The sequence below is a fragment of the Stenotrophomonas sp. YJH_SMC_14-1 genome, from assembly GCF_059372275.1.
Map to the genome: position 1 here is coordinate 386,827 of NZ_JCAFVK010000001.1, position 227,379 is coordinate 614,205.

200 protein-coding genes and 4 tRNA genes (2 of these 204 cut by a window edge) are annotated in these 227,379 nt (G+C 67.0%); 92 read left to right on the plus strand and 112 right to left on the minus strand.

Features of this window, described 5'->3' with window-relative positions; translation table 11 throughout:
- Positions 1–185, plus strand: the final stretch of a protein-coding gene (locus tag AC5P9P_RS01970; RefSeq protein ID WP_445950069.1) for a lysoplasmalogenase. Its footprint begins 493 nt before the window's first position; only the last 185 of its 678 coding nucleotides appear in the window; the start codon falls outside the window, past its left edge; the stop codon is at positions 183–185.
- 23 nt (positions 186–208) lie between these two features.
- Positions 209–715 carry a hypothetical protein gene (locus AC5P9P_RS01975; protein ID WP_019337508.1) on the plus strand — a complete coding sequence of 169 codons (507 nt, stop codon included), beginning with the start codon at positions 209–211 and terminating at the stop codon, positions 713–715.
- A 116-nt stretch (positions 716–831) separates the two neighbouring features.
- On the opposite strand, the gene AC5P9P_RS01980 is transcribed toward AC5P9P_RS01975, so the two are convergent.
- The 5 genes from AC5P9P_RS01980 to AC5P9P_RS02000 are packed head-to-tail and all read right to left on the minus strand — an operon-like array spanning position 832 to position 6,814.
- Positions 832–1,539, minus strand: coding sequence for a hypothetical protein (locus AC5P9P_RS01980; RefSeq protein ID WP_021202455.1), 708 nt, complete (start codon positions 1,537–1,539; stop codon positions 832–834).
- Positions 1,536–2,492: a hypothetical protein gene (locus AC5P9P_RS01985; RefSeq protein WP_445950068.1), complete on the minus strand. Its 957-nt coding sequence runs from the start codon at positions 2,490–2,492 to the stop codon at positions 1,536–1,538. The genes AC5P9P_RS01980 and AC5P9P_RS01985 overlap by 4 nt, the downstream gene beginning before the upstream one ends.
- Positions 2,493–2,538: 46 nt before the next feature.
- A complete protein-coding gene (locus tag AC5P9P_RS01990; RefSeq protein ID WP_033833366.1) occupies positions 2,539–5,325 on the minus strand; it encodes a TonB-dependent receptor in 2,787 nt (928 codons plus the stop codon).
- A 14-nt stretch (positions 5,326–5,339) separates the two neighbouring features.
- On the minus strand, positions 5,340–6,308 hold the full coding sequence (locus AC5P9P_RS01995; RefSeq protein WP_033833367.1) for a FecR family protein: 969 nt from the start codon (positions 6,306–6,308) through the stop codon (positions 5,340–5,342).
- Positions 6,305–6,814 (minus strand): RNA polymerase sigma factor, encoded by a 510-nt coding sequence (locus AC5P9P_RS02000; protein ID WP_080052359.1) that lies wholly within the window; start codon positions 6,812–6,814, stop codon positions 6,305–6,307. The genes AC5P9P_RS01995 and AC5P9P_RS02000 overlap by 4 nt, the downstream gene beginning before the upstream one ends.
- A gap of 255 nt (positions 6,815–7,069) precedes the next feature.
- Here AC5P9P_RS02000 and AC5P9P_RS02005 point away from each other — a divergent pair, with 255 nt between their 5' ends.
- The 5 genes from AC5P9P_RS02005 (at position 7,070) to AC5P9P_RS02025 (ending at position 12,759) form a co-directional block, all read left to right on the plus strand.
- Positions 7,070–9,940 carry an autotransporter outer membrane beta-barrel domain-containing protein gene (locus tag AC5P9P_RS02005; RefSeq protein ID WP_049404728.1) on the plus strand — a complete coding sequence of 957 codons (2,871 nt, stop codon included), beginning with the start codon at positions 7,070–7,072 and terminating at the stop codon, positions 9,938–9,940.
- 97 nt (positions 9,941–10,037) lie between these two features.
- The gene (locus AC5P9P_RS02010; protein WP_033833399.1) at positions 10,038–11,042 is read left to right on the plus strand and encodes a 2-hydroxyacid dehydrogenase; all 1,005 of its coding nucleotides are present in this window, start codon (positions 10,038–10,040) and stop codon (positions 11,040–11,042) included.
- Positions 11,043–11,092: 50 nt separating this feature from the next.
- A tRNA-Thr gene (locus tag AC5P9P_RS02015) sits at positions 11,093–11,168 on the plus strand.
- Between the two features lie 280 nt (positions 11,169–11,448).
- A complete protein-coding gene (locus AC5P9P_RS02020; protein ID WP_395760179.1) occupies positions 11,449–12,399 on the plus strand; it encodes an RHS repeat-associated core domain-containing protein in 951 nt (316 codons plus the stop codon).
- Positions 12,400–12,759, plus strand: a complete 360-nt coding sequence (locus tag AC5P9P_RS02025; protein ID WP_033833369.1) for a TonB family protein — start codon at positions 12,400–12,402, stop codon at positions 12,757–12,759. It abuts the gene before it with no gap.
- Between the two features lie 75 nt (positions 12,760–12,834).
- Here the strand turns inward: AC5P9P_RS02025 and AC5P9P_RS02030 are convergent, their stop codons facing one another.
- The 3 genes from AC5P9P_RS02030 to AC5P9P_RS02040 all read right to left on the minus strand — a co-directional run bounded on the left by AC5P9P_RS02030 (position 12,835) and on the right by AC5P9P_RS02040 (position 14,179).
- Positions 12,835–13,161 (minus strand): hypothetical protein, encoded by a 327-nt coding sequence (locus tag AC5P9P_RS02030; RefSeq protein ID WP_005408578.1) that lies wholly within the window; start codon positions 13,159–13,161, stop codon positions 12,835–12,837.
- 73 nt (positions 13,162–13,234) lie between these two features.
- The gene (locus AC5P9P_RS02035; RefSeq protein ID WP_049430964.1) at positions 13,235–13,528 is read right to left on the minus strand and encodes a hypothetical protein; all 294 of its coding nucleotides are present in this window, start codon (positions 13,526–13,528) and stop codon (positions 13,235–13,237) included.
- A 39-nt stretch (positions 13,529–13,567) separates the two neighbouring features.
- Complete coding sequence (locus AC5P9P_RS02040; RefSeq protein WP_033833370.1) at positions 13,568–14,179, minus strand: GyrI-like domain-containing protein; 612 nt, start codon at positions 14,177–14,179, stop codon at positions 13,568–13,570.
- 353 nt (positions 14,180–14,532) lie between these two features.
- Between AC5P9P_RS02040 and cyoA the strand changes: the two genes are divergently transcribed.
- From cyoA to cyoD, 4 genes are read left to right on the plus strand one after another with little or no spacing between them, the layout of a single operon-like run.
- Positions 14,533–15,573, plus strand: coding sequence for a ubiquinol oxidase subunit II (gene cyoA, locus AC5P9P_RS02045; RefSeq protein ID WP_005408581.1), 1,041 nt, complete (start codon positions 14,533–14,535; stop codon positions 15,571–15,573).
- Positions 15,574–15,575: 2 nt separating this feature from the next.
- Complete coding sequence (cyoB, locus tag AC5P9P_RS02050; RefSeq protein ID WP_005408582.1) at positions 15,576–17,573, plus strand: cytochrome o ubiquinol oxidase subunit I; 1,998 nt, start codon at positions 15,576–15,578, stop codon at positions 17,571–17,573.
- Positions 17,570–18,208, plus strand: coding sequence for a cytochrome o ubiquinol oxidase subunit III (gene cyoC / locus AC5P9P_RS02055; protein ID WP_005408583.1), 639 nt, complete (start codon positions 17,570–17,572; stop codon positions 18,206–18,208). The genes cyoB and cyoC overlap by 4 nt, the downstream gene beginning before the upstream one ends.
- Entirely contained in the window at positions 18,208–18,549 is a 342-nt protein-coding gene (gene cyoD / locus AC5P9P_RS02060) for a cytochrome o ubiquinol oxidase subunit IV (protein ID WP_005408584.1), read from the plus strand. The genes cyoC and cyoD overlap by 1 nt, the downstream gene beginning before the upstream one ends.
- A gap of 494 nt (positions 18,550–19,043) precedes the next feature.
- Here cyoD and AC5P9P_RS02065 read toward each other — a convergent pair whose 3' ends face one another.
- Positions 19,044–21,101 (minus strand): putative bifunctional diguanylate cyclase/phosphodiesterase, encoded by a 2,058-nt coding sequence (locus AC5P9P_RS02065; RefSeq protein WP_005412645.1) that lies wholly within the window; start codon positions 21,099–21,101, stop codon positions 19,044–19,046.
- A gap of 150 nt (positions 21,102–21,251) precedes the next feature.
- On the opposite strand from AC5P9P_RS02065, the gene radA reads away from it, so the two are divergent.
- From radA to AC5P9P_RS02085, 4 genes are all read left to right on the plus strand, one after another.
- Entirely contained in the window at positions 21,252–22,628 is a 1,377-nt protein-coding gene (gene radA, locus AC5P9P_RS02070; RefSeq protein ID WP_005408586.1) for a DNA repair protein RadA, read from the plus strand.
- 121 nt (positions 22,629–22,749) lie between these two features.
- Entirely contained in the window at positions 22,750–24,606 is a 1,857-nt protein-coding gene (locus AC5P9P_RS02075) for an ATP-binding protein (protein WP_033833372.1), read from the plus strand.
- 48 nt (positions 24,607–24,654) lie between these two features.
- Positions 24,655–26,961: a tetratricopeptide repeat protein gene (locus AC5P9P_RS02080; RefSeq protein WP_184013958.1), complete on the plus strand. Its 2,307-nt coding sequence runs from the start codon at positions 24,655–24,657 to the stop codon at positions 26,959–26,961.
- A gap of 92 nt (positions 26,962–27,053) precedes the next feature.
- Positions 27,054–27,518, plus strand: a complete 465-nt coding sequence (locus AC5P9P_RS02085; protein WP_049404740.1) for a YqhG/Tai3 family protein — start codon at positions 27,054–27,056, stop codon at positions 27,516–27,518.
- Between the two features lie 99 nt (positions 27,519–27,617).
- Here the strand turns inward: AC5P9P_RS02085 and AC5P9P_RS02090 are convergent, their stop codons facing one another.
- On the minus strand, positions 27,618–28,412 hold the full coding sequence (locus AC5P9P_RS02090; protein ID WP_005408590.1) for a cytochrome C assembly family protein: 795 nt from the start codon (positions 28,410–28,412) through the stop codon (positions 27,618–27,620).
- Positions 28,413–28,534: 122 nt separating this feature from the next.
- On the opposite strand from AC5P9P_RS02090, the gene ffh reads away from it, so the two are divergent.
- From ffh to AC5P9P_RS02140, 10 genes are all read left to right on the plus strand, one after another.
- Positions 28,535–29,911, plus strand: a complete 1,377-nt coding sequence (ffh, locus tag AC5P9P_RS02095; RefSeq protein ID WP_005408591.1) for a signal recognition particle protein — start codon at positions 28,535–28,537, stop codon at positions 29,909–29,911.
- 91 nt (positions 29,912–30,002) lie between these two features.
- Positions 30,003–31,079 (plus strand): NAD(P)H-dependent flavin oxidoreductase, encoded by a 1,077-nt coding sequence (locus tag AC5P9P_RS02100; protein WP_111187926.1) that lies wholly within the window; start codon positions 30,003–30,005, stop codon positions 31,077–31,079.
- Positions 31,076–31,888, plus strand: a complete 813-nt coding sequence (locus tag AC5P9P_RS02105) for an aminotransferase class IV family protein (protein WP_495232584.1) — start codon at positions 31,076–31,078, stop codon at positions 31,886–31,888. The genes AC5P9P_RS02100 and AC5P9P_RS02105 overlap by 4 nt, the downstream gene beginning before the upstream one ends.
- A gap of 97 nt (positions 31,889–31,985) precedes the next feature.
- Positions 31,986–32,246 carry a 30S ribosomal protein S16 gene (rpsP, locus tag AC5P9P_RS02110; RefSeq protein WP_005408594.1) on the plus strand — a complete coding sequence of 87 codons (261 nt, stop codon included), beginning with the start codon at positions 31,986–31,988 and terminating at the stop codon, positions 32,244–32,246.
- Between the two features lie 44 nt (positions 32,247–32,290).
- Positions 32,291–32,803, plus strand: a complete 513-nt coding sequence (gene rimM / locus AC5P9P_RS02115) for a ribosome maturation factor RimM (RefSeq protein ID WP_005408595.1) — start codon at positions 32,291–32,293, stop codon at positions 32,801–32,803.
- An 8-nt stretch (positions 32,804–32,811) separates the two neighbouring features.
- Complete coding sequence (gene trmD, locus AC5P9P_RS02120; protein WP_049432339.1) at positions 32,812–33,570, plus strand: tRNA (guanosine(37)-N1)-methyltransferase TrmD; 759 nt, start codon at positions 32,812–32,814, stop codon at positions 33,568–33,570.
- A 154-nt stretch (positions 33,571–33,724) separates the two neighbouring features.
- Positions 33,725–34,126: a 50S ribosomal protein L19 gene (rplS, locus tag AC5P9P_RS02125; protein WP_005408597.1), complete on the plus strand. Its 402-nt coding sequence runs from the start codon at positions 33,725–33,727 to the stop codon at positions 34,124–34,126.
- An 82-nt stretch (positions 34,127–34,208) separates the two neighbouring features.
- The gene (locus tag AC5P9P_RS02130) at positions 34,209–34,589 is read left to right on the plus strand and encodes a DUF6404 family protein (protein WP_012479532.1); all 381 of its coding nucleotides are present in this window, start codon (positions 34,209–34,211) and stop codon (positions 34,587–34,589) included.
- A gap of 80 nt (positions 34,590–34,669) precedes the next feature.
- A complete protein-coding gene (locus tag AC5P9P_RS02135; RefSeq protein ID WP_005412655.1) occupies positions 34,670–35,104 on the plus strand; it encodes a DUF1801 domain-containing protein in 435 nt (144 codons plus the stop codon).
- A 38-nt stretch (positions 35,105–35,142) separates the two neighbouring features.
- On the plus strand, positions 35,143–35,550 hold the full coding sequence (locus AC5P9P_RS02140) for a DUF1801 domain-containing protein (protein WP_033833379.1): 408 nt from the start codon (positions 35,143–35,145) through the stop codon (positions 35,548–35,550).
- A 65-nt stretch (positions 35,551–35,615) separates the two neighbouring features.
- Here the strand turns inward: AC5P9P_RS02140 and AC5P9P_RS02145 are convergent, their stop codons facing one another.
- The gene (locus AC5P9P_RS02145) at positions 35,616–37,076 is read right to left on the minus strand and encodes an MATE family efflux transporter (protein ID WP_033833380.1); all 1,461 of its coding nucleotides are present in this window, start codon (positions 37,074–37,076) and stop codon (positions 35,616–35,618) included.
- Between the two features lie 62 nt (positions 37,077–37,138).
- Here AC5P9P_RS02145 and AC5P9P_RS02150 point away from each other — a divergent pair, with 62 nt between their 5' ends.
- Both AC5P9P_RS02150 and AC5P9P_RS02155 read left to right on the plus strand, forming a co-directional pair.
- Entirely contained in the window at positions 37,139–37,378 is a 240-nt protein-coding gene (locus AC5P9P_RS02150; protein WP_005408602.1) for a hypothetical protein, read from the plus strand.
- 9 nt (positions 37,379–37,387) lie between these two features.
- A complete protein-coding gene (locus AC5P9P_RS02155; RefSeq protein ID WP_005408603.1) occupies positions 37,388–37,795 on the plus strand; it encodes an RNA-binding S4 domain-containing protein in 408 nt (135 codons plus the stop codon).
- 38 nt (positions 37,796–37,833) lie between these two features.
- Here the strand turns inward: AC5P9P_RS02155 and AC5P9P_RS02160 are convergent, their stop codons facing one another.
- From AC5P9P_RS02160 to mutS, 4 genes are all read right to left on the minus strand, one after another.
- The gene (locus AC5P9P_RS02160) at positions 37,834–38,436 is read right to left on the minus strand and encodes a DUF937 domain-containing protein (RefSeq protein ID WP_005408604.1); all 603 of its coding nucleotides are present in this window, start codon (positions 38,434–38,436) and stop codon (positions 37,834–37,836) included.
- A gap of 108 nt (positions 38,437–38,544) precedes the next feature.
- The gene (locus tag AC5P9P_RS02165) at positions 38,545–40,188 is read right to left on the minus strand and encodes a catalase (protein ID WP_005408605.1); all 1,644 of its coding nucleotides are present in this window, start codon (positions 40,186–40,188) and stop codon (positions 38,545–38,547) included.
- A gap of 180 nt (positions 40,189–40,368) precedes the next feature.
- Positions 40,369–42,126: a hypothetical protein gene (locus tag AC5P9P_RS02170; protein ID WP_033833382.1), complete on the minus strand. Its 1,758-nt coding sequence runs from the start codon at positions 42,124–42,126 to the stop codon at positions 40,369–40,371.
- Between the two features lie 199 nt (positions 42,127–42,325).
- Complete coding sequence (gene mutS, locus AC5P9P_RS02175; protein ID WP_425524972.1) at positions 42,326–44,995, minus strand: DNA mismatch repair protein MutS; 2,670 nt, start codon at positions 44,993–44,995, stop codon at positions 42,326–42,328.
- A gap of 226 nt (positions 44,996–45,221) precedes the next feature.
- Between mutS and AC5P9P_RS02180 the strand changes: the two genes are divergently transcribed.
- Together AC5P9P_RS02180 and AC5P9P_RS02185 are read left to right on the plus strand one after the other, a co-directional pair.
- Positions 45,222–46,499, plus strand: a complete 1,278-nt coding sequence (locus tag AC5P9P_RS02180; RefSeq protein WP_033834494.1) for an O-antigen ligase family protein — start codon at positions 45,222–45,224, stop codon at positions 46,497–46,499.
- On the plus strand, positions 46,499–47,491 hold the full coding sequence (locus AC5P9P_RS02185; RefSeq protein ID WP_049404756.1) for a glycosyltransferase: 993 nt from the start codon (positions 46,499–46,501) through the stop codon (positions 47,489–47,491). The genes AC5P9P_RS02180 and AC5P9P_RS02185 overlap by 1 nt, the downstream gene beginning before the upstream one ends.
- Before the next feature lie 29 nt (positions 47,492–47,520).
- Here AC5P9P_RS02185 and AC5P9P_RS02190 read toward each other — a convergent pair whose 3' ends face one another.
- The gene (locus AC5P9P_RS02190; RefSeq protein ID WP_033834496.1) at positions 47,521–47,880 is read right to left on the minus strand and encodes a barstar family protein; all 360 of its coding nucleotides are present in this window, start codon (positions 47,878–47,880) and stop codon (positions 47,521–47,523) included.
- A 280-nt stretch (positions 47,881–48,160) separates the two neighbouring features.
- Between AC5P9P_RS02190 and AC5P9P_RS02195 the strand changes: the two genes are divergently transcribed.
- Positions 48,161–50,383, plus strand: coding sequence for a methyl-accepting chemotaxis protein (locus tag AC5P9P_RS02195; protein ID WP_495232585.1), 2,223 nt, complete (start codon positions 48,161–48,163; stop codon positions 50,381–50,383).
- A gap of 174 nt (positions 50,384–50,557) precedes the next feature.
- The gene (locus tag AC5P9P_RS02200) at positions 50,558–50,926 is read left to right on the plus strand and encodes a glycine zipper 2TM domain-containing protein (protein WP_032965667.1); all 369 of its coding nucleotides are present in this window, start codon (positions 50,558–50,560) and stop codon (positions 50,924–50,926) included.
- Positions 50,927–51,054: 128 nt separating this feature from the next.
- On the opposite strand, the gene AC5P9P_RS02205 is transcribed toward AC5P9P_RS02200, so the two are convergent.
- The 5 genes from AC5P9P_RS02205 to AC5P9P_RS02225 form a co-directional block, all read right to left on the minus strand.
- Positions 51,055–52,182: an ABC transporter permease gene (locus AC5P9P_RS02205; RefSeq protein ID WP_033834497.1), complete on the minus strand. Its 1,128-nt coding sequence runs from the start codon at positions 52,180–52,182 to the stop codon at positions 51,055–51,057.
- Positions 52,179–53,366, minus strand: a complete 1,188-nt coding sequence (locus AC5P9P_RS02210; protein ID WP_049433034.1) for an ABC transporter permease — start codon at positions 53,364–53,366, stop codon at positions 52,179–52,181. Before AC5P9P_RS02210 ends, AC5P9P_RS02205 begins: the two co-directional genes overlap by 4 nt.
- Positions 53,351–54,364 carry an HlyD family secretion protein gene (locus AC5P9P_RS02215; protein WP_033834499.1) on the minus strand — a complete coding sequence of 338 codons (1,014 nt, stop codon included), beginning with the start codon at positions 54,362–54,364 and terminating at the stop codon, positions 53,351–53,353. The genes AC5P9P_RS02210 and AC5P9P_RS02215 overlap by 16 nt, the downstream gene beginning before the upstream one ends.
- Positions 54,357–55,757, minus strand: a complete 1,401-nt coding sequence (locus AC5P9P_RS02220) for a TolC family protein (RefSeq protein WP_049404762.1) — start codon at positions 55,755–55,757, stop codon at positions 54,357–54,359. Before AC5P9P_RS02220 ends, AC5P9P_RS02215 begins: the two co-directional genes overlap by 8 nt.
- A 78-nt stretch (positions 55,758–55,835) precedes the next feature.
- Positions 55,836–56,732: a LysR family transcriptional regulator ArgP gene (locus AC5P9P_RS02225; protein ID WP_012479551.1), complete on the minus strand. Its 897-nt coding sequence runs from the start codon at positions 56,730–56,732 to the stop codon at positions 55,836–55,838.
- A gap of 106 nt (positions 56,733–56,838) precedes the next feature.
- Between AC5P9P_RS02225 and AC5P9P_RS02230 the strand changes: the two genes are divergently transcribed.
- Entirely contained in the window at positions 56,839–57,453 is a 615-nt protein-coding gene (locus AC5P9P_RS02230; protein ID WP_049404764.1) for a LysE/ArgO family amino acid transporter, read from the plus strand.
- On the opposite strand, the gene map (AC5P9P_RS02235) is transcribed toward AC5P9P_RS02230, so the two are convergent.
- From map (AC5P9P_RS02235) to AC5P9P_RS02305, 15 genes are all read right to left on the minus strand, one after another.
- Positions 57,450–58,232 carry a type I methionyl aminopeptidase gene (map, locus tag AC5P9P_RS02235; protein WP_174842178.1) on the minus strand — a complete coding sequence of 261 codons (783 nt, stop codon included), beginning with the start codon at positions 58,230–58,232 and terminating at the stop codon, positions 57,450–57,452. The two genes, AC5P9P_RS02230 and map (AC5P9P_RS02235), sit on opposite strands and share 4 nt — an antisense overlap.
- A gap of 10 nt (positions 58,233–58,242) precedes the next feature.
- Positions 58,243–58,455: a ParD-like family protein gene (locus AC5P9P_RS02240; protein WP_005412680.1), complete on the minus strand. Its 213-nt coding sequence runs from the start codon at positions 58,453–58,455 to the stop codon at positions 58,243–58,245.
- 67 nt (positions 58,456–58,522) lie between these two features.
- Complete coding sequence (locus tag AC5P9P_RS02245; protein WP_024958234.1) at positions 58,523–58,882, minus strand: bleomycin resistance protein; 360 nt, start codon at positions 58,880–58,882, stop codon at positions 58,523–58,525.
- A gap of 145 nt (positions 58,883–59,027) precedes the next feature.
- On the minus strand, positions 59,028–59,912 hold the full coding sequence (locus tag AC5P9P_RS02250) for an arginase family protein (RefSeq protein WP_049404767.1): 885 nt from the start codon (positions 59,910–59,912) through the stop codon (positions 59,028–59,030).
- 3 nt (positions 59,913–59,915) lie between these two features.
- The gene (locus tag AC5P9P_RS02255) at positions 59,916–60,980 is read right to left on the minus strand and encodes a GNAT family N-acetyltransferase (RefSeq protein ID WP_329771768.1); all 1,065 of its coding nucleotides are present in this window, start codon (positions 60,978–60,980) and stop codon (positions 59,916–59,918) included.
- Between the two features lie 29 nt (positions 60,981–61,009).
- Complete coding sequence (locus AC5P9P_RS02260; RefSeq protein ID WP_005408663.1) at positions 61,010–62,410, minus strand: aspartate aminotransferase family protein; 1,401 nt, start codon at positions 62,408–62,410, stop codon at positions 61,010–61,012.
- A gap of 63 nt (positions 62,411–62,473) precedes the next feature.
- Positions 62,474–63,190: an MtnX-like HAD-IB family phosphatase gene (locus AC5P9P_RS02265; protein ID WP_329771770.1), complete on the minus strand. Its 717-nt coding sequence runs from the start codon at positions 63,188–63,190 to the stop codon at positions 62,474–62,476.
- Positions 63,191–63,364: 174 nt separating this feature from the next.
- Positions 63,365–64,567 (minus strand): DegT/DnrJ/EryC1/StrS family aminotransferase, encoded by a 1,203-nt coding sequence (locus AC5P9P_RS02270; RefSeq protein ID WP_049404773.1) that lies wholly within the window; start codon positions 64,565–64,567, stop codon positions 63,365–63,367.
- Between the two features lie 10 nt (positions 64,568–64,577).
- Entirely contained in the window at positions 64,578–64,976 is a 399-nt protein-coding gene (locus AC5P9P_RS02275) for a DMT family transporter (protein ID WP_005408666.1), read from the minus strand.
- On the minus strand, positions 64,973–65,332 hold the full coding sequence (locus AC5P9P_RS02280) for an EamA family transporter (protein ID WP_111109013.1): 360 nt from the start codon (positions 65,330–65,332) through the stop codon (positions 64,973–64,975). The genes AC5P9P_RS02275 and AC5P9P_RS02280 overlap by 4 nt, the downstream gene beginning before the upstream one ends.
- A 1-nt stretch (position 65,333) precedes the next feature.
- A complete protein-coding gene (locus tag AC5P9P_RS02285) occupies positions 65,334–66,170 on the minus strand; it encodes an alpha/beta hydrolase (protein ID WP_049404776.1) in 837 nt (278 codons plus the stop codon).
- A 79-nt stretch (positions 66,171–66,249) separates the two neighbouring features.
- Positions 66,250–67,629, minus strand: coding sequence for a sensor histidine kinase (locus AC5P9P_RS02290; protein WP_049404778.1), 1,380 nt, complete (start codon positions 67,627–67,629; stop codon positions 66,250–66,252).
- On the minus strand, positions 67,626–68,309 hold the full coding sequence (locus AC5P9P_RS02295) for a response regulator (protein ID WP_005408670.1): 684 nt from the start codon (positions 68,307–68,309) through the stop codon (positions 67,626–67,628). Before AC5P9P_RS02295 ends, AC5P9P_RS02290 begins: the two co-directional genes overlap by 4 nt.
- Positions 68,310–68,440: 131 nt before the next feature.
- Entirely contained in the window at positions 68,441–69,568 is a 1,128-nt protein-coding gene (locus AC5P9P_RS02300; RefSeq protein ID WP_049433037.1) for a metallophosphoesterase, read from the minus strand.
- Positions 69,569–69,641: 73 nt separating this feature from the next.
- Positions 69,642–70,091, minus strand: coding sequence for a winged helix-turn-helix transcriptional regulator (locus AC5P9P_RS02305; RefSeq protein ID WP_005408672.1), 450 nt, complete (start codon positions 70,089–70,091; stop codon positions 69,642–69,644).
- Positions 70,092–70,166: 75 nt separating this feature from the next.
- Here AC5P9P_RS02305 and AC5P9P_RS02310 point away from each other — a divergent pair, with 75 nt between their 5' ends.
- Entirely contained in the window at positions 70,167–71,384 is a 1,218-nt protein-coding gene (locus AC5P9P_RS02310) for an MFS transporter (RefSeq protein ID WP_495232586.1), read from the plus strand.
- 82 nt (positions 71,385–71,466) lie between these two features.
- On the opposite strand, the gene AC5P9P_RS02315 is transcribed toward AC5P9P_RS02310, so the two are convergent.
- A complete protein-coding gene (locus tag AC5P9P_RS02315) occupies positions 71,467–72,882 on the minus strand; it encodes a GGDEF domain-containing protein (protein ID WP_495232587.1) in 1,416 nt (471 codons plus the stop codon).
- A 287-nt stretch (positions 72,883–73,169) separates the two neighbouring features.
- Here AC5P9P_RS02315 and AC5P9P_RS02320 point away from each other — a divergent pair, with 287 nt between their 5' ends.
- Positions 73,170–75,419 carry a TonB-dependent siderophore receptor gene (locus tag AC5P9P_RS02320; RefSeq protein WP_033834520.1) on the plus strand — a complete coding sequence of 750 codons (2,250 nt, stop codon included), beginning with the start codon at positions 73,170–73,172 and terminating at the stop codon, positions 75,417–75,419.
- A gap of 45 nt (positions 75,420–75,464) precedes the next feature.
- Here AC5P9P_RS02320 and AC5P9P_RS02325 read toward each other — a convergent pair whose 3' ends face one another.
- On the minus strand, positions 75,465–76,391 hold the full coding sequence (locus AC5P9P_RS02325) for a hypothetical protein (protein WP_495232588.1): 927 nt from the start codon (positions 76,389–76,391) through the stop codon (positions 75,465–75,467).
- A 221-nt stretch (positions 76,392–76,612) separates the two neighbouring features.
- Here AC5P9P_RS02325 and AC5P9P_RS02330 point away from each other — a divergent pair, with 221 nt between their 5' ends.
- Positions 76,613–77,593, plus strand: a complete 981-nt coding sequence (locus tag AC5P9P_RS02330) for a cation diffusion facilitator family transporter (RefSeq protein WP_049404787.1) — start codon at positions 76,613–76,615, stop codon at positions 77,591–77,593.
- Positions 77,594–77,631: 38 nt separating this feature from the next.
- On the opposite strand, the gene nfi is transcribed toward AC5P9P_RS02330, so the two are convergent.
- Positions 77,632–78,306, minus strand: coding sequence for a deoxyribonuclease V (gene nfi / locus AC5P9P_RS02335; RefSeq protein WP_033834512.1), 675 nt, complete (start codon positions 78,304–78,306; stop codon positions 77,632–77,634).
- A 94-nt stretch (positions 78,307–78,400) separates the two neighbouring features.
- On the opposite strand from nfi, the gene gpmA reads away from it, so the two are divergent.
- Together gpmA and AC5P9P_RS02345 are read left to right on the plus strand one after the other, a co-directional pair.
- A complete protein-coding gene (gene gpmA, locus AC5P9P_RS02340; protein ID WP_033834513.1) occupies positions 78,401–79,150 on the plus strand; it encodes a 2,3-diphosphoglycerate-dependent phosphoglycerate mutase in 750 nt (249 codons plus the stop codon).
- 161 nt (positions 79,151–79,311) lie between these two features.
- Positions 79,312–81,405, plus strand: coding sequence for a M13 family metallopeptidase (locus AC5P9P_RS02345; RefSeq protein WP_033834514.1), 2,094 nt, complete (start codon positions 79,312–79,314; stop codon positions 81,403–81,405).
- A 199-nt stretch (positions 81,406–81,604) separates the two neighbouring features.
- On the opposite strand, the gene AC5P9P_RS02350 is transcribed toward AC5P9P_RS02345, so the two are convergent.
- From AC5P9P_RS02350 to AC5P9P_RS02365, 4 genes are all read right to left on the minus strand, one after another.
- Complete coding sequence (locus AC5P9P_RS02350) at positions 81,605–82,222, minus strand: HD-GYP domain-containing protein (RefSeq protein ID WP_033835529.1); 618 nt, start codon at positions 82,220–82,222, stop codon at positions 81,605–81,607.
- Positions 82,223–82,266: 44 nt separating this feature from the next.
- Positions 82,267–85,731 carry a transcription-repair coupling factor gene (gene mfd, locus AC5P9P_RS02355; RefSeq protein WP_288417806.1) on the minus strand — a complete coding sequence of 1,155 codons (3,465 nt, stop codon included), beginning with the start codon at positions 85,729–85,731 and terminating at the stop codon, positions 82,267–82,269.
- Positions 85,732–85,880: 149 nt separating this feature from the next.
- Positions 85,881–86,426, minus strand: a complete 546-nt coding sequence (locus tag AC5P9P_RS02360; RefSeq protein ID WP_004150340.1) for a GNAT family N-acetyltransferase — start codon at positions 86,424–86,426, stop codon at positions 85,881–85,883.
- 95 nt (positions 86,427–86,521) lie between these two features.
- Positions 86,522–87,379, minus strand: a complete 858-nt coding sequence (locus AC5P9P_RS02365; RefSeq protein ID WP_005408683.1) for a 23S rRNA (adenine(2030)-N(6))-methyltransferase RlmJ — start codon at positions 87,377–87,379, stop codon at positions 86,522–86,524.
- Between the two features lie 35 nt (positions 87,380–87,414).
- Between AC5P9P_RS02365 and creB the strand changes: the two genes are divergently transcribed.
- The 7 genes from creB to AC5P9P_RS02400 all read left to right on the plus strand — a co-directional run bounded on the left by creB (position 87,415) and on the right by AC5P9P_RS02400 (position 95,257).
- Entirely contained in the window at positions 87,415–88,140 is a 726-nt protein-coding gene (gene creB / locus AC5P9P_RS02370) for a two-component system response regulator CreB (RefSeq protein ID WP_080047689.1), read from the plus strand.
- A gap of 3 nt (positions 88,141–88,143) precedes the next feature.
- The gene (creC, locus tag AC5P9P_RS02375; RefSeq protein WP_049433040.1) at positions 88,144–89,604 is read left to right on the plus strand and encodes a two-component system sensor histidine kinase CreC; all 1,461 of its coding nucleotides are present in this window, start codon (positions 88,144–88,146) and stop codon (positions 89,602–89,604) included.
- Positions 89,605–89,685: 81 nt separating this feature from the next.
- A complete protein-coding gene (creD, locus tag AC5P9P_RS02380) occupies positions 89,686–91,005 on the plus strand; it encodes a cell envelope integrity protein CreD (protein WP_049397509.1) in 1,320 nt (439 codons plus the stop codon).
- Positions 91,006–91,015: 10 nt separating this feature from the next.
- Positions 91,016–91,426, plus strand: coding sequence for a hypothetical protein (locus AC5P9P_RS02385; protein ID WP_049452253.1), 411 nt, complete (start codon positions 91,016–91,018; stop codon positions 91,424–91,426).
- A gap of 169 nt (positions 91,427–91,595) precedes the next feature.
- Positions 91,596–93,173, plus strand: a complete 1,578-nt coding sequence (locus tag AC5P9P_RS02390) for a M20/M25/M40 family metallo-hydrolase (RefSeq protein WP_033835533.1) — start codon at positions 91,596–91,598, stop codon at positions 93,171–93,173.
- A 154-nt stretch (positions 93,174–93,327) separates the two neighbouring features.
- Complete coding sequence (gene gltX / locus AC5P9P_RS02395; RefSeq protein ID WP_288415838.1) at positions 93,328–94,731, plus strand: glutamate--tRNA ligase; 1,404 nt, start codon at positions 93,328–93,330, stop codon at positions 94,729–94,731.
- Between the two features lie 34 nt (positions 94,732–94,765).
- On the plus strand, positions 94,766–95,257 hold the full coding sequence (locus AC5P9P_RS02400) for a Fur family transcriptional regulator (RefSeq protein ID WP_004150412.1): 492 nt from the start codon (positions 94,766–94,768) through the stop codon (positions 95,255–95,257).
- A 60-nt stretch (positions 95,258–95,317) separates the two neighbouring features.
- Here the strand turns inward: AC5P9P_RS02400 and AC5P9P_RS02405 are convergent, their stop codons facing one another.
- The 4 genes from AC5P9P_RS02405 to AC5P9P_RS02420 all read right to left on the minus strand — a co-directional run bounded on the left by AC5P9P_RS02405 (position 95,318) and on the right by AC5P9P_RS02420 (position 101,130).
- Complete coding sequence (locus tag AC5P9P_RS02405; protein ID WP_049403564.1) at positions 95,318–96,472, minus strand: HlyD family secretion protein; 1,155 nt, start codon at positions 96,470–96,472, stop codon at positions 95,318–95,320.
- 10 nt (positions 96,473–96,482) lie between these two features.
- Complete coding sequence (locus AC5P9P_RS02410) at positions 96,483–98,156, minus strand: MFS transporter (protein WP_423373274.1); 1,674 nt, start codon at positions 98,154–98,156, stop codon at positions 96,483–96,485.
- Positions 98,156–98,722: a TetR/AcrR family transcriptional regulator gene (locus AC5P9P_RS02415; protein ID WP_019659167.1), complete on the minus strand. Its 567-nt coding sequence runs from the start codon at positions 98,720–98,722 to the stop codon at positions 98,156–98,158. Before AC5P9P_RS02415 ends, AC5P9P_RS02410 begins: the two co-directional genes overlap by 1 nt.
- A 200-nt stretch (positions 98,723–98,922) precedes the next feature.
- Positions 98,923–101,130 (minus strand): TonB-dependent receptor, encoded by a 2,208-nt coding sequence (locus AC5P9P_RS02420; RefSeq protein ID WP_049403566.1) that lies wholly within the window; start codon positions 101,128–101,130, stop codon positions 98,923–98,925.
- A gap of 135 nt (positions 101,131–101,265) precedes the next feature.
- Here AC5P9P_RS02420 and AC5P9P_RS02425 point away from each other — a divergent pair, with 135 nt between their 5' ends.
- Both AC5P9P_RS02425 and AC5P9P_RS02430 read left to right on the plus strand, forming a co-directional pair.
- Positions 101,266–101,679: a MerC domain-containing protein gene (locus tag AC5P9P_RS02425; RefSeq protein WP_008264835.1), complete on the plus strand. Its 414-nt coding sequence runs from the start codon at positions 101,266–101,268 to the stop codon at positions 101,677–101,679.
- A 110-nt stretch (positions 101,680–101,789) separates the two neighbouring features.
- Complete coding sequence (locus tag AC5P9P_RS02430; RefSeq protein ID WP_004150462.1) at positions 101,790–101,969, plus strand: 30S ribosomal protein THX; 180 nt, start codon at positions 101,790–101,792, stop codon at positions 101,967–101,969.
- A 100-nt stretch (positions 101,970–102,069) separates the two neighbouring features.
- Here AC5P9P_RS02430 and AC5P9P_RS02435 read toward each other — a convergent pair whose 3' ends face one another.
- The 3 genes from AC5P9P_RS02435 to AC5P9P_RS02445 all read right to left on the minus strand — a co-directional run bounded on the left by AC5P9P_RS02435 (position 102,070) and on the right by AC5P9P_RS02445 (position 105,708).
- Complete coding sequence (locus AC5P9P_RS02435; protein WP_012479582.1) at positions 102,070–103,320, minus strand: alkaline phosphatase family protein; 1,251 nt, start codon at positions 103,318–103,320, stop codon at positions 102,070–102,072.
- A 421-nt stretch (positions 103,321–103,741) separates the two neighbouring features.
- Positions 103,742–104,233 (minus strand): methylated-DNA--[protein]-cysteine S-methyltransferase, encoded by a 492-nt coding sequence (locus AC5P9P_RS02440; protein WP_005408696.1) that lies wholly within the window; start codon positions 104,231–104,233, stop codon positions 103,742–103,744.
- Positions 104,230–105,708 carry a DNA-3-methyladenine glycosylase 2 gene (locus AC5P9P_RS02445; RefSeq protein WP_033835539.1) on the minus strand — a complete coding sequence of 493 codons (1,479 nt, stop codon included), beginning with the start codon at positions 105,706–105,708 and terminating at the stop codon, positions 104,230–104,232. The genes AC5P9P_RS02440 and AC5P9P_RS02445 overlap by 4 nt, the downstream gene beginning before the upstream one ends.
- 583 nt (positions 105,709–106,291) lie before the next feature.
- Here AC5P9P_RS02445 and AC5P9P_RS02450 point away from each other — a divergent pair.
- The 4 genes from AC5P9P_RS02450 (at position 106,292) to ubiM (ending at position 109,718) form a co-directional block, all read left to right on the plus strand.
- A complete protein-coding gene (locus tag AC5P9P_RS02450; protein ID WP_049433552.1) occupies positions 106,292–107,455 on the plus strand; it encodes a COG3904 family protein in 1,164 nt (387 codons plus the stop codon).
- Positions 107,456–107,513: 58 nt separating this feature from the next.
- Positions 107,514–108,059, plus strand: coding sequence for a DUF4019 domain-containing protein (locus AC5P9P_RS02455; RefSeq protein WP_005408699.1), 546 nt, complete (start codon positions 107,514–107,516; stop codon positions 108,057–108,059).
- Positions 108,060–108,070: 11 nt separating this feature from the next.
- Complete coding sequence (locus AC5P9P_RS02460; RefSeq protein ID WP_049402234.1) at positions 108,071–108,460, plus strand: MAPEG family protein; 390 nt, start codon at positions 108,071–108,073, stop codon at positions 108,458–108,460.
- Between the two features lie 79 nt (positions 108,461–108,539).
- A complete protein-coding gene (ubiM, locus tag AC5P9P_RS02465) occupies positions 108,540–109,718 on the plus strand; it encodes a 5-demethoxyubiquinol-8 5-hydroxylase UbiM (RefSeq protein WP_049433553.1) in 1,179 nt (392 codons plus the stop codon).
- 11 nt (positions 109,719–109,729) lie between these two features.
- Here ubiM and AC5P9P_RS02470 read toward each other — a convergent pair whose 3' ends face one another.
- Positions 109,730–109,951, minus strand: a complete 222-nt coding sequence (locus tag AC5P9P_RS02470; RefSeq protein WP_005408703.1) for an RNA-binding S4 domain-containing protein — start codon at positions 109,949–109,951, stop codon at positions 109,730–109,732.
- Between the two features lie 267 nt (positions 109,952–110,218).
- Between AC5P9P_RS02470 and AC5P9P_RS02475 the strand changes: the two genes are divergently transcribed.
- The 6 genes from AC5P9P_RS02475 to AC5P9P_RS02500 all read left to right on the plus strand — a co-directional run bounded on the left by AC5P9P_RS02475 (position 110,219) and on the right by AC5P9P_RS02500 (position 119,877).
- Positions 110,219–112,165, plus strand: coding sequence for a DEAD/DEAH box helicase (locus AC5P9P_RS02475; RefSeq protein ID WP_033835111.1), 1,947 nt, complete (start codon positions 110,219–110,221; stop codon positions 112,163–112,165).
- A 218-nt stretch (positions 112,166–112,383) separates the two neighbouring features.
- A complete protein-coding gene (locus AC5P9P_RS02480; RefSeq protein WP_049454699.1) occupies positions 112,384–114,807 on the plus strand; it encodes a putative bifunctional diguanylate cyclase/phosphodiesterase in 2,424 nt (807 codons plus the stop codon).
- A 109-nt stretch (positions 114,808–114,916) separates the two neighbouring features.
- Positions 114,917–116,581: a sensor domain-containing diguanylate cyclase gene (locus AC5P9P_RS02485; protein WP_033835113.1), complete on the plus strand. Its 1,665-nt coding sequence runs from the start codon at positions 114,917–114,919 to the stop codon at positions 116,579–116,581.
- Between the two features lie 34 nt (positions 116,582–116,615).
- A complete protein-coding gene (locus AC5P9P_RS02490; RefSeq protein ID WP_005408708.1) occupies positions 116,616–117,338 on the plus strand; it encodes a pseudouridine synthase in 723 nt (240 codons plus the stop codon).
- 144 nt (positions 117,339–117,482) lie between these two features.
- Positions 117,483–118,553, plus strand: coding sequence for a sensor domain-containing diguanylate cyclase (locus tag AC5P9P_RS02495; RefSeq protein ID WP_495232589.1), 1,071 nt, complete (start codon positions 117,483–117,485; stop codon positions 118,551–118,553).
- Between the two features lie 163 nt (positions 118,554–118,716).
- Positions 118,717–119,877: an AAA family ATPase gene (locus AC5P9P_RS02500; protein WP_053451578.1), complete on the plus strand. Its 1,161-nt coding sequence runs from the start codon at positions 118,717–118,719 to the stop codon at positions 119,875–119,877.
- 45 nt (positions 119,878–119,922) lie between these two features.
- Here AC5P9P_RS02500 and AC5P9P_RS02505 read toward each other — a convergent pair whose 3' ends face one another.
- The 3 genes from AC5P9P_RS02505 to AC5P9P_RS02515 are packed head-to-tail and all read right to left on the minus strand — an operon-like array spanning position 119,923 to position 122,163.
- Positions 119,923–120,870, minus strand: coding sequence for a DMT family transporter (locus tag AC5P9P_RS02505; RefSeq protein WP_005408711.1), 948 nt, complete (start codon positions 120,868–120,870; stop codon positions 119,923–119,925).
- Positions 120,871–120,904: 34 nt separating this feature from the next.
- Entirely contained in the window at positions 120,905–121,723 is an 819-nt protein-coding gene (locus AC5P9P_RS02510; RefSeq protein ID WP_033835115.1) for a DUF72 domain-containing protein, read from the minus strand.
- Positions 121,720–122,163 (minus strand): VOC family protein, encoded by a 444-nt coding sequence (locus tag AC5P9P_RS02515; protein WP_005408713.1) that lies wholly within the window; start codon positions 122,161–122,163, stop codon positions 121,720–121,722. Before AC5P9P_RS02515 ends, AC5P9P_RS02510 begins: the two co-directional genes overlap by 4 nt.
- 110 nt (positions 122,164–122,273) lie before the next feature.
- On the opposite strand from AC5P9P_RS02515, the gene AC5P9P_RS02520 reads away from it, so the two are divergent.
- From AC5P9P_RS02520 to AC5P9P_RS02535, 4 genes are all read left to right on the plus strand, one after another.
- The gene (locus AC5P9P_RS02520; RefSeq protein ID WP_033835117.1) at positions 122,274–123,833 is read left to right on the plus strand and encodes a serine hydrolase; all 1,560 of its coding nucleotides are present in this window, start codon (positions 122,274–122,276) and stop codon (positions 123,831–123,833) included.
- Between the two features lie 199 nt (positions 123,834–124,032).
- Positions 124,033–125,865 carry a multidrug efflux ABC transporter SmrA gene (gene smrA, locus AC5P9P_RS02525; RefSeq protein ID WP_049433557.1) on the plus strand — a complete coding sequence of 611 codons (1,833 nt, stop codon included), beginning with the start codon at positions 124,033–124,035 and terminating at the stop codon, positions 125,863–125,865.
- 67 nt (positions 125,866–125,932) lie between these two features.
- A complete protein-coding gene (gene agp / locus AC5P9P_RS02530; RefSeq protein ID WP_329771911.1) occupies positions 125,933–127,201 on the plus strand; it encodes a bifunctional glucose-1-phosphatase/inositol phosphatase in 1,269 nt (422 codons plus the stop codon).
- Positions 127,202–127,352: 151 nt separating this feature from the next.
- On the plus strand, positions 127,353–127,787 hold the full coding sequence (locus AC5P9P_RS02535; protein WP_033835119.1) for a hypothetical protein: 435 nt from the start codon (positions 127,353–127,355) through the stop codon (positions 127,785–127,787).
- 86 nt (positions 127,788–127,873) lie between these two features.
- On the opposite strand, the gene AC5P9P_RS02540 is transcribed toward AC5P9P_RS02535, so the two are convergent.
- Positions 127,874–129,682 (minus strand): DUF885 domain-containing protein, encoded by a 1,809-nt coding sequence (locus AC5P9P_RS02540; protein ID WP_049397495.1) that lies wholly within the window; start codon positions 129,680–129,682, stop codon positions 127,874–127,876.
- A gap of 112 nt (positions 129,683–129,794) precedes the next feature.
- On the opposite strand from AC5P9P_RS02540, the gene AC5P9P_RS02545 reads away from it, so the two are divergent.
- Positions 129,795–130,151: a GFA family protein gene (locus AC5P9P_RS02545; RefSeq protein WP_329771909.1), complete on the plus strand. Its 357-nt coding sequence runs from the start codon at positions 129,795–129,797 to the stop codon at positions 130,149–130,151.
- A gap of 23 nt (positions 130,152–130,174) precedes the next feature.
- On the plus strand, positions 130,175–130,963 hold the full coding sequence (locus tag AC5P9P_RS02550; protein WP_049402225.1) for a DUF4349 domain-containing protein: 789 nt from the start codon (positions 130,175–130,177) through the stop codon (positions 130,961–130,963).
- A gap of 31 nt (positions 130,964–130,994) precedes the next feature.
- Here the strand turns inward: AC5P9P_RS02550 and AC5P9P_RS02555 are convergent, their stop codons facing one another.
- Both AC5P9P_RS02555 and AC5P9P_RS02560 read right to left on the minus strand, forming a co-directional pair.
- The gene (locus tag AC5P9P_RS02555) at positions 130,995–131,288 is read right to left on the minus strand and encodes a hypothetical protein (RefSeq protein ID WP_005408721.1); all 294 of its coding nucleotides are present in this window, start codon (positions 131,286–131,288) and stop codon (positions 130,995–130,997) included.
- Between the two features lie 68 nt (positions 131,289–131,356).
- A complete protein-coding gene (locus AC5P9P_RS02560; RefSeq protein ID WP_049454683.1) occupies positions 131,357–132,301 on the minus strand; it encodes a LysR substrate-binding domain-containing protein in 945 nt (314 codons plus the stop codon).
- Positions 132,302–132,416: 115 nt separating this feature from the next.
- On the opposite strand from AC5P9P_RS02560, the gene AC5P9P_RS02565 reads away from it, so the two are divergent.
- Positions 132,417–133,289 (plus strand): DMT family transporter, encoded by an 873-nt coding sequence (locus AC5P9P_RS02565; RefSeq protein ID WP_033834075.1) that lies wholly within the window; start codon positions 132,417–132,419, stop codon positions 133,287–133,289.
- 574 nt (positions 133,290–133,863) lie between these two features.
- On the opposite strand, the gene AC5P9P_RS02570 is transcribed toward AC5P9P_RS02565, so the two are convergent.
- Entirely contained in the window at positions 133,864–134,766 is a 903-nt protein-coding gene (locus AC5P9P_RS02570) for a peptidylprolyl isomerase (RefSeq protein WP_049402554.1), read from the minus strand.
- Between the two features lie 136 nt (positions 134,767–134,902).
- On the opposite strand from AC5P9P_RS02570, the gene AC5P9P_RS02575 reads away from it, so the two are divergent.
- Together AC5P9P_RS02575 and AC5P9P_RS02580 are read left to right on the plus strand one after the other, a co-directional pair.
- On the plus strand, positions 134,903–135,268 hold the full coding sequence (locus AC5P9P_RS02575; protein ID WP_099485262.1) for a PadR family transcriptional regulator: 366 nt from the start codon (positions 134,903–134,905) through the stop codon (positions 135,266–135,268).
- A complete protein-coding gene (locus tag AC5P9P_RS02580; protein ID WP_049395934.1) occupies positions 135,265–136,254 on the plus strand; it encodes a sensor domain-containing protein in 990 nt (329 codons plus the stop codon). Before AC5P9P_RS02575 ends, AC5P9P_RS02580 begins: the two co-directional genes overlap by 4 nt.
- A 108-nt stretch (positions 136,255–136,362) precedes the next feature.
- Here AC5P9P_RS02580 and AC5P9P_RS02585 read toward each other — a convergent pair whose 3' ends face one another.
- Complete coding sequence (locus AC5P9P_RS02585; protein WP_005408728.1) at positions 136,363–137,670, minus strand: polyhydroxyalkanoate depolymerase; 1,308 nt, start codon at positions 137,668–137,670, stop codon at positions 136,363–136,365.
- Between the two features lie 93 nt (positions 137,671–137,763).
- A complete protein-coding gene (locus AC5P9P_RS02590; protein WP_049402556.1) occupies positions 137,764–138,354 on the minus strand; it encodes a class I SAM-dependent DNA methyltransferase in 591 nt (196 codons plus the stop codon).
- 187 nt (positions 138,355–138,541) lie between these two features.
- Here AC5P9P_RS02590 and AC5P9P_RS02595 point away from each other — a divergent pair, with 187 nt between their 5' ends.
- On the plus strand, positions 138,542–138,997 hold the full coding sequence (locus AC5P9P_RS02595) for a CopD family protein (RefSeq protein WP_005408730.1): 456 nt from the start codon (positions 138,542–138,544) through the stop codon (positions 138,995–138,997).
- 173 nt (positions 138,998–139,170) lie between these two features.
- Here AC5P9P_RS02595 and AC5P9P_RS02600 read toward each other — a convergent pair whose 3' ends face one another.
- The 24 genes from AC5P9P_RS02600 to AC5P9P_RS02715 all read right to left on the minus strand — a co-directional run bounded on the left by AC5P9P_RS02600 (position 139,171) and on the right by AC5P9P_RS02715 (position 167,423).
- The gene (locus AC5P9P_RS02600; protein ID WP_005408731.1) at positions 139,171–140,130 is read right to left on the minus strand and encodes an acetyl-CoA carboxylase carboxyltransferase subunit alpha; all 960 of its coding nucleotides are present in this window, start codon (positions 140,128–140,130) and stop codon (positions 139,171–139,173) included.
- 113 nt (positions 140,131–140,243) lie between these two features.
- Positions 140,244–141,113, minus strand: a complete 870-nt coding sequence (locus AC5P9P_RS02605) for a hypothetical protein (RefSeq protein ID WP_033834081.1) — start codon at positions 141,111–141,113, stop codon at positions 140,244–140,246.
- Positions 141,114–141,175: 62 nt separating this feature from the next.
- Positions 141,176–144,766, minus strand: a complete 3,591-nt coding sequence (gene dnaE, locus AC5P9P_RS02610; RefSeq protein ID WP_043034852.1) for a DNA polymerase III subunit alpha — start codon at positions 144,764–144,766, stop codon at positions 141,176–141,178.
- Between the two features lie 228 nt (positions 144,767–144,994).
- Positions 144,995–145,666 (minus strand): ribonuclease HII, encoded by a 672-nt coding sequence (rnhB, locus tag AC5P9P_RS02615; protein WP_005412735.1) that lies wholly within the window; start codon positions 145,664–145,666, stop codon positions 144,995–144,997.
- Positions 145,663–146,865 (minus strand): lipid-A-disaccharide synthase, encoded by a 1,203-nt coding sequence (lpxB, locus tag AC5P9P_RS02620; RefSeq protein ID WP_049402564.1) that lies wholly within the window; start codon positions 146,863–146,865, stop codon positions 145,663–145,665. Before lpxB ends, rnhB begins: the two co-directional genes overlap by 4 nt.
- 53 nt (positions 146,866–146,918) lie before the next feature.
- Positions 146,919–147,710: an acyl-ACP--UDP-N-acetylglucosamine O-acyltransferase gene (gene lpxA, locus AC5P9P_RS02625; protein WP_005412736.1), complete on the minus strand. Its 792-nt coding sequence runs from the start codon at positions 147,708–147,710 to the stop codon at positions 146,919–146,921.
- Between the two features lie 16 nt (positions 147,711–147,726).
- Positions 147,727–148,185 (minus strand): 3-hydroxyacyl-ACP dehydratase FabZ, encoded by a 459-nt coding sequence (gene fabZ, locus AC5P9P_RS02630; RefSeq protein WP_005408737.1) that lies wholly within the window; start codon positions 148,183–148,185, stop codon positions 147,727–147,729.
- A complete protein-coding gene (gene lpxD / locus AC5P9P_RS02635) occupies positions 148,182–149,204 on the minus strand; it encodes a UDP-3-O-(3-hydroxymyristoyl)glucosamine N-acyltransferase (protein WP_005408738.1) in 1,023 nt (340 codons plus the stop codon). Before lpxD ends, fabZ begins: the two co-directional genes overlap by 4 nt.
- A 464-nt stretch (positions 149,205–149,668) precedes the next feature.
- Positions 149,669–152,032, minus strand: a complete 2,364-nt coding sequence (gene bamA, locus AC5P9P_RS02640) for an outer membrane protein assembly factor BamA (RefSeq protein WP_043034854.1) — start codon at positions 152,030–152,032, stop codon at positions 149,669–149,671.
- A gap of 74 nt (positions 152,033–152,106) precedes the next feature.
- Positions 152,107–153,465 (minus strand): RIP metalloprotease RseP, encoded by a 1,359-nt coding sequence (gene rseP, locus AC5P9P_RS02645; RefSeq protein ID WP_005408740.1) that lies wholly within the window; start codon positions 153,463–153,465, stop codon positions 152,107–152,109.
- 55 nt (positions 153,466–153,520) lie between these two features.
- Positions 153,521–154,711, minus strand: a complete 1,191-nt coding sequence (locus AC5P9P_RS02650) for a 1-deoxy-D-xylulose-5-phosphate reductoisomerase (protein ID WP_033834086.1) — start codon at positions 154,709–154,711, stop codon at positions 153,521–153,523.
- 2 nt (positions 154,712–154,713) lie between these two features.
- Positions 154,714–155,550 carry a phosphatidate cytidylyltransferase gene (locus AC5P9P_RS02655; protein ID WP_005408742.1) on the minus strand — a complete coding sequence of 279 codons (837 nt, stop codon included), beginning with the start codon at positions 155,548–155,550 and terminating at the stop codon, positions 154,714–154,716.
- Positions 155,547–156,314, minus strand: a complete 768-nt coding sequence (gene uppS / locus AC5P9P_RS02660) for a polyprenyl diphosphate synthase (RefSeq protein ID WP_005408743.1) — start codon at positions 156,312–156,314, stop codon at positions 155,547–155,549. Before uppS ends, AC5P9P_RS02655 begins: the two co-directional genes overlap by 4 nt.
- Positions 156,315–156,319: 5 nt before the next feature.
- On the minus strand, positions 156,320–156,874 hold the full coding sequence (gene frr / locus AC5P9P_RS02665; RefSeq protein WP_005408744.1) for a ribosome recycling factor: 555 nt from the start codon (positions 156,872–156,874) through the stop codon (positions 156,320–156,322).
- Positions 156,875–156,970: 96 nt separating this feature from the next.
- Positions 156,971–157,699, minus strand: coding sequence for a UMP kinase (gene pyrH, locus AC5P9P_RS02670; protein ID WP_005408745.1), 729 nt, complete (start codon positions 157,697–157,699; stop codon positions 156,971–156,973).
- Between the two features lie 121 nt (positions 157,700–157,820).
- On the minus strand, positions 157,821–159,359 hold the full coding sequence (locus AC5P9P_RS02675) for a GGDEF domain-containing protein (RefSeq protein ID WP_005412741.1): 1,539 nt from the start codon (positions 159,357–159,359) through the stop codon (positions 157,821–157,823).
- 224 nt (positions 159,360–159,583) lie between these two features.
- A complete protein-coding gene (tsf, locus tag AC5P9P_RS02680; RefSeq protein ID WP_005408747.1) occupies positions 159,584–160,459 on the minus strand; it encodes a translation elongation factor Ts in 876 nt (291 codons plus the stop codon).
- A 125-nt stretch (positions 160,460–160,584) separates the two neighbouring features.
- Complete coding sequence (gene rpsB, locus AC5P9P_RS02685; RefSeq protein WP_005408748.1) at positions 160,585–161,391, minus strand: 30S ribosomal protein S2; 807 nt, start codon at positions 161,389–161,391, stop codon at positions 160,585–160,587.
- Positions 161,392–161,611: 220 nt separating this feature from the next.
- Positions 161,612–162,310, minus strand: a complete 699-nt coding sequence (locus AC5P9P_RS02690; protein ID WP_033834088.1) for a fimbrial biogenesis chaperone — start codon at positions 162,308–162,310, stop codon at positions 161,612–161,614.
- The gene (locus AC5P9P_RS02695; RefSeq protein ID WP_033834089.1) at positions 162,310–162,555 is read right to left on the minus strand and encodes a hypothetical protein; all 246 of its coding nucleotides are present in this window, start codon (positions 162,553–162,555) and stop codon (positions 162,310–162,312) included. The genes AC5P9P_RS02690 and AC5P9P_RS02695 overlap by 1 nt, the downstream gene beginning before the upstream one ends.
- Positions 162,556–162,726: 171 nt before the next feature.
- Positions 162,727–163,761 (minus strand): Csu type fimbrial protein, encoded by a 1,035-nt coding sequence (locus AC5P9P_RS02700; RefSeq protein WP_495232590.1) that lies wholly within the window; start codon positions 163,759–163,761, stop codon positions 162,727–162,729.
- Entirely contained in the window at positions 163,758–166,136 is a 2,379-nt protein-coding gene (locus AC5P9P_RS02705; protein ID WP_495232591.1) for a fimbria/pilus outer membrane usher protein, read from the minus strand. Before AC5P9P_RS02705 ends, AC5P9P_RS02700 begins: the two co-directional genes overlap by 4 nt.
- A 7-nt stretch (positions 166,137–166,143) precedes the next feature.
- Positions 166,144–166,893 (minus strand): fimbrial biogenesis chaperone, encoded by a 750-nt coding sequence (locus tag AC5P9P_RS02710; RefSeq protein ID WP_049402561.1) that lies wholly within the window; start codon positions 166,891–166,893, stop codon positions 166,144–166,146.
- Positions 166,893–167,423 (minus strand): Csu type fimbrial protein, encoded by a 531-nt coding sequence (locus AC5P9P_RS02715; RefSeq protein ID WP_005412747.1) that lies wholly within the window; start codon positions 167,421–167,423, stop codon positions 166,893–166,895. The genes AC5P9P_RS02710 and AC5P9P_RS02715 overlap by 1 nt, the downstream gene beginning before the upstream one ends.
- 173 nt (positions 167,424–167,596) lie before the next feature.
- Between AC5P9P_RS02715 and map (AC5P9P_RS02720) the strand changes: the two genes are divergently transcribed.
- From map (AC5P9P_RS02720) to AC5P9P_RS02755, 8 genes are all read left to right on the plus strand, one after another.
- Positions 167,597–168,439, plus strand: coding sequence for a type I methionyl aminopeptidase (gene map / locus AC5P9P_RS02720; RefSeq protein ID WP_005408754.1), 843 nt, complete (start codon positions 167,597–167,599; stop codon positions 168,437–168,439).
- A gap of 20 nt (positions 168,440–168,459) precedes the next feature.
- Positions 168,460–171,069 (plus strand): [protein-PII] uridylyltransferase, encoded by a 2,610-nt coding sequence (locus AC5P9P_RS02725; RefSeq protein WP_447608955.1) that lies wholly within the window; start codon positions 168,460–168,462, stop codon positions 171,067–171,069.
- Positions 171,069–172,130, plus strand: a complete 1,062-nt coding sequence (gene dapD / locus AC5P9P_RS02730; protein ID WP_005408756.1) for a 2,3,4,5-tetrahydropyridine-2,6-dicarboxylate N-succinyltransferase — start codon at positions 171,069–171,071, stop codon at positions 172,128–172,130. Before AC5P9P_RS02725 ends, dapD begins: the two co-directional genes overlap by 1 nt.
- Positions 172,072–172,533, plus strand: a complete 462-nt coding sequence (locus AC5P9P_RS02735) for a hypothetical protein (protein ID WP_229295560.1) — start codon at positions 172,072–172,074, stop codon at positions 172,531–172,533. The genes dapD and AC5P9P_RS02735 overlap by 59 nt, the downstream gene beginning before the upstream one ends.
- 31 nt (positions 172,534–172,564) lie before the next feature.
- Entirely contained in the window at positions 172,565–172,936 is a 372-nt protein-coding gene (locus AC5P9P_RS02740) for an arsenate reductase (RefSeq protein WP_172958409.1), read from the plus strand.
- Positions 172,933–174,060 carry a succinyl-diaminopimelate desuccinylase gene (gene dapE, locus AC5P9P_RS02745; RefSeq protein ID WP_495232592.1) on the plus strand — a complete coding sequence of 376 codons (1,128 nt, stop codon included), beginning with the start codon at positions 172,933–172,935 and terminating at the stop codon, positions 174,058–174,060. The genes AC5P9P_RS02740 and dapE overlap by 4 nt, the downstream gene beginning before the upstream one ends.
- A gap of 536 nt (positions 174,061–174,596) precedes the next feature.
- A complete protein-coding gene (gene asnB / locus AC5P9P_RS02750) occupies positions 174,597–176,288 on the plus strand; it encodes an asparagine synthase B (RefSeq protein ID WP_005408760.1) in 1,692 nt (563 codons plus the stop codon).
- Between the two features lie 99 nt (positions 176,289–176,387).
- Positions 176,388–177,776, plus strand: coding sequence for a cation:proton antiporter domain-containing protein (locus AC5P9P_RS02755; protein ID WP_111108346.1), 1,389 nt, complete (start codon positions 176,388–176,390; stop codon positions 177,774–177,776).
- An 82-nt stretch (positions 177,777–177,858) separates the two neighbouring features.
- Here the strand turns inward: AC5P9P_RS02755 and AC5P9P_RS02760 are convergent, their stop codons facing one another.
- The gene (locus tag AC5P9P_RS02760; RefSeq protein ID WP_164227161.1) at positions 177,859–180,186 is read right to left on the minus strand and encodes a penicillin acylase family protein; all 2,328 of its coding nucleotides are present in this window, start codon (positions 180,184–180,186) and stop codon (positions 177,859–177,861) included.
- A 123-nt stretch (positions 180,187–180,309) separates the two neighbouring features.
- Between AC5P9P_RS02760 and bfr the strand changes: the two genes are divergently transcribed.
- Positions 180,310–180,798 carry a bacterioferritin gene (gene bfr, locus AC5P9P_RS02765; RefSeq protein WP_005408763.1) on the plus strand — a complete coding sequence of 163 codons (489 nt, stop codon included), beginning with the start codon at positions 180,310–180,312 and terminating at the stop codon, positions 180,796–180,798.
- A 357-nt stretch (positions 180,799–181,155) separates the two neighbouring features.
- Here the strand turns inward: bfr and parC are convergent, their stop codons facing one another.
- The gene (parC, locus tag AC5P9P_RS02770) at positions 181,156–183,399 is read right to left on the minus strand and encodes a DNA topoisomerase IV subunit A (RefSeq protein WP_033834099.1); all 2,244 of its coding nucleotides are present in this window, start codon (positions 183,397–183,399) and stop codon (positions 181,156–181,158) included.
- Positions 183,400–183,458: 59 nt separating this feature from the next.
- Positions 183,459–184,340, minus strand: coding sequence for a helix-turn-helix domain-containing protein (locus AC5P9P_RS02775; protein WP_005408765.1), 882 nt, complete (start codon positions 184,338–184,340; stop codon positions 183,459–183,461).
- A gap of 172 nt (positions 184,341–184,512) precedes the next feature.
- Here AC5P9P_RS02775 and emrR point away from each other — a divergent pair, with 172 nt between their 5' ends.
- Genes emrR through emrB form a run of 4 tightly spaced genes read left to right on the plus strand, consistent with a single transcriptional unit; the run spans position 184,513 to position 189,233 of the window.
- Complete coding sequence (gene emrR, locus AC5P9P_RS02780) at positions 184,513–184,956, plus strand: multidrug efflux system transcriptional regulator EmrR (protein ID WP_005408766.1); 444 nt, start codon at positions 184,513–184,515, stop codon at positions 184,954–184,956.
- Positions 184,953–186,446: a multidrug efflux transporter outer membrane subunit EmrC gene (gene emrC / locus AC5P9P_RS02785; RefSeq protein ID WP_033834101.1), complete on the plus strand. Its 1,494-nt coding sequence runs from the start codon at positions 184,953–184,955 to the stop codon at positions 186,444–186,446. The genes emrR and emrC overlap by 4 nt, the downstream gene beginning before the upstream one ends.
- Before the next feature lie 11 nt (positions 186,447–186,457).
- Positions 186,458–187,639: a multidrug efflux MFS transporter periplasmic adaptor subunit EmrA gene (emrA, locus tag AC5P9P_RS02790; protein WP_005408768.1), complete on the plus strand. Its 1,182-nt coding sequence runs from the start codon at positions 186,458–186,460 to the stop codon at positions 187,637–187,639.
- A 7-nt stretch (positions 187,640–187,646) separates the two neighbouring features.
- Positions 187,647–189,233: a multidrug efflux MFS transporter permease subunit EmrB gene (emrB, locus tag AC5P9P_RS02795; RefSeq protein ID WP_005408769.1), complete on the plus strand. Its 1,587-nt coding sequence runs from the start codon at positions 187,647–187,649 to the stop codon at positions 189,231–189,233.
- 111 nt (positions 189,234–189,344) lie between these two features.
- On the opposite strand, the gene AC5P9P_RS02800 is transcribed toward emrB, so the two are convergent.
- The 3 genes from AC5P9P_RS02800 to AC5P9P_RS02810 form a co-directional block, all read right to left on the minus strand.
- A complete protein-coding gene (locus AC5P9P_RS02800) occupies positions 189,345–189,623 on the minus strand; it encodes a hypothetical protein (RefSeq protein ID WP_049453161.1) in 279 nt (92 codons plus the stop codon).
- Positions 189,624–189,947: 324 nt separating this feature from the next.
- Positions 189,948–190,032 (minus strand) — tRNA-Leu (locus AC5P9P_RS02805).
- A 50-nt stretch (positions 190,033–190,082) separates the two neighbouring features.
- Positions 190,083–190,982 (minus strand): LysR family transcriptional regulator, encoded by a 900-nt coding sequence (locus AC5P9P_RS02810; RefSeq protein WP_495232593.1) that lies wholly within the window; start codon positions 190,980–190,982, stop codon positions 190,083–190,085.
- Between the two features lie 99 nt (positions 190,983–191,081).
- Here AC5P9P_RS02810 and AC5P9P_RS02815 point away from each other — a divergent pair, with 99 nt between their 5' ends.
- Complete coding sequence (locus AC5P9P_RS02815; RefSeq protein WP_033834104.1) at positions 191,082–191,828, plus strand: sulfite exporter TauE/SafE family protein; 747 nt, start codon at positions 191,082–191,084, stop codon at positions 191,826–191,828.
- Positions 191,829–191,884: 56 nt separating this feature from the next.
- Here the strand turns inward: AC5P9P_RS02815 and AC5P9P_RS02820 are convergent.
- Together AC5P9P_RS02820 and AC5P9P_RS02825 are read right to left on the minus strand one after the other, a co-directional pair.
- Positions 191,885–191,969 (minus strand) — tRNA-Leu (locus AC5P9P_RS02820).
- A 205-nt stretch (positions 191,970–192,174) separates the two neighbouring features.
- Positions 192,175–192,259, minus strand: a tRNA-Leu gene (locus AC5P9P_RS02825).
- A 128-nt stretch (positions 192,260–192,387) separates the two neighbouring features.
- Here AC5P9P_RS02825 and rnr point away from each other — a divergent pair.
- The 4 genes from rnr (at position 192,388) to AC5P9P_RS02845 (ending at position 196,727) form a co-directional block, all read left to right on the plus strand.
- Complete coding sequence (gene rnr, locus AC5P9P_RS02830; protein ID WP_024957860.1) at positions 192,388–194,847, plus strand: ribonuclease R; 2,460 nt, start codon at positions 192,388–192,390, stop codon at positions 194,845–194,847.
- Positions 194,848–194,941: 94 nt separating this feature from the next.
- A complete protein-coding gene (locus AC5P9P_RS02835) occupies positions 194,942–195,424 on the plus strand; it encodes a GFA family protein (RefSeq protein WP_329771893.1) in 483 nt (160 codons plus the stop codon).
- A 151-nt stretch (positions 195,425–195,575) separates the two neighbouring features.
- Complete coding sequence (gene rlmB / locus AC5P9P_RS02840) at positions 195,576–196,319, plus strand: 23S rRNA (guanosine(2251)-2'-O)-methyltransferase RlmB (protein ID WP_005408775.1); 744 nt, start codon at positions 195,576–195,578, stop codon at positions 196,317–196,319.
- Between the two features lie 30 nt (positions 196,320–196,349).
- A complete protein-coding gene (locus tag AC5P9P_RS02845; RefSeq protein WP_495232594.1) occupies positions 196,350–196,727 on the plus strand; it encodes a hypothetical protein in 378 nt (125 codons plus the stop codon).
- Here AC5P9P_RS02845 and AC5P9P_RS02850 read toward each other — a convergent pair.
- Genes AC5P9P_RS02850 through AC5P9P_RS02860 form a run of 3 tightly spaced genes read right to left on the minus strand, consistent with a single transcriptional unit; the run spans position 196,699 to position 201,334 of the window.
- Complete coding sequence (locus AC5P9P_RS02850; RefSeq protein WP_033834108.1) at positions 196,699–198,138, minus strand: efflux transporter outer membrane subunit; 1,440 nt, start codon at positions 198,136–198,138, stop codon at positions 196,699–196,701. The genes AC5P9P_RS02845 and AC5P9P_RS02850 overlap by 29 nt on opposite strands.
- Positions 198,135–200,093, minus strand: a complete 1,959-nt coding sequence (locus AC5P9P_RS02855) for a MacB family efflux pump subunit (RefSeq protein ID WP_184013813.1) — start codon at positions 200,091–200,093, stop codon at positions 198,135–198,137. Before AC5P9P_RS02855 ends, AC5P9P_RS02850 begins: the two co-directional genes overlap by 4 nt.
- Complete coding sequence (locus AC5P9P_RS02860; RefSeq protein ID WP_005408778.1) at positions 200,090–201,334, minus strand: efflux RND transporter periplasmic adaptor subunit; 1,245 nt, start codon at positions 201,332–201,334, stop codon at positions 200,090–200,092. The genes AC5P9P_RS02855 and AC5P9P_RS02860 overlap by 4 nt, the downstream gene beginning before the upstream one ends.
- Positions 201,335–201,538: 204 nt before the next feature.
- Here AC5P9P_RS02860 and AC5P9P_RS02865 point away from each other — a divergent pair, with 204 nt between their 5' ends.
- The 3 genes from AC5P9P_RS02865 (at position 201,539) to AC5P9P_RS02875 (ending at position 206,893) form a co-directional block, all read left to right on the plus strand.
- Entirely contained in the window at positions 201,539–202,267 is a 729-nt protein-coding gene (locus AC5P9P_RS02865; RefSeq protein WP_005408779.1) for a response regulator, read from the plus strand.
- 6 nt (positions 202,268–202,273) lie between these two features.
- Entirely contained in the window at positions 202,274–203,683 is a 1,410-nt protein-coding gene (locus AC5P9P_RS02870; protein WP_005408780.1) for an ATP-binding protein, read from the plus strand.
- Between the two features lie 177 nt (positions 203,684–203,860).
- The gene (locus tag AC5P9P_RS02875; RefSeq protein ID WP_049433551.1) at positions 203,861–206,893 is read left to right on the plus strand and encodes a ligand-binding sensor domain-containing diguanylate cyclase; all 3,033 of its coding nucleotides are present in this window, start codon (positions 203,861–203,863) and stop codon (positions 206,891–206,893) included.
- 416 nt (positions 206,894–207,309) lie between these two features.
- Here AC5P9P_RS02875 and rnt read toward each other — a convergent pair whose 3' ends face one another.
- The 15 genes from rnt to AC5P9P_RS02950 form a co-directional block, all read right to left on the minus strand.
- Positions 207,310–207,960 (minus strand): ribonuclease T, encoded by a 651-nt coding sequence (rnt, locus tag AC5P9P_RS02880; RefSeq protein ID WP_032965690.1) that lies wholly within the window; start codon positions 207,958–207,960, stop codon positions 207,310–207,312.
- Between the two features lie 159 nt (positions 207,961–208,119).
- On the minus strand, positions 208,120–208,641 hold the full coding sequence (locus AC5P9P_RS02885) for an HvfX family Cu-binding RiPP maturation protein (RefSeq protein ID WP_164207890.1): 522 nt from the start codon (positions 208,639–208,641) through the stop codon (positions 208,120–208,122).
- A gap of 26 nt (positions 208,642–208,667) precedes the next feature.
- Complete coding sequence (locus AC5P9P_RS02890) at positions 208,668–209,423, minus strand: HvfC family RiPP maturation protein (RefSeq protein ID WP_111108351.1); 756 nt, start codon at positions 209,421–209,423, stop codon at positions 208,668–208,670.
- Positions 209,416–210,291 (minus strand): HvfB family MNIO-type RiPP peptide maturase, encoded by an 876-nt coding sequence (locus AC5P9P_RS02895; protein ID WP_111108352.1) that lies wholly within the window; start codon positions 210,289–210,291, stop codon positions 209,416–209,418. The genes AC5P9P_RS02890 and AC5P9P_RS02895 overlap by 8 nt, the downstream gene beginning before the upstream one ends.
- A complete protein-coding gene (locus AC5P9P_RS02900) occupies positions 210,278–210,634 on the minus strand; it encodes a hypothetical protein (RefSeq protein WP_033834113.1) in 357 nt (118 codons plus the stop codon). Before AC5P9P_RS02900 ends, AC5P9P_RS02895 begins: the two co-directional genes overlap by 14 nt.
- 258 nt (positions 210,635–210,892) lie before the next feature.
- Positions 210,893–211,600 (minus strand): phosphate signaling complex protein PhoU, encoded by a 708-nt coding sequence (gene phoU, locus AC5P9P_RS02905; protein ID WP_005408787.1) that lies wholly within the window; start codon positions 211,598–211,600, stop codon positions 210,893–210,895.
- A 64-nt stretch (positions 211,601–211,664) separates the two neighbouring features.
- On the minus strand, positions 211,665–212,495 hold the full coding sequence (pstB, locus tag AC5P9P_RS02910) for a phosphate ABC transporter ATP-binding protein PstB (RefSeq protein ID WP_005408788.1): 831 nt from the start codon (positions 212,493–212,495) through the stop codon (positions 211,665–211,667).
- Positions 212,496–212,514: 19 nt separating this feature from the next.
- Positions 212,515–213,378, minus strand: coding sequence for a phosphate ABC transporter permease PstA (gene pstA / locus AC5P9P_RS02915; protein ID WP_005408789.1), 864 nt, complete (start codon positions 213,376–213,378; stop codon positions 212,515–212,517).
- Entirely contained in the window at positions 213,378–214,346 is a 969-nt protein-coding gene (gene pstC, locus AC5P9P_RS02920) for a phosphate ABC transporter permease subunit PstC (RefSeq protein WP_005412771.1), read from the minus strand. Before pstC ends, pstA begins: the two co-directional genes overlap by 1 nt.
- An 81-nt stretch (positions 214,347–214,427) precedes the next feature.
- Complete coding sequence (gene pstS, locus AC5P9P_RS02925; RefSeq protein ID WP_005408791.1) at positions 214,428–215,516, minus strand: phosphate ABC transporter substrate-binding protein PstS; 1,089 nt, start codon at positions 215,514–215,516, stop codon at positions 214,428–214,430.
- Between the two features lie 685 nt (positions 215,517–216,201).
- The gene (gene pstS, locus AC5P9P_RS02930; RefSeq protein WP_005408792.1) at positions 216,202–217,218 is read right to left on the minus strand and encodes a phosphate ABC transporter substrate-binding protein PstS; all 1,017 of its coding nucleotides are present in this window, start codon (positions 217,216–217,218) and stop codon (positions 216,202–216,204) included.
- Positions 217,219–217,440: 222 nt separating this feature from the next.
- Entirely contained in the window at positions 217,441–218,652 is a 1,212-nt protein-coding gene (locus AC5P9P_RS02935; protein WP_005408793.1) for an OprO/OprP family phosphate-selective porin, read from the minus strand.
- A gap of 196 nt (positions 218,653–218,848) precedes the next feature.
- Positions 218,849–219,538: an endonuclease III gene (gene nth / locus AC5P9P_RS02940; RefSeq protein ID WP_111108353.1), complete on the minus strand. Its 690-nt coding sequence runs from the start codon at positions 219,536–219,538 to the stop codon at positions 218,849–218,851.
- Positions 219,538–219,891, minus strand: coding sequence for a hypothetical protein (locus AC5P9P_RS02945; protein WP_111108354.1), 354 nt, complete (start codon positions 219,889–219,891; stop codon positions 219,538–219,540). The genes nth and AC5P9P_RS02945 overlap by 1 nt, the downstream gene beginning before the upstream one ends.
- 4 nt (positions 219,892–219,895) lie before the next feature.
- A complete protein-coding gene (locus AC5P9P_RS02950) occupies positions 219,896–220,678 on the minus strand; it encodes an enoyl-CoA hydratase/isomerase family protein (RefSeq protein WP_033834755.1) in 783 nt (260 codons plus the stop codon).
- A gap of 167 nt (positions 220,679–220,845) precedes the next feature.
- Here AC5P9P_RS02950 and AC5P9P_RS02955 point away from each other — a divergent pair, with 167 nt between their 5' ends.
- The 3 genes from AC5P9P_RS02955 (at position 220,846) to AC5P9P_RS02965 (ending at position 223,467) form a co-directional block, all read left to right on the plus strand.
- Positions 220,846–221,547 carry an FKBP-type peptidyl-prolyl cis-trans isomerase gene (locus AC5P9P_RS02955; RefSeq protein ID WP_005408797.1) on the plus strand — a complete coding sequence of 234 codons (702 nt, stop codon included), beginning with the start codon at positions 220,846–220,848 and terminating at the stop codon, positions 221,545–221,547.
- Between the two features lie 217 nt (positions 221,548–221,764).
- Complete coding sequence (locus tag AC5P9P_RS02960) at positions 221,765–222,568, plus strand: CoA pyrophosphatase (protein ID WP_032965692.1); 804 nt, start codon at positions 221,765–221,767, stop codon at positions 222,566–222,568.
- Positions 222,565–223,467, plus strand: coding sequence for a sulfurtransferase (locus AC5P9P_RS02965; protein WP_049402709.1), 903 nt, complete (start codon positions 222,565–222,567; stop codon positions 223,465–223,467). Before AC5P9P_RS02960 ends, AC5P9P_RS02965 begins: the two co-directional genes overlap by 4 nt.
- Before the next feature lie 324 nt (positions 223,468–223,791).
- Here the strand turns inward: AC5P9P_RS02965 and AC5P9P_RS02970 are convergent, their stop codons facing one another.
- The gene (locus AC5P9P_RS02970) at positions 223,792–224,358 is read right to left on the minus strand and encodes an N-acetylmuramoyl-L-alanine amidase (RefSeq protein WP_049402710.1); all 567 of its coding nucleotides are present in this window, start codon (positions 224,356–224,358) and stop codon (positions 223,792–223,794) included.
- Positions 224,359–224,430: 72 nt separating this feature from the next.
- On the opposite strand from AC5P9P_RS02970, the gene AC5P9P_RS02975 reads away from it, so the two are divergent.
- Both AC5P9P_RS02975 and rlmKL read left to right on the plus strand, forming a co-directional pair.
- Positions 224,431–224,958, plus strand: coding sequence for an alpha/beta hydrolase (locus AC5P9P_RS02975; RefSeq protein ID WP_033834993.1), 528 nt, complete (start codon positions 224,431–224,433; stop codon positions 224,956–224,958).
- 145 nt (positions 224,959–225,103) lie between these two features.
- Positions 225,104–227,242, plus strand: coding sequence for a bifunctional 23S rRNA (guanine(2069)-N(7))-methyltransferase RlmK/23S rRNA (guanine(2445)-N(2))-methyltransferase RlmL (rlmKL, locus tag AC5P9P_RS02980; RefSeq protein ID WP_049402711.1), 2,139 nt, complete (start codon positions 225,104–225,106; stop codon positions 227,240–227,242).
- Between the two features lie 121 nt (positions 227,243–227,363).
- Here rlmKL and AC5P9P_RS02985 read toward each other — a convergent pair whose 3' ends face one another.
- On the minus strand, positions 227,364–227,379 hold the 3' portion of the coding sequence (locus AC5P9P_RS02985) for a hypothetical protein (RefSeq protein WP_033836021.1). 458 nt of this gene lie beyond the right edge of the window; 16 of the gene's 474 nt are visible here — the last part of the coding sequence; its start codon lies beyond the right edge, outside the window; the stop codon is at positions 227,364–227,366.

Below are 227,379 nucleotides of genomic sequence, written 5' to 3' on the forward strand. Positions count from 1 at the left end.
CTGCCGTGGAAGCCCGAAGCGCCCGCTGGGCCGCGGCAGGTGCGTTGCTGTTCGTCGCCAGCGATTCCCTGCTGGCCTGGGACCGCTTCACCGGCGGCCTGCCGCTGGCCAGCGTGCTGGTGTTGTCCACGTACTATGGCGCGCAGTACGCCATAGCCCGTTCAGTTTTGCCTGGTCATCGCTAGCCTGGCCTCGTTATGATTTTCTGATGGCTAGGGGAATCAACGCGCTGTTTGCAGTTATCGATGCCATCCGGGCGGAGTGGTCAAAGCCTCGGGTCGCCATGCATCAGCATGGGGCGTGTCCTTTCCTGCTTCGATCCTTCTTCGTAGAACGTGGTGCTGCAATATCAGAAGACCGGCGATTACAGGGCTGCCCAGCGCAGTTGCTCGCATTCTGGAAGGTGTACGCTTCGGCGGAATTGTTCAAGGACGAGCAATTCGGTCAATGGGGCATGGAGATGCTCAGCGTCGAGGATGCACACGTTCAGACGACCTTCCTCGCTGGTTCGCGTCCGTTGGATTTCCGGAGCGGCGATGTCGTATTTGGCCGCTTCTACGGCGACTCAGATCTACTGGTGATGAACGCCTTTGGTACGGTGCTGGTCTGCCTGCCTTTGGACGAGCGAAAAGATTGGCCTGAAGCATCGGACTCGCTTGCAGGCTTCCTATCCCGGCTGCATGAAACCCAAGGTTCCAAGTACTGGGAGTTGTGATCCATCGAGGGTATCCGCATTGGCTGCCGGCTGGTTCAAGTCTTCTCGTCAGCGAACAAATGGCCTTGCTCTACCTGCTGGAGTAACGGCTGCCAGAGCTGGATGGGTCGCGTTGCCTACTGACGGCTTACGCCGCGGGCGTTGCCCTGTGCGTCGAACTGCAGGCGTACGGATTCGCGGTCACCGGCCACTTCGTCCGGCAGCCACACCAGCTTGCCGCCCTTGCGCACGATCACATACACGTGGCCGACTTCGGATGCGGGGTTCTGCAGGGCATTGCGTTGTTCCTGCAATGCCTGCGCCACGCGCGGCACGGCCTCGAAATCGATGCTGGCCAGGGATGTGCTGCTGCGCTGCAGGCTGATGGTCGGCGCGAACTGCTGCGGGTTCACTGGATTGCCCTTGCGCCATTGGCCACGCTCGAAGTGGTAGCTGTCGACGTGGGTCGGCTGCTGCGGGTCGACCAGGTCCAGGTTGATGCGGCCATCGTCGTAGAAGTGGATGCTGTGGAACACCGTCAACCGGTGCCCGGACAGTGCAGGCATCTGTTCCAGTGCCTGGCGGGCGGCCAGCAGGTAGTCCGCATCGAACAACCGGTTGCTGCGTTCGGGAACCGGCATTGATCGCGGTTCGGGAATCGGGGCGAGCGAAGCGGGCCTCTCGCGCGATGGCGGCATGGTGATCGGCGCGGTCGCGCGGTCAGCCTGCACCGAATGCCCCAGTGTTTCGCCTATCGTCTGCAGCGCACCACCGGCAACGGCGGCGCCGGCCAGCACCAGCAGCACGGCGGAAAATACCACGGGTGTGGAAGGCGGCCGCTTCATACAGCCTCCAGGCGCACATTGCTGCGGTCATCCGGGTCGTACAGCAGCGTGACCTGCTCGCGTGGAACGTTGGCCAGCTCGATCAACGGGATGAAGCGGCGCACGCTCACCTGCTGTATGCCACCTTCGCGGTCGGTGTATTCCAGCTGGAACTCCACCTGCGGCTGTTCGTTGAGGTAGGTGCCGGTCTGGCGCACCTTCAATACCCGGGCCTCCACACCGATGCCGCGGTACTTCAGCGCGTCTCCGCGGGCATCGGCGTGCAGCAGGCGGCCGAGCAGGCGCAGGACCAGGGCGTAGCCGCACAACACCAGCGGGCACACCAGCAGTGGGTGGCCGAAGGTCAGGAAGGTCCAGCCCAGGCCCTCGCTCTGCAGCCGGTAGGCCAACACATAGGCAGCGGCAACGGTTCCGATGCCGAGTGCTGCACCGATGCCACGCCGCCACAGGCTGGCGACATTCAGTTCGGGCTGGGCGCCGTCCAGTACCACGTTCGGGAACGCGCCCGGCACCCGGCTCAGGCGTGCATCGACGTGCCTGCCGACGCCGAAGCGCTGCAGTTGCGGCTTGCTGTCGACTACCAGCAGCAGTTCGCGGATCGGCGTGCCGGACAGGTTCTTGAAGGACAGCTGCAGTTTCCATTGCGCGAAGCCACGCACCTGCACGCCGGTCTGTTCAGCGTTTTCGATCAGCGCATCGCGTGGTTCGCCATCGGCGAGGATCGAGCGAACGCGATGCAGGGCGCGTGGTGGGCCGAGCAGCAGGAAATGCAGGAACGCGAACAGCAGAGAGAGCCATGCAGCCAGCGACAGCACAAGCAGCAGCAGGGACAGCCATGGCGCGCTGCGATCAGCCAGCGCCACCGGCCAGGAGGTTCCGAAATAGAGGATGCAGGGGAAGGGCAACGCGAAGAACAGCAGGAACGCGCCCCAGAACCAGAGATAGGCTTTCATGGGGAAGGTGGCAGACCGGTGGAACAGGCCGCGTAGCGTACTACGCTCAGCGGAACTGCAGGGTAAGCAGGTAGTAGCGACCCAGTGGATCGTCCAGCCCCGGCATCTGCCCACCATTGCCGACCAGGTAGTTCACCGGTTGCGCATCAAGCACGTTGTGCACGTCCAGCGCCGCGATGACGCGTGTGCCCAGGCGGCGCGCCAGGTGCAGGTTCCAGCGCAGCTGGCGCGGATTCATGCAGTGGTTCTGTTCGATCTGCCGCTGCGGGCACTCGGCGCCGGGCAGCCATGCGCGGGTGCGGCCCACCTGGTTGCCGCGCAGGGCGATGTCCCAGTTGCTGTTCTGCCATTGCACGTTGAGGACCGCCGCCATCTCGGGCGTGACATGCCCGCGCAGGTCGATCGCCGGCTCGTGGTCCCGACGGCGGCGCAGCTCCTGCTGCTTCAGCGCGTCCAGCGAGAACAACCACTGGCCGGTGCTGCCGGTGTCGATCCGGTATTCGCCACGCAGCACCCAGTTGCGGGAAGTGGTGCGGCCGATATTGTCGAACGACAGGCGGAGGCTGCTCAGGTTGCCATCCTCATCCAACTGCCAGGTGTCACGGTTCCACACGGCATCGGTCGGCTGCAGCGCGAGGATCTCGTTGCGCAGCTCGACGATGTTGTGGGTCAGCGAAAGCGAGAACGCATCGCTGGGTGACCAGGTCGCCGCCAGCGAATGGCTGCGTGAGCTCTCGGCCTTGAGCGCGTTGTTCTCCTCCACATCCGCAGTGACCACGCAGCGGCCGTCCGGCTCGCTCTGTGCACAAGGTGGCAGTGCGCTTGAGACGGGCAGGGTAAGGGTGCCGAACTGTCCTGGCGGGCGGCGCTGTTCGAACAGGCTGGGCGCGCGATAGCCGCGGCCGCTGGCCAGCAGGAACGACCAGTGCGGTGTTGGCGTCCAGCGCAGGCCGGCACGGGGCGAGAATGCCGTGTAGTCGCCGTCGTAGTCCCAGCGCGCGGCCAGGTCCATGCGCAGTTCCGACGTGAGTGGCAGGCCCAGTTCCGCATACGCGCCGCCACTCTGCCGCGACAGGCGCCGCTGCTGCTGCGGCAGCCCCAGTGCCAGATCGCCCTGGCTCAGCAGGGTGTCCGGGTGCGACGTCCAGCGTTCGTGGCGCAGATCGATGCCGGTAGCCAGCTGCGCATTGCCGCCCCGCATCGGCATCAATGCGCGCTGTATGCCCCACCAGCCCTGCCACTGCTCGGTAAGTCCACGGTTGCGGATCGATGGGAACAGCGAAGTGGCTTCATCGGCGGGCAATGCATCGAAGCCTGGCAGGAACCTGAGCGACTGCGCCGCCTCGATGAACGGTTCGGCGCGCACGGTGCCCGGCGTGGCCAGGGTGACGTCGCTGCGCTGCGCGCTGATGCCGGCGTCCCAGCTGTGGCTGCCCTGGTCCCGGCCGATGCCCAGGGTGAGATCGGCGTCGGTGGCACGTACCTGGGGACGCACATTGCCGGCTTCGCGCAGGACGCTGTTGAAGGTGTAGCCGTACAGGCCGAGGGCGACGGCGGTCGGGCCCAGATCGAAACGCTGCCGGTTGTGGCTGGCGCGGGCTTCGGCATAGACGTAGCGTCCCTGGCCACGCTCATGCCGGTAGCGCAGATAGGCCGAGGCGGTATCGGAGGCCGGTTGAAGCGAACGAGGGCGCGAGCTGTCGAACCAGCAGGCGCCATTGCGTCGTTTCAATGGTCCGTCGCAGCGCGTAGCGGGCCAGTAGTCGCCATCGCGGAAGGCGCCGATCAGGTACTGCGACGTCTCGGCGTGCCAGTCACGCTGGTCTCCCGCCAGGTGATCGACGCGATGCAGGTCGATGCCTGCGAACCAGCGGTCGCCGCTCCCGCGCAGGCCTCCGGTGGCGGCCTGCACGCGGTACTGGCCGGCGTCGCCACGACTGCTCAGACCGGTCTGCAGCGTTGCCTCCGGACCGTCGGCCTGGTCGCGGAGGATGATGTTGACCACGCCGGACATGGCATCGGCACCGTAGATGGCCGAAGCACCGCCGCGCACCAGTTCGATGCGTTCGACAAAGCTGAGTGGAATGCCGCCCAGGTCGGTGAGCCCGCCCTGTTCCAGGGACACCATCGGATAACGGGGCAGGCGCCGGCCATTGACCAGGAACAGGGTGGCGCGCGGTCCCATGCCATCCAGGCTGGTGGTGGCGGCCGCACCGACAGGCAGGTACTGCGAATCGCCACTGCGTGCGCTGCTCATCGCTGGCAGCCCGTTCATGCCCGGCAGGTGTCGCAGCAGGTCGAACAGGCTGCCGTAGCCACTGCGCAGGATATCTGCGCGATCGATCGTGGTCACCGGCAGGGTGGTCTGCACGGAGGTGCGCGGCAACCGGCTGCCGGTGACATGGATCGGCGCCAGGTCCACCTGGGGGGGCGACTGCGGGGGCATGCGCGGGCGCGGCGCCACCGTTGCCGGAACCGGCGGCGCGACGGCGGGCGCGACGCGGATGCGGCGGACCACGAAGCCACCGGACGGTGTTCGAAGGATGGTCACCGGCATGCCGGCGACCAGCTGTTTCAGGGCCGATGCTGGATCGGCCTGGCCATGGGTGCCGTTGGCATGGAGCCCCGCCAGTTCCCGGGCATCGAACACCAGAGCGATGCCGCTTTGCCGTGCCCATTGCTGCAATGCCGAGGGCAACGGGCCAGCGTTGATGCGGTAGTCGTGGGTGGCAGCCGGATCGCCTGCGAGGGCGGCAGGCGGCGCGGCGACCAGCAGCGCCAGGCACAGCAGGGGGCGGAGCAGCCCCCACTGCAGCGCGCCTGGTCCTGCCATCACCGCAGGCCTCCTCAGTACGTGCGGCGCAGTTCCAGCGCGCCATCCGGGCGCGTCTGGCCAGCAATGGACCAGCCAAGTTCCAGCGCGGACAGCAACTCCTGTGCGTCGCCTGCGCGGAACGTGCCGCTGACTGCCAGATCGGTGATCTCCGGGTCGGCGATCACCAGCGGTGCATGGCCATAGCGGTTCATGCGTTCGACCACGATCGACAGCGGGGTGGCATCGAAGACCAGCTGCCCATGCAGCCAGCCCTCGGCGGCTGCCGTGGAGGACAGCGCTGGACCGGGCTGGATGCGCCCGGAGGGGAGTACCTGCAGTTGCTGGCCAGGGGCCAGGGTGTGCTGGGCGGCGCCGTTGCTGACTTCCACCGCACCCTCCAGCAGCGCGACCTCGACCAGGCCATCGTGCAGGCGCTCGACCTGGAAGGTGGTGCCGATATCGCGGATGGTGCTGGTGCCGGCGCGCAGCTGCAGTGCTTTGTTCGATGGCGCGACCTGCAGCTGCAGGCGGCCGCGTTCGAGGTCCAGCTCGCGGTGGCGCCAGCCAAAGCGTGCGTGCAGCGTCGTGCCGGCATCGAGCGTGGCTACGCTGCCATCGGGCAGGGTCAGCCGCTGCGCCTGATGCGTGTCATTGGCAAAGCGCTGCGGGGCTGGGTTGCCATCCACCGCTACCATCCAGCCCACGCCGATGGCCAGGCAGATACCAGCGGCCGCGGCCGCGGCAGGCAGCCAGCGGCGTCGGGCAGGCCGTGCCGCACGCGCCGCAGCCGTCCGCAGCCATGGGTCCGCAGCCAGGCCCTGGCCCTGCTGGAAAAGATCTTCGGCCTGCGCCCAGGCTTTGACATGGGCAGGGTCTTCAGCCAGCCAGTCTTCGAACGACTCGCGTTCGGCAGGGGTGCAGTCCGGGGCCTCCAACCGCGCCACCCAGGCGCTGGCGCGTGCGAACAGCGAGGCGTCTTCCGTGTGCCGGTGGCTGCTCATTCGGTATCCCCGTCGTTGTGCAGCGGATCCGGTCCCAACTCCTGGCGCAGGCCCTGCAGGGCGCGGGCGATGTGTTTTTCCACGGTCTTGGCTGTAATTCCACAGTGCCGCGCGATCTGCGTATAGCTCATGCCGGTGATCCGGTTGAGCAGGTACACCTCGCGCGCACGCTCGGGCAATTTGAAAAGGGCCTGCCGCAGCAGGGACAACATCTGCCCGGACTCTGCCTGGCGCAAGGGGTCCGGCGACGGGCTGGTGGGCTCGTCGTGACCATCATGCTCGGCCAGTGACAGGTGCGGTCGCGACTGCGGCGATCGGCCGCGATCGGCCAGGCGATTGCGCGCGATACGATACAGCAGCAGGCGCAGTTCGTCGGTGCCGTGCGCGCGATAGCGGATCAGCCGCTCCATGCAGTCCTGCGCGATGTCCTCTGCATCCTCCGGCCCGACGCCCCGTGTGCGCAGGAACGCGCACAGTGGCGCGCGTTCCTCGCGTACGAACGCGATGAAGGCGTCCGCAGGCGCGGGTGGCTCCGGCGCGTGGTGGATCAGGGGGGACGGAACGGACAGGGCTGGCCTCGGCTGACGTTGGCGGGTGCGCCTTCGAGTTTTACGCGACGATGACCGGATGGGGAAGAGTGTGTGGTGCCCCTCTCTCATTGTGAATGCATTCATTTTTTCCGGCCGACCGGGCTGGGGGAGATTCCGGCGCTTTGCCGTTTGACTCCTTACCCGCGTGTTGCGGGTGGAGAGAGAGAACGTATGAAGCATTCGAAGTTGAGCCTGGCCCTGGCCGGGCTGATCGCCGTTGGCGCCATCGCGGCGGCTGATGACGTCATGGCAATGAGTTATCACGTGCAGGGGGATCGCATCTTCCTGAGCGGCGGGGTGACCTACGCCGATGTGGTGTCGTTGCCCGCCTTGCTGGCCAAGGCACAGGCCGAGGGCCGGCCGATCCGCGAAGTGGTGCTGCGCACCTCCAATGGTGGCGCGCTGATCGCCGGCGAGTGGCTGCAGGGCGTGATCCGCACGTCCGGCCTGAACACCATCGTGTCCGGCCACTGCATTTCGTCCTGCTCGATCATGCAGTCCGGTGGCGTCGAACGCTATCTGGCCGGTGATCTGCCGATCGTCGATTCGGTACAGATCCACGCGGCCAGCAACAGCGGCAAGGTGATCTACACGCCATCGCCGCGGATGACCCAGATCTACACCGGCAACTACGGCGGCGGCATCGATGCCGGGCTGCTGCACAAGGCCATGTATGAAGTCGTGCAGCCCAACGGCCTGCTGGTGTTCCGCGATCCGGCGCGCACCACGGGTGCCTCGGTCACTTTCGATCCTGATGGCAGCGGCAGCAAGCTGGAGTCGTTCCCGGGCCAGGACATCTACAGCAACAGGGTCATCACCGCCAAGGGCTACCGCGATCCGGGCGATACATTGAATGTCACCGCCAACGTGAGCGGCGACATCAATCCGGGCTACCTGCGCACCGGTCGCCAGCTGCAGACCTTCGTCGATGATGACTTCGCGCGCTGGAACACCAACTGGCAATCCAGCTACATCAACCTGGCGCAGAGCATCTACAACGCGTCCAGCAATGGTCCGCAGGGCATCGGCGCGAACTCGGTACAGGACTACCAGAACGATCCGTACTACAAGGCCCTGCTGCTGTCGAAGCTGCGCCTGGGCGATCTGGATGCGTCCACGCTGGACAACTCCATGGGCGTGATCCGCGTGACCAATGGCGCGACATGGCGGACCTCCGCGACCACCGGTGCCGACTTCATGCTGGTCGACAACGGCACCATCGCGCTGGAAGGCGGCGCCCTGCGCGCTTCGGAGGTGCGGGTAATGGGCGCAGGCATGCTGGTCGGCAATGGTGACGTGGCCGGCACCGCTATGGATCTCAGTGCGCTGGCCAGCGGTACCCGCCCGTCCTGGCGCGAGGACGGCTTCAACCGCCTGCGCGTGTACGGGACCCTGATGCCGCGCGGCGGCGATCTGGTCACCCATGGCTACGTCAACATCATGCCGGGCGGGAAGGTGCTGTTCGATGTGACCGAGAACGGCGGGGCGGGCAGTGGCCGCCTGCGTGTAGGCAGTTTCTTCGACAGCAAGCAGACCGACGGCGCGCTGGTGATCTCCAAAGGGGCCTTCCTCGAACTGAACGTGGCGCAGGGTTACTACGGCCAGGACTTCCGCCGTGACCTGGTGCAGGGCCCGATCTACCAGGGCGGCTTCGAAGAGGTCGTGCGCCTGGGTGACACCGGCTACAGCGCCAGCATCACCGGCGGCGAAGTGTTCCGCCCGCGCCACAACTCGCTGCTGAGCTTCAACGTGAAGCAGGCCGCTGACGGCCTGTGGCTGACCGCCAACCCGGGTTTCGACCAGCTGGGCCTGTTCACCAACGGCACTTCCGGCGATGGCTTGGGCCGCGCGCTGGCGACTGCTTCCGATCGCAGGGATGGTGGCCTGAAGTCGCTGCTCGGCGCCCTGCAGTTCGCCGACCGTGATGTGATCGCACAGCAGGCCGGTGCCCTGCGCGGTGACGCGCACGCGACCCTGCGCCTGGCCGACAACGCATTGGTGGGCAGCATCGGCAACGTGGTGCAGCAGCACCAGGCCGCGATGCGCAGTGGCGGTGATGCCGACGGCCTGGCCTCGCAGGCCGCGCAGTCGGTGTCGGCGCAGCCGGGCATGCGCCACGGCAGCCTGTTCAACCAGCTGGCCATGCATCTGGTCGAGCCGGCGGCGGGCGGCGGTGAAGGCAGTGGCCCTGGTCGCAACCATGGCCTGTGGGCGCGCGGTTTCGCCAGCCACGGCCGCATCGATGCCGACGGTGGCGTGGCAGGCTTGAGCCATAACATCGGCGGCATCGTCGTCGGCGCCGATACCCGCGTTGCCGATGACCGCGTCACCCTGGGCGTCAGCGTGGCCGCGGCGGATATGTCGACCAAGGGCCGCGACGGCTCCGACTTCAGTGGTGACGTGCGCGCGCTGGACGTGGGTGGCTACCTGGACGCGACCTATTCGCGCGGCTATCTCTCGGCGGCGGTGCGCTACACAGACCTGCGTCACGACACCCGCCGCAGCGTCAGCGGTATCGATGGCCTGCAGCAGCCGCTGCGTGCCAAGTACAGCAACGATGCGATCTCCGCGCGGGTGGAGCATGCGTTCTCATTCACCACGGGCAAGGGCCTGGTGATCCAGCCGCTGTTGCCGGTGGTGGACTACGCGCGTACCTCGGCCACGCGCTTCAATGAAGGGCAGGGCGCGGGTGCACTGGTCGGTCGCAGCGGCAGCCTGGAGAGCATCCGCGTGGGCGCCGGCCTGCAGCTGTTCAGGACCTTCGAAGGCAACAACGGCGAGCGCATTACCCCGCGTGCCCGCGTGGTCTGGCAGAAGGAACTGGGCGACTCGCAGGCGCGCTACAGCACCGGCTTCGCCGCAGCACCGGATCTGGTGTTCGGGGCAAGCAGCCAGGCCGTGGGCGAGCAGGTGCTGGCCTGGAACCTGGGCGTGACCAGCCGCGCCAGCGAACGCCTGTCGATCATGGCCGACTACGTGGGCGAGCGTCGTGACGGGCAGATCCAGAACGGCGTGATGCTGGGGCTGGGTTACAAGTTCTGAGTGGCACAGGGCACCGGCGATGTTCGCATCGCCGGTGCCATCCCCACGGACGCGTGGCTGCGGTATGGTCGGCATGGCATTCCATCCAGGTTATTCCATGCAGATCGCCGTCTTCAGCGCCCGACCCTACGACCGTCGCTTCCTGGACGAAGCCAACCTGCGTGAGGCGGCGGGGCAGGGTTACACGTTCGTCTACTTCGATGCCGCGCTGGATGTGCATACCGCAGCGCTGGCACAGGACTGCGCCGCGGTCTGCGCGTTCGTCAACGATCGGCTGGATGCGCAGGTGCTGCGCGCGCTGCACGCGTTGGGCGTGCGTGCGGTGCTGCTGCGCTGTGCGGGCTTCAACAATGTGGACCTGGCCGCTGCGAAAGCGTTGGACCTGTTCGTCGCGCGGGTGCCGGCGTATTCGCCCGAAGCCGTGGCCGAGCATGCACTGGCGCTGGTGATGACCCTCAACCGCCAGACCCATCGTGCCTACAACCGCGTGCGCGAAGGCAACTTCATGCTCGACGGACTGCTTGGACGGACCCTGCATGGCCGCACGGTCGGCATCGTCGGTACCGGCAAGATCGGCCTGGCCACCGCGCGCATCTTCAAGGGCATGGGCTGCACGGTGCTGGGGCACGACCCGTATCCGTCGGCGGCCTTCGCAGATATCGGCGAGATGGTGGCGCTGGATGAACTGCTGGCGCGCGCTGACATCGTCTCGCTGCACTGCCCGCTGACGCCCGATACCCAGCACCTGATCAATGACGCCTCGCTGGCGCGGATGAAACCGGGCGCGATGCTGGTCAATACCTCGCGCGGCGGATTGGTGGATACCCATGCAGTGATCCGCGGGCTGAAGTCGCGCCGGCTCGGCCACCTGGCCATCGACGTGTACGAGCAGGAAAGCGCGCTGTTCTTCCAGGACCTGTCCGGCGAGATCATCGACGACGAGGCCTTCCAGCGCCTGATGACCTTCCCCAACGTGCTGGTGACCGGCCACCAGGGCTTCTTCACCGTGGAGGCGCTGCAGGAGATCTCGGCGATCACGCTGGGGAACCTGCAGGATTTCGCGGCTGGGCGGGTGTGTGCCAACCGGGTAGAGGCGGACTGAGCCGGGTGGATTGACCGCCGGGGCGCCCAGCCCGTAAAATCGCGGGCTCCGCCGGAATAGCTCAGTTGGTAGAGCGGCGCATTCGTAATGCGTAGGTCGCAGGTTCGACTCCTGTTTCCGGCACCAGTTGTAGAAAAGCCCCGGCCTTGGTCGGGGCTTTTTTTATGCTCTGGTAGTGCCGGCCGCTGGCCGGCAACCCCAGAAGTGCCAGCCCATGGCTGGCAGGTCGCGATTTCTGAGTCTCGCGATCTACCCGCCCCTCCGGCTTCCCAGGCGCTTGGCTCCTTGCACAGTTCCTGACCTGGCAACTGCAGCCGGTCATTCCTGTGCTATGAATACCCAGCCTTGCTTCAAGGCTCTTTCAGAGATTGGAAGGATGCGCAGGTTCGGGGGAACTGCAGGCGGCGTGTTTACCCGCTTCAGGAGATGTGGAGATCGAATTCGCAAGCTGGGGGCATCAGGCGCCTGGCTGTGTTGTGTGCTGCTGATCGGCCTTGGCCTGTCGCCAACCGCAGTCGCCCAGACCACTGTGACGTACATCCACACTGACGCCCTGGGCTCGGTCGTGGCTGAGAGCGATGCCAACGGCAATGTGATCAAGCGCTATGACTACGAGCCCTACGGGGCCGTGGTCGGTGGTCAGGTCACGGACGGGCCGGGGTATACCGGGCACGTGAGCGACTCGGCAACGGGCCTGATCTACATGCAGCAGCGCTACATGGATCCGCAGTTGGGGGTGTTCCTGTCGGTTGATCCGGTCACGGCGTATGAGCAGCCGGTGGGGCAGTTCAACCGGTATAGGTATGCGAACGGGAATCCTTACAGGTTCACCGATCCAGATGGGCGAATCGTCAAGTACGCATTTGAAGGCGGAGCGACGCTGCGTGATGGTGCTGCCGTGCTCAACCATTGGATGAAGTCAGAAACCATCAGCTCTGAACTGAAGCAGATTCTCCTATCCGATGAGACCTACACCATACAGTTCAATCGCAATGGTGATTTTGGATATGACGAGAACAAGAGAATCATCAGCATTGATGTCACCTCTGGACTTCGCGTCAAATCCTCCGGGGAGATCCAGTCTCCTGCTCTGGGGGGCGGTCACGAGGTGAGCCATGCTGCCCAGCATGATCGGGTTGGATTGTCCGCTTTCCAGGCTTCGCTTGTTGCGCCACAGTCCAACTCGGAGAGCAACGGCGTGATGCAGATCCGAGTCGGCGTATCTTCGGAGGAGGCGCGGGCTACGGGGGTGGAGACCCGGGCCGCGCGTGAGCTGGGGGAGCCTGCCCGGAAGAGCTACAGCGACACGAACGGCACGGTTAATGTCTGCTCCCCCACCAGCAATCGGGAGTGTTGAATGAACCGCGTTCTGATGCTTGCGTTGGCCTTGTCCAGTGCCTCATGTCACGCCGGTGAGGAGCTCCCTGGGCCTTGCCAGGCGGCAAGCAGTCCGGTGGAGTCCATTGCGCCGGTCGTTCCCGCCGCGACCGAGATGCAGGTGCGTGGCTCTGTCGTGGCGACCGTCGTCGTTGAAGAGGATGGGCGGGTGACAAATCCCGTCATCACGCGGTCACAGTTTGAAGCGCTGGACCGGGGGAGGGTCGATAATGCTGCTTATGAGCGCGCAGCCTTGGTTGCCGTGGCGAAGTGGCGTTTCCCTCCGGTCCCCTCCCGCTGCACCAGGAAGGTCACATTCGATTTCCAACGTCTGGATTGAATGAGCCCGGTCAGGCCATGGAAGGCGTTGGCAATCCCCGCCATGGGGCAGCGCGAGTTGGGGAGAAGATCTGCCTCAATAAGCAAGATCGAAATAGTAGATCTTCTTTGCTCCGAACACGCCGCAACCTTCGCTGGTGAGTGCGTGGAAGCCGATCGGTGTCCGCGATGACGCCGCCGACAGGATGGCCGCGTACTTTTCCCGTCCGGATTTGTCGCTGGCCAGATCGATTGTCCAGCGCCCGTCGGAAGCACACTCGTTGTTGGTGGGCTGGCCTTCCAGCCACACGGAAACGAACGTGGATTCGACAACCAGTTTGGTGATTTTTCCGGTCTGGTGTGTATCGGCCCATGCGCTGCCGGACAGCAGCAGTGCACCGAGTGTGATAGCGAGCTGTTTCATGTCTTCCCTGCAGGCCCGGAGGATCAAGCCCTATATATAGCGCAGCAGGTGCCGGATCTGATGAGCACGAGCATCACCAGTTGCCGCAGATAGCGCCGATCACCCCGGCCAGCACCCCGGCCGCGATCCGCATGGCCAGCCGGAACCATCGCCCGGTGCGTTCCCGCAGCCAGGGCAGTACCACCGTTACCTGTGCGGCCAGCAGCAACACCACCACATCCATCCCCAGTGCATCGATCAGCGACAGCAGCGGCAGCAGGTCGGGATTGCAGGCCAGTACAAGCAACAACACGCTGCACAGCAGCGCGAAGGCGCGGCGCCCGGTGGGCAGGGTGGTCCAGCGCAGTAAACGATCAATCAGGGGCATGAATCTTCTGCTCCTTGTCAGAGCGGTGCTCGCAGGCGGTCATTCCGCACGGACGGGCTGCCGCAGCACGGTCTTCAACCGCGCCGCGTCGGTCCTGCGCGGGTCGCTCAGGTAAATCTCATGATGGGGGCCGGCAAAGGTGTAACCCAGTGCGGGCATCAGTTCGTCGTGCAGATGGGCCAGGGCCGGACCCTCTTCATCGTAGGCGCCTACGTGAAGCGTCTGCAGGCAGAGGCCTTCTTCGAGAATTTCGTGGCGAAGGCTGGCCGGAACGTCGCCCAGTTTCTTCGCCGCCTTGGCAATGGCAGCCTCCAACTGCGCTGGACGGATCCCATCCGGCGTGCGGATCATCGCCGTCCACCTCCACTCATCCTTGCGGCGTGCCACAAAGCTCGACGGATCCTCGGCGGTCCAAAGCGCTTCCAGCGGTGGCACCACGTAGTCCTGGCCCCCGGCCTTCAGGGCGAACTTCAGTGCATAGCTCACCGAGTACAGCCATTGCACCGCCTGCAGGTAGGCCGGGGCAGTGTTCGGGTCGCCGCGACCATCGACCATCAGGTAGGGCAGGGGCGGTACATCGACCGGTACGAACTGGCCGGCGGGCGGGTGATAGAGTGCCCGGTCGCGGTTCTTGAAGTCGATCTTGTCCATCGGGGTCTTCCTCCTGTGCCGAGCATCCCATGCCAGGCACCCGTCAGCACGCCTGAACCGATTCAGGTGACTTTGCCGAACGAGGGCGAACGGCCCGCGAACGTCCAGGGCCGGAATGCCGCCCTGGGTCATGCGCCCCGTCATGCCCGCGCGGTGCGACAACGTGTCGCAGCCAGAATCGGGCCTTTCCTGCGCTCGATCAATGTCAATGCCTTTCTTAAATGGTGGGTGACGGCCTAAAATTGAAAGGCTGACTCGACCCACCTCCCTACCTGTCTTCCGGACCGGTGGGACCGGCTTTGGCCGGAACAGGCAGGACGGGGAACGGCATTCCCTCGCAATTGGATCGACCGATGATTCCGTTGAAAACCCTTGGGCGCTGGTTGCGCCCGGGCCTGCTGCTGTCGTTGCTGGTGATGCTCACCGGCTGCGATGCCGTGGCCATCCTCAGTCCGAAGGGCCAGATCGGCCAGGATGAGAAGACCCTGCTGATCACGGCCACCGTGCTCATGCTGCTGGTCGTCATCCCGGTCATCATCATGACCCTGACCTTCGCGTGGAAGTATCGCGCCTCCAACACCAAGGCCCGTTACGAGCCGAAGTGGTCCCACTCGACGGCGATCGAGGTGGTGGTGTGGTCCATTCCCTGCATGATCGTGCTGGTGCTGGCGGTCCTGACCTGGCGTTCGTCGCACGCGCTGGACCCGTATCGTCCGCTGGAATCGGACGTCAAGCCGGTCACCATCGAGGCGATCTCGCTGGACTGGAAGTGGCTGTTCATCTATCCGGAAGAGAAGGTGGCGGTCGTCAACGAAATCAAGTTCCCGGTCAACACGCCGCTGAACTTCAAGATCACGTCCGATTCGGTGATGAATGCCTTCTTCATCCCGCACCTGGGCAGCATGATCTACTCGATGGCTGCGATGGAGACCAAGCTCCACCTGATCGCCAACGAGACCGGTGAATTCCCGGGCATGTCCTCGCACTACAGTGGCGCAGGCTTCGCCAAGATGCACTTCACCGCCTACTCGGTCACCGATGCCGAATACCGTCAGTGGCTGGACCAGGTCCGTGCCGGTGAGCAGACCCTGGACAAGGCCTCGTTCAAGGCCCTGGGTGAAGCACGCAACGCCGAGTGGTATCCGGTCACCTACTTCGGCAAGACCGAAGAAGGCCTGTTCGACTGGGTCATCGCCAAGCACATGGGCGACAACAAGCATTACGGCATGAAGCACTCGCACGCCGGTGCCGCCGCTGCCGATGCCGCCAGCCATGAAGCGCACGAGGGGCATGCCCCCAGTGACGCGCATGATTCCAAGGAATCGGGTGAAAACCTGGATGCCACCGAACACGAACACGCTGGCCATGCTGGCCACGCGGGTTCGGGAGAATGAACATGTTGGGAAAACTCTCTCTTGAGTCGATCCCCCACGATCCGATCGTGCTGACCACCCTGGTCGGCGCGGTGCTGGGTGGCCTGGGCGTCATGGCCCTGATCACCAAGTTCAAGCTGTGGGGCTATCTGTGGAAGGAGTGGTTCACCTCGGTGGATCACAAGAAGATCGGCGTGATGTACCTCATCGTCGCCTTCGTCATGCTGCTGCGCGGCTTCTCCGACGCCATCATGATGCGTACCCAGCAGGCGCTCGCCGTCGGCGGGTCCGAGGGTTACCTGCCACCGCACCACTACGACCAGATCTTCACCGCCCACGGCGTGATCATGATCTTCTTCGTGGCGATGCCGCTGATCACCGGCCTGATGAACCTGGCCGTGCCGCTGCAGATCGGTGCGCGCGACGTCGCGTTCCCGTTCGTCAACTCGCTCAGCTTCTGGCTGTTCGTGTCGGGCGCTGTGCTGATCATGCTGTCGCTGTGGATCGGTGAGTTCGCTGCCACCGGCTGGCTGGCGTTCCCGCCGTTGTCGGGCATCGAATACAGTCCAAGCGTCGGCATGGACTACTACATCTGGGGTCTACAGGTCGCAGGCCTGGGTACCACGCTGAGCGGTATCAACTTCTTCATCACCATCCTGAAGATGCGTACCCCCAGCATGAAGCTGATGCAGATGCCGGTGTTCACCTGGACCGCCCTGGTGACCAACGTGCTGATCGTCGCTGCCTTCCCGGTGCTGACCATCACCCTGGTGCTGCTGACCCTGGACCGTTACCTTGGTACGCACTTCTTCACCAATGACGGTGGCGGCAACGCCATGCTGTACATCAACCTGATCTGGATCTGGGGTCACCCGGAGGTGTACATCCTGGTCCTGCCGGCGTTCGGTGTGTTCTCCGAAGTCATCGCGACCTTCTCGCGCAAGGCGCTGTTCGGCTACAAGGGCATGGTCTACGCCACCGCCTGCATCGGCGTGCTGTCGTTCATCGTGTGGCTGCACCACTTCTTCACCATGGGTTCGGGTGCCAACGTCAATGCCTTCTTCGGCATCACGACGATGATCATCTCGATCCCGACCGGCGTGAAGATCTTCAACTGGCTGTTCACCATGTTCCGCGGCCGCGTGCACTTCACCACCCCGGTGCTGTGGACCATCGGCTTCATGGTCACCTTCGTCATCGGCGGCATGACCGGCGTGATGCTGGCGATCCCGGCCATCGACTTCGTGCTGCACAACAGCCTGTTCCTGATCGCCCACTTCCACAACGTCATCATCGGCGGCGTGGTGTTCGGCATGTTCGCCGGCATCACCTACTGGTGGCCGAAGATGTTCGGCTTCCGCCTCAACGAGTTCTGGGGCAAGTGCGCGTTCTGGTGCTGGTTCATCGGCTTCTACGTGACCTTCATGCCGATGTACGTGCTGGGCTTCATGGGCATGACCCGTCGCCTGCAGAGCACCGTCAACCCGGCCTACGAGCCGCTGCTGCTGATCGCCGCCGCAGGTGCCTTCATCGTTGGCGCCGGCATCCTGTGCCAGATCATCCAGGTGGCCGTGTCGATCCGCGACCGCAAGAAGACCGTCGACCTGACTGGCGACCCGTGGGATGCCCGTACGCTGGAGTGGGAAACCTCTTCGCCGCCGGCCTTCTACAACTTCGGCACCCTGCCGGAAGTCACCGAACTGGACGATTTCTGGGAGCGCAAGCAGCGTGGTGAAGCCTGGCCGAAGCCGGCCAAGTACACCGACATCCACATGCCGCGCAACACCGGCACGGGCGTTGTCATCGGTGCCTTCAGCCTGGTGTTCGGCTTCGCGATGATCTGGCACATCTGGTGGCTGGCCATCGTCGGCTTCGTCGGCATGATCGCCACGTTCATCTACCGCACCTTCGACCAGGACGTGGACTACTGGGTCCCGGCCGCCGAGGTGGAACGCATCGAGAACGAACACCGCAAGCACCTGGAAGCCCAGGGCCTGGTGAAGTCGGAGCTGAAGGCATGAGCACCAATACCTCGACCCTGAGCCACGGGCACGCCGCGCATGCGGCGGCCCATGGCCATGACGACCACGAGCACCACGACACCGGCGGCAACACCGTCTTCGGTTTCTGGGTGTACCTGATGAGCGACTGCCTCATCTTCGCCTCGCTGTTCGCCACCTACGTGGTGCTGGCAGGCGGCACCGATGGTGGCCCCACCGCGAAGGACCTGTTCGAACTGCCGTTCGTGGCATGGGAAACCGCGCTGCTGCTGACCTCGTCGCTGACCTTCGGCCTGGGCATGATCGCCATGCACCGCAAGCAGATGGGCCAGATGTACCTGTGGCTGGGCATCACCTGGCTGCTGGGCTTCGGCTTCATGTGCATGGAAGTGTGGGAGTTCCAGCACCTGATCCACCAGGGCTACGGTCCGGACCGCAGTGCCTTCCTGTCGGCGTTCTTCGCCCTGGTCGGTACCCACGGCCTGCACGTCAGCGCCGGCCTGCTGTGGCTGCTGGTGATGTTCGTGCAGCTGAAGAAGTACGGCCTGACCCCGACCAACAAGACCCGCATGGCGTGCCTGAGCCTGTTCTGGCACTTCCTGGACCTGATCTGGATCGGCGTGTTCTCCGTCGTCTACCTCAATGGAGCGCTGTAATGGCACATGACAACCATGCACACGACCACGGCACCGGCGGCGAAAGCCATGGCACCGTGAAGTCGTACCTGATCGGCTTCGTGCTGGCGGTGGTGCTGACCGTCATCCCGTTCTGGATGGTGATGTCGGGTGATTTCTCGCGCACCGTCAACGGTGTGGTGATCGCGATCACCGCGGTGCTGCAGATGCTGGTCCACCTGGTGTTCTTCCTGCACCTGGACCGCTCTTCGGAAAGCCGCTGGAACGTCAACGCTGCGGCCTTCACCGTGGTGGTGATCGGCATCATCGTGGTCGGTACCCTGTGGGTCATGCACAACATGAACGTGCACATGATGCACTGACGTCCGCGCGACGTCGCCACGCAGAAAGGCCGCCCTCGGGCGGCCTTTTTGTTTGTCGCGCCCACCGGGAATGGCACGCGCGGTGGTAGTGCCGGCCGCTGGCCGGCAATTACGGGAAGCCGGCCAGCGGCCGGCTCTACCAGGATCCACGCCATGCGTGGATGGGGTCAGAGCCCTTGCCTGCGGCAAGGGATCCGACCCCAAAGCCATTGGCCTCATCCCACCCGGCATGGCCGGCACAGGGGGTAGTGCCGGCCGCTGGCCGGCAGTTGCGGGAAGGCGGCCAGCGGCCGGCCCTACCAGGAGATCCACGCTGTACGGGGATGGGGTCAGAGCCCTTGCCTGCGGCAAGGGATCCGACCCCAAAGCCATCGGCCTCATCCCACCCGGCATGGCCGGCACAGGGTGGTAGTGCCGGCCGCTGGCCGGCAATTACGGGAAGTCGGCCAGCGGCCGGCGCTACCAGGAGATCCATGCCATGCGTGGATGGGGTCTCACCCCACCCGGCGCAGGAACTCCTCGGCGTCCATTGGTCGGCCCAGGTGGTAACCCTGCAATTGATCACACCCCAGTTCGCTCAGGTACTCGCGCTGTGCCTGCGTCTCCACACCCTCTGCCACCACCTGCAGCTGCAGGGTGCGCCCCAGCGCGATGATCGACGAGACGATGGCGGCATCCTCTTCATTGCATTCCAGATCGTGCACGAACGCGCGGTCGATCTTCAGTTCGGTGGCGGGCATGCGCTTCAGGTAGAGCAGGCTGGAATAGCCCGTGCCGAAGTCGTCGATGGCAATGTGCACGCCCATCGCGGTCAGGTCGTTGAGAATCGCCAGGCTGGCGTCCACGTCCTTCATCGCCGTGGTCTCGGTGATCTCCAGGGTCAGGCACGCCGGTTCGATGCGGTGCCGTTGCAGCACCTCGCGCACACTGTCCAGCAGCGCCGGCGAGGCGAACTGCAACGGTGACAGGTTCACCGCCATCGACCATTCGGAATGTCCGGCATCGTGCCACGCGCGCAGCTGTGCACAGGCACGGTCCAGTACCCAGTCACCGATCGGCAGGATCAGACCGCTGCGTTCGGCGATGGGAATGAACACATCCGGCGCCAGCAGGCCCAGCTCGGGATGCTGCCAGCGCAGCAGCGCTTCGGCGCCGGTGGCCGGTGCGCCGGCGGCAGGGAACTTGGGCTGGTAGTGCAGCACCAGCTCGTCGCGGGCGATGGCCTTGCGCAGGTCCTGCAGCAGGCGCAGCTGGCGGTTGGCACTGAGCTGCATCGAGGGGGTGAAGAACGTATAGCCGTTCCGGCCGGTCTCCTTGGTGTGGTACATCGCCGCATCGGCGTGTGCCATCAGCTCGCGCTCGTTGCCGGCGTCAGCCGGATACAGGGCGATGCCCAGGCTGGCGCTGACCTGCAGCTCGGCTGCATCCAGCAGGAACGGTTCGCCCGCCGCCGCGATGATCCGCTCGGCGACCACCACTGCATCGTCGGGAACATCGATGGCCAGCACGATCACGAACTCGTCGCCGCCGAGGCGGGCGAAGGTGTCCTGTGGCCGCAGCAGGCCGCCGATACGCTGCGCCACCGCCACCAGCAGGCGATCTCCCAGCTGGTGTCCGTACGCATCATTGACCGCCTTGAAGCCGTCCAGGTCGCAGAACATCACCGCCACCGCCTGGTTGCGCCGCCGCGCCTTCTCGATGGCCTGCTCGATGCGGTCCTGCAGCAGCATGCGGTTGGGCAGCTGGGTCAGCGGGTCGTGCAGGGCGGCCTGGATCAGCCTGTCGTTGGCGTGTGCCAGTGAATCGGCCAGCAGCCCGGTGCGCACGCGCATCTGCCGGTCGAACAGCGAGGCCACCAGGGCGATGCCCAGAGTCGCCACCGTGGTGACGATCACCAGCACCGCCAGCCAACGCGTGTCGATGCCGCCGCTGCCGACCGCGCCGCAGATGCTGCCCTCCGGGAAGCGCGCCGCGGCCATGCCGGTGTAGTGCATGCCGACGATGGCCAGGCCCATCACCAGTGAGGCGAGCAGGCGCAGGCGCGTGGTGTTGCGCTGCTCGGCACGCAGGCGGAAGGCAATCCACAGCGCCGCACCGGCGGCGCCGATGGCAACCGCGATGGAGGCAGCGAACCAGCCCGGGTGATAGTCGATGCCCGGCTGCATGCGCATCGCGGCCATGCCCAGGTAGTGCATGGTGGCAATGCCCAGGCCCATCAGCACGGCGCCGGCCAGCAGACGTCGCCAGGGCAGGCTGGACCGCGACACCAGCCACAGCGCATAGGCCGAGGCGCCGATCGACACGGCCAGCGAGTACAGGGTGATGCCGAGGTCGTAGCCGACCGGAATCGGCAGGTCGAAGGCCAGCATGCCGATGAAATGCATCGACCAGATACCCAGGCCCATCGCCGCCGCGCCGCCGGCCAGCCACCAGCGGGCCACGCGCCCCTCGGCGGTGGCCAGGCGGCCGGCCATGTCCAGCGCCGTGTACGAAGCAAGAATGGCCACCAGCAGGGAGATGGCGACCAGGCTCTGACTGTAACTGCCAGTCATGTTGAATCCAGAGGGGGAGGGAGGGGGCGCCCGCAAGGCGCACGCCCGCGACAGCTATCGGCGCGGGCAGGCGGGACTTGAGCGGTCGCAGCACCTGCGACCCGGCTCGGCTATCCTGCCACGCCTGTTCCCGTTGCTGGAAATCATCCGATGGCCAAAGCCCGCACCGCCTACGTCTGCAATGAATGCGGCGCCGAATTCAGCAAGTGGCAGGGCCAGTGCACCGAGTGCAACGCCTGGAACTCGCTGTCGGAAATCGTGCTGGAGAGCGCGGCGGCGGCCAAGGCGCCGGCGTCGCGCCGGGCGGGTTGGGCGGGCAAGATCGATCCGCCGAAGATCACCGCGCTGAAGGACGTGGAGCAGACCGAGCACCGCCGGGTCAGCACCGGCATCGGCGAGTTCGACCGTGTGCTCGGCGGTGGCCTGGTCGAGGGCGCGGTGGTGCTGGTCGGCGGTGACCCGGGCATCGGCAAGTCGACCCTGCTGCTGCAGGCAGTGGCGAAGATGGCGGCCGAACTGCCGGTGCTGTACGTCACCGGCGAGGAGTCGCTGGCGCAGGTGGCCGGCCGTGCGCACCGGCTGGAACTGCCACTGGATGGGGTCAACGCGCTGGCCGAGACCGGCGTCGAGTCGATCCTGCAGCATGCCTCCAGGGCGGGCCCGCGGCTGATCGTGGCCGATTCGGTGCAGACCCTGTGGACCGAGAGCCTGACCGCCGCGCCGGGTTCGGTCAGCCAGGTGCGCGAGAGCGCGGCGCGGCTGGTGCGTTTCGCCAAGGAGACCGGCACCGCCGTGTTCCTGGTCGGCCACGTGACCAAGGAGGGCGGCATCGCCGGCCCGCGCGTGCTCGAACACATGGTCGATGCGGTGCTGTACTTCGAAGGCGAGAGCGGCAGCCGCTTCCGTTTGCTGCGCGCGTTCAAGAACCGCTTCGGTGCGGTCAACGAACTCGGCGTGTTCGCGATGGGGGACAAGGGCCTGAAGGAAGTCTCCAATCCATCGGCCATCTTCCTGTCCGGCGGCAGCACCCATCAGCCGGGCAGCTGCGTGATGGTCACCCGCGAGGGCACGAGGCCCCTGCTGGTGGAGGTGCAGGCACTGGTCGATGCATCGCCGCTGTCGAACCCGCGCCGTGTCGCGGTCGGCCTGGAGCAGAACCGCCTGGCCATGTTGCTGGCCGTGCTGCACCGTCACGGCGGCGTGCTGGTCGGCGACCAGGACGTGTTCGTCAATGTGGTCGGGGGTATCCGCGTACAGGAGACCGCGGCCGACCTGCCGGTGCTGCTGGCGGTGCTGTCCTCGCTGCAGGACCGGCCGCTGGCGGAAAAGACGATTGCCTTTGGCGAGGTTGGCCTGTCCGGCGAGATCCGCCCGGTGCCCAACGGCGAGGACCGCCTGCGCGAGGCGGCCACCCATGGTTTCAAGCGCGCCATCGTGCCCAAGGCCAACGCGCCCAAGGGCGGTTCGGTGAAGGGCATGGAAGTGATCGCGGTGGAGCGCCTGTCCGAGGCTATCGACGCGGCGTGATGCGCGCGGCCCTGCCTCTACAAACGTCGTATACGGCAACGGTCAGCCTGCCTGTGCTAGTTTTTCCCGCTCGACGAAGGCGCCCTCTGGCGTCTTTCCGTGCCCAGGAGTAAACGATTACATGCAGGACACCACGCCCACCGCCCCCAACGCCGAAATCCGTCGCGCAGGGGTCGATCTCAATGGATTGATGACGGTGCTGGGCAAGCACCTGTATTCCACCCCGGTGGTGGCGCTGCGTGAGCTGGTGCAGAACGCGCATGACTCGATCATCCGTCGCCGCATCGAGCAGCCTGGCATCGAAGTGCCGTCGCGCATCTCGGTGCAGGTCGATGCCGCTGCCGGCGTGCTGCGCATCACCGATACCGGTGCCGGCCTGACCCGCCAGGAAATCCATGACTACCTGGCTACCGTGGGCGTCGGCTACACCCGGGGCCTGCGCCAGGGCGGGGAGGACGATGAAGGCCTGATCGGCATGTTCGGCCTCGGGTTCCTGTCGGCCTTCGTGCTGGCGCGCAGGGTCAGCGTGCGTACCACCTCGTACCAGACGCCGGAACTGGGTCATCTGTACGTGTCCAGCAATGCCGAGCAGTACACCGTCAGCGAAATGCCGGCGCGCGCGGTTGGCACCGAGGTGGAACTGGAGCTGCATCCGGATTTCCTGCCGCTGGCCAACGAGGCGCGCCTGCACGAGGTGCTGGGCCGCTATTGCGCGCTGCTGTCCGAGCCGATCTTCATCGGTGCTGCGGCCGAGGCGCTCAACCCCGAGCCGCCGCCGTGGCGCAGCCAGGGTGACGTCGTCGTGCATCCGGTACAGGCGCGTCGCCAGGCGCTGCAGTTCGCTGCGCGCTTCGAGCACGATTTCGAGCCGATCGTCACCGTGCCACTGCGCGCGGATGGCGACAGCGATGCCACCGGCCTGTTGTGGGTCCAGGACGGCGCTACCTACGGCACCAGTGACAACCGCAATCTTTCGGTGTTCGTGCGCGGCATGCTGCTGGATGACGATGCGCGCGACCTGCTGCCGCCGTGGGCCGGTTTCATCGGCGGGGTGATCGAATCCTCGCGGCTGACGCCCACCGCCAGCCGCGAAGACCTGCAGCGCGATGACCAGTACCGGGCCGTGCAGCACGCGCTGCTGGAGGCGCTGATTGATGGCCTGGCCGACGTCGCACGGCAGCAGCCGGAAGCCTGGCGACGCGTTCTCACGCGCCATAATGAGGCCTTGCTGGGCGCGGCGCTGTGCGATGACCGCCTGTTCGACCTGCTGTTGGAGCACGTGCGCGTGCCGACTTCGCAGGGCGACCTGCCGGCCAGTGCGCTGCCGGCGCGTGGTGCCGTGCATGTGATTCTCGACAATGGCGGTGGCTTCGAGGAGATGCTGTTCCGCGCGATGGGGGTACCGGTCGCGCATGGCCACCGCTATGCAGTCGTGCCGTTCCTGCGTCGCTGGGCCCAGGCCAAGGGCCTGCGCCTGGTTGAACTGGGGACCGAGCAGGGTAACCGTGCACTGTTCCGAAGCGATGACAGCCTCGACGAGGCGCAGCTGGCATGGCTGCGCGAGCAGCTGGGCGACGGCGAACAGTTGCTGCCGGCACGCTTCAGCCCCGAGTCGCTGCCGGTGGTGGTGGTGCCCGACCGCGAAGCCGAGCTGAAGCAGCGCCTGGAAGACGACGAGAACGACAAGCGCGTGTCGATGGCCGCGCTGCGCCTGGCCCGGCAGTTCACCGCACGCATCGAGTCGCGCGCGCCGTCGCGGCTGTACCTCAATCTCGACAACCCGGCAGTGCAGGCGCTGCTGCGCGCCCAGCGCGAGGGGCATCCACAGGCCGAAGCCGCAGCCCGTCTGCTGCGCTCACTGAAGATCATCGTCGCCGCGCAGGGCCGCCCGCTGGCACGCGCGAACGCTACGCCCGGCCCGGATCTCAACGGCGCCTTTACCGATATCGCCGGTGCCCTGCAGCAGATGCTGCGCTGAGCACCGTACCTTCTCATCCAGCCTTCGCTAGACAGGAGCACTTACCCCATGGACATCTGGAACTGGGTCGAAAAACTGCAGGGTGACCTGCGCCAGGCCGGCCAGGCGCAGAACGCGCACCTGCTGAACCGTCTCGCCGACGAGGTGAGTGAACTGCAGATCGACCGCGTCGATGCATTGCTGCCCGAAGCGCGTGCGCTGGGCAAGGCGCTGGACAACCCGTGGGTCGACGTCTATGTCGGCCACTGGGCGCTGCGCAACCGCGTCGGCAACCGCGTCGAAGGCGAGAGCGCGCTGGGCGAAGCGGTGGCGCTGTTCGAACGTGCGCACCGTGATGACACGCTGGAATGCCCGCAGTCGATCTGCGTGACCCAGGATCTGGCTGCCTGCTATGGCAACATCGATGGCCCGGGCTGGGTGCCCGAGCGCATCGAGGTCTGCGATGAAACACTGGGTCGCATCGATCCGAGCTGGGCCTGTTTCCAGTGCCTGAGCTGCGAGAAGGCCGATGCGCTGCTCGATGATGGTCGTGGCCAGGCGGCGCTGGATTACCTGCAGGCGCAGGCCGATGCCGTGGAGGCCTGTGGCAAGGAAGTGTTCGACAGCTTCCCGGAGATGCAGATCAAGATCCTGCTGGGAATGGGCCGTGCCGATGAGGCACTGGCGCTGATCGAAAAGCGGGAGGCCGAAGTTGCTGCGTCCGGAGAATACGAGCCGGCCAACTGCACGGTGCCGCGCCGCCTGTCCAAGGCCTGGGCGCTGGCCCAGCTGGGTCGCGACGAAGAGGCGCTGCAGCAGCTGGTGCCGTGGAGCGAGCTGACTCCGAACTACTGGCGCCTGTGGGCCAACACCGCCGCCGCGCTCTGCCAGCGGGATCCTGCGCGCAATACCTGGGATCTGGGCACGCGCTTCAACACGATCATCGAGCACTTTGCCCGGGTCGGATCGCATCGCCTGCTGATCGAAGTGGCAGCACTGAGCCTGGAGCTGGCGCTGCAGCGTGGCGCGCGCTGGGTGGCACTGCGGCAGCTGGAACTGGCCCGCACCCATCTGGCGCAGCTGCGCCAGGATCGTGGTGCTGCGGCGCTGGTGGCCGGCCTGGCCGCGGGCATCGACGCGTTGCCGGATGTCGCACCGCTGCCGGTGCCGGCGGGCGAGCTGCTGGCATGGCTGGACGCGCAGGGCGAACAGAACCAGTCGCGCGATCCCGAGCGCGAAGCGCAGTGGTTGCTGCAGGCGCATGCCGAGTTGCCCGATGACGAGGCGCTGGCCGAGATGGCGGCCAGCGCACTCAATGCCTGCGGCGCGCAGCCCGAGGCGCGCGCGCTGCTGTGGCGGTTCGTACGCAGCCATGCGCAGAACGATGGTCCCGCGGCCTACACGTTGATGCGCTGGCTGGCCGAACAGGGCGACGACGATGGCCTGCGCCAGCTGGCCGATCTCTACCGTGGCAGCGTGCCGGTGTTCGCGCACTGGTGCGAGGTGCAGCGTGCACGCCGCGTGTCCGACTGGCCGGCGCTGGAGCAGGCGGCCCGATGCCTGCTGGAGCTGTCGCCGGGCTCGCACGGCGCGCGCGGCACGCTGGCGCGGATGTACATGGAAACCGGCCGCTTCAGCGAAGCACAGGCCTGCTATGCGCAGCTGGTTGAATTGCTGGAAGAGCCGAATGCCGCGCATTGGGACCACATGAGTGCCGCCAGCGCGGCACGGGATTGGGACGCCGTGCGTCGCTCGGCCAAGGCGATCGGCATGGAGCTGTCCAGCCAGGAAGGCGTGGTCGAAGAGCCGTGGGGCTGGGTGATCATCCGCAGCGAAGAGAACGGTGAGCCGATGGAGTACTACGCCCGTCGCAGCGGACCGGTGACCGCGCGCATCGTCGAGAACGCGCCGTCCAACCGCGCCCAGCAGGTGGGCGACTGGGTGGTGTTCGATGCCGCGCTGGTGCATCCGGCACCCGAGGAGGAGGAAGCACGCGAGCATTTCATCCCGACCTATGCGCAGGTGCATGTGCTGGAACGCGGAGGCTTCGCCCGCAGCTGGATGATCGATGGCGCGCACCCGGGCGAAGAGGCCTGGAACGTCTTCGTCGAGGCGGCCGAAGCACAGGGTTGGAAGGTGTGGTCGCACAGCCGCCCGGACTACACCGTCACCGACCCCGATGTGGAAGACGGCACGCTGCCCGGCCTGCTGTTCACCGTGGCCCAGCCGCAGGACCATGCACCGCTGGCGCTGCACCGCTTCCTCCAGCAGCAGACCGCGACGTGGCCGCATCCGCATTGCTGGCTGCGCCTGGCCGAAGCCTGCAACCAGGATCGCCAGCCGCACCTGGACGTGATCGAGCGTTACGGGTTGTAAGCCGGGTATCGGGTAGTGCCGGCCGCTGGCCGGCAGCACCGGGATATCCTGTAGTGCCGGCCAGCGGCCGGCACTCCCTCAAGGAGAAATACATGCGAAAGACAGGGATGCTCGTGATCACCGGGCTGCTGCTGGCCCCCGCCGTGCAGGCTGCTCCCGCCTGCCGGGAGCCTGCGGCTGTGGCCCGCGCCTTCTACGAGGCGACGACTGGCAACGGTGATCTGCTGGATCCGCCGGCCGCGCTGGTCAGCGCGGCCTTCGGCAAGGCGCTGCGTGATGAGCGTGCCTGCCAGCAGCGCGAGGAGGGCATCTGCACGATCGATTCCGATCCGTGGCTGGATGCGCAGGATGGCGACATCGACAGCCCCGTGCGTTACAGCTGGAAAGAGGCCTCGGCGACCACCGGCCAGGTAGAAATGCGCTATTTGGTCTGGAAGAAGGCCTACGTGACCCGGTTGCCGATGGTGCGCCAGGGCCAGGGCTGCTGGCAGGTCGATGACATCCTCACCAACAGCGGCCGTTCGGTGCGGAAGATCCTGGCGCAGCCGGTGCCCTGACCGGCGGCAGCATCCACGCAGGGTGCGGTCCAGTTGCCGGCCAGCGGCCGGCACTACCAGGTGATGTTGGGTGGGTGCCGACCGTTGGGCGGCACGCTTCTATCGCGTATGCCCGAACACCAGTTCGATCACGAACTGGCTGCCGAAGAACGCCAGCAGCAGCAACAGCATTGCCGCCAGCGTCCAGTGCACCGCCTTCATGCCGCGCCAGCCGTAGCGGCGGCGGCCGACCAGCAGCACGCCGAACACGACCCACGACAGCACGCTCAGCACGGTCTTGTGCACCAGCTTCTGTGCCAGCAGGTCATCGACGAACAGCACACCGGTGACCAGGGTCAGGGTCAGCAGCGCGAAGCCGACGGTGATCACCCGGAACAGCAGTGATTCCAGGTCGGCCAGCGGCGGCAGCGCCCGCAGCCACGGCCGGAACTCGCGGCGACGCAGTGCGCGTTCCTGCAGCCACAGCATGATTGCCAGCAGCGCGGCGATGCTCAGCGTGGCGTAGGCCAGCAGCGCCAGCCAGGCGTGGCTGGCCAGGCGCCAGCCCAGCACCTTGCTCGGTTCGTGGCCGTAGCCGTGGTAGGCCAGCAGCAGCACGGCAGCCAGCGGGAACACCACCACGCCCAGCGCCGACATCCGCCCGCGCGCGCCGACCAGCGAGGTCAGCCAGGCCATGCCCAGGCCGACCAGCGACAGCGCGGCGAAAAAGTGCATGTCCGGCCCGCCGTTGGTGCGCATCGCCACCATCACGTGGTAGCTGCCATGCAGCAGCATCGCCGGCAGGGCCGGCCACAGCCAGGTGGGCGAGCCGGTGGTTTCATCGCGGCCGAGCGCGCGCACCAGCAGGGCACTGGCAGCCAGGTAGAGCAGGACGGCGATGAGAACGATTGTCATCGTTGCAGTTTCGCACACCCCTGCGGTGGTGGCGACGGCCCCGTGGCCGCAGTCCGGGGAGACAGCCGGACCCGTTATACTGTCTGCCTTATTGTCCCCCGCTTTCAGACAGGTTGCGCCGCATGTTCGAGTCCCTGACCCAGCGCCTTTCCGGCACCATCGAGCGCCTGCGTGGCCGTGGCCGCCTGACCGAGGAGAACATCCGCGAGGCGACCCGCGAAGTGCGCATCGCGCTGCTCGAAGCCGACGTTGCGCTGCCGGTGGTGCAGGCCCTGATCGAGCGCATCAAGGTACGAGCGGTCGGCCAGGAAGTGCTGAAGTCGCTGACCCCGGGCCAGGCGCTGATCAAGGTCGTGCGCGACGAACTGACCGCGGTGATGGGCGCCGAAGCCAGCGACCTGAACCTCAATGTGCCCGCGCCGGCCATCATCCTGATGGCGGGCCTGCAGGGCGCCGGCAAGACCACAACGGTGGGCAAGCTGGCCAAGCACCTGAAGGAAAAGCGCAAGAAGAAGGTGATGGTGGTTTCGGCCGACGTCTACCGTCCGGCCGCGATCGAACAGCTGAAGACCCTGGCCGAGCAGGTCGGCGTGCTGTTCTTCCCGTCCAGCGCCGACCAGAAGCCGGAAGCCATCGTCCGTGCCGCCATCGACGACGCGCGCAAGTCGTTCGTCGACGTGCTGCTGGTCGATACCGCCGGCCGCCTGGCCATCGACGAAGCGATGATGGCCGAGATCAAGGCCCTGCACGCTGCGGTGAACCCGGCCGAAACCCTGTTCGTGGTCGACGCCATGACCGGCCAGGACGCGGCCAACACCGCCAAGGCCTTCGGCGATGCCCTGCCGCTGACCGGCGTGGTGCTGACCAAGACCGACGGTGACGCCCGTGGCGGTGCCGCACTGAGCGTGCGCTACATCACCGGCAAGCCGATCAAGTTCGTCGGCGTCAGCGAAAAGCCGGAAGGCCTGGACGTGTTCCACCCGGACCGTATCGCCAGCCGCATCCTCGACATGGGCGACGTGCTGTCGCTGGTCGAGCAGGTAGAGCAGCAGGTCGACAAGGACAAGGCGGCCAAGCTGGCCGAGAAGGTCGCCAAGGGCAAGAAGTTCGACCTGAACGACATGCGTGACCAGCTCGAGCAGATGCAGAACATGGGCGGCATCGGCGGCCTGATGGACAAGCTGCCGGGCCTGGGCAACATCCCCGACCATCTGAAGCAGCAGGTCAGCCAGGGCAAGGAAGTGCCGCGCATGATCGCCATCATCAGCTCGATGACCAAGAAGGAACGGCGCAACCCGAACCTGCTGAACGGCTCGCGCCGCGCGCGCATCGCCAAGGGCTCGGGCGTGACGCCGGCTGACGTCAACAAGCTGATGAAGCAGTACATGCAGATGGAAAAGATGATGAGCAAGATGGCCGGCGGCGGCATGAAGGGCATGCTGCGCAGCATGAAGGGCATGATGGGCGCCATGGGCGGCCGCGGCATGCCGTTCCGTTGATGCAGCGACGGGGCCGGCGCGCATTGCGACGCGGCCCCGGTCACAATGACTGGCGTATGCTGGATGGCGACTTCTCCAACAGGTATGTCGCGTGAATGCATCGCCGATTCTTGAACGCGCCGACACCTTCTGTCGGCGTTTTTCATTGCAGCTTCCGATCCTGCTGGCACCGATGGCCGGTGCCTGCCCGGTGCCGCTGTCGGCCGCGCTGGCCAATGCCGGCAGCATGGGCGCGATGGGTGCGGTGCTGTCGCCGGCCGCCGATATCGGCCGCTGGATGGATGACTTCCGCGCCGCTTCCAATGGCCCGGCGCAGGTGAACCTGTGGGTGCCGGATCCGGTGCCGACCCGTGACGTTGCCGCCGAGGCTGCCAGCCGCGCCTTCCTGACGCAGTGGGGCCCGGACGTGCCGGCCAGCGCCGCCGATGCCACGCCCGCCGACTTCGAAGAACAGTTCGCCGCACTGCTGGCCGCACGCCCGGCGGTGGCCTCGACCATCATGGGTGTGTTGCTGCCGCGCCACGTGCAGCAGTTGAAGGATGCCGGCATTGCCTGGATCGCCTGCGCGACCACCTTGTCCGAAGCGCGTGCAGCACAGGACGCCGGTGCCGATGCGGTGGTGGCGCAGGGCATGGAAGCGGGCGGCCATCGCGGTGCGTTCGATCCGGCGATGGCCGAGCGCCAGCTGGTCGGCCTGTTCGCGCTGCTGCCGCGCCTGGCCGATCACCTGCAGATCCCGGTGATTGCCGCCGGCGGTATCGCCGATGGCCGCGGTATCGCGGCCGCGCTCACGCTGGGGGCCAGCGCGGTGCAGATCGGCACCGCGTTCCTGCGCACGCCCGAAGCCGCGATCGCCTCGGCGTGGGCCGATGGGCTGGCCGCCAGCGAACCGGAAGACACCTGGCCGACCCGCGCCTTCAGCGGCCGCCTGGGCCGCGGCCTGGCGACCGCCTATGTGCGCGCCGCTGCCGCAGAAGGCGCCCCGGCGCCACGCCCGTACCCGGTGCAGCGCGGGCTGACCGCGCCGATGCGCAATCAGGCCGCGCAGGAAAACCGCCTGGCGGCGATGCAGGCCTGGGCCGGGCAGTCGGCGTGGATGGCGCCGGCACAGCCGGCCGCCGACGTGCTGCGCGGCATGTGGAGCCAGGCGCAGGCGCTGCTGCGATGACGGTGACCTGCAACGGCCTGCCGGCACAGGTCGAGGATCTGCTGCCGGCGCTGGTCAACTACGGCCATTTCACCTCGCTGCAGGTGCGCGACCACGCGGTGCAGGGACTGGGCCTGCATCTGGCGCGGCTGTCACAGGCCACGCGTGCACTGTTCGGCAGCGAGCTGGATACGGTGCAGGTACAGACCTGGATGGCACAGGCCCTGCAGCAGGCCGGCCTGGCCGATGCCTCGCTGCGGGTGACGGTGTACTCGCGCCGGTTCGATTTCCGCAACCCGCTGGCGGCGGTGCCGGTGGACGTGCTGGTGGCAGTATCAGCGCCGGTGGCCCTGGTCGCGCCCAAGCGCGTGCGCAGCGTGGTCTGGCAGCGCGAAATGCCGCAGATCAAGCACGTGGGCACGTTTGGCCTGTTCGCCGAGCGCCGCGCGGCGATGGCCGAAGGATTCGACGATGTGCTGTTCGTGACCGCTGATGGCGACGTGAGTGAAGGCAGCACCTGGAACCTGGCCGTGCACGATGGTGAACGGCTGCTCTGGCCGCAGGCGCCGGCCCTGCGCGGTACGGCCGAGGCGCTGATGAAGCGGCACTGGCCCGATACGCAGTTGACGCGGCCGTTGGCGCTGGCTGAACTGGGCAGTGTGAAGGCCGCTTTTGCCTGCAACGCCAGCGGCCTGTGGGCGCTGGAGGCCATCGACGGGCATCTCCTGCCAAGCTCGCAGGCGCTGGCTGAACAGGGCAGGGCGGTGCTGGCGGCGGTGGCTTGGCAGGGGCTGGGGTCAGATCCCTTTTGCGGCGCAAAAGGGATCTGACCCCAAGCGAACGCCCGGGGTTGGCTCGGCCGGACTCTACCGCTATAATCGCCCGCTTACCTCGCCATCCTGGCGACTGGGCAATAGGAAAAACACCATGGTCAAGATTCGACTGACCCGCGGCGGCGCCAAGAAGCGTCCGTTCTACCACATCATCGTCACCGACGTGCGCAGTGCGCGCGACGGCCGCAACATCGAGCGCGTTGGTTTCTACAACCCGGTCGCCCAGGGCGGCGAGAAGCGCATCGAGCTGGACCTGGCCCGCGTTGACCATTGGGTCAAGAACGGCGCCCAGCCGACCGACAAGGTCCGCAACCTGATCAAGGAAGCGACCAAGTCCCAGGCCGCTGCGGCCTGATCCTGACGGGCCACGCTTCGGCGTGGCCCTCTTGGTTGAAGCAGATGAAAGATATCGAGCGCCGCATCCTGCTGGGCAGGGTTGTCGGCGCTTTTGGTGTGCGCGGCGAGATCAAGCTCGAGTCCTGGACCGAGCCACGTTCCGCCATTTTCCGTTACCAGCCGTGGATCGTGCGCAGCCCGTCCGGCGTGGAAACCACGATTGAAGGTGTGCGTGGCCGCGACAGTGGCAAGCACCTGGTCGCCCGGTTCCCCGGCGTCGAGGACCGCGATACCGTTGAAGCGATGCGCGGCACCGAGATCTATGTGGCCCGCAGTGCCCTGCCACCGCCGAAGCCCGATGAGTATTACTGGGTGGACCTGGAAGGCCTGGACGTGAAGACCACCGAGGGCGTTGCCCTGGGCCAGGTCTCGCACTTGTTCAGCACCGGCGCCAACGACGTGGTGGTGGTCCGGGGTGACCGCGAGCGGATGATCCCGTTCGTGCAGCCGGACTTCGTCAAGTCGGTCGATTTCGAGGCCAACCTGGTCGTGGTCGACTGGGATCCCGAGTTCTGAGTGTGAGCATGCGTTTCGACGTCATCACCCTGTTCCCCGAGTTCCTCGCCCAGTCCGCTGGACTGGGCGTGGTCGGGCGCGCGCAGGAGAAGGGATTGTTCAGCCTGCATGGCTGGAATCCCCGTGATTACGCCGAAGGCAACTACCGCCGGGTGGACGACCGTCCGTTCGGTGGCGGCCCGGGCATGGTGATGCTGATCGAACCGTTGCAGGCCTGCCTGCAGGCGATCCGCGATGCTGATCCGACCCCGGCGCGGGTGATCTACCTCAGCCCGCAGGGGGCGCCGTTGACCCAGGCCAAGGTACGGGAACTGGCGGCACTGCCGCGCATGGTCCTGCTCTGTGGTCGCTACGAGGGCATCGACGAGCGTTTCCTGGAAGCCAATGTCGACGAGGAAATCTCCCTCGGCGACTATGTGCTGTCGGGTGGCGAGCTGGGTGCCGCGGTCATCATCGACGCCGTGGCCCGCCTGCAGGACGGGGCCCTGAATGACGCTGAATCAGCGGCCCAGGACAGTTTCGAAGGTGATCTGGGCCTGCTCGACTGTCCGCACTACAGCCAGCCGGCCCAGCACCCTCTGGGCGACGTGCCGGACGTGCTGCGCTCAGGCAACCATGCGGCCATCGCCGCGTGGCGCCGCCAGCAGTCGCTGGTCCGTACCGCCCAGCGGCGCCCGGACCTGCTGGATGAACAGACGCTGGGCAAGGCCGACCGCACGCTGCTGGAACAGGGCCGTCAAGCCCAGAAACAGAAGGCCGCCCCCTAGCGCAGGGCCGGCTTTATCGGCTATCATGGCCAATTACCGCCAGCCCAGGCCGGCGCGCGCAGTACCCACAACAAACGTGCAGCACAGTCCGGTGACTGCATGAGCCCACGTTGTCTACATGACACGCCCACCCGAACAAGAATCGGTGTAACCCATGAGCAAGCTGAACAAGTCCATCGTCGCGGAATTCGAATCCGCCCAGATCACCCGTGAACTGCCGAAGTTCAGCCAGGGCGACACCGTTGTCGTCAACGTGAAGGTGAAGGAAGGCAGCCGCGAGCGCGTGCAGGCCTACGAAGGCGTCGTCATCGCCACCAAGAACGCCGGCCTGAACTCCTCGTTCACCGTGCGCAAGATCTCGCACGGCTACGGCGTCGAGCGCGTGTTCCAGACCCACAGCGCCATCATCGACTCGGTCGAAGTGAAGCGTCGTGGTAAGGTCCGCGCCGGCAAGCTGTACTACCTGCGTGGCCTGGAAGGCAAGGCTGCCCGCATCAAGGAAGACCTGGCTGCCGCTGCTGCCGCCAAGGCTGCCCGTCTGGCCGAAAAGGCCTGATAAACAACTTCGGTTGTTGCCGCGACGGCCACCTTCGGGTGGCCGTTTGCGTTTCCGGCATCGCATCGGCCATGCTCAGGTGATGAACGACATCAACCCGCGCTATCCCGCCGTGATCCAGTCGGCGTTGCGCTTCCTCGACGGCAAGGGACTGGCGCGTGTGCAGTCGGCGCCGTTGCTGCATCGCCTGCTGTGGCGCATGGGCATCGCACTGCCACCGCCGATCCTCGCCGGCTTCGGTACCAATGCGCTGGTGCAGGGCCTGTTGTTCGGGCTGTTCTGGACCGCGCTGATGTGGCTGATGCTGTGGCAGGGCAGCGAGCGTCCGCTGGCCTTGCTGCTGGCGGCCGGGCTGTTGGCTGGTGCGCTGTTCGGCGTGGTGATGGCCGGCTTGATGCGCTCGCTGCGCCGTCACCGCAAATTGCCGGAGTGGCGCCAGTTCCGCGCGGGGCAGGCGGACTGAGCCGATGGCGCACTGCGCCGTGACCGCCCGGCACAGGCCGCGGTAGGCTGCCGGCATCATCCCGATGGACGTGCCGTGCGATGCCTGCCAAGCGAACCGCACCTTCCGCTGCGCCCAAGCTGTTGTCAGGCGGTAATCCGCAGATCGCCAAGGGCGAGGGCGATGCCACGGTACAGGCCTATATCGCGGCGATGCCGGACTGGAAGCGGCCGATCGGCGCACGGCTGGATGCGCTGGTCGAACAGGCCGTACCCGGGGTGCACAAGGCGGTGAAGTGGAACTCGCCGATGTATGCGGTGGCCGCGGGCGAAGGCTGGTTTCTCAGCTTCCATTGCTTCACCCGCTATATCAAGGTGGCGTTCTTCCGCGGCGCTGCGCTGAAACCGGTGCCGCCGGAGCCGTCCAGGAGTGCCGATACGCGCTACCTGCACATTGCACAGGATGGCGTACTGGATGAAGCCCGGTTTCTTGACTGGGTGCGCCAGGCCGCGGCATTGCCCGGCGAACACATGTAAGCCCACCGTTCTGATCTCCTTGCCGACGAGAGCCGCTGATGGCCACGCATGCACCCAACCCGGCCGATGCCGGAACCCCGGCCGCCGAACTGATCGATGCGCGCATCGCCGAACTGGGCGACTGGCGTGGCGAAGCGCTGGCACGCGTGCGTGCGTTGATCCATGAGGCGCTGCCCGACGTGCAGGAAACCTGGAAATGGCGGGGTACACCGGTGTGGGAGCACAACGGCATCCTGTGCACCGGCGAGACCTACAAGCAGGCGGTGAAGCTGACGTTTGCCAATGGCGCGGCGCTGGCCGACCCCAAAGGCCTGTTCAACGCCAGCCTGGAGGGCAACACGCGGCGCGCGATCAATATCCATGAAGGCGCGATGCCGGATGCCGCCGCGTTCAAGGCGCTGATGCGCGCGGCGGCCATGTTCAACGCGGCGAAGAAGAAGCGGTAGAGCCGGCTGCTGGCCGGCTGTGCCGCGATGCTGCTGGAGAGGCTTGAGGTTGCCAGCGGCCGGCACTACCGCATCGGTGCGGCATCCGGGTCGGCCACCGGCGACGGCGGGCAGGCCGGAATTTCCGACGGCGTGGCCAGTTCCTCGGCGTGCGAGGGCTTGCCCATCATCTTCGCCTTGCGCCAGCCGCCCCAGCGGTAGTACGCCAACGACAGCAGCATCGACGCCAGCGAGCTGACCGGGAAACTCCACCAGATCGCATCGGCGCCCCAATACGGCTGCAGCAGCTCGGCGAACGGCACGCGCACGCCCCACAGCGAACCGGCCAGGATCAGCAGCGGCGGGATCACCGCGCCGGTGGAGCGCACCACGCCGGAGATCACGAAGCTGACGCCGAAGAACAGGAACGAGCCGATCACCACGTGGTTGAGGTGACGGGCAATGTCCAGCGCCTGGCTGGCCGGCGGCAGGAACAGGGCCAGCAGCTGGCGATCGAACAGGACCAGCGGCAGGATCAGCGCGCCGGTCAGCAGGAAATTGAACAGCACGCCCTGGCGTGCGGTGCCGCGTACGCGGTCCCAGCGCTGTGCACCGACGTTCTGCGCCGCCATCGAAGAGCACGCCGCGCCGATCGCCATCGCCGGCATCTGCAGGTAGTTCCACAGCTGCAGGGAAGCGCCGTAACCGGCGGCGGTGTCGGTGCCGTACTGGTTGACCATGGTCATCAGCAGGATCACCGACAGCGAGATCAGCACCATCTGCAGGCCCATCGGCACGCCCTTGAGCACCAGCGCTTTCAGGATGGTCAGGTCGAGCTTGAACAGGCGCATGTCGGCGCGGCCCAGCCACAACGTGTGGCGCTTGTGCCGCATGTACAGCAGCAGGCCGGCCAGCGACAGCGTCTGCGCGACGAGCGTGGCCCAGGCCGAGCCGGCGATGCCCAGCGCGGGGAACGGCCCCATGCCGAAGATCAGAACCGGGTTCAGCACGATGTCCAGTGCCACCGACACCATCAGGAAACGGAACGGCGTGCGCGAGTCACCGGCACCGCGCAGCGCGGCGGTGAGGAAGGCGAACGCATACAGCGTCGGCATCGCCAGGAAGATGATCTGCAGGTAGGCCTCGGCCAATGGCAGCGAGGCGGCCGGCGTGCCCATCGCCGCCAGCAGCGGATGGGCCATGAACCAGCCGGCGATGGCGATGATCACCGACAGGCCGATGAAGAAGGTAGCGCTGGTGCCGACCACGCGCCGCGCCTGCGCGATGTCGCGCGCGCCGATCGCCTGGCCGATCAGGATGGTCGAGGCCATGCCGAAGCCGAACACCGAGCCGATCAGGAAGAACATGATGTTGTTGGCGTTCGCGGTGGCGGTCAGTGCCGCCTCGCCGAGGAAGCGCCCGACCCAGACCGCATTCACCGAACCGTTCAGCGACTGCGCGATGTTGCCGGCCAGGATCGGCAGGGAAAACAACAGGAGATTGCGGCCGATCGGGCCGGAGGTCAGGTCAAGCGGCGCTTTGGCCATGGAGTGGTGATCGAATCCCGGGAGGCGCACACTAGCACCAAGCCGGTTTGCGGGATGTGGCAATGCGTCAACGACTGCAGGTGAAGCGAAGGCTGGCGCTGGCCTTGATCGGCGCCGCGCTGGCCGCATGTTCGACAGGTGACCGGCTGGGCGATACCCAGGTGCGGCCAACCGACCGCCCCGAGTGCCTGGTCGGCAGCCAGCGCCAGGATCTTTCCGCCGGCGTTCCCACCCTGATCGGGGGCAGTGGCTGCCGCACCGACCCCGACAACCCGCGTCCCCTGAACAAGCGAACGGAGTAGTCCCTGCCGATGACCGAGCTTTCCCCGCTGTCGCCCAGTGTCCGCCTGGACATCTGGCTGTGGGCGGCCCGTTTCTTCAAGACCCGCAGCCTGGCCAAGCAGGCCATCGAGACCGGCAAGGTCAGCGTCGCCGGGCAGCGCCCGAAATCCTCACGCGCAGTGCGCGTCGGTGAGCAGCTGCAGGTCGACCGCGGCGAAGAGCATTTCGAGATCCAGGTGCTGGGCCTGAGCGACCAGCGCGGGCCGGCGCCGACGGCGCAGCAGTTGTATGCCGAGAGTGAGGCCTCGAAGGCGCGCCGTGCCGAACAGCGCGCGTTGCGCATCGCGGCGCGCGATGGTTTCCAGCCGCCGGAGCACAAGCCGGACAAGCGCGCACGGCGGTTGATCCGCGCGCTCGGCGATATCGACGCGTTGTAAGCAGCAGGGCGCCAGACCGGATCCGGCGCCCCCTTGGCTCAGCGCTTGCCGCCCAGCAGGCTGCCGCCGATCTTCAGCAGATCGCCCACGCCGAGCTGGCCGTCACCATCCTGGTCCAGCAGGCTGCCGAGCAGGCCGCCGGCAAGACCGCCCTGCTGCTGCACCTGCTGCTTTTCCTGACCGAGGGCCTGGCTGAGCGAGCCGGCGTCGGCCTGGCCGCCACCGAGGCGCTGGGCGAGGAAAGCCATCACGATCGGTGCGAGGATCTGCAGCAGCTGGCTGGTGCGGCCACTGTCGAGCTGGGTGGCCTGGGCCAGGCCGGTTTCCACCTTCTGCTGGTTGCCGCCGAAGATGTGGCCGAGGATGCCGGCGCCGTCGCTGGCGGCACCACCGCCACCGCCGCCCAGTACCGAACCGAGCACGCTGCCCAGGTCCAGCCCACTGTGGTTGTTCTGCAGCGCGCCGAGCAGCGCCTGCGCGCCCTGCGGCTGCGAGGCGTTGTTGCCCAGCGCGCCCATCAGCACCGGCAGCGCGGCACTGATCGCACCGGAAGCCTGGGTGTCGCTGATGCCGAGCTGCTGCGACACCTGCTGCAGCGGTGCGCCCTGCAGTTTGGCGAGAAGTTCGTCGGTGAGGCTCATCTGCGGAATCCTTGATTGGGGTGGGGCGTGCAGAAGGTACGACGCGGACCGTTAAAACGGCGACGCCGCCTCAAGGGGAGGCGGCGTGCTGTTCACGGGGCAGGGCGATCAGAGCTCGATGTCTTCGGCGCCCGGGGTCGCGGTGGGGAAGTCCGCTTCCGGCTGCGCCGGCTTGAACGGATCCGACGGCTGGCTGGCCAGCGCCTTCAGCGCTGCGGCAACGCCAGCGCCATAGGCCGGGTCGGCCTTGCTGCAGTTGTCGATGTGGCGCTGCTTGATGAAGTCCGGCGCATCGCCCAGGGCGCGGGCGGTGTTGGCGAACAGGCGGTCCTTCTGTGCCTGGTTGTAGCTGCGGAACAGCGCACCGGGCTGGCTGAAGTAGTCGGCGTCGTCCTCACGGAAATTCCAGAAGTCGGCGTCACCGCGGATCTTCATCGGCGGCTCGCGGTACTGCGGCTGTTCCTGCCACTGGCCGTAGCTGTTCGGCTCGTAGTGCGGCAGGCCGCCGTAGTTGCCGTCCACGCGCATCGCACCGTCGCGGTGGTTGCTGTGCACCGGGCAGCGTGCGGCGTTCACCGGAATCTGGTGGTGGTTCACGCCCAAGCGGTAGCGCTGCGCATCGGAATAGGCGAACAGGCGTGCCTGCAGCATCTTGTCCGGCGACGGGCCGATGCCGGGCACCAGGTTGCTCGGTGCGAACGCGGACTGCTCGACGTCCTGGTACCAGTTGACCGGGTTGCGGTTGAGTTCGAACTGGCCCACTTCGATCAGCGGGTAGTCGCTCTTCGGCCACACCTTGGTCAGGTCGAACGGATGGATGCGGTAGGTTTCCGCCTCCAGCTCGGGCATGACCTGGATGAACAGCTTCCACTTCGGGAAGTCGCCCTTCTCGATTGCGGCGAACAGGTCGCGGCCGTGGCTTTCGCGGTCATGGCCGACCAGGATCTGCGCCTGCGCGTCGGTCAGCGATTCGATGCCCTGCTGGCTGACGAAGTGGAATTTCACCCAGAAGCGCTCGCTGTCGGCGTTGGTGAAGCTGTAGGTGTGCGAGCCGAAGCCGTGCATGTGGCGGAAGCTGCGCGGGATGCCGCGGTCGCTCATCACCACGGTCACCTGCAGCAGGGCTTCGGGCAGCAACGTCCAGAAGTCCCAGTTGTTGCGCGCGCTGCGCAGGTTGGTATGCGGGTCGCGTTTCACGGCCTTGTTGAGGTCGGCGAACTTGCGCGGGTCGCGCAGGAAGAACACCGGCGTGTTGTTGCCGACCAGGTCCCAGTTGCCTTCTTCGGTGTAGAACTTCAGCGCGAAGCCGCGGATGTCACGCTCGGCGTCGGCGGCGCCACGCTCGCCGGCCACCGTGGTGAAGCGCGCGAACATCTCGGTCTGCTTGCCGACCTTCTCGAACAGCTTGGCGCGGGTGTACTTGCTGATGTCGTGGGTGACGGTGAAAGTACCGAACGCGCCCGAGCCCTTGGCGTGCATGCGGCGCTCGGGAATGATCTCGCGGTTGAGGTTGGCCAGCTTCTCCAGCAGCCAGACGTCTTCCATCAGCAGCGGGCCACGTGGGCCGGCGGTCTTGCTGTTCTGGTTGTCCACCACCGGTGCGCCGAAGGCCGTTGTCATCGGCGTGACCGGATCATCGCCGTGCTTCTGCTTGGGCGTGGTGCTCAGTTCACGCTGCTGCTGGGCGCCTTCCGCCGGCGACGGCGCGGTGTGATACGGGCACTTGGGGCTGTTGTTATCGGACTGGCTCATGGCTGGCTCCTGCGGGTGAAGACGGGGTGGAACATCTTCACTCGACTTTAGCTATGGCCAGATGAAATGAATAATCGAATGAATCATTCACTTCTATAGCTTCTGTCTATCGATTGTTGGGAATTCATTGCCGGGGCCTTGTTCCGGTCGCCCGGCGGCTCGCGTCCCGACACGCTCCGATCATGGGCCAGCAGTGCTCGATTCGACGATGCGCACCGGGCGTGCTAGGCCGTCGAATGCATCCACATAACGACGATGAAGCATCCCGTCCCGGCGCAGCTGGGTGTCCTGCATCGGCCGGATCTGGGTGGTCAGCGGATTCCCGCGTGGCGCCAGTTGCGTTCCATAGCGTGCGGGGTAGGGCCCCGATGCGCCTGCCTTCACATACCGGGTTTCCTGTACCACCAGGCCGGCACGGCGAAGGCGCTCGATCTGCAGGTCGCCGATGTTGGCGGTGTAGTCGTTGCCGAAGACATACTCGGCCTGCACGCCGTCGGGCCGGTTTTCCCAGGTTGTTGAAACGCAGTTGGAGGTGCAGCCACCGGTGAATGACCAGTGTGGTGAGTATGTGTACGTCCAGGAGGCGGGCTGGATGCCGGGCCCGGACAGGGTCTTGGATACCAGCGACTTGGCCATGTAGGCATTGGGAATGCCGAATGAGCCAAACCCGAAGTTGGAGGAACTAGTGCCGATGATGCCGCAGCTGCCAGGCGTATTGTCCGATCCGTGGATCAACTGGCGAAGCGAGAACACCCCTTGTGCACCGCTGGGATGGCGCATGGTGATCACATCGTTGAAGGCCGGGTCGCCGGCATCTTCCGAGCGGAATCCCGTTGCATTCTGCGCGCAGGAATTCATGTAGAAGCCTGGATTCAGGACGGGGGGCACCATCGTCCACGGCATGGCGCCCACATGGCGGTCGGTGGAGAAGGTCCAGCGCGACTGGTCGGGAAGTACGACTTCGTTGAGCGTGCGCCCCCAGTAGCTGTCGACGTAGTTGTAACGCCAGGTGCGATCCCCGGCCCGGACGGCGCCGATCTTGCCCTGCGCGTCATAGTCGATATCGATCCGGGCTCCGTCATTGGAAATGATCGCCAGCAGGCGGGTCGGGTTGGCACCGTCGTAGCTGTAACTGACCCAGTTGCCGTGGCGGTCCTCGACACGTGTCGCGTAGAGGAAGACATCGACGACCGGAACCAGCAGGTAGGGCTGCGATGTGCCATTGCCATTGCCATCACGATAGTACTCGTTGGCCAGCACGTCGTGCTGGTCGCGGACCGCCATCCAATCGAAGAAGTAACGGGTGCCATCGGTGGTCCGCACCACAAAACCTTCGCCGGTTCCATTCCTGATGGCTGGCAGGCAGCTGACGCGCCACTGGCTGGCCGAGGTACCAATGTAGGTTGCCCCATCCTGGGGCAGGCTTGCCCCTGCTTCCTTCAGCAACAGGGATTCATAACCGACCGCAGGGAGGTTGATGAAGATGCCGCTCCAATAGGTGTGCTTCGGGATGACCCGGGTGTTGAAGTCCGGTGACGGGCCCACCCACTCGGTCGGGGACAGGTTGCTGCCGCTGCAGCGGCCGCCGCCCGCCGCGTTCCAGCCCCGGCGTTGATCGTAGGAGCCCATCATGTAGGGGGCATCGATCTCCCAGGACGCCCCCAGCGGGGCGGCAGCGCGATCCAGTCCCTGTTTCTGCTTCGGCGTTGTGCGGGTGAATGCGACCCGCATTCCACTGCTGGTCGGCACCACGACATCGGTCTGCGAGAACTGCAGCGTGCCATCCTTCCTGTTTAGGGAATCACCAAACAGATCATCGCCGAGCGCCGCGACCCGCGCACCCCGCAGGCGTTCGTCGTAGGTACGCTCGCTGCTTACGAATTCCTGTGCATCGGCCACGCCACACACCAGCAACAACGCTAGAACCGTACGCCGCATGTTCGTTCCCTCGTGATCGAATCCCCTCGCTTCGATGCCGCGGCATGTTGCCCGGCCCCATTGCATGCCGCTGGGATCGCAGTTTCAGTGACTGTGCGGAACGGCGCCCCAGCTCCCCTGTGGCGGTCTGCGTGGCCGAGTATGCAGGATTCTCCGCGGTGGCTTCCAGGGGGGCATGGTGCCCCCTGGCCAGGCGCACTTACAGCAGTGCCTTCAGCCGGTACAGCGCTTCCAGCGCCTGCTTCGGCGTCAGTTCGTCCGGATCGATCGCCGCCAGCGCTTCCTGCGCCTTGCTGGACGGTACCGCGAACAGCCCGAACTGCTGCGGGGCATCCAGCGCCTGCGGCGCCAGCTCGGCGGCGTGGCTTTCAGCGCCGCGCTGTTCCAGCTCGGCCAGGCGACGCCGTGCCTGCGCCACGGTGGCGCGCGGCAGGCCGGCCAGTGCGGCCACCTGCAGGCCAAAGCTGCGGTTGGCCGGGCCGTCCTTCACTGCGTGCATGAACACCAGCGCTTCGCCGTGCTCGACCGCGTCCAGGTGCACGTTGGCGATGCCGCTGCGGCCGCCCTCATGCTGTTCGTCGGCCAGCGCGGTCAGCTCGAAGTAGTGGGTGGCGAACAGCGTGTAGCAGCGGTTCTGGTAGGCCAGGTGGCGGGCCACCGCGTCGGCCAGCGCCAGGCCATCGTAGGTGGAGGTGCCACGGCCGATCTCGTCCATCAGCACCAGCGAATGGGCGGTGGCGTGGTGCAGGATGTAGCTGGTCTCGGCCATCTCGACCATGAAGGTCGACTGCCCGCGGGCGAGGTCGTCGCCGGCGCCGATGCGGGTCAGGATGCGGTCGATCGGGCCGATCACCGCCCGGCTGGCCGGCACGAAGCTGCCGATGTGGGCCAGCAGCACGATCAGCGCGTTCTGCCGCATGTAGGTCGATTTACCGCCCATGTTCGGGCCGGTGATGACCAGCATGCGACGGTCCGGATACAGGTCCAGGTCATTGGGTTCGAACGGCTGTTCGCGTACCGCTTCGACTACTGGATGGCGGCCGCGTTCGATCTTCAGGCACGGCTCGGCCTGCAGCTCCGGGCGCGCCCAGTCCAGCGCCTGCGCGCGTTCGGCGAAGGCGGCCAGCACGTCCAGTTCGCTCAGCGCAGCGGCACACTGCTTCAGCGGTTCCAGCTCCCCGCCAAGGGTGTCCAGCAGCTGCTCGTACAGGTACTTCTCGCGCGACAGCGAACGGTCGCGCGCGGACAGCACCTTGTCCTCGAATGCCTTCAGTTCTTCGGTGATGTAGCGCTCGGCATTGGTCAGCGTCTGCCGGCGGGTGTAGTGCACCGGCGCACGATCGGACTGGCCCTTGCTGATTTCGATGTAGTAGCCGTGGACGCGGTTGTAGCCCACCTTCAGGGTGGGAATACCGCTGCTCTCGCGCTCGCGCAGTTCCAGGTCGACCAGGAACTGGTCGGCATGGGTGGACAGCCGGCGCAGCTCGTCCAGCTCTTCATCGAAGCCATCGGCCAGCACGCCGCCGTCGCTCAGCTTCAGCGGCGGCATCTCGGCGATGGCGCTGGCCAGCAGCTGCGCGCACGCGTCGTGTTCGCCCAGCGCCGCATGCAGGGCCTGCAGGCGCGGCGAGTCCAGCGGGGCCAGCACTTCGCGCACCGCCGGCAGCAGGCCCAGGCCGTCACGCAGGGTTGAGAAATCGCGCGGGCGCGCCGAGCGCAGCGCGACGCGGGTGAGGATGCGTTCCAGATCGCCGAGGCGGCGGAACTGCTCGCGGATGTCGGCGTCCGCACCGCGATCGATCAGGGTTTCCACCGCGTGGTGGCGCTGCACCAGCACCTCGCGCAGGCGCAGCGGGCGGTGCAGCCAGCGGCGCAGCAGGCGCCCACCCATGGGTGTCACCGTGCTGTCGAGCACGCCCAGCAGGGTATTGCGGGTATCACCGTCGACACGCGTGTCCAATTCCAGGTGGCGGCGGGTGGCGGCGTTCATCGCGATCGCCTCGCCGGCGGTTTCCATCGCGATCGAAGTCAGGTGCGGCAGGCGCTGCTTCTGGGTTTCCTCGACATACCCGAGCAGGGCGCCGGCGGCGGCGGTGGCACGGGGCTTGTCATCGATACCGAAGCCGCTCAGATCGTGCAGCTTGAAGAAGTTCAGCAGCTGGCGGCGGCCGCTGTCCGCGTCGAACAGCCACGGCGCACGGCGGCGCACGCCGGTGCGCTGGCGCAGGAACTCCGGCCAGTTCTCCTCGTCGGGCACCAGCAGCTCGGCCGGCTCCAGCCGTGCCAGCTCGGCTTCCAGGGCGTCGTCGGTTTCCACCTCGTTGACCAGGAAGCGACCACCGGCCAGGTCGGCCCAGGCCAGGCCGTAGCCCTGCTTGCTGCGCGACAGCGCCATCAGCAGGGTGTCGCGGCGCTCGTCCAGCAGCGCTTCGTCGGTGACCGTGCCGGGGGTGACGATGCGCACCACCTTGCGTTCGACCAGGCCCTTGGCGAGTGCCGGGTCGCCGATCTGCTCGCAGATCGCCACCGACTCGCCCAGCGCCACCAGCCGTGCCAGGTAGCCTTCGTAGGCATGCACCGGCACGCCGGCCATCGGGATCGGCGCGCCGCCGGAGCTGCCACGCTGGGTCAGGGTGATGTCGAGCAGCCGCGCGGCCTTGCGCGCGTCGTCGTAGAACAGCTCGTAGAAGTCGCCCATGCGGAAGAACAGCAGCAGGTCCGGGTAGTCGGACTTGGCTGCGAAGAACTGCTTCATCAGCGGGGTGTGATCCTTGGACGCCTTGGCGTTGCTGGTGTTGTCTTTTGTATCAGTCACTTGGGGCGTTTCGCGTCTTGGGCAGGGCGTCGGGGCGTGACCACGCGCAGGCATGGCCGGAGAGGTCATTAGTGTAGCGACCTGGGGCGGTCGATGATCCGCGGCACCCGCGCTGGGCCTGGAGGCTGTCCGTGTGCCAACGCCTGCGCCCCTGCCCCGGCACTTTGGTTGATTTCCCCAGGGTCCCACGGTAGTGTCAGCCCCGGCGATCTCCGCCAAGCGGCCTCCATGGAAAACGGGGCGACTTGTCCCCGGGCGGGCGTTGATGGAAAGAACAAGCATGACTGCAGCCTGCATGGCCGCCGAACCTCGTTACACTTGGCGTACCGTCCTGCTGAGCATCCTGGTCGCCATCGTTCCGCTTGCCGGCTCCGCACCCTACACCTTGCTGAAGGCGGTGCTGCTGCTGGCCCTGCTGGTCACCGGCGTGGTTCTGATTCGCCGCCAGCCCGATGTCCGCCTGCGCTACCGCATCGCCCGGTTCATCGTGATCGTCTGCTTCCTGCGCCTGGCCTATGCCTTCTACAGCATCCTCTGGCACGGGCTGCGCTGGAACGAGCTGGATCTGCCGGCGCAGACACTGCTCTACCTGGGTACCGCTGCTGTGTTCGCCACTGCGCTGGACTGGCGCCTGATCTGGAAGATCTTCGCCGTTTCCACCCTGGTCTTCGGCGGGTCGTGCATCGTGCAGCACCACGTGATGGGTCTTGAACGCGCGCACGGTTTCAGTGGCGGCGAATGGACGGCCATCGAGTTCACCATGGTGACGCTGTGCATGGCGTTGTTCTCGGTCATCCGGTTGATCCAGCCCAATGTGCATCCGGCCGAACGCTGGCTGCACGGCGTGGCCATCGCCGTCGGCGTCTACGGTTCGATCCTGGCGCAGAGTCGCGGGCCGATCCTGGCGTTCATTCCCGCCATGCTGATGGTGATTGTGGTGCACGTCCGGCGAACCCGGCGCTGGCGGGGGGCACTGGTCTTCGTCGGTGCCTTGGCCATCGGCGTGGTCGGCGCCACCTCGGTGCTGAACCACGAGGTGATCCAGCGCTTCGGTGAGGTCAGTGGCGAGATCTCCGGCTTCAACCAGGAAAAGGAGGTCGGCTCGGTCCGCGAGCGCATCGCCATGTGGGGCGTGGCGGTCGACGCCTTCGCCGAGCATCCCGTGGCGGGGGTGGGCCTGAACCAGTTCGGTACCTATGCACGTGAGGGCATCGCCCGCGGCGAGGTGTCCGAGTCGATCTTCCGCTACAACCACCCGCATAACGAGTACCTGGAAGCGGCGGTGACCGGTGGCGTGCCGTTGCTGCTGATCATGCTGCTGGTCTTCATCCTGCCCGGCATTCATTTCGTGCGGCGCCTCGGCCACGCCGACGACATCACCGCGACGATCGCCATCGCCGGACTTGCCGTGGTCATCGTCTATGCGCTTTCGGCGTTCACGGACAACGTGTTCTACCGGGCGATGCCGCATTCGTTCTATTTCTACCTGGTGCTGGGCTTCATGATGGCGACCGCCTTGCCGGCGCGTAATCTGCATCGGCCAGGGAGTCCGTCCTGATGGCGCATATCCATCTACTGGCCGCCGACAACCAGCGTGGCCTGTCCCATGACATCCAGGTGATCGAGCGCTCATTGCAGCAGCTCGGGCACACGGTGACGGTCAGCCGTCTGGACGCGGTGCGCAATGGTGGTGCCTGGAAACTGCGCGGGATGCGCCTGCGCAGGCTGCTGGCCTCGTGGCTCAGCTTGGGGCGCACGCCGGCCCGGTTCGACATCAACATCTCGCTGGAGCATGTCCGGCCGGCAAGCTTTGGACTGGCCGAGGTCAATCTGTTGATTCCGAATCCGGAATGGGTGTCCGCACGCAGCCTGCGGATCCTGCCGCGGTTCGATGCGTTGTTGACCAAGACCGAAGAAGCCACGCGCATCTTCAACGCACTGGGCATGCGCGCGCTGGAAGTCGGTTTCTGCAGCCGTGACCGCTACGACCCAGCGGTGCCGCGCAGACCGCGCAGCTTCCTGCATGCGGCCGGTACCAGTCGCATGAAGGGGACGGCTGCACTCGTCAATGTCTGGAAGCGGCACCCTGAGTGGCCCTTGCTGACCATCCTGCGCGGCGGCCCTTCGGACGAAGATGAGGGCGGGGCCGCGAACCTGCGGATCGTCCGCGAGCGGCTGCCCGACCAGGAGGTGCAGCGCCTGCAGAACGAACATGCGTTTCACCTGTGCCTGTCGCAGACCGAAGGCTGGGGCCATTACCTGGTGGAAGCGATGAGCTGCGGCGCGGTGGTGATCACCTGCGACGGCGCGCCGATGAACCAGATGATCGACGACAGCCGCGGTATCCTGGTCGCCGCGCACGAGGGCGAGCCCTGCCATCTGTCCAGAACCTGGCATGTGGATGAGAAGGCGCTGGAACAGGCCGTCGAGCGTGCGCTGGCGATGGATGAGGCCGAGTGGACCCGGCTGGGCGCCAATGCACGCGCATGGCACTTGGCCAGCGAAGTGGCGTTCCCACGCCGTCTGGGCGAGGCCCTGGCCAAGCTTTGAGCTGATGGGGGCTGGTTGCTGCAGAGTGCTCAGCCTGGCACCAGGGTGATCTGCGGATGGCTGCCGAAGATCTCCATGACGATCTCGAAGTAGGCCTGTCCCTGGCCAATCGACAGTGCCGTCAACTGAGGCTGGATGACCGGACCGTTGAACCTGCCGTCCTGATCGAGTTTGGACCGCAGCCAGGCGCGCGTGGTCTCGCGGCCCAGTGCCTCGCGGCCGTGGGCGATGTCACGCCACACCATCGTGGTGGCGGCATGACCGGCGAGCGCGCCGTAGCTGCCGTGCAGCGGGTCATCAAGCGCGTCCAGGCTTGCGCCCAGCTGCCAGTCTTCGTTGGCCATGATGTCGTTGATGGACGCGCCTTCGATGTGTGGGATCCGTGTCATCTGCAGACTGTAGCCCGCCCGGGCGACGGTTGTGTCCGGCGCAGATAATCCGGGCCGCCTTGGATGGGGTAGGCGTGATTATGGTGTCAATTTGTGTAATTTTCATCGGGCGCTGGCGTGTCAGTGGCATTCGGTAATGATGTGGCGCCATTATTGGTCGCTGCATTTTCTGACTGCCTGCACAGTTCCATATATTTGGATCGGTCCATATATAAAGTCCCGTAAAGTTTCCCTCCGCTGCGCCGTCACCCTTCATACGGCCATGATCAAGGGAATTGAGATGCTCGCCTTACGCAACCTCCGAGTGGGATCCCGGCTGGGTGCCGGGTTCGGTTTTCTGCTGCTGTTCATCGTGGCCATCGTTGGCCTCGTGCTGTACGGAAACCACCTGAAGTCCGCCCAGTTCGAGAAAGTGGTGGACGTCAACATGGTGAAGATGCGGCTGTTGAACGACATGCTGGATACCAACAACGCGGTGCTGATGCATCGCCGGCTGATGGTGATCAAGCGCGGTGAGGATTTCGACAAGGATTATCAGAAGGCGCAGGAGCTGTCGCAGACCTACGACGGTATCTGGGCCAAGTACATCAAGATTCCACGCGACGCCACTGGTGATGCCCTGGTGGCGAAAATCGACGCGGCACGCAAGGCCACCGACGCCTCCACCCAGCATCTGCACGAGCGCATGAAGGCCGGTGATTTCGACGGCGCGGCCAAGGAACTGCTCGCCGAGCACGGCTTGGCCACCGCATGGAATGAGGCGATCTCGACCCTGCTGCGGCATCAGGAGACACTGACCGAGCGCAGTCGCGAGGAATACCGTTCAACCGAATCCTGGACCGGCACGTTGTCGATCGTGTTCGGCGCGTTGAGCCTGGTACTGGGCTCGCTGGCCGCGTGGGCCATCACCCGCAGCCTGACCCGCCCGCTGGAAGGTGCGGTGAAGCTGGCCGACGGCATCGCCAACGGGCGGATGGACAACAGCATCGACGCGTCCGGCAACGATGAGGTGACGCAGCTGCTCAGGTCGATGCAGCGCATGCAGGCGCAGTTGCAGTCGGTCATGGCGGCGCAGGGTGAACTGGCCCGCCAGCACGACGCGGGCAGCCTCAGCTATCGCATGGACGAGAGTGCTTTTCCTGGCGACTACGGGCGCATGGTGCACGAGACCAATGCGCTGGTCGGCTCGCATGTGCAGGTGCAGAACCGGCTGATCGAAGTAATGAAGCATTACGCCCGCGGTGATCTGTCAGTGGACATGGATCCGTTGCCGGGCGAGAAGGCCGCAATCACCCAGGCCATGGACGAAACCAAGACCAGCCTGTCGGCGATCAACGGTGAGATCCGCCGGCTGGCGACGGCCGCAGCCGCCGGCGACTTCAGCCTGCGCGGCGATGAAGATCGCTTCGCCTATGATTTCCGCGACATGGTGGCCGGGCTCAATCGCCTGATGCAGACCACCGACGAGAACCTGGTGCAGGTGTCGACCCTGCTGCAGGCGATCTCGCGCGGTGACCTCACTGTACGCATGCAGGGCGACTTCCACGGCGTGTTCGCCCGCATGCGTGATGACTGCAACGCCACCGTCGATCAGCTCAAGCAGATTGTCGGCCGTATCCAGTCCAGCGCGTCCAGCATCAACCTGGCGGCAGGCGAGATCGCTTCGGGCAACACCGATCTGTCGCGGCGCACCGAGCAGCAGGCGGCGAACCTGGAAGAGACGGCTGCGTCGATGGAGGAACTGACCTCCACCGTGAAACAGAACGCCGAGCACGCACGCCAGGCCAACCAGCTTGCCATCGGTGCGCATGGCGTCGCCTCACAGGGCGGCGAGGTGGTCGGCCAGGTGGTCACCACCATGTCGGCCATCGAAGCCTCGTCGAAGAAGATCGCCGAGATCATCAGTGTCATCGACGGCATCGCGTTCCAGACCAACATCCTGGCCTTGAACGCGGCGGTGGAAGCTGCGCGTGCCGGCGAGCAGGGGAGGGGCTTTGCGGTGGTGGCCAGTGAGGTGCGCACGCTGGCGCAGCGCTCGGCCGGTGCGGCCAAGGAGATCAAGGGCCTGATCGAGGATTCGGTCGGCAAGGTCGCCGATGGATCGGCGCTGGTTCGTCAGGCCGGCACCACGATGGGCGAGATCGTGGCCTCGGTGCAGCGCGTGACCGACATCATGGCAGATATCTCTGCCGCCTCGCAGGAGCAGAGCTCGGGTATCGAACAGGTGAACCAGGCGGTGGTGCAGATGGACGAGACCACGCAGCAGAATGCGGCGCTGGTGGAAGAAGCCAGCGCGGCGGCACGCTCCATGGAGGAGCAGGCCAACCTGTTGGCCGAAGCAGTTTCGGTGTTCCGCACGGGGGCGGTGACCGCCGCCGCAGCGGTCCGCCCGGCGCTGGTAGCCGTGGCGGCATCGGTTGCACCGGTACGCCGGCCGGCGGTGCTGCCGCCGCGGATGGAACCGACGCTGGCCGCCAATGCGGGCGGTTGGGAAGAGTTCTAGCAGAGGGCCATGCCGGTAGGAAGACAGCGCCTATCACGCTGGCTGATCGTGATGGGCTCGGATTTCTTCCTGAACGCGCGATGGCCGATGAGGCGGCGGACACGCGCATTTCACTTCCGGTTGCCAACCGCAGGAGGACACTTGCGCCATACCGGAACTCAGGAGATGGCGGAGATGGCCATGAAGACCTCGACCCGATTGCTTGTGCTGGGCACGCTGCTGGCGGCTTCGTCGGTGGCCGGTGCGCAGACGTATGGGCCGCGCGATGAGGGACGCAAGTTCAACGACGGCAGTCGCGTGGTCTGCAAGAACGTGGAAGTGCAGCGCAACTCGCGCGATCCGAACCGCATCACGGGTACCGCTACCGGCGCAGTGATCGGCGGCCTGCTGGGCAACCAGGTGGGCGGCGGTAACGGCAAGAAGCTTGCAACGGTGGCCGGCGCTGTGGCCGGTGGTGCGGCCGGCCGCCAGATCCAAGGCAACCAGCAGCAGAAGAACGGTGACCGCGTGGTTGAACGTCGCTGCGAACGCGTCTACCGCTGATCGATCGCCGAAGGCCCCCGTTTCCCCTTCCACACCGCAGTACCCGAACGCCGGCCCCACGCCGGCGTTCTTCGTTGCAGAAAAAAGGGGACGGAGGGAATTAAGTCGCAATCCCCCAACCTTGCCGTTTACGACTTAATCCCCTCCGTCCCCTTTTTTGCGAGGAGGCGCCAGGTGGCGAGGCTGCCGTAGAGCAGCAGCAGGACGGTGAGGGTGATCAGTTCGTGGCTGACGTCGGCCAGGCTGGCGTCCATCTGGTTCAGCCGCACCATCAGGTTGATGCCGGAGGTGGTAGGCAGCAGCTGCGCCAGCCAGACCAGCGGTTGCGGCGTCATCACTGCCGGCCACGACAGGTTGGCCAGGAAGAACAGAGGGATCGAGGTGGCGATGATGTACTGGAAGGCGCGTTCGCGGGTGCGGAAGAAGCTGCCGACGAACAGACCGAAAACCACGGTAGCGGCGATGAACAGGGTGCCGCCCAGCAGCTGGCCCAGTGGGTTCCCGCCGCGCGGATAGTCCTGCACCCAGGCGGTGAACCCGGCGTACCAGAACAGGCCGAACAGGCCGATCAGGCCGAAGCCCATCGCCATGCCGGCCAGGGTCGGGAGGTCGAAGCGCAGGCGCCGGCCGAGTGCAAGACGACGACCACCGAGCAGCACGCCGATGCCCATCAGCAGGGTCTGGTGTACGATCAGCTCAGCCACACCGGGCACGATGGCGCTGCCATAGCCTTCCTGGGTGTTGTACAGCGGGCGCTGCACCAGGGTGACCGGCGGCGCCTGTGGCGCGCCCATGAAGGCGGCCTGGCCGACCACGGCGTCACGCCCGAACGCGCCCAGTGCATCGGCCACGCTGCCCAGCACCCAGCTGGCACGGCCCAGGTAGGCGCCGTTGCCGAGCAGCACCAGCTTGGCCGGGTGGCCGCGCAGGATGTCGCGCTCCAGGTTGGCCGGGATCAGCACGATGCCTTCGGCATGGCCGGCTTCCAGCTGCTGACGCGCACTGTCGATGTCCGCCGGTTGCCCGACCACGTGTGCGACGCGGAGCGCATCGAGCTTGCGCAGCAGTTCGCGGCTGGTCGCGCTATGGTCTTCGTCCACCACCAGCACCGGCAGGTTGCCGGCCACCTGGTGCCGGTAGGCGGCTGGATAGAAGAACGAATACAGGATCACCGCACCGACCATCACCACGATCGCGTAGCGGTCGCACAGCACCGCCATCAGGGTCTGCCGCAGGCTGCGCCAGAGCACGCTCATGCGTCAGCTCCCGCAGGCTGCGCGGCTTTCGGCGTGCGCGCAAAGGCGATCAGGCGCAGGCCGCCAATGCCTCCTGCCACCACCGCCATCAGCAGCAATGTGGCCAACGGCCACACCGAAACCTGCAGCGGCGAACCGATGAACTGCTGCTGGGTCTGCAGCTTGATGTAGGCGCTGAGTGGCAGCAGCTGATGCCAGATGCGGGTGAACAGGGGGCCATCCAGCACTGGGAAGGTAGCGCTGGAGAACGCCAGTGCGGTGCCGATGCTGAGGCCGACCGCGGACAGCGCGGTACCCATGTCGCGGGTGACGCCGACGAAGAACAACGCGTAGGCGGCCGTGGCCAGGTAGAACAGTGGCTGTGCGAGCAGCAGCAGGAGCACGCTGCCGGCCACACCATCGCCGCGCAGCCAGGCGAGGTAACCGATGCCGAGCGCGCCATACAGCGAAAACAGCAGGATGTACGGCGCGACCTTGCCGGCAATCGCCGACCACGGCGTTCGACCCAGCCAGGCGGGCAGGGTGCCGTCGCGGATCTCGCGGCCGAGGCTGCCGGCCACCGCAAGTGCCAGTACCAGCGACAGCACGGCTGGGAAGATCAGCGGTAGCAGGAACAACTCGTAGCTGCGCGCAGGGTTGTACAGGATGTCCGACTGCACCGCGATCGGTGCCGCACGCAGCTTGCCGGGGCCGACCTGCAGGCCGATGCGTTCGCGCAGCAGGCGTGCGTTCCAGGCCGAGACTGCGTCGCCGATATCGCGCGACGCAGATTGGCCGGTGGTCATGTAGGTGGCGTTGTAATAGGCGAACACCGTGCCCTGGCGTCCACGCAGCGCCTGCCGGGTGACATCGCGCGGCACCAGTACGATGGCAAACACGTCCAGCCTGCGCAGCTGCGAACGCGCGTCCTCCAGGTCCGCCGGCTGGCTGGCGATGCGTACGCCGGGGCTGGCATCGAGCATGCGCAGCAGCAGGCGGCTGTCACTGCTGTGGTCGAGGTCGACCACAGCAATGGGGATGTCGCGCATCACCGACGGCGAGAACATCCACGCCATCACCGCCAGCATCAGCAGGGGCAGCACGGTGACCAGCAGCAGGTCGGCACGGTTGCCGCGCAGCGGCTGCAGCTCGCGCCGCCACGAAGCAGCGAAGCCGTTGCGGTCCGGGCTCAGTGCTGGGGCCATGCAAACAGCACGCTCATGCCGGGGCGGAAGCCCTCGATGCGGCGTACCGGGCGCACCCGCACCTCGAAACTGCGGACGTCGTAGCCGGACGACTGGCGGGTGGTACGCCAGGTCGCATAGTCGCCGGCAGGGTTGATGAAGTAGACCTCGAACTCGCCGTCCAGGCCGAGTGCCGGCACGTTGCCCTGCAGCTTGCTGCCGATCTTCAGGCCCTGCATCTGTGATTCGCGCAGGTTCATCGCCACCCACATGCGATCGATGTCGACCAGGGTGAATACCGGGTAGCCGGCCGGCACCAGTTCGCCCGGGTCGGCCATGCGCTTGTTGATCTCGCCCGCCACAGGCGCGCGTCCTTCGACTTCGGCACGGGCGGCGTTGACTTCGGCCACCGCGCCCTGCGCCTGCTGCACCTGGCCCTGAGCGGCACGCTTGTCCTGCTCGCGTGCGCCGGCCAACGCCATGTCGTACTGCGCGCGCGCGGCACGGGCCAGTTCGCGCGAACTGGTGGCCTGGGCATGCGCTTCATCGCGCTTCTGCCGGGTCATCACCCCTTCGTTGAACAGGTTCTGCACGCGCTGGTAGGTGGCTTCGGCCAGCGTTGCACCGGCTTCGGCGCGCTTCCAGTTCGCTTCGGCGGCGCGGATGTCTTCGCTGCGCGCGCCTTCGTCGGCCTTGTCGGCCACCGCCTGTGCGGCGGCCAACGCGCCGTGGGCCTGCTGTTCCTTGGCGGCCACTTCGGGGCTGTCGAGCAGGAACAGCACCTGCCCGGGCTGCACGCGGTCGCCCTCGCGCACCTTCAACTCCGCCACGCGCGCGGTGATCTTGGCGGCCACGTTGATGGTGTCCGCGTCGGCCATGCCCTGGATCTGGTCGGCCGGGCTGCGCCAGGCCAGCCACAGGCCGAGCACCACCGCGACCAGCAGCACCACTACCAGGATCGGGCCCAGGCGGCGCTTGGCCGGGGGTGTTGTCGCATCGTCGTGCAGCACATCACTCATGGTCGATCACCTCGTCCGCACGGCGCCGGAATTCTTCAAAACGGTCCATCTGTCCACTGACCTCCAGCAACTGCGCCAGCGCAATATCGTATTGGTAGGCGGCCTGTGCGCGCTCTACACGGGCACCGCCCAGGCCGAGCCGCGCGTCGATCACATCCAGCGAGGTGGCCTGGCCCTCGCGGAACGCCAGCTCCTGCAGGCGCAGGTTTTCCTGTGCCTGGGTGATGCTGCTGTCGAGCAGCACGTACTGCTGGCGCGCGGTCTCCAGTTCGTTCCAGGCCTTGCGCACGCCCAGCGCGACCTGGTTCTCGGCCTCGCGCAGGCCCGCTTCGGCCTGGTCCAGCTGCGCGCGCGCGGCGCTGATCTGTGCCGGCCGCGAGTTCGGCGACAGGAAGGTGTACTTCAGGCCGATACCAAACGCCCAGTCCGGATCGGTCAGCATTTCGTCGCGGCGGCGGAAGTCGTACTGGCCGAAGGCAAAGATCTGCGGTTTCAGCTTGGCCTGCTGCACGCGCACGCCCTGTTCGGCCTGCGCCACCATGGCCCGCAGGCGTGCGATCTGCGGCTGGCGCGCCTGCGCAGTACGCTCGAAGCTGGCTACCGGTTCCAGCGGCACGCGCTGCACGAACAGCGGCGAAACCGGCTGCACCTCGCCCCCACTGCGCAGCAGCGTGGCCAGCGCGGCCTTCAGCGTGGCCAGGTCGTTCACTGTCTTCTGGTATTCGCGCTCGGCCTTGTCGCGGGCCACGGTGGCCTGAAGGCGCTGCGCGCGGGTGGCGAAACCCTCGCGTTCCAGCTTCTCTGCATCGGACAGGTGGCGGTTGAGGCCATCGCGCACGTCACGGCGCACGTCCACCGCCTGCTCGGCCAGGCGCTGCCCGAAGTAGGCCTGGGCCAGCTGCACGATCAGCGATTGACGTTGTGCTTCGCGCTCGGCGCTGGCCTGTTCGTGGGCGGCACTGGCCGCACGCTGCGCGGCCGGAATCACGCCGCCGGTGTACAGCGGCAGCACCGCGGTGACCACTGGACGGGTGCGCCAGTCGCGCTCGGTGAACGACAGCGGCGAATCGATGCCGAAGGCTTCAGCCACCGGCGCCAGTGAGCCCAGCGGCAGAGTGAGCGTCTTCTGGAACTGCAGGCGGCGCACTTCGCCGGTGATCTCCGGCAGGCGCAGCAGCCGGGTGGCGTCCTGCAGGTCCTGCTTGTTGCGAACGGCTGCATCGGCAGCGGCCAGCGCATCGGAGACCTGCTCCAGGCGTTGCCGCGCCTGTTCCCAGTCCAGTGCGGGTGCATCGGCACTGCTCTGCGCTGCCGCCGCAAGCGGCAGGCAGGCTGCCAGGGTCAACGCGACTTTCGCGCTGTGCATCCTTGTACGTCGGCCGATCACGCCCATGCCGTCCCAGTGGTAAAGAAGTGCGCAAACGGTAGTGCGCATGGTGTGAAGCCCGGGTCTGCGGTCATCGGTCTTTCCTCAACGAAGGGTGCCGCTGGCCGCAGTACGCAGCGCCTGGGTGATGTGCTGCAGCGTGCTTGAGCGCACGGCGGCATGCTGCCAGTACAACGGCACATCGAGCCAGCGGCGGGGTTCCAGTACCACCACGCGGCCGGCGCGCACAGCGGGCGCGGCCAGGGTTTCCGGGGCCAGGCCCCAGCCGAGTCCGCACGCGGCGGCTTCGACGAAACCGGTGGAGGAGGGCAGGTAGTGTAGCGGCGGCTGCAGCCGCGCGCGGGTCAGGCGACGCACGAAGCGCCACTGCAGTTCATCTTTGCGGTTGAACACCAGCATCGGCGCGCGTGCCAGTGCCGTGGCGTCCATGCCATCGCTGAAGTACTGGCGGGCGAAGCCGGGCGAAGCAATCGCTTGGTAGCGCATGGCGCCGAGCGGGTGCACGTTGCAGCCCTTCACCGGCTGGCTTTCGGCGGTGACCGCACCCAGCACGCTGCCGTCGCGCAGCAACCGCAGGGTGTGGTCCTGGTCGTCCATGCGCAGGTCGAACAGGTAACCATGGCGCTGGTGCAGGTCGGCGATGGCCGGCACGAACCACGTATCGAGCGAATCATCATTGACCGCCAGCGGGATCGGGGTGCGCGCAGCGTCGCTGCTGCCACGCTCGGGTAGCAGCTCGGCCAATGCCTCGGCCTCCAGCGCCTGCATCGGTCGCACCCGGCGCAGCAGCGCCTCACCGGCGGCGGTGGGGCGGCATGGCGCCTGGCGCACCACCAGCACCTGCCCGAGCCGGTCTTCCAGAGCCTTGATCCGCTGCGACAGTGCTGATGGGCTGATCGACAGGCGGCGTGCCGCAGCCTCGAAGCTGCCTTCCTCCAGCACCGCGGCAAACGCGGCCAGTTGCGGGTGTACCAGGTCCATGCCGGTGCCTCTTCAGTTTTCCTGCACAGGATAAAGAAAAATCAGTTTGTCTAAACAAGGCTGTTGGCCGCACCCTGCGCGTCCCCTCGCTGCCTGGCCTGTCCCGATGTGGATTGCCGCTACCGTCGCCGGCCTCTTCGCGGGCGCCGGCCTGATCATCGCCATCGGCGCACAGAATGCCTTCGTGCTGCGCCAGGGCCTGCAACAACGTCATGTGGGCAGGGTGGTGCTGGCCTGCGCCGGCGCGGATATCGCGTTGATCCTGGCCGGCGTGGGCGGCATGGGCGCGCTGGTGCTGCAGTGGCCGTTGCTGCTGCAGGTGCTGCGCATCGGTGGTGCGGTCTTCCTGCTCTGGTATGGCCTGCAGGCCGGGATGCGTGCGTGGCGCGGTGGCAGTGCACTGGCGGCGGGTGACGTGGACGGTGGCGATCGACGGCAGGTGCTGCTGACCTGTCTGGCCTTCACTCTGCTCAATCCGCACGTTTACCTGGATGCGGTGGTGCTGCTGGGCAGCCTGTCCACGCGCTACCCGGGCGATCTGCGCTGGGCGTTTGCAGCCGGCGCCTGCGCAGCCAGCGTGATCTGGTTCTGTGCACTGGGCTATGGCGCGCGGCTGCTGCAGCCGGTATTCCGCAGGCCGTCTGCGTGGCGGGTGCTGGATGCAGGCGTGGCGATGTTCATGCTCTGCCTTGCCATGCTGTTGCTGTTGCGCCCGCTCTAGGCGGCATCCACCGCGCACAACGGTGTTTCGCCCGGGCGCAGGGTCAGCACGCGCACGCCGCTGCCGGTGACCGCCACGGTGTGTTCGAACTGCGCCGACAGCTTGCCGTCGCGGGTGTAGACCGGCCATTCGTCCGGCTGCTGGCGGATGGCCGGCTTGCCCTGGTTGAGCATCGGCTCGATGGTGAACACCATGCCTTCTTCCAGCACCATGCCGGTGTTGGGGTGGCCGTAGTGCAGGATCTGCGGTTCCTCGTGCATTTCCTGGCCGATGCCGTGGCCGCAGTATTCCTTCACCACGCTGTAGCCGTGGCTGCGCGCGTGGCGGGCGATGGCGTGGCCGATGTCACCCAGGCGTGCGCCCGGGCGCACCGCGGCGATGCCTTTCCACATCGCCTGGTAGGCGGCCTGCACCAGCCTGCGCGCGGCGTAGTCGACCTCACCGACCAGGTAGGTGGTGCTGGAGTCGGCGATGTAGCCGTTCTTCTCCAGGGTGATGTCGAGGTTGACGATCTGGCCGTTGCGCAGCACGTCGGTGGTGCTGGGAACGCCGTGGCAGATCACGTTGTCGATCGAGGTATTGAGCACGTAGGGAAAGCCGTACTGGCCCTTGCTGGCCGGCCGCGCCCGCAGTTCATCGACGATCATGCGTTCGACGAAATCGTTGACCTCCATCGTGCTGCGGCCCTGCAGCGGCAGCTGGTCGAGTGCGGCGAACACCTGCGCCAGCAGGCGACCCGATTCGGCCATCAGCGCGATCTCGTCGGGGCGCTTGATGATGCCCATCGGCTCAGACCTGGCCCGGGGGCAGCAGCGGTGGCTGCACACCGGCCGCGCGCAGCTCGCTGGCGACGATGTCCTGGAAGCTCAGCGTGGGGTTCAGCTCGCAGAGCATGCCGACCCGGATCCAGAAGTTGGCCTGGGCATTGATCGAGCGGCTGGAGACGGTGCAGGCACGGCGCAGCTGGTCGTGCAGGGTGTCATCGATGTTGACGATGCCCATGGATGGCCTCGAAGTATGAATATACGAATCGTATATGTTTCGTATATCCATCTCAAGCCAACGTCATTCAGTCGGTGTGGGTGGCGAAGCGCAGCCGGTTGCCATCCGGGTCGCGCAGCAGCATTTCCCGGCTGCCCCATTCGGTGTCATGCGGGGGCTGCTCGATTGGGACGTTGGCGGCACCGAAGGCGCGGTGCAGGCTGTCGACGTCGTCAACGATGAAGTACACCGCGCCGCCGACCTCGCAGTCGCCGCTGTGTTCGGTAAGGAAGATCGTCTGGCCGTCGCGGGTGAGCTGGGCGAACAGCGGGAAGCCGGGTTCGAAGCGGTGTTCCCAGTCGACCACGAAGCCCAGCCCCTGCACGTAGAACGGCAGGGTGGTGTCGGCGTGGCGCATGCGCAGCTGCGGAATGACGGTCTGGGGCATGACGAGGGCTCCGGGACGGGAGTCCAGTGTAGTGCCGGCCGCTGGCCGGCATTGGTCTGGTAGATGCCAACCTTGGTTGGCATTGCCGGCCAGCGGCCGGCACTACCGAAGCCACGCCGGCCCGCGGCCGGCATTACCGGCGCGATCAGCAGGCCGTTGGTACGGCGGCGATTGCCGCCAGCAGTTCGCGGTTCACCTGCTGGTGACGCGCCTGCCAGGCAGGAAGATCTTCGGCGCTGATGTCCGGTTGGCCATCCAGCGACGACAACCAGCGCTTGAAGCGACTCTGGTAGTTGGCCAGCGACACTTCCCCGGTGATGTCACTGCCGACCAGGCCGCCGGCACGCAGCGCCTCGATCACCACCAGTGCGTCTTCCAGCTGGAATCGGCCCTGGTCCCAGTTGCTGCGCGCGACGTCCTCGGCGAACACGTCCTTGTCGATCGACAGGTAGGCCGGCTGCGGCGACTTGGCCTGTTCGGCAGCGAACGCGGCCACCAGCGCTTCGGGGTGCTCGAAGCGGCGGAACGCGTGGCCCATGCCGAGGCGATGGCCCCAGCTGACATCCACGTCCATGCACCAGTACGTCAAGCGACCGCCCAGCAGCGGGCGCCAGTGGTTCTCCCAGGCATGGCCGAGGCCGATGTCGCTGGAGGTGATGCCGAGCACATGGGTGTGCGAGATCTGCGGCAGCTTGCTGGCGGCATTCACCCATGAGCCGCAATGCATGCCGAACGGAAAACGCATGTTGTCCGGATGGTTGTCCAGCACTACCAATTGGAACGGCGCCTGTGTGCGCATGCGGCGCAACAGCGGCAGGCTGAGATGATGGAAGTCGCCACTGCCCAGCATCACGGTGCCGAGCTGCGCGGGCAGCGGCGCCAGCACTTCGGCGGCGAAACGGTGCAGGGTGGCATTGCTGCAGGCGAAGCGCAGAGGGTCGTGCCACTGCGGCAGGGCCAGGGTCTGCGCCTGGGGCAGCGGCAGCACGCCACCGTCCAGGTCGAGGATCAACGGAGAACGCAACGGCATCGCTCAGCCGCCTCCATCAGGTTCGCCCTGCAGATGCGGCGCCAGCTTGCGCAGGGCAGCGCGCAGCAGCGGGGAACGGGCGTGGATCGCGTGCCGGGTGGAGGTGAAGCGGGCGCCCAGCTCGGCTTTGATCCGCGAGTCGGTCCAGCCGGCCACATAGTGGCTCAGGCCGTGCTGCAGCGCGTACTCAAGGTTGTGCATCCAGCTGACCGCGTACAGGTTGTGCTCGCGCGACTGCGGATAGGCCAGCCCGATGTACTTGTCCACCAGCTTTCCGGTGTGGATGTAGCACAGGTTCCAGCCGATCAGCTGCCCTTGGTGGCGATACAGGAACATCCGTCCCTGGCCCTGGTTGTCGGCCAGCAGATGCTGGAAGTAGGGCAGGTCGAGCTGGTCGAAATGCACCGCGCTCTGCGCATACACGCCCAGGTACAGCGCATACAGTTCGGCCTGCAGCTGCGGGTCGGCGAGGGCCGGATCACCGGTGGCGATGCAGTCGATCTGCAGGTCATCACGCGAACGGAGCTTGCGCCGGATGTTCTTGCGGCGCGAGGGCGACAGGCGGCCGAGGTAGCCATCGAGCGAATCGAAATCGATCGCCACCCAGGCAAGCGGCATGCCTTCCAGTTCAACGAAGCCGCGCGCCAGCAAGGCCTGCAGGAACGCCGCGCTGTGCGCATTGGCCGCGTCGTCCAGCAGCGGTGAATCGATGGCCAGGTCCTTGACCACCAGCAGCCGGGTATCGCCGATCGCGTGACGCGTCACGTCCTCGGCCAGCGCCTCCGGCGCCACGTGCGCCGGCAGCGGGGTGTACTCGGTGCTGGTGGCACCGACGAAGCGGGTCTTCCAGGTGATCCAAGGCCGCCACAGGCGCGACAGAGGCAGGCCGAGCAGCTTGCTGCGCAGCGCGTCGTCCATCGTGGTGGTCAGGTCCAGCGGCGCAAGGAACGTCGGCAGGCCGCTGGGAAGGCGGCCTGCCTCGAATCCGAGCGGCGGGTGGGCCAGGAAGCCCTCCAGCAGCGCGGCCGGTTCCAGCGCGGTGCTGGATGCGCGTGACGTCATCTCCATCGGCACGGGAACCGGCAGCCCATCCAGCCTCAGCCCTTGGCCTTGGTCAGCGCCTGGTCGAGCAGGGTGATCGCCAGGTCGATCTCTTCGTAGCTGATGTCCAGCGACGGCGCGAAGGTGATCACGTTCTTGTACCAGCCACCCACGTCGAGCACGAGGCCCATGCGCTTGCCGTCGTGCAGGAGGTCACCGGCCAGGCCGATGTCGACCATGCGGTCCAGCAGTTCCTTGTTCGGGGTGTAGCCGTCGGCCTGGCAGATTTCGGCGCGCAGGGCCAGGCCCAGGCCGTCGACGTCGCCGATTTCCGGGTGGCGCTTCTGCAGGCCACGCAGGCCGTCCAGGAAGTACGCGCCCTTTTCCGGCACGGTGCGCTCGTAGTCCATTTCCTTGCCCAGCTTCAACACTTCCAGGCCCAGGCGGGTGCCCAGCGGGTTGGAGTTGAAGGTGGAGTGGGTGGAACCCGGCGGGAACACGGTCGGGTTGATCAGCTCTTCGCGTGCCCACAGGCCGGACAGCGGGTTCAGGCCGTTGGTCAGCGCCTTGCCGAACACCAGCACGTCCGGGGTCACGCCGAAGTGCTCGATCGACCACAGCTTGCCGGTACGCCAGAAGCCCATCTGGATCTCATCGACCACCATCAGGATGCCGTACTTGTCCAGCACGCGCTTGAGGCCGGTGAAGAAGTTGCGCGGCGGGATGACATAGCCGCCGGTGCCCTGGATCGGCTCGACGTAGAACGCAGCGTACTCGGCCTGGCCGACCTTGGGATCCCACACGCCGTTGTATTCGCTTTCGAACAGGCGTTCGAACTGCCACACGCAGTGGTCGGAATACTCGTCCGGGGTCATGCCCTTCGGGCGACGGAAGGGGTACGGGAACGGGATGAACATCGCGCGCTCGCCGAAGTGGCCGTAGCGGCGGCGGTAGCGGTAGCTGGAGGTGATCGACGAGGCACCCAGGGTGCGGCCGTGGTAGCCGCCTTCGAAGGCGAACATCAGGCTCTTGCCGCCGCGCGCGTTGCGCACGATCTTCAGCGAGTCTTCAATGGCCTGCGCGCCGCCGACATTGAAATGCACGCGACCGTCGAGGCCGAACTTTTCGTGCATGTCCACGGCAATGGTCTTGGCCAGCTGCACGCGGGTCGGATGCAGGTACTGGCTGGCGACCTGCGGCAGGGTGTCGATCTGGTCCTTCAGCGCGTCATTCAGGCGCTTGTTGCTGTAGCCGAAGTTGCAGGCCGAGTACCACATCTGCAGATCGAGGTAGGGCACGCCCGCACCGTCGAACATGTAGCTGCCTTCGCCGCGCTGGAAGATCTTCGGCGGGTCGACGTAGTGGACGGTATCGCCGAAGGAGCTGTAGCGGGCTTCGTCGGCCAGCAGCTGCGCGTCGGAGGCAGCGGCGTCGGCGTTCTTGTCAAAAATGTTCATGCAGTTCGGTTCCGTGAAGGACGTTCGAAAGGGGCGACGGGGGAGCGTGCTTGGAGGGAGTGCTCAGGCGGTGGCCAGCAGTGGGGGCAGTGCGGCGGGCTGCGGGCGGGCGTCGATGCGACGTGGCTGCAGCAGGCTGCCATCGAGCAGGCGCGGCAACAGTGCGACTGCATCGTGGAAGGTGTCGATGGCGGCATGCTCGATGCCGGCATTCGTGCAATGGGTAATCAGGCGGCGCTTGGCGAACACGAAGTCGGCGTCTTCGGACACGCAGAAATCCGAGCTGCCGTCACCGATCATCAGCACGCGCGGTGCTTCGTTGGCGCGCGCCTGCGCGGCGCAGGTGCACTTGCAGGTGCCACTGCGGCAGCCTTCGGCCTGGTAGGGCGACTCCAGTTCCCAATGGTCTTCGCACCAGCGCAGGTGGTTGGCCACCACCGACAGCTGCGACAGGCCGTGGTTGGCCAGGATGCGGTGGATCGCATAGTCCAGGCCGTCACTGACGATCCGCAGCGGCAGGCCCAGCTGTTCGGCACGGCTGACAAAGGCGGCGAAGCCCGGATCGATCTGTACCTGGTCCAGATGGGCGTCGAGCGTGGCCGGGTCCAGTTTCAGCAGCCGCACCTGGCCCTGCATGCATTCACGCGAGCCGATCTTTCCCGCTTTCCACTGGTCTTCCAGTTCCTGCCAGCCCGGCTGGCCGTACTTTTCCAGCAGCGAGTCGATGACATCTTCGAGGCTGATGGTGCCGTCGAAGTCACACAGGATGCTCCAGTGCATGGGCAGGTCCGTCGATGAAAGAAACGCCCGGCCCGATGCCGGGGCAGGCTCAATGTAGGCAGGCCGCCTTTCTCGTTCCTTTCCTGTTGAAAGGCTCTTCTGACAGGCTGGGAAAACGTTCAGGAAGGTGCACGGATGAATGCGCGGAGGGCAGGCCACGCGTGCACGTTCGGGTCAGGCGCGGGCCAGGACCTGCAGTATTTCGGCAGTCTCTTCGCGGGTCTGCCAGGCGCTGTTGCCAAGGGTCAGCATGCGTGCGGCGAAGTCGCGTGCATTGGGCATGTCGTCCTGCGGCACGATGCCGCGCAGGTACGCGTAGCCGGGCAGGGCATGGATGAACATGCGGCTGGCGCCGAGACCACGTGGCCACAGGTCCTTCAGCACGGCATCGCGGGCGCGCTGGCTGGGCAGCAGCAGCATCAGCAGTGGCCAGGTGCCACCGCTGCCGGCGAGGCCGTCGACCACCTCAACGGCTGGCAGCTGTGCCAGCTGCACGCGCAGCTGCAACGCACGCAGGCGACCGGCCTGCAGGAACGCCGGCAAGCGCCACGCGGCACGCGCGCCGATGTTCTGCCGCCAGTGGCTGACCCGGTGCTGCGGTATATCAAGCGGGAAAATGTCACCGACCGCTTCTTCCAGATCGTCGCGTTGAAGCGCACTGCGCAATGGATTGCCATACACCAGCGACAGCAGCGAAGGGCGATAGCAGGCAGCAAGGCCGATCAACTGCACGCTGCGCAGCAGCTCCCAGCGCAGGCTGGGGCGAACGTGCTGGACGGCATGTTCGGCCAGCCCGGCACGCAGTTCGTCGTCACGGCTGACCAGCAGGCCGCCTTCATGCAGGCTCAGGCCCTTGCCAGCAGCCAGGCTGAAGAATCCGATATCGCCACGCAGGCCGACACTGCTGTTGCCGACCCGTGCGCCGAGTGCCTGTGCGGCGTCCTCGATCACCCAGGCGCCGGCGTTGCGGGCGACTTCGCAGGCCAGTTCGACATCGGCGATGCGCCCGCCCAGGTGGGTCGGCAGGATCGCCAGCGTGCGCGCATCGGCCAGACGCCTGAGCTGGCCGGGATCAAAGTCGAAGTGACCACGACGGGTATCGCACAGTTGCACGCGCAGGCCCAGGCTGTGCACCGCGATCGGCACCAGCGGGCAGGTATAGGCCGGCATGATCACGGTGTCGCGCCTTGGCGCGCGCTTGCGCAGCGTACGCAGCGCGATCAGCAGCGCGTGCGTGCCGGAACAGGTCAGCTGCAGTGGCGGTGTGGCGAGCTGGCTGGCCAGGACTTCGCGCAGGTCGCCACCACCGGGCAGGAAATCGCTGGCCTGAATCGGCAGGCCAGCGGTAGGTGGCAGTTCGCGCGCGAACAGGCTCATCGCAGCCCGCTCACGACGCGCTTTCGGCGGGACTGTGCGGGTCGTCCGCTTCAGCGCGGCCGAGGCAGACGATGCCGGCCACGATCAGTACCGCACCTAACAGATGGTGCAGGGTCAGCGGCTCGTTCAACAGCCACGCCGACAGCAGCAGCACGCTGATCACTTCCAGGTGCGAGGCGGCAAACGCGGGGCCGATCGGCGCATGGCGCAGCAGGCTCATCCAGGTGAAGAACGCGCCCACGTAGCCGAGGATGGCGCCGTACACCCACGGCTGCGACAGCACGCGCAGCAGCCAGGCGGTGTTGGCCTCGACCGGCAGCGCGGCGTCACCGGCGTACTTGAAGCACAGCTGGGCCAGCGTGTCGAAGGCCATCAGCAGCGGGAAACCGATCACATACAGGCGCCTCATGAGCCGGCCCCCACCACCGCCACGCCCGCGGTGACCAGCAGCATGCCGGCCACCCGCAGCGGCGTGAGCTTCTCGCGGAACAGGAAACGACCGGCGATCATCAACGCAACGATGTTGATCGAGCCCAGCAGCACGCCCTTGGACAGCGGCACCAGCGACAGGAACGCAATCCAGGCCACGAACTCGAGCACGTAGCAGGCGATGCCGATCCACAGCCAAGGGCGGCTGAGCATGTGTTTCCAGCGTTGCAGTCCTTCGCCTTCCTGCGGATCGCTGGCGGCGGCCTTGAAGGCGAGCTGGCCACCGGTATCGAGTACCACATTGGCCAGCCACAGCAGGGTGGCGAGTACCCCCATCTCAGGCCACCGCCTTGAGCACGCCCGTGCGTTCACCGATCTCGGTGAAAAAGCGCGCGCTGCGACGGATCACATCGCGGCGTTCGCGATCGATGGTGATCATGTGATAGCTGTCTTCCAGCACCACCAGTTCCTTCGGGCCGCTGACCCGCGACATCACCAGCTCAGCGTTGCCCATGCTGGCCACATCGTCTTCGCGGGCGTGCATCACCAGGCACGGTGCGATGACCTGGTGCAGGTGGCGGCGGGTCCAGTTGCTCAGCGCACGCATCTCGGCCAGCGCATGCCAGGGGTTGCCCGGCAGGCCGGCAGCCGCGCTGTCGCCGGACAGCATTGCGGCGCTGACCTGCGCGCGCAGGCGCTCGTCGCGCAGGCCGTACGGCGGTTCTTCCATGAACATGCGGTCGCGGCCGATGTTGAAGCGCTTGAACCACGGCAGTAGGAACGAGAAGCGGGCCACGGCGGGAATGTTCCAGCCGTCGTAACGGAAAGTGGCGCCGTACACGCCCACGCCGGACACCCACTCCGGGCGACGTGCCGCCAACGCCAGCGAGAGTACCGCGCCCATCGACAGGCCACCCACGAACAGCTGGTCGACCTTGCCGCGCAGGGCGGCCGCCGCATCTTCCACGCCCTGGTACCACTGTTCCCAGGTGGTCGCCAGCAGGTCATCCACGGTGCCGCAATGGCCGGGCAGTTGCACGCCGTGGACGGTGAAGCCGGCATTGTTCAGCCCCTTGCCCAGCATGCGCATTTCCGCCGGGGTGCCGGTCAGGCCATGGACCAGCAGCACGCCCTGGGGGCCACCGGGGAGGAAGAAGTCGTGCGATTCGGTCACCTGGCGGCTCCGGGACGGCAGTGGGGATGGCAGGATCGCAAGCGCGATTTTCACCAGCCTTTCAGCGCGCCGGGCCGGCTCAGGGGGCCTTCAGCAGCGGCAGCGTGATGGCGACCTTGAGCCCCCCGCCCGGGCGGTTGAGGAAGCTCAGGCGGCCGCCGAAGTGCTCTACCGCCTCGTGCGCGATGGCCAGGCCGAGGCCGGTGCCGCTGGCAGCGGTGCCCGGCGCCCGGAAGAAGCGCTCGCCCAGCCGTGGCATCACGTCGTCGGGCACGCCGGGGCCGTTGTCTTCCACATAGAGTTCGACATCATTGTCGTCCAGCGCATGCACGCCCACCGTGACGGTGGCATTGCGGCCGGCATAACGCAGGGCGTTGTCGATCAGGTTGTCCAGGGCCTCCTGCAGCATGGCGCCGTTGCCGAGCACACGCAGCGGATGGGGGCTGCCGCGGTAGCCGAGGTCGATGCCATCGCGGATCGCTTCCGGCACGCGCATGCCAACCCACTGCGGCACCAGCTCGCCCAGGTCCAGTGCTTCCACGGTATCGGGCACGGTCTGCGCCCGGCTCAGCGCCAGCAGCTGGGTGCTGACCCGGGCAGTGCGCTGGTTGAGCCGGCGGATGTGCTGCAGCGCCTCGCGCACCGTATCGGGATCACCGTGTGCCAGCGCCTGGTCCACGTGCAGGGCCATGCCCGCCAGCGGCGAACGCAGCTGGTGCGCGGCATCGGCAATGAAGCGGTTCTGCAGGGTGATCATTTCCGCCTGGCGGGCAAACAGATCGTCGATGGTGCTGATCAGTGGCTGGATCTCTTCCGGTACGTCGGCATCGGAAATCGGTGCCAGTTCGCCACGGCGCTGCGCCAGGCGGGTCCTCAGTGGCGTGAGGATGCGCAGGCCGTAGGTCACGCCGAACCAGACCAGCGCTGCGGTGCCCAGCGCCAGCATGGTCATCAGCGGGATGATGATCATCAGGATCTCGCGCGCGCGCTGTCGGCGGTCGGCCATGCTCTCGGCCACGGTCACCGCCAGCTGGTCCTGCGGATCGTTCATCGCCTGCGTGCAGACCGTGGCCATGCGCACCTGCTGGCCATTGAGGTTGCCGTCGTACAGGGCCGGATGCACGCCGGTGCAGTCCTGCGAAGGGGCATACGGGCTGAAGTCGGCATTGCCGCTGAGCGTACCCATGCGGCTGCTGTCGACGTTGAAGTAGCGATGGCCGTCGGGGTCGTACTCGATCAGGAAGCGCGCCTGCGGCGACAGGTCGCTGGTCACCGGCATGGTGCTCAGCATCTGTGCGAACGAATGCGTGTCGTCGATCAGGTTGCGGTCGTGGATGCGGTTGGAATAGTCCAGCGCAACGTAGTAGGCCAGGATCGTGTTGAAGGTGAGCAGGCCCAGCATCGGCAGCGCCAGGAAGGCGAGCAGGCGCCGGCGCAGGCTGGGCGGTCCACTGATCACGGGGTGCTGTCGTCCTGCGCGTCTTCCAGCATGTAGCCCAGCCCGCGCACGGTGCGGATGCCCATGCCGCCGGGCTGCAGCTTGCGGCGCAGGCGGTGCAGGGCGATGTCCAGGCCGTTGTCGGTCAGGTCCTGGCCCCAGTCGCACAGCGCTTCCACCAACTGCGCGCGTGACACGATGCGCTCGGCGCGCACTGCCAGTGCCGACAGCAGGCCGAACTCGCGTGCGGTCAGTTCCAGCGACTGGTCGTCGATCCACACCCGATGCCCGGCCAGGTCGATGCGAAGGCGGCCGATGCGCAGGTCCGGGTTGCCATTGCTGGTGACCCGGCGCAGCTGGGCGCGCACGCGCGCTTCGAACTCGTCCAGCGCGAACGGCTTGACCAGGTAGTCATCGGCACCCAGGTCGAGCACACGCACGCGCTCGGCCAGGCCGTCACGGGCGGTCACCACCAGCACTGCGAGGCCATCACCGCGCTGGCGCAGGCGCTGCAGCACGTCGCGGCCATCCAGCTGCGGCAGCCCCAGGTCCAGCACCAGCAGCGCGTACTGCGTCGAGCCCAATGCAGCATCGGCGTGCGCACCGTTGTCGACGTGGTCGACCACGTGCCCCTGCCGGCGCAGCGAGGCGCACAGGCCGGAGGCGATATCCGGGTCGTCTTCAGCAATCAGAACGCGCATGCGCGGGGCTCCTGTAACGGTCAGGCCCACCGGATGGACGGGGTGGGCCTCTCGGCTGCCGAGGGTAGCCGCAAACCGGCTGCAGGTGGAGCGCGTCGGCACCTCCCGGCACCGTCGCGCTGTCCCTCCATTCAGTCCTGCAGGCCCGGCTCACCGAGCGCCAGCGGCACCCGCGAACCATCCAGCAGGCCACGGCTGAGCTTGCCACCCTCGATGAACAGCAGTTCGCCGTTCTCGCCGTTCTTGATGCTGCTGTCGATGGCGATCACGCGGTCGCCGTGGAAGCTGCTGACGTGCGGCATCGAGGTATGGCCAACCACGATGCGCTTGAGCTGCAGGCGGTCGAGCACAGCCTGCACACCCGCGGTGTCGAGGCGGCCATCGAAATAGCCGCGGTACCAGATCGGGCTGGTCTTGCCGTCGTACAGCGGTGCGGTGGCCGGGTCGGCCTTCACTTCGGCCTTGGGCAGGCCCAGCGAGGCCTGATAGGCCGCGTTGGTGCGTGCCGGGTCCAGCGCCAGCTGCACCGCCTCGGGCGAGATGCCGCCGTGCAGGAACAGGCTATCGCCGATCTTCAGCAGCACCGGGCGGGTGCGCAGCCACTGGCCGATTACCGAGTCGGCGCCATACAGCTGCGGGTAGCTGCGACCGAGCAGCTGGGCGCTGCGCAGGTATTTCGGGTTGACGTAGCGCAGGTCGTCGTACAGCACCATGGTCTCGTGGTTGCCGAGCACGAAGTGCACCGCGCCGCCGGCGGCGGCCGCCTGCTGCTGCAGGCCATACAGCAGCCAGAAGGCTTCGGTTACCTGCGGGCCGCGGTCGAACACATCGCCGGCGATGACCAGGGTGTCCTTGCCCAGCGCCCAGCGGTCCTGTGCGTCGATGACCTGGTGGGCACGCAGCAGGCGCACCAGCAGCCCGTACTGGCCGTGGATGTCGGACAGCGCCACGATGCGCGGCACGGCCGGCAGCACGGAGACCGAAGGCGCATTCGGGGCGGCCACGTGCACGCTGTGTTCGTAGCCACAACGCGGGGCGATGTCGGCGCCTGCGGCCTGCGTGGCAAGTGTGTGCGACTCGACCTTGTCGTCGCAGATCCAACTGGCCTGCAGCTGGTTGCCCTGGCGGAACACATAGGGGCCATCGGCCTGCACGTGGTCGGCGGGCGCGGCAACCTCACGGGCCTGCGTGGTTGCTGTGGCGCAGGCCAGCAGCGGCAACAGCAGGGCGGTCAGCAGGGAAGGGCGACAGCGCGACATCGGCGGCATCCAGCGGCGGAAAGATCCGATGCTAACCGGCGCGGGCGTCCGTCGGTGTGCGCGAATGGGCGGATCAGGTGTCGCGCCCGTCGTCCTTGAGCTTGCGCACACGGGTGGCAGTGGGCTGAAGCGGCTGGCCATCGCGCCCGCGCGGCTGCATGTAGGGCAGCGGCCGCCGCGTCGCCAATTCGATCAGCTGCGAATGGGCTTCGCCTGCACCGAAGCGATGGCGCTCCCCCCACTGGCGCAGTGCGACCAGCAGCGGGAACAGTTCCAGGCCTGCGGCGGTGAGCACGTACTCTTGGTAGGCCGATCCATCGGAGGCTGGCTGCAGCTGCAGGATGCCGGCCTCGACCAGCCGGCGCAGGCGGTCGCTGAGGATGTTGCGCGCCGCGCCGAGGCTGCGCTGGAAATCACCGAAGCGGGTGATGCCGTCGAAGGCGTCGCGGATCACCAGCAATGCCCAGCGGTCACCGAGCAGGTCGGCACTGCGGGCTACAGGGCAGGGGCTGTCGGCGTGCATGCTGGGTATCTCCGAATGTGGTTGCAGTTTAAAACCAATGGCGATAGCCTGCATCTGGTTTCAAATTGCAACCATATGATGAGTGCCACATCGCATCCCCGCCCGCTGCTGGTCCTGCTTGCGGCTGCCGCCGGCGCCAGCGTCGCCAACGTCTACTACGCGCAGCCGCTGCTGGATCAGCTTGCACGCGCCTTTGCGATGGACCGGGCCGTGGCCGGCGCAGTGCTGGCTGCCACCCAGGCCGGCAGCGTGCTGGCGTTGCTTGGCCTGCTGCCGCTGGCGGACCGCGGCGACCGGCGACGCCTGCTGCGGCTGCAGTTGATCGCGCTGGTGCTGGCCCTGTTGTGGCTGGCGGCGTCACGCACGGCGAGCTGGCTGTTGTCGGGCATGCTGCTGGCAGGCCTGCTGGGCACCGCGCTGACCCAGGGCCTGATTGCCTATACCGCCATGCTGGCACGGCCCGAGCAGCGCGGTCGCGTGGTCGGTGTGGTGCAGGGCGGCGTGTTCATCGGCCTGCTGCTGGCGCGCGTGGTGTCCGGTACGGTGGCGGCGGCCTTTGGCTGGCAGAGGGTCTACCTGCTGTCAGCGGTGGTGATGGCAGCGTTGGCGGCGCTGCTGTGGCGGCGCCTGCCCGCAGTACCGGTGCCGTCGGTCCCTCCACGCTGGCGCGAGCTGCTGGGCTCGATGCTGGGCATGCTGCGCCGCGATCGAACGCTGCGCGAGCGCGGGCCGCTGGCATTGCTGCTGTTTGCCGGCCTCAATGTGTTCTGGGCGGCGGCACCCTTGCCGCTGTCGGCACCGCCGCTGCACTGGTCGACCGCAACCATCGGCGCGCTCGGCCTGGCCGGCGTGGTCGGTGCGCTGATGGCGGCGCGGGTCGGACACTGGATGGACCGTGGTTTCGCGCATCCGGTCAGCCTCGGCGCGCTGTTGTTGATGCTGGTCGCGTGGTGGCCGCTGCTGGGCCTGCCGTATTCGCTGTCCTTGCTGTTGCTGGGTGTGGTCGTGCTCGACCTGGGCGGCCAGGCACTGCATGTCTCGAACCAGGCATCGTTGCTGCGTGCACCGGCAGAACAGCATGGGCGCCTGGTGGCGTTGTACATGCTGTTCTATGCGGTGGGCAGCGGTGCGGGAGCGGCGGCGGGGCCCTGGATGCAGGTGCGGCATGGCTGGCCCGCTGTGTGCCTGCTGGGGGCAGGCATCGCGTTGCTGGCGCTGCTGTGGTGGGCAGCATGGCGGGTGGGGGCGGTGAAAGCAGCGGCTGGCGCGCGAACCGGTAGAGTCGACTTTTAGGCGACTGCTCTTCGTTCCGACGGCGAAGAATCCCGCGCTGCGCGCGATAGTCGACCAGCGGTCGACTCTACCTGTCCTGCCGTCATCGCTGCAGTGCACGCCGCCCCGGGGCTTCCTGCAGGTCCGCTCTGGCGACCACCACGCGGTTGCGGCCGCTGCGCTTGGCCTCGTACATCGCCGCGTCGGCACGTGCCATCAGCCGTTCGTAGTCCGGGTGGCCGTCATGGCCGGCCACGCCGATGCTGGCGGTCAGCTCCAGCACCTGGCCGTTGGCCAATGCCACCGGCGACTGCGCGATCTGCCGGCGCAGGCTCTCGGCGATCACGGTCGCCTGTGATTCGCTGGCCGCCACCAGCACCACCACGAATTCTTCGCCGCCATAGCGGAACAGGTAGTCGCTGCCACGCGTGAGCTGGCCGAGCAGGCCGGCCACGTGCTGCAACGCACGGTCGCCGGCATCGTGGCCATGGCCGTCGTTGATTGCCTTGAAATGATCCAGGTCGAGCAGCAGCAGCGAGAACGGTGTGCGGTTGCGCGTGGCCAGCTCGATTTCCCGGCGCAGCACGGTGGGCAGGAAGCGACGGTTGAGCAGGTTGGTCAGCGCGTCGCTGCCGGCATCCAGTTCGCCGATGCGCTCGAACAGCAGCGTCATCAGGGTGCGGATGGCGGCCAGGTCCTCGCGGATGGCCGGCAGCACCGCCAGTCGCTGCGCCGGAGCATCGCCACTGGCGCGCTGCAGGTGGCCGTCAATGCGGGCCATCAACTGGCCCACCTGCTGCGTTTCGCTGCTTTCGCCGAAGCTGGGGATGCCCTTGTGGGTGAACCACAGGCCGAACTCCGAGGTGGCCAGGCTGGCGTTGTCGCTGGCCTGCACGTGGCCGGCGAGGGCGTAGAGCAGGGCGTTCTCCCAGTCCAGCAGCAATGCGCGCTGGCGCTCGCGTTCGGTACCGACGTTCTGTACCAGCGAGAACAGCCGGTAGGCGGCGTCGGCACGGGTGGAGCGCTCGCGCGCATGGGTGTAGGCCAGGGTCATGCCTTCCATGGCGATGTCCATGATCGCGCTGAGGCAGGTGATGGCGGCGAACGCGGTCGCGCTGTCGGGCGCGTCGTCGCGCAGGCGCACGAACAGCTCGTGCTTGAGCACGCGCGCACCGCGGGTGACCAGGTCGACCGGGATGCCGACCCGTGCGTGTACGTCGCCGATCACCCGCTGCGAGGCGACCGTGGTGGCGATGCCAGCGGCGTCGGTGGTCAGCAGCTGTACCAGCCAGCGCTGCATGGCCGGCTGCAGGCGCTGCTTGACCTGGTCGTGGGACAGGAAGCGGCGTGCGCGCCCGTCCTGCAGCAGCACTTCGTAAAAGCGCTGGGCCAGCGCGGGTGGGGCATCGGAGGCAGCGGCCTTGAGCAGCGCGGTGGCGGCAGGGCCGGCCTGTAGCAGGCATTGCTGCCAGGCCTCGGCCAGCGGCTGGCTGGCATCGTCCAGTTGGGGTGGTTCCACGTCGATCTCTGACTGCGTACGGCAAACCACGGGTATCGGCCGCGGCGGCATACGGTTGATGGCGGGGTAGCCGGCCAGTTTACGCGCGGTGCAGGCTTGCACGGTGCGCAAAGCACATCGACGCCGCTGCGGCAATGAGTGAACGCATTTGAGAATCACTCGCATTGATGGGAGAATGCGCGCACGGAGCGGGCTGCAGGTGCCTGCAGGACGGCTCCGCCTCCCCCCTCGTCGTTGCCTCAAGCCCTTTGCCAGAGGCCCCGCAGCCCTGCCAGAAGGTCCTGATCATGTCTCCTGCCGTTGTCCATTCGCCGCGCCCGCTGGCGCTTGCCGTTGCCGCTCTGCTGGCCGGCAGCGCCCTGACCGCCCAGGCCGAAACCGACGCCACCGATATCGACACGGTGCACGTCACCGCCTCGCAGATCGCGCGCCAGGCACTGGGTACCTCGACCATCACCGCCGAGGATATCGCCCGGCGCCCGCCAGCCAACGACATCGCCGAGCTGTTGCGGACCATGCCGGGCGTCAACCTGACCGGCAACAGCGCCTCGGGCCAGTACGGCAACAACCGCCAGATCGACCTGCGTGGCATGGGCCCGGAAAACACCCTGATCCTGGTCGATGGCAAGCGCATCGGCGCACGCGATGCCGTGCGCATGGGGCGCAGCGGCGAGCGCAATACCCGCGGTGACACCAACTGGGTGCCGGCGGAAATGATCGAGCGCATCGAAGTGCTGCGCGGCCCGGCGGCGGCACGCTATGGCTCCGGTGCCTCCGGCGGCGTGGTCAACATCATCACCAAGCGCCCGACCGGCGACCTGACCGGTGCGGTGGACCTGTATGGGCTGGTGCCCGAACACAGCGCCGAAGGTGGCAGCGAACGCGTCGGCCTGCAGCTGAGTGGGCCGATGACCGACACCCTGTCGTTCCGCCTGTACGGCAATCTCAACAAGACCGACGCGGACTCGCTGGAGCTCAACCGCCAGTACGCTACCAACCCCAACGCGGTGCCGCCGGCCGGCCGCGAGGGTGTCAAGAACCGCGATGTCAACGCGCTGCTGCGCTGGGACGTGACCGCCAACCAGGTGGTGGAGTTCGAAGCCGGCACCAGCCGCCAGGGCAACATCTACGCTGGTGATCGCGCGGTCAGCACCACCGGTACCTCGACCGGCGTTGACCTGGCGGCACTGGCCGAGGGCGAAGCGGAGACCAACCGCATGTACCGCAACACCGGCGCGATCACCCATCGTGGCCGCTGGGGCGACGTGACCTCGCGGGTGACAGCTGCGGTGGAGGCGGTGAACAACTCACGCATCAACGAAGGCCTGGCCGGTGGCCCGGAAGGCAGCTTCAACGGCACCGGCTGGTCGACCTCGCGACTGCGCAACTACCAGCTGGACGGCGAAGTGAGCTTCCCGACCACGCTGGGTGGTGCCGAGAACATCTGGACGCTTGGCTTTGAATACCTGGACAGCCGCCTGACCGACCCGTACTCGATGAGCCAGTCCAGCAGCAGCGGCGGCGGCATCCCGGGGCTGTCGGCCGATCGTGCGCGGGGCAAGGCCGATGCGCAGACCACCGCCGTGTTCGTCGAAGACAACATCTACCTGGGTGAGCGCTGGATCGTTACCCCGGGCCTGCGCTTCGACCACCACAGCCAGTTCGGCAACAACACCAGCCCCAGCCTCAACGCGCAGTTCCGCATCAACGGCGACTGGGTGGTGAAGGGCGGCATCGCCCGGGCGTTCAAGGCGCCGAACCTGTACCAGTCGAATCCGGACTATCTGTATTACACCCGTGGCAATGGCTGCCCGAATGCACTGCCGAGCCTGGGCGCCGGCTGCTACATGCGCGGCAATGCGGACCTGAAGGCGGAAACCAGCCTGAACAAGGAACTCGGCATCGAGTGGGCACCGCAGAGCGGCTGGCAGGCCTCGTTGACGTACTTCCATAACGACTACAAGGACAAGATCCAGGCCGGCTACACCCAGATCGGCCTGACTGCCGACACCAGGGGCCGCATCTTCCGCTGGGAGAACGCGCCGAAGGCGATCGTGCAGGGGCTGGAAGGCAACCTGGTGATCCCGCTGCTGGGCGAGCAGGGCAACCGCCTGAACTGGAGCAACAACTTCACCTACATGGTGGAGAACGAGAACAAGCGCACCGGCCAGCCGCTGTCGGTGATTCCGAAGTACACCGTCAACACGATGCTGGACTGGAAGGCCACCGACAAGCTGTCGCTGCTGCTGACCGGCACGTTCTACGGCAAGCAGAAGCCGGCCACCACCAACATCAACAATGATCCGCGCTGCACCGGCACCTGCGACCCATCGATCGCACTGCAGGATCGCGGTGCGTACAACATCTGGGGCGTGAGCGCGCGCTACAAGGTGACCGAGACGGTCAGCTTCGGCTTCGGCGTGAACAACCTGGCCGACAAGCGCCTGTTCCGCGAGGCCAACAGCAGCGATGCCGGCGCGGCGACCTACAACGAGCCGGGCCGCGCGTACTGGGCCAGCCTGCGCTTCGGGTTCTGACCCGATGAGGCCTGCGCCGGGGCGTTCCCCGGCGCAGCCTGAAGGCTACTTCACCTGCCGGCAATCGCGCAGGTGGACGCCACCGGTGTCCATCTTGTCGACCACGCCTTCCAGTTTCACCCAGTCGTTCTCGCGCAGGGTGGCGCCCAGCGCCATCTGATCCGGCGCAAGCGCACAGTGCACGGTGAAGTTGGCATTGTTGTCGTCGTTCGACTGGCGTCCGCCGATGCCACCGATGCCCTTCATCTTGGTGACCAGATAGCCCACCTCGAAGGTCTTGGCAAAGCGGTTGGGCTGGGCGGTGTACACCTGGCCATCGATGATGAAACGACGGCCGAAATACTTGACGAGCAACGGCTGGTACATCGCATCGGTATCCGGCGGGGTGCTGGTGCCGGAGAACAGCGCCCTGAGCGGTGCGGTGTTGATTTCCCGCTGCAGCCGCTTGGCGTCCTTGCCCATTTCGGTGGACATGCCGACCGCAGTGGCCTGGATCGGCTTGTCGAAACCGCTGGAGACACGCGCGGCTTCCGCGATCGCCTCGCCTTCGGGGCCGGTCTTGAGCTTGTCCAGCCAGCCACACAGCGCGGTGCGTGCGTCCTCTTCCTTGGCGGTCTGCCCGCGTGACAGCTTGGTACCGACCACCACGTTGCCGCCATTGGAGGCGGTGATGATGCTGACCAGCGGCATCTTGGTGTCGGTCTGCAGCACGTACATCTGGCCTTCGGTCTCGGTGATGACATCTCCGCTGACGAAGTTGTTGCCCTCATCAAGCGCTGCCTTGCGCAGCTGGCCCAGGGCGCTGCGGGGCTTCAGGCCGGGGAGGGTGACTTCGGAGGTGAAGAACTGGCCATTGCGGGGATCGCCTACCGCCTGGAAGTTCTGCTGGCAGGTCTTGGCCGAGGCGCTTGCGGCCGTGCCCAGCGCGCAGGCCACGGCGACGGCGACCCAGGGGGTCTTGGTAGTCCACATGTTCCGGATTCCTTGTGCTTGGGTGTCCATTGCGGGCCGCAACGCCGAAGCGATCCGGCTGCCCGTTCCCCATCCAGAGGGGATGCGGTCATCATAGTGTGGCCCGGCACGGGCGCAAGCTGCGGCGAGCCGCGACGTGCAGTCTGCAATGTTATAAACACCGTGATAGTTTCCCCACGGCCGCCGGCGTAGCCTGCCTCCATCGCAAAGGAGCTGTTGCCATGGGCCACGACCACGATCACCTGCCATCCGAGATCCGCCACGAGAAACCCTTATGGTGGGCGCTCGGCCTGACCTCCACCTTCCTCGTCGTCGAAGTGGTGGGCGCGTTCTGGACCAACAGCCTGGCGCTGTTGTCCGACGCGGCACACATGGCCACCGACGCGCTGGCCCTGATGATCGCGCTGGTCGCGGTGCGGCTGAGCCGGCGCCCGCCGGATGCGCGTCGCACCTACGGCTATGCGCGCCTGGAAGCGCTGGGCGCAATGATCAACGGCGCGATGCTGTTCGTGGTTGCCGGCTACATCCTGTGGGAAGCCGTCGGGCGCTTCAGCAAGCCGCAGGAGATCGCCTCCACCGGCATGCTGGTGATCGCCTCGGCCGGCCTGGTCATCAACCTGATCTCGATGCGCCTGCTGCAGGCCGGCAGCGGCGAGAGTCTCAACGTGAAGGGCGCCTACCTGGAAGTGTGGGCGGACATGCTCGGCTCGGTGGCGGTGATTGCGGGTGCGGTGCTGATCCAGTTCACCGGCTGGAAGCCGATCGATCCGATCCTGGCGGTGCTGATCGGCCTGTGGGTGTTGCCGCGCACCTGGGTGCTGATGCGCGAGGCGATCAACGTGCTGCTGGAAGGCGTGCCCAAGGGCATGGACGTGGCCAAGGTGCGCGACAGCCTGTCCAGCCACGCCGCGGTAATGGACGTGCATGACCTGCACGTGTGGGCGCTGGCCTCCAGCACGCCGGCGCTGACCGCGCATGTCGTGATGCGCGACGGCACCGAAGCCGATGCGCTGCGCCGTGAGCTGAGCGGGCGCCTGCACGATGACTTCGGCATCGAGCACGTGACGCTGCAGCTTGAAGCGGACCACTGCGGTGAGGCCTGTGGTGAACCGGCGCCGGTGAAGGGCGGCGAGCACGAGGGCCATGAAGGTCATGACCACGGCGAGGACGCGCAGGGCCATCGCGGTCACGTGCATCGCTGATCGAAGATGACGCGCGTGCCGGGAGATGCCCGGCGCAGCTATTCGTCCCGACGTGAAGCCAGCCGATCCGCCAACCGGGTCGGCTCCGGCAGCCGGTAACCGCGCAGGGTGCGCTGCACCCAGTCCAGCGCGGTATCGGCACTGACCCGATGGCCGCCGGCCACGAACAGCGGCTTGCTGCGCACCTTGCTGCGCAGCACCCAGCCGAGCTGCTCGTCACCGTCCATCAATGGCGTATGCGCGCCTGCTTCGGCGCCCGGTTCGACGAAGCGGCCGACCAGTTTCGACTTGGCCACACCGATGCTCGGCAGGTCGGTGACCACGCCCAAGTGCGCGGCCACGCCCAGCCGGCGCGGATGGCTGATGCCGTGGCCATCGACGAACACCAGATCCGGCGCCCGCGGCAGCAGTGCCAGCGCGGCCAACAACGCTGGCAGCTCGCGGAAGCTGAGCAGGCCGGGAACGTACGGCATCACCGTGGGAATGCGCGCTATTTCCTGCGCCACGGGCTGCAATGTCTTCGCATCCAGCAGGACCGCTGCGGCGCGGGTGGTGGCACCGTTGTCCTCAAAGCCCACATCCAGCCCGGCCAGCCAGCGCACGTCGTTGGGCAGGCGGTCCTGGCGCTCCACGCGGCCGGCCAGCTGGAGCTGCTGCGCGCGGGCCGCGGCGACGCTGCCTTCCCAGCGTCCGGGGTCGATCACCGTATTCATTGGCCACAGCATCGCATGGGTGGCGCCACGGCCCGGTGAGTGGCGGCCGGGGCTACAATGGCGGCCTGCCTTTCCTCGCGTTGGAGACCCTGCAGTGACCCGTAAACTCGTACTGTTGCGCCATGGCCAGAGCCAGTGGAACCTGGACAACCGCTTCACCGGCTGGGTCGATGTCGACCTGACCGAGCAGGGACGCCGGGAAGCGGCCGCCGCCGGTCGCCTGATGCGCGAGGAAGGCCTGCAGTTCGACGTCGCCCACACCTCGGTGCTCAAGCGTGCCATCCACACCCTGCAGGGTGCGCTGGCCGAGCTTCAGCAGGACTGGCTGCCGGTGAACAAGTCCTGGCGCCTCAACGAGCGGCACTATGGCGGCCTGCAGGGGCTGGACAAGGCCGAGACCGCGGCCAAGCACGGCGAAGAGCAGGTCAAGGTCTGGCGTCGTTCGTACGACATCCCGCCACCGCCGATGGAACTGGAAGATCCGGGCCACCCGATCCATGACCGCCGTTACGCCGGTCTGGACCGCAACGCGCTGCCGGGCACCGAATCGCTGGCCACCACCCTGGACCGCGTGCTGCCGTACTGGCACGACGCGATCGCGCCGCAGCTGAAGGACGGCAAGACCGTGCTGGTCACCGCCCACGGCAACTCGCTGCGTGCGTTGTACAAGTACCTCAACAACGTCTCGCGCGAGGAAATCCTCGAGCTGAACATCCCGACCGGCATCCCGCTGCTGTTCGAACTGAACGATGACCTGACCGTGCAGTCGTTCCGCTACCTGGGCGACCCGGAAGCGGCACGCAAGGCTGCTGAGGCCGTGGCCAACCAGGGCAAGGCGAAATAAGTAGATACCCACCGTTGGTGGGTATTCTTCTGCTGGGTGTGTGCGGACCAACGGTCCGCACACACCCGCTTGCGACCACGGGCGTTCCCCCTGTGACCTTTGGCCGGTCCCTGTGGAGGGCCTCCCCGGCTACCCTGTGAAATTACCCGCAGGAGAGCCTCATGAACGTCCGCAACCTGGTCCCGCTGGGCCTGACCATCGCCATCGCTGCCTCGCTGGCGGCCTGTGGCAAGAACGAAACCGCACCGGCGGCCGGTGCCGACGCCAAGCAGGCCTTCGACCTGTCGCAGATCAAGACGCCGCTGATCTCACTCAACAGCGCCGACCTCGATCCGGCCATCTCGGCCTGTACCGACCTCAATGGCTTCGTCAACAGCAAGTGGCTGAAGGCCAACCCGGTGCCGGGTGACCAGACCACCTGGGGCAGCTTCGAGATCCTGCGCGAGCGCTCGCTGGAAGTGCAGCACGCGCTGGTGCAGCAGGCCGCCGCCAGCCAGGCCAAGGCCGGCTCGGTGGAAGCCAAGATCGGTGACATCTGGAAGACCGGCAATGACGAAGCCAAGATCGAAGCCGCCGGCCTCGCGCCGCTGCAGCCGCAGCTGGACAAGATCACCGCGCTGAACGATACCGCCGCCATCACCCAGTACCTGCGCGACAGCCAGGCCGAGGGCAAGGGCGTGCTGTTCTCGCTGTTTGCCAATGCTGATTACAAGGATTCGGCCAACGTCATCGCCTACGTCGGCCAGGGCGGCCTGGGCCTGCCTGAGAAGGGCTACTACTTCGACGATGCGCAGGCCAAGATCCGCGATGCCTACGTGGCGTACATCGCGCAGGTGCTGACCCTGTCCGGCGTGGAAGCCGCGCAGGCGGCCGAGCAGGCCAAGGCAGTGATGGCCTTTGAAACCCGCCTGGCCAAGGCCTCGATGTCGCGCATCGAAATGCGTGACCCGGCCAAGCGCTACAACCCGCTCAGCGCCGCAGACGCCGACAAGCTGACCCCGAACTTCAGCTGGACCGCGCTGTTCGACACCCTGAAAGTGCCGGCCGCGCAGAAGTTCTCGCTGGCCCAGCCGGGCTTCTTCGGTGAAATGGACAAGATGCTGGCCGATGTGCCGGCCAGCACCTGGCAGGCCTACCTGCGCTTCCACACCATCGACGACGCCTCGCCGTACCTGAGCAGCCAGTTCGAGAAGGCCAACTTCGATTTCTACGGCACCACCCTGCGCGGCCAGAAGGAAATGCAGCCGCGCTGGAAGCGCGTGCTGGAGTCCGTCAACGGTGGCATGGGTGAAGCGCTGGGCCAGCTGTACGTCGACGCCGTGTTCCCGGCCGAGTCGAAGGTGGCCATGCAGCACCTGGTGGAGAACCTGTCGCAGGCATTGAAGGCGCGTCTGGAGCAGCTGCCGTGGATGGGCGAGGAAACGAAGAAGAAGGCACTGGAAAAGTGGGCCAGCTTCACCCCGAAGATCGGCTACCCGGACAAGTGGCGTGACTGGGCGGGCCTGCAGACCAACGGCGACAGCTACCTCGGCAACATGCAGGCGGCGCGTGCGTTCAACTACCGCTACATGCTCGACAAGATCGGCAAGCCGGTGGACAAGACCGAGTGGGGCATGACCCCGCAGACGGTCAACGCCTACTACAACGCCACCAAGAACGAGATCGTGTTCCCGGCGGCGATCCTGCAGGCGCCGTTCTTCGACGCCAAGGCCGATCCGGCGCTGAACTACGGCGGAATCGGTGCGGTCATCGGCCACGAAATGATGCACGGCTACGACGACTCGGGCAGCCAGTTCGCCGCCAACGGCAATTTCGACAACTGGTGGACCGACGCCGACCGCAAGGCCTTCACCGAGCGTACCGACCAGCTGGTTGCACAGTTCGATGGCTACGAGTCGGTGCCGGGCGTGTTCGTGAAGGGCAAGCTGACCCTGGGCGAGAACATCGGCGATCTGGGTGGCCTGACCGTGGCCTACGACGCACTGCAGATGGCGCTGAAGGAAGACCCGAAGGCGAATGTGGAAGTGGATGGCCACAGCCAGGACCAGCGCTTCTTCATGAACTGGGCCACCGTGTGGCGCCGCAACTTCACCGACGGTGAGCTGCGCGTACGCCTGAACACCGACCCGCATGCGCCGGCCAACTTCCGAGCCAACGGTGCACCGTCGAACATGCCGTCCTTCGCTGCGGCGTTCCAGTGCAAGGCCGGCGACGCGATGGTGCGTGCCGACGACAAGCGCGTGGTGATCTGGTAACCGATCACCCGTGATGCGTGATGCGAAAGGCCCGGCGAACGCCGGGCCTTTTGTCTTCCAGGCCGGCAGCACAGCGCCGACTGGTAGAGTCGACTGTTAGTCGACTGCTCTTCGTACAGATGGCGAAAATCCCGCGCTGCGCGCGATAGTCGACTAACAGTCGACTCTACCGGCGGGTCGTTTCACGTGCGGGAAGATCTCAGGCCAGCTCAGGTTCCTGCGCCAGCAGGCGATGGAAGCGTTGCAGAACGTAAGGATCGATCAGGCCACCGGATTGCTCGTCGATGATGCGCAGAGCCGTCTCGTGCTCCATCGCGGCACGGTAGGGACGCACGCTGGTCATCGCGTCATAGGCATCCGCAACGGTGACGATGCGTGAGCCCAACGGAATGCTCTCGCCGCGCAGCCCATCGGGATAGCCACTGCCATCGAACGCCTCGTGATGGGCGCGGATCAGCCGCGCAACCGGTGCCGCATCGCTGCGGCCGGTGGCCAGGAAGATATGCTCACCGCGCACCGGATGCTCGCGCATGATCGCGCGCTCCTCGTCGGTATGCCGGCGCGGGGCCAGCAGCACCTCATCGGGAATGCCGATCTTGCCGATGTCATGGAAGCGCGCTGCCAGGCCGATCTGCGCACTGGCATCGTCATCCAGATCGCAGTGCGTGGCCAGGCGCTGCGCGAGCAGGCCAACGCGGTCGCAATGGTGGCGGGTGTAAGCGTCGCGCATCTGCAGCGACATCGAGAGGGCATCGATCAGGCAGGCCTGTGCATGCAGCAGGTCGGGGGCGGGTACGGCGTCAGGAAACATGGTCATCCGCCCGCACCGGGTGGGGACCGGTGCGGGGTATTCGGGGGCGATCAACCCGGGGCGAGGGTGGTCAGAAGGGCGCGGGCCGCGTTGAAGCGGTCCTCCGGCAACGGCAGCGGATGCTTGATGCGAAGCTTGTCGGGCCCTTCCATGGCATAGAGGTTTGGCTGTTTCTGGATCAGCTGGATCACCGCCATCGGATCGATGTTCGGCTTGGACTCGAACACGATGCGGCCACCGTTTTCGCCCAGGTCCAGCTTGCGGATGCCCAGCGTATTGGCCTTCAGCTTCAGCTCGGCGATGGCGAACAGGTGCTTGGCCGCATCCGGCAGCAGGCCGAAGCGATCGATCATCTCCACCTGCAGTTCGCGCAGCGCATCGCTGTCGCGCGCGCTGGAAATACGCTTGTACAGGGTCAGGCGGGTATGCACGTCCGGCAGGTAGTCTTCCGGGATCAATGCCGGCACATGCAGTTCGACCTCGGCACCACGCACTTCCTCGCCGGCATCCAGGTCGGGCAGCTTGCCCTGCTTGATGCTGCGTACCGCGCGCTCCAGTAGCTCGGTGTACAGGCTGAAGCCGACCTCGGCCATCTGCCCGCTCTGGTCCTCGCCGAGCAGTTCGCCGGCACCGCGGATCTCCAGATCGTGCGTGGCCAGGGTGAAGCCGGCGCCCAACTCGTCCATCGAGGCGATCGCTTCCAGGCGCTTCTCAGCGTCGGGGGTGATCGCGCGGCGGTCGGGGGTGATCAGGTAGGCGTAGGCACGGTGGTGCGAACGGCCCACGCGCCCACGCAGCTGGTGCAGCTGGGCCAGGCCGAAGCGGTCGGCGCGGTTGATGATGATGGTGTTGGCGTTGGGGATGTCGATGCCCGATTCGATGATCGTGGTCGACAGCAGCACGTTGAAGCGCTGCTTCTGGAAGTCCAGCATCACCTTTTCCAGCTCGCGCTCTGGCATCTGCCCGTGGGCGATGCCGATGCGCGCTTCCGGCACCAGCTCGGACAGCTCGCGCTGCATGCGGCCGATGCTTTCCACGTCGTTGTGCAGGAAGTACAGCTGGCCGCCACGTGCCAGCTCGCGCTGGAAGGCTTCGCGCAGCAGCGCGTTGTCCCACTGGGTGATGAAGGTCTGCACCGCCAGCCGGTTCGGCGGCGGCGTGGCGATGATCGACAGGTCGCGCAGGCCGGCCATGGCCATGTTCAAGGTGCGCGGGATCGGCGTGGCGGTCAGGGTCAGCAGGTGCACGTTGGCGCGCAGCGCCTTCAGGGCTTCCTTCTGGCGCACGCCGAAACGCTGCTCTTCGTCGACGATGACCATGCCCAGGTCCTTGAACTTCACGTCGGGCTGCAGCAGGCGATGGGTGCCGACGATGACGTCGATGGTGCCGGCGGCGACCTTTTCCAGCTCGGCCTTGATCTCCTTGGTGCTCTTGAAGCGCGACAGCACCTCGACCTTCAGCGGGTAATCGGCGAAGCGGTCGCGGAAGTTGCGGTAATGCTGTTCGGCCAGCAGCGTGGTCGGTACCAGCACGGCCACCTGCTTGCCGGCACTGGCGGCGGCGAATGCCGCACGCACCGCCACCTCGGTCTTGCCGAAGCCGACGTCGCCGCAGACCACACGGTCCATCGGCTGGCTGCTGGCGAGGTCGCGCAGGGTGGCGTCGATGGCGGCCAGCTGATCGGGGGTTTCCTCGAACGGGAATCCGGCGGCGAACGGCTCGTACATCGCACGGTCCACCTGCAGTGCCAGGCCGGCACGCGCCTGGCGACGGGCCTGGATCTCCAGCAGTTCGGCAGCGACGTCGCGCACCTTTTCGGCGGCCTTGCGCTTGGCCTTGCTCCACTGCTCGCCACCGAGCGAATGCAGCGGCGCGGTTTCCGCTGAAGCGCCGGAATAGCGGCTGATCAGGTGCAGCTGGGCGACCGGCACATACAGGCGGTCGCCCTTGGCGTATTCGATTTCGAGGAACTCGCCGGGCATGCCGCCGACGTCCATCGCGATCAGGCCACGGTAGCGGCCGACGCCATGGTCCTCGTGCACGATCGGTGCACCCTCGGTCAGTTCGCCGAGGTCGCGGATGATCGCTTCCGGCTCGCGGCCGGCGCGACGCGGGCGGCGGGTGCTGCCGGCGCGGTCGGGGAACAGCTGGCGCTCGGTCAGCACCGCGATGCGCGGATCGTCCAGTGCGAAGCCATCTTCCAGCGGTGCCACCGCGATCGCGAAGCGCGCACCGTCGGCGAGGAAGCTGGGCAGGTCGGCCACCACCGGCGGCTTCAGTTCGGCGGCCTGCAGCACTTCCAGCAGGGCCTCGCGACGCCCGGGCGAATCGGCGGCGATCAGTACCCGGCCCGGATAGTGGCCGAGGAAGGATTTCAGCGCGTCGCCAGCGGGGGCCTCGCGCGCGGCCACCGGCAGCGGCGGCAGCGGCTGGTCACCCAGCGCGTGGGCATCGGCGATGCGCGCGTGGTCAGCCGACCACACCTCGATGCGCGGGGCATCGTTCAGGCGCTCGCGCAGCAGCTCCGGCGACAGGTACAACGCCGAAGGCGGCAGCAGCGGGCGCTCCACATCATGGCGGCGCTGCTCATAGCGGTCCGCGGTCTGCGCCCAGAACGCGACGGATGCTTCATACGCACCGGTACAGACCACCGGCAGGCTGCCGTCGGGCAGGTAGTCGAACAGGGTTGCGGTGCGTTCGAAGAACAGCGGCAGGTAGTACTCGACGCCGGCCGGGGCCAGCCCGGACTTCAGATCCTGGTACAGCGAACTGCGCCGGGTATCCACATCGAAACGCTCGCGCAGCGTGGCCAGCACGCGTGCGATGCTGGCCTCGTCCATCGGCACTTCGCGGCCGGGCAGCATGTGCACCGCCTCGACCTTGTCCAGCGAACGCTGGCTTTCCGGATCGAAGGCACGGATCGAGTCGATGTCCTCGTCCAGTAGTTCTACCCGCAGCGGCTCGTCGGCGCCCATCGGGAACACGTCGAGCAGGCCGCCGCGCACCGCGAAGTCACCCGGGTCCATCACCTGCGGCACGTTGCGGTAGCCGGCGCTTTCCAGGCGACGCTTCTCGGCTTCCAGGTCCAGGCGCTGGCCGACTTTCAGGTCGAAGCTGCCACCGATCACATAGCTGCGCGGGGCCAGCTGCTGCAGCAGGGTCTGCACCGGCACGATCACCAGGCCGCGCTTCAGCGCCGGCAGGCGGTGCAGGGCGGACAGGCGCTGCGAGATGATGTCCGGATGCGGGCTGAAGCGGTCGTACGGCAGGGTTTCCCAGTCCGGGAAGGCGACCACCGGCAGGGCCGGGTCACCGCCAAGCAGGGTCTGCAGGTCGGCTTCGAGCTGGTTGGCACCGTGGTTGTCACGGGCGATCACCAGCAGCGGGGCGTCATGCGCACGCGCGGCCTGGGCCAGGTACCAGGCCAGGGCGGTCGGCGAGGCGGGGGCGCGCCACCAGGCGCGGAGCTGGCCGGCGCGCGGCAGCGGCGGGGCGGGGTATGAGGTACGCGACATGGACCCCGGATTTTAGCAGAAGCCCGATCGAAGCCCGGTGGGTCGTGCCGGCCGTTTGCCGACGGCCTCACGTGCCGTTGGGGGAACACAATGCCGGCCAGCGGCCGGCACTACCGGGAGGCATGGCCGGGCAGGGCCCGGCGCATCCGTCAGTTGTCCAGCTCCAGCACCATCCGCACCAGGCCTTCGGCACCGGTCGGGTGCGGCACCGGCTTGAAGCCCAGCGAGGCGGCCAGCTGCTTCATCGGCTCGTTCTCGGCGGCAACGTCGCCGTACAGGCGGTCGAGGTACTTGCCGCGGCCCCACTTCACCAGCTTGCGCATCAGCTGCCGGCCCAGGCCCTGGCCAATGAGGAAGCGGCTGATCAGGATCGCGTACTCGGCTTCACGGGTACCGGGGATGATCGAGGCCCGGGCGACCGCGCCGACCACCGCTTCGCCAGCGGGCAGGGATTCGGCTGCGACCAGGGTGATCTCGGTCTTGGGATTGGGGTGGGTCAGGCGCTGGGTGGTTTCCGGTGACAGCTCGGTCACCGCCTGCAGGAAACGATCACGGATTTCTTCCGGCCCGAACAGGCTGAACGCCGCTTGCAGCGGTGCGCCGTCTTCCGGGCGGATGGGGCGGATCAGCAGCTCGTGGCCGCTGGGAGCCTTGAAGATCTCATGCCAGGGCGGCATGCGGTTGCGAGTGGCCATACCGGGTGATTCCTTGGTGGTCCATCGATTGTGGCATCACCGGGGCTGCATTCCGTGAACGAAAGGCTCACGGCGGTACAGCCTCGTGAAGGCCGTTATTCGGGGGCTTTGAGCCAATCCAGGCGGGTGCTGGCTCCCGGTTCGCCCAGGTGCTGGCGCAGCGCCGGCAGGGCCGGGCCGACCACCCGGTCGAACTGCCACGGCGGGTTGAGCAGCAGCATGCCGCTGCCGTTGAGGCGCAGCGGCGAGTCGTCCGGGCGCACCAGGAACTCGATCGTCATCGCCGACTTGACCGGCAGGGCAGTGGCCTTGCGCAGGAAATGCAGGATGGTGCGGCGCTGCTTGATCGGGAACCAGACCGCACAGGTGGCCTGCGGCCAGCGTGCCAGGGTCTCGGCCAGGGCCGCCAGGATGTTCTGGTATTCGGCGTCCTGCGCCTCGTACGGCGGATCGATCAGCACCAGGCCACGACCGATCTTGCTGCCGTTGAACTTCGGCGGCAGCAGCGAGCGCAGCAGGGCATAGCCATCGCCAGCGCGCACATCGACGCGGCTGTCATGGGCAAACAGGGCCTTCAGCGTGGCCGTTTCGGCTTCCTGCAGCTCGCAGACCGCCATCCGGTCCTGCGCGCGCATCGCCTGTGCGCTCAGCAGCGGCGAGCCCGGGTAGTTGGTCAGCGCGCCGACCGGGTTGTCGGCCTGGACCGCCTTCAGGTAGCGCTCGACCACCTCCGGCAGCTTGGGCTGGGCCATCAGCCGCATGATCCCGGATTCGGCCTCCAGGGTCTTGCGGCTCTCTTCGCTGGCCAGCAGGTAGCGGCCAGCGCCGCCGTGGGTGTCGAGTACGAAGAACGGACTGTCCTTGCGCTTGAAGCTGTCGATCAGGGCCAGCTGCACGATGTGCTTGAGCACATCGGCGTGGTTGCCGGCATGGAAGGCGTGGCGATAGTTCATGGCCGGCAGTGTACGGGGCGGCGGCCGCAGCGGCTATGCTGCGCGCCATGACAGCTCCCGTTGCCCATGTCCTGGTAGTCGAGGACGAAGCCGCCATCGCCGAAACCGTGCTCTATGCGCTGCGCAGCGAGGGCTATGCCGCCAGCCACTGCCTGTTGGGCGGGGAGGCGCTGCAGCGGCTGCAGGCCGGGGATATCGACGTGGTGGTGCTGGACGTGGGCCTGCCCGACCTGGGCGGCTTCGAGGTCTGCCGACGGCTGCGCGCGCAGCCCGGGCCGGTGGCGCAGCTGCCGGTGATCTTCCTGACCGCCCGCAACGATGAAGTGGACCGCGTGCTCGGCCTGGAGCTGGGCGCCGACGACTACATGACCAAGCCGTTCTCGCCGCGCGAGCTGGTGGCGCGGGTGCGTGCACGCCTGCGCCGTGCGGCGCCGGTCATCGCAGCGCCCAGCGCCGATGCAGGCTGGCAGGAACATGGCGCGTTCGCCATCGACCGCGAAGGCCGGCGCATCCGCTTCCGTGGCCAGGCACTGGATCTGACCCGCTACGAGTACGCGCTGCTGGAGGCGCTGCTGCAGCGACCCGGTGCCATCCTCAGCCGTGCCCAGCTGATGGACCGTGGCTGGGACAGCAGCGCCGACAGTGCCGACCGCACCGTCGATACCCATGTAAAGACGCTGCGTGCCAAGCTGCGCGCGGCCGGTGCCAGCGACGACCCGATCCGCACCCACCGTGGCCTTGGCTACGCGCTGGAGGTCTAGCCGATGCGCCTGGTGCTGAAGCTGTTCCTGGGCTTCTTCCTTATCACCGGCATCGCGGCCTTCTTCGTGATGCGCGTGTTCGTCAACGAAGTGAAGCCGGGTGTGCGCCAGGCGATGGAATCGACCCTGGTCGATGCGGCCAACGTGCTGGCCGAGATGGCCGCCGCCGACGTCAAGGACGGCACCATCCGCAGCGGCAGCTTCACCCGCAATCTGGCCAAGGCACGGCAGCGCGACCTGAAGGCAATGGTCTGGCGTTTCCCGAAGCGCTCGCTGGATTACCGGGTGACCATCACCGATGCCAAGGGCATCGTCATCTACGACTCGCTGGGCCGTGACCTTGGCCGCGACAATTCGCGCTGGAATGATGTCTACCGCACCCTGCGTGGCGAGTACGGTGCCCGTTCCAGCCCCGAGATTCCGGGCGAGGAAGGCGATACGGTGATGCATGTGGCGGCGCCGGTATACGACCCGGCCGATGGCCGCACCCTGATCGGCGTGCTCAGCCTGGCACAGCCCAACCGCAGCATTGATCCGTTCATCGCTGCCAGCCAGCGCGCCATCATCGAGCGCGGTGCCTGGCTCATCGGATTGTCGGCGCTGGTCGGCGTGCTGGTGACGATGTGGCTGACCACTGGTCTCGGCCAGCTCAGCCGCTATGCACGCGCGGTCAGCGCGGGCGAACCGGTGCCACCACCACGGCGCCGTCGCGACGAGATCGGCGATCTCGGCCAGGCGCTGGAAACGATGCGCCGCAAGCTCGAAGGCAAGGCCTACGTCGAGCAGTACGTGCAGTCGCTGACGCACGAGATGAAGAGCCCGCTGGCGGCGATCCGCGGTGCCGCCGAACTGCTGCAGGAGCCGTTGCCCGAAGCGGACCGCGTGCATTTCGCGCGCAGCATTGTCGATCAGCAGGAGCGGCTGACCGAGACCATCGACAAGCTGCTGGCGCTGGCCGAAGTGGAACAGCACGGCTGGCTGCAGACCCGCGACCCGATTGCATTGCCGGCATTGCTGGCCGATGCGGCCGCGGCCGCGCAGGTGCGTGCACAGGCGGCCGGTGTGCGGGTCCACATCGGCAACGTGCCCGACCTGCGGGTGCAGGGCGACGGCTACCTGCTGCGGCAGGCGCTGCACAACCTGATCGACAACGCGATTGCCTTCTCGCCGTCCGGCGCGGAGATCGCGCTGCAGGCCGAGGTGGACGGGCAGGGCGTGCGCCTGCAGGTGGCCGATCGCGGTGCCGGCATCCCGGACTATGCGCGCGAACGGGTGTTCGAGCGCTTCTATTCGCTGGCGCGGCCCGGCAGCGGGCGGCGCAGTTCCGGCCTGGGCCTGCCATTCGTGCAGGAAGTCGCGCGCCTGCACGATGGACGCGCCAGTGTCGACGTCCGCGAGGGCGGCGGCACCGTGGCCAGCCTGTGGCTGCCATCGGGTGCGCCGGGCCAGCGCCCGCGCCGCTGACTTCACACTCGCTTCAAATTCGCCACAAACCCTGCTCACCCCAGCGGTCCATCCTGCAGCCCTCTCCAACGAGGATGGACCATGAAATCCCTGAAGATGCTGCTGAGGTTCGCCATTGTCGGCGGGCTGATCCTGCTGCTGCTGGTGCCGCTGACCATGATCCGCGGGGTCATCAACGAACGCAGCGCGTACCGCGACGAGGCGTTCTCGCGGGTGGCCGACAGCCGCGCCGGTGCACAGCAGCTGGTGGGCCCGGTGCGGGTGGTGCCATGGGTGGAACGCAAGCAGGTTGAACTGGTCGACCCGCTGGGCGTCAAGAAGACCGAGATACAGGTCACCGAGGGGCACTGGCTGCAGATGCCGGCGTCGCTGGAGGTGGGCGGCGAGATGCTACCGAGCCAGCGCGAAGTCGGCCTGTTCAAGGTACCGGTGTACAGCTGGAACGGCCAGATGAAGGCGACCTTCGCCGCAGACGACTATCCGGTGAAGGCCGGCCGCAGTTACGGCCAGCCGTATGTCGCGGTTGGTGTATCCGATGTGCGGGGCCTGGTGGGTACGCCGAACCTGCGCGTGGATGGCAAGCAGCTGCGGTTGCTGCCGGGCGTTGGCGCGGCCAGCGAGGTGGGGCGAGGCCTGCACGCACCGGTGGCCGGTTTCGCTGCGGATCAGGGCGGCACGCTGGCTGCCAGCACGGTTGAACTGGAGCTGCGCCTGGATGGCAGCCGCATGCTGTCGGTGGTGCCGGTGGGCGATGACACCCACATCGCGCTACGTTCGAGCTGGCCGCATCCGTCGTTCAGCGGTGCGTTCCTGCCCAATGAGCGACGCGTCGATGCGCAGGGCTTCGATGCACGCTGGGCGGTGTCCTCGCTGGCCTCCGATGCCCAGCGCCAGCTGCGCAATGATGGTGCGGTCGAATCGCAGGCGGTGACGGTGTCGCTGGTCGATCCGGTCGATACCTACACCCAGGCCGACCGTGCCTCGAAATACGGCGTGCTGTTCGTGCTGCTCACCTTCGTCGGCTTCATCCTGTTCGAGCTGATCAAGTCGCTGCGCATCCACCCGTTGCAGTACCTGATGGTGGGCCTGGCGCTGGCGATCTTCTTCCTGCTGCTGATCAGCCTGTCCGAGCACATCGCGTTCTGGAAGGCCTACCTGGTATCGGCCGTGGCCTGTATCGGCCTGCAGGCGGTGTACCTGGCCAATGTGCTGGGCCACTGGAAGCGCGGTCTCGGCTTCGCTGCGCTGCTGACCGTGCTGTACGGCGCGCTGTATGGCCTGCTGGTGTCGGAGAACAACGCGCTGCTGATGGGTTCGCTGCTGCTGTTCGTGATCCTGGCGCTGGCGATGTGGGTGACCCGCCGGGTCGACTGGTACGCGCTCGGCGCGGAACTGAAGTAAGGAGCAGGCCATGGGCTGGCGCCAGGGATTGCGGCAACGGGCACGGCAGGGCATTCCGGCCCTGCTGGAAGTGGATGCACTGCTGCAGGCACATGGCGTGCTGGCGGCCCTGCCGGGGGCGCGGATCGCCCCCGGCCTGGTCCGCTTCCAGCTGGCGGCGGTGACCTGCGAAGGATTGCAGGGGCAGGGATTGCGCTGGCTGCAGGGCGCGCGGCAGGGACGCGGCGCGGTGGCTGGCCGGGTGCCGCGCTACCGGCCATGGAAGGCCGGGGCGGAGGCGCTGGCCGAGATCGGTATCGGTCGCCTTCCGGATGACTGGCCGGCACACGCGGCGGTGTACGGCTGCAGCAGCATCGACCGGCGGCACTGGTTGCTGCTGCTGCCGGAACGGGCACAGTTGTGGTTGGGATGGAGCGGGTGATTGGGCTGTTCATCCACACATGGCGTGGATCTACTGTTGTGGGTGCGAACCTTGGTTCGCACGCTCCCGCCCATGACCGATGGGACGGTATCCCCGCGCCCCCGCTGGCTAGACTCGACGAGTTGATGATCGAGCCGAAGGGCAGGGGTGCGATGTGTTGAAGTGGGGCATGCTGGCCGCAGCGCTGGCGATGGGTGGCAACGCAGGAGCGCAGCAGCGCGAGACGGTGGACCTGGACATGGTCAGCCGCATCCGCCAGGAGGCCTTCCACCGTTCGCAGGTGATGGACACCTTCAGCTATCTCACCGAGCGCATCGGCCCGCGCCTGACCAACTCGCCGGCGATGGGCCGCGCCAACGCCTGGACCCGCGGCAAGTTCAGCGAATGGAAGCTGGACAACGTCCACGACGAGGCCTTCGACGACTTCGGGCGCGGCTGGGAGTTCACTTCGGCGAGCGTGGAGATGCTGGGCGACCGCGTGCAGCCGCTGCATGCACTGCCCAAGGCCTGGACGCCGGGCACCAAGGGGCCGGTTGAGGGCGAGCTGGTCCAGGTCGAGATCAAGAAGCCCGAAGACATCGAGAAGTACCGCGGCAAGCTGCGCGGCAAGATCCTGCTGCTGGGCGAGGCGCGCGAGTACAAGCGCGGCACCGAGGCGGATTCGCATCGCCACGACGCCACCTCGCTGGAAGGCCTGCAGGAGTTCACCCTGCCCAAGGACAAGGACGCCACCGCCGAGCGTGCCAAGCGGGTCAAGGAGTACCAGGAACGCCAGCAGCTGGCGACCAAGGTCAATGCGTTCTTCGTGGAAGAGGGCGCGCTGGCCTCGATCAGCATCAGCAGCTGGGACAACGGCATCATCCGCGTTGCCGGTGGCGGTTCGCGCAAGGCCGGCGAGTCGGTGGGCATCCCCGAGCTGGCGATGATCAGCGAGCACTTCAATCCGCTGGTGCGCGCGCTGGAGGCCAAGCAGACGGTGCGCCTGCGCGTGGATGTGGCAGCACGCTTCACCGATGAGGCCGACCAGCCCGGTTACAACACGCTGGCCGAGATCCGTGGCAGCAGCAAGCCCGATGAAGTGGTGATGATCGGCGCGCACCTGGATTCCTGGCACAGCGGTACCGGTGCGGCCGACAACGCGGCTGGCGTGGCGGTGATGATGGAGGCGATGCGCATCCTCAAGGCGACCGGCGCCAAGCCCAGGCGCACCATCCGCGTGGCGCTGTGGAGCGGCGAGGAACAGGGCCTGATCGGCTCGCAGGCCTATGTGGCCAAGCACTTCGGTCGTTTCCCGGAACCCACCGACCCGGCGCAGAAGGCGCTGCCGGCCTCGCTGCGCGAGCCCACCGGCGCGCTGCAGAAGACCCGTGATTACGGCAAGTTCCAGGTCTACTTCAACATGGACAACGGCTCGGGCCGCTTCCGCGGCATCTATGCGCAGGAAAACCTGGCGGCGATGCCGATCTTCGAAGCCTGGCTGGCGCCGTTCCATGACGTGGGTGCCACCACCGTGGCCACCCGCAACACCGGCAGCACCGACCACATCAGCTTCGACCGCATCGGCCTGCCGGGCTTCCAGTTCATCCAGGACCGGCTGGACTACTTCACCAATGTCCACCACAGCCACCTGGACACCTGGGACCACGCCGAACCGGAGGACCTGAAGCAGGCCGCAGCCATCGTCGCCTCGTTCGCCTACAACGCCGCGATGCGCGAGCAGCCGTTCCCGCGCAAGGTGGAACCGTAAAAGGGGACGGAGGGGATTAAGTCGTTTCTCCCCTCCGTTTCCCGGTTGCAGGCCCAGCGGCTGGGCAATCGCGACTTAATCCCCTCCGTCCCCTTTTTTCCGTCGGGGGCGGAGGGCTGGTAAAATCGGGGGATTCCCGTTCCTCGAGCCGTCCATGACCTGCCGCACCCGCTTCGCCCCCAGTCCCACCGGCTACCTGCACATCGGTGGTGCCCGCACTGCGCTGTACTGCTGGCTGGAGGCCCGCCACCGTGGCGGCGAGTTCGTGCTGCGCATCGAGGACACCGACCGTGAACGCAGCACCCAGGGCGCGATCGACGCGATCCTGGAGGCGATGGAGTGGCTGGGCCTGGACTATGACGAAGGCCCGATCTACCAGACCGACCGCGTCGCCCGTTACCTGGAAGTGGCCGAACAGCTGGTGGCCGACGGCAAGGCGTATTACGCCTACGAGACCCGCGAAGAGCTTGACGCGATGCGCGAGGCCGCCATGGCCAGGCAGGAGAAGCCGCGCTACAACGGCGCTGCGCGCGAGCTGGGCCTGCCGCGCAGGGATGATCCGAACCGCGTCATCCGCTTCAAGAACCCGCTGGAAGGTACGGTGGTGTTCGACGACCTGATCAAGGGCCGTATCGAGATCGCCAACAGCGAGCTGGATGACATGGTCATCTTCCGCCCGGACGGCTACCCCACCTACAACTTCGCGGTGGTGGTGGACGACTGGGACATGGGCATCACCGAGGTCATCCGCGGCGACGACCACATCAACAACACCCCGCGCCAGATCAACCTGTATGAAGGCATCGGCGCGCCGGTGCCCAGGTTCGGCCACATGCCGATGATCCTGGACGAGCAGGGCGCCAAGCTGTCCAAGCGCACCGGTGCGGCTGACGTGATGCAGTACAAGGACGCCGGCTACCTGCCCGATGCGCTGCTGAGCTACCTGGCCCGCCTGGGCTGGTCGCACGGTGACCAGGAGCTGTTCAGCCGCCAGGAACTGATCGACCTGTTCGACGTGAAGGACTGCAATTCCAAGGCCTCGCGCCTGGACATGGCCAAGCTGGGCTGGGTCAACCAGCACTTCCTGAAGACCGAGGACGTGTCCGCGATCGTGCCGCACCTGGTCTACCAGCTGCAGAAGCTGGGCCTGGACGTGGCCGCTGGCCCGGCCCCGGAGGACGTGGTGATCGCCCTGCGTGAACGCGTGCAGACCCTGAAGGAAATGGCCGAGAAGGCCGTGGTCTGGTACCAGCCGCTGACCGGGTACGACGAAGCGGCGGTGGCCAAGCACTTCAAGGCCGGTGCCGAGGTGGCGCTGGGCAAGGCCCGCGAGCTGCTGGCCGCCCTGCCGGAATGGACCGCCGAGTCGGTGGGCGTGGCCCTGCACGACGTCGCCGCCGCGCTGGAGATCGGCATGGGCAAGGTCGCCCAGCCGCTGCGCGTGGCCATCACCGGCACCCAGGTCAGTCCTGACATTTCCCATACCGTGTACCTGGCCGGCCGCGAGCAGGCCTTGAAACGCATTGATGTGGCCATCACCAAGGTAGCAACGGCCTGAGGCATCCTTGCCAGGCCCGAACCGGAGAACACGCATGCCCGCCAAGACCGCCACTGCCTGTACCGCGCCGCACCACCACGTCCACGACGCATCGGATTTCGTGGCGGTGGTCGAGCGCGTCTCGCGCGAACGCGGGCTGCGCCTGACCCCGATCCGCGCCAATGTGCTGAAGCTGATCGCCGAGGCCGGCAAGCCGGTCAAGGCCTACGAGCTGCTGGAATGGGTGCGCAACGGCAAGGGCGTGGGCGCGGATGCCCCGCCCACCGTGTACCGCGCGCTGGACTTCCTGATGGCCAACGGGTTCGTGCACAAGCTGGAATCGGTCAATGCCTTCGTGGCCTGCCATCACCCCAGCAGTGCCGCGCATTCGGTGCCGTTCCTGATCTGCAACAGCTGCCACAGCGCAGTGGAGCTGGAGGACCGCGAGATCGTCACCCAGCTGGAGAAGCGCGCCAAGGAGCTGGGTTTCCAGCCGCAGGCGCAGACCCTGGAAGTGCATGGCCTCTGCGCGCGCTGCGCCGGCTAACGCAACGGTAGTGCCGGCCGCTGGCCGGCATTTTGGAAACGGTGCGACAGGGCCTGCGTCCTAGTCCATCGCCTTGGAACGGGTATCCACCCGCACGATCACCGACATGCCGGGCCGCAGCTGCTTTGCCAGCTTCTGATCCCTGTTGATCGATATCCGCACCGGCAGCCGCTGCACCACCTTGGTGAAATTGCCGCTGGCGTTGTCCGGGCGCAGCACGCTGAATTCCGACCCGGTGGCGGGCGCGATCTCCTGCACGCGGCCCCGCAGCACCTGGCCCTGGAACGCGTCCACCGAGAACGTGGCCGGCTGGCCGATCGCCATCCCCCAGGTCTGGCCTTCCTTGTAGTTGGCCACCACCCACAGCGTGTCAGGTACCAGGAACAGCAGCTGCGAACCGGCGGCGACGTACTGGCCCACGCGTACGCTGGCTTCGCTGATCTGGCCGTCGCGCGGCGCGTGGATCACCGTGTTGGCCAGATCGATGCGCGCCAGTTCCAGCTGCGCCTGCGCGCTCTCCACCTGGGCCTCCAGGCTCTTGCGCGCTACCTGGGTCGATACCAGGGTCTCCTCGGCGATGCGGATCTGCGCCTGCGACTGCTGGACGCTGGCCTGCGCCGAGGCCTGCGCGGTGCGGAACTTGTCGCGATCGTTGATCGACACCAGCTGCTGCGCGGCCAGTTCCTCGTAGCGCTTGGTCTCGTTGCGTGAGCGTTGCAGCTCCGCCTGCCCGGCCGACAACGTGGCGCGGGCGGAGGCAATCTGCGCACGGTTCTGCGCCTGGGACTGGTCCGAGTTGGCCAGGGCCGCGCGTGCGCTGTCCAGCGTCGCCTGCGCCTGGGCGACCCGCTGCGCATAGATGCGGTCATCGATGCGCAGCAGCGGCTCGCCTTCCTTCACGTGCTGGAAGTCCTTCACCAGCACTTCGGTCACGTAGCCGTTCACCTGCGGCGCCATCACCGTGATCTGGCCGCGCACGTAGGCGTTGTCGGTCACCATCACGCTGCTGGTGAACGGCCACAGGTGCCAGGCGCGCAGGATCAGCGCAATGCCCAGCAAGGCCACCACCACCATCACCACCACGCTGCGCGCGCTGGGCTTGAGGTACTTCGGCGCGACCGCGGGTTCTACCGGCGTAGGGGCAGGCGCCGCGTCGGTCGGCGGCGGTGGGGTCACGTTGTCGGCGTCGTCGGGTCGGGGCGGGACGGGAGGCATGGTCGAGAACTCAGCGGGGCGCGGCCGGCGTGGCCACAGCGGGGGAAGTGGGGTAGCGCTTGCGCCATTGCTTGAGCACGGCGGTGCGCAGCGACAGCAGCAGCAACCAGCACAGGAAGCCGATGGCCAACCAACCGCTCAGCGTGAACACATCATTGAAGCCGCGTACGTTGGCTTCGCGGCGCGTCGTCTGCGCCAACTGCGCGCTGCCCTGCGCGCTGCGCAGCACCGGATCGGTGATCTGGGCGACGTACAGCTGCTGTTGGATGCGCAGGCGCTGTGCCACCACCGGGTCGGCTGGGTCGAGCTGGCTGGTCAGCGCGCTGGAATACAGCTGCTCGCGATGCAGCTGGAAGGTCCCCAGCACCGCCGAGCCGGCCAGGCCGCCCAGCGTCTGCGTGATCGACAGCGTGACCAGGAAGGTGATCATGTGGTCCACGCCCTGTTTCAGCGCGGCGGAAATGCCGAGCATGATCAACGGGCCCATGAACATGCCGGCACCGACCGAGGCCAGGAACTGGCTGGCGTAGAAGTCGTGCGGCCGATCCATGCTGGTGCGGTGCTGGTCGAAGAACGCGGCGGCGCCCAGCAGCAGGATCGCCATCAGCAGCTGCGGGATCAGCCGTTTGGGCCCGAAAGTCAGTGCAGTGCCGGCGATACCGGTGATCACGCCGGCAAGAATCACCACGAACAGCGGCCGCAACTGATCAGGGCCCATGCCGAGCGTGCGCATCAGGTTGACCACGCCGTAGGACTGCTCGGTGGTCAGGAAGCGGATCAGGAAGGCGCCGACGATGAAATGCAGTACGGGCAGGCTGGCCAGCCAGCGTGTCTGCAGCAGCGGATTGTGCCGGTAGTGCTCGATGATGAAGGCGGTGGTGGACAGCACGATCGAGGCGACCAGGGCCCAGCCCAGCCACGGCGTGTTGAGCCACCAGCGGGTGTAGCCCTGCGCCAGCACGATCACCAGCAGCGCGACGGCCGGTGCGAGCAGGGCAAAGGTGAGGAAGTCCAGCGGTTCGAAGGCTTTCACCTGGATGCCGGGCGGCAGCTTCAGCACCACCACTGCCGCGAACGCGCACAGTGCCAGCCCGGCTTCGAATGAGTAGAGCTGATGCCATTGGCCGGTATCGACCAGGCCTGGTGAAACGATCCAGGCGATCGGCACCGCCAGCTGCGAAAGGCCGACGCCGACCACCAGCAGATTGCCGGTAAAGCGGCGCGGCAGCGCCTGCAGCATGTACAGCGTGCCCAGTGTCGAACAGGCCGCACCCGCGAAGCCGCTGGCGGCGCGGGTCAGCATCGTGGTCTCGAAGCTGCCGACGAACAGGTGCAGCACCGCCAGGGCCGCGTACAGGCCCAGCCCGATCTCGGCGAACAGGCGGATGCCGTACTGCTGGCGGAACTTGAAGGCCAACAGGTTGGCGGTGACATTCACCATGGCATAGGCCGCCACCAGCCAGCTGCCCTGGGTCGGGGTCAGTGCCAGCTGGCCCTGCAGGAACGGCAGGTTGGCGGTGACCAGCGCATTGCCGAGGCCGCCGGTGATCGCCACCAGCAGTGATACCAGCGCATAGGCCGCGCGCCGATACGGCGGGTGCCAGGGCATCGATGCCGAACCGGGCATGGTCGGCTTTTCGTGCTCCTCCCAATCCGGAACCGGCTTCAGATACGGCTGGACCATCAACGGGCCTCGCTGGCAGCTCCCTGGAGACCCCCACGCAGCAGCTGCAGGGCGCGCCCGGCCAACTGAGCGCGCTCGTCGCGGGTCTTGCCGCGCAGGGCCGCACCCAGCATGCCCGAGATCAGTGAAATATCCGTCTTCTCCAGGTCGGCACGGCACAGCCCGGCGGCCTTGGCGCGCGCGATCGGTTCCTCCAGCAGGTCGCGCACGGTCTCGCGCGCGGCGCGCATGGACGGCACGTCCGAATCGACCGCACGCCAGTAATCGGCCAATGCCGGCGAATCAATGATGCGCTGGGCCATGCCCTCGAACACCTCGAACAGGGCGTCGTCGCGGTCGCCGAGCTGCTCGACCTGGCGCCGGATGCGGTCGACCGTGCGCTGCAGCAGCGCCTGGATCAGCGCGGTGCGGTCCGGGAAGTTGCGGTACAGGGTGGCGCGGCCCACCTGGGCGCGTTCGACCACCAGGTCCAGCGGGGCGGTGACACCGTGTTGGCCGAACACATGATCGGCGGCGTCGAGGATGAGGGCACGGCGGGCGGCGGCATCGGCACGTTGGGCAGTCATGGAATCATTTTCGGACAAAAGTGTCCGATTGGCGAGACATTGGGTGACGGGATTGTCCGCTTGTTGTGGTACGCACATCTTTGTGACGGATGCGTGATGGCGTGGGTCGAAATGAAAACGGGGGCCCGAAGGCCCCCGTGGAATGGCGTGGGGGTCAGAGCCCCTTCCTTCGAAAAGGGCTCTGACCCCGCCGTGCGCGATCAGAAGAACGCGCGGATGCCGAATGCGACACCACGGCCTGGCAGCGGCGAGTAGTCGCGCAGCAGCGAGGTATGCGGGCGCACTTCGCGGTCGGTCAGGTTGCTGCCATCCAGGAACACCTCGTAGCTGTTGGTGGCGTTGCGATCCCAGCGGTAGGCCAGGTGCGCGTCGACCAGGGTGTAGCCGTCGCTCGGGGCTTCGTTCTGGGCGACGTCCTTCTGGCGGCTGTAGCGCACCGCACCGACCGAAGCGCGCCAGCCGTCCTTCGACCAGCGCAGGTCGGCGCCGACGCGGGCCGGTGCGATACGCGGCAGATAGCCAGTGTTGGCCAGTTCCACCGTGTAGTTGTGGTTGTGGTCGCCATGCGGCACGGCGATGTCCAGGTTGCGGCTGCCGCTGCCATCCAGCTTGGCCTTCACGTAGTCGCCGAACAGGCGCAGATCCCAGTCACCGGCGCCGCCCTCGAACAGGTGCACCAGCGCTTCGGCCTCGGCACCGCGGAACACCGCGTCCTGCTGCGTCCAGATGCGCACCGGCAGACCCTCGGTGATGCCGGTGTCGGCCAGGTAGATGAAGTCCTTGAACCTGGTCTGGTAGACCGACGCGGAGAAGTCCAGGCGCTCGCTGTGGGTGTGGATACCCAGTTCCACGCGCTGGCCGCGCTCGGTCTTCAGGTTGGCGTCGCCGATTTCCAGCGAACGGGTGGCGATGTGCGCGCCGGCGGCATACAGCTCTTCGTTGGTCGGTGCTCGCTCGGAGCTGTCCACGCCGATGCGCAGGTCAACGGCATCGTTGAGCTTCCAGATGCCTGCGGCAGACAGGTTGGTGGCACCGAAGGTGCGGCGGCGGTAGTCACCGCTCGGGTCCAGCTTGACCTGATCGTGGCGGCCGCCCAGTTCCAGCTTGAACGGGCCGAACTGCTTTTCCTGCAGCACGAACAGGCCGATGTTCTTCGTGCCGGTATCCGGAACGAACGCCTCTTCGCCCTTGGCACCGAAATCACTGTTGCCGAACTGCAGGCCGAAGGCGCCGTCCCAGCCGCCGATCTGCTGCTGCACCGCTTCCAGGCGCGCTTCGATGCCGCGGTTGGTGAAGCGGGTCGACGGCGTACCGGCTTCCAGCTCCACGTGTTCGTAGTCGGTGTAGGCCACGCGTGCGTTGATGTTCTTCAGGAACGAGACCGGGTTGTAGATGCCGGCCTTGGTCTCGAAGCGGTTCTGCACCATGTCGATGCGCACGTCGTGCTCGTCGCCGCCTTCCTCTTCGTCGCCATGGTCGTGACCGTGGTCATGGCCATGATCGTCACCATCGGCGTGCACGTGCGCGCCATTGGGAATGCCATAGTTGGTGCGGTAGGTGCTGGCCGACACGCCGAAGTAGCCACCGTCGCCCAGCCACGTTGCGCCGACGCCACCTGCGCGTGTGCGGATCGAACTGTTGTCGAGGCGGCCGCGGCGCGGTTCTTCGCCTTCCTCGCCCGCGTGGTCATGGTCGTGGTCGTCGTGGTGGTCTTCAAGGCTGTCGATCACCGCGTAACCGGGAATGCGGTAGTCGTCGCCATTGCGCACCAGGCCATCCACATGGAGCACGACGTTTCCGCTGACGCCATCGAGGCGGAACATGCCGCTGCGCTCGTTGTTCACCGAATTGCCGCGCAGTTCGGCACGACCGCTGAGCGGCCGCTCAGGCAGCTCGCGCGCGATGCGCCCGTCGACCACATTGACCGCACCACCAATGGCGCCGCTACCGAACAGCAGCGTGGCCGGGCCCTTCAGTACTTCGATCTGGTCGGCCAGGAACGGTTCGATGCTGGTGGCGTGGTCGGCGCTGACCGTGGACGCATCCATGTTGCCCATGCCGTTGGACAGCACGGCCACGCGCGGGCCTTCCTGGCCACGGATGATCGGGCGGCCGACGCCGGGGCCGAAGAAGGTGCTCTGCACGCCGGGCAGCTTGGCCACGGTATCGCCGAGGGTGCCGGCCTTCTGCTCGTCCAGGCGTTCACCGGCCAGAACCTCCACCGGGCGTGCCAGGGATTCGGCGTCACCCTGCAGCGGCGACGCGGTGACCTGCACCGACGACAGCTCGGTCAGGTGGCGGTCACGATGGGCGGTGTCCTGGCCGGCTGCAAAGGCGACGGATGGCAGCAGGGCGGCGAGGGCCAGGGCCAGGGAATGCGGCTTGAGCCGTGGGGTATGGGCGGGCATGGACGGGTCCTTTGTTACAATGTATCAATCGCGGGGCGCACGAATCCCGTCGATGGGACAGGGTGAGGGAAACCGTGCGGGTCGGAGAGGGATGTTATATTATTCCATAACGATTCGCCGAACCTGCTGGAAGTCATGTCCCTGTCCTCACGCCTGCGCCACCTGCTCGACCGTTTCGGCGCCACTGGTTCGATGCTGTGCGCGGTGCACTGCGCGGTGATCCCGGTGCTGCTGGCCGCAGCGCCTTCATTGGGGCTGTCGTTCTGGCTGAGCGACGGCGTGGAACAGGCGCTGGTGGTGTTCGTGACCCTGCTGGGGTTGTTCAGCCTGGTCTGGGGCTACCGCCGGCACGGTGCGCTGCGTGCGCTGGGCTTCCTGATTCCCGGCCTGGTCGCATTGTGGGCCGGCGTGCTGTATGACCCGCTGCACCACAATGCGGTGCCGCACGCGGTGGTGATGACCATCGGTGGCCTGCTGGTGGGTGTGGCCCATCTGGTCAACCTGCGCCTCAACCACGGTCACGTGCACGACGCCAGCTGCGCGCACTAGGCGCTCCGTGATAGGATTTTCGATCGTGCGCGGGGGCGCCCAGCAAGGCGGCCCCGCCGAACCCGTGTCAGTACGGGGTAACCAGATTTCACATTTGAGGAGTTGAAGACATGGGTAAGGGTGACCGCAAGACCGCCAAGGGCAAGCGCTACAACGCCAGCTATGGCAACGCCCGTTCGCACACCGCCAGCAAGGTCGCCGTAGGCGCCGCCGCTCCGGTTGCCAAGAAGACCGTGGCCAAGGCTCCGGCGAAGAAGGCTGTGGCGAAGAAGGCCGTCGCCAAGGCCTGATCCGGTCGAGCGACCGGTTCAATGAAAAACGCGGCGCCTGGCGCCGCGTTTTTTTATGCCTGTCCGGTGAGCCGAGCGTGGGTTCGGCTCTACAACCGCATCAGCGCAGTGTCTTCTTCAGCGTTTCCGGATTGCCATCGTTCGGCGCGGCCGGTACCTGCAGCAGGTGGGCCAGCAGCGGATAGACATCGACGTTGTCGAAGCCATCGATCACCAGGCCCTGGCGGAACGACGGGCCGCCGGCCACGAACACTGCGCGCATGGAAGGCAGTGCGTTGTCGTAGCCATGCGAACCTCGATCCTGCTTCGCACGCTTGGCGATCTTCTCCTGGTGCAGGGCATCCCAGCCTTCATCCATGACACAGACGATGGCCGGAACCCGCGGATGCGTGCCGTAGTGCCAGCGTGCCGGCAGGTTCTCCTTCTTCCAGCATTCGTAGTGCGCGTGGCGTCCGAGCAGGGCGCGTTCGGCTTCCGCTTCGCGGCCGGCGACCGGCGCAAAGCCCACCGACTGGCCCTGGCTGATATTGCGTGCAATGGCCGGGTCGGCCATCGACTCGGTGGCGATCACGTTGCCGTCGGCGACGCTGGCCATGCCGTGGTCGGAGACGACGATCACGTTGGTGGTCTTGGCCAGATCGCGCTGCTGCAGCCCGTCGAGCACCTGGCCGACGATCTGGTCGGCGCGCACGATGGCGTCGGCGTACTGCTTCGACCCGGGGCCGTAGTTGTGCCCAGCCTTGTCCACGTGTTCCATGTACAGCGTGGTGAGGCGCGGTGCATCGGCATCGGTCTGCGCCAGCCAGTCGAGCACGATGCCGGCCCGCTGCTCCAGCGGTTCCTTGCCGTCGTACACGCGCCACTTGCTGGGGCGCACGCCGCGGATTTCAGACTCACTGCCCGGCCACGCCGTGGTGGCCGAACGTACGCCAGCGTTCTCGGCACTGACCCAGATCGGTTCGCCACCCCACCAACCGCTGGTGGTGACCGCGTCGCGGTTGCTCAGTTCGAAACGGCCCAGGGTTGCATCGTCCATGCTGTTGTTGACGATGCCGTGGTGGTCCGGACGCAGGCCGGTGACGATGGTGTAGTGGTTGGGGAAGGTCAGTGACGGATAGGACGGCGTCATCCAGCGTGCACGCACGCCGCCGTCGATCAGTCGCTGCAGGTTCGGAGTGAGCCCACGGTCCAGCGCATCGGCGCGCAGGCCGTCGATGGAGATCAGCAGCAGCTTCGGAGGCGAAGCCGCAGCGGCGGAACCGGGAACGGAGGCGGAAGGGGCGGGCGCGGTGGTGCAGGCGGCCAATGGCAGCAGCAGCGCCAGCGCGCAGGTCAGGCGTACGGAAGTCATCCACGCATGATAAGCCCGCGCAATGACGCGCCCAAGACACGGCGCGCTATCGCGCGCCGTGTCCGCGCATTTTTCCTTATCCCCGCGCCTGTCGGCGCGCCCCCTTCAACAGGAAGGGGGCTTTTCTCCAGACACAATTCCTGATGCTTCCATCCACGCATGGCGTGGATCTACCGTGTCGACCAAGGTCGACACCTACCAACAGTTGCGCAGAACGACGTTCGGACAGATCGCCGGAACCTGTCGAAGGCTGGGTGGGTCCGGTTGCAGGGGCGTGAGCGCCATGGATGGCGCGACCGAGCTTACAGGGACGTACTTGCAGCGTCCCCTGCAACTGGACCCACCCTGCCTCCCCGCAGGAAGCCCGCTGTTGCTGTTGCTCTAGCCTCTGCGGGTGCCGGGCGCAGCCCGGCCAGCCCTCTCAGGCGAACAGCGGGGCCTGGCGTTGTTCCAGCCGCAGCAGCGCGGCCTTGGTTTCCAGCCCGCCGCCGAAACCGGTCAATGCGCCGTTGCTGCCGATCACGCGATGGCAGGGCAGGATGATCGGCAGCGGATTGCGCCCGTTGGCCGCGCCGACCGCGCGGGTCGCACTGGGCTGGCCGAGGTGCTGCGCCAGCTGCAGGTAGCTCCAGGTCTGGCCGAACGGAATCAGTGCCAGCGCCTGCCATACGCGCAGCTGGAACGGCGTGCCACGTGGCGCCAGCACAAGGTCGAAGCTGTTGCGCTCGCCGTGCAGGAACTGCAGCAGCTGTTCGCGTGCTTCCGGCAGGGCATCCGGTGCGTAGTGCCAGTCGTCGCGTCCGCGTGCCGGATGGCGGTTTTCCGGGAACAGCACATGTGAAAGGCCACGCTCATCACCGGCGATGGTCAGCACGCCGATGGGGCTGTCGAAGCGATCAAACAACAGGGTCATGTCGGTTCTCCAACGAACGTGCCGGACAGGTGCCACAGGTGCAGCACGGCGTAGGCGCGCCACGGGCGCCACGGTTGCGAGCGCGCTTCAGTTGCACGTTCGCTCAGGCGCTGGCCCTGTGCGTGGCCGAGCACCTGCTGCAGCACCAGGTCGCCGGCGGGGAAGGCATCGGGCTGGCCGAGCCCGCGCAGGGCGATGTACTGCGCGGTCCACGGGCCGATGCCGGGCAATGCCACGCAGCGCGCAACAAAGTCTTCCAGGGCCTGCCCGGGTCCGAAGTCGAGCTGGCCGCTGGCACATGCAGCGGCCAGCGCACGCACCGTGGCGGCGCGGCTGCGCGGCAGGCCGATCGATTCCAGCGGCGCCTCGGCCAGCACCTCGGGCGCTGGGAACTGGCGATCGAACTCGGACGGCATGCCCGGCAGATGCGCCCCATACGCATCCACCAGACGCCGCGCAAAGGTAGTGGCGGCGGCGACGCTGACCTGCTGGCCGAGCACGGCGCGTACGCCGACCTCGAAGCCATCCCAGCCGCCCGGAACGCGCAGCCCCGGACGTTCGGCGATGCCGCGTGCCAGCAGCGGTTCCTCGCCCAGGGCGGCATGGACCTGCTGCAGGTCGGCGTCCAGATCGAACACACGACGCACACGGCGCACGATGTCGGGGATCAGGCGCGGGTCGACCGCACCCAGCTGCAGACGCAGCTCCGGGCGCTTCGGGTCGGCGGTGACGCGCAGCAGGGTGGGGCGCTCGGGTGTGCCGAGCACGCGCTGGTAGCTGTCTTCGCCGATCAGTTCGATGCCAGGCAGGCTGCGCTTGCGCAGGAAGGCCAGCATGCGCGGGAAGTCCAACGGTGGGCGGTACACGAGCCGCAGTACCAGGCCGCCGCCATCGGCGGCCAGCGGCTGGTGCTGGCGACGCAGCGCCGTCGGTGCCATGCCGCAGCCCTGCAGGAAGGCGGTATTGAAGCGGCGCAGACTGTTGTAGCCGGCGGCCAGCGCAACATCGGTCACCGGCAGCGTGGTTTCGGTCAGCAGTTGCTTGGCCAGCAGCAGGCGGTGGGTGGCATGGATCTGCCCGGGTGTTGCGCCGAGATGTTCGACGAACAGGCGCTGCAGCTGGCGCGCGCTGAGGCCGATCTTCTGCGCGAGGTCTGCAACGCGCTGCTCCTGCAGGAAGCCGCCGTGGATGATGGCGAGGGCGCGCTGCACGGTTTGCCCGGCCAGTGCCTGCTGGGCCTGCGGTGCCAGTTCGGGGCGGCAGCGCAGGCACGGCCTGTAGCCGGCAGCAGCGGCCGCGGCAGCGGTCGGATAGTAGGTGATGTTGCGTGGCTTCGGCGGCGGCGCCGGGCAGACGGGGCGGCAATAGATGCCGGTGCTGCGCACGGCGGTGAAGAAAACGCCGTCGAAGCGTGCGTCACGGGCCAGGCGGGCGCGGTCGCAGGCGGCGGTGTCGAGGGCGAGGGCGGTGTCCATGGCGCCAGTCTAGGCCTCTGGTGACGGCGATACTCGCCACATTCGGACATGGATGCTGAAGAGGGTTCTGGCAGGGCCGCGCCCTGCACCCGTGGTAGTGCCGGCCGCTGGCCGGCAACGGCAACAGCAGAAGCTGGTTTCCTGCGGCAGGGCGGGGTGGGTCCGGTTGCAGGGGACGCTGCAAGTACCCCTCCGGGGCCCGGCCCAGCCGCTGGCGGCTGTGCGTTCGGGCGCTTGCGAAGCAGTGCTTCGCAAGCAAAGCGCCCTCACCCATGTAAGCTCGATCGCCGCTTGCTCGTGTGCGCTGTCCTGCGCACACGGCAAGACCGGGGTTGGGCGTCCTGCCCAACCCGCCCGAGGCATGCCTCGGGCCCATGGCGCTCACGCCCCTGCAACCGGACCCACCCCGCCTTCGACAGGTTCCTGCGACCTGTCGGGACGGCGTTCTGCGCGGCTGTTGGTAGGTGTCGACCTTGGTCGACACGCTTTTCCCAAGGGTCAGAAGGGGTTCAGTGCCACGCGCTGAATGCGTGCCCCGGACGGGTAGACTGTGGCTCTTGCTCACGTGAAGACCGGTTGCCCGATGTTCGCCAAACTCCGCTGGTTGCCCCTGTTGTGCCTGGCCCTGGCGGGCTGCAGCCGGCTGGAGAATCCGGGCAATGTGACCGCCGCCGACAAGGCCGCGCGGGCGCCGGCCAGCGATGGCGAGAACATGGTGTCGATCAATGCGGCTGACGCACCGCCACCGCCGGCGCCGCCGCGCAGCCGGGCGGATCGGCCGTGGCCGCAGGCGCAGTTGGAGAATGGCCGCGCCTGGGTCAGCTGCAGTACCGAGTACGCCGGTGAGGCGGGCGATGGCGTCGAGCTGGAGGGCCTGCAGCGCGAGCAGATCACCCAGGCGCTGACGCCGTGCGCCGAACGTGGCCTGATGCGCGTGCGTTACGCCGGCAAGATCAATCCGGGCTTTGCCGAGATGATGTGGCGGTTGGCCGTGGTCGCTGACGAGCAGAAGATCCACAAGCGCATCCTCGACCTGGATTCCAGCGGCGGCCAGGTGGAATCGGCGATCGTCGCCGGCGACAGCATCGGTGAATCGGGCTGGACCATCTGGGTGCGCGAGGGCTCGATCTGCCACAGTGCCTGCGTGTTCGTGCTGGCTGCCGGTGACAACCGCCTGCTGTCGGGCAAGGTCGGCATCCACCGCATGATGCGGATCAGCTCCAAGGCCACCTCGCGCGCGGAACTCAACCGCGAGCTGCACGAGGTCTACGACAACGTGAAGGACTACCTGCAGCGCAACGGCGTGGCGGTGGGTGTGGCCGATCTGATGATGACCGTGCCCAACCGCAGCCTGCGCCTGCTGACGCAGGATGAGCTGCGCCAGTACGGCCTGGACGGCACCAACGCGGTGCAGGACGATCTGGAACGGATCAAGCAGATGCGGGCCTGTGGTGATGACTTCGTGCAACGCAAGGACGCGTTCCTGATTGCCTTCGACCAGCAGTGCAAGCGGGAAGGCGCTGACATGGAATCGATCAACAGCTGCGGCCAGGCGCTGAAGCAGCGCTTCGGTTTCCCGGACGCGGTGTGCCCGGAAGAAAGCCCACTGTCGGAGATCGACGTGGCAACGCTGCCACCGGCACCGTCGGAGCCGCCGCCGGTGGCCGAACAGGCGCCAGTGAACACCGCCGCGCCCGCCGCGCAGGCTGATGCGGCAGCGGTGGAGGGCAACGCCCCGGCACGCTGACGGCATAGTCACCGCGCTGGCGTAGACTGCGGTTCTCTCCAGAAAACCGGCGGTGTCCATGAAGCGCGTGCTCCTGCTGCTGTCCCTGCTGCCCCTGACCGCATTGGCGCAGGCACCTGCGCCGGCCACGCCGGCACCGGCTCCGGCACGCCCGGCCCCGGCCTCGCCAGCGGCTGCGAAGCCAGCCACCGCCGGCGCCCCGGCGTTGACCGCTGCACAGCAGGCCCAGGTGCAGAAACAGGATGCCGAGATGGGCGCTGCTGCATTGAAAGCCGCACAGCTGGTCGATGCCAACCGCGCCGGTGAACTGTGGGATGGCGCCTCCGCCGTCGCGCGTCGTGCGGTGCCGAAGGCCGCATTCGTCAGCCAGCTGACCACCGAGCGCACGCGCCTGGGTGCGCTGGCCGGGCGTGGCCAGCCCACCATCACCCGGGTCAAGTACAGCGCAGGTGCCGCGGTGCCGGAAGGGCTGTACATCAACGTCAGTTTCCCGACCCGTTTCGCCAACAGCGCGCAGCCGGTGCGCGAGCTGGTCTCGTTCCGTTTCGACGAGGACCAGGTGTGGCGTCTGGCCGGTTACAGCCTGCGTGCGTCGGCACCCTGAGGAGATGAATGATGGCAACTGAATTGACGATGCTGGCCTGGTCGGTCCTGCTCGGCTTCGTTTACATCTTCGCCACCTCCACCGTGGTCACCCGCGAGCGCGGGATGAAGTGGAATGCCTCGGCACGCGATGGCGACGCAAAGCCGGTCAGCCCTCTGGCCGGGCGCCTGCAGCGTGCGCAGGCCAATTTCCTGGAGACGTTCCCGTTCTTCGCCGCCGCCGCCATCGCGGTGGTCGTGGCCGGTCGCGGCAATGACACCACTGCACTGGCGGCGCAGGCCTACTTCTGGGCGCGTGTGGTCTATCTTCCCCTGTACGCCGCAGGCGTGCCCTACGTGCGCAGCCTGGTGTGGCTGGTGTCGCTGATGTCGATCCTGGCGCTGGTGTTCGCACTTCTGTAAGTCGGCCTGATCCAGATCAAGGCCGCTCAGGTGCGCGGCGCTATGCTGGCGCGGACTGAATCATCGGCAGGAGGCGCGCATGCGCAGGATGGACGTGGTGGTGGTTGGCGCCGGACCGGCAGGTCTGTGCTTCGCGCGCGCGCTGGCCGGCAGCGGGCTGCAGGTCGGGCTGGTCGAAGTGCAGCCGCGCCAGGCCCTGGCCGAGGCCGCCTTCGATGGCAGGGAGATCGCGTTGACCCATGCCTCGCGGCAGAGCATGGAGCAACTGGGTCTGTGGCAGCGCCTGCCGCAGGCCGAAGTCGCTGAGCTGCGCGACGCCAGGGTGATGAACGGCGGCTCGCCGTTCGCGCTGACCTTCGCCAGCAGCCAGGTCGACGGCCAGCCGCTGGGCTGGCTGGTACCCAACCATCTGATCCGCCGTGCCGCATGGGATGCGGTGCAGGGCCAGGACGGCGTGGAACTGTTCGACGGGCGCAAGGTGCAGGGCGTGCAAGCCGATGCACAGGGCCATGTGGTCAAACTCGATGACGGCAGCCAACTGCATGCGCGGCTGCTGGTGGCCGCTGACAGCCGCTTCTCCGCCACCCGCCGCATGCTCGGCATCGGTGCGCAGATGCGCGACTTCGGCAAGTCGATGCTGGTGTGCCGCATGCAGGTCGAGCGCGACCATCGCCACACTGCCTGGGAATGGTTCGGCTACGGCCGCACGATGGCGCTGCTGCCGCTCAACGAGGGCCAGGCCTCGGCGGTGATCACGCTGCCGCCGAGGCAGATCGAGGCGCTGCTGGCGATGGACGAGGTGGCCTTCGGCGAGGCCATCAGTGCTTGCTTCGAACATCGGCTGGGCCGGATGCAGCCGGTGGCCACGCCGCAGGCGTATCCGCTGGTAGGTGTGTACGCGCACCGTTTTGCTGGCGAGCGTTCGGCGCTGATCGGCGATGCCGCGGTCGGCATGCACCCGGTCACCGCGCATGGCTTCAACCTGGGCCTGGCCAGCGCACAGCGGCTGGCGCAGGGCATCGTCGCGCAGCAGCGTCGCGGTGCCGACATTGCCGCCGCCGGCATGCTGGCCAGCTACCAACGGGGTCACCGGCTGGCGTCGCGGCCGCTGTACGAGGCCACCAATGCGATCGCCAGCCTGTACACCGACGATCGCCGCCCGGCGCGGCTGCTGCGGGCGGCCGGCCTGCGCCTGGCGCAGGGCGTGGCACCGTTCAGGCAGCTGATTGCCTCGCACCTGACCCAGCGCGTAGCCTGAACAGCCTCACATCAGCCGGCGGCCAGCACCCGGATCTGGCTGTCGGCGAACTCGACCACCTGGCCTGCGCGGATCTTGCAGGCCTTGCGCAGTTCGACTTCGCCGTCGACCCGCACCAGGCCTTCGCTGATGACCATCTTGGCTTCGCCGCCGCTGGTGACCAGGTCGGCCAGCTTGAGCAGCTGCTTGAGTTCGACGTAGTCGCCGTCGAGGTCGAATTCGAGAATCTGCATGGAGCGGGGTTCCTGGGAAGAGGGGCGCAGGCCAGCGGCCGTGCCGGGAAGAGGGCGCGTATTGTGCGCCAGCACGGGGCATGACGGCACGCGCACGGAAAGCTGTACGCCTCGTTCAGGATCAATGCGGTATCATCCCGCTCTGAGCGAGTGAAATCTCCTCCGACCGAGCAGCGCCAGGGCACGCGATAAGAAGGGCGCCCAAAGCGCGGACCATCCCTTTTTTATCGCACTGCCAGGAAGACGGCAGTGCCTTCGGAGTTCCCCATGTCCCAAGATTCCCAAGCGCCGCTGCAGTTCGCGCAGCTCGGCCTGTCCGAGCCCGTGATGCAGGCGGTCACCGCCATCGGCTACGAAACCCCGTCGCCGATCCAGGCCGCCACCATCCCGGCGATGCTGGAAGGCCGCGACGTGCTGGGCCAGGCCCAGACCGGTACCGGCAAGACCGCCGCGTTCGCGCTGCCGGTACTGTCCAACATCGACCTGCAGCAGATCAAGCCGCAGGCCCTGATCCTGGCGCCGACCCGCGAACTGGCCATCCAGGTCGCCGAGGCGTTCCAGTCCTACTCGTCGAAGATCCCTGGCTTCCGCGTGCTGCCGGTGTACGGCGGCCAGCCTTACGGGCAGCAGCTGTCGGCGCTGCGCCGTGGCGTGCATATCGTGGTCGGTACGCCCGGTCGCGTGATCGACCACCTCGACCGCAGCACCCTGGACCTGTCCGAGCTGAAGACCCTGGTGCTGGACGAAGCCGATGAAATGCTGCGCATGGGCTTCATCGACGACGTCGAAGCGGTGCTGAAGAAGCTGCCGGAGCAGCGCCAGGTGGCCCTGTTCTCGGCCACCATGCCGCCGCAGATCCGCCGCATCGCGCAGACCTACCTGCAGGACCCGGTGGAAGTGACCATCGCGGCCAAGACCACCACCTCGGCCAACATCCGCCAGCGTTACTGGTGGGTGAGCGGCATGCACAAGCTGGATGCGCTGACCCGCATCCTGGAAGTCGAGCCGTTCGACGCGATGATCATCTTCGCGCGCACCAAGGCCGGCACCGAAGAACTGGCCAGCAAGCTGCAGGCCCGTGGCCTGGCCGCTGCCGCCATCAACGGCGACATGCAGCAGGCCCAGCGTGAGCGCACCATCGCCATGCTGAAGGAAGGCAAGCTGGACATCCTGGTCGCCACCGACGTGGCTGCGCGCGGCCTGGACGTGGAGCGCATCAGCCACGTGCTGAACTACGACATTCCATACGACACCGAAAGCTACGTGCACCGTATCGGCCGTACCGGTCGTGCCGGCCGCAGCGGCGAGGCGATCCTGTTCGCCACCCCGCGCGAGAAGGGCATGCTGCGCCAGATCGAGCGCGCCACCCGCCAGCCGATCGAAGAGATGCAGCTGCCGAGCGTGGAAGCGGTCAACGACACCCGCATCAACAAGTTCACCACGCGCATCACCGAAACCCTCGGTGCCGGCGGCCTGGACTTCTACCGCCAGCTGCTGGAGCGCTTCGAGAACGAGCAGAACGTGCCGGCCATCGAGATCGCCGCCGCGCTGGCCAAGATGCTGCAGGGTGACACCCCGTTCCTGCTGCAGCCGCCGGTGCGTGCCCCGCGTGAAGAGCGCGCCCCGCGCGAGCGTTTCGACCGTGGCGACCGTCCGGAGCGTGGCGATCGCTTCGACCGCAACGAGCGTGGTCCACGCTTCGAGCGTGGCCCGCGTCGCGACGACGCCGAAGGTGGTTTCGAGCAGCGTCCGCGCCGTGAGGTTCCGCCGCGTGGTGCACCGGAGCAGGGCATGGAGACCTACCGCATTTCGGTGGGCCACCAACATGGCGTGAAGCCGGCCAACATCGTCGGCGCCATCGCCAACGAAGCGGGCCTGGAAAGCCGCTTCATCGGCCGCATCGACATCCACGACGACTTCTCGCTGCTGGACCTGCCGGCACAGATGCCGCCGGACGTGCTGTCGCACCTGCAGAAGGTGTGGGTGTCCGGCCAGCAGCTGCAGATGCGTGCGCTGGCTCCGGGTGAAGACACCAACCCGGCCCCGCGTCCGTTCAAGCCGCGCTTCGACAAGCGTGGCCCGGGCGGCCCGGGTGGTCCGCGTCGTGGTGGCCCGGGTGGTCCGGGTGGCCATGGTGGCGACCGCGGCGGTGACCGCGACAGCCGCCCGCCGCGTCGTGACGGCTTCAAGCCGCGCGGCCCGCGCAGCTTCTAAGCCGCACCCGCATCCGTCCATGACAACGCCCGCCCCCGGGCTGGCGTACAGGAAAAGGGGACGGAGGGGATTAAGTCGTAAATGGCAGGCCATGCGCTTATGCCGAAAACGACTTAATCCCCTCCGTCCCCTTTTTCGCATGGCCCACACATTGCCGGTCATAGGCTGGGCCGGTTCCAAGGCAGGTTGTCACCGCAGCACATTCGGGGGGATCCGGGATGGGTAGAAGTGGCACGGACCAGCAGAGCCGGCGGGTGCCGATGACCCGTGGGCTGGGATTGCGCTTTGCGTTGTTGACGGGCATGGCGATCGGGTTGGTCGCGTTGTCCGCGTTGATCCAGGAACTGCAGGCAGCCTCGACGGCCTGGATTGCCGGCCAGGGGTACTGGTCACGAGGACAGCAGGATGCAACCGCTGCGCTGAGCCGCTACCTGGCGCGTGGCCATGCCCAGGACCTGGATGACGCGCGCCAGGCGCTGCGGATTCCATTGGGCGATCTGCAGGCCCGGCTGGCGCTGGAACAGGCGGTACCGGACGAGGAAAAGGCCAGGCAGGGCTTCCTGCAGGGTGGCAACGCGCGCGCCGATATCCCACGCCTGGTGTTCTCGTTCCGCTATGCACGCGACATCGGTGCATTCCGGGAAGCAACCACGCTGTGGCGACAGACCGACGATGATCTGTTGGCCATGCAGCGGCTGGTTGCCGAGCTGCAGTCGGGGCACGCCCAGGGCGTGCTGCCAGCGGCGGACCGCGATCGGTACCTGCAACAACTGCGTGATCTGGACCGGCGGCTGCAGGTGCAGGCGCAGGCATTTTCGCAAGCGTTGCTGCGCATGGCCACGATGGTACGGATCGCCACGCTTGTGGTCGGCGGGTTGTCGGTGCTGGCGATCAGCCTGATGGCGGTGGCCCTCGCGCGCCGCGTCGGCAAGGACCTGACCGAGCATGAAAGCCGCTTCCGTGCGGCCTTCTACCAGGCCAATGTCGGCATGCTCAAGCTCGACACCGACGGCAAGGTGATCGAAGCCAACCAGGCGATGGCCGACATCCTCGACTACCGACGCGACGTGCTGCTGCAGATGTCGCTCGGCGATCTGTTGATGGAAGGCGAACTGGTCATCGATGGCGTCGGCCGCATCGACTGGGACCGGCAGCTGCGGCCGAGTGAACTGCGCTTCTGCCGCCGCGATGGCAGCCTGGTGTGGGGGCGCTGGAGTGGCACCGGCGTGCGCAGCGCGGGAGGCGGCCTGTCGGTGTTTGCGATCATCGAGGATGTCAGCCAGAACCATGCATTGGCACGCGAGATCGAGCATCACGCCAGCCACGATCCGCTGACCGGCCTGATCAACCGCCGCGAGATCGAGCGGCTGCTGGAGCGTGCGCTGCTGCAGGTACGCAGTGATGGCGGTACGCATGCGCTGTGCTACATCAACCTGGACCACTTCAAGCTGGTCAACGACAGCTTCGGCCATGCCGCCGGTGACCAGATGCTGCGCAGTTTCGCCGACTATCTGGTGGCGGCCGTGCGTGACGGTGACTGGGTCGGCCGCCTGGGCGCCGACGAGTTCGCCGTGTTCCTCGCCCATGCCGGGCAGGACGAAGCCAAGCGGGTGCTGCAGCGGGTGATCCGCAACCTGGGCCAGGCCACGTTCCCGATCAGCGAGGGCAGCCCGCAGCTGAGCTGCAGCATCGGCGTGGTCGAGGTCAGTGCAGATGCGCCGGACGTGAACTGGTTGATGAGTGCTGCCGACAGCGCCTGCTATGCCGCCAAGCAGGCCGGGCGCAACCGCGTGCACTGCTTCAATGAGAACCGCATGGCGCTGGAGGAGCGGCGGCAGGAGGCCGAGCGCCTGCAGGGCGTCAGCCTGGCGATGGCCGAGAATCGCATGCTGCTGTATGCACAGCGCATCGCCCGCGTTGGCGATCCGTCCTACCTGCACTACGAGGTGCTGGTGCGCATGCGTGGCACCGATGGCAGCCTGCATCTGCCCGGCCAGTTCATGCCGGCGGTGGAGCGCTATGGCATGGCGGTGGCGCTGGACCGGCACGTGCTCGGGCTGCTGTTCCGCCACCTGCAGGTGTGCCCGGCGCACGTGCGCCAGCTGGGCCTGTGCAACGTCAACGTGTCCGCGCAGTCGATCGCCGAGCCGGGATTCCTCGCCTTCGTCTGCGACCTGCTCGAGCGCAACCGCGCGCTGGCCTCCAAATTGTGCTTCGAGATCACCGAGACCGCGGCGATCAGCAACCTCAGCCAGGCCCGCGCCTTCATCGATGCGGTGAAGGCACGGGGGTGCCGGATGGCGCTGGATGACTTCGGCTCCGGCCTGTCTTCCTTCGGCTACCTGCGCCAGTTGCCGGCGGACATCCTGAAGATCGACGGCGCCTTCGTGCGCGACATGGATACCGACCCGGTCAGCCACGCCACGGTGCGCGCGATCAGCGAGCTCGGGCGCGAGTTGCAGATGGAAGTGGTGGCCGAGTGGGTGGAGACCGCCGAGGTTGCCGGTGCGCTGACCCGGCTTGGCGTGCAAGGGCTGCAGGGCTATGCCATCGAACGGCCGCAGCCGCTGGAGCGGCTGACCCTGGTCGATCTGCGCCCGGTACGGCTGGTCGCGGTGAAGGGGCCGCCGGCGGCTGGCTGAACCGCGGGCGCCGACTTTGGTCTACACATGCGTGGCGTGCCCGGCTGCGATAATGCGCGCCAGGGGCGGCGCGCAGTGGGCGCGGACGTAAGCAGGAACAGGACGTGGCGTGGGCGGCAGGCAGTGGCGGTATGGAACAGGAGCGGTGCTGGCCGTCCTGATGGTGTGGTTGGCGTTGCCGTGGCCGCTTCAGGCTGCAGAGGCCGTGCCGGGCCATGATTATCTCCTGGTCGGCGGCGCTACCGACGAGCCGACGCCGCACCGCGCATGCACGCCGGAGATGCTGTCCGGCGCCCGCCAGCAGGTGCTGGTACCGGCTCCGCCGCAGGGCTGGTCAGGCCAACCGCAGGCGCTGGACGTGTTCAACGTCTTTGCCGGTGAAGTGCGCGTCCAGCATGGCGACCGCGAGATCTGCGGCAACATGCACGACGCGCGCACCCGCGATTCACGTTTCCGGGCTGGCATCGGCCTGGTGGCGGTACCGCCGGCCGGCAGCCATGAGCCGTTCCTGGTCTCCTGGCAGACACCGCTGAAGGCACGTTGGGTACCGACCCTGCGGCTGGGCGCGCCCAGCCCGGTGCAGCAGAACGACACCGCCCGCCTGCTGGTGCGTGCGGCCTGCATCGCGGTGGCGATTGCGCTGGCGCTGTCGGCGTTGATGGCCTTCCTGACCACCCGGGACCGCAGTTTCCTGGTCTACATCGCCGGCACCACCGTGATGGTGCTGTGGCAGGCCATCCTCGGCGGGCTGAGCGGCTATCCGGAACCCTGGCTGCCGGTGGGCGAGCACGGCGCCTGGTGGCTGCTGGCGCTGACCGCTGCGACCCAGGCACTGGTGCTGCCGGCGCTGTGGCGGCTGAACGGAGGCGACCGCGTGCTGCCTCGATCGCGCCCGGCCCAACTGGCGGTGTTGTGGACCCTGATGGCGCTGGCCGTGCTGGTGCCGTGGCTGCGCTGGGAGCATCTGGCCTGGGTCGCGAAGGGCTTGCAGGTGTCCTATCTGTCCGGATGTGGCCTGGCACTGATGGTCGGCGTCTGGGCACGCTGGCGCGGCGACCGTTGGGCACAGGCGGGTCTGGCCGCGCTGGCACCGATGCTGGTACTGATCATCGCCGATGCCTGTGGTGCGGCGTGGCTGCTGGAATACCGGGTGGAGGCGCTGCAGCTGGCGGTGACCTGGCTGTTGATGATGGCCGCGTATGCGTTGAACCAGCGGCTGGGCCGGCTGCGCCAGCAGCGTGATGAACTTCGCCAGCTGGCCGAGACCGATGGCCTGACCGGGCTTCCCAACCGTCGCGCCGGACTGCAGCAGCTGGCCCGCCATCTGGAACGGGTGGACCGTGAGCGCGGCCCGTTGGTGATCGGCTTCCTCGACATCGACCTGTTCAAGGACATCAACGACCGCCACGGCCACGCAGTGGGCGACCAGGTGCTGGTGGCGGTGGCGCGTGCCCTGCGCGCGGCGGTACGCAGCCAGGACGAAGTGGTGCGGATGGGCGGCGAAGAGTTCCTGCTGCTGATGCCCGGCATGCCGCGCGAGGCGGCGTCGGCGCGGCTGGACCGCCTGCGCCAGCGCATCACCGAGGCTGGCCAGGCCCTGCAGGTGCCGGGGCTGGAGGTGACCGCCAGCATCGGCCTGGCGCAGTGGCGACCGGGCGAGGACGATCTGGCCGGGCTGCTGCGGCGCGCCGACCATGCCATGTACGTGGCAAAGCGGGCGGGCCGCAACCGGGTCTTCGACGGTGAGGAGCTCGATCCGCCCGCCCTGGCGTGAAGCGCAGCGGGCGGCGATGCCGGATAATGGGCCGATGACCACCCGACTCAACAAACATATCGCCGACACCGGCTTCTGCTCCCGCCGCGAGGCCGATCGCCTGATCGCCGCGCGCCGCGTTACCGTCAACGGCCATCCGGCCGGTACCGGCGCGGTGGTGGGCGAGGAAGACCAGGTGCTGGTCGACGGCCAGCCGCTGCGCGCCCGCGTGGCACGCAAGCCCGGCGCCCGCCGCCACGTCTACATCGCATTGAACAAGCCGGTAGGCGTCACCTGCACGACCGAAACTTCGGTCAAGGGCAACATCGTCGACTTCGTCGGCCACGAACAGCGCATCTTCCCGATCGGCCGCCTGGACAAGGAATCCGAGGGGTTGATCCTGATGACCAGCAACGGCGACATCGTCAACCAGATCCTGCGCGCCGAAAATGGCCACCAGAAGGAATACCTGGTGGCGGTGAACAAGCCGGTCACCGATGAGTTCCTGCGCGGCATGGCGCGCGGCGTGCGCATCCACGACCAGATGACGCTGCCGTGCAAGACCTCGCGCATCGCCAAGTTCGGCTTCCGTATCACCCTGCAGCAGGGCCTGAACCGGCAGATCCGCCTGATGGCCGCCGAATTCGGCTATCGCGTGACCCAGCTGCGCCGCGTGCGCATCGACAACATCAAGATCGGCGCGCTGAAGCCGGGCCAGTGGCGCAACCTGACCGAGCAGGAACTGCAGGGCCTCCTGCCGAAGCAGCTGGACTGGTAACGCGCGGTAGTGCCGGCCGCTGGCCGGCTGCTCCAAGCATCGAATGCGCGCGGGATGCCGGCCAGCGGCCGGCACTACCCGTTGTGCGGATTACGCGCCGGCATCAGCTAGACTTTGCAGTGACCTGCCGGAACGTGACGCTGCATGATCAAGCCCGACAAGCCTGCCAACGAAGCCCTTCGGCTCGAGGCGCTGTACCGCTACCGGATCCTTGATTCGCAGCGCGAGAAGTCATTCGACGACCTGGTGGCGATCGCCAAGGCGGTCTGCGGTACCTCGATGGCGGCGGTGACCCTGATTGACGTCGAACGGCAATGGTTCAAGTCGATCCAGGGCATCGACGCGGCGGAAAACCTGCGCAGCGAATCGATGTGTGGCCACGCCATCCTGCAGCCGCACCAAATCATGGTGGTTGAGGATGCGTTGCAGGACATCCGCTTCCACGACAACCCGGTGGTGACCGGCGACCCGCACATCCGCTTCTACGCCGGTGCGCCGCTGATCAGTTCCGATGGCCTGCCGCTGGGTACGCTGTGCGTGTTCGATGCACAGCCGCAGCACCTGCCCAGCGACAAGGCCGAGGCGCTGGCCGCGCTGTCACGGCAGGTGATGCTGGTGATGGAGCTGCGTCGTTTCGCGCTCGACATCCAGAAGCACATGCTGGAACGCGATGACTACGAGCGCCTGCTGTCGGAGTACCAGGACGTGCTGCTGGCGCAGAATGCCGACCTGGCCGAACAGAGCCGCACCGATGCGCTGACCGGCCTGCCCAACCGCCGCGCGATGGCAGCGGCACTGGAAGAGGCGGTTGCGGAGATCGATGGGCAACCGGGAGTAGCCTGCGTGGCCCTGCTGGACATCGATCATTTCAAGCACATCAATGACTTCCAGGGCCACGCCACCGGCGACCGGGTACTGGCCGAGCTGGGCGTGCTGCTGCGTTCGCATTTTGCCGGCCGTGGCATGGCCGCGCGCTATGGTGGCGAGGAGTTCGTGGCGGTGATGCCGGGCGCTGATCTGCGCACGGCCGAACTGCAATGCGAGTTCCTGCGCCTGGCCGTGGCGGATCTGCCGCTGGGATTCCCGGTCACGATCAGCATTGGTGTGGCCCAGCACCAGCCCGGTGAAAGCGTGGATGAGATGCTGGCGCGCGCCGACAAGGCGCTGTACCGGGCCAAGGGCAACGGTCGCAACCGGGTGGAGCTGGAGGGCTGAAACACGGCGGTTCGCGCGCTGAACGCATGCGACGCGTGGATGATTCGATGCCGCTCCAGTAGATCCACGCCATGCGTGGATGCTCTTCCCGTTTTACTTGGCGTCGCAGCTCCTGCGATCAGAACCGGCCAGCATGACGTCCCTGTTTCCACGGACACCAGCCATGCTGCAGACCCTGGCCATCGCCCACTATCGCTCGCTGCACGGGCTGGTACTGCCGCTGCAGCCGTTGAACGTGGTCACCGGTGACAACGGCAGTGGCAAATCCAGCCTGTACCGCGCGCTGCGCCTGCTGGCGGAAACCGCCCAGGGCGGCGTCGCGGCGGTGCTGGCCCGCGAAGGGGGACTTGGTTCGGCGCTGTGGGCCGGCCCCGGATCCATCGATCGCCGGGTCGCGGCCGGCGAGATCCCGCTGCAGGGCGGGCCCCGGCAGGCGTCAGTGGGGCTGAAGCTGGGATTCACCACCGACGAGTTCGGCTATGCCATCGACCTGGGCTACCCGCCACCCAGCCGTTCCGCGTTTGCACTGGATCCGCAGATCAAGGCGGAGGCGATCTGGGCCGGGCAGTTCCTGCGCAGCGCCAACCTGCTGGTCGATCGCCGTGGGGCAATGGTGCGGCAACGCCATGCGCACGGCTGGGATCTCGTGGATGACCGGTTGTCGCTGTTCGACAGCCTGTTCACCCAGGTCGGCGATCCGCAGCGCATGCCGGAAACCATCGCCCTGCGTGAGTACATCCGTCGCTGGCGCTTCTACGATCATTTCCGCAGCGACGCCGATGCCCCGGCGCGACAACCGGCGATGGCAACGCGCACGCCGGTGCTGCATCACGACGGACGGGATCTGGCGGCGGCCTGGGTGACCATTCTCGAGATCGGAGATCCGGTTGCGTTGGCACGCAGTGTCGATGATGCCTTCCCCGGCGCCACGGTCGGCTTCGAAGAGCTGGACGGTCGACTGGCCCTGCGATTCCACCAGCCCGGGCTGCTGCGGCCGTTGTCGATGGCCGAATTGTCTGACGGTACCCTGCGATTCCTGCTGCTGGCCGCGGCACTGCACACGCCGCGGCCACCGCCGCTGCTGGTGCTGAACGAGCCGGAGACCAGCCTGCATCCGGACCTGCTGCCGGCGCTGGCGCGGCTGATCATCGCCGCCAGTGCGCGCAGCCAGGTGTGGGTGGTGTCACACGCCAGCCGGCTGATCGCGGCGTTGGAGCAGGCGCCGGGCTGCCACTCGCTGCATCTGCACAAGGAACAGGGCCGCACGCTGCTGAGCGGGCAGGGCCTGCTGGATGCGCCGGCCTGGCATTGGCCGCAGCGTTGAGACATCGATCCGGATCCGGCAGATCCACGCCATGCGCGGATGCACTCAATCGGCGATGTTGCGTGCCTCGGCCGTGCCAAGGATTTCCGGGTGCTGCACCGGCTTGCGGCGGTTCAGCAGCGGATGCAGGAACACCGCGCCGACAATGATGGCCACGCCCAGGTAGAACCACGGCGTGACCTCGTGCTGCTCGCGCAGCAGCACCACCGCCAGCACCACCGCATAGACCGGCTCCAGGTTGGTCACCAACTGCACCGTATAGGCGCTCAGGTGGCGCAGCGCGACCAGGGCCAGGGCGAACGGCAGCAGCGTGCAGAACCCGGCCAGCACCAGCAGCAGGATGCTGTCGTGCAGATTCGGGACCACCCACAGCGGGCTGGCCAGTGCTGGCAGCAGGTAGGGCATCAGCGGTGCCAGCAGGGTCAGGGTGAGGGTGCCGGCACCCAGCTCCAGGGCGGTGACCGTGAGCGGATCGGCGTGGCTGACCATGCGCTTGTTGAGCGAGCCGAACACCGCCACCAGCAGCGCCGATATCGCGCCGATCAAGACACCCAGGCGCATGCCATCGGGCACGCCACCGACCACCAGCGCAACACCCGGCAGCACCGCCAGGCCGAACGCCAGTTCACGTAGCTGGAACGGCCGCTTGGCGACCCAGGGTTCGATGATCGAGGTGAACACCGGGGCCAGTGCAATGCAGGTGGCGGCCACCGAGGCATTGGCCAGTTTCACCGCGCCGTAGAAGGTCAGCCAGTGCAGGGCGACCAGCGCACCGATACCGGCGTAACCGGCCACCAGCCGCAGGGGCAGGGTGCGCAGCCCGCGCCAGACCCGCGGCAGCAGGGCCAGCATCGCCGTCACCAGCAGCATGCGCCACCACACCAGCGGCAATGCGGGCAGGGTGATCAGCTTGCCGAGGATGGCGGTGACGCCCCACAGCAGGACACAGAAGTGGATCTGCCACAGCGCTTTGCGGGTGTCGGGTGTGCTCATCCGCCTATTGTGAGGCAAGGCGAACGTCGCAGCGCTACCCGCGTGCGGGATCGCTGCCCTGGCCAACCCGCCGCTGCAGGGCCATCGCCGCCGCCGGGTTGCGTGCCTTGCCCGCGCCGATGCACAGCAGGTAGACCTCGCGCGGGGTTTCCGGAGCTGGCGCGGCCAGGCAGGGCAGGTCATCCACTGGTTCACCGCATGACCAGCGGCGTGCGCGTTCGGCCCAGCGCTGCTGCACGGGCGCCGGCAGGCCCTCGTTCAAGCGGGCCTGGCTGCGCTTGATCCGCGCATAGACGAAGCCGGCACTGACATCGCCGTGCAATGGCGCCTCGTCGCTGTCCTCGATCACCAGCGCCACGCCGTGGCGGCGGGCGGCGTCGACCAGTGCCGGGCCATGTGCCTCGGCGTTGCGGACCTCCAGCGCATGCTGCAGCGGCACCCCGTCCAGCTGCTTCGGCAGCTGTGCCATCAGCCGTTCCAGTGCTTCGGCGTCGGCCGGATGCCGTGGATCGAACTGCCACAGCAGCGGGCCCAGCCGGTCACCGAGCGCGGTCGCCGCCTGCAGGAAGGGCGCGGCCGCCTCGAGCGTGCTGGACAGGTCGCGGCGCTGCACCAGGTAGCGTGGCGCCTTCATCGAAAACCGGAAGCCTTCCGGCGTCTGTGCGGCCCACTGCGCGCACTGCGCGGCGGTGGGCGTGCGGTAGAAGGTGCCGTTGATTTCGATGCAACGCAGGGCACGGCTGGCGTGGGCCAGTTCTTCACGCTGTGGCAGGCCTACGGGGTAGAAAACGCCGCCGCGCCATTCGGGAAACACCCAGCCACCGATGCCGCAGCGGATCGCTCCGGCGGTCACTGGCCGTGGTCCGCGCGCCACGGGTCGTAGCTGCCGAACCACCACAGGTAGCCTTCCGGGTCGGCGCAGGCATAGCCACGGCCGCCGTAGTCCTGGTCGGCGATGTCGATGACGATTCGGGCACCGGCGGCCTTGGCCCGGGCGTAGTGCGCGTCGGCATCGGTGACGATCACGCAGGCACTCTGCGTCTGGCGGCCGCCGACCTCATCAGGCATCGCCGCATGCTCGCTCCACGCGCTCTGGTTGCTGGCCGAGCCCAGCATGATCATGCCGGTGCCGAAGGTCAGCTGCGCATGGAACACCGTATCGCCGTCGGCGTAGACGGCCTGGGCATGGAAGCCGAAGGCGCGCTGGAGCCAGTCGATGGCAGCCTGCGCATCGCGGTAGCGCAGGCACGGAATGATGGTGGAGCCGCTGCTCGGTTGGCCGTTCTCGCCCATGACACCCCTCCTATGGCACAGGGCAGGGTGCAACGCAGAACGTTACCATCCCGCGAAACCCCGGTGACGGCCTGCACATGGCCGCCACCCCTGTTCGGAGATCGTGCTGGATGAAACCCTGGATTGGAGGAGCCGTGCTGCTGGCGTGCACGACCATGGCGAGCGCTGCCACCCCGGCGCAGCTGCAGGAGCTGGATGCAACCGTCGAGCGCGTGCGCGCGCAGTTCGACGTGCCCGGTATTGCCGTGGCGGTGGTCAAGGATGGCGAGGTGGTGCTGGAGCGCGGCTGGGGCGTGCGCGAGCAGGGCAAGCCGGAACCGGTGCAGGCCGATACGCTGTTTGCCATTGCGTCCAACACCAAGGCGTTCACCGCCACCTCGCTGAACCTGCTGGCCGAGGACGGCAAGCTGAAGATGGACGACAAGGTGATCGACCACCTGCCGTCGTTCCGCATGTCCGATCCGTTCGTGACCGGCCAGATGACGATCCGCGACCTGCTGTCGCATCGCAGCGGACTGAGCCTGGGCGCCGGTGACCTGTTGTTCTGGCCGACCACCTCCTACAGCAATGCCGAAGTGGTGGAACGGCTGGGCAAGGTGCCGCTGAAGGGTGGATTCCGCGAGGGCTATGCGTACGACAACATCCTGTACGCGGTCGCCCAGCAGGTGATCGAGCATGTTTCCGGCATGAGTTACCAGCAGTTCCTGCAGACCCGCATCTTCGACAAGGTGGGCATGGCCGGCACGCGCTACAACGCCGATCACTTGAAGCCGGGCGACAAGGCCGCGGTCGGCCACGCCAAGTACGATTTCAAGGACCTGCGTACCGTCGCGCCGCTGACCTGGTCGAACAATGCCGGCGCCGGCGGCATCTATTCCAGCGCGCACGACATGGCGCGCTGGATGCAGGTGCAGCTGGCCGAAGGCAAACTGGCCGACGGCACGCCGTTGTTCTCCGAGAAGAGCCAGCAGCAGATGTGGCGGATGATCACGCCGCAGTCGATCCCGGCGCCGAGCGTGCCGGAGCTGGCACCGGCGCGGGCCAACTTCGCCGGCTATGGCGAAGGCTGGAGCCTGAGCGACTACCGCGGGCAGAAGCTGGTCTGGCACACCGGTGGCTGGCCGGGCATGGTCTCGCGGCTGACCCTGGTACCGGGCGAGAAACTGGGCGTGGTGGTGCTGACCAATCAGGAAGTGGGCGCGGCGTTCAATGCGATCACCCTGAGTGTGCTCGATGCCTACCTGGGCGGTGAAAAGCATGACTGGGTGGACGCCTATGCCAAGGCCGTGGCCAAGGGACAGGACAAGGCCGACGAGGCGTGGGCCAAGCACCAGAGCGCGCGCGACAAGGGCAGCAGGCCGTCGCTGGCGCTGGCCGGCTACACAGGCACGTTCCGCGACCGCTGGTATGGCGACATGCAGGTCAGTGCCGAGGGCAAGGGACTGCGCCTGCGCTTTGCCAGGACCGCGCAGCTGAGCGGTCGCCTGGAGCACTGGCAGCACGACACCTTCATCGTGCGCTGGGACGACCGTTCGCTCAACGCCGACGCGTTCGTGAACTTCAGCCTGGACCCGGACGGCAAGGTGCGCGAGGTGCGCATGCAGCCGATTTCCGACCTGACCGATTTCAGTTTCGATTTCCAGGACCTGCTGTTCACCCCAGTGAAATGACGCCGCCGGGCGTGGCCCGGCGCTGACGTTTGACGAATCCGATGGGTAGTGCCGGCCTGCGGCCGGCAACCTCATGATCCCCGGATGCGTCACAAGGTTGCCGGCCAGCGGCCGGCACGACCGCAGCCGCAGCGATCGTCGGCCGGCGTACACATGCGGCATGGGATACTCCGCCAGCTAAAGATGGCGAGGGAATGCGATGTTCCGTTGGTTTGAATCCCTGATTCCGGTGTTCCCGCCCGTGGACGGGCGGATGCCTCCGCGCAAAGTGCTGCCGTTCTACCTGCACTACCTGCGCCCGGTGTGGCCGGTGCTGCTGGCCACGCTCATCGCCGGCCTGCTGCTGGCGCTGGTGGAAGTGGCGATGTTCGATTACCTGGGCCGCATCGTCGACATGGTCGCCGAGCAGCCCGGTGCCGACTTCTTCAAGCGCCATGCCAACGACCTGGGCTGGATGCTGTTCATCACGGTCATCGCGCGTCCGATCCTGGTCGGCCTGCACAACCTGCTGGTCAACCAGGCCATCGTGCCCGGCCTGAGCAACCGCTCGCGCTGGTTGATGCACAACTATGTGGTGCGGCAGAGCCTGAGCTTCTTCCAGAACGACTTCGCCGGCAGTGTCGCCAACCGGGTGATGCAGACCGGTACCTCGCTGCGCGAGTCGGCGGTGCAGATGGTCGATTCGCTCTGGTACATCGTGGTCTATACCGGCACCGCGCTGTACCTGTTCGCGCAGGCCGACTGGCGGCTGATGGTGCCGCTGATCCTGTGGCTGCTGGCCTATGCGGTGATCATGGTCTACTTCGTGCCGCGCGCGAAGGAACGGGCCTGGATCGCGTCCGAAGCGCGTTCCAAGGCGATGGGCCGCATCGTCGATGGCTACACCAACATTCCCACGCTGAAGCTGTTCGCCCATGGCGGGCGCGAGCAGGCCTACGTGGCCGAGTCGATCCAGGAACTGGCGGTCAAGCACCGCGCGCAGACCCGGGTGACCACCGGCATGGACCTGACCATCGCCATCGTCAACGGTTTCCTGATCGCAGGTACCTGTGGGCTGGCGCTGTGGCTGTGGAATGGCGGCCACATCACCGTCGGTGCGATCACGCTGGCGACCGGCCTGGTGATCCGCATCCACAACATGTCCGGCTGGATCATGTGGACCATCAACGGCATCTTCGAGGACATCGGCACGGTACAGGATGGCATCACCACCATCGCACAGCCGCTGACCGTGCAGGACCGCGAGGATGCAGTGCCGTTGCAGGTGACCCGCGGTGGCGTGCATTTCCAGGACATCCACTTCCACTACGGCAAGAAGGGCGGCGTGATCGCAGGCCTCGACCTGGTGGTGAAGCCGGGCGAGAAGATCGGCCTGGTCGGTCCCTCGGGTGCCGGCAAGTCGACCCTGGTCAACGTGCTGCTGCGCCTGTACGACCTGGAAAGCGGCCGCATCCTGATCGACGGCCAGGACATTGCCTGCGTCACCCAGGAAAGCCTGCGCCAGCAGATCGGTGTGGTCACCCAGGACACCTCGCTGCTGCATCGCTCGATCCGCGACAACCTGCTGTACGGCCGTCCGGACGCGACCGATGAGCAGCTGCGCGCTGCGGTGGCCAAGGCACGTGCCGAAGCCTTCATCGATACGCTGGTGGACGGGCAGGGGCGTCGTGGCTACGACGCACATGTCGGCGAGCGCGGCGTGAAGCTGTCCGGCGGCCAGCGCCAACGCATCGCCATTGCCCGCGTGCTGCTGAAGGACGCACCGATCCTGGTGCTGGACGAAGCAACCTCGGCACTGGACTCGGAAGTGGAAGCGGCGATCCAGGACAGCCTGGATGAGCTGATGGGCGGCAAGACGGTGATCGCGATCGCGCACCGGCTGTCGACCATCGCGCGCATGGACCGGTTGGTGGTGATGGACCAGGGACGCATCGTCGAGACCGGCAGCCACGCCGAGCTGATTGCGGCCGGTGGTCTGTACGCACGGTTGTGGGCACGACAGACCGGTGGATTTGTTGCTGCCGATCAATGATCGTTTCGGGGTCGGATCCCTTTCCGCAGGAAAGGGCTCTGACCCCAGCGTGTTTCCGGAGACCTGCATGATCCGCCCCCTGCGCTCCCTGTTGCTGGCACTCAGCCTGGTTGCCACGGTTGCTACGGTTGCCACGGCTGCGCCGGCACCCATGGACGGCGACCAGCTCGAGCAGGTCGTCCTGCTCAGCCGCCACAACCTGCGCGCGCCAGTGGTCGCCTCCGGCGCGCTGGCCAATGCGACGCCCGAGGACTGGCCGCGCTGGGAGGTGGCACCGGGCGAGCTGACCACCAAGGGCGGTGTGCTGGAGGTCTACATGGGGCGCTACATCGGCCAGTGGCTGCGCCAGGCGCAGCTGTTGCCGGTGTCGGGTTGCCCGCAGGAGGATGACTTCCACGCGTACGCCAACAGCCTGCAGCGCACCCAGGCCACCGCGCAGTTCTTCATTGCCGGTGCGTTTCCGGGCTGCCATGTCACGGTCGAACAGCGCATGGCGCTGGGGACGATGGATCCGCTGTTCGATCCGGTGATCCACAACGACGACGCGGCATTCCGCACGCGCGTGCTGGAGTCAATGCAGCGAGCGCTGGCCGCAGTGGACCTGGCACCGGCTTTGTCCGTGGTGGAGGAGATCACCCGCTATCCGCAGTCGGCGGCATGCAAGGGGCACAGCGACTGCCATCTGGCGCTGGCCGATACCACCTTCAGTACGGAACCGGGCAAGGAGCCTCGCGCGTCCGGATCACTGGCGCTGGCCAGCGGGCTGGTCGATGCCTTGTTGATGGAGCACTACCAGGGCAGTGGCATCCCCCGCGAAGGCTGGGGCCGGTTGACCACCGAGGTGCAATGGCAGGCGCTGGCGCAGATCCGCAACCGCTACCAGGACATCCTGTTCGGAACGCCCGAGGTGGCGCGTGATGTGGCCGCTCCGCTGCTGACAAGAGTGAATGCGTTGTTCGACGACCCGGCGTCGCCGAAGGCGACCCTGCTGGTCGGTCACGATTCCAACATCGGCTCGGTGCTGGCGGCGTTGGGAATCAGCGACTACAGCCTGCCGGGGCAGTACGAGAAGACACCGATCGGTGGCCTGCTGCAGTTCGAACGCTGGCGTGGGCACAGCGGGAGGGCGCACTACCGGTTGGTATATGTCTATCCCACCAAGGAGCAGTTGCGTGACGCGGTGCCACTGAGTGAAATGCAGCCGCCGGTACGGGCGACGCTGGTGCCGCAAGGGTGTGCGAAGACTGGGTGCACTGAAGCGCAGTTTAGGCAACTACTTGGAGCTAAAGTGAGGGCTTTCAGCGGAGATGGCAAAAGGGCTGTCGATGGTGTCTGAAGACCGAAGAGTCCCGTGAACCAGGCGGGTGCCGACACTTGGATTGCCGCCATTCAATGCCGCTGAATCCGGTGCAACTCGGTGGCATGATGTGTGTGCTCGCTGCCAGGTTCCGGCAGCATTATTTCAACCCTGAAAATGGACTTGGAAAATGAAAAAACAGCTGATCGCGCTTCGTGGCGCCAGCAACTCGGGAAAGAGCTCGACGCTTCTCATGTTGTACCGACTGCTGGCTGCGCACTCTGCCACGCGATTCATTTCGTTTGAGGCTATTGGCCACAAGCTCGACTTCAGTGCAATGGTTCAGATCAACGGATGCAAGATCGGAATTTTCAACCGTGGTGATGTTTCCGGAACCGTGGATGGTCTGATCGACCAATTTGCACAGGCAGGATGCAAGGTGATCGTTTGTGCTGCCCGTTCGAAGGGCGACGTTGGCGATGTGCTGGCCTCGTATGAGCGCAGGTACCAGTTGCAGGAGATTGTCAAAAAGACTGGTGGGGAAGACGAGTCTGATTTTGCACTGGTCAATATGGGCGTCGCGCATGATCTCGCCGCTCGAGTCTACTCAGCAGTGGTCGTCTGAGTTCTCCGTTCCGTCATTTCGGGGCGGCCTGCAGAAACGGCCCGGGTTTGCCCGGGCCGTTCCGTTTCCAACTTACACCACCCCGATCACTCGATCGGCTGGTCCAGCATCAGCTGGCGTGCGAAACGCACCGGCGGGGCGCCGTAGGACAGCATCTGGTCGTGGTACGCCTTCAGGTTGAACTTGTCGCCCAGCTTCTCCTGCACCGCCTTGCGGGTGTCGAAGTGTTCCTGCGCACCGACGAAGTAGGTCGGTAGCTGTGCCGAGGTCAGCTGTGCACGCACCCACTTGCCCGCCGCTTCGCTTTCCTGCTGGAACGCGTCGTGGGTCATCAGGTGCATCGCCTTCTCGCGATCCCAGTTGTCCACGTGCACGCCCTGGTCGAGGATCGCGTTGGAGATCGTGCGCAGGTAGAACTTCAGCTGCACCAGGTGGAACAGCGGGTCGTTGTTGAGGTAACCCTGCTCCTGCATCATGCGCTCGGTGTAGACCGCCCAGCCTTCGGCGAACAGGCCTGAACGCAGCACCGCACGCAGGGTGGAGGGGAACTTGGCCGAATGCCAGCCTTCCAGGTAGTGGCCCGGGGTGCCTTCGTGGATGCTCAGCAGGTGGATCATGCGCGAGTTGTACTCACGCAGGAACGAGTCGACCTGCTTGTCGTTCCAGTCGTCCGGAATCGGCGACACGGCGTAGAAGGTCTTCAGGTTCTTGTCCAGCGGACCCGGTGAATCACAGTAGGCCACGGCCACGCCACGCTGGAATTCCGGCATCAGGATGATGTCCACCGGCGCGTCGGGCAGCGTCATCAGATCGTGCTCGCGCACGAACGCGGTGGACTGCTCCAGTGCGGCCTTGGCATCGTCGACGACCTTGTCGCGTGCCGGCTTGTCGGCGTAGGCCAGCTCCAGCGCAGCTTCAATGGCCTTCTGCTGCTGCTCGTCGGTCGGCTGGGCCGGCATCTCCGGCGCACCCGGCTTGTCCTTCAGCACGGTCTGCGCGATGCCGTACATGTCTTCGCGCACGCGCTTGAGTTCGGCGCGTGCACGCTCACCGATCTCCTGGCGCGACAGCGAGGAGCTCAGCGCGAACTTCAGCTTCTGGTCGTACTTTTCCGCACCGATGCGGAAGTCGCCCTTGGCATTCGGCACCAGGGTCTTGTCCAGCCAGGTCTGCTGCTCGTCCACCGCCTTCTTCAGGCCGTCGATGGCGGCCTGCAGGCGCTGCTGGTCGGCCTGCGGCAGTTCACCGATGTGCGGGGTGATGAAGGTATCGACGATGCTGAGGATGCCCTTGTTCTGCTTGGCCACCGTTTCGGCGTGGATCTTCGGCACCCGTGCCGGATCCAGGTTCTCGCGGGCCTGTGCGAAGATCGCCGGCAGCTTTTCCATGCGCGCGGTGGCCGACTTCAGGCGCTCCGGCAGCGGCGCGAACTCGCGCGCCATCAGGCCGTAGATCGCGCTGCCGGCAATGCCGTTGTACAGCTGCGGGTCCCACTTGCCGGACTGCAGCACTTCGGCGTTCCATATTTCCGACTGCAGCTGGTTGCGCAGGATCGCCGCGTCTACCTGGTTCTCGCGGCCCAGCTTGGCCACCTCGATCTTGTCCAGCTCGCCCAGCAGCGCCTTGTAGGCTGCCAGGGTCTTCTGCTGGCCGGCGGCACTGAGGTCGTCCAGCTCGCTGTCGTAGCGGTGGTCACCGATCTGGGTAGCGCTGACCGGCGACAGCTGCATCCAGGTGTCCAGGGCGCGCTTGGACAGGTCGGCGAAGGCGGCATCGACCGCCGCGTCACCGGCCTGCTGGCTGGTGGCCGGGGTGGAAGCGTTGGTCGGGGCGTCGGCCGGCTGGCAACCGGCCAGCGCGGCGACCAGGGCGAGGGCAAGAAGATGCGGGCGCATCGGCGTTCCTGTACGGGGTCAAACCCTGAGCATAGGGCCGCGTGGCTGCTTTGTCCCCGTGCCATAGGATTACCATGGGCGCAGACAAGGACCCTCCAAAGGAGCGCAGAACATGGAATACCAGGGAAGCTGCCATTGCGGCAGGATCGCATTCACCGTACAGGCCGGGGCGCCGATCAGCGACGTCATCGACTGCAACTGCTCGATGTGCCGCCGCCGTGGCAGCCTGCTGTGGTTCGCCCCGCGCGAAGCGTTCCAGCTGAGCACCGATCCGGCGGACGTGGCCACCTACCACTTCAGCAAGGCCCACATCGACCATCACCATTGCCGCGAATGCGGCATTGCCCCCTACAGCGAGGCGGTGGATCCGCGCAGCGGTGTGCCGATGGTGGCGGTGAACGTGCGCTGCGTGCCTGCAGTGGATCTGGCCACGCTGGCGGTGACCTCCTACGACGGGGCCGCACTGTGAGGCCGGTGCGCGCGTGGACGTGCATGGCGGCAATGCCGGTGCTGCTGCTGGCGCTGGGCGCCTGCGCCAAGCAGGGCGACATGGCGGCGGATGCGGGCGCCACGGCGGCCGAGGCTGCCATCGCTTCACCGGAAGGCGCATTCCTCGCCTACGAACACGACGTGCAGGTGCAACTGGAAGCGGCGCAGATCGCACCGCGCATCCAGCAGGTGGCACAGGCCTGCCAGAGCGCGAAGTTCGGTGACTGCGCGGTGCTGCAGGTAGACCAGCGCAGCGGCGAGCAGCCCAGCGGCGAGGTCAAGGTGCGGATTGCACCGAAGGGCACCGAGCCGTTGATCGCGTTGGCCGGTGAGGGCGGCACGCTGGAGTCGCGCAACACGCGTGCCGAGGACCTCGCGCAGGCCGTGGCCGACACCGCGCTGACCAAGGCGCGGCTGGAGAAGGAACACGCGCGGCTGCTGGCCTACCAGGACCGCAAGGACCTGAAGATCGAGGACCTGATGGCGATCACCACGCGGCTGTCCGAGATCGAGGCGGGTGTCGAGCAGGCCAGCAAGGATGCCGCGCAGCAGCGCCGGCGCATCGATACCCAGCTGGTGACGATCCATTTCGATACCACGTCCGGCCAGCGCAGCCGCAGCGAGATCGGCGAGGCGCTGAGCGAGTCGGGCAGCATCCTCAGCACCAGCGTTGCGTTCCTGATCCGCGCCGTCGCCGCGCTGCTGCCGGTGGCGGTGCTGGCCTTGATCGCGGCCTGGGGTGTGCGGGCATGGTGGCGCCGCCGCCGTCGCAAGCTGCCGCCCAACCTCTGAGGTGGAGGCTGATGCCGGCAGCCCGCCGGCATCAGCCCTCGTCGGTCTCGTACTCGACGAACACATCCAGCTCCAGCGCCAGTTCCTGCACTGCGTCGCGCACCTTCTGCGCGGTGCTTTCATTGCCGACTTCCACTTCCAGCTCATGGATGCCCGGGCCGATGTCGTCGGACAGCCCGGCCGAGCTGGAATCGTCGTCGTCCATGTGCGGCATCAGATCGTCGGTTTCCTCGACATGCTCGATGCCCTCCAGGCCGAGCAGCAGGTCGCTGATGGCACGGGCGTCGTCTTCAGTTCCGGTGATGCGCAGTCGCAGCATGGCCATGGCGTAGGTACGTTGTGGAGTTGCCAGCAGCCTAGCCAGCGCCGGGCAAAGAACGGGTGAGGGTGCAGTCAGGCGCGTGTGGCCGGACGCCCGAGCAGGCTGTCCGGCAATGCGGGAATCGGTGTGCGTTCGTCCTGCGCCTGCTCCAGCAGCCAGTCGATGAACAGGCGTGCGGCCGGGCTGGGCGGTTGTCCTTCGGCATGCACTACGTGGTACGCATAGCGCGCCTTCAGCGCCAGGCCGGGCAGGCGCACCACCTCGTAGCGCTGCAGATAGGGCTGGGCGATGTGGGTGCGCGCCAGCACCGCGCCCATGCCATACACCGCTGCACGCATCGCATCGGTGCTGTCGGCGAAGGTGTGCATGGGTGGCAGCGGCGACGGCGTGCGCACGCCGGCGTGGCGGAACCAGTCGCGCCAGCCCTGCGGCGACAGGTCGGTGAGCAGCGGCAGGTCGGCGATGCGCGCCGGATCGACCAGCGTTTCGACGCCGGCCAGTGCCGGTGAGGCGACCGGGAACAGGTAGTCATCCATCAGGTGCTGCGCACGCAGGCCGGGCCATTGGCCCAGGCCGTAGCGGATGCCCACTTCCGGGCCGTTGTCGTCATAGCGATCCAGCCCGCTGCCGGTATGCAGTTCGATGCGGATGTGCGGGTAGGCCTGGGTGAAGCGCGGCAGCCGTGGCAGCAGCCAGCAGTAGGACAGCGAGCGCAGCGTGGTGATCCGCAGCGGCACGCTGTCGGCATCCGGCTGCAGGTGATGGGCGACGGCCGCGACATCGGTGAAGGCGGCGCTGGCGGCGTCGGCCAGTTGCCGGCCCTCGGCAGTCAGGCGCACGCCGCGGGCGTGGCGTAGGAACAGCCGTACTTCCAGCACTTCTTCCAGGCGGCGGACGTGGTGGCTGACCGCGCTGGCGGTCAGGTGCAGCTCCTGCGCGGCCTGGGCGAAGTTCTGGTGGCGCGCGGCGACCGCGAACACGGCCAGTGCGGGTAGCAGGGAAGGGCGTAGCAGCATGTCGAGCCTCAAACCATATTTGTGGCTGGCAGCGATACTACGCGCTTGTGCGGCGGGCGTCTGCGCCTGATCCTATCCGCCTTGGCGAGGAACTGACGATGTACGGAGGCAAGGCATGAATGCGGTCCCACAGGCGGCCGAGCGCGATTGGCGCACGCCGCTGGAATTGACCCTGCTGGGCGCCATCTGGGGCTGCTCGTTCCTGTTCATGCGGGTGGCGGTGCCGTCGTTCGGCCCGTTCGCGCTGGTCGAAGTGCGGCTGGTGCTGGGTGCGCTGGTGCTGCTGCCGTTCCTGTGGCGCGCCCGCTCGCAGTTCCCGCCGCGGCGCTGGCTGTGGCTGGCGCCGATCGGCCTGATCAACTCGGCGTTGCCGTTCGTGCTGTTCGCCTATGCAGCGGAACAGGCGCCGGCGGCGATCGGCGCGATCTGCAATGCGATGACCGTGCTGTTCGCCGCGCTGATCGCCTTCCTGTTCTTCGGCGAGAAGATCGGCATGCGCCGCGCCGGTGCCTTGCTGGTTGGCTTCGCTGGCGTGGTGGTGCTGGCCACCGCCAAGGTTTCCGGCCTGAGTATCGGCACCGCGGTGCTGGCCGGTGCGGCGGCTTCGCTGCTGTACGGCCTGGGCGTGAACCTGGTGAAGCGGCACATGACCGGCCTGCCGTCGGCGGCAGCGGCGGCGGCAACGCTGTCGTGTGCCTCGCTGTGGATGCTGCCGATGGCGGTGAGCCACTGGCCGCAGGCGGCGATTCCGCTGAAGGCCTGGGGCGCGGCGATCGCCTTGGGCGTAGCCTGCACCGGGCTGGCGTTCCTGATGTTCTACCGCCTGATCGGCCGTATCGGCCCGTCACGGGCGTCGACGGTGACCTACCTGATTCCGCTGTTCGGCGCGGCGTTTGCGTGGTTGTTCCTGGGGGAGGCGGTGACGGTGCAGATGCTGATTGCGGGTGTGTTGATCCTGGGGAGCGTGGCGGTGAGTCAGAAGGGCTGAGCGCGCGCACGCAGCGGTAGCACCGAGCCATGCCCGGCGGGCCCATTTCCGCGCCTGCGGGGAGGTGTCACTTTCTTTGCTCGTGCAAAGAAAGTAACCAAAGAAACACGCCGCCAGGTCGCGAGCCGGTGCTGCGCACCGGTACCCTGCGCTCCTCGGCCCGTCGAGGGACGGCGCGGGAACTCGCTGCGCTCAGACACCCGCGCCTCTTCGCCCTCGCCGGACCTGCGGTGCTCGGCTCGCTCAAGGCGGACCCAGATCAAAGGCCACAGCTGCACCCAGTAGATTCACGCCATGCGTGGATGTTTTTGCTGTTGATCTTGATTTTTCAGTCCGCCTTGAGCGAGCCGAGCATCGCAGGGGAATCAGGGGCGAAGAGGCGCCGATGTCTGAGCATAGCGAGTTCGGCGCCGTCCCCTGATTCACCGAGAAGCGCAGGGAACCGACGTGCGAAGCACGGCGGCTCGCGACCTGGCGGCGCGTTTCTTTTGGTTACTTTTCTTTTCGCGCGAAAAGAAAAGTGACGCCCATGAACAGTGAAGCACCTTCAGCACGCGTCACGCGCAGGAAACCATCAGCGCACCGGCACCGGAATATTGCACAGATCGATATGCCCGGCCGGACGCTTGTAGAAATCATCCACGCGGTTGCGCCGCGCCTCCACCGTATCGGCGAAGGTCTTCGAGTCGGTACGCAGTACCTGGATCGGCGTGCGCTCGGCTGCCGGCACGTCGCTGGCACGGCGGATCGACACGATCGGTGTGCGCAGCTTCGGGTCGGTGTAGAAGCCCATCGGCGCCGGCCCGCGCGGGGTCGCGCTGAGCAGTTCCATGCCCTTCAGCACGCGACCGACCAGGGTGATGTTGCGGTCCAGCTGGCGCGGTGACTGGCCGGTCACCACGTACAGTTCGGCGCCGATGCTGCTGTCTTCCTCGTTGCTGCGGCCGGCACCGAGCATGCCGTAGCAGTGCGCCAGCCAGGTCTTGCCGGCCTGCGGGTCCTGGCCTACCGGGAAGCCATCGACGAAACCGGTCTGCGCGGCCCACCCATCGCGATCCGGCAGCACGCTGACCTTCAGGCCGGCGCTGGCGCGTTCGAACTCGGCCGGCAGCTTGCGCGCGGCGCTGCCGAACGTCCTGGCCTTCGCCGCGTCATCGGCGTCGGCATCGCCGAACTGCACCACGAAATTGTCCTGCGAGCGGTAGATGCTGGTGCCGTCCCAGAAGTGCTCGTGGGCGAAGGTCTGGATGTTGGCGACATGGCGCGGGGCGAACTGCGGCGCCAGCTCGATGATCACCCGCCCAGCCGGCAGGTCCATGTACAGCAGGTTGGCCGGGTCCGGGGTGCGCCATTCGCTGGCCGCCGATGCGTCGAGGATCTGCTGCGGGCTGCGGTAGGGCGTGGCCGAACTGGCCATGGCGGGCAGCAGGCAGGACAGGGCGATGGCGGTCAGGGCAAGGCGACGAAGGTGCGGCATGGGATCCCCGGAACATGAACGAGGCTTCGATTCTGCGCGAGCGGCCCGGCCACGCCAACCGGCACGATGACTAACGACACATTCGCTATACCGAACTTCGCACTACTGTGGACTTCAACGTAGTGGAGGCCCGGTCATGTCCGAGGACGATGTCCACCTGAAGAAGTTCCAGAAGGAGCTGAGCGCCGGAACGGTATCGCTGGCCCTGCTGGCGGTGCTGGCCCGGGCCGGGGAGCCGCTGTACGGCTATCTCATTGCCAAGGAGCTGGAGCGGGTGGGCGAGGGCGTGCTGAGCGGCAAGCAGAGCGCGCTGTACCCGGTGCTGCGGAACCTGGAGGCTGCCGGTCTGCTGGAAAGCCACGTGGAGCCGTCCAGCAGCGGTCCGCCGCGGCGCTACTACCGCATCAATGAACGTGGCCGCGAGGTGCTGGCGCAGTGGCGCCACGCCTGGCAGGCCACCCGCGATTCCGTCGATTCCGTGTTGGAGGGGGTACCGCAATGAACGACCCGAGCCTGGCAGGCCGAGCCCTGCCCACGACCATCCCGCAGTACCTGGCGCAGCTACGTGTGGCGCTGGAAGGTGCCGACCCGGCGATGGTGCAGGACGCGCTGTACGACGCCGAGGAATACCTGCGCTCGGAGCTGGCGGCGCAGCCCGGCCGCAGCGAGGCCGAGGTGATCGCCGACGTTGCCGGCAGCTATGGCGCGCCGGACGAGGTGGCCGAGATCTACCGCGAGACCGAAGTGACGGTGAACCGCGCGCTGCGCACGCCGCGTGCGGATACCGCACCGGTGCTGCGCGCAGCGGCCGAAGCCAGTGGCGTCGAGCCGGCCGCACCGCCGCCGGCGCCGGTGCAGCGCTCGCTGCTGGCGCGTTTCTTCGGCGTGGTGACCGATCCGCACACCTACGGTGCGCTGTTCTACATGCTGCTGTCGCTGGCTACCGGCATCTTCTTCTTCACCTGGGTGGTGACCGGCCTGTCGCTGTCGCTGGGCCTGCTGATCCTGATCGTGGGCATTCCGCTGACCGTGCTGTTCTTCGGCTCGGTGCGCGGGCTGGCGCTGCTGGAAGGGCGGCTGGTGGAAGCGCTGCTGGGCGAGCGCATGCCGCGCCGTCCGCGTTACACCGATCGCAGCCGCACCTGGCTGCAGCGCATCGGCGACATGTTCACCGATGGCCGCACCTGGCTGACCCTGCTGTACTTCGTGCTGATGCTGCCGCTGGGCGTCATCTACTTCACCCTCGCGGTGACGCTGCTGTCGCTGTCGCTGAGCCTGATCTGGGCGCCGGTCGCGGCGATCTTCAGTGGCGACATTCCGGGCGTGTACGTCGATGGCGTGAACGTACTGCCGATGGCTGCATCGCCGCTGGTGGCGATCACGGTTGCTGCGGCGGGCGCGCTGCTGCTACTGCTGACGATGCATCTGGCACGCGGCATCGGCAAGCTGCACGGGCTGATCGCCAAGAACCTGCTGGTGCGGTTGTAAGCAGTCGGGGTCGGATCCCTGTTCGCAGAACAGGGCTCTGACCCCGGATCCCATCATGCTGGGGTCAGAGCCCTTTCCGCTGGAAAGGGAACCGACCCCTGCCGGGAATCAGCCCGCCTTTCGCCGCAACGGGGTGACGTTACTCTTCTTCTTCGTGGCCTTCGCCGCCGGTGCTTCGGCATGCGCGGCGAAGAAATCGCGCACCTTCGGGTACACCACTTCGCGCCAGCGACGGCCGCTGAAGATGCCGTAGTGGCCGGCACCTTCGACGATGAAATGCTCACGGCGGTCCGCAGTGATGCCGGTGCACAGCGCCTGTGCTGCTTCGGTCTGGCCAAGGCCGGCGATATCGTCCAGCTCGCCCTCGATGCTCAGCAGCGCGGTATCGCGGATCGCCGACGGATCGACCTTCTCGCCGTTGACCACCCACTCACCACGCGGCAGCAGGAAGTCCTGGAACACCACGCGGATCGTATCCAGGTAGTACCTGGCCGGCATGTCCAGCACCGCGTTGTACTCGTCGTAGAAACGACGGTGCGCGTCGGCGTCTTCCAGGTCGCCCTTGACCAGGTCGGTGTAGAAATCCCAGTGCGAACTGAAGTGGCGGCTCGGGTTCATCGACAGGAAGCCGGCGTGCTGCAGGAAGCCCGGGTACACGCGGCGACCGGCGCCGGGATAGCTGGCCGGCACGGTGTGGATGACGTTGTTCTCGAACCACGACAGCGGGTTCTGCGTGGCCAGGTTGTTCACTGCGGTCGGGCTGCATCGCGCATCGATCGGGCCACCCATCATCACCAGCGTGCGCGGCGTCGGTTCGCCACGGCTGGCCATCAGCGAAACCGCGGCCAGCACCGGTACGGTCGGCTGGCACACGCTCACCACGTGCAGGCGCTCCACACCGAGGTGGCGGATGAATTCCTGGATGTAGGCGATGTAGTCGTCCAGGCCGAATTCGCCTTCGCTGGCCGGCACCATGCGCGCGTCCACCCAGTCGGTGACGTACACGCGGTGGTCGCGCAGCAGCGTGCGCACGGTATCGCGCAGCAGCGTGGCATGGTGGCCTGACAGCGGCGCTACCACCAGCACGAACGGCTGGTTGAGCATGGTGTGCAGCTGGTCGGCTTCATTGCTGTGGCGCTTGAAGCGCAGCAGCTTGCAGAACGGCTTGCTTACTTCCTCGTGCACGACGATCGGCACGCGTTCGCCATCGACGTCGATTTCGTTGATGCCCCACTCGGGCTTCTCGTAATCCTTGCCGATGCGGTGGAAGAGTTCATTGACCGCCGCCAGGCGATCAGCGCCGGGCATCTGCGACCACCAGTGCCCCTGGTTGGCGAAGAACCTGGCGTTGGCCTGGGCCTGGTGCACCCAGGGGGCGAGCAGGTTGCGGGTCAGTTCGTGCAGTTGATAGAGCATGACGACCGAATATGTATGGTCATATGTTGCCGCGCAGCATATCCCATCCGGGTGTCCCGCAGGTTAAGTCGGCTGAAAATAATGAATCTGGATTCACATCCGTTCCAGCGCGGCCGCATCGCCTGCCAGGGCGGGGCCGAGCCAGCAGTGCGACCCCACCGGCTGCAGGCCATGCCGGGCCAGCGTGCGGCGGTACCAACGCGCCGGGCGCGGCTGGAAGCCGTCGTGGTCGCCTTCGAACGCGTCCTCGGCGGCGAAGGTCTCCAGGAAGGCCACGCCGCCCGTCAGCTCTGCCACGCCGGCCAGTCCGGCGCGCAGCTCGCGGTCGGGCACGTAGTGCATCACGTCCGAGCAGACCAGCAGGTCGACCGGGGCACAGGGCCGCAGCCAGGCGAAATCGCCGAAGCGGGCCATGTGCAGGTTGCGGGTCCTGCCGTAGCGGCGCACAGCGTACTCGCTGCTGTCGAAGCCGAGGTATTCGACCTTCGGACGCAGCTTCAGCAGCGGTGCGCGCCAGGCGCCTTCGCCGCAGCCGATGTCCAGCACGCTGCGGATCGGTCGTTCCAGGTAGTACTCGGCACTGGCCACGGCCAGGGCGACCTTTCGCGCCAGGCGGGCGCTGCCGCCGATGTCGGCACGGCGGTACCAGCGTTGGAAATAGGCGGCGTCGTAGGTCTTGTCCATGGGGCGGTGCGCGATCGGGGAAAACGGCGCCTATCGTACGGTGTTGCGCCCCCGGGTGTGGCGGGCCTGCAGTAGAGCCACGCCATGGGTGGCTGCCATGCTGCGGCGATTGGACGCGGCAGCCACCCATGGGGTGGCTCTACTGCGACAATGGGTACCCATCTACGCCAGCCGCCGGAGCGAGCGCATGCAGAGCTACTACTGGGTCAAGACCTTCCACATCGTGTTCGTGGTGGCGTGGATGGCCACGGTGTTCTACCTGCCGCGCATCCTGGTGAACCTGGCCGAGACTGCGGGCCAGCCGGCGGTGACCGAGCGCCTGCAGCTGATGGGCCTGCGCCTGTACCGCTTCGGCCACTCGATGTTCGGCCTGGCATTCCTGCTGGGCCTGGTGCTGTGGCTGGGCTACAAGGTCATCCCCGATTTCCCGACCATGGTCGCGCCTGGTGGCGCCGGCTGGCTGCATGCCAAGCTGGGACTGGTGGTGCTGCTGCTGGTGTACTTCGGCTGGATCGGCCGCCTGCTCAAGGGCGTGGCCAAGGGCAGGGCGCTGCCGTCGTCGCGCGCGCTGCGCTGGATCAACGAGATCCCGCTGCTGGCCTTCATTCCGATCGTATGGCTGGTGCTGGCCAAGCCGTTCTGAGGCGGGGTCATCTGCACCCGGTAGATCCACGCCATGCGTGGATGCCGTCAGGGCGCAAACGAAAGCGCCGGGCAAATGCCCGGCGCTTTCGTTTCTGCAATCACCTGCGTGTTGCCGGCCAGCGGCCGGCACTACCAGGCCTACCTGCATGCTGGCCAGCGGCCGGCACTACTTCAGGCTGCTTCGTACGTGCCGTAGCTGCGCAGGCGCGCGTAGCGCTGTTCCAGCAGCTGTTCGGTGGACAGCTTGTCCAGCGCATCCAGCTCGTTCAGCAGCACCGCCTTCAGGCGCTTGGCCATCTGCGTCGGGTTGCGGTGGGCGCCGCCGGTGGGCTCGCGCACGACCTTGTCGACCAGGCCCAGGCTCTTCAGGCGCGGGGCGGTCAGGCCCAGCTGTTCGGCCGCGTCCTTGGCCTTGCCGGCGTCCTTCCACAGGATCGAGGCGCAGCCTTCCGGGGTGATGGTCGAGTACACCGCGTATTCCAGCATCACGGTGCGGTCGCCCACGCCCAGCGCCAGCGCGCCGCCGGAGCCGCCTTCGCCGATCACGGTGCAGATGATCGGCACCTTCAGTTCGGCCATCTCGATCAGGTTGCGCGCGATCGCTTCGGACTGGCCGCGCGATTCGGCGTCGATGCCCGGCCAGGCGCCAGCGGTGTCGATCAGGGTCAGCACCGGCAGGCCGAAGCGCTCGGCCATCTTCATCAGGCGCAGGGCCTTGCGGTAGCCCTCCGGCTTGGGCATGCCGAAGTTGCGCTTGATCTTCTCCTTGGTGTCACGGCCCTTCTGGTGGCCGATCACCATCACTGCACGGCCGTTGATGCGGGCCAGGCCACCCATGATCGCCTTGTCGTCGGCGAAGGCACGGTCGCCGGCCAGCTCCTGGAACTCATCGAACATGACGCGGAGGTAGTCGGCGGTGTACGGGCGCGACGGATGACGCGCCAGCTGCAGCACCTGCCACGAGGTCAGGTTGCGGAAGATCTGCGCGGTGCGCATGCGCAGCTTGTCCTGCAGCGCGTGCACTTCCGCCTCGACATTGACCGCCGGCCCGGCACTGGCGTTGCGCAGTTCCTGGATCTTGGCTTCCAGGTCGGCGATGGGTTGCTCGAAGTCGAGGTAGTTCGGATTCATCGGAAGCCGTCGTGTAAAGAAGAGGGGAATTCTAGCCGAATGCGCGCAAACCACCCGTACGCCTTCGTCTGGAAGGCGACGGTAGCGCAGCCGGGCGGGGCGCGCCAGTCAGCTCAGGGCACCACCAGGGCGCTGCGGCCCATCAGCTGGCTGCGCTGGGAAACGAAGTCGTTGTAGGCCTCGTTGGCGTCACGGCCCAGCCCGCTGCCCAGCGTGGCGGTGGCCGAGGTGAAGGCCATCTGCGCAGCGAAGTCCTGCTTGCGCAGCGCCTTCTGTTCATCGGCGGTGGTCGCCTTCAGCCAGCGCGCATAGACCTCGCGCAGCGGCGCGGCGTGGGCCTCGAAGGCCGGCACCAGCGCCGGCAGGCTGGCCGGGGCCGGTTCCAGGCTGAACGCCGGGGTCACGTAGCCGGCCGGCTGCTCGCGCTTGAACGCGCCGGGCTCGCCCATGCCTTCTTCCACGTAAGCGATGAAGTCCGTGGCGGTGAACACCTTGGCCACGATCTGGCCACCGCTGGCGTCGACGTGGGCCACCACCTTTTCCTTCGGGAAGGGTTCGCGCACGCCGTAGGTCCAGGTCTTGTCGATGAACAGGTCGTGGCTCTTCTCGAACGGGCCCTCGAAGTCGACGCCGCCCAGCTCGATGCCGGCCTTGCCGGTGCCGAAGTTCTTCAGCTTGCTCTCGTCGGTGACATAGACCTCGCGGGCGATCACGTACTCGCTCAGGGTCGGGTTGATCAGGCCGCCACGGCCATCGACGTAGACGATGAAGCGCACGTCCCCCAGTTTGTCGGTGTGCAGGCGGTGCTCACCGACAGCGAGCGAGATCGGGCGCGAGCCCTGTGCGGCCACCGGCAGGTCCTTGCCATCGATGCTCAGGGCCAGCGGCGCGTCGGTCGGGTTGTCGATCTGGAACTCGACCTTCGAGGGCGAACAGGCGGCCAGGGCCAGAGCGGCAACGAGCGGGAACAGCAGGGTCTTCATCGGCAATCGTCCTTGATACTTGGAACGGGAAAGCAGGAGGGTCAGGAAAACCAGAGCCAGCCTCAGCTGGCCCACGGTGGGCTGTAGCGCACTTTCAGCGTGCGTACGGCGGGGTCGGCGCGCAGCGCCTCCATCAACTTGGAATCGATGCGCACCGCGCTCTGCCCGGACACATCGAGCATGCCGGCGACGCCGCCGTGCGGGCCCTTCAGAAGCAGGTCCAGGCGCAGCGGCGTGCGCCCCGGGCGATGGCGGTCGAGCAGGGCATCGATGCGCTCCCAGACCGGGCGCTGCTGGCGCAGGTCCAGGCGCAGCGACAGCCGCGTGGCGTAGTTGGCGCAGACTTCGTCGAAGTCCCAGCACTGGCGGATGCGCAGTGCGTAGCCGCCGTTGAACTCGTCCTCGCGCAGGCCGCCCTTGACCACCAGGATGCGGTCCTTGGTCATCAGGTGCCCGAACTCGGCCATCGCGTCGGAGAACGCGCTGCACTCGACGCGGCCGCGGCCATCTTCCAGCTGGATGAAGATCTGGCTCTCGCCCTTGCGACGCACACCGACCACCTGGCCGGCCAGCACGGTCTGTACTTCCGGGCGCCAGCGCTTTTCGCCGCCGCCGCCACCACCGCTGTTGGCGCTCCAGATCTTCTCCACCGAACCCAGGTCGTTGCCGACCAGATCGCGCACATCGTCGCGCCAGGGATCGAACGGGTGGCCACTGAGATAGAAGCCCAGCGTGTCGCGCTCGCCGTTGAGGCGCTGCAGCAGCGGCCATTCTTCGGCTTCGGGCAGATCCAGCTGGATCGTGGTCGCGCTCGGGTCCGGGCCACCGAACAGCGAGTTCTGTCCCGAAGCGCGCTCGCGGGCCATCTGGTCGGTAGCCTTGATCACCTCCGGCAGCTGCAGCATCAGCGAGGCACGGTTGCGGCCAAGCTCGTCCAACGCACCACAGTTGATCATCGCTTCCAGCGTGCGCCGGTTGAGCTTGGCCGAGCCGACGCGGGTGCAGAAGTCGAGCAGGTCCTTGAACGGGCCGCCCTTCAGTCGCTCCTCGACCACCGCCTCGCAGGCACCCTGGCCGACGCCCTTGATCGCACCGAGGCCGTACTGGATGGTGTCCGGGGTCACCGCTTCGAACATGAAGGCCGACTGGTTCACCTTGGGCGGCAGCACGGTCAGGCCGAGGTTGCGCACCTCGTCGAGGAAGCCGACCACCTTGTCGGTGTTGTCCAGATCGGACGACAGCGTGGCCGCCATGAACTCGGCCGGGTAATGGCGTTTCAGCCATGCGGTCTGGTAACTGACCAGCGCGTAGGCGGCGGCGTGCGACTTGTTGAAGCCGTAGCCGGCGAACTTCTCCATCAGGTCGAAGATCGCGTCGGCCTTGGCTTCGTCCACGCCGTCCTTGGCCGCGCCTTCGCGGAAGATCTCGCGGTGCTTGGCCATTTCGGCCGGCACCTTCTTGCCCATCGCACGGCGCAGCAGGTCGGCGCCGCCCAGCGAGTAGCCGCCGACGATCTGCGCCATCTGCATCACCTGCTCCTGGTACACCATGATGCCGTAGGTATCCTTCAGGATGGCTTCGGTGCGCGGATCGGGATAGATGATTTCTTCCTGGCCGTGCTTACGCGCATTGAAGGAGGGAATCAGGTCCATCGGGCCGGGGCGGTACAGCGACACCAGCGCGATCAGGTCTTCGAAACGGTCGGGGCGCGCGTCCTTCAGCAGGCGGCGCATGCCCGAGGATTCGAACTGGAACACTGCGCCCGTATTGCCGTTGGCGAAGATGTCCTTGTAGGTGGGCGTGTCGTCCAGCGGAATCGCGGCGATGTCCACCGGCGGAATGCCGGCGCGCTCATGGCGCTTGTTGATCGCCTTCACCGCCCAGTCGATGATGGTCAGCGTGCGCAGGCCGAGGAAGTCGAACTTCACCAGGCCCACTTCTTCCACGTCGTTCTTGTCGAACTGGGTGACCGGGTTCTTGCCGAGGCCGTTCTCGTCGTGTTCGGCGTACAGCGGGCAGAACTCGCTCAGCGGCTCGGGCCCGATCACCACGCCACCGGCGTGCTTGCCGGCGTTGCGGGTCAGGTCTTCCAGCTGCAGCGCCAGGTCGATCAGGTCGCGGACATCGTCCTCGGTCTCGTAGCGCTGGATCAGTTCCGGCGACGCCATTTCCGAGCTGGGGCCTTCCTTGCCCTTGCCCAGTGCATCCTTCAGGTGGATGCCGAGGATGTTCGGGATCAGCTTGGAAACACCGTCGACCAGGCCGTACGGGAAGCCGAGCACGCGGCCGGAGTCGCGCACCACTGCCTTGGCGGCCATGGTGCCGTAGGTGATGATCTGGCTGACGCGCTCGCGCCCGTACTTGCGCGCGACGTAGTCGATCACCTCGTCGCGGCGGTCCATGCAGAAGTCGATGTCGAAGTCGGGCATCGACACGCGTTCCGGGTTCAGGAAGCGCTCGAACAGCAGGTTGTACGGCAGTGGGTCCAGATCGGTGATCTTCAGCGCCCACGCCACCAGCGAACCGGCACCCGAACCACGGCCCGGGCCGATCGGGATGCCCTGGTTCTTGCCCCACTGGATGAAGTCGGCCACGATCAGGAAGTAGCCGGGGAAACCCATCTTGATGATGGTGTTGAGCTCGAACTCCAGGCGCTCGAAATAATCTTCGCGGGTCTTGCCCGGCGCCAGCGGATTCTTCTCCAGGCGCTCTTCCAGGCCGTCGCGCGACATCTTCTGGATCCAGGTGTCCAGGGTCTCGTCGTCGGGCACCGGGTAATTGGGCAGGAAGTAGGTGCCCAGCCGCATCTCGATGTTGCAGCGCTCGGCCAGCGCCAGCGTGTTGTCGATGGCATCGGGAATGTCGGCGAACAGCGCACACATCTCTTCGGCCGATTTCAGGTACTGCTGGTCGCTGTACTCGCGCGGGCGCTTGGGGTCGTCCAGCACGCGGCCGGTGGAAATGCACACGCGCGCTTCGTGCGCGCTGAAATCGGTGGGCGCCAGGAAGCGCACATCATTGCTGGCCACCACCGGCAGGCCACGCTGGCCGGCGGCCATCAGCGCGAACTGGTTGAAGGTTTCCTCGCCCTCGCGGCCGGTGCGGGTCAGCTCCAGGTGCAGGCCATCGCCGAACACGCGCTGCCAATCGGCCAGCTGCTGCTCGGCCAGTTCATGCTTGCCGTCCAGCGCCAGGCGCCCGGCCAGGCTCTGCCGGCCGGCCAGCGCGAACAGGTTGGCGTTGCCGGCCTTCAGCCAGTCCGGATGGATGGCCACGCCGCCTTCGGGGCGATGGCCTTCCATCCAGGCGCGGGTCAGCAGCCGCGACAGGCTCAGGTAGCCCTCGCGGTCGCGGCACAGCAGGGTCATCCGCCACGGATCCTGCCCTTCCTCGGCGATCAGCACGTCGGCGCCGGCGATAGGCTTGATGCCCACGCCTTCGGCCGCCTTGTAGAACTTGACCAGGGCGAACAGGTTGTTGAGGTCGGTCACCGCCAGCGCGGGCAGGCCGAGTTCGACCGAGCGTGACAGCAGGTTGGCCTGCTTGGCCTTCTTCGGGTCCGCCTGGTCCGGCTTGGCCGGCACACGGATGGTGGAGTCCGCCAGCGAGAACTCGGTGTGGACGTGGAGATGTACGAAGCGGGAGTTGGACATGCCGGACCAGGTTGGAGCGCGCGGGCCCCGGGTGCTGACGGGGGAATCGTCGCCGGGGTCGGGAAGCGCTGGAGTGCCCGGTCAGGGTAGCGAGGGCTGGAGGGCGCGACAAGCTCTTGACGGCATGCGATATCGCATCCGCGCTATCGCTCCCCACGGTTCGCAGGCGAACCGCGGGCCCCGCCTGACCCTGCCTTCGCAGCCGGGCGCAGCGACCGTTCAGGCGATTCAGGCGATTGCGATGTCTGCGGTCACAGCTGCCGGGTTTTCCAGGCACTCGCGCACCGGGGCGAAGCTGCGCCGGTGCTCCATGCAGGGGCCGTGCTCGCGCAGGGCGGCCAGATGGGCCGGGGTGCCGTAGCCCTTGTGCTGCTCGAAGCCGTACTGCGGGTGGCGGGCATGCACGTCCTGCATGTAGCGGTCGCGCGAGACCTTGGCCAGGATCGAGGCGGCCATGATCGCGCGGTCGATGCCATCACCGCCGACCAGCGCCTGCGCCGGCAGTACCAGGCCCTTGGGCACCACGTTGCCGTCGATGCGGGCGAAGCCGGCCACGTGGGCGACCGCTGCAACGACGTCACGCATGCCCTGCAGGGTGGCCTGGTAGATGTTCAGGCGGTCGATGGTGTCCACGTCCACCAGCACCACGTGCCAGGCCAGGGCACGTTCGATGATGCGGTCATGCAGTTGCTCGCGGCGGGCTGCGGTGAGTTGTTTGGAATCGTCCAGGCCGTTGATGCGTGGCCGTGCCGGGTCGAACACCACCGCCGCCACCGCGACCGGTCCGGCCAGCGGACCGCGGCCGGCTTCGTCGACGCCGGCGACCAGACGCTCCGGCTCGACCACGGCAGCACCGTCGAACAGGGCCAGGCTGGCCGCTGCGGCGTGGCGGCGGCTCATGCCTGGGCCTGGTCGCGCATCAACAGCTCGCCCACAGCGTCGGCCGCGCGGGCCGAGGCATTGCGGCGCAGTCGTTGATGCAGGCGGGCATAGGTATCCTGCAGGTCGGTCACCCGCTGCGGGTGGTCGAACCATTGCTGGATGGCCGCCGCCAGCTTGTCCGGCGTGCAGTCGTGCTGCATCAGTTCCGGTGCCAGGTCCTGGCCCGCCAGGATGTTGGGCAGGGCAAAGCGGTCGACTTTGATCAGGCCCAGCGCCTTGACCAGGCGGTAGGTCAGCTCGTTGACGCGGTAACCGACCACCATCGGCCGCTTGACCAGCATCGCCTCCAGCGTCGCGGTGCCCGAGGCCAGCACCACCACATCGGCGGCGATCATCGCGTTTCGCGCCTCACCGTCGAGTACATGCGAGAAGGCTACCGGCAGCGCCGAGCGTGACAGCTGTTCTTCGATCAGGCGCTTGCAGGCCGGGTTGGCGGCAGGCACTACCACGTGCAGGCCGGGGATGCGCTCGGAGACCTGCCAGGCGGCCTCGAAGAACGGTTCACCGAGGCGCGAGATTTCGCCCAGGCGGCTGCCTGGCAGCACCGCCAGCACCTTGGCCGAGGTCGGCAGGCCAAGCGCGGCGCGCGCTTCCTCGCGGTTGCCCTGCAGGGGGATGTCATCGGCCATCGGATGGCCAACGAAGCGCGCGTCGATGCCGTGCCTGGCATAGATCGGGGGTTCCATCGGGAACAGGCACAGCACCAGGTCGGCGCTGCTGCCGATCTTCTCGGCGCGCTTCTCGCGCCAGGCCCAGACGGAGGGGCTGACGTAGTGCACGGTGCGCACGCCGCGCTGCTTCAGCCAGTGTTCGATGCCCAGGTTGAAGTCGGGCGCGTCGATGCCGATGAACACGTCCGGTTGCCATTCCAGTGCACGCTGGCGGAACGCGGAACGCAGTTTCAGCAGGCGTGGCAGGTGGCGCAGCACTTCGGTCAGGCCCATCACCGCCAGCTCGCTGGCATCGTGCCAGGTCAGGCAGCCGGCGCTGCGCATGGCATCGCCACCGATGCCGGCGAATTCGGCATTCGGAAAGCGTGCCTTCAGCTCGCGCACCAGGCCCGCACCCAGCAGATCACCGGAGGCCTCACCGGCCACCAGAGCGATCCGCAACGGGCGCTCGCTGAGCACCCGCTGCGCGGGGACGCTGCCGGCCATCGAGGCCAGCGGAATCACGGCGGCGCCGGCCGGCGCCTGGCCGGTCGTGCTGCTCATCGCAGCAAGGGCCTCTCAGCGTGCTCGATGAAGTCCAGCATGGCCTTCACGTCATCGCTGTCGCGTGCCTGTTCGGTCAGCTGCACCTTGGCTTCGGCCAGCGGCAGACCCGCCACGTACAGGGTGCGGTAGGCGCGCTTGATGGCGGAGATCCGCTCGGCGTCGAAGCCACGACGCTTCAGCCCTTCGCTGTTGATGCCGCGCGGGCGGCCCAGCGAATCGGTGCCGACCATGGTGAACGGCGGAACGTCGCCGTTGGTCAGCGCGCCCATGCCGAGGAAGGCGTGGGCACCGATGCGGCAGAACTGGTGGGCACCAGCGAAGCCGCTGATGATCACGTAGTCGCCCACGGTCACGTGGCCGGCCAGGGTGGTGTTGTTGGAGAACACGCAGAAGTTGCCGACATGGCAGTCGTGCGCCACGTGCGTGTAGGCCAGCATCCAGTTGTCGTTGCCGATCGTGGTGATGCCGCCGCCGCCGCCGGTGCCACGGTTCAGGGTGACGAACTCGCGGAACACGTTGCGGTCGCCGATCACCAGTTCGGTGCGTTCGCCAGCGAACTTCTTGTCCTGCGGCTCGCCACCGATCGCGGCGTGGCCGATGAAGCGGTTGTCACGGCCGATCCTGGTCGGGCCGTGGATGCTGCAATGGGGGCCGACCACTGTGCCGGCGCCGATTTCCACATCGGCACCGATCAGGGTGAACGCGCCGACCTGGACGTCGTCGGCCAGGCGCGCGGCCGGATCGATGACGGCAGTCGGGTGGATCCGTGGTGCGTTGTCAGTCATTGCTGCCTCCCGTGGATCAGCCCTTGGCACCGGCGCACATGACCTCGGCCGAGGCAACGACTTCACCGTTGACCTTGGCCTCGCCGTAGTACCAGCCCATGTTGCGGATCAGGCGCTTCATCTGCACATCCAGCATCAGCACGTCGCCGGGCACGACCTGCTTGTTGAAGCGGGCGTTTTCCACCTTGACCATGTAGAACAGCTTGGACTGCGCATCGCGGCCAAGCGTCAGCTGGGTCATCACTCCACCGGCCTGGGCCAGCGCTTCGATGATCAGCACGCCGGGCATGATCGGGCGGCCCGGGAAGTGACCCTGGAAGAACGGCTCGTTGATGCTGACGTTTTTCTGCGCCAGGATGCGCTTGGCGTCGATGTCGAGCTCAAGCACCCGGTCCACCAGCAGGAACGGGTAGCGGTGCGGGAGCAGTTCCTGGATCTGGCAGACGTCGATCGGAAGCTGCAGCGTGTCGTTCATTCTTTCTCCTTGCCAGCAGCCAGGACGCGGCGAGCCAATGCGTCCAGCTGCTTGAAGCGCGCGGCGTTCTTGCGCCACGTGCGGTTGTCGGTCAACGGGGTGCCGGACGAGTACTCGCCCGGCTCATGGATGGAATTGCGGACCACCGACTTGCCGGTGATCACGACCTTGTCGCAGATCTCGAGGTGGCCGACCACGCCGACGTGGCCGCCGAGCAGGCAGTAACGGCCGATCCTGGCGCTGCCGGCGATGCCGGTGCAGCCGGCGATGGCCGAGTGCGCACCGATCTGCACGTTGTGCGCGATCTGTACCAGGTTGTCCAGGCGCACGTCTTCGTCCAGCACGGTGTCTTCCAGTGCACCACGGTCGACGCAGGTGTTGGCGCCGATTTCGCAATCGTCGCCGATGCGCACGCCGCCGAGCTGCGGCACCTTGATCCACTTGCCGGCGTCCATCGCCAGGCCGAAGCCATCGGCACCGAGCACGGCACCGGGGTGCACGCGCACGCGCTTGCCGAGCTTGACCCGGGTGACCAGGGTGACCCGGGCGATCAGTTCGCAGCCGCTGTCCAGGCTGCAGTCTTCGCCGATCACGCTGCCGGTGCCGATGATGCAGTTCTCGCCGACCACGCTGCGCGCGCCGATGGAGACGAAGGGACCGATATGGGCGCTGGCGGCGACCTGGGCGCTGGGATCGATGACGGCGCTGGGGTGGATGCCCGGCGGGCGCGTGGGCGCGATGTCGAACAGCGCGGCGATCTTGGCGAAGGTGGTGTACGGGTCCTTGGCCACGAGCGCGGCGCCGGGGGCGGCCTCGGCATCGTCGGCGCGCAGCACGACCAGCGAGGCCTGGCTGTCGGCCAGCTGGGCGCGGTAGCGTGGATTGGCGAGGAAGGTCAGCTGGCCAGGACCGGCGTGGGCGAGGGTGGCCACGCCGTGGATGGCGGTGGCGGGGTCGCCATGGACCTGCAGGCCGAACTGCTCGGCGAGTTGCTGGGCGGTGTAGGTGGGAGTATTCACGGCGGGAGTTTAACGTGTGACGCCATTGCGGTCATGCGGGGGGCAGGGCTTGGCGCCTGCCTGGTACGGGCGGGAGGCGGCGGGTGGCCCTGGCCAGGACACGCAAAAGCCCCTCCATGGTGCTCGATGGCGCCATCCATGGCGCCAACGGTCCTGTCCAAGGCCACCCGCCGCCTCTGGACAATTTCCCGCGAGCGCGGCCAAAAGCCCGTGCCGTGCAGTGTCATCTGAAAAACGAAAACGCCGGGCAGAGCCCGGCGATTCGCACCCCGTCTGGTGGAGAGCCCCCCTTCTGTTAAGGGGGGCGCGCCCCTGGGAATCGCAGGAGCGATTCCCAACGTTGCTATGCAACGGCCCGAAGGGCGCATGCCATGGATGGCATGCGTAATGGCGCGGGGGATAGGAGGTAGGTCGGGACCCGCTGCTTGCGCAGCAAGCCGCGGCGCACCTTCGGTGGTCAGTTCTTAGAACTGCCCACCGAACGTGAACTGCAGGCGTTCGATCTTGTCGCCGTCTTCCTTCTTCAGCGGGAACGCGTAGCTGATCGAGATCGGTCCGACCGGGGCGCGCCACAGCAGGGCTACACCGGTAGACACTCGCAGTTCGTTGGCCTTGAAGTTATCGGCGCCGTTGTAGACGTTGCCGAAGTCGACGAAGGCCGACACGCGGGCCGACGGGCTGTCGAACAAACGCGGGAAGTAGGCTTCGACCGAACCGACGGTCTTCAGCGAACCGCCCAGCGGCTGGCCTTCCGGATAACCGCGGGTTACTTCGCGTGGGCCGAGCGTGTTGTCCTCGAAGCCGCGTACGGAGTTGGTGCCGCCGGCGTAGAAGTTCTCGTAGAACGGTAGGCCCTTGGCGGTGACCGGGCGCAGGTTGCCGTTCTCGTCCGGCACCATGGCGGTCTTGTCCTTGCCGTAGCTATCGCCATAACCAACTTCCGCACGGGTGTTGATCACCAGCGACGGCATGATCGGCCAGTACTTGCTGATCTGGTAGTTCAGCTTGTAGTACTCGATGGTCGAGCCCGGCAGCGTGGTTTCCAGGCCAACACGCTGATAGGTGCCGCGGGTCGGCATGAAGTAGTCGTTGCGCGAGTCACGCGCCCAACCCAGTTCCGTGCGCCAGGCATGGAACGTCCTGCTGCCCAGCACGTTGATGTAATCGATGATCGACTGCGGGGTCGAGCCCTGGTACGTGGTGATCTGGTTGCTGTCGATGCCGAACATCAGCGAGACGGTGTCGGTTTCGGTCAGCGGCACGCCGAACACCACCTGCGCAGAACCATTGGTGCTGTTGTACTGCGCGGTGTTGAAGTCGGAGTAGTCCAGTTCACGCCAGGACAGGTTGTAGCCCAGCGAAACGCCGTCGTCGGTGAAGTACGGGTTGGTGTAGCTGAAGCCGTAGCGCTGCAGGTAGCTGCTGCGCGAGGCTTCGACCGACACGCGGTTGCCGCCGCCGAGGAAGTTGTTCTGCGACAGCTGCACCGAGGTGGTCATGCCGTAGGACTGCGAATAGCCCAGGCCGAACACGAAGCTGCCGGAGGTGGTTTCCTTGACGTTGTAGACGACGTCGACCTGGTCGTTGCTGCCGCTGACGGCCGGGGTCTCGACGTCCACCGACTCGAAGTAGCCCAGGCGCTGCAGGCGGATCTTGGAGCGGTCGATCGCGGCCTGCGAGTACCAGCTGTTCTCGAACTGGCGCATTTCGCGACGCATCACTTCGTCGGAGGTGCGGGTGTTGCCACGGAACAGGATACGGCGCACCGACACGCGCGGGCCGGGCACGACCTGCATGTTGATCCCTACCGTCTGTTCGGCACGGTTGGTGGTCGGGATCGGGTTCACCTTGGCGAACGCGTAGCCGATGTTGGACAGCGAGTTGGTGATGGTGTCCGAGCTGAATTCCAGCAGGGCACGCGAGAACGTGTCGCCCGGCTTCTGGATCACCATGCGCTCGACGTCCTCCTGCGGAAGGATGGTGTCGCCGCTGACCTTGATCTCGGAGATCTTGTACTGCGCACCCTCGGTCACGCCCGCGGTGAGGAACATGTCGCGCTTGTCGGGGCTGATCGAGACCTGGGTGGAATCGATGCTGAAGTCGACGTAGCCGCGGTCCAGGTACCACGAGTTGAGCTTTTCCAGGTCGCCGGACAGCTTTTCCTTGGAGTACTGGTCGTCACGGCGGTACCACGACGCCCAGTTGTGCTCCTTGGACTCCCAGGTCTCCAGGATGTCCTTGCTCTCGAACTTCTCGGTGCCGACCAGGTTGACGTGGCGGATCTTGGCCGCCTTGCCTTCCTTGATGGCGATCGCGATGTCCACGCGGTTGCGGTCCAGCGGGCTCACGGTCGGGGTGATCTCGACGGTGTACTTGCCGCGGTCGTTGTACTGGCGGCGCAGTTCCTGGGTCACGCGGTCCAGGCTCAGGCGGTCGAAGGTGCCACCCTCGGTCAGGCCGATGTCGGACAGGCCCTTGAGCAGCTGCTCGGACTTGATGTCCTTGTTGCCGGTCACGGTCAGCTTGTTGATCGCCGGGCGTTCCTTGACGGTCACCACCAGGATGCTGCCCTGGCGGTCCAGCTGCACGTCTTCGAAGAAGCCGGTCTTGTACAGCGCGCGGATGGTCTCGCCGACCTTGTTGTCGGTGATGGTCTCGCCCCGTTCCACCGGCAGGTAGGTGAACACCGTGCCCGAGCTGATGCGCTGCAGGCCATCGACGCGGATGTCGCTGACAGTGAAGGGCTCGGCTGCCTGGGCCAGGGCGGGAGCGCCGGTGACGGCGGCGAGGGCGAGGGCCAGCAGGCGGCGATTGGGGAGTCGCGTCATGTCACGTCCGGTAGGAAGGTCGATTTCATTGGTGCGGGATGCCGACGCTGTAGACGGCAACAACGTGGAAAAGTTCATCGCGGGACCAGGCCGAGGATGTCGTTGTAGAACGCCAACCCCATCAGCCCGGCCAGCAACGCCAGGCCGATGTATTGGCCGGCGGCGATGGCACGCTCGCTCAGCGGGCTGCCCTTGACCAACTCGATAAGGTAATACAGCAGGTGCCCGCCGTCCAAGATCGGGATCGGCAACAGGTTGATGATGCACAGGCTGAGTGACAGCAGGGCAAGGAACTGCAGGAACCAGTCGAGGCCGCGTTTGGCCGAGACATTGGCCACGCGGGCGATGGTGACCGGCCCGGAAACGTTCTGCAGCGAGGCTTTGCCGGTGACGATGCGGGCCATCATGCCCAGCGAATCGGCGGCAAGCCGGCCGGTTTCACGTACGGCGACGGTCACTGCATCCAGCGGCCCATAGCGCAGCAGGGTGTCGTAGGAGGGGCTGTAGGTGGTGGGGAAGCCGACGCCGATCTGCCAGACCGGGTTGCCCTTGCCATCCTTGCCCTGGCGGGGCGTGACTTCCAGTGCAAGGCGTTCACCGCCTCGCAGGACCTCGATCATGCCGGGGCCTCCGGCACGGCCGAGGGCCTGGATCTCGCCGATCACCTGGTCGACGCTGTCGATGCGCTGGCCGTCGATCGCCACGATCAGGTCGCCCGGCTGCAGCAGCCCGGTGACCACCGAATCGGCGGTGAGCGAGTCGACCAGCGCCGGCTGCAGCCACGATTGCCAGTACAGGCCGGCCAGGATCGGTACCCGTCGTTCATCGAAGCCGGCGGGCAGCTGCGACAGCGGCAGGGTGCGCACGCGCACCTGGTCCGCAGGGTCGAGTACCTCAAGCGTGACGTCGCGGCGATCCATCGCGGCGGCGGTCAGCGCCATGCTGGCCTCGCCCAGGGTGGCGACCTGGCGCTCATCCACCCGCAGAACGCGGTCACCGCTGAGCAGGCCGGCGCTGGCGGCGATGCCGTCAACCCGGCCGATCGTCGGCGAGTAGTCCTGCTTGCCGATCACGAACATCGCCCACAGCAGCAGGATGCACAGCAGCAGATTGGCGATCGGCCCTGCAGCAACAATGGCGATGCGCTGCCACACGGTCTTGTGGTTGAAGGCCTGGCCGCGCTCGTGGGGATGGACCTCGACCTCACGTTCGTCGAGGAACTTCACGTAGCCACCCAGCGGGATGGCGGCAATGGCGAACTCGGTGCCGTGCCTGTCGCGGCGCGACCACAGCGGACGGCCGAAGCCGACCGAGAAGCGCAGGATCTTTACCCCACAGAGGCGGCCGACCCAGTAATGCCCGAACTCGTGGAACGTGACCAGCAGCCCGAGGCTGACAATCATCCACCAGACCGATCCGAGGAAGTCAGTCATGCAGGCTCACAGTGGCGGGCAGGGGCGGCGGCGTCATGCTGGGCGAGGCGGTCGTTCAGGCGGCGTCGATGGCGTTCAGGGTGAGCTGGCGTGCCCGCTGGTCGGCGGACAACAGGACCTCCAGTGTATCGGCTGGCTGGGTCGGCAGTGTTGAAAGAGCGTTAGCAACCAGCTCCGGGATGGTCAGGAAACCGATCCGGCCCTGAAGAAATGCTGAAACCGCCTCTTCATTGGCGGCGTTCAGCACCGCCGGGGCAGTACCGCCGGCCTGCATGGCCTGCCAGGCCAGCGCCAGGCAGGGGAAGGCGTCGGTGTCAGGCGCCTCGAAATCCAGCCGGCCCTGCGCCAGCAGGTCCAGCCCGGCCACGCCCGATTCGATGCGCTGCGGCCAGCCCAGGCCGACCGCCAGGGTGGTGCGCATGTCCGGCAGGCCCATCTGGGCCAGGGTCGAGCCGTCGACGAATTCGACCAGCGAATGGACCAGGCTCTGCGGGTGCACCAGCACCTCGATGCGCTCGCCGGGCACCGAGAACAGATGGTGCGCCTCGATGACTTCCAGGCCCTTGTTCATCAACGTCGCCGAATCGACCGAGATCTTCGGGCCCATCGACCACTTCGGGTGAGCCACGGCCTGGGCCGGGGTGACCTCGGCCAGCTCGGCGCGGCTGCGGCCGCGGAACGGGCCGCCCGACGCGGTCAGCAGGATGCGGCGCACGCCGGCGCCGTCGATGCTGGCGTCGCGCGAACGCAGGCACTGGAAGATCGCGCTGTGCTCGCTATCGATCGGAATGATCTCGGCGCCGGCGCGCTCGGCGGTGCGGGTCAGCAGCTCGCCGGCCAGTACCAGCGATTCCTTGTTGGCCAGCAGGATGCGCTTGCCGGCCGCAGCGGCGGCGAGGGTCGAGGACAGCCCTGCAGCACCGACAATGGCCGCGACGACCGTGTCGCAGGCATCGCTTGCTGCCAGCTGATCCAGTGCGGCATGACCGGCGTGGGCCTCGGTCGACAGCCCGGCATCGCGCAGGCCGTCGCGCAGTTCGGTGAACAGCGCTTGGTCGGCGATGACCGCGTGCGCTGGCTTGTGCTGGCGGCACAGGGCCAGCAGTGCCTGCACCTGGCGGCCGGCGGCCAGCACCGTGGCCTGGTAGCGCTGCGGGTGGCGGGCGATCACGTCCAGCGTGGAGGCACCGATCGAGCCGGTGGCGCCGTATACGGCGACCCGGCGCAGGTCTGCGACAGCATTCATGGTCAGAACCCGAAGATTTCCTTGCCCAGCGCGAACACCGGCACGGCGGCGAGGACGCCGTCGACGCGGTCGAGCACGCCACCATGGCCCGGAATCAGGTTGCCCGAGTCCTTGGCACCGGCGTGGCGCTTGATCAGGCTTTCGAACAGGTCACCCAGCACCGACGCGAATACGGCCACCACCGAGGTGATCAGCAGGCCCGGCAGGTGCGCGATGTCGATGCCGGCCAGCCAGCCCAGTCCGAGGGCCACGGCGACACCGGCCAGCAGGCCGCCGAACAGGCCTTCCCAGGTCTTGTTGGGGCTGATCCGCGGCGCCAGCTTGTGCTTGCCGAAGTGACGGCCGGCGAAATAGGCGCCCGAATCGGCTGCCCAGACCAGTGCCAGTGCCGCCAGCAGCCACAGGTGGCCCTGCTTGCCTGGCGGGTCACCGCCAGCGTGGATCAGCACCAGCGCTGCCCAGGCAGGAACGATGGCCAGGGTGCCGGCCAGCATCTTCACGATCCGGGAGGGGGCCGTCGGCTGGGCGCCAAAGTTGAAGAAGCGCAGCCAGGCCAGCGCCGCCAGCCACCAGGCAACACCCGCCAGTGTGGTGATCTGGAACAGCACCAGCGTGCTGCCATCGGCCCACACCAGCAGCACCATCAGCAGCAGGTTCAGCACCAGCAGCACGGTGCGCGCTAGGGTGTCTTCGATGCCGGCCAGCTTCAGCCATTCCCACAGGCCGATCAGCAGCACGGCGGCGGCGGCGGCGGCCAGCCATTGCGTCGGCAGCAGCAGGATCGCGGCAATGGCGAGCGGCGCCATGATCAGCGCGGCGAGGACTCGGGTCTTGGTCATGGGCTGGAGGTCTCGGTGGCCAGTGCGGCGATCTGGGCGCTGGTCAGGCCGAAACGACGCTCGCGGCTGCCATAGGCATCCAGCGCCTGCTGCAGCAGGGCGGCATCAAAGTCCGGCCACAGCGCCTCGGTGAACCACAGCTCGGTGTAGGCCAGTTGCCACAGCAGGAAGTTGCTGATGCGGGTGTCGCCACCGGTGCGGATGAACAGATCCGGCGGCGGCAGGTCGGCCAGGGCGACCTGGCTGCCCAGCAGCGATTCGTCGATCTGTTCGGGCAGCAGGCGTCCTGCGGCGACTTCAGCGGCCAGTGCGCGCGCGGCACGGGCGATGTCCTGGCGACCGCCGTAACTGGCGGCGATCGACAGGGTCAGGGTGGTGTTGTCGGCGGTGCGCTGCTCGGCCAGCTGCATGCGGCTGACCAGTCCGGCACCAAAGCGCTCGCGTTCGCCGATGAAGCGTACGCGCACGCCGCGTCGGTGCAGTTCGTCCACTTCGCGGTCGAGCGCGCCGAGGAACAGCTTCATCAGGGCGTCGACTTCTTCCTGCGGCCGGCCCCAGTTCTCGCTGGAAAACGCGAACAGGGTCAGCGCCGGAATGCCCAGTTCAAGGCAGCGCTCGATGGTGCGGTTGACCGCGCGCGCGCCGGCACGATGGCCGATCACGCGCGGGCGGCGGCGCTGCTGTGCCCAGCGCCCGTTGCCATCCATGATGATGGCGACGTGGCGGGGCAGGGTGGCCGGCAACGGAGGCGGGACTGAAGGCATCGACTTCAGACCGACAGCAGTTCTTTTTCCTTGTCGGCAACGACCTTGTCGACGTCCTTGATGTTGGTGTCGGTCAACTTCTGGATGTCGTCCTCACCGCGCTTCTTCTCGTCCTCGCTGATCGCCTTGTCCTTGACCAGCTTGGCGATTTCCTTGTTCGCGTCCTGACGGATGTTGCGGATCGCGATCTTGGCGCCTTCGCCTTCCTTCTGCACCTGCTTGACCAGCTCCTTGCGGCGCTCTTCGGTCGGCGGCGGCATGTTGATGCGGATCGCGGTGCCCAGCGTGTTCGGGGTGAACTCGGCGTTGTAGAGACCCTTCTCGATCTCCTTGATCATGCCCTTGTCGAACGGGGTGACCAGTAGCGAGTGCGCATCGGCGTTGGAGATCGAGGCAACCTGGTTCAGCGGGGTGCTGGCGTTGCCGTAGGCATTGACCGTCACGCGGTCCAGCAGGGCCGGCGTGGCACGCCCGGTCCGGATGGAGGTGAGGGTGTGCTTCAGAGCGTCGATGCTCTTGGCCATGCGCGTCTGCGCGTTGTTCTTGATGTCGTTGAGCATCGCCCGGTCCTGGATGTATCTGGAATCGGGCGATTATAGGCGAATACGGGACGCTGCCGGGCCTGAATCGGCCCGGTTGTCGCCGCGCGCTCAGGCTCAGGCCGGATCGCGGCCCTGGACCAGGGTGCCGATGTTCTCGCCGTTGAGGATCTTCAGCAGCTCGCCCGGCTGGCCCATGTCGAACACGCGCATCGGCAGGTCGCTGTCGCGGGCCAGTGCGAAGGCGGCGGTATCCATCACTTCCAGGCCGCGGCGGATCACTTCGTCATAGCTCAGGCTGTCGAAGCGGACCGCATCGCTGTGCTTGTTCGGGTCCTTGTCGTACACGCCATCGACCTTGGTGGCCTTCAGCAGCAGGTCGGCACCGATCTCGATCGCGCGCAGGGCGGCGCCGGAGTCGGTGGTGAAGAACGGGCTGCCGACGCCGGCGGCGAAGATCACCAGGCGGCCCTTTTCCAGGTGGCGGATGGCGCGGCGGCGGATGTAGTCCTCGCACACGTCGTTGATCTTGATCGCGCTCATCACGCGCGCCTTGGCGCCCAGCTTCTCCAGGGCGTCCTGCATGGCCAGGGCGTTGATGACCGTGGCCAGCATGCCCATCTGGTCGCCGGTGACCCGGTCCATGCCGCCTGCGGCCAGGCCAGCGCCGCGGAAGATGTTGCCGCCGCCGATCACCAGGGCTACTTCGGCACCGGCCTGCTGGGCTTCGATGACCTCACGGGCCAGGCGGTTGATGATCTTCGGGTCGATGCCGTAGTCCTCATCTCCCATCAGCGCCTCCCCGGACAGTTTCAGAAGGATGCGGCGATAGGCGAGCTTGGACATGGGGACCTCGGGTGCGTGGAAATCGCGGGCGATTCTACGCGCATGCGGCGTCGGGCCATAGTGTTTTGTGCACTGCGGCGTAAAATCCTGGCGTTCGCCCCGGTCATCCGGGGCTTCCGGTTCAGCCCAGCTCGGCGCCCGCAGTCGCTGACAGCTCGTCGTGGCCGAGGGCGCCGGGGGAGCGCGCGATCACCCGGTTGCGGCCGAGGTTCTTGGAGCGGTACAGCACGTCGTCGGCTGCGCGCAGCAGGTCCTGCACGTCGGCGAAGCGTTCGTAGCCGCCCTGGGTGGCCACGCCGGCGGAGAAGGTGACGAACAGCGGGCCGCCTTCCAGTTCGGCCATCGGCGTGGCAACGATGTTGGCCAGCACCCGGCGGATCACGTCCAGTGCTACCGTTTCGCTGGTGTTGGGCAGCAGCGCGACGAACTCCTCGCCGCCGAAGCGGGCCACGGTGTCGCTGTGGCGCAGCTGGCCCTGCAGTTTGCCGGCAAAGGCCCGCAGCACCTCGTCGCCGGTCAGGTGGCCATGGGCGTCGTTGATCTTCTTGAAGTCGTCCAGGTCGATGAAGGCCACCGACAGCGGCCAGCCCTGGCGACCGGCGCGCAGGAATTCCTGCTCCAGCACGGCTTCCAACTGGCGCCGGTTGAGCACGCCGGTGAGGGCATCTCGATGGGCCTGGTCGGCCAGGCGCTTGGCCCGGGCTTCGAATTCGTCGGCACGGCGACGGGCCTGGTCGGCATCCTGCAGTTCGCGCAGGTTGCGCAGGGTGGCCAGCTCCTGCGCGTGGTCGATCAGCTCGCGCACCCGCGAGGGGGAATTCAGGCCGGCCTCGAACAGGCTGGCGATGTCCGGCAGGGCCTCGCTGATGCGGGTCAGGACCTGGTCGAAACGGGCGCTGTCCAGTTCAAGGCGGTCATGCACCTGCTGCAGGGCGCGCTCGCGGGCGGCATCGGCGTCATCGTCCAGCCAGATGTCGGCCACGGCACCGGACAGCTGCACGCAGGCCTGGAACGGCGATTCCGCGGCGTCCAGGTCTTCGCTGTGGCTGATGCTCTCCACCAGGTAGCGCGGCAGGCCCCACTGCTCGGCCACCCAAGCGCCGACCTCGGCGTGGCTGCAGCCCAGTTCGTCGCGCTCGCGCGCGACCAGGTCGATGTTGTCGCGTGCTTCGCGCAGCAGCGGCAGGTAGCGCTCCGATTCGGCCTGGGCCAGGCACAGTACGCCCAGGTCTTGCAGCAGGCCGGCCAGCATCAGTTCTTCCAGCCGGCGCAGGCCGCGTGCCTGGCCCAGCTGGCTGGCGGCCAGCGCGCTGAGGATGCTGCGCTTCCAGGCGCGTTGGCGCAGGTCGTGGTCGGCGCCGGTGCCGCCGGTCAGTCCTTGGGTGACGGTGAAGCCGAGGGCCAGGCTGATCGTGGCATTCAGGCCGAGCATGGTCAGTGCCTGGCCGAGGTTCTCGATCCGACGGCGGCTGGCGTACAGCGGCGAATTGGCGATGCGCAGCATGCGAGCGCTCAGCGCCATGTCGATGGCGATGATGTCGGCGGCGGTGGCGATATCCGCTTCCGGGTCCTGTGCCAGTTCGATGATGCGCAGGGCAATACCGGGTGGCGAGGGCAGGTTGCGGCAGAGCGCCAGGGCAGCTGTCAGCTCGGGAGGCATGTCGGGTCGTTCAATTCCATTGGGGCAAGAATACCTAGGAATGCATCACAGTCCGCGATTTTCGTTCCTGCTAAATGACTGTTGATTCCCTGTGCCGAGTATCGGCTTGATTCGCGCGCAACGCAAAGGTGCCGCTGTGTGCACCCCACAGGGCCGCCGGCATAAAAAAAGAGCCGCGGTCTCCCGCGGCTCCTTCTGGTTGCTTCACAGCCGGAAGGCTGGAATCAGACCTGCATCGCCTTGGCAACTTCGGCGGCGTAGTCTTCCACCACCTTCTCGATGCCTTCGCCGACGATCAGCAGCTTGAAGCCAGCAACATCGGCGCCAGCGGCCTTGACCACCTGCTCGACGGTGGTGTCGCCCAGCACGTAGGTCTGGCCGTACAGGGTCACGTCGCTGACGATCTTGTTGATCTTGCCGCTGATGATCTTTTCCAGGATGTCGGCCGGCTTGGCCTTGTCCTTTTCGGACATCTTGGCCAGCTCGATTTCCTTTTCCTTCTCGACGAAGTCGGCCGGAACGTCCGCAGCCTTGTTGTGCGGCGGCTTCAGCGCAGCCACGTGCATGGCCAGGCCACGGGCCAGCTCGACGTCGCCGCCGATCAGATCGACCAACACGCCGACCTTGCCGTTGGTGTGGACATACGCACCGATGTTGCCGGTGGTGTCGACATTCACCATGCGACGGATCTGGATGTTCTCACCCAGGGTCTGCACGGCGGTGGCGCGGGCTTCTTCAACGGTGCGGCCATCGGCCAGCTTGGCAGCCTTCACGGCTTCGACGTCGGTGGCGCCCGATGCCAGGGCGGCAGCGGCAACGGCATTGACGAAGGACTTGAAGTTGTCATCGTTGGCGACGAAGTCGGTTTCCGAGTTGACTTCGACCAGCACGGCCTTGCCGCCATCCTGGGCCAGGCCCAGACGGCCTTCGGCGGCCACGCGGTCAGCCTTCTTGTCGGCCTTGGCAGCGCCGGACTTGCGCATGGCTTCAGCAGCAGCGTCGATGTCGCCGTTGGCTTCGGTGAGCGCCTTCTTGCATTCCATCATGCCGGCGCCGGTGCGCTCGCGCAGTTCCTTGACCAGGGAAGCAGTGATTTCCACGGGATTACCTCACGAAAGAAAGGGGTTGGGCCGGCATGGTGGCCGGCCCGTGTGACACGGTCCTGTCACGCGCCAAAGGCTGCGCGCAGGGAGGGTGGACGCCGGGCGTCCACCCCGGGCCTGGATCAGGCCTGGGCGTCGTCGCCCTTCTTGGCAGCCTTCTTGGCCGGAGCGCGGCGGGCCGGCTTCTCTTCGCCTTCAGCAGCGGCTTCAGCGAACTCTTCCTCACGCACCGAAGCAGCGTGCGGAGCAGCAGCCTTGCCTTCCAGCACGGCGTCGGCAGCGGCGCGGGCGTACAGCTGCACAGCGCGGATGGCGTCGTCGTTGCCCGGGATGGCGTAGTCCACCAGTTCCGGGTTGTAGTTGGTGTCGACCACGGCGATGACCGGGATGCCCAGCTTCTTGGCTTCCTTGATCGCGATGTCTTCGTGGCCGATGTCGATCACGAAGATGGCGTCCGGCAGGCGGTTCATGTCCTTGATGCCGCCCAGCGAGGCTTCCAGCTTGTCGCGCTCGCGACGCAGGCCCAGCACTTCGTGCTTGACCAGCTTCTCGAAGGTGCCGTCGGTTTCACCGGCTTCCAGTTCCTTCAGGCGGGCAACCGACTGCTTGACGGTACGGAAGTTGGTCAGGGTGCCGCCCAGCCAGCGCTGGTTCATGAACGGCATGCCGCAACGCTCGGCTTCTTCCTTGATGGTTTCGCGGGCGCTGCGCTTGGTGCCCAGGAACAGGACGGTGCCGCGCTTCTGGGCAACCGACGAGATGAAGTTCATCGCGTCGTTGAACAGCGGGACGGTCTTTTCCAGGTTGATGATGTGGATCTTGCCGCGGGCGCCGAAGATGTACGGAGCCATCTTGGGGTTCCAGTAGCGGGTCTGGTGGCCGAAGTGGACGCCGGCTTCCAGCATCTGACGCATGGTGACCTGGGGCATTGCAATACTCCTGATATGGAACCAGCGATTCCGCCCGCGGGGATAGGTATGCGGGACGCGTGGAAGCGCGATCGGTTCCGGGGTTGGGCTTCCCTGTTGCCTCCGTGGCCGAACTCCTTGCGGAGCACCCCGGCACGGATGGGGGCAGCAGGTGTGGATTCACCGGTGACGTCCGGTGTGGACGGGTTCCCGCGCACGCAGGCGGCAGGAATCCGGTCGATTATAGCCCGCTTGGTGCGCCGGCTGCAATTGCCGGGCCTGGAGCGACCAGATCGACCACCCGGCCATCCTGCAGCCGGGCCTGGAAATGACCGCCGGCGTAGCCATCAGCGCGGGCGGGCAGGGCCCAGCGGCGCTCATGGCCGGCCAGCAGATACCCGGCCAGACCGGGCAGCAGCAGGGTGCGCTGACCGCCGCTGGTGATGTAGGCGAGATCGTTCAGGCGTGCGTGCAGGGTACCGGTGTTGCTCAGTCGCAGGAAGGTATGTGACTGGCCGGGTTCGATCCCTGCATGCAGCCGCGATTGGGCCATTGGCGTGGCGTGCCCGCGGAACAACGGCAGCGAATAGCGCTGCAGCCCTGGCGTAGTGGGGGCCAGGACGACCCGATAGGCCTGTTCGCCGACAGCGGATGCCGGCTGGCGTGGCAGCAGCCAGATGCGCTGTCGGACGCCGGGCGGGATGTCGAGCAGGGTGGGGCTGGCGAGCACCTGGTCGGTGGGACGCAGCATGTCCGCGTCGGTCTGCTGGTCCCACGCAAGGATCTGTACCCGGCCCTGCCAGCGGCCGGGACCGGGGTTGAAGAGCCAAAGTTCGCCCTGGCCACCTTCGGCGGGCAGCTGCAGTGTGGTCGGCAACAGGTCCAATGCCGCGGCAGGCAACGCCAGCAGCATCGCCAGCAGGGTCAGAAGTGCCCGCATCAGTAGATGACGGTCACGGCGGACGTCGTGTCTTCGTCGTCGGCGGGAGGCGCGAGCTCGCGGACCTGGGGCGGAAGTTGCGGTGTGTCGCTGCGCTGGTGGGGTGCGGGGCAGTGGGTACTGCCGGGGTCATCGCGGCAGGCTTCGACCACGGTCAGGCGGATCTGCAGGTTGCTGGGGCCGGGTTCGGCCCACGCCAATGTGCTGGCGAACAGTATCGCCCCGATCAGAAATGCGCGAGCCACCTGGCAACCACCGTGCTGAAAGATCTCGCTGCGCGGTATCGGCGGGATCGGCCGAATCTGTAGCGTCGACTGTCAGTCGACTGCTCCTGGCACAGGAATGATGCGCGCATCCACGCATGACGTGGATCTGCCGAAACCCCGGTGGGTGTCGACCGTTGGTCGGCATGCAGGTCAATAGGTGATGGTCACCTGCACCACATCGTTGTAGATGCCGGCCGGGGGCTGGCCGGTGACCGGCGGCACCCGGCCATGGATCGTGAGTTGCTGCGCGCTGCCACTTCCGGTGCCGCCAACGGTATCGACGTTGAGGGTATTGCCCCAGCGCAGGCTGCGCGCGGCATCGCGGTACAGCTCGTAGGTGAGGTAGTAGGTGCTGCCGCCGATGGTAGTGGCCATGCGCCGCGTGCTGGTGGCGGTGGGATTGTTCTGGCCGTTGTTGAGGCTGACCTGGTAGGCCGTGTTCTTCAGGCAGGTCAGGGTCAGGGTGGCGGTCCGGTCGATGTTGGCGGGAATGCCGCCGGTGACGTTGCCGAAGTCCATGTTGGTGGTGACGTAGCTGCCGCACTGCGGCAACACGTTGGCGGTGGCGGTGAAGTTGAAGGCGTTGCTGATGCTGTTGGTGCCGGTGGCGCCGCCGTTGCAGTTGGCGGGCACCGTGGCATTGCCGAGCAGGACCTCGTTCCAGGCCCAGGTCAGCACCACGTTGGCGCCGTTGAAGGTGCTGCTGTAGGCGCCTGACGCCAGGATCTGATTGGCGGGGATCTGTGCGGACAGCTGCGTGGTCTGCGTGCCGCTGCCGCCGGTCAGGGGCACGTTGTAGGTCAAGGTCAGCTCCTGCGCCGGCGGCGAGCCGCGCGGGGTCAACCCGGTCACCTGGCTGAAGTTGGAGGTGTTGTAGAGCTGGAAGTTCATGCTGTCGCTGGTGCTGGTCTTCATCGTCCGCCAGCTGGAGCTGCTGCCGCCGCCGCTGCCGGCGCCGATGCCCACGCAGACCCGCACGCCGGTAGTGGCCAGCACGCTCAGCGCGGCAGTGGTGCAGGTCACGGTGATGTTGAGCGTACCGGTGGTTGCACCGGGCGCATTGCTGTTGACGTTGCCAAAAGGCAGCGTCGGGTCGGCGACGGCGGCGCACACCGCGACGGCCCGGGCGGGTGCCGCCGCCAGCAGGCCGGCGACCAGCAGCAGGCCGAGCAGCAACGTCCTCATGGCGCTACCTCCGGGATGCACGCCAGCGGTGCCGGCTTCGGCCGCGCGCCGGAAGCCACCACATTGGGCACGTCCGGTACCTTCACCCTGCATTGCCCGCGGCTGGTGGTGATGTACAGCACGCTGCCGGCGGACACGTCTTCCAGGTACAGCAGCCCGTCATAGCCCACCAGCGCCTGTCGCCCGTCCGGCAGCTGCACCTCGCTGCCGACCTCCAGCGGTTGCCCGTCCATGCCGTGCAGGGTCAGGTTCAACGACGGCCGCGAACGCAGCGCGAAGGTCACGCGGGTACCGGCGCGTTGGCGGGGTGTCACCCAGTCTTCGATGCGATCGGCGCGCATGTCCTCGGGCAGGTCCAGGGTGTCGATGGAGACGCGGTTGTGCTGCCAGGACAGCAGTGGGCTGACCAGCAGCAGGCCGCGATCATCGGTCACGCCGATCAGCCGGTTTTCCAGCCGCACCGGCACGCCGCCCACGCCGTTGGTGCTGATGACTGCGAACGCGTCGGAGACTTCGCGGGTGGCGAAGGCATGCCCGCCCATCCACACCAGGCTGCCACTGGCGCTGGCGTAGGCATAGTTCAGGCCGCCCTGGCGCGAGGCGCCGAATGAGTAGCGACCGACGTCATTGAGGATGCCGACTTCGGCCAGGCCGCCATTGCCGTCCTCGCCATGGCGCACCTGCGCGCGCCAACCGACGCCGCCGGCGCTGCCGTCGCCGGGCACCGGCTGGGTCACGTCCGCTACCCAGCTCTGGCTGTCGCCGTTGCGCTGGCTGGAGAGGCTGGCCTGGCGGTTGTTGCCCAGGCTGGCGGTGACCGACAGGTAGATGCTGCGGTCATCGCTCTTGTCCAGGTTCTGGTTCACCGACAGGTAGGCCGACCACCGCTGGCTCCAGGTGCGTGACCAGAACAGACTGGCGTAGCGGTTGTCGTCTCCGTCGGGATAGCGCAGGCGCAGGTAGCTGGCGCTGAGCGTGCCCAGCCGCAGCAGATCGGCGCCGACCGTGGCCTGTTCACTGATGCTCGGCGGCAGGTTGCCCTGCAGTGCGCCCAGGTCGCGGTAATCGCCATGGCTGCGCACGCTGCGCAGATTGAAGTTGAGTCGGCGGTTGTTCCAGCTGTAGCCCAGTGCCCATTGCCCGCCCCGCAGGCCGTAATAGTCACTGTGCGCATAGGCGGCGTTGAACACGCCCGCGCCGCCGAGCAGCCACCAGCCGCCGATGCCGGCCTGGGCCAGGCCGCCGCCGCCTTCGGCATGTGCTTCGCCGGTAAAGGTGTCGCTGATACCGCCTCGCCAGCTGGCACTGGCCACGGTGCGATCGTCGTAGGCGAAGGAACGCTGGCCGAAATCCTCACGCAGGCGGCCAACGCCGGCCGACCAGTCCGACAGGCCCTTGGCCAGCAGCTGCTGGGTGCCATAGAAACTGAAATCCAGCGTCTGCATGCGCCCGAATGCATCGGTCACCACCACCTGTGCGCTGCCGGTGCCGCTGATGCCGGGTTGCGCGGCCAGCTGGAACGGACCGACCGGCACCTGCCCGCTGTACTGGCGCAGGCCATCGACGTACAGCTCGACCGTGGACGGCACCACCGCCTGGCCGAGGAAGCTGGGCGTGGGGGTGAGTACGCGATACGGCTGCAGGCCGTAGTTGCGGCCGATCTGCAGGCCGCCCAAGCGCACCGGACGGGTCCAGTCGACGAAGCCGCTGTAGAAATCGCCGACCTCCAGCGTCATCGCCTTGTCGGGGAAATCCAGGCTCCAGCGCGTATCCAGGCGCACGCTCTCACCGCGCCAGCGACGGTCGCCGGGCTGCTGGTAGCGCCGGCTGATCGCTGTGTTCTCGACGGTGCCGTTGCCGATCCCGAACAGGCGCAGCTCCGAGCTGAGGCTGAGGTTGCCGAGCATGTCGACCCGGCTGCCATACACGTCGTAGTTCAGCAGCAGGCCGGGCGAGGCGGTGCTGGCCGGTGCCCGGGTCTGCGGCTGGCTGAGCACGGTGGTCGGCAGGGTCAGCTGGTCCAGCGGCACGTCCAGGGCCAGGGTCTGCATATGCGCGTCGTAGCGCACAACCGCCCCGCTGATCTGGTCCAGATAGACCGGCGCATCGCCGCGGGCGCTGAAGCCGAGCTGGCGCAGCACTTCCGGACTGGCCTGCAGCCGGCCACGGGTTTCAGTGAATGGCAGCAGGCCGCGGGGCGTGCTGTTGAGCGAGACGTCCAGGTACAGGGTCTGGCTGGCGGTCAGGGGCGTGGGGGCGGGCAGGATCGCGTCGGCCGACACCCCGGAGACGTCCGCAGCCCCGGCGGCAGCCACGCCGGACACATCGGCGGCTTCGGTCGCCGCAGGAGCCAGGGCAGCAAACAGCGCGCCCATCAACGCCTCAGCGAGCCGGTGGTGGCGACAGCGGCGTCTGTTCCGACTCGCCATTGAGCTTGGCCGTGATCTGGTCGTTGTCGCGGTCGATGGCCGTGCGCTCGATCGGCCAGCGCATCACCTGCCCGGGCAGTACATAGCCCAGCAGGCCGGGGTGCACGATGCGCGGGCGCTGGACGCTGCCCAGCGCCAGGTCGGCGATCTGTGCATAGCTGTTGCCGGTGTTGGCCACCTCCACGCCGTTGCGTCCGTCGTCCAGCCGGACCAGGCTGGCCTGCAGGCGCGGCGCCAGCTTGCCGCCCGAGGGTTGCACGAACACTGGAATCGAATAGCGCAGCACGAACTGCATGCCGTTGGCACGGGTCGCCAGATCAGGCACCTCGTCGACGATCAGCCGGTAGTACTGCTGTGCCGCAGGCGGTTCGTGGTTCGGGCGCATGACCCGTACCAGCTGCTGCTGGCCCGCGCCCAGTTCCTGCATCGGAGGGGTGGCCAGCAGTTCCTCGGTGGGCAGCAGTTGTTCCTGGCCATCCTGCTGTACCCAGCGGAAGACCCGCACCTGCAGCCTGACCGGCGAGGTGCCACTGTTGGTCAGCCACAGTTCGCCGGCGCGCTGGCGGGCCTCAAGCTGCAGGCTGGTGGGGGCGACCTGGAGGCTGGTGGCACCGGCAGGGGCTGCGGCCAGCAGGGAGAGGGCGAGCAGCGCCACGCCGGTGGCGCGCCACGGGCGGGGTCCGGCCATGCGGGCGTGCTCCATCAATAGGTGATCGTGGCGGTGACCGTATCCAGGTAGTTGCCGGTGGCCGGGTTGTTGGTGCTCAGGTTCAGGATCTGGCCGTAGACGATGTAGGGCACGGCCAGGCCAGTGCCGATGCCGGCCTGGGTGTTGGTGCCCGAGGTCGCACCCCAGACCAGGGTATGTGCGGCGTCCTGGTAGAGCTGGTAGCCAACGAAGTTGTTGGCGGTCACCGCGGCGTTGGTGTTCTTCATCCGGCGGGTGGTGACGTCGTTGGCGGTGCTGGCATTGGCGCCCGCGTTCAGCGAAATCGTGTACGGGGTCAGGGCCGAGCATTGGGCGGTCACCGTGCCCTGGCCCAGGGTGGGGGTCGCCGTGGTCGAGGCCGCCGTGCCGAAGTCAACGTTGGTGGCCGCCGCCGCCGTGATGGTGCAGGCCTTGGTGACCACCAGGGTCACGTTGAAGGTCGTGGTGTCGGCGGCCAGTGCGGGGCCGGCCAGCAACAGTCCGGTCAGGACCCAGGCGAGCGGTGAGCGGAACGTGGATCGCATGGACAACCTCCCTGACCCGAAGGTCTGTTGAACAAGGCGAAGGCGGCAGGTTCGGGGCCGCTTTGACAACGGTCGTGGCCAGCTTCTGCGGGTAAGTGTCTGTAATCCGTGATAAACAGGCGTGCGAAAGGGTGGAGATCGTCACGCTTTCACTTTCCTTGCCGGAACCGTGCATGCCCCGGATCGCCAGTTGGGTGGCGTTCGTTCAGATTGCAGCGGGATCGGCGATAATGGGCGCCATGAGCGTGAATCTGAAAACCCCGCAGGAAATCGAGATGATGCGCATCGCCGGCCGCCTGGCCAGCGAAGTGCTCGACATCGTCACCCCCCACGTCAAGCCCGGTGTCACCACCGAGGAGCTGGACCGCATCTGCCACGACCACATCGTGAACGTGCAGGGCGCGATTCCGGCCAACGTCGGCTACCGCGGCTTCCCGAAGACCGTGTGCACCTCGGTCAACAACGTCATCTGCCACGGTATTCCCAGCGAAGGGAAGGTGCTGAAGGATGGCGACATCATCAATATCGACGTCACCGTCATCAAGGACGGCTGGCACGGCGACACCAGCCGCATGTACTTCGTCGGCACGCCGTCGGTGATGGCCCGCCGCCTGGTGGAAACCACCTACGAAGCGATGTGGCGCGGCATCCGTGCGGTGCGTCCGGGCGCAACCCTGGGCGACATCGGCCATGCCATCCAGAGCTATGCCGAAGGCGAGCGTTTCAGCGTGGTGCGCGAGTACTGCGGCCACGGCATCGGCAAGGTCTACCACGACGAGCCGCAGGTGGTGCATTACGGCCGCCCGGGCCAGGGCCTGGTGCTGCAGCCGGGCATGACCTTCACCATCGAACCGATGATCAACGAGGGCACCCGTTACAACAAGGTGCTGCCGGATGGCTGGACCGTGGTGACCAAGGACCGCAAGCTGTCGGCGCAGTGGGAGCACATGATCGCGGTCACCGAGACCGGCGTCGACGTGCTGACTCTGTCGCCGGGCGAGTCGCAGGTCTCCTGAGGATGCTGCCGGCGAGTTCGCTGCTGGACACGCCGGCCGCGTCGCTCAACGACCCGGACTGGGCTGCTGCCGCGCGCCAGGCGCTGCAGCAGGCCGACGCGCGCCTGTACCGCCGCTTCGACCAGGGCGACAACATCGAGCGCCTGCTGGCGCTGCGCGCGCGTGCCGCCGACCATCTGATCCGCCTGGCGTGGCAGCGCTGCCTGCCAGTCGATAGTGGCCTGTCGCTGTTCGCGGTGGGCGGCTATGGGCGCGGTGAGCTGTTCCCGCACTCGGACATCGACCTGCTGGTGTTCGGCGGCCAGCCGGCACAGCTGGCGTACGAAGCGGCACTGGCGCGCCTGTTTGCGCTGCTGTGGGATTGCGGTCTGGCGGTCAGCCATGCGGTGCGTTCTGCATCCCAGTGCCGCGAGGCGGCGACGGACCAGACCGTGCTGACCGCGCTGATCGAGGCGCGCCCGATCCTGGCTGATGATGCGGCGCGCCGCGCGCTGCGCGAGGCCATCGACGACCGCGAACTGTGGCCGGCACGCGCGTTCTTCCTGGCCAAGCTGGAAGAACTGCGCAACCGGCACCAGCGTTTCGGCGATACCGCCGACAACCTGGAGCCGGACCTGAAGGATGGTCCCGGTGGCCTGCGCGATCTCAACACGCTGGGCTGGATGGCTCTGCGTGCCTTTGGCGTGCGCGACCTGGAAGCCCTGGTCGGGCTCGGCCATCTGGGTGCCGACGAAGCCGCGGCGCTTAAGCGCGAACGTGCGGTGCTGGCGCGGTTGCGCTTCGGCCTGCACCTGGTAGCACGTCGCCCGGAAGAGCGCCTGCGTTTCGATTACCAGAAGACCCTGGCCGCGCGCTTGGGCTTCGAAGACGACGCCGAGAACCTCGGTGTCGAGAAGATGATGCAGGGCTTCTACCGCGCCGCGCTGGTGGTGCGCCGGATCAGCGACCGCCTGCTGCAGCGCTTCGAGGAACAGTTCGATGGCGAAGCGCAGCCGGAGCCGCTGACCGTGGGCTTCTCCCTGCGCCGCGGCTACCTGGCCGCCAACGAGGCCGACTGGCCGCGTGGCGATATCGGCCAGGTGTTTGCGCTGTTCTCCAGCTGGGCCAACAATCCGCAGGTACGCGGCCTGCATTCGCTGACGGCGCGCGCGCTGGCCGAAGCGCTGCCGCTGCTGCCGGCCTACGACCAGGCCGACACCGACGCGCGCGAGCAGTTCATGACCCTGCTGCGTGGCCAACGCCCGGTCGATACGCTTTCGCGCATGGCGCGACTGGGCGTGCTCGGCCAGTGGATTCCCGCGTTCGCCCAGGTCAGCGGGCGCATGCAGTTCGACCTGTTCCATGTCTATACCGTCGACCAGCACACGCTGATGGTCCTGCGCAACATCGGCCTGTTCGCCAGCAGCCGTGCCGACGAACGCTTCTCGATCGCCCATGAAGTCTGGCCGCGCCTGCGCAAGCCGGAGCTGCTGCTGCTGGCCGGCCTGTTCCATGACATTGCCAAGGGCCGCGGCGGCGACCATTCCGAACTGGGCGCGGTCGATGCGCGCGCGTTCTGCCAGGCGCATGCGCTGAGCACGTCCGATACCGAACTGGTAGCGTGGCTGGTCGAACAGCACCTGCGCATGTCGGTGACCGCGCAGAAGCAGGACATCGCCGACCCGGTGGTGATCCATCGCTTCGCCACCCTGGTGGGCAGCCGCGACCGCCTCGACTATCTGTACCTGCTGACCTGCGCTGATATCGCCGGCACCAGTCCGAAGCTGTGGAACGCGTGGAAGGACCGCCTGCTGGCCGATCTGTATTTCGCCACCCGGCGCGCGCTGCGCGAAGGGCTCGAGCATCCGGTACCGGCGGCCGAGCGCGTGGCCGAGGCGCGTGACAGCGTGCGCGCACTGGTGCGCGAGCAGGGTTACGACGACGCCACCATCGACCGCCAGTTCGCCGTGATGCCGGATGAGGGCTTCATTCGCCTGCGCCCTGAGCAGCTGGCCTGGCAGGCCGCCGCGCTGGTACCGGTGAAACAGGGCCAGACGCTGGTGAAGGTGCGCCGCATCAGTGTCGACGACCCGGCACTGGAAGTGTTCGTGCATTCGCCGGACCGCGACGGCCTGTTTGCCGCCATCGTGATGACCCTGGACCGCAAGGGCTACGGGATCCATCGCGCGCGCGTGCTGGATGGCCCGGCCGACACCATTTTCGATACCTTCGAAGTGAACCCGGCCGACAGCTTCGCCGATGGCAGCAGCGCCAACCTGGAGGCCGCGCTGCGCGAGGCACTCAGTGGTGACCTGTCGCGCCTGCGCCCGTCGCGTCGGGTGGTGCCACGCCAGCTGCGCCATTTCCGCTTCGCGCCGCGCATCGAGTTCCGCGATGAACCGGGCGCAACCCGTTTTGCCCTGGTCGCACCCGACCGCCCCGGCCTGCTGGCCGACGTGGCGTTCGTGCTGCGCAACCAGGGCCTGCGCGTGCATGATGCACGCATTGCCACGTTCGGCGAACGCGCCGAAGACACCTTCGTGATCAGTGACGAACACGACCTCCCCCTGACTGAACCTGCCCGGCAGCAGCTGCATGACGCGATGCTGGCCTGCCTGGACCCTGATCGAAACGCCGGAGACCCCGCCTGATGGCCACCAAGCCTGTTAAGAAGACTGCTGCCACCGCCAAGAGCGCAGCGGCCAAGAAAACTGCCGCCGTGCCGGCCGCGAAGAAGGCTGCCGCGCCGAAGAAAGCCGCGGTGGTGAAGGCGCCGGCGAAGAAGGTGGCAGCACCGAAGAAGGCCCCGGCCAAGAGCGCAGAAGCCGCACGCGCCGAAACCATCGCCCGCAAGTCGCTGCGCAAGCCGGCCGCGCCGGGCGTGGAAGAACTGAAGTTCGGCATCGAAAGTGCCTTCGAACGCCGCGCCACGCTGACCCTTCACGAACTGGAAGGCTCGACCAGGCCGCTGGTCAACCGTGTGATCGACGGCCTGGAAAGCGGCGAATTCCGCGTTGCCGAACCGGACGGCCACGGTGGCTGGAAGGTCAACGAGTGGCTGAAGAAGGCCGTGCTGTTGTACTTCCGCGTCAACGACATGGCCGTGGTCGACGCACGTCCGGCGCCGTTCTGGGACAAGGTCGAATCGCGTTTTGCCGGTTATGACGAAGCGAAGTTCCGCCGTGGTGGCGTGCGCGTGGTGCCGGGCGCCATTGCCCGCCGCGGTACGTACTTCGGCAAGGACGTGGTGCTGATGCCGAGCTTCACCAACATCGGTGCCTATGTCGGTGAAGGCACCATGGTCGATACCTGGGCCACCGTGGGTTCGTGCGCGCAGATCGGCCAGCACTGCCACCTGTCCGGCGGTGCCGGCATTGGCGGCGTGCTGGAACCCCTGCAGGCCAGCCCGACCATCATTGAAGACCACTGCTTCATCGGTGCGCGTTCAGAAGTGGTGGAAGGCGTGGTGGTCGGTCACCACAGCGTGATCGGCATGGGCGTGTTCCTCAGCCAGAGCACCCGCATCTACAACCGTGCCACCGGCGAGATCACCTACGGCTACATCCCGCCGTACAGCGTGGTGGTGTCCGGCTCGCTGCCGAGCAAGGACGGTACGCATTCGCTGTACTGCGCGGTGATCGTCAAGCAGGTTGATGCCAGGACCCGCAGCAAGACCAGCGTCAACGACCTGCTGCGCGGCCTGGCCGACTGAAGGTGGCTGCGCCGGAGGATCTGGCGCAGTCCGCGATCTACCGGCATCCGTCCGACACCCTGTTGGGGCGGATGCTGCCGCGCCTGCTGCACGCCATGCGCTGGACCCGACTGCGCCGCGCACTGTCGCGGCGCTGGCCGATGCCGGCGCCGCCTTCGGTGGCCATCAGGCCCTCCTGCGTTTCCTCACCTGCCAGGACGAGGCCATCGCCCGCACCTGCGACTGTCGCTGGGCCAGCACCCGCATCGCGCTGCCGGTAGGCCTCGACAGCCTGCAGCCGCTGCGCCTGGAACGCGAGCTGCAGTGCCCGCGCCTGCAGGCGATGGGCGTGGCGCTTGCATCGGGCCTGGCCTTCCGCTTGCCGAGAGTGCCGTTCCGGGTCGTGTCCGAGCGCCTGTTGTGAGATTCTGGCCCTCTGTTTTCCAGCATCACAGATGGCCATGAGCACCACTGTCTACGGTTTGAAGAACTGCGATACCTGCAAGAAGGCGACCAAGTGGCTGGACCGCTTCGGCGTGCCGTACACCTTCGTCGACTACCGCGAGAACAAACCCAGCCCGGAAATGCTGCTGGCGTGGGCAGCGCAGCTGGGTGGCCTGGCCGCGATGGTGAACAAGTCCTCCACTACCTGGCGGCAGCTGCCGGACAACCGCAAGGCCGCGGACTCCGAGGCCGAGTGGAAGCTGCTGCTGCGCGAGTATCCGCAGCTGATCAAGCGCCCGCTGGTGGTCACCGCCGACGGCACGGTCAGCCAGGGTTTCAGTGACAACGGCTTCAAGGCCCGCTTCGGCGTGGGTGCCGCGTGAGCGCGGTCCTCCACCTGACCTGCGAGCTGATCGCACGGCCCTCGGTGACGCCCGATGATGCTGGTTGCCAGGCGCTGTTGGCGGCGCGGCTGAAGCAGGCCGGATTCCAGTGCGATCATCTGCGTCTGGGCGACATTGACAATCTGTGGGCGACCCATGGCCAGGGCGCGCCGGTGCTGGTTCTGCTGGGCCACACTGACGTGGTGCCCACCGGCCCGCGCGAGACCTGGACCAGCGACCCGTTCACCCCACAGATCCGCGATGGCGTGCTGTATGGGCGCGGTGCCGCCGACATGAAAGGCAGCGTGGCGGCGTTCGTGGTGGCCGCCGAGCAGTTCGTCGCCGACCATCCCGACCATCCCGGCACGCTGGCGGTACTGCTGACCAGCGACGAGGAGGGCGATGCCATCGATGGCGTGCGCCACGTTGCACGCCTGTTCGCCGCACGCGGGCAGCGCATCGACTGGTGCATCACCGGTGAGCCGTCGTCGACCGCGACGCTGGGCGATCTGCTGCGCGTGGGACGTCGCGGCAGCCTGTCGGCCAAACTGCGCATCCAAGGCGTGCAGGGCCACGTGGCGTATCCGGAAAAGGCACGCAACCCGATCCACCAGGCGGCTCCGGCCCTGGCCGAGCTGAGTGCGCGGCGCTGGGATGACGGCTACGAAAGTTTCCCGCCGACCAGCCTGCAGATCTCCAACATCCACGCCGGCACCGGTGCCAACAACGTGATTCCCGGTGAGCTCGAAGTGGATTTCAACATCCGCTACAACCCGCACTGGGATGCGCCGAAGCTGGAGGCGGAGATCACCGCACTGCTGGAACGGCATGGCCTGCAGTACACGCTGAAGTGGCATCGCAGCGGCGAGCCGTTCTACACCCCGGAAGGCACGCTGCGCGCCATCGCCCGTGCGGTGCTGGCCGAGCACATCGGCCGCGCGCCAGAAGAAAGCACCGGCGGCGGCACCTCCGATGCACGCTTCATCGCGCCATTGGGCGCCCAGTGCATCGAAGTAGGCCCGGTCAATGCCAGCATCCACCAGGTGGACGAGAACGTGCGCGTGGACGATCTGGAAGCGCTGCCGGGGCTGTACCAGCGGCTGGTGGAACGGCTGCTGGTGTGACGATGGTGGATGCCGACCGTTGGTCGGCACACCTTCCGCGCAGGACTGTAGCCGGGCCCTGGTCCGAAAAGATGAATAACGGCGGCATGATCGCCTTTTCCCAGTAGCTTGGCGCGGCCATGTAGAAACGCTGCGCCTGGGGCCGGGCGAACAAGCCGGCCGCCGCTGGCAGGGCCGAAGGCGGGTGAGGGTCTGGCAGGCGCCAGGCCCAAGCAGGGCAGGGCAACCAGTGCCCCGGTGCCTCGTTGCCGACGCAACTGTTGCGCCGCGCTGGAAACCGGGGTAGGGTCAATGCCATGTCGATCCGCCTGGCCACCGCCGTCAACAACAACAACCGCAATAATCTGCGCGCGAATAATCGTGCGCGGCCGATGCGGGACTGCGCCCTGGGTAGATAGACAGCAACACACGCCCGGACACCAGAAAACCCGCATCAGCCGATGCGGGTTTTTTTGTGCCCGGGCGCAGCCTGCCCGGGCCTGGATGGCCGGTCGAACACCTTCCCACCCGTGAAATTCCCCAACAGGAGCTCCCCCATGTGTTCGATCTTCGGAATCTTCGGCCTGCAGGCCGGTGACGATCTTCCCACCCTGCGCCGCCACGCGCTGGAACTGTCGCAACGCCAGCGCCACCGTGGCCCGGACTGGAGCGGCGTGTACCTCGACGAAGGTGCGCTGCTGGTCCATGAACGGCTGGCCATCGTCGATCCGGCCGGTGGTTCGCAGCCGCTGCTGTCGGCCGATGGCCAGCTGGCGCTGGCGGTGAACGGCGAGATCTACAACCACCAGGCGTTGAAGGCAGCGCTGACCACCACCTACGACTTCCAGACCGGCTCGGACTGCGAGGTGATCAACGCGCTGTACCGCCAGGGCGGCGCGCCGGCGCAGTGGCTGGAACAGCTCAACGGCATCTTCGCCTTCGCGCTGTGGGACCGTGACAGTGGACGCGTGCTGGTGGCGCGCGACCCGGTCGGTGTGGTGCCGCTGTACTGGGGCCACGACGCCCAGGGGCGCTTGCGCGTGGCCTCGGAAATGAAGGCGCTGGTCGATACCTGTGCCGATGTCGCGCAGTTCCCGCCGGGCCACTATTTCGACAGTGCCAGCGGTGAACTGGTGCGCTACTACCAGCAACCGTGGCGTGACTATGCCGACGTGCAGGGTCGCCAGGCCGATCTGGCCGAACTGCGCCAGGCCTTCGAGCATGCAGTGGAACGCCAGTTGATGAGCGACGTGCCGTACGGCGTGCTGCTGTCCGGTGGCCTGGACTCGTCGCTGGTGGCGGCGGTAGCCGCGCGCTATGCACGTCGCCGCATCGAGGATGGCGGGCAGACCGAAGCCTGGTGGCCGCGCCTGCATTCGTTCGCGATCGGCTTGAAGGGCTCGCCCGATCTGGCTGCCGCTGCCATTGCTGCCGAAGCGCTGGGTACCGTGCATCACGGCTTCGAGTACACCTTCGAGGAAGGTCTCGATGCGCTGCCGGAAGTGATTCGCCACATCGAAACCTACGACGTCACCACCATTCGCGCCTCGACGCCGATGTTCCTGCTGGCGCGGCGGATCAAGGCGATGGGGGTGAAGATGGTGCTCTCCGGCGAGGGCAGCGACGAGATCTTTGGTGGCTACCTGTATTTCCACAAGGCGCCGGATGCGCGTGAATTCCACGAGGAGCTGGTGCGCAAGCTCGACGCGCTGCACAACTACGACTGCCTGCGTGCCAACAAGTCGATGATGGCCTGGGGCGTGGAGCCGCGCGTGCCGTTCCTGGATCGTGAATTCCTCGACGTGGCGATGCGCTTCGATGCCGCGCACAAGATGGTCGGTGCCGGCTTTGGCGGTCGCCGCATCGAAAAGGCGGTGCTGCGCGAGGCGTTCGACGGCTACCTGCCGGACAGCATCCTGTGGCGTCAGAAGGAGCAGTTCAGCGATGGCGTCGGCTATGGATGGATCGACGGCCTGAAGGCGCATGCCGAGGCGCAGGTGAGTGACCGCGTGCTGGCGGCGGCCGACAAGCGCTTCCCGCACAACCCGCCGCAGACCAAGGAGGCGTATTACTACCGCCACCTGTTCGAGCAGTTCTTCCCCAGCCGTGCGGCCGCGGAGACCGTGCCGGGCGGCAAGTCGATCGCCTGCTCGTCGCCGGCGGCCATTGCCTGGGACGCCAGCTTCGCCGCAGCTGCCGACCCTTCGGGACGCGCGATCGCCGGCGTGCACGAGCAGGCACTGGCCTAAGCCCCAAAAAGGGGACGGAGGGGATTAAGTCGTTAGTGGCACAAACGACTTAATCCCCTCCGTCCCCTTTTTGTATGATCGCCCCCTGCGCATTGGGGAATGTTCATGGACGTACAGGCAGGCGGCAACGCGCCGCCCACGAAATGGGGATGGCGTTATCTGGCGTGGGCCGGGGTGCCGTTGCTGGCCGGCGTGCTGCTGGCGCGGTATGCCGGGCCGGCGGCCCCCGAGATGGTCGCCCGTGCCACGGTTGCTGCCGAAGGCAGCTGGGCGCAGCATCTGGCGTCACCGCTGGGCCTGTTCCTGCTGCAGCTGCTGGTGCTGTTGCTGGTAGCCAAGGGCGCCGGTGCATTGCTGAAGCGGCTGGGCCAGCCGGCGGTGATTGGCGAGATGGCGGCCGGCCTGATGATGGGCCCGCTGGTGCTCGGCAGCCTGCTGCCGCAGTTGCATGGTGCGCTGTTCCCGGTCAGTTCGCTGGGCCCGCTGGGCATGCTCAGCCAGCTGGGCGTGCTGATGTTCCTGCTGGTGGCCGGTGCCGAGCTGGACCTGGCGGCACTGCGCGGCCGCCGGCGTTTCGCCTTCACGGTCAGCCATGCCGGCATCGCGGTGCCGTTCGTGCTCGGCGTCGCGTTGGCGATCTGGCTGTATCCGCAGCACGGCCCGCAGGGCGTGGGCTTCACTGCCTTCGCACTTTTCGTCGGCATCTCGATGAGCATCACCGCGTTCCCGGTGCTGCTGCGCATCCTTGCCGACCGCGGCATCGCGCAGACGTCGCTGGGGCAGACCGCCATCGCCTGCGCGGCATTGGGCGATGCCACCGCATGGTGCCTGCTGGCACTGATCGTGGCGGCTGCACAGGCCAGTGGATGGCTGCCGGCCAGCCTCAACCTGCTGTGCGTGGTCGCCTTCGTGGCGCTGATGCTGGGGCTGGTGAAGCCGTGGTTTGCCCGCCAGCAGATCGCGCCGGGCCGTGAAGGACGCTGGCTGCTCGGCATCCTGCTGCTGTCGCTGGGCAGTGCCCTGATCACCGAAATGCTAGGCATCCACGCGCTGTTCGGTGCCTTCGCGGCGGGCGTCGCGGTATCGTCCAACGCGCAGCTGCGCGACCTGTTGATGGCCCGCGTCGAACCGTTTGCGGTGACCCTGCTGCTGCCGTTGTTCTTCGCCATGACCGGCCTGCGCATGCGTGCCGATGCGCTGCAAGCCAGCGACATCGTGTTGTGCGGGGTGGTGATCGTGGTGGCCACGGCCGGCAAGCTGCTGGGCACCTTCAGTGCTGCACGCAGTGCCGGCATGCCCACGCGCGAGGCGTGGCGGTTGGGCGCGTTGATGAACACCCGTGGCCTGATGGAGCTGATCGTGCTCAACCTGGGTTACGAGCTGGGCCTGCTCGGCGACCGCCTGTTTGCGGTGCTGGTGGTCATGGCGCTGGTGACCACGGCGATGACCGGGCCGCTGCTGAACCTGATCGAGCGTCGCAGGGCTTGAGCGTTGAACGGTGGTGCCGGCCGCTGGCCGGCATCCACGCAGGTGTGCCCAGCAACAAGAGGTTGCCGGCCAGCGGCCGGCACTACCGCGCCGGCACCAGTGTCATCACGTGCTGTGCCTTGCCGGGCAGGAAGGGCGTCGGCCGTCCATGCACCCAGTCCTCGTGGCCGGCGCCCCAGTAAGGTGACAGTGGATGGCCGCTCTGGCCGCCCGGCATGTGCACGATGCCGTCGGCCTCGTGGCCGGGCGAGACCACCATGCGCTCGGAAGCACCGAAGTTCGGCGTCTGCACGCGTGGCATGTCACGGTCGCCGGGCAGCTGGTCGGCGGGCATGCACAGCCAGCGCTTGGCGATGCCCGGCAGCGCCCGTGCGATGGGGTGGCAGATCGCCGCAGTGTTGCGTTCGCCCCAGGTGCGCTTCGACAGTGGTCCCTGCTTGGCCAGCTCGCTCTCGGTACGGCGTGCCGCGTCGATCAGCAGCGCATCCCAGCTGTCGAAGGCCGGTGGCAGCAGATGGGCCGGACGCTGTTGCAGCATCGGCCAGGCCACGCCTTCCAGCTGCGCCAGTCGCGGGTCGAGGTAGTCATCACCCAGCTGCGCATTGGCCGGTGCCAGCAGTGCATCGGACAACGTCTCCATCACCTGGGTGCGGAATTCACGTACTACCCGGTAGCTGACCGAACTGGCCGCGGCACGACCGCCCCATTGATGGCTGACTTCCTTCAAACGCTTCAGTGCAGGGTCGTCACTGCGCTCGATGACGTCGTGCAGCAGGGCCCACCAGCGCTGCAGGAACACCGCGCGATCGTCGAGCTGGATCGCCAGCAGATCGTGCTCGTCGAAACGGTCCTGGATGGCGAGCAGATCGCGGATCTGCCGCGCGCGGGCGCCAAGGTCATAACCACCGTTGCCGACATTGGCCAGTGCCTCGCCGTCGAGGACGCGGCCGTTGGCGGTCCACAGGCGATGGTTCGGTGGGTCGATCAATGCCGGCGAGGCGTCGCTGCGGATCGGCCAGGGGGCGCAGTCCTGGTTGTTGGCGGCGGTGAAGCCGGCCGGTGCACAGCCCGGACCGCGGTCGGGGCGGGCGCCGATCAGGCGCCAGGCGATGCGTCCGCTGCGGTCGCCGACCACCAGGTTCTGTGCAGGGATGCCGGCGTGGTCGGCGAACTGCAGGGCACTGTCCAGGTCACCGGCGCGGGCCAGGTCACCGAAGTCCAGGCGCACCGCACCGGGCAGCTGGGCGACCCAGCGCAGCGCGTCGCCGCTGCCATCGGCATGCGTGTGCAGGATCGGTCCCCAAGCGGTTTCGCGTACCGGGAACCGCACATCGGCCTGGCCGGCCACCGCAATCCGTTCTTCATGCACCGTCACTGCGGCGTTGGCCGGTTCGGTGCGGTAGTCCGCCGTGTCAATGTAGCTGTTGGTGAAACCCCAGGCGACGTGCCCGTTGCTGCCGACGATCACGGCCGGAAGGCCCGGCAGCGAGAAGCCGGTGACGTCGACCTGGCCGCCAGCGGCCTGCGGGTCGGGGTAGCGCAGGCGCACGCGGAACCACAGGCCGGGTGCGCGCAGGCCCAGGTGCATGTCGTCGGCAACAATGGCGCGGCCGTCGGCGGTGAGCGCACCGGCCACCGCGAAGTTGTTGCTGCCGACGGCGTCGGCTTCTTCCTGCCCGGTGCCCGGTTTTCCCTTCAGCGTGCGCAGGTCGAGCTGGCTGGCATCGGGCAGGGCGGCGTTGCCGGTGGGTTCGCCGAACAGCGGTGCATCCCATTCGGTGCCGTCGTGGGCGATCAATGCGTACAGCGCCGGCGGCACCACTGCGCGGATGCGGCTCAGTGCAAGCTCGGTCTGGTTGCCGGGGTCCTGCAGGTCGGCGTACATGGCCAGCCCGGTCAGCACGCTGTCGCTGGCCTGCCACGGTTGCGGCGACTGCCGCAGCAGCAGGTAGGCCCATGGCCGCACGGAGAGGCCGGCCAGGCCCTCATTGACCCCACCGACATAGGCGCTCACGGCGTCGACGTTGTCGCCCAGCGCAGCCTGCATGTTCGCCTCGGTGCGCGCGCGCAGCCGATGCACGCGCATGCGCTTGTCGGCATCGATCGCCTTCGGGCCAAACAGTGCGGACAGTTCGCCGGCGGCGCTACGGCGCATCAGGTCCATCTCGAAATAGCGTTCCTGCGCATGCACGCGGCCCAATGCGCGCATCGCGTCGGCCTGGCTGGTGGCGGTGATGGTGACCACGCCCAGCGCATCGCGCTCGATGGTGACCGGCCTGGCCAGGCCGGGCAGCGCATGCTCGCCGTCCAGGTCGGCCAGGCTGCCGCGCAGCAGCAGCCACAGGACCAGTGCGGTGACCAGCACGATGGCGACCAACACGCCCAGCACCCAACGCCATGTACGTCGCATCGCACGTCCTTTCCGAACTCGTGGGCCGATTGTAGCCGCAGGCGCAACTGCGACTGATTCCGATTAGATCACCGTATTTTGAAATGCGGCACCCTATGCCGCATCGATTCACAGGAGCCCCCCATGAAAGGCAACCCGGACGTCATCGCCTGCCTGAAGGAACTGCTGCGCGGCGAGCTTGCTGCCCGCGACCAGTACTTCATCCATTCCCGCCGCTACGAGGACCAGGGCCTGTTCGCGCTGTACGAACGCCTGAACCACGAGATGGAAGAGGAAACCCAGCACGCCGATGCGCTGCTGCGCCGGATCCTGTTCCTGGGCGGCGACCCGGACATGCGCCCCCACGCCACCGAGCCGGGCAAGACCGTGGAAGAGATGCTGCAGAAGGATCTCGACACTGAATACGCGGTTCGGAACAATCTCGCCGCCGGCATGAAGCTGTGCGAGGAGAAGGGTGACTACGTGAGCCGCGACATCCTGTTGGCCCAGCTGAAGGACACCGAGGAAGACCACGCCTGGTGGCTGGAGCAGCAGCTGGGCCTGATCAAGCGCATCGGCCTGGAGCTGTACCAGCTGAGCAAGATCGACGGCAACGGCGCCCCGGCGCACTGAGCCGGCACCGCGCTTCGGTAGAGCCGACCGCTGGTCGGCTGCTTTTTGCAGAGCAGCCGACCAGCGGTCGGCTCTACCAGGCGCACAAAGCAATGTCGCCCGCCAGCACCGGAGCACCGCCAGCCAGCCTTCGCCAGCCAGCTGCTCCATCGCCCGCCAGCCGACAACGAAAAAGCCGGGGAATGCCCCGGCTTTTTCGTGTCCGGGGTCGGATCCGTTTTCAACGAAAACGGCTCTGACCCCATTGGGATCGAAAACGCCAACCGAGGTTGGCGTTTGCCGGGGTAATGCGTGTCAACCAAGGTTGACACCCACCTCAACCAAGGTTGACACCCACCAGGGGCAGGGCCCAAGCCCTTATTCCACCGACAACCCTTCCACCTTCTGCCAGCCGCGCGGCAGCAGGTGGCCGCGGGTGGCGCGGGCGCCGAGGTAGGCGTCGAGCTCGTTGAACTTCAGCCCCATCGTGCGCTGACCGCTGCGCACCTGCAGGGTCTGCCCCGGGCTGATCGCCACGATGGCGACCACGCGTTCAGTGGCGAGCTTGGCCTTCGGGATCTCGATGATCTTGTTGCCCTTGCCCTTGTCCAGTTCCGGCAGGTCGTTGGCGGCGATCGCCAGCAGGTTGCCGGAACTGGTCACCGCCACGATGCGGTCGGTGGCCACGTTGGCGACCATCGACGGGGTGAGCACCGACGAGCCGGACGACAGGTTCAGCATCGCCTTGCCGGCCTTGTTGCGACCGATCAGGTTCTCGAAGCGGGTGACGAAGCCGTAGCCATGGCTGGAGGCCAGCACGAAGCGGGCATCCGGCTCGGCACTGGCCAGGGTCACGAAGCTGGTACCCGCTGCCGGCGAGAAGCGGCCGGTCAGCGGCTCGCCGTTGCCACGCGCGGAGGGCAGGGTGTGCACCGGCGTCGAGTAGGCGCGGCCCTCGCTGTCGAGGAACGCGACCTGCTGGGTGCTGCGCGCACGCACCGCGCCCTGCAGGGCATCACCGTCGCGGTAGGAGAGGGCGGACGCATCGACTTCATGGCCCTTGGCGGCACGGATCCAGCCCTTTTCCGACAGCACCACGGTCATCGGCTCGCTCGGCACCAGCTCGGTCTCGTCGATGGCCTGCGCGGCCTGGCGCTGCACCAGCGGCGAACGGCGCGCGTCGCCGAACTTCTTGGCGTCGGCCGTCAGTTCGTCGCGGATCAGCTTCTTCAGCTTGGCCTTGCTGTCGAGGATGCCGAGGATCTTCTCGCGTTCCTTGACCAGCTCGTCCTGCTCGCCGCGGATCTTCATCTCTTCCAGGCGGGCCAGCTGCTTCAGCTTGGTTTCCAGGATGTACTCGGCCTGTTCCTCGGACAGGCCGAAGCGCGCGATCAGCGCTGCCTTCGGTTCGTCCTCGGTACGGATGATGTGGATCACCTCGTCCAGGTTGAGGAAGGCGACCAGCAGGCCTTCCAGCAGGTGCAGGCGGCGCTCGACCTTCTGCAGGCGGTGCTGCAGGCGGCGGGTGACGGTGTTGCTGCGGAAGGTCAGCCATTCGCTGAGCAGCATCTTCAGGTTCTTCACCTGCGGACGGCCGTCCAGCCCGATCACGTTGAGGTTGACGCGGTAGCTGCGCTCCAGGTCCGTTGTCGCGAACAGGTGGCCCATCAGCTGGTCGGCGTCGACGCGGTTGGAACGTGGCACCAGCACCACGCGCACCGGGTTGGCGTGGTCGGATTCGTCGCGGATGTCTTCCAGCCACGGCAGCTTCTTGGCGCGCATCTGCGCGGCGATCTGCTCGATCACCTTCGACGGCGACACCTGGAACGGCAGCGCCGTCACCACGATGTTGTTGGCTTCCTTGTTGAAGGTCGCACGCGCACGCACGCTGCCGTTGCCGGTCTCGTAGATGTTCCGCAGATCGTTGGCGGCGGTGATGATCTCGGCGCTGGACGGGTAGTCCGGGCCCTGCACGTGCTCGCACAGGTCGCGCACGGTCGCATCGGGGTTGTCCAGCAGGTGCAGCAGTGCGCTGACGATCTCGTTGAGATTGTGCGGCGGCACGTCGGTGGCCATGCCCACGGCGATGCCGGTGGTGCCGTTCAGCAGCAGGTGCGGCAGCCGCGCTGGCATCCAGGTCGGTTCCTGCAGGGTGCCGTCGAAGTTCGGTGCCCAGTCGGTGGTGCCCTGGCCCAGTTCGCCCAGCAGTACTTCGGCGATCGGGGTCAGCTTGGATTCGGTGTAACGCATCGCCGCGAACGACTTCGGGTCATCGCTGGAGCCGAAGTTGCCCTGGCCCTCGATCAGCGGGTAGCGGTACGAGAACGGCTGCGCCATCAGCACCAGCGCCTCGTAGCACGCGCTGTCGCCGTGCGGGTGGTACTTACCGATGACGTCACCGACGGTGCGCGCGGACTTCTTCGGCTTGGACGCGGCATTCAGGCCCAGCTCGCTCATCGAATAGATGATGCGGCGCTGCACCGGCTTCAGGCCGTCGCCGATGAACGGCAGGGCGCGGTCCAGGACCACGTACATCGAGTAGTCGAGGTAGGCGCGTTCGGCGTACTCGCGCAGCGGCAGTTGTTCGAATCCGTGGAACACGGGGCGGGCAAGTTCGGTCATGCGGCGTTGTTACCTATGTCGGGAGGCGGCGACGGCGGTCGCCGCTCGCAATCCTGTGATTATCCGGATGCGGCGGGGGATGCCAAGCCACGTGCAGGGTCCAGCCCGGTTTCGAGGCCATGCCCGGCCCGCGCCAGGTAGCGCCCCGGTGGCAGCCCGAAGTGGCGGCGGAACACGGTGACGAAGGCGCTGGCGCTGCTGAAGCCCAGTGCATGGGCGATGTCGGCCACGCTGCGGCCATCGGTCAGCTGGCGCAGGGCTTCGGACAGGCGGGCCTGTTGCCGCCACTGGGCGAAGCTGAGCGTGGTCTCGTCGCGGAAGTGACGTGTCAGGCTGCGCGGCGACAGGCCGGCCCAATGCGCCCATTCGGCCAGGCTGCGCTCGTCGGACGGGTCGGCCAGCAGCTGCGAGGCGATCTTCAGCAGGCGCCGGTCGTGCGGCATCGGCAGGTGCATGCGCTGGCGCGGCGCGGTGCGGATCTCGTCCAGCAGCACCTCGATGATGTGCTGGCGCTCGGGCGTGGTGTCATAGCCCAGCGGCCATTCGCAGATGCGGTCGGCCAGCGCCTGCGCCAGCTTGGACAGGCCCAGTACGCAGGGATCGGCGGGCAGGGTGGCGCAGGCCGGCGCGGCCAGTGCCATGCCCCAACCGCGCAGCGGACCATCCAGGGTCACCGTATGCGGCTCCAGCGGCGGCATCCAGCCGGCCGAGCCCGGCGCCAGCGACCACGTCCCGTGCGAGGTGCGGGTGGTCAGCAGGCCACGCTCGACACAGATCAGCTGGGCGCGCTGGTGGTGGTGCCAGTCCACTTCCCGGACCAGCCCCTGCGGGCTGTCGAAGCGGAAAGCGACCACCGGTGGGCCATCGTTGCGCTCGAACCAATCCAGTGCGTCGTCCCTGAGCAGGCGCTTGGGAGCGGGAATTTCTGCCTTGTTCATCATGTCCGCTGGCTGAAATGTGTCATCCATTGGCTGAATTGTACTACCGGGCCACCTGACCAGATCATTAAGGTAGGCGCCTTCATTGATCCAGCCCACTGCTGCAACACAGCATTCGATGCCAGATCGAATATTTCCATTGAGAAATATTTTTTTTGGAAGAGAATGCTCCCCCATGATCTGTCCTGCAACCACTCCCCCCAGCTTCGGGCTGCTGCTGCGCCAGGTGCGCGACGGCCTGGTCCGGCAACTCGACGCGTCCATGGCTGAAGAAGACCTGGGGATCGGCTTCACCCACTACATCGGGTTGAAGGTGCTCTCGCACATGGCCCCGTGCACGGCCAACGAACTGGCCCAGGCCATCGACCAGGTACCCAGCGCAGTCACCCGCCTGCTGGACAAGCTCGAGGCACTGGGCTGCGTCCGCCGCGAACCGCATGCGCAGGACCGGCGTGCGCTGCAGATCGTGCTGACCGATGAAGGCCGCGCATTGTGGGCGCGGTTGAAGCTGCGTGGCGACGCGGTGATGGATTACGCCCTGCGTGATCTTTCCGCCGACGAGCGCACGCTGCTGCTGTCCCTCCTTACCCGAATCCGCGATTCCCTGACGACCCCATGAACCCGATCCCGCATTCCACTCTCCGCCGGTCCGGGCGCGCGCTGCTGGTGTCAGCGCTGGCCCTGGCCCTGGCCGCCTGCGCCAGCAGTCGTGGTCTCAACCCGCAGGGCCACGTGCTTGACGTGGACAGCCTGCACAGCGAACGCACCCTGGCCGACACCGACCTGAGCGCCACCGGCTTCCCGGCGCAGGACTGGTGGAAGGCGCTGGGCGATGCGCAGCTGGACGCGCTGGTCGCCGAGGGCCTGGCCGGCCACCCGAGCCTGGACGCCGCAGACGCGCGCCTGCGCCAGGCCCAGGCCCAGGTCGGCACCGCACGTGCCGATGAGCTGCCCAGCCTGTCGGTGTCCGGTGGCTATACCGGGCTGCGCCTGCCTGAGTCGATGGCAGGCAGCGAGATCGGTGGCCATTACGCCGGCAGCAGCCAGGTCGCCTTCGACTTCAGCTATGGCGTGGACCTGTGGGGCGGCAAGCGCGCCGCCTGGGAAGCCGCCGTGGATGGCGCGCATGCCGCCACTGTCGAGGCGCAGGCGGCCCGCCTGAACCTGTCCACCGGCATCACCCAGGCCTATGCCGACCTGGCCTATGCGTGGCAGCTCAACGATGTGGCCGAGGAAGAGCTGGCCCGTTCGCAGAAGTCGCTGGAACTGACCCGCCAGCGCCGCCGCGCCGGCATCGACAGTGACCTGCAGGTGCGCCAGGCCGAGGCCCGCGTGCCGGCCGCCCAGCAGCAGGTGCAGGCTGCGCAGCAGCGGATCGACGCGGCCCGCACCGCACTGGCCGCGCTGGTCGGCAAGGGCCCGGACCGTGGCCTGTCGATCCAGCGCCCGCAGCCGCTGAACCCGGTGGCGCTGCAGCTGCCGGGCGTGCTGCCCAGCGAACTGCTGGGCCGTCGCCCCGACATCGTTGCCGCACGCTGGCGCGTTGAAGCGGCCGACAAGCAGATCAAGGTTGCCAAGACCAGGTTCTACCCGAGCTTCAACCTGACCGCGCTGGCCGGCGTGGTCGCTCCGAACGTGGGCGACCTGCTGAAGAGCAGCTCCACCTTCGCCTACATCGGCCCGGCGCTGAGCCTGCCGATCTTCGAAGGCGGCAAGCTGCGCGCCAACCTGGCCAACACTGATGCGCAGTACGACCTGGCGGTGGCCAACTACAACCAGGCCGTGCTCGACGCACTGCGCGACGTCGCCGACCAGGTCAACGCGGTGCGCTCGCTGGCGCAGCAGGCGCACTCGCAGCAGCAGGCGGTCGATACCGCACGCTCGGCCTTCGACCTGGCCCAGCAGCGTTACCGCGCCGGCATCGGCAGCTACCTGGACGTGCTGACCGCGCAGTCCACCCTGCTGCAGTCGCAGCAGCAGCTGGCCGGCCTGCAGTCGCAGCAGGTGCAGTCCTCGGTGCGCCTGAGCAAGGCGCTGGGCGGTGGTTTCCAGCCCGCTGACGCCGACCGCGCACCGATCGCCTCCCATTCCGATTCCTCGCATTCCTGAAGACGCCCGCCATGAGCCAGACCCAAGACACCGCGGCCCCGGCCGCCCCCAACCGCCGCGGCAACCTGCTGCGCGGCCTGTTCGTGATCGTCGTGCTGCTGCTTGCCGCACTGGCGCTGTGGTACTTCATGTTCGGCCGTTGGTTCGAAGAGACCGACGATGCCTACGTGCAGGGCAACCAGGTGCAGATCACCCCGCTGGTGGCCGGTACCGTGGTCGCCATCAACGCCGATGACGGCATGCGCGTGGAGCGCGGCCAGCTGCTGGTGCAGCTGGACCCGTCCGACACCGCGGTGGCACTGCAGCAGGCCGAAGCCAACTTGGCCAAGACGGTGCGCCAGACCCGTGGTCTGTACCGCAGCGTGGAAGGCGCCCAGGCGGACTTGAACGCCCGCCAGGTGACCCTGAAGCGCGTGCGCGAAGACTTCGCCCGCCGCAAGGACCTGGCCGCCACCGGCGCCATCTCCAACGAAGAACTGGCCCACGCCCGTGACGAGCTGGCTGCCGCCGAAGCGGCCGTGGCCGGCTCGCGCGAGACCGTCGAGCGCAACCGCGCGCTGGTCGACGACACCGTGATCGCCACCCAGCCGGACGTGCAGGCGGCTGCCGCGCAGCTGCGCCAGGCCTTCCTCAACAACGCCCGCGCCGGCATCGTCGCGCCGGTCACCGGCTACGTCGCCCGTCGTTCGGTGCAGGTCGGCCAGCGCGTGCAGCCGGGCAATGCCCTGATGGCCGTGGTGCCGACCGAGCAGATGTGGGTCGAGGCCAACTTCAAGGAAACCCAGCTGCGCCACATGCGCCTGGGCCAGGAAGTGGAGCTGAAGTCGGACCTGTACGCCGGTGACGTGAAGTACAAGGGCCGCATCCAGAGCCTTGGCCTGGGCACCGGCTCCGCGTTCTCGCTGCTGCCGGCGCAGAACGCCAGCGGCAACTGGATCAAGATCGTGCAGCGCGTGCCGGTGCGCATCGCCATCGATGCCAAGCAGCTGGCCGAACACCCGCTGCGCATCGGCCTGTCGATGAAGGCTGAAGTGAGCCTGCGCGACCAGAAGGGCGAAGTGCTGCCGAGCACTCCGGCCAAGGGCACGGTGTTCGACACCGACGTGTATGCCAAGCAGCTGCATGATGCCGACGAGGTGATCCACACGATCATCCAGGGCAACCTGCCGCAGCAGCAGGCGAAGGTGGGCTGAGGTCGCCATGTCCGCACAAGCTCCAGCCGCGCCCGGCGCTCCGGGCGCACCGGCGGCGCCGGGTGCGGCCTCCGGGTTCCTGCCGCCCAGCGTCGCACTGTGCACCGTGGGCCTGGCGATGGCCTCGTTCATGCAGGTGCTCGACACCACCATCGCCAACGTCTCGCTGCCGACCATCGCCGGCAATCTCGGCGCCAGTTCGCAGCAGGCGACCTGGGTCATCACCTCGTTCGCGGTCAGCACGGCCATCGCGCTGCCGCTGACCGGCTGGCTCAGCCGCCGTTTCGGCGAACGCAAGCTGTTCGTCTGGGCCACGCTGGCCTTCGTCATCACCTCGCTGCTGTGCGGCCTGGCGCAGAGCATGGGCATGCTGGTGCTGTCGCGTGCGCTGCAGGGGTTCGTTGCCGGCCCGATGTACCCGATCACGCAGTCGCTGCTGGTCTCGATCTATCCGCGCGAGAAACGCGGGCAGGCATTGGCACTGCTGGCGATGATCACGGTGGTTGCGCCGATCTGTGGCCCGATCCTCGGTGGCTGGATCACCGACAACTACAGCTGGGAGTGGATCTTCCTGATCAACGTGCCGCTGGGCATCTTCGCTGCGCTGGTGGTGGGCAACCAGCTGAAGGGGCGCCCGGAGCAGATCGAGAAGCCGAAGATGGACTACGTCGGCCTGGTCACCCTGGTGATCGGCGTCGGTGCGCTTCAGCTGGTCCTCGACCTGGGCAACGACGAGGACTGGTTCTCGTCGATGAAGATCGTGGTGCTGGCCTGCGTGGCGGTGGTGACGCTGACGGTGTTCCTGATCTGGGAGCTGACCGACAAGGATCCGATCGTTGACCTGAAGCTGTTCCGGCACCGCAACTTCCGCGCCGGTACGCTGGCGATGGTGGTGGCCTACGCGGCGTTCTTCAGCGTGGCGCTGCTGATCCCGCAGTGGCTGCAGCGTGACATGGGCTACACCGCGATCTGGGCGGGCCTGGCGACGGCGCCGATCGGCATCCTGCCGGTGATCATGACCCCGTTCGTGGGCAAGTATGCGTCGCGCTTCGATATGCGCATGCTGGCCACGGTCGCGTTCATCGTGTTGTCGATGACCAGCTTCCTGCGATCGAACTTCAACCTGCAGGTGGACTACATGCACGTGGCCGGCGTACAGCTGATCATGGGCATCGGCGTCGCGCTGTTCTTCATGCCGGTGCTGCAGATCCTGCTGTCGGACCTGGATGGACGCGAGATCGCGGCGGGCTCCGGCCTGGCCACGTTCCTGCGTACGCTGGGTGGCAGTTTCGCGGCGTCGCTGACGACGTGGCTGTGGGCGCGGCGCACCCAGGTGCACCATGCCGACCTGACCGAGCATATCTCGGCCTATCAGCCGGGCATGCAGGACCAGGTCACGGCGATGGGGCAGGGCGACCTGCAGCACGGCGCAGCGGTACTGAACAACATGATCAACCACCAGGCATCGCAGATGGGCTTCAACGACATCTTCTTCCTGCTGGGCTGGATCTTCCTGGCGATCATTACGTTCCTGTGGCTGGCCAAGCCGCCATTCGGCGCAGGTGCGGGTGCAGCCGCCGGTGGTGGACACTGAAACTCCCTGGAAACACCGTGCTGTATTTTGACCCCGCCGCGAGGCGGGGTTTTTGTTGGGGCGACGCTGGTCGCGCGGGCATTGCCCTCGGGGTGGTGCAACGGCGCAGGTTCAGCGCGTGCGATAGACGCGTTTGAACACCACCCGGTCGGAAGACCATCGGGAAATGGCCCAGATCCCCGCCACAAGTATGGCGCCGCATGCGAGCCAGCCGGCAGTGGCCTGAAATCGGCTGCCGACAAGTGCGCCGCAGATGATGGCGGCGACAAAGACAAGCATTACGGCCTCCTTTGATGCGCCGTAGTGGACCTCGGCCTGGCATCCCACGCATACGCTTACGCCGTGGTTCGAGCCGGTATGGCAGTGTGGGCAGATGATGCTGCGCTGCATTGGTGCGTCCTTTGGGGGAGAGGAGGGGCGCTGGTCAGGTCGTGGCGATACACCTGCAACCGGCTCCCGCAAATCTGCCTCCCACCGAAAAGGAATCGGGTGGATCTCGACTAGGAAAAGTACGAATTGAACGGGGAGCGTGAAATGCGCCCCAAAAGGGGGCCGTTCAAGGTCTGGTGACGACGCGCCAGGAGGAGGTATGCACCCGCAGACGACGCCCGGACGGTGCGAGATACGACAGTCCGAGTGGCGGTTGCGATGCCAGGATCGCCAAACCCCGGAAACGAAAAAACCCGCTTTCGCGGGTTTGATCATCTTGAGTCGTGGTGCCCAGGAGAGGACTCGAACCTCCACGGTTTTACCCGCTAGTACCTGAAACTAGTGCGTCTACCAATTCCGCCACCTGGGCGACTCAGGAGATGAATTGTGCGGGACGGCAGAGAGTGTGTCAACAACATTTCACACATTTTTCTGCGGCTGCACGCCCAGGTGAAGCAGCAGGCTGCGCATCGCCGGTGACAGCTGCGCCCATCCGGCGAAACAGGCGCACAGGCGGCGCTGTGCCCACGCATCTGCAAGCGGAACCGCAACAGTACGGGTATTGCGTCGATGATGGCGGGCGATGGTGCGCGGCACGATGCCGACACCAATGCCGTGGCCGACCATGATGCACACGCCTTCGAAGGTCTTCATGCGGATGCGCACGTCCAGGCGTCGCCCGATGCCGCGTGCCTGGTCTTCGATGTAGGCCTGCAGTGCATTGCCGTCGGCCAGCGCGACGAAGGTCTCGCCGGCAACATCGGCGAAGGCCACGCTGCGCCGCGATGCGAACCGGTGTTCCGCGGGCAGCAGCATCACCAGTGGATCTTCGGCGACCACGTGCTGCTGCAGGCCGGCAGCGTCGACCGCATCACTGATGATGCCGGCTTCGGCCTGGCCAGCGTTGATCGCACGCACGACTTCGGGGCTGGTGCGCTCCAGCAGTTCCACGTGCAGGCGCGGGCGTTCGGCCAGCCACGGTGCCAGCCGCGAAGGCAGGTAGTTGGTCAGTGCTGCGGTGTTGGCATACAGATGCAGTGTGCCGCGCGCGCCGTGCGCGAACGCCTGCAGTTCACCGCGCAGCTGCGCCTGCTGCTGCAGGATCAATCGTGCATGGTGGGCGAGGGCGGCGCCGGCTTCGGTCAGGCTGACGCCGCGGGGGTGCCGGTTCACCAACGCGGTGCCGGCATCGGCTTCGATCGTGCGCAGGCGTTCGCTGGCCGACGCCAGTGCCAGGTTTGCCTGCGCTGCGCCGGCCGTGATGCTGCCCGCCTCGGCAATCGCCAGGAACAGGCGCAGGTCGGCGATATCCATCCGCATGTGATGCCCTCATCGCAACGGCTGCGCCTTCGGATCAGCCGAAGGCAAGGCCGGAAACACCGCATTGTGCGCCGAGCAGCCGGCCGATCCAATGAAGGCATGAATGAATCGATGTACTTCTACGTGCTGCTGGTGGCGGTGTTCGTGCTGGCCGGTGTGGTCAAGGGTGTGACTGGCATGGGGTTGCCGACGGTGGCGATGGGGCTGCTGGGCAGCACGCTGTCGCCGGTGGCGGCAGCGTCGATGCTGTTCATTCCCACTTTCGTCACCAATGCGTGGCAGCTGTTGTCCGGGCCGTCACTGGACCGCATCGTGCGGCGCCTGTGGCCGATGATGCTGGCCGTGGTGGTGGTGACGCTGGGCTCGGCCGCGCTGCTGGTGCGGGTCGATCGCACTTGGTCGCGCGTTGCGCTGGGCGTGGCATTGGTGGTCTATGCCGCCTATGCGTTGCTTGCGCCGGTGTTCCGCGTGCAGCAGCGGCGCGAGCGTTGGCTGGGGCCGCTGGTGGGTGCGTTGTCGGGCGTGGTGACCGGCGCCACCGGCGTGTTCGTGATGCCGGCGGTGCCGTACCTGCAGTCGCTGGGGTTGCAGCGCGAGGAGCTGGTGCAGGCGCTGGGGCTGGCGTTCACGGTGTCAACGATTTCGCTGACCGCCGGCCTGGTGCTGCACGGCGCATTCGGCATCCAGCAGCTGGGGCTGAGTGCGCTGGCGGTGCTGCCGGCATTGCTGGGCATGTGGCTGGGGCAGGTGATCCGGCAGCGCATCAGTGCGCGGGTGTTCCGGGGCTGCTTCCTGGGTTTCCTGCTGCTGCTCGGGCTGGAACTGGTGCTGCGGCCGCTGCTCTGATGCCGGATTCCGGGCATGAAAAAACCCGCTTTCGCGGGTTTTTCTCATTCTCGACGTGGTGCCCAGGAGAGGACTCGAACCTCCACGGTTTTACCCGCTAGTACCTGAAACTAGTGCGTCTACCAATTCCGCCACCTGGGCGTCGAGGAGCGAGATTATGGGGTGTTGTTACGGGGGTGTCAACACTTTTTCTGGATCCGGTGTCGGACCTCGTTTCGCGTGCGGAGCGGGCTCTGACCCCATCTCACTCGCTTGGGGGCAGTGCCCTTTCCTTCGAAAAGAGATCCGACCCCGCTGCTGGATTGCAGGCAAAAAAAATCCCCGCCGAAGCGAGGAGTTTTTTCGTTGGTGCCCAGGAGAGGACTCGAACCTCCACGGTTTTACCCGCTAGTACCTGAAACTAGTGCGTCTACCAATTCCGCCACCTGGGCGTTCCAGAGGCGCAATTGTGAAGATGAATCCGCAGGCTGTCAACGACTTCCTGAATATTTTTCACGCAAGGCCTTCACGACGGCCACTGACCCGTTCTGCACGCCGTCAACGGCTACCATGTAGGGCGATGACTACCAAAAAACCAAGCAAGGGCGGGAGCACCTCCCGCGGCCAGGCCCCGAAGAAGGGCGCCAAGGCGGGCACGGCCCGCACCACCAAGCCGGGCAAGCCGTTGCCGGGCTGGTTCCCCGAATTGAATGAAGGCGGCGCACCGCCGCGTGGCCGCAAGGTCCGCAGCAGCGACGCACCGGGCCCGGCCCCGGGCCGCAAGTTGCCGCCGACCGGCAAGGTGATCGACGATCCCTATGCCGCCCGCGAAGCAGAGAAGTACGAACAGCCCATCGCCAGCCGCGAAGCCATCCTGGCCCTGCTGGAGCGTTGCGAAGGGCCGCAGACGGCAGAGGAACTGGGCGCACGCCTGGGCCTGACCGCCCCGGACCGTGCCGAAGCACTGTCGCGCCGGCTCGGCGCCATGGTCCGCGACGGCCAGCTGGTGCAGAACCGCCGCGGCGGCTTCGCCCCGATCCAGACCCTGAACCTGGTCACCGGCGTGGTGATCGCCAACCCGGAGGGGTTCGGCTTCCTGCGCCCGGTCGAGGGCGGCGACGACCTGTTCCTGCCGCCGTATGAAATGCGCAAGGTCATGCACGGCGACAAGGTGCTGGCCCGCGTGACCGGCATCGACCACCGTGGCCGCCGCGAAGGCAGCATCGCCCGCGTGCTGGAGCGCGGCATGACCCGCCTGATCGGTCGCTTCAGCATCGAGATGGGCATCAACTATGTGGTGCCCGACGACAAGCGCGTGCAGCGCAACGTGCAGGTGCCGCCGGACCAGACCGGTGGTGCGCGCGACGGCCAGCTGGTGGTCTGCGAACTGACCCAGGCGCCGGACAGCCGTCGCCCGCCGATCGGCCGCATCATCGCCGTGCTCGGCGACAAGCTGACCGCCTCGCTGGTGGTGGAGACCGCGATCCACGGCCATGAACTGCCGTTCGAGTTCCCGCAGGAAGTGCTGGACGAAGCCGCCTCGGTGCCGCTGGTGGTCGAGCCGGCGATGATCGGTGACCGCGTGGACCTGCGCAGCATGCCGCTGGTCACCATCGACGGTGAAGATGCCAAGGACTTCGACGACGCGGTGTACTGCGAGCCGAACGCCGATGGCTTCCGGCTGGTGGTGGCGATTGCCGATGTCTCCAACTACGTCCGGCCCGGCACGCCACTGGACGAAGAGGCGCAGAAGCGTGCCACCTCGGTGTACTTCCCGGGCTTCGTGGTGCCTATGCTGCCGGAGACGCTGTCCAACGGCATCTGTTCGCTGATGCCGAAGGTCGACCGCATGTGCTTCGTCTGCGACATGCAGATCGACCGCGACGGTCTGGTCACGCATTCGCGCTTCTACGAAGCGGTGATGAACTCGCATGCGCGCCTGACCTACACCCAGGTGTGGAAGGCGGTGGGTGAGGACGATGCCGATACCAAGGCCTGGATGGGCGACTTGCTGCCGCAGGTGCAGCGCCTGCACCAGCTGTACAAGGTCCTGTCCAAGGCGCGTGCCAAGCGTGGCGCCATCGAGTTCGAAAGCAGCGAAGTGCGCTTCGTGCTGGACAACCGCGGTGAAGTGACCCAGGCCGGCATGCTGGTTCGCAATGACGCGCACAAGCTGATCGAGGAATGCATGATCGCGGCCAATGTGGAGGCGGCGAAGTACCTGCTGTCGCGCCATGTGCCGGCCCCGTACCGCATCCACGAGAAGCCGCCGGAAACCAAGTACGCCGACCTGCTGGAATTCCTCAAGGAGTTCAAGCTGAGCCTGCCGCCGTGGTCGAAGGTGCGCCCGGGCGATTACACCAAGCTGCTGAAGAAGATCCGCGACCGCCCCGATGCCACGCTGCTGGAATCGGTGCTGCTGCGCAGCCAGAGCCTGGCGATCTACAGCCCGGAAAACCACGGTCATTTCGGCCTGGCACTGGAGGCGTACGCGCACTTCACCTCGCCGATCCGCCGTTACCCCGACCTGCTGGTACACCGCGCGATCAAGCACGCGCTGTCCGGCAAGCCGCTGGACAAGTTCACCTACAACGCGCGCGAAATGGCTGCGCTGGCGCTGCAGTGCTCAGAGCGCGAGCGCCGTGCCGATGAAGCCGAACGCGAGGTCGACGAGCGTTACCGCGCGGCGTGGATGGAAAAGCACGTGGGTGGCCAGTTCGATGGCGTGATCAGCGGCGTGACCAGCTTCGGCCTGTTCGTGGAGCTGGATGAGTCGAAGGTGCAGGGCCTGGTGCACGTGACCCAGCTGCCGCAGGACTATTACAAGTTCGACGCCACGCGCAAGACGCTGACCGGCGAGCGCCGCGGCAGCAGCTACCGGCTGGGTGACCGCGTGCGGATCCTGGTCCTGAAGGCCAGCATGGAAGAGCGCAAGATCGACTTCCGCCTGGTCGAACACAAGGGCGAGGACGAGGGCGACGGCCTGCCGCCGCTGCCGGAGCGTGGCAAGCCGGCCAAGCGGAAGAAAGAGAAATACTGATGACCGTGGTAGTGCCGGCCGCTGGCCGGCATCCATGGCACCCTCGGCACCGACGGGTTGCCGGCCAGCGGCCGGCACCACCAGGAGACATCGCATGCAAGGCCAACCCGAATACAGTGGCGGCTGCCAGTGCGGCGCGATCCGCTTCCAGGTGCGTGGCGCGCTGACCGACAGTTCGATCTGTCATTGCCGGATGTGCCAGAAGGCCTTCGGTGCCTACTACGCACCGCTGGTGTCGGTGCGCGGCGTGCAGTTCAGCTGGACCCGCGGCCAGCCGCGCTATTTCCAGTCCTCCAACGTGGTGCGGCGTGGCTTCTGCGCCGACTGTGGTACGCCATTGACCTACGAGGCGCCCGATGGCGTGGCGGTGGCGGCCGGCGCCTTCGACGAACCCGAGCGCCTGCCGCCGACCATCCAGTACGGGGTCGAGCGCAAGCTGCCGTTCGTCGATACGTTGGCCGGTCTGCCGGCCCGTCGTACCGAGGAAGACATCGCGGCGCTGGAGTTCCTGGCCACCATCGTGTCCCATCAGCACCCGGACCACGACACGCCGCACTGGCCGCCGCGCAGCCGGTAACGCCCCTGTAGCGCCGAGCCCAGGCTCGGCTGGCAGGTCGCCGCGGCCTCAGCCCGGCAGCGAGCGCAGGCTCGGCTCAACAGGGGCCCCGCCGCAGCGCCCGGCCCGCCGATGCTCTACCATAGCCACCCCCTTTCCGGTCCCCGCCCGCATGAGCAAGAACAGCCAGTGGATCGTCGGCGTCAACGCCGTCGCCTCCTCCATCGAGAACGACGCCGAGAACGTCCGCGAAGTGCTGGTCGAGGCCGGTGCGAAGAACCCGCGCCTGACCGAGATCGAGGAAAACGCCCGCCGCAAGGGCATCGACGTGCGCAAGGTGAACAGCCAGGCGCTGGACGGTGTCGGCGGTTCGGTACGCCACCAGGGCGTGGCCGCTCGCTATGCCGCCGCCCGCACTTACAGCGAGAACGAGCTGGAGGGCCTGGTCACCGCAGCCGAGGGCAAGGCCCTGCTGCTGGTGCTGGACGAAGTGCAGGACCCGCACAACCTTGGCGCTTGCCTGCGCTCGGCGGCTGCCGCAGGCGCCACTGCCGTGATCATCCCCAAGGACAAGTCGGCCACGGTGAACGCGACCGTGCGCAAGACCTCGGCCGGTGCCGCCGATCTGATCCCGGTGGTGGCGGTGACCAACCTGTCGCGCTGCCTGAAGGACCTGCAGAAGCAGGGCGTGTGGATCTACGGCCTGGCCGGCGAAGCCACCGCTTCGCTCTACCAGCTGGACCTGAAGGGCAACATTGCCCTGGTGCTGGGTGGCGAGGCCGATGGCCTGCGCCGCCTGACCCGCGAGAACTGCGATGGCCTGGTCAAGATCCCGATGCCGGGCGAGATCGAGAGCCTGAACGTTTCCGTCGCCGCCGGCGTCAGCCTGTTCGAGGCCGTGCGCCAGCGCGGTTGATTTCGAGGTCGGATCCCTTTTCCATGTGCCGTGTCGACCAAGGTCGACATCTACCGGGTCGTTGCCGTGTCGACCAAGGTCGACATCTACCGGGTCGTTGCCGTGTCGACCAAGGTCGACACCTACCGGATCGTTGCCGTGTCGACCAAGGTCGACACCTACCGGATCGTTGCCGTGTCGACCAAGGTCGACACCTACCGGGCCGTTGCCGTGTCGACCAAGGTCGACACCTACCGGGCCGTTGCCGTGTCGACCAAGGTCGACACCTACCGGGTCGTTGCCGTGTCGACCAAGGTCGACACCTACCGGGTCGTTGCCGTGTCGACCAAGGTCGACACCCAGCGGGTAGTCGCCAACCCGGGTTGGCGCCCTTGCCGCCTCACCCCGCGCTGCCGCCCAGTGCCTTGAACAGGGTGACGTCGTTGTTCAGCTGGCCCTGGCGTACGCGCGCCAGCGACAGCTCGGCATCACGCCGGGTCTGCTGCGCTTCCAGCCAGGTGCGCAGGTCGGTGGCACCTACGCGGTAGCGCACTTCCTGCGCGCGCTCCACTTCCACTGCTTCGTCGTACGACGCCTGCGAGGCCGCCACCTGGCGCGCCAGCTGCTCGCGTGCCGACAGCGCGTTGTCCACTTCCGACAGCGCGGTGTACAGCGTCTTGCGGAAATTGGTCGCGGCGATCTGATAGCTGGTGCCGGCGATGTCGGTATCCAGCTGTGCGCGCTGCAGGTTGAGGAACGGCAGCGACAGGCCGGCGCCCAGCGTGGCCACCGGGTTGCGCAGCACGTCACCCAGCGACGTTGCACTGGAGCCGAGGCTGCCGGTCAGGCTCAGCGCCGGGTAGTACTGGGTAGCGGTCACCTTGATGGTCTTCAGGCTGTTGCGCAGGCGAAGTTCGGCCGCGCGCAGGTCGGGACGGCGGCCGAGCAGCTCGGCCGGCAGGCCTTCGTTGATCCCGGGGCTGCGTGCGCCCAGCAGGTCCTGCGGTTCGTCCTGCTGCGGCCAGGGCGTGCCGTCCAGCAGCACGGTCAGTGCATTGCGCACCTCCACCCGCTGCTGTTCCAGCGCGCTCTGCGAGGAACGCTGCGACTGCAGGTTCTGCAGCGCCTGGCGCACTTCCAGGCGCGATACCGCACCAGCATCGAAGCGGGCCTGCACCAGGTCGCGGGTGCGCTCCAGCCGCTCCAGGTTGGCCTGGCCGGTGGCGATGGACTGGTTGAGATAGGCCAGGTTCCAGTACTGGGTGATGGTGTCGCCGATCACCAGCAGCGCGGTGTTCTGCCGGTCTTCCTCGCTGGCCTCGGCTTCCCAGCGGGCGATGTCGCGCTGGGTGCGCAGACGGCCCCACAGATCGACCTCCCAGCCGAGCGAGACGCCGGTGGAATAGCTGCGTCGCCAGTCGTCGGCCTGGTCGGTGGCGCGGCTGGCATTGCCGCTGACGCCGGACGACGACGGCTGCGGCCACAGCGCGTTGCTGGCCAGTCCGGCCTGCAGGCGCGAACGCTGCACGGCCAGGCCAGCGGCGGCCAGATCGCTGTTGGCGGCCAGCGCCTGCGCCACCAGGCGGTTCAGTCGTTCATCGCCGAAGCCCGTCCACCAGCTGTCCTGGCGGATGTCGCGGCCCGGTGTATCCAGGCTGCTGCGCGGGTCGTCGGCCGGTGCGTTGAGGGTGGCATCGCCACGGCCGTAGCTGGCCGCCACGTCGGGGGCCTGCACCGGGTAGCGGCCCACCGAGGCACAGCCTGAGAGGGCAAGCAGAACAGCGCCCACCAGCAGCAGGCGCGAGGGAGCAGGGAAGGGCAGTCGGGTCATCATCTTCATTCGCGGGCCAGGGCCTCCACCGGGTCCAGCTGCGCGGCGTTGCGCGCGGGCAGGAAGCCGAATGCCACGCCGATCAGGGTCGAGCAGGCGAACGCGGCAACGATCGAGGCGGTGGAGAACAGCACCTGGAAGTCACTGGCGAAGCGGCCGATCATCGAGCCCAGCAGCAGGGCCAGGCCGATGCCGAGCAGACCACCGAGCAGGCACACCAGCACCGCTTCGATCAGGAACTGCTGGCGGATGTCACTCTGCCGTGCCCCCACCGCCATGCGCACGCCGATTTCGCGGGTGCGCTCGGTCACCGAGACCAGCATGATGTTCATCACGCCGATGCCGCCGACCAGCAGCGCGATGGCGGCGATGGCGCCGATCAGCAGGGTCATCGTGCGCGTGGTCTGCTCGATGGTCTGGCGGATCTCGGCGCTGTTGCTGAGGAAGAAGTCCTCGGTGCCGTGGCGCAGGGTCAGCAGGCGGGTGATCGCTTCCTGCGCCGCATCCATCGGCGTGTCGTCGTCCACGCGCACGGTGATGCTGGAAACGTGGCTCTGGCCGAGCATGCGCGACATCACCGTGGTGTAGGGCACCCACACGCTGAGGCTGGTGCTGCCACCAAAGCCGAAGCTCTGGCGCTTGGCCACGCCGACCACGCGTGCCGGTACGTTGCCGAGCAGGATCACCTGGCCGACCGGATCGACATCGGGGAAGAACTGGGTCTGGGTGTTCTCGTCGATCACCGCCACCTGGCCGAGGCCCTTCACCGCGTCGGTATCGAAGAAGCTGCCGCTGAGCAGGGTCACGCCCTTGACCCGGAAGAACTGCTCGCCGACGCCACTGACCTGGGCGGTGGAGGACTGGTTGCGGTAACGCGCGGTGACCGAGGTCGACACGCTGGGGGTGGCGCTGTCCACGTAGCTCTGCTTTGCCAGTGCATCGGCATCGCTGGCCTTGAGCGTCTGTACCCGCGCCGAGCGCATGTCGCCGAAACCACGGCCGGGATAGACGTCGATGGTGTTGGTGCCGAGCGCGCTGATGTTCTGCAGGATCTGCTGCTGCGAGCCATTGCCCAGCGCCACCACCGAGACCACCGAGGCGATGCCGATGATGATGCCGAGCATGGTCAGGAAGGTGCGCAGCCGATGTGCGTTCATCGCCAGCAGGGCCATGCGGAACGCTTCGGTGAAGCGGTCACGGACCGCCCGCCAGCTGTTGCCGCGGGCCACGCCGGTGCTGGCCTCGCGCTGCGCGCGGTAGGTCGGTGCGTTCGGATTGGTGCGGTCGGCGATGATCTCGCCATCGCGGATTTCGATGATGCGCTGCGCGTGTTCGGCCACGCTCATGTCGTGGGTGACGATGATGATGGTGTGGCCTTCGGCGTGCAGCTCGCCGAGGATCGCCATCACTTCCTCGCCGGATTTCGTGTCGAGCGCGCCGGTCGGTTCGTCGGCCAGGATCACCTCGCCGCCGTTCATCAGCGCACGTGCGATCGACACGCGCTGCTGCTGGCCACCGGACAGCTGGCCCGGCTTGTGGTGCATGCGGTCGCCCAGGCCCAGCCGCTGCAGCAGCTGCTCGGCACGCGCGTTGCGCACCGGGCCGGGGCTGCCGGCATACACCGCCGGTACCTCCACGTTGCCGCGCGCATCCAGGTCGCCCAGCAGGTGGTAGCGCTGGAAGATGAAGCCGAAATGTTCGCGGCGCAGTTCGGCCAGTTCATCCGGCGCCATCCTGCCGGTTTCGCGGCCGGCCACCTGGTAGCTGCCGCGGGTAGGGCGATCGAGGCAGCCGAGGATGTTCATCAGCGTCGACTTGCCCGAGCCGGACTGGCCGACGATCGCCACCATCTCGCCGGCGTGGATATCCAGGTTGACGTCGCGCAGCACGGCGATCACATCATCGCCCGCCGGGAATTCGCGTCGCAGGTCGCGCAGGCGCAGCAGCGGCGCCTTCGTGCTCATCGGCGCGGACCCATGCCCGGGCCGCCGACCCGCATCTGCATGCCGCCGCGGTTGCCGCCGCCGGCGCTGGCACCGGCCGCACCGGCTTCGCCCACCACCACGCGTTCGCCTTCCTTCAGCCCGGACAGGATTTCGGCCGAGGCGCCGTTGTTGATGCCCACGGTGACCTTGCGCGGTTGCGGCTGGCCCTTGTCGTCCAGCACCCGCACCATGCGCTCGTCGCCGCGGCGCTTCGGTCCCAGCGCCACCGCCGGCACCATCAGCACGTCCTTGGCCTGCTTGAGCAGTACCGAGACCTGCGCGGTCATGTCGATGCGCAGGGTGCCGTCCGGGTTTTCCACGTCGAACAGCGCGTTGTAGTAGACCGCGCTGCTGGAACTGGAGCTGGACGAACTGCTGGAGCTGGACGAGTTCTCGTTGGCGATCGAGGCCGGCGCCGGATTGATCTGGCGCAGGGTGGCGTGGTACTTGCGGTCGGGGTCACCCAGGGTGGTGAAGTACACCGGCATGCCGGCCTTGATCTTGACCACGTCGGCCTCGGAGATCTCGGCGTTGACCGTGACCACGTCCAGCCGCGCCAGCATCACGATGGTGGGCGCGGTCTGGTTGGCGTTCACGGTGCGGCCTTCCTCGGCCACCACCGCCACCACGGTGCCATCCATCGGCGCGGTGATGCGGGTGTAGGCCAGGTTGGCGCGGGCGGTGCCCAGCTCGGTCTGGCGGCCCTTGATCTGCGCCTCGTAGGACTGCAGCTGGGCGCGGGCAGTTTTCAGCTGTGCTTCGGCGGCATCGTATTCCTGGCGCGAGGTGGCCTCGGCCGCCAGCATCTGCTGCTGGCGCGCGAACTCCAGTTCGGCCTGGCGCAGGGTGGCCTGCTGCACGGCACGCTGGGCGGTGACCTGGTCCAGCGAAGCCTGCGCGTTGAGCACCTGGTTCTGCTGGGTGGTGGCGTCGATCTCGGCGATCAGGTCGCCTTCCTTCACGGTGTCGCCCAGCTGCACCTTCAGCGACTTGATCTGGCCCGAGGCCTGGGCACCCACGCTGACCAGCTTGTAGGCGTCGATCACACCGGTGGCTTCCACGGTCTGCTCGATGTCGCCGCGGCTGACCGGCGTGGTCGCCACCGCCGGGGCGGCGGGTTTGCGCAGCAGCCACCAGGCGGCGACGGCCACGATGAGGGCGAGCAGGGCGATCAGTATCAGGCGACCACGGCGGGTCGCGGGCAACAGGCGGAACGTCACGTCGTGGCTTCACTCTCGGGGCCGCGGCGGCGGCGTTGGTGGGCATTGTGAAGACCGGGCGACAGGCGGCTCAATCCTCGGGGTATGTCTCTATGTAACACTGTCGGTGAATACGCGTAACCACAGGTATCCCGCTCATGGCTGGATACACTGGTACGCATTGCCCCGGATGCGGTTCAGCTGCCGACACGGGATGATCGCGACATGGAGACTGAAAACACGATGCATCGACTGCTGATCGTCGACGACGACAACGACATCCGCACCCTGCTGGCCGAGCAGCTCGGCCGTGCCGGTTACCAGGTGAGCACCGCCGCCGATGGCACCGCCATGCGCCAGCTGCTGGACCGCGAGCACGTGGACCTGATCGTGCTCGACCTCAACCTGCCGCGCGAGGATGGCCTGACCCTGTGCCGCGACCTGCGTGCGCGCTCGAACACCCCGGTGATCATGCTGACCGCGCGCGCCGAGCCGATCGACCGCGTGCTCGGCCTGGAAATGGGCGCCGACGACTACCTGGCCAAGCCGTTCGAACCGCGCGAGCTGCTGGCGCGCATCCGCAACGTGCTGCGCCGGACCGAGGCGCTGCCGGCCAACCTGGAGCCGCTGGCGGTGCGCCGTGCGCGTTTCTCGCGCTGGGTGTTCGATCTGGAGCATCGCCACCTGGTCGATCCGGATGATCGCGTGGTGGTGCTGTCCGGTGCCGAGTTCCGCCTGCTGCGCGTGTTCATCGCCCATGCCAACAAGGTGCTGTCGCGCGAACAGCTGGTCGCGCTCAGCAGCGGCCGCAACTACGAGGCGCAGGATCGCGCGATCGACCTGCAGGTCAGCCGCCTGCGCAACAAGCTGGGCGATGACGGTGGGCCGGATGGCCTGATCAAGACCGTGCGCAACGAAGGCTACGTGCTGGCCTCCTCGGTGAACCTGGAATAAGCCGTCATGAAGCGCCTGCGCCATTTCCTGTCCTCGATGGTCGGGCGGTTGTTCGTGATCCTGCTGTTGGGCATGAGCGTGGCTGCGATCGGCGCGACCATGCTGGCCACCTCCAAACGCCAGCAGGAGTTCGAGCGGCAGAACCTGAACCGCATCGCCGACCGGCTGCAGGGCTACGTCAACCTGCTCGATGGCAATCCAGAACTGCGCGAGCGACTGCTTGAGATCGGTGGGCCCAGCGTGCGTGCGCTGCAGCCCGGCGCGCGCCTGGGGCGGGCGGATACCGCACTGATGGAAGTCCTGGATGACCGGCCCGGCCCGGTGTCGCGCGCGCATGTGCACTTCACCTCGTTCCGTTCCTGCATTCCCAAGCTGCAGGATCTGCTGCCGCCACCGCCGCCGGGGCACCGGCGGCATCCGCGTGAGCGCGATCCGGCCTTCATTCCGCCCAAGTGCCGCGCGGTCGATGTGACGCTCAACGACGGTACGCTGTTGAAGCTGGCGCTGGATTCGCCGGCGGTGGCCCACAACGGCATTCTGGCCGTGGACCCGTGGTTCCTGACCCTGCTGGTGCTGGCCATCGCGGTGCTGGCCTACATCGTCGCGCGCATGGCCAGTGCGCCGCTGCAGGAGCTGGCGGCAGCCGCGGAGGATCTCGGCGACGATCTGCAGCGCGATCCACTGCCGTTGCGCGGGCCGCGCGAGGTGCAGCGCGCCGCCGAGGCCTTCAATGCCATGCAGCACCGCCTGCAGCGGCACCTGGCCGAACGCACGCAGATGCTGGCGGCGATCACCCATGACCTGCAGACCCCGTTGACCCGCCTGCGCCTGCGCCTGGAGAACGTCAGCGACGAGGTGCTGCGCGAGCGCCTGATCGGCGATCTGGCGGCGATGCAGGCACTGGTGCGCGAAGGCCTGGAGCTGGCCCGCAGTGCCGAGAGCGCCGAGCAGCGCGCCGCGCTGGATCTGGATTCGCTGCTGGAAAGCATCGTGGAAGACGCCGCCGAGGGCGGTGCCGACGTGGTCTTCGAGGGCGGCACCGGTGCGGTGCTGATGTTGCGCCCGCTGGCCATGCACCGGCTGTTCTCCAACCTGGTGGATAACGCCGTGATGTATGCCCACCGCGTGCGCGTGCGGGTGGAGCGCAGCGGCGGCACGATCACGGCGATGGTGTCCGACGACGGCCCGGGCCTGGCGGAAGACCAGCTGGAGGCCGTGTTCGACCCGTTCGTGCGGGTGGAAACCTCGCGTTCGCGGGAAACCGGCGGCGCCGGGCTGGGCCTGACCATCGCGCGCGCCCTGGCCGAGAAGGATGGCGCGCGGCTGTGGCTGCGCAACCGTGCCGAGGGCGGTCTGGAGGCGGTGGTGCAGTGGCCGGCCAGTGCGCAGGTGGTGCCGCCTGGCCGGCCCGGCTGAGTCCCGCCGGACGCACGCGATGACGCCGGGGCCAGGGTTTGGCCTATCATCTGCGCATCTCCCCAGTTTCTCCCCGATGAGTCAGCCCGTTCCTGACGGCACGCCGTTCCGCGTTGCCCGGTCGTTCCCGCTTGCTGCCATGCCCTGCAGCTGCTACCGGCCACTGCCGCCGAGCTGATGGGCAGGTCAGGGGACAACGGGTGCTGGGTGGAGCGCCGCGTTTCGAAGGCCAGGCAGGCACTGCAGCGCGGTCTGCTGTGGCTGTTGCTGGTGCTGGCGCTGCCGCTGCCGCTGGCCGCGCAGGAGGGCGCGCCGCCGCTGCGCGACTACGCCATCGACGTGTGGACCTCGCGCAATGGCCTGCCGCACAACTCCCTGCGCGATATCGCGCAGACCCCCGAGGGGCACCTGTGGTTTGCCACCTGGGAAGGCCTGGTCCGCTACAACGGCCTGGATTTCACCGTGTTCGACCGCAGCACCCGCCCGGGGCTGCGCGACAACGGCATCGGCGCACTGCTGGTCGATCGGCAGGGAGGGCTGTGGATCAGTGATTCGCGCGGTAACGTCAGCCATCGTGGCAACGACGGCCAGTGGCGGGTCTGGGAGCATCAGGCCGGCACCCCGCAGGTGCTGATCCAGTCCATGCAGATGGACAGCCAGGGGCGCCTGTGGCTGCTGTACGAAGGCAAGGGCATCGGCTATCTCACCCCGGACAAGGGCATCGTCTACCAGGCCCCGGCGGCCGACCTGCCGATGGCGATGAGCTTCACCAAGCTGGTGGTCGATGCGCAGGACCGGGTCTGGGTTGGCACGCTTGACGGGCTGGTGCTGCGCGACAACGACGGCGTGCTCAAGCGCGCGCCCGCGGCGTGGGGCCTGGGTGCCGGCACCGGCCTGTCCTGGCCGTACCGGGCTCCTGATGGCGCGCTGTGGATCGTCGCTGGCGAGCGCCTGTACCGCGTGGAGGACGATCAGCTGGTGCTGGTGCACCGGCTGCCGGGACAGCTGCACATGACCTCGATGCTGCAGGACCGGCACGGCGACCTGTGGCTGGGAACCGAGAACCAGGGTCTGCTGCGGATCTCGGCGCATGGCCTGGAACGATTGCCGGCCGGCCTGAACCTGCCGGGCGGGCGCGTGGTCAGCCTGCGCGAGGATGCCGAAGGCAGCATCTGGGTGGGGGCCAACGGTGGCCTGTACCGCCTGCGCGAAACACTGTTCAGCAGCTACACCGAGCGCGATGGCCTCAGTGGCGACTATGTGCGCACGGTGCTGGAGGACCGCGACCGCCAGTTGTGGGTCGGTAGTGCCAGTGGTCTCGACCTGCAGACACCCGATGGCCGCTTCCGCGCGGTTCCCCTGCACAACCGCGGCGGCAAGGCGCCATCGGTATTGAGTCTGGCGCAGGGCCCGGACGGCGACCTGTGGGTGGGTACGTTCGGCGACGGCGTTTACCGGCTGGACCGCGATGGCAGTCTCCGCCACAACTATGCGGCAGCCGACGGCATGCCGGGTGGCAACATCCGCGCGATCAGTGTCGATCCGCAGGGCAGGGTCTGGGCGGGTACGCAGAAGGGCGTGGTACGCATCGACGGCGACCGGGTGCAGGTGTCGACTGCCCCGGGCATGCCCGGTGGCCTCATCACCGCACTTGAGCATGACCACCAGGGCAACCTGTGGATCGGCACCATCGAGGGCATCCGCGTGCTGCGTGGCGACCACGTGCAGTCGATCGACCTGGCACCGATGGGCGGGGGCCGCAGTGTGTTCGGTTTCCACCAGCTGGGCGACGCGATGTGGATCAGCAGCGACCGCGGCCTGTACCGTTGGCTCGACGGAAAGCTGGCGCGCGTCGGCCTGGAGCAGGGCATGCCGGTGGATGCGGTGTTCCAGCTGGTGCCGGATCGTCTTGGCAACGTGTGGATCAGCAGCAACCGCGGCGTGCTGCGCACCGACATGGCGACCCTCAATGCCGTGGCCGATGGTCGTGCACCGCGCGTAGTGGTGGAGCGCTACAACGAGATCGACGGCATGGCCAACGCGCAGGCCAACGGCAGCTCCGGGCCATCGGCCATCCTGCGCCAGGACGGCACCTTCTGGGTGGTCACCGCCGGAGGCCTGAGCACCGTCGACCCGCAACGCCTGCAGCGCTTCCGCGAGCGCCCATCACCGCCGGCAGCGATCGAGAGCGTGCAGGTGGATGGCGCACCCGTGCATTGGGAGGGCCCGGATCGCAACTACATTCCCGGCGGCCGACGTCTGGCGGTGAGCTATGTGGGCCTGAGTTACCTGATGTCGGACCGGATCCGCTATCGCACGCGGCTGGATGGCCTGGACACCGGCTGGGTCGAGCGCGGCCCGCAGCGCAGCGTCGAGTTCGTCGGCCTGCCTCCGGGTGACTACACCCTGCACGTGTCGGCGGCGCATCCAGGCGGGGCCTGGGGCCAGCAGGAAGCCGTGTGGAGCTTCACGGTGGAGCCGTTCTGGTGGCAGCGCCGCAGCGTGCAGATGCTGGGCGGGCTGCTGCTGCTGGCCGGGCTGGTTGTGCTGTACCGCCTGCTGCTGCAGCAGCTGAAGGCCAGCAACCTGCGCCTGGCACGGCGCGTGGACGAGGCAACCTTCGACCTGCAGGCCAAGACCGTGCACCTGCAGGCGCTGAACCAGGAAAAGACCGAACTGGCCGAGCGCCTTGCACGGCAGGCCGAGGCCTTCGAGCGGCAGGCGCGCGAGGATGCGCTGACCGGGCTGGCCAATCGCCGTGCCTTCGACGAAACGCTGGCGCGCGACTTCGCCCGCTCACAGCGCAGCGGCCACCCGCTGTGCCTGGTGGTGCTGGACATCGACCACTTCAAGGACGTCAACGACCGGCACAGCCACAGCATCGGCGATGCTGTGCTGGTGCAGGTGGCCCGACTGATCGCCGCGGCCTGCCGCGACTCGGACCTGCCCGCGCGCACCGGTGGCGAGGAGTTCGCGCTGCTGCTCAACGACACCCGCCTGGAAGAAGCCGCGCAGCTGTGCGCGCGCCTGCGTGGCCTGTTCCATGACCACCCCGACTGGGCCGGAGTAGCGGGCCTGCGCGTGACCTTCAGCGCAGGCCTGGTGGAACTGGATGCCGATGACCGCACCCCGGCGCTGCTGTACCAGCGCGCCGACCGCGCGCTGTACCGCGCCAAGAGCGACGGCCGCGATCGTACGAGTATTGGTTGATCGCATCCACGCATGGCGTGGATCTACTGGTGTTGTCGTACTACCCGGCAGTGCCGACCAACGGTCGGCACCCACCAGAGAAGTGACTCACTACAGAGGTGATCGGCAGGCCCCCAACGAGCGCAGCGACCCGCTGCTGCTCCCGCTTCTTCTGATCTTTCCGTGGCGCTCAGCAACGTGTCCGTGGCCGGACGGGTGGGCTGCGCAGGGGCGTGAGCCGCATGGGCCTGAGGCATGCCTCGGGCGGGTTGGGCCGGATGCCCAACCCCGGTCTTGCCGTGTGCGCAGGACAGCGCACACGAGCAAGCGGCGACCAAGCTTACATGGACGTACGTGCAGCGTCCCCTGCGCAGTCCACCCGTCCGGCCCACCTTATGATTCGCTTCACGCCACGAGGGGCTCCGCCGTTGGCCGCTTCACCGCGGCCAGGCATTGGCGATGGTGCAGAACAATCGTGCGGTCTGTTCGGTGTCATACACCGCGCTGTGTGCTTCGTTCGCATCCCAGCCCAACCCGGCGGCCGTGGCTGCACGCGCCAGCACCGTCTGCCCGTAGGCGATGCCGGCCAGGGTGACGGTGTCGAACACGCTGAACGGATGGAACGGATTGCGCTTGTGGCCGGTCCGGGCCACGGCGGCGTTGACGAAGCCCAGGTCGAAATGGGCGTTGTGGCCGACCAGGATCGCGCGCTGGCAGCCGTACTTCTTCATCGCCGCGCGTACCGGGGTGAAGATGTGGTCCAGTGCGGCCTTCTCTTCCTTGGCCAGCCGGAACGGGTGGTCGAGGATGATGCCGGTCACTTCCAGCGACTTCGGGTCGATCTCCAGGCCCTCGGCCGGCACCACATGGGCACTGGCGGTCTGGCCGGGGTAGAGCAGGCCGTTCTCGTCCATCTCGATGGGCACCGCGGCGATTTCCAGCAGGGCGTTGCGCTGGCTGTCGAAGCCGCCGGTTTCCACGTCCACCACCACCGGCAGGAAGCCGCGGAAGCGTTGTGACATCGCGCGCTGCGCCTGGGGGATTGCGGAATCGGAGGCGGCGGCAGGTGCGGGAGTGGGGTCATTCATGCGTGAATTCTATCAGAGCGGCCTTGAGCGTCCGGCCAGCCTTCTGTGCATGGTGGGCGTGTGTCGACCAAGGTCGACACCTACCGGTGCACCGCGCGCCCAGGATTCCGGTAGGTGCCAACCTGGGGTGGCACGGTGCGCGCCGACCCAGGTTGGCACCTACCGGACTGCTGGCCGCGCAGGCGTGGCCGAGGGAGACCACCGTGCCAACCACGCATCCACGCTCAGCCTGCCGGCGCCGCTGAAAATCAACGGCAGCAGCATCGCCATGAACAGCACCGGCAGCTTGAAGTTGCCGAAGCCCTGATCAGTGATCGCATAGCCCATCGCGAGGTCGCCCAGCGAGTCCCATTGCATCGGCCAGTGCACGGCGTAGGTGGCCACCACGGTCAATACCAGCAGGCTGGCGGCGGCGAAACGCGTACCGAAACCCAACAGCAGGCAGGCCGCGCCGACCAGTTCGAACCAGGTCGCCAGCTGCCAGTTCAGCGTGCTCGGCAGCTGATCGAACGGGAACGGAAAGGCATCGTGCAGGTCGGCGAACCAGTTCTGGCCGTGCAGTTTCTCGCGGCCGGATTCGAAGTACTCCCAGGCCAGCAGCAGGCGCAGGCTGAGCGGGGCCAACCAGGGGGCGAGACGGTCCAGCTGGCCACGCGCGGTGGCCAGGGTCGGAAGGTTCATCAGGGGGTCTCCGCGAATGAGGTGTGTCAGGGAGGGGCTGTGAGCGGGCCGATCACGCCGGCCTGCAGGAACTGCCGCAGCAGCGCGGCACCGGGTTCGGCCAGCGCATCCTCGGCCAAGCCGTGCGCAGCGGCCAGACGCTGCAGGTAGGCCTGTCCATCAAGGCCGGGCTGTTCGCCGATGCTGGACAGCAGGAACACCGCCAGAGGGCTGAGCGCGGCGAATCGCACCTCGCCGTCGGCATCGCGGCGCACCAGAAGGCCAGTCGGCTCGGCCGGCGGCTCGGTCGGTGCGTCCTCGGCACCGAGCCGGTGCACCGGCCACTGGTACAGCAGCGGCCATGCCAACGGCGAGCGCTGCAGCGGCACCCGCAGCGGGTCGGTGTCGTCCTGCGCCGGCAGCGGTTCGGCATCCAGCTGGTACAGCGCGGTTTCCACCCACTCGTAGTGGGTCAGTTCGGCCAACGCCGGATGCGGCAGCTGTGGCTGCGCCTGCAGCCACTGCACGAATTCGGCGGCCAGTTCGGTGAACAGCGGTGTCTGGCAGCGATGGGTCGCGAAGTAATGGCGCACCAGTCCGCTCCAGGCCGGCTCGCCGAGCAGGCGCACGCAGACCGGGAAGCCGTTGCTCAACAGGCCGAGCAGGTTGTTGAACAGCAGTCGTTGGTATACCGCGACCCGGTGTGATTCCAGCCCGGCCGGTGGCGGCACGCCCTGTGGATCACGCAGATGGGCAGTGAATGCGTGCTGCTGCGCGCGCAGGGTGTCGGGAGCATCAGCCATGTGCGCTCCCGGCGTGCGTCGCCTGCAGGCGGCGGATGGTCTGCAGCTCGCCCTGCAGTTCGGCGTAGGGCGGGAAGTTGAAATCGCGCTCAAGCAGGGTGGGGCGCGGGCCGATGCGCGCGTAGGTACGCGCCAGCAGGTCCCAGACGGGATCGATCACCGCACTGCCATGGGTATCGATCTTCAGGTCCGGTGCCTCGTCCAGGTGCCCGGCCACGTGCAGGCAGACGATGCGTTCTGCGGGCAGCCCGGCAATGAAGGTGTCGGCGTCGTAGCCGTGGTTGCAGGCGTTGACGTAGACGTTGTTGACGTCCAGCAGCAGGTCGCAGTCGGCCTCGGCGAGCACGGCGTTGGTGAAGGCCAGCTCGTCCATCGCCGGCTCCGGCGCAAGGTAGTAGGACACGTTCTCCACTGCGATGCGGCGACCCAGCAGGTCCTGCACACGGGCGATGCGTGCGGCGGTATGGCGCACCGCTTCGTCGGTAAATGGAATCGGCAGCAGGTCGTACAGGTGGCCGTCGTCGCTGCAGTAGCTCAGGTGCTCGCTGTACAGCGGCACGCGGTGCTTTTCCAGGAACTGGCCGACCTGTTCCAGCAGCTGCGTATCCAGTGGCGCGCTGCCGCCCAGCGACAACGACAGGCCGTGGCAGCTCAACGGATGGCGCTGTGCCAGCTCGGCCAGTGCATCCCCGGCAGGACCACCGACATGGATCCAGTTCTCCGGCGCGCATTCGAGGAAATCGAAGTCGCCCGCCGGTGCATCACGCAGCTCCTGCAACAGCGCCCGGCGCAGCCCCAACCCGGCGGCCGCCGCACGAAGCGGCAACCGCGGGCTGACGACGCTGGCGCGGACGTCAGTGCTTGCCACCGCACTTGCCTTCGCCACACTTGCCTTCGGCCGCCTTCTTGTCGCCGGACGTGGCCTTGGCGCCTGCCGCAGCGCCGGCAGCCTTGCCCTTGTCGGCGCCGCACTTGCCTTCGGCGGTCTTGCCGTCGGTGCCACACTTGCCTTCGGCATGCTTGGTCGCGTCAGCGGCCATCTTGGTGTCGGCGGCCTTGGCGTCGGTACTGGCCTTGGCTGCCTGTCCGGCAACCAGGTAGCCCTGGGCGAGGTCGCTCATGCTCAGGGCCGAGGCACTGGCGGTCATGCCCAGGCCGGCGGCCAGGGCGGTAGCAGTCAGCAGGGACAGGGTCTTGTTGGAACTGCTCATCGGTCGTGCTCCTGGGTGGTGTGGGCGGGTGCCCGGATGGCCGGCAGGGATGCCGGTGGAAACGATGGTGCAGCGATCCTACTCAACGAATCCTCGCCAAGAACTCAAATTTTCGTGAGGTTTGTTACAGAAGCATCCGGAAGGTTCGCACCGGGCAAGCCCGGCGCCCACAACGCGGGTGGAACACCCCAAAAAAGAAGGCCGCTGTCACCAGGACAGCGGCCACCTTGGAGTCGACTCCGGTGTTGCAGTGCAGCGTCAGGGCTGGCCGGTGCTGGAGGTCTCGTCGCGCTTCTCGCGCGGCGGCAGCGGCTGCTCCCCGTGCACCAGGAACCACACGTTCTCGGCGATGTTGGTGGCGTGGTCGCCCACGCGCTCCAGGTTCTTGGCCATGAACAGCAGGTGCGTGCACGGAGTGATGTTGCGCGGGTCTTCCATCATGTAGGTCAGCAGCTCGCGGAACAGCGCGGTGTACTGCGCGTCCAGGCGGGCGTCGTCCTCGCGCAGTTCCAGTGCGGCGTCGGCGTCGTTGTCGCGGTAGGCGGCAATGGCACGACGGACCTGCTGCGCGGCCAGGCGGCCCAGCGCACGCAGGCCCTGGATCTGCGGCAGCGGCGGCACCTTGCCCAGCGCGATCGAACGCTTGGCGACGTTCGCTGCATAGTCGCCGATGCGTTCGATGTCGGCCGGGATGCGCAGGCCAGCGAGGATCTCGCGCAGGTCGCGCGCCATCGGGCCGCGCAGGGCCAGGCGCATCACGTCATGGCTGATCTGCTGCTCCAGCGCATCAATGGCTTCGTCGTTGGCGATGATGCGATGGGCGGCGTTCTCGTCGCGCTTCTCGATCACGTCCATCGACGCTTCGAGCTGGGCGACGGCCATCTCGCCCATGCGCACGATTTCGGCCACCAGGCGCTGCTGCTCTTCGTCGTAGCTCTTGACGATGTGGTCGTTGGGAAGGTTCATGGTCTGCAATCCGGGTAGAGCCAGGCCGTGCCTGGCTGGACATGTGGCGAAGGATCAGCGTCGATCAGCCGAAGCGACCGGTGATGTAGTCCTCGGTCTGCCGCTGCGACGGCTGCGAGAAGATCACTTCGGTGCGGTCGTGCTCGATCAGGTCGCCCAGGTACATGAAGGCGGTGTAGTCGGAAACGCGCGCGGCCTGCTGCATGTTGTGGGTGACGATGACGATGGTGTACTCGTGCTTGAGCTCTTCCACCAGCTGCTCGATGCGGCTGGTCGAGATCGGATCCAGCGCCGAGGTCGGCTCGTCCAGCAGCAGCACCGACGGGCGCAGCGCCACGGCACGGGCGATGCACAGGCGCTGCTGCTGGCCACCGGACAGGCCCAGCGCGCTCTGCCCCAGCTTGTCCTTCACTTCGTCCCACAGTGCGCCCTGGCGCAGTGCCTGCTCGACGCGGTCGGCCATGTCGGCCTTGCTCAGTTTCTCGTGGTGGCGGATGCCGTAGGCCACGTTCTCGAAGATGGTCATCGGGAACGGCACCGGCTTCTGGAACACCATGCCGACCTTGCTGCGCAGGCGGTTCATCGGGTACTTCGGCGACAGGATGTTTTCGCCGTCCAGCAGCACTTCACCGCGCGCTTCCAGCTTCGGGTACAGCGCGTAGATGCGGTTGAAGATGCGCAGCAGGGTCGACTTGCCGCAACCGGAGGGACCGATCAGCGCGGTCACGCGCTTTTCCGGAATCTCCAGGTTGATGCCCTTCAGGGCGTGGAACTTGTCGTAGTAGAAGTCCAGTCCACGTGCAGCCAGCTTCACCGGCGACGGCGTGTGCAGGCTCTCGTGCGAGGACGGCACGGCGATGCGCTGCATCGGCACGGCGTTGGAAAGGTCGTTCATGGCGTTGTCCACGGAAAGGTCAGTCATGGGAGATACGGTTGCGCAGCAGGATGCCGCGGGCGGCAAGGCTGACCAGCAACACGAAGACAGTCAGCACCAGGGCACCGGCCCAGGCCAGCACCTGCCAGGATTCATACGGGCTGCCGGCGAACTGGTTCATCACCACCGGCACCGAGGCCATCGGCTGGAAGATGTTGTTGTTCCAGTACTGGTTGCCGAAAGCGGTGAACAGCAGCGGCGCGGTCTCGCCGGAGATGCGGGCCAGCGCCAGCAGGATGCCGGTGATGATGCCGGCCGACGCGCTGCGGTACAGCACCTGCACGATCACCTTCCACTGCGGGATGCCCAGCGACAGGGCCGCTTCGCGCATCTGCGAGGGCACCAGCCGCAGCATCTCGTCGGTGGTGCGCACCACCACCGGCAGCACGATGAAGGCCAGCGACAGGGCACCGGCGAACGCCGAGAAGTTGCCGCCGGTCTGCATCACGTACAGGGTGTAGACGAACAGGCCCAGCACGATCGACGGTGCCGACAGCAGGATGTCATTGACGAAGCGGACCACGGTGCCGGCCTTGCGGGCGTTGCCGTACTCGGCCAGCCAGGTACCGGCCAGCACGCCCAGCGGCGTGCCGATGCCGATCGCCAGCGCACACATCACGGCACTGCCGAAGAAGGCGTTGGCGAGGCCACCGTCCTGCATCGGCGGCGGCGTCATCTTGGTGAACAGGTCCCAGTTGATGCCGGCCAGGCCTTTCGAGGCCAGGGTGAACAGGATCCAGCCCAGGAAGAACAGGCCGAACAGCGCGGTGGCGCAGGAGGCTGTGATCGCAACGACGTTGCCGATGCGGCGGCGCAGGTACAACGAATCAGCGGTGGTGGACATCAGTTGCCCTCCTTGCGGGACAGGCGCATCAGCATCAGGCGGGCGATGGCCAGCACCACGAAGGTGACGATGAAGAGGACGAAGCCGAGCAGCAGCAGGGCCGAGCGGTAGGTTTCAGTGGCTTCGCCGAAATCGTTGGCGATCAGCGCGGCGATGGTGGTGCCCGGCTCCAGCAGCGACGGCGACAGGCGCACGCTGTTGCCGATCACGAAGGCCACCGCCATCGTCTCGCCCAGGGCGCGGCCGAGGCCGAGGAAGATGCCGCCGATCACTGCCGAGCGGGTGTAGGGCAGGACGATGTCCCAGCTCACTTCCCACTTGGTGGAGCCCAGCGCGTACGCCGACTCCTTCAGGCGGGTGGGCACGGTCAGGAACACTTCGCGCATCACCGAGGAGATGAACGGAATGACCATGATGGCCAGCACGAAACCGGCGGTGAGCATGCCGATGCCCAGCGGCGGGCCCTGGAACATCGGGCCGATGATCGGCCATTCGCCCAGGGTCTCGTTGAGGAACGGGGTGACGTACTCGGTCATCACCGGCACCAGCACGAACAGGCCCCACATGCCGTAGATGATCGAGGGAATGCCGGCCAGCAGTTCGATGGCGGTACCGACCGGGCCACGCAGCCAGCGCGGCGCGACTTCGGTGAGGAAGAACGCGATACCGAAGCTGACCGGCACGGCGATGACCATCGCGATGACGGCGGTGACCAGGGTGCCGTAGATCGGGGCGAGCGCACCGAACTTGTTTTCGACCGGATTCCAGTCGGCGGAGAAGAAGAAGCTCAGGCCCTGCATCTGCAGGGCATGGCGGCCGCCCCACAGCATCGACAGCGCGGCGCAGGCCAGGGCGATCAGGACGAAGATGACGGTGCCGACCAGCACCCATCGGAACAGTTTGTCGTTGCGGGCATCACGCGCATCACGCGTGGACGGGGCGGCTACAGGCTGGGCGATGGCATTCATGGGGACGGCAGGGCCAGGAAGGGGCGGGGCGGCACGGCGTGGAAGAAACGGTGCCCGCGTGGGCGGGCACCGTCGTGTCCATCACTTCAGGTCGGTCGCCCAGTAGGCCTCGATCTGCTTGACCAGTTCGGCCGGCAGCGGCACGTAGTGCAGCTCGTTGGCCTGCGCCTGGCCGTTTTCGAAGGCCCACTTGAAGAAGGCCAGGGTGTCCTGGTTGCGCTTGGCGTCCTTCGGCTTCTTCTGCATCAGCATGAAGTTGGTGGCGGTGATCGGCCACGCCTGCTCGCCCGGAGCGTTGGTGATGACCAGGTTGAAGTCCTTGGCGCTGGCCCAGTCGGCGCTGGCGGCCGCGGCGGCGAAGGTTTCCGCGCTCGGCTCGACCCAGTTGCCGGCCGCGTTCTGCATGGCGGTGTACGGCATGCCGTTCTGCAGCGCGTAAGCCAGTTCGACGTAGCCGATCGAGCCCTTGATCTGCTTCACGTAGGAAGCGACGCCTTCATTGCCCTTGCCACCGACGCCGTCCGGCCACTGCACCGAGGTGCCTTCGCCGACCTTGCTCTTCCACTCCGGGCTGACCTTGGACAGGTAGTTGGAGAAGTTGAAGGTGGTGCCCGAACCGTCCGAACGGTGGACCAGGGTGATCTTGCCGTCCGGCAGCTTCACGCCCGGGTTGGCGGCGACGATGGCCGGATCGTTCCAGGTCTTGACCTTGCCCAGGAAGATGTCGGCCAGCAGGGCGCCGCTCAGGCGCAGCTTGCCGGCTTCCAGGCCTTCGATGTTGACCACCGGCACTACGCCGCCGATGGCGGACGGGAACTGCGCCAGGCCGGCCTGGGCCAGCTCTTCGCTGCTCAGCGGCTTGTCGGAGGAACCGAAGTCGACGGTGCCGGCCTTGATCTGGGCAATACCGCCGCCGGAGCCGATCGACTGGTAGTTGATCTTGGCGCCGGTGCTGGTGTTGTAGTCAGCCGACCACTTGGAGACCAGCGGGAAGATGAAGGACGCGCCCGCGCCGGACACTTCGGCGGTCACCTTGGCACCGGCAGCGGCCGGGGCGGCGGCGCCGTCGGCAGCCGGCTGCTGCGCGGCCTGCTTGTCGCCACCGCAGGCCGACAGGCCCAGGGCGATGGCCAGGGAAAGGGCGGCGAGGCCGGCCGAGTGCAGTTTCATGGTCACTCCATAGCGGGGAAGAGCCGACGTGGTCGGCGGATGCGGCTATGAAATGATGTTTTTGTTACAGCCGTATTACGACCATGACAGGGGTGTCCTGGATCACGTTCTGACAAGGGTTTCACAGGATTGGCGCCGATCCAGCAGGTGCCCGGAAACCCCCGATCTGCGCACCGATATGACGGTCGGTTGGCCCTTGTAGAGTTGAGCCATGCTCGACTGCTCCCTGTTCTCGGTAGGTGCGGACCGTTGGTCCGCACGCTCCAGCACCCAGCCGAGCGTGGGCTCGTCTCTACAAACGCTCCTGCCTTTGCTCCTGCCTTCCATGACCCCACCGCGCCCCCGATGAACAGTCGAGAGGCGGTGGGCCAGGGCGTGCAGGACCGTCCACGGCATGGATGCCGTGGACGAGCCCCCAAGGGTGAGGGCGGTTTGCCTGCGAGGCACTGCCTCGCAAGCGCCCGAACGCACAGCCGTCAGCGGCTGGGCCGGACCGCGGACCGGGGTTTACGGCGTGTCCCGGGCTGGCCCAGCGCCGACTCCGGGCAGTAGATTGGAAGCGCAGCGCTCTTCACGACCCATCCCCCAAAAACAAGAAGAGCGCGAGATCTCGAGGATCTCGCGCCCGGGTGGGAGCGGCGGGGGAGAGAGGACCCGCCGCCCCCGTTCCTGCGGGGGAACGCGCTTACTTCAGGTTCTGCGACCAGTAGGTCTCGATCTGGCGGACCAGGCTGTCCGGCAGCGGCACGTAGTCCAGCTGGCGGGCCTGGGCGTCGCCATTCTTGTAGACCCAGCGGAAGAACTCCTGGGTCGCCTTGCCATTGGCAGCATTCTTCGGCGTCTTCTGCACCAGGATGAAGTTGGTGGCGGTGATCGGCCAGGACTCGGCGCCCGGCGCGTTGGTCATCACCAGGTAGAAGTCGCGGGCGTTGGCCCAGTCGGCGCTGGCGGCAGCGGCCGCGAACGAGGTGTCGCTCGGCTGCACGAACTTGCCGGCGGCATTCTTCATCGCGGTGTAGGAGAGCTTGTTCTGCAGCGCGTAGGACAGTTCGACATAGCCGATGCCGCCCTTGATCTGCTTCACATAGGCGGCAACACCTTCGTTGCCCTTGCCGCCGATGCCGGCCGGCCACTGCACCGAGGTGCCTTCACCGACCGAGCTCTTCCACTCCGGGCTGACCTTGGACAGGTAATTGACGAAGTTGAAGGTGGTGCCCGAGCCGTCCGAACGATGCACGACGGTGACCTTGGCGTTGGGCAGGGTCACGCCCGGGTTCAGCGCGGCGATGGCCGGGTCGTTCCAGGTCTTGATCTTGCCCAGGAAGATGTTGGCCAGCACCGCGCCGTCCAGCTTCAGCGCGCCCGGCGCGATGCCGGCCACGTTGACCACCGGCACCACGCCGCCGATCACCGACGGGAACTGCGCCAGGCCCGCGGCAGCCAGGTCTTCCGGCTTCAGCGGCGCGTCGGAGGAGCCGAAATCAACGGTCTTGGCCTTGATCTGGGCAATGCCGCCGCCGGAACCGATGGACTGGTAGTTGACCTTGTTGCCGGTTGCGGTGCTGTAGTCGGCCGACCACTTGGACATGACCGGGTAGATGAACGATGCGCCCGCGCCGGTGATATCGGCGGCGTTGGCGGCGAACACGGACGATGCGGCCAGGATGGCGACAGCGGCGCGCGACTTGAAGGCGTGGATCACGGGGAGACTCCTGGGGTGGTGGTCGAAGGGCGGTTGCCCGACGTTTCGGTGCACATTCCATAACGGTTGCGTGACACCCCCGCGTCTGTCATATGACGCGGGCGTGACACGCGTCATGAGCGATGTCACGTCCGCTGCGCCGGCAGGGCAGCGCGGCTACCGATGCAACGACGAAGGCACGGCCGGGGCCGTGCCTTCGCGGGTCAACGCAGGGGGCTGGACTTACCAGAAGAACTGCGCGCGGGCTTCCAGGATGTTGGGATCATCGTTGACGAAACCGCGCGCCGTGGAGCTGTACTTCTTGCTGTCGACCATCACGTAGTTGAGCATCAGCTTGAAGTTGGAACGCAGGTACCAGTTGGCGCCCACGGTCCAGATGTCCATCTTGCCACCCAGCACGCCATCGACGATCGGCGGGCGACCGGCAACCGGGTTGGCGGCGAGGTTGCCGTCATTGAGGTCCATGTGGTCGTAGCGCACGCCCAGCTGCCACTGGCCGCCGGCCGGGTTGTTCGGCAGGCCGGTGCCCGGGGTCCCGCCCTTGTAGCTCCAGGTCTCGCCGGTGACGTTCCACACGCCGCTGATGTAATAGCCGTCGCTGGTGTAGTTGTCGTGGTCGTAGCGCTTGGCCTTGCTGGTGTAGTACTCGGCCTGGGCCTTGAACGGGCCCTGGAAGTACATCGCTTCGGCGCCGATGGTGCTGACGCGGTCGGTGTCGGTCAGGTTGCCGCTGTCGACCAGGCGGGCCGTGGCGAGGTCGGCATTCGGACGTGCACGCACGCGCAGGGTGTCGGCGTCGGTGTCGTAGTTGACGTAGCTCAGTCCGAAGTGCAGGACCTGGCCCTTTTCATTGATCGGGGCCCAGGTGCCACGCGCGCCGTAGCCGCTGCCGTGGGCCAGGTTGCGGGTCAGCTCGCGGCCGAAGGCGCTGGCAGTCACCGACCAGTTGTCCTGGCCGTAGCTGTACGCGCCGCCCAGGCGGCGGGCGATGGCATAGGTGTTGGTGACCGCTGCCTTGGAAATGAAATCGTTGTTCTTGGTGCTGGACAGTTCTTCCAGGCTGTTGGGCTGCTTGAACTGGCCCAGCTGCAGGAAGTGGTTGGCGTTGCCCAGCAGCTTGTACTTCACGTTGGTGTCGAGGAACTTGTCGGCCTTGGCGTCATAGCCGACCACCCACTCCACGTTGCCCGGGCCCTTGCCCTTCAGCACCAGCTCGGCGCGACGCAGTTCGAATTCGCTGTTCTTGCCGTTGCCGGCGTCGCCACCGTTGAGGTCGACCACATCGTTGTGGAACCAGTTGCCATCGGCCTGGACCAGGCCTTCGAAGGTGATTTCCGAACCGCCGATCACGTCGATGGCGACTTCGGCGTGTGCAGCCGGCACATACAGCGCAGCAGCCACGGCCACCGTCAGGAGTTGGTGATGCAGTTTCATGGAGAGGAGCCTTGCAGGCAGGTGGGAAGATGCGCGCAGGCTAGAAGGTAAAGATTGCGTAAATGTGACAGTTCACGCGCGGCAGACATTCACCGCAGGCCCCGTCGCGGCAGGGCCTGCCATTGAACCCGCTTGCGTATGACGCCCGGATTGCGCCTTGGTTGCAGTCGATCCACGCCCTGCATGGATGCGGCCGTCACTCGGCCGGGGTCTTGTCCTTGAACCGGCACAGATCGGCGATCACGCATCCCGGGCAATCCGGCTTGCGCGCCTTGCACACATAACGTCCGTGCAGGATCAGCCAGTGATGCGCGTCGAGCAGGAATTCGGCGGGGATCACCTTCACCAGCTTGTCTTCCACTTCGCGCACATTCTTTCCCGGGGCCAGGCCGGTACGGTTGGAGACGCGGAAGATATGCGTGTCCACCGCCATCACCGGCTCGCCGAAGGCGGTGTTGAGCACCACGTTGGCGGTCTTGCGGCCCACGCCCGGCAGTGCTTCCAGCGCATCGCGATCGCGCGGCACTTCACCACCATGCTTTTCCAGCAGGATCGCGCAGGTGGCGATCACGTTCTTCGCCTTGGCGTTGAACAGGCCGATGGTGGCGATGTACTGCTTCAGTCCTTCTTCGCCAAGCGCGAGGATCTTCGCCGGCGTGTTGGCCATCGGGAACAGGCGGCGCGTGGCCTTGTTGACGCCGACGTCGGTGGCCTGCGCCGACAGCGCCACCGCCACCAGCAGCTCGAACGGCGAGCTGTACTCCAGTTCGGTCTTCGGGTGCGGGTTGAGTTCGCGCAGGCGGGTGAACATTTCCACCACGTCGGCGCGCGGCATCGTGCCGCCACGCCGCGCCGGGGCGCGTGCGGTTTTCTTCGTGGTCGCCATTACTGCTCCTTGCCGCTGGCGCGGGCCTTGGCCCGGGCGAGGATGGCGGCGGCCGCGGCGGGCAGGGCGGGCTTCACGTCCGGCGCCGGGGCGGGCGTGCGCCGCGCGTCGCGTTCGGCTTCGCGGCGGGCCAGTCGCACCGCACGGGCGCGGTAGCGTTCGCGTGCCGCCCAGGCGGCCTGAAGCTGCTGCTGGGCCTGCTGCAACCGCTGCGAGAGTTCCGGGTGGCCGGGCAGCAACTGCGCGTCGTCGGCGCGGGCGACATAGTCCATCAGCCCGGCCTGCAGGGCGCCGTCGAGATCGTCTGCCTGGACCCGGGCAAACAGCTGCGCGGGGTTGGGTCGGGATGCCATGGCGTCAGCGGTTCTGGAAGGCCGGCGGGCGGCGCTGCAGGAAGGCGCTGGTTCCTTCGCGCATGTCCTCGGTGGCGAACAGCAGGCCGAACTGTGCGCTTTCGTATTCCAGCCCGGCTTCCAGGCTGCATTCGCCGCCCACGTGCACCGCATCGAGCAGGCCGCGCAGGGCCAGCGGCGCCGAGCGTGCCAGCTGCCGGGCGATGTCCTGCACGCGGTTGTCCAGCGCGTCGGCCGGTACCACCTCGTTGACGATCCCCAGTTCCAGCGCACGTGCGGCATTGATCGGTGCACCCAGCAGGCATAGCTCCAGGGTGGCGGCGCGGCCGCACAGGCGCAGCAGGCGCTGGCTGCCGCCGAAGCCGGGAATCAGCCCGAGATTGATTTCCGGTTGGCCGACTTTGGCGGTATCGGCGGCAATGCGCAGGTGGCAGGCCATGGCCAGTTCCAGGCCGCCGCCCAGGGCAAAACCGTTGACGCGGGCGATGACCGGTTTGGGCATGCGCTCGATCTGGCGCATCAGGGCCTGGCCCAGCAGCGAGAAATCACGTCCCTGAACCGCGCTGAGTGTGTTCATCTCGGCGATGTCAGCGCCAGCCACGAACGCCTTCGGGCCGGCACCGGTCAGCACCACCACGCGGATCTCCGGGTCTGCGGCGGCGGCGCTGAAGGCCTCGGCCAGGGCCTGCAGGGTCGCGGCGTTCAGAGCGTTGAGCTTGTCCGGGCGCTGGACGGTCACGGTGCGGATGGCGCCGTCGTCGGCGACAGCGATCAGGGCATCGGCCACGGGGAAACTCCTGGAACGTTAAAAAAAAGTGATATTGAACTCCGCGAACGCAGACGGGTCATAGCCTGCATCGTGAGTAGCGGTTACACGTTGCGCCCGTTATCCTAACCCGTCGCCTCAGGGCGGCGCAGAACGTCCCTGAGTTACCACCCCTGGAGAACTGTTTGATGAAGTTGCGTTCTATCGCGGTCGCCGTCGCGGCCCTGGCCCTGACGGGCAATGCCTTCGCCCAGGACGTCTCGTCCGAAAAGGGCAAGCTGAGCTACTACTTCGGTTACGACTACGGCAACAACCTGGCGGAGCTGACCGGTCGTGGTGAACAGCTGGACATCAACTCGGTGGTGAAGGGCCTGCAGGATGCCTACGCCAAGAAGCAGCCGGCGATCACCGCCGAGCAGCTGAAGCCGGCCGTTGAAGCGTTCCAGAAGCGCGAGCAGGGCCGTGCCCAGGCTGCCAAGGCCGAGTACGAGAAGGCTGCTGCCGAAAACAAGACCAAGAGCGATCAGTTCATCGCGGCGAACAAGGCCAAGGCCGGCGTGCAGTCGCTGCCGAGCGGCGTCCAGTACCGCGTGATCGAAGCCGGCAAGGGTGCCAAGCCGACCCAGGCCAGCACCGTGCAGCTGGAAGTGGCCGGTCCGTTCCCGTACGGCCAGCGCCCGACCGAAGCCCGCCCGGCCCAGCAGATCCCGTCGATCAAGGTCAGCGAAGTCGAAATGAAGGCCATGCGCGAGACCCTGCTGCAGATGCCGGCCGGCTCGAAGTGGGAAGTCACCCTGCCGCCGGACCAGGCCTACGGTGCGGACCCGCGCACCCCGTTCCCGCCGAACGTGGCTGTGCAGTTCGAGATCAAGCTGGTCAGCGTCAAGTAAATCGAAGCAGTAAACCAAACGCGCCGGTGATTCCACCGGCGCGTTTTTGTTTGCGCAGTGCCTGACGGTAGAGTCGACTGTCAGTCGACTGCTCTTGGGTCACATCGGGGAAACGCCCGCGCTGCGCGCGCGAGTCGACTGACAGTCGACTCTACCGTCCGACCGGCCCACCCGCGCAAATTCAGCCCGTTCGCGCTACTGTTGCCGGGTGCAAACAATGGAAGAAACGGCGCGTGTTGTCGCAAGTCCCTGCATCGGAGTGTGCACGCTGGATCCGCACCGGCAGTGCACCGGCTGCGGACGTCATATCGATGAAATCGCACGGTGGCCGTCGATGAGCAACGACGAACGCAGTCGCATCCTGCATCGCGTGCAGCCTTTGCGGGCGCAGCTCCAGCAATCACTGCGCGGCTCGCTGGCCGACCACGAACGTTTGATGCGCGCGCTGCATCCGTTGGCCGATCCGCCGGCCGGCGATGGCTGGAACCGCAGCGAGCTGATCGATCTGCTGCCGCCCGGGCCTCCGGTGGAAGCGGCCGTGCTCGCGGGAATCGTGCCGCGCGCCAGTGGCGCGCAGGTGATCCTCACCCGTCGCACCGAAACCCTGCGCACGCACGGTGGCCAGGTCGGATTCCCCGGCGGCCGCACCGAGCCCGACGACCGCGACGCACTGGCGGCAGCATTGCGCGAGAGCCAGGAAGAAATCGCCTTGGCTCCGGGCCAGGTGCAGGCGCTGGGCTATCTCGATCCCTTCGTGACGATCACCGGCTATCGGGTCACCCCGGTGGTGGCGGTGGTCGATCCGGACTTCGTGCCGGTGCCGCAGCCCAGCGAAGTGGCCGAGGTGTTCGAGGTGCCGCTGGACTACCTGATGGCGGCGGACAACCTGCGCCAGGTCGAAATCAACCATCGCGGCCGCATCCGTCACGTCCTTGAGTACAGCTGGCCCGGCCAGCGCATCTGGGGTGCCACCGCGGCCATTCTCTACAACCTGCGTCGCCGCCTGGAGCAAGTGCAATGAACCCGATCGATCCGCCGTGGACCACCCTGGTCGATGTCGCCACCCTGGCTGCCGCGTTGGGCGAGGGCATCCGTGTGGTCGACGCACGCGCCACCGCCAGCACCGCGGTGCGCGTGGTTGATGCACGTTCCTCGCTGGCCGATCCGCAGGCGGGCAGCGGCCAATACCTGGCAGGTCATATCCCGGGTGCGGTGTATGCCGATCTGAATCGTGACCTGTCCGATCTGTCGCGCGTCGGCCATGGTCGCCATCCGCTGCCGGACAGCGATGCCTTCGCCGCGAAGCTCGGCCAGTGGGGTATCGGTCCTGACACGCAGGTGGTGGTCTACGACGGCAGCGACGGCAGCATGGCCGCCTCGCGCCTGTGGTGGCTGCTGCGCCTGATCGGGCACAGCAAGGTGGCCGTGCTCGATGGTGGTATCGCCGCGTGGCAGGCCGCAGGGCAACCTTTGGCGACGGGGCCGGACGAGGTGACCACGCTGCCGGCTTACCCGGGCCGTTTCGACACCACCCGGATCGCCAATGCCGAGGAGATCAGCGCACGCCTGAAGCACGCGCCGGGCTGGCTGGTCGACGCACGCGCGGGCGAACGCTTCCGCGGCGAAGTCGAGCCGCTGGACCCGGTCGCCGGCCACGTACCCGGCGCGGTCAACCGTCCGTTTGCGTTGAACGTCGCCGACGGCCGGCTGCGCGATGCACAGGAACTGCGCGTCGAGCTGCAGGGTGTGATCGGCAACCGTGATCCGCAGCAGGTGGTGCTGATGTGCGGCTCCGGCGTGACCGCCTGCCACCTGCTGCTGGCGATGGAAAGCGCAGGCTTGAGCGGCGCACGCATCTACGCCGACTCCTGGAGCGGTTGGGTGAGCGACAGCAGCCGCCCGGTGGCGACCGGTACCTGAGAAGCGCGGGTTCGGATCCGTTTTCCAACGGAAAACGGCTCTGACCCCATCGAGCGTAAATCGGGGGTCAGAGCCCGTTGCGTGGCCACGGGATCCGACTCCGTGCCGACCAAGGTCGGCACCCACCAACAGCGGCAGAAATCTGTCGAAGGCGGGGTGGGGCCGGTTGCGGGGGTGTCCGCGGCATGGATGCCGCGGCCAAGCCCCCATGGACGGGTTTACGGCGTCCCCCACAACCGGACCCACCCCGCCATCCCCCGGAATGCCAGCTCTTGACGTTGACGTTGCCGTTGCTTCTGCGGGTGCAGGGCGCAGCCCTGCCGCTTACCCAACCGGCTGCAGCGGCACCTTCGCCAGCACCCGCGCCCACGGGAACAACGGCCCCGGATCACGCTTGCGCGCCACCATCAGCGTCGGATCATCGCTGGCCGGCACCTGCTCCCGATCAAGCTGGTCATGCCCGGCAATCCGCTGCAGCGACGGATAGCGTGCCACCAGCGCCAACAGCAGCTGTTCCAGCGCTTCCACCTGCGCCTCGGTGTAGGCCTCGTCCATCGCCTGGTGACGGCTGTCGAACCAGTGCGGGTAGCGCCCGGTATTGACCAGTTCGATACCCAGCGTATGCGCGTTCATGCCGCGCACGTGGTGGGCCACCCGTTCCGGTGCCACGTACTGCACCACGCTGCCATCGCGGTCGATGTAGAAATGCCCGCTGTTGCCGGCACCACTGTCGTACAGCACACGCTCGCCGTACTCGCGGGCCATCGCCAGGTCGGGCAGCTCGGTGCAGTGGATCACCACCATCTCCAGCGTGGCCGGGTCGCGCAGTGGCAGGCGGTCTTCGTAGGGCAGGGGCTGCAGCTGCAGGCCGGGCAGGAGCGGGTTGGGCATCCGGCGATGCTAGCATTGCGGCATGAACCTGCCTTCCCTTTCCTTGTCGGCCCGTTCGTGCGGAGCGCACGCATGAGCCGCGGCCACTGCATCCTGTCCCACGGCTTCGAGAGCGGCCCGGAAGCGACCAAGGTCACCGCGCTGGCCGAGGTGGCACAGCGCCTGGGCTGGACCCACGAGCGCCCCGACTACACCGACCTGGATGCGATGAGCGAGGTCAGCCGGGTAGGCGATGTGCCGACCCGCCTGCGCCGCCTGGTCGAGCGCGCCGCCATCGCCGCCCGGCAGGGCCCAGTGGTACTGGCCGGTTCCAGCCTGGGCGCCTACATCTCCGGCATCGCCTCGCTGCAGGTACCGGTCGCCGGCCTGTTCCTGATGGTGCCGCCGACTACGATGGGCCCGATGCCGGCGCTGGACGCCGCCGCCGTGCCGACCACCGTGGTCCAGGCCTGGCATGACGATGTGGTCCCGGCCGCCGGAGTGATCGCCTGGGCGCAGGCGCGTTCGGCGCAGCTGCTGCTGGTCGACGACGGCCACCGCCTGGAGCACCACGTGGAGGCCTCCGCACAGGCCTTCGAGCGCCTGTTGCGGCAACTGTGAAGCCCGGGCGCAAGGCGCGCCTGCCCGCATTGACTACAATGGCAGCCCCGCCGCCCCCGGCGCGGGCCTGCCGGCCGTGCCTACGGCCCTCCTTTCCGACCGGCGCGGCCCCTGTGCCGCGCCCGACCACCTGCGAACCGACCCCGTGAAATTCTTCGTCTCCTGCGCCAAGGGCCTGGAATACCTGCTTGCCGATGAACTGTCGGCCCTGGGCCTTGGCAAGGCCACTGCCACCATTGCCGGCGTCAACGCCGAGGGCGAACTGGAGCAGGCGCTGCGGATCGTGATGTGGTCACGCCTGGCCAGCCGCGTGCTGTGGCCGATCGACGAGTTCGAGTGCCCGGACGAGCAGGCTCTGTACGACGGCGTGCGTGCGCTGCCGTGGCATGAGCACATCAAGCCGGAGATGACCCTGGCGGTGGACGCACACGTGTCCGGCGACAAGATCACCCATGCCCGCTTCGCCGCGCAGCGGATCAAGGACGCCATCGTCGACCGCATGCGCGATGAAGGCCTGGAGCGCCCTTCGGTCAACACCGATCTGCCCGATGTGCGCGTCAACCTGTCGCTGCGCAAGGGCCGCGCTTCGTTGTCGATCGACCTCGGCGGTGGCCCGCTGCATCGCCGTGGCTGGCGTGGCGCCGCCCACGAGGCACCGCTGAAGGAAAACCTGGCCGCCGCGCTGCTGCTGCGCGCGCAGTGGCCGCGCCTGCACGCCGCCGGTGGCGGCCTGCTGGACCCGATGTGCGGCAGCGGCACGCTGCTGATCGAAGGCGCGCTGATGGCCGCCGACGTCGCCCCGGGCCTGATGCGCCACGGCAGCCTGCCGCCGAGCCGTTGGCTGGGCTTCGACAAGGCGGCCTGGAAGACCCTCCAGAGCGAAGCACGCGATCGCGAGGCCGCCGGCCTGGCCGCGCTGAAGCCGGTCATCCACGGCAGCGACATCGATCCGACTGCGATCCAGGCGGCATGCGAGAATGCCGAGGTCGCGGGCGTCGCTCATGCGATCCGCTTCACTCGTGCCGATGTGGCCGACCTGGCCGCGCCGGAGCAGGAGATCGGTGCGGTGGTCTGCAACCCGCCCTACGACGAGCGCCTGGCCGCCGATCCGGCGCTGTACCGCGCACTGGGCAACGCCCTGCAGAAGGCGGTGCCGCAGTGGCGTGCCAGCCTGCTGTGCGGCAACGACGAGCTGGCCTTCGCCACCGGCCTGCGCGCCAGCAAGAAGTACCAGATGTTCAACGGTGCGCTGGAATGCGCGCTGATCGTCTGCGATCCGATTGCCGTGCCGGGCCGTGATCCGGCACAACCGCGCGAGCTGAGCGAAGGTGCGCAGATGGTGGCCAACCGCCTGCGCAAGAACCTGAAGAAGTTCAAGAGCTGGCGCGCCCGCGAGCACATCACCTGCTTCCGTGCCTATGACGCCGACCTGCCGGAATACGCGGCCGCCATCGACGTCTACGAGGAAGACGGTGGCAAGCGCCGTACCTTCCTGCACGTGCAGGAATACGCCGCACCGGCCGCGATTCCGGAGAACGACGTGCGCCGCCGCCGCAACGAACTGCTGGCTGCCGCGCGCGAAGTATTCGGCGTGCCGCCGGAGCAGGTCTCGATGAAGTCGCGCGAGCGCGGCAAGGGCGGCAGCAAGTACGGCCGCTTCGAGCAGCGAGATGAATTCATCGTAGTGCGCGAGAACAACGCACTGCTGCAGGTGAACCTGTTCGACTATCTCGATACCGGCCTGTTCCTCGACCATCGCCCGCTGCGCCGGATGATGGCCGAGCAGGTGCGTGGCAAGCGTTTCCTCAACCTGTTCTGCTACACCGGCGTGGCCAGCGTGCAGGCCGCCGTGGCTGGTGCCGCCAGCACCACCAGCGTCGACCTGTCGGCCACTTACCTGCAGTGGTGCTACGACAACCTGGCGTTGAACGGGCAGGGCGGCAACCAGCACCTTCTGGTGCAGGCCGATGCGATGGCCTGGCTGGAAGGCGACCGTGGCCAGTACGACGTGATCTTCTGTGACCCGCCGACCTTCTCCAACTCCGCACGCGCCGATGACTTCGACGTGCAGCGCGAACAGCTGAAGCTGCTGCGCGCGGCGGTGGCGCGGCTGGCACCGGGGGGCGTGCTGTACTTCTCGAACAACTTCCGCCGTTTCAAGCTGGAAGAAAACGCCATTGCCGAATTTGCCCAGTGCCGCGAGATCACCGCGCGCACCATCGGCCCGGACTTCGAGCGCAACGCGCGCATCCATCGCGCGTGGGAATTGAAGCGGTTGGGGTAATCCCGGTAGTGCCGGCCGCTGGCCGGCAACTGCGTCAGAACCGTGGAAGGTCCGCGGGATGCCGGCCAGCGGTCGGCATTACCGCATCTGGTCCGTAGGTCCACGCCATGCGTGGATCGACCTAAAGCACCAACAAT

Coding starts and splice junctions, on each gene's coding strand:
- AC5P9P_RS02440 (WP_005408696.1), bottom strand. CDS start 104,233: ATGACCCTGTTGTTTGATCGCTTCGACAGCCCCATCGGCGTGCTGACC.
- pstS (WP_005408791.1), bottom strand. CDS start 215,516: ATGAAACTGCACTCGGCCGGCCTCGCCGCCCTTTCCCTGGCCATCGCC.
- AC5P9P_RS02495 (WP_495232589.1), top strand. CDS start 117,483: ATGATCAAGCCCGACAAGCCTGCCAACGAAGCCCTTCGGCTCGAGGCG.
- AC5P9P_RS02705 (WP_495232591.1), bottom strand. CDS start 166,136: ATGGGCGCGCTGTTTGCTGCCCTGGCTCCTGCGGCGACCGAAGCCGCC.
- AC5P9P_RS02565 (WP_033834075.1), top strand. CDS start 132,417: ATGAATGCGGTCCCACAGGCGGCCGAGCGCGATTGGCGCACGCCGCTG.
- AC5P9P_RS02970 (WP_049402710.1), bottom strand. CDS start 224,358: ATGCCCAACCCGCTCCTGCCCGGCCTGCAGCTGCAGCCCCTGCCCTAC.
- AC5P9P_RS02435 (WP_012479582.1), bottom strand. CDS start 103,320: ATGACTTCCGTACGCCTGACCTGCGCGCTGGCGCTGCTGCTGCCATTG.
- AC5P9P_RS02675 (WP_005412741.1), bottom strand. CDS start 159,359: ATGCCTCCCGAGCTGACAGCTGCCCTGGCGCTCTGCCGCAACCTGCCC.
- AC5P9P_RS02345 (WP_033834514.1), top strand. CDS start 79,312: ATGAACGTCCGCAACCTGGTCCCGCTGGGCCTGACCATCGCCATCGCT.
- AC5P9P_RS02755 (WP_111108346.1), top strand. CDS start 176,388: ATGTTCATGGACGTACAGGCAGGCGGCAACGCGCCGCCCACGAAATGG.
- bamA (WP_043034854.1), bottom strand. CDS start 152,032: ATGACGCGACTCCCCAATCGCCGCCTGCTGGCCCTCGCCCTCGCCGCC.
- AC5P9P_RS02430 (WP_004150462.1), top strand. CDS start 101,790: ATGGGTAAGGGTGACCGCAAGACCGCCAAGGGCAAGCGCTACAACGCC.
- parC (WP_033834099.1), bottom strand. CDS start 183,399: ATGACCGAACTTGCCCGCCCCGTGTTCCACGGATTCGAACAACTGCCG.
- AC5P9P_RS02535 (WP_033835119.1), top strand. CDS start 127,353: ATGAAAAAACAGCTGATCGCGCTTCGTGGCGCCAGCAACTCGGGAAAG.
- AC5P9P_RS02240 (WP_005412680.1), bottom strand. CDS start 58,455: ATGGGCATCGTCAACATCGATGACACCCTGCACGACCAGCTGCGCCGT.
- phoU (WP_005408787.1), bottom strand. CDS start 211,600: ATGAACCTTCCCAACGACCACATCGTCAAGAGCTACGACGAAGAGCAG.
- AC5P9P_RS02255 (WP_329771768.1), bottom strand. CDS start 60,980: ATGGAGATGACGTCACGCGCATCCAGCACCGCGCTGGAACCGGCCGCG.
- AC5P9P_RS02250 (WP_049404767.1), bottom strand. CDS start 59,912: ATGCCGTTGCGTTCTCCGTTGATCCTCGACCTGGACGGTGGCGTGCTG.
- agp (WP_329771911.1), top strand. CDS start 125,933: ATGATCCGCCCCCTGCGCTCCCTGTTGCTGGCACTCAGCCTGGTTGCC.
- AC5P9P_RS02330 (WP_049404787.1), top strand. CDS start 76,613: ATGGGCCACGACCACGATCACCTGCCATCCGAGATCCGCCACGAGAAA.
- AC5P9P_RS02270 (WP_049404773.1), bottom strand. CDS start 64,567: ATGAGCCTGTTCGCGCGCGAACTGCCACCTACCGCTGGCCTGCCGATT.
- AC5P9P_RS02865 (WP_005408779.1), top strand. CDS start 201,539: ATGGAGACTGAAAACACGATGCATCGACTGCTGATCGTCGACGACGAC.
- AC5P9P_RS02460 (WP_049402234.1), top strand. CDS start 108,071: ATGGCAACTGAATTGACGATGCTGGCCTGGTCGGTCCTGCTCGGCTTC.
- AC5P9P_RS02300 (WP_049433037.1), bottom strand. CDS start 69,568: ATGTCGCGCTGTCGCCCTTCCCTGCTGACCGCCCTGCTGTTGCCGCTG.
- AC5P9P_RS02310 (WP_495232586.1), top strand. CDS start 70,167: ATGATGAGTGCCACATCGCATCCCCGCCCGCTGCTGGTCCTGCTTGCG.
- AC5P9P_RS02140 (WP_033833379.1), top strand. CDS start 35,143: ATGGCCACGCATGCACCCAACCCGGCCGATGCCGGAACCCCGGCCGCC.
- AC5P9P_RS02590 (WP_049402556.1), bottom strand. CDS start 138,354: ATGGACAAGACCTACGACGCCGCCTATTTCCAACGCTGGTACCGCCGT.
- AC5P9P_RS02030 (WP_005408578.1), bottom strand. CDS start 13,161: ATGAAACAGCTCGCTATCACACTCGGTGCACTGCTGCTGTCCGGCAGC.
- AC5P9P_RS02415 (WP_019659167.1), bottom strand. CDS start 98,722: ATGACTGCCCAACGTGCCGATGCCGCCGCCCGCCGTGCCCTCATCCTC.
- AC5P9P_RS02515 (WP_005408713.1), bottom strand. CDS start 122,163: ATGGGCGAGAACGGCCAACCGAGCAGCGGCTCCACCATCATTCCGTGC.
- radA (WP_005408586.1), top strand. CDS start 21,252: ATGGCCAAAGCCCGCACCGCCTACGTCTGCAATGAATGCGGCGCCGAA.
- AC5P9P_RS02065 (WP_005412645.1), bottom strand. CDS start 21,101: ATGACTGGCAGTTACAGTCAGAGCCTGGTCGCCATCTCCCTGCTGGTG.
- AC5P9P_RS02215 (WP_033834499.1), bottom strand. CDS start 54,364: ATGAGTGATGTGCTGCACGACGATGCGACAACACCCCCGGCCAAGCGC.
- AC5P9P_RS02170 (WP_033833382.1), bottom strand. CDS start 42,126: ATGCGGCGTACGGTTCTAGCGTTGTTGCTGGTGTGTGGCGTGGCCGAT.
- AC5P9P_RS02540 (WP_049397495.1), bottom strand. CDS start 129,682: ATGCGCCCGCATCTTCTTGCCCTCGCCCTGGTCGCCGCGCTGGCCGGT.
- frr (WP_005408744.1), bottom strand. CDS start 156,874: ATGCTCAACGACATCAAGAACAACGCGCAGACGCGCATGGCCAAGAGC.
- AC5P9P_RS02875 (WP_049433551.1), top strand. CDS start 203,861: ATGGGCAGGTCAGGGGACAACGGGTGCTGGGTGGAGCGCCGCGTTTCG.
- rnhB (WP_005412735.1), bottom strand. CDS start 145,666: ATGAGCCGCCGCCACGCCGCAGCGGCCAGCCTGGCCCTGTTCGACGGT.
- uppS (WP_005408743.1), bottom strand. CDS start 156,314: ATGCCTTCAGTCCCGCCTCCGTTGCCGGCCACCCTGCCCCGCCACGTC.
- AC5P9P_RS02955 (WP_005408797.1), top strand. CDS start 220,846: ATGAAGTTGCGTTCTATCGCGGTCGCCGTCGCGGCCCTGGCCCTGACG.
- AC5P9P_RS02295 (WP_005408670.1), bottom strand. CDS start 68,309: ATGCGCGTTCTGATTGCTGAAGACGACCCGGATATCGCCTCCGGCCTG.
- pstB (WP_005408788.1), bottom strand. CDS start 212,495: ATGAACGACCTTTCCAACGCCGTGCCGATGCAGCGCATCGCCGTGCCG.
- AC5P9P_RS02195 (WP_495232585.1), top strand. CDS start 48,161: ATGCTCGCCTTACGCAACCTCCGAGTGGGATCCCGGCTGGGTGCCGGG.
- pyrH (WP_005408745.1), bottom strand. CDS start 157,699: ATGTCCAAGCTCGCCTATCGCCGCATCCTTCTGAAACTGTCCGGGGAG.
- AC5P9P_RS02445 (WP_033835539.1), bottom strand. CDS start 105,708: ATGGACACCGCCCTCGCCCTCGACACCGCCGCCTGCGACCGCGCCCGC.
- AC5P9P_RS02555 (WP_005408721.1), bottom strand. CDS start 131,288: ATGGCCATGCTGCGACTGCGCATCACCGGAACTGAAGACGACGCCCGT.
- AC5P9P_RS02165 (WP_005408605.1), bottom strand. CDS start 40,188: ATGAGCCAGTCCGATAACAACAGCCCCAAGTGCCCGTATCACACCGCG.
- AC5P9P_RS02025 (WP_033833369.1), top strand. CDS start 12,400: ATGAACCGCGTTCTGATGCTTGCGTTGGCCTTGTCCAGTGCCTCATGT.
- nth (WP_111108353.1), bottom strand. CDS start 219,538: ATGGCGACCACGAAGAAAACCGCACGCGCCCCGGCGCGGCGTGGCGGC.
- AC5P9P_RS02205 (WP_033834497.1), bottom strand. CDS start 52,182: ATGAGCGTGCTCTGGCGCAGCCTGCGGCAGACCCTGATGGCGGTGCTG.
- AC5P9P_RS02385 (WP_049452253.1), top strand. CDS start 91,016: ATGGGCTGGCGCCAGGGATTGCGGCAACGGGCACGGCAGGGCATTCCG.
- AC5P9P_RS02885 (WP_164207890.1), bottom strand. CDS start 208,641: ATGAACCTTCCGACCCTGGCCACCGCGCGTGGCCAGCTGGACCGTCTC.
- AC5P9P_RS02420 (WP_049403566.1), bottom strand. CDS start 101,130: ATGCCCGCCCATACCCCACGGCTCAAGCCGCATTCCCTGGCCCTGGCC.
- trmD (WP_049432339.1), top strand. CDS start 32,812: ATGCGTTTCGACGTCATCACCCTGTTCCCCGAGTTCCTCGCCCAGTCC.
- ffh (WP_005408591.1), top strand. CDS start 28,535: ATGTTCGAGTCCCTGACCCAGCGCCTTTCCGGCACCATCGAGCGCCTG.
- gltX (WP_288415838.1), top strand. CDS start 93,328: ATGACCTGCCGCACCCGCTTCGCCCCCAGTCCCACCGGCTACCTGCAC.
- emrA (WP_005408768.1), top strand. CDS start 186,458: ATGAGCCAGACCCAAGACACCGCGGCCCCGGCCGCCCCCAACCGCCGC.
- creC (WP_049433040.1), top strand. CDS start 88,144: ATGCGCCTGGTGCTGAAGCTGTTCCTGGGCTTCTTCCTTATCACCGGC.
- bfr (WP_005408763.1), top strand. CDS start 180,310: ATGAAAGGCAACCCGGACGTCATCGCCTGCCTGAAGGAACTGCTGCGC.
- AC5P9P_RS02280 (WP_111109013.1), bottom strand. CDS start 65,332: ATGGGGGTACTCGCCACCCTGCTGTGGCTGGCCAATGTGGTACTCGAT.
- AC5P9P_RS02130 (WP_012479532.1), top strand. CDS start 34,209: ATGAACGACATCAACCCGCGCTATCCCGCCGTGATCCAGTCGGCGTTG.
- rseP (WP_005408740.1), bottom strand. CDS start 153,465: ATGACTGACTTCCTCGGATCGGTCTGGTGGATGATTGTCAGCCTCGGG.
- AC5P9P_RS02800 (WP_049453161.1), bottom strand. CDS start 189,623: ATGCAGCGCAGCATCATCTGCCCACACTGCCATACCGGCTCGAACCAC.
- ubiM (WP_049433553.1), top strand. CDS start 108,540: ATGCGCAGGATGGACGTGGTGGTGGTTGGCGCCGGACCGGCAGGTCTG.
- dnaE (WP_043034852.1), bottom strand. CDS start 144,766: ATGTCCAACTCCCGCTTCGTACATCTCCACGTCCACACCGAGTTCTCG.
- AC5P9P_RS02200 (WP_032965667.1), top strand. CDS start 50,558: ATGGCCATGAAGACCTCGACCCGATTGCTTGTGCTGGGCACGCTGCTG.
- AC5P9P_RS02480 (WP_049454699.1), top strand. CDS start 112,384: ATGGGTAGAAGTGGCACGGACCAGCAGAGCCGGCGGGTGCCGATGACC.
- fabZ (WP_005408737.1), bottom strand. CDS start 148,185: ATGAACGACACGCTGCAGCTTCCGATCGACGTCTGCCAGATCCAGGAA.
- AC5P9P_RS02850 (WP_033834108.1), bottom strand. CDS start 198,138: ATGAAGATGATGACCCGACTGCCCTTCCCTGCTCCCTCGCGCCTGCTG.
- AC5P9P_RS02245 (WP_024958234.1), bottom strand. CDS start 58,882: ATGCCCCAGACCGTCATTCCGCAGCTGCGCATGCGCCACGCCGACACC.
- AC5P9P_RS02505 (WP_005408711.1), bottom strand. CDS start 120,870: ATGAGCACACCCGACACCCGCAAAGCGCTGTGGCAGATCCACTTCTGT.
- rimM (WP_005408595.1), top strand. CDS start 32,291: ATGAAAGATATCGAGCGCCGCATCCTGCTGGGCAGGGTTGTCGGCGCT.
- creD (WP_049397509.1), top strand. CDS start 89,686: ATGAAATCCCTGAAGATGCTGCTGAGGTTCGCCATTGTCGGCGGGCTG.
- AC5P9P_RS02690 (WP_033834088.1), bottom strand. CDS start 162,310: ATGCGGGCACTTCTGACCCTGCTGGCGATGCTGCTGGCGTTGCCTGCC.
- AC5P9P_RS02150 (WP_005408602.1), top strand. CDS start 37,139: ATGCGTCAACGACTGCAGGTGAAGCGAAGGCTGGCGCTGGCCTTGATC.
- AC5P9P_RS02965 (WP_049402709.1), top strand. CDS start 222,565: ATGAACCCGATCGATCCGCCGTGGACCACCCTGGTCGATGTCGCCACC.
- AC5P9P_RS02080 (WP_184013958.1), top strand. CDS start 24,655: ATGGACATCTGGAACTGGGTCGAAAAACTGCAGGGTGACCTGCGCCAG.
- AC5P9P_RS02450 (WP_049433552.1), top strand. CDS start 106,292: ATGTTCGCCAAACTCCGCTGGTTGCCCCTGTTGTGCCTGGCCCTGGCG.
- cyoB (WP_005408582.1), top strand. CDS start 15,576: ATGTTGGGAAAACTCTCTCTTGAGTCGATCCCCCACGATCCGATCGTG.
- AC5P9P_RS02815 (WP_033834104.1), top strand. CDS start 191,082: ATGAATGAATCGATGTACTTCTACGTGCTGCTGGTGGCGGTGTTCGTG.
- rplS (WP_005408597.1), top strand. CDS start 33,725: ATGAGCAAGCTGAACAAGTCCATCGTCGCGGAATTCGAATCCGCCCAG.
- AC5P9P_RS02135 (WP_005412655.1), top strand. CDS start 34,670: ATGCCTGCCAAGCGAACCGCACCTTCCGCTGCGCCCAAGCTGTTGTCA.
- AC5P9P_RS02570 (WP_049402554.1), bottom strand. CDS start 134,766: ATGCCGCACCTTCGTCGCCTTGCCCTGACCGCCATCGCCCTGTCCTGC.
- AC5P9P_RS02085 (WP_049404740.1), top strand. CDS start 27,054: ATGCGAAAGACAGGGATGCTCGTGATCACCGGGCTGCTGCTGGCCCCC.
- AC5P9P_RS02835 (WP_329771893.1), top strand. CDS start 194,942: ATGCAAGGCCAACCCGAATACAGTGGCGGCTGCCAGTGCGGCGCGATC.
- AC5P9P_RS02410 (WP_423373274.1), bottom strand. CDS start 98,156: ATGGTCCAGCCGTATCTGAAGCCGGTTCCGGATTGGGAGGAGCACGAA.
- AC5P9P_RS02400 (WP_004150412.1), top strand. CDS start 94,766: ATGCCCGCCAAGACCGCCACTGCCTGTACCGCGCCGCACCACCACGTC.
- AC5P9P_RS02715 (WP_005412747.1), bottom strand. CDS start 167,423: ATGCGATCCACGTTCCGCTCACCGCTCGCCTGGGTCCTGACCGGACTG.
- AC5P9P_RS02890 (WP_111108351.1), bottom strand. CDS start 209,423: ATGGCTGATGCTCCCGACACCCTGCGCGCGCAGCAGCACGCATTCACT.
- AC5P9P_RS02550 (WP_049402225.1), top strand. CDS start 130,175: ATGGCGGCAATGCCGGTGCTGCTGCTGGCGCTGGGCGCCTGCGCCAAG.
- AC5P9P_RS02605 (WP_033834081.1), bottom strand. CDS start 141,113: ATGAAGACCCTGCTGTTCCCGCTCGTTGCCGCTCTGGCCCTGGCCGCC.
- emrC (WP_033834101.1), top strand. CDS start 184,953: ATGAACCCGATCCCGCATTCCACTCTCCGCCGGTCCGGGCGCGCGCTG.
- AC5P9P_RS02870 (WP_005408780.1), top strand. CDS start 202,274: ATGAAGCGCCTGCGCCATTTCCTGTCCTCGATGGTCGGGCGGTTGTTC.
- AC5P9P_RS02470 (WP_005408703.1), bottom strand. CDS start 109,951: ATGCAGATTCTCGAATTCGACCTCGACGGCGACTACGTCGAACTCAAG.
- AC5P9P_RS02585 (WP_005408728.1), bottom strand. CDS start 137,670: ATGCTCTATCAACTGCACGAACTGACCCGCAACCTGCTCGCCCCCTGG.
- AC5P9P_RS02560 (WP_049454683.1), bottom strand. CDS start 132,301: ATGCTGCTACGCCCTTCCCTGCTACCCGCACTGGCCGTGTTCGCGGTC.
- AC5P9P_RS02710 (WP_049402561.1), bottom strand. CDS start 166,893: ATGGAGCACGCCCGCATGGCCGGACCCCGCCCGTGGCGCGCCACCGGC.
- rnr (WP_024957860.1), top strand. CDS start 192,388: ATGACTACCAAAAAACCAAGCAAGGGCGGGAGCACCTCCCGCGGCCAG.
- AC5P9P_RS01985 (WP_445950068.1), bottom strand. CDS start 2,492: ATGAAAGCCTATCTCTGGTTCTGGGGCGCGTTCCTGCTGTTCTTCGCG.
- AC5P9P_RS02305 (WP_005408672.1), bottom strand. CDS start 70,091: ATGCACGCCGACAGCCCCTGCCCTGTAGCCCGCAGTGCCGACCTGCTC.
- lpxA (WP_005412736.1), bottom strand. CDS start 147,710: ATGACTGACAACGCACCACGGATCCACCCGACTGCCGTCATCGATCCG.
- AC5P9P_RS02160 (WP_005408604.1), bottom strand. CDS start 38,436: ATGAGCCTCACCGACGAACTTCTCGCCAAACTGCAGGGCGCACCGCTG.
- AC5P9P_RS02650 (WP_033834086.1), bottom strand. CDS start 154,711: ATGAATGCTGTCGCAGACCTGCGCCGGGTCGCCGTATACGGCGCCACC.
- AC5P9P_RS02360 (WP_004150340.1), bottom strand. CDS start 86,426: ATGGCCACTCGCAACCGCATGCCGCCCTGGCATGAGATCTTCAAGGCT.
- AC5P9P_RS02145 (WP_033833380.1), bottom strand. CDS start 37,076: ATGGCCAAAGCGCCGCTTGACCTGACCTCCGGCCCGATCGGCCGCAAT.
- emrR (WP_005408766.1), top strand. CDS start 184,513: ATGATCTGTCCTGCAACCACTCCCCCCAGCTTCGGGCTGCTGCTGCGC.
- AC5P9P_RS02210 (WP_049433034.1), bottom strand. CDS start 53,366: ATGGCCCCAGCACTGAGCCCGGACCGCAACGGCTTCGCTGCTTCGTGG.
- AC5P9P_RS02740 (WP_172958409.1), top strand. CDS start 172,565: ATGGCCATGAGCACCACTGTCTACGGTTTGAAGAACTGCGATACCTGC.
- creB (WP_080047689.1), top strand. CDS start 87,415: ATGCTGCGCGCCATGACAGCTCCCGTTGCCCATGTCCTGGTAGTCGAG.
- smrA (WP_049433557.1), top strand. CDS start 124,033: ATGTTCCGTTGGTTTGAATCCCTGATTCCGGTGTTCCCGCCCGTGGAC.
- dapD (WP_005408756.1), top strand. CDS start 171,069: ATGGCCACCAAGCCTGTTAAGAAGACTGCTGCCACCGCCAAGAGCGCA.
- AC5P9P_RS02520 (WP_033835117.1), top strand. CDS start 122,274: ATGAAACCCTGGATTGGAGGAGCCGTGCTGCTGGCGTGCACGACCATG.
- rpsP (WP_005408594.1), top strand. CDS start 31,986: ATGGTCAAGATTCGACTGACCCGCGGCGGCGCCAAGAAGCGTCCGTTC.
- AC5P9P_RS02600 (WP_005408731.1), bottom strand. CDS start 140,130: ATGAATCCGAACTACCTCGACTTCGAGCAACCCATCGCCGACCTGGAA.
- AC5P9P_RS02260 (WP_005408663.1), bottom strand. CDS start 62,410: ATGAACATTTTTGACAAGAACGCCGACGCCGCTGCCTCCGACGCGCAG.
- emrB (WP_005408769.1), top strand. CDS start 187,647: ATGTCCGCACAAGCTCCAGCCGCGCCCGGCGCTCCGGGCGCACCGGCG.
- AC5P9P_RS02975 (WP_033834993.1), top strand. CDS start 224,431: ATGAGCCGCGGCCACTGCATCCTGTCCCACGGCTTCGAGAGCGGCCCG.
- AC5P9P_RS01975 (WP_019337508.1), top strand. CDS start 209: ATGGCTAGGGGAATCAACGCGCTGTTTGCAGTTATCGATGCCATCCGG.
- AC5P9P_RS02455 (WP_005408699.1), top strand. CDS start 107,514: ATGAAGCGCGTGCTCCTGCTGCTGTCCCTGCTGCCCCTGACCGCATTG.
- asnB (WP_005408760.1), top strand. CDS start 174,597: ATGTGTTCGATCTTCGGAATCTTCGGCCTGCAGGCCGGTGACGATCTT.
- AC5P9P_RS02700 (WP_495232590.1), bottom strand. CDS start 163,761: ATGAGGACGTTGCTGCTCGGCCTGCTGCTGGTCGCCGGCCTGCTGGCG.
- cyoC (WP_005408583.1), top strand. CDS start 17,570: ATGAGCACCAATACCTCGACCCTGAGCCACGGGCACGCCGCGCATGCG.
- AC5P9P_RS02090 (WP_005408590.1), bottom strand. CDS start 28,412: ATGACAATCGTTCTCATCGCCGTCCTGCTCTACCTGGCTGCCAGTGCC.
- mfd (WP_288417806.1), bottom strand. CDS start 85,731: ATGTCGCGTACCTCATACCCCGCCCCGCCGCTGCCGCGCGCCGGCCAG.
- AC5P9P_RS02105 (WP_495232584.1), top strand. CDS start 31,076: ATGACGGTGACCTGCAACGGCCTGCCGGCACAGGTCGAGGATCTGCTG.
- AC5P9P_RS02275 (WP_005408666.1), bottom strand. CDS start 64,976: ATGAGGCGCCTGTATGTGATCGGTTTCCCGCTGCTGATGGCCTTCGAC.
- AC5P9P_RS02390 (WP_033835533.1), top strand. CDS start 91,596: ATGCTGGCCGCAGCGCTGGCGATGGGTGGCAACGCAGGAGCGCAGCAG.
- rnt (WP_032965690.1), bottom strand. CDS start 207,960: ATGAATGACCCCACTCCCGCACCTGCCGCCGCCTCCGATTCCGCAATC.
- AC5P9P_RS01995 (WP_033833367.1), bottom strand. CDS start 6,308: ATGAGCAGCCACCGGCACACGGAAGACGCCTCGCTGTTCGCACGCGCC.
- mutS (WP_425524972.1), bottom strand. CDS start 44,995: ATGCCTGCGCGTGGTCACGCCCCGACGCCCTGCCCAAGACGCGAAACG.
- AC5P9P_RS02575 (WP_099485262.1), top strand. CDS start 134,903: ATGTCCGAGGACGATGTCCACCTGAAGAAGTTCCAGAAGGAGCTGAGC.
- nfi (WP_033834512.1), bottom strand. CDS start 78,306: ATGAATACGGTGATCGACCCCGGACGCTGGGAAGGCAGCGTCGCCGCG.
- AC5P9P_RS02325 (WP_495232588.1), bottom strand. CDS start 76,391: ATGTGGACTACCAAGACCCCCTGGGTCGCCGTCGCCGTGGCCTGCGCG.
- AC5P9P_RS02935 (WP_005408793.1), bottom strand. CDS start 218,652: ATGAAACTGCATCACCAACTCCTGACGGTGGCCGTGGCTGCTGCGCTG.
- AC5P9P_RS02220 (WP_049404762.1), bottom strand. CDS start 55,757: ATGGGCGTGATCGGCCGACGTACAAGGATGCACAGCGCGAAAGTCGCG.
- AC5P9P_RS02425 (WP_008264835.1), top strand. CDS start 101,266: ATGTCCCTGTCCTCACGCCTGCGCCACCTGCTCGACCGTTTCGGCGCC.
- AC5P9P_RS02010 (WP_033833399.1), top strand. CDS start 10,038: ATGCAGATCGCCGTCTTCAGCGCCCGACCCTACGACCGTCGCTTCCTG.
- AC5P9P_RS02475 (WP_033835111.1), top strand. CDS start 110,219: ATGTCCCAAGATTCCCAAGCGCCGCTGCAGTTCGCGCAGCTCGGCCTG.
- AC5P9P_RS02225 (WP_012479551.1), bottom strand. CDS start 56,732: ATGGACCTGGTACACCCGCAACTGGCCGCGTTTGCCGCGGTGCTGGAG.
- AC5P9P_RS02040 (WP_033833370.1), bottom strand. CDS start 14,179: ATGGACAAGATCGACTTCAAGAACCGCGACCGGGCACTCTATCACCCG.
- AC5P9P_RS02545 (WP_329771909.1), top strand. CDS start 129,795: ATGGAATACCAGGGAAGCTGCCATTGCGGCAGGATCGCATTCACCGTA.
- AC5P9P_RS02855 (WP_184013813.1), bottom strand. CDS start 200,093: ATGAGCACGAAGGCGCCGCTGCTGCGCCTGCGCGACCTGCGACGCGAA.
- AC5P9P_RS02655 (WP_005408742.1), bottom strand. CDS start 155,550: ATGACCAAGACCCGAGTCCTCGCCGCGCTGATCATGGCGCCGCTCGCC.
- AC5P9P_RS02185 (WP_049404756.1), top strand. CDS start 46,499: ATGGCGCATATCCATCTACTGGCCGCCGACAACCAGCGTGGCCTGTCC.
- AC5P9P_RS02900 (WP_033834113.1), bottom strand. CDS start 210,634: ATGAGCAGTTCCAACAAGACCCTGTCCCTGCTGACTGCTACCGCCCTG.
- AC5P9P_RS02580 (WP_049395934.1), top strand. CDS start 135,265: ATGAACGACCCGAGCCTGGCAGGCCGAGCCCTGCCCACGACCATCCCG.
- map (WP_005408754.1), top strand. CDS start 167,597: ATGCCCCGGATCGCCAGTTGGGTGGCGTTCGTTCAGATTGCAGCGGGA.
- AC5P9P_RS02760 (WP_164227161.1), bottom strand. CDS start 180,186: ATGCGACGTACATGGCGTTGGGTGCTGGGCGTGTTGGTCGCCATCGTG.
- AC5P9P_RS02190 (WP_033834496.1), bottom strand. CDS start 47,880: ATGACACGGATCCCACACATCGAAGGCGCGTCCATCAACGACATCATG.
- pstA (WP_005408789.1), bottom strand. CDS start 213,378: ATGTCCACCACCGCTGATTCGTTGTACCTGCGCCGCCGCATCGGCAAC.
- AC5P9P_RS02035 (WP_049430964.1), bottom strand. CDS start 13,528: ATGCCCCTGATTGATCGTTTACTGCGCTGGACCACCCTGCCCACCGGG.
- cyoD (WP_005408584.1), top strand. CDS start 18,208: ATGGCACATGACAACCATGCACACGACCACGGCACCGGCGGCGAAAGC.
- AC5P9P_RS02945 (WP_111108354.1), bottom strand. CDS start 219,891: ATGGCATCCCGACCCAACCCCGCGCAGCTGTTTGCCCGGGTCCAGGCA.
- AC5P9P_RS01990 (WP_033833366.1), bottom strand. CDS start 5,325: ATGGCAGGACCAGGCGCGCTGCAGTGGGGGCTGCTCCGCCCCCTGCTG.
- rpsB (WP_005408748.1), bottom strand. CDS start 161,391: ATGCCCCAGGTCACCATGCGTCAGATGCTGGAAGCCGGCGTCCACTTC.
- AC5P9P_RS02265 (WP_329771770.1), bottom strand. CDS start 63,190: ATGCACTGGAGCATCCTGTGTGACTTCGACGGCACCATCAGCCTCGAA.
- AC5P9P_RS02075 (WP_033833372.1), top strand. CDS start 22,750: ATGCAGGACACCACGCCCACCGCCCCCAACGCCGAAATCCGTCGCGCA.
- AC5P9P_RS01980 (WP_021202455.1), bottom strand. CDS start 1,539: ATGAAGCGGCCGCCTTCCACACCCGTGGTATTTTCCGCCGTGCTGCTG.
- AC5P9P_RS02595 (WP_005408730.1), top strand. CDS start 138,542: ATGCAGAGCTACTACTGGGTCAAGACCTTCCACATCGTGTTCGTGGTG.
- lpxB (WP_049402564.1), bottom strand. CDS start 146,865: ATGGCCGGCAGCGTCCCCGCGCAGCGGGTGCTCAGCGAGCGCCCGTTG.
- AC5P9P_RS02735 (WP_229295560.1), top strand. CDS start 172,072: ATGCCAGGACCCGCAGCAAGACCAGCGTCAACGACCTGCTGCGCGGCC.
- AC5P9P_RS02320 (WP_033834520.1), top strand. CDS start 73,170: ATGTCTCCTGCCGTTGTCCATTCGCCGCGCCCGCTGGCGCTTGCCGTT.
- pstC (WP_005412771.1), bottom strand. CDS start 214,346: ATGAATGCCATCGCCCAGCCTGTAGCCGCCCCGTCCACGCGTGATGCG.
- AC5P9P_RS02180 (WP_033834494.1), top strand. CDS start 45,222: ATGACTGCAGCCTGCATGGCCGCCGAACCTCGTTACACTTGGCGTACC.
- AC5P9P_RS02155 (WP_005408603.1), top strand. CDS start 37,388: ATGACCGAGCTTTCCCCGCTGTCGCCCAGTGTCCGCCTGGACATCTGG.
- AC5P9P_RS02230 (WP_049404764.1), top strand. CDS start 56,839: ATGTGGATTGCCGCTACCGTCGCCGGCCTCTTCGCGGGCGCCGGCCTG.
- AC5P9P_RS02490 (WP_005408708.1), top strand. CDS start 116,616: ATGACCACCCGACTCAACAAACATATCGCCGACACCGGCTTCTGCTCC.
- rlmB (WP_005408775.1), top strand. CDS start 195,576: ATGAGCAAGAACAGCCAGTGGATCGTCGGCGTCAACGCCGTCGCCTCC.
- AC5P9P_RS02775 (WP_005408765.1), bottom strand. CDS start 184,340: ATGATGAACAAGGCAGAAATTCCCGCTCCCAAGCGCCTGCTCAGGGAC.
- AC5P9P_RS02365 (WP_005408683.1), bottom strand. CDS start 87,379: ATGAACTATCGCCACGCCTTCCATGCCGGCAACCACGCCGATGTGCTC.
- AC5P9P_RS02350 (WP_033835529.1), bottom strand. CDS start 82,222: ATGACCATGTTTCCTGACGCCGTACCCGCCCCCGACCTGCTGCATGCA.
- AC5P9P_RS02810 (WP_495232593.1), bottom strand. CDS start 190,982: ATGCGGATGGATATCGCCGACCTGCGCCTGTTCCTGGCGATTGCCGAG.
- AC5P9P_RS02960 (WP_032965692.1), top strand. CDS start 221,765: ATGGAAGAAACGGCGCGTGTTGTCGCAAGTCCCTGCATCGGAGTGTGC.
- AC5P9P_RS02005 (WP_049404728.1), top strand. CDS start 7,070: ATGAAGCATTCGAAGTTGAGCCTGGCCCTGGCCGGGCTGATCGCCGTT.
- AC5P9P_RS02500 (WP_053451578.1), top strand. CDS start 118,717: ATGCTGCAGACCCTGGCCATCGCCCACTATCGCTCGCTGCACGGGCTG.
- AC5P9P_RS02405 (WP_049403564.1), bottom strand. CDS start 96,472: ATGCCTCCCGTCCCGCCCCGACCCGACGACGCCGACAACGTGACCCCA.
- cyoA (WP_005408581.1), top strand. CDS start 14,533: ATGATTCCGTTGAAAACCCTTGGGCGCTGGTTGCGCCCGGGCCTGCTG.